The sequence below is a fragment of the Sphingobium trunci genome (assembly GCF_022664535.1).
Classification (GTDB): domain Bacteria; phylum Pseudomonadota; class Alphaproteobacteria; order Sphingomonadales; family Sphingomonadaceae; genus Sphingobium.
Map to the genome: position 1 here is coordinate 1 of NZ_JAKUJY010000005.1, position 228,016 is coordinate 228,016.

Genomic DNA, 228,016 nt, shown 5'->3' on the forward strand with positions numbered 1-228,016 from the left:
CACAGGCTGGGCAACGGGGCTTCCATCAGCGCCACCGGTGGGCTGACCCCGGCACCGGACGTCAACTGTGTGAAGGATTGCCCGCCTGCCCGCTAGGCCTCGCTGCTGCGGGTCTACGGCATCGGGCGCAAAAGTGGGAACCGGCTTTGCGCTTGAAAGGACGCGAAAACAAAAAACCTGCCGTCGATCTGTTGCATGTCGGCGGGCCGTCGCGCCCAAGGCCTTAGCCGTCAGTAGCGAGAACCTCAAAAATCAGATCCATAGACGCAACCGGCCGGGAATGCAGCCGCGGCTGCGCGTTCAGCCGGGCGTGGGCTACATTCCAGCCGGGCTAAGCGTCCTTCGGATCGGCTCGCACGCCTCTATCCAGTTCACCGCTATGGCTTCGGCACCGGTGCGGATGCCCTCCACGATGACGTTGGTTTGCAGGAGATGGCCGACATTCTTCAACAGGCCGATTTCCCAAAGCGCGCCATTGCGCGCCTGGACGTAGAGGCTGACCGCTCCAGCGACCAGGACGCCCTCCAGACGGAAATATGAACCGATATTCATGTGCACCAGATAGGCCGATTTCGATGACAGCGCCATGACGGCTTCCCTGGCGCGTGCAAATAAACGGATGGGGCGATTATTGTCTGCCCAGCCTGGGCGCCGGCATAAAATTGCGCCGGTTTGAAGAGAGCCCTGTTATCGCCCGCGCCGCTGGACAATCCATGCAAGCAGGCATGTGGTTACAACCGGCCCGATCCAGTCCACCCATTGATCCAGCTTGGGCCAGACCCGGATATCGAGCGGGCCCCACCAGGGCATGTTGGCGCGCAGACCTCCGCCGAAGCGCTCTATCCAGCGATATTCGGCTTGGGCAATCTCGCGGCCGACAAAGTAGGCTGAAGGCAGCGCAGCCCCGAGCCACCAGTTTCGCGTAAGCCGACCGACGATCGCCTGGGCCGCCAGTGCGGCGATGGTGTGGTCCAACAAGCTCATGCAATGCCAACCTATAGCCGTCGTTTAGGCTCCACGCAAAGTGGATGAATGGTCCGCGGCCTGGAGGAGATCAAATGGCGGTGCCGGCGCTTCTGGTTGCCGGTCGGTCAATGCAGCGCCAGGGCAGGGCATGCAACTGGAATACATGAAGACCCGCGAAGATAGCGACGAGGAGGGCGAGGGATAGGGGACTGTCCATCCGGTCCTTTTGCATGTTGCATCCATGTTGCATGGAGCCGCCGGGAACGTCCGGAAATCAGCGGACAAGGGCGAATTGCGCAGGTTCCCATTGCAACACGGGATTGCGGGCCGGGCAGACGATCGGTTCCGCGAAGTTGCCGGTTTTCCTTGGGAAAGTCTGGATGCCCGACAAGGATTCGAACCTTGATTGACGGAGTCAGAGTCCGCTCTCTTACCATTAGAGGATCGGGCATCAGGGCGAACCAGTGGCTCACCGGAGACGCGCAGATAGGCGGGGTTTTCGGATTGGTCAAGAGGATTGCGACAGGATTTGCGCCAGAAATTTCGCGAAAAATGCCGCAGCAGAAAGAGAAAGCCCGCCGGAACAAGCTGTCGCTTCCGGCGGGCTCTTCATCGATCCCCGGAGGGACGAAAGGCTGGGGAGCCGCTTCCCGACATAGGAAGCGGCTCCCTTATTTTCAAAGCGCTTATTCCATGTCCTCGGTGGTGAAATCCTCACCCTGGACGGCCGCCAGCGGATCGTCGCCGATGGCCGCTTCCGGACCCTGGCGCAGTTCGGCGGCATGCTCCTCGGCAGCCGTCTTGGGCGCGATCAGGTCGACCTGGGCAGAGGCGCGCAGGGCGGCTCGCATCGCCGCATCGCGCGACGAGGCGGCAACCCGCATCCGGTTCATGCCAGCGCCGGTACCTGCCGGGATGAGGCGGCCGACGATGACATTTTCCTTGAGGCCCACCAGCGTGTCCTTCTTGCCCTGGACCGCCGCTTCCGTGAGCACGCGCGTGGTTTCCTGGAAGGACGCCGCCGAGATGAACGAACGCGTCTGGAGCGAGGCCTTGGTGATGCCGAGCAGCACCGGCTTGCCCTCCGCGGGCTGGAAGCCCGGTGCAAGCTTGGCGTTGATCTCGTCCATTTCCTCGCGGTCGACCTGCTCGCCCACCAGCAGGGTGGTGTCGCCGGACACGGTTATCTCGACCTTCTGCAGCATCTGACGAACGATCGTCTCGATATGCTTGTCGTTGATCTTCACGCCCTGCAAGCGATAGACTTCCTGGATTTCGGCGACCAGATATTCGGCCAGCGGCTCGATGCCGAGCACTTCCAATATGTCATGCGGGTCGGGCGAACCACCGATCAGATTGTCGCCGCGCTTCACATAGTCGCCTTCCTGAACGTCGATCACCTTGCTCTTGGGGATCAGATATTCGACCGGCTCGCCGCCATCCTCGGGATTGATGGCGATCTTGCGCTTCGCCTTGTAATCCTTGAGGAACTGCACGCGGCCCGAAACCTTGGCAATGATCGCATTGTCCTTGGGCTTGCGGGCTTCGAACAGTTCGGCGACGCGCGGCAGACCGCCGGTGATGTCGCGGGTCTTCGCGGCTTCGCGGCTGACACGCGCCAGCACGTCACCGGCCTGGACCGCCTGACCATCTTCCACCGACAGGGTCGCACCCACCGCCAGCATGTAGCGGGCGGCTTCGCCCGACTGGTCGTCGAGCAGGGTAAGGCGCGGACGCAGATCCTCCTTGGTGCGGGCGGACCCGCGATGCTCGGTGACGACGCGCTGGGCGATGCCGGTCGCTTCGTCGGTCTGCTCGGTCAGCGTCTTGCCGTCGATCAGATCCTGATACTTCACGATACCCGGCTTTTCGGTGATCACCGGCATGGTGAAGGGGTCCCACTCGGCGAAGCGGTCGCCCTTCTTCACGGTGTCGCCATCCGCGAACAGGATGGTGGCGCCGTAAGGCAGGCGGTGCGTCTCGCGTTCGCGGCCTTCGGAGTCGATGATCGCGATCTCGCCGTTGCGGGCGAGGCTGAGGCGGCGGCCATTCTTGTCGGTGATGGTCGGCATGTCGCGCAGCTCGATCGTGCCGTCCGACATGGATTCGAGGTTCGACGTTTCGTTGAAGTTCGCCGCGCCGCCGATGTGGAAGGTCCGCATGGTGAGCTGCGTACCCGGTTCACCGATGGACTGCGCCGCGATGACGCCGACCGCTTCACCGATATTGACCGGCGTACCACGGGCGAGGTCACGGCCGTAGCACTTGCCGCACACGCCCATCTTGCTTTCGCAGATCAGCGGGCTGCGGATCTTCACGGCCTGCGTGCCGATGGCTTCGATCTGCGCCACGAGGGCTTCGTCCAGCAGCGTGCCGATCGGCACGATGACCGAGCCGTCCTTGCTGTCGACGATGTCCTGCGCCGTGGTGCGGCCCAGGATACGCTCGCCGAGCGAGGCGATGACCGAACCACCCTGAACGATGGCCTTCATCTCCAGCGCCTTTTCGGTGCCGCAATCTTCCTCGACGACGGTGCAGTCCTGCGACACGTCGACCAGACGGCGGGTCAGGTAACCCGAATTCGCCGTCTTGAGCGCGGTGTCGGCCAGGCCCTTGCGAGCGCCGTGGGTCGAGTTGAAATATTCAAGGACGGTCAGGCCTTCCTTGAAGTTCGAGATGATCGGCGTTTCGATGATCTCGCCCGAAGGCTTGGCCATCAGGCCGCGCATGCCGGCGAGCTGCTTCATCTGGGCCTGCGAACCACGGGCACCGGAGTGCGCCATCATGTAGATCGAGTTGATCTGGGCCATGCGGCCGGTCTGCGGGTCCTTGGGCTGGGCGCGGATTTCGTCCATCATGGCGTTCGCGACCTGGTCGCCGCAACGGCTCCAGGCGTCGATCACCTTGTTGTACTTTTCCTGCTGGGTGATCAGGCCGTCCTGATATTGCTGCTCATAGTCAGCCACCAGCGCCTTGGTTTCGTCGACCATCGCCGTCTTCGAATCCGGGATCACCATGTCGTCCTTGCCGAACGAGATGCCGGCCTGGAACGCGTGGCGGAAGCCCAGCGCCATGATGGCGTCGGCGAACAGCACCGTGTCCTTCTGGCCGGTGTGACGATAGACCTGGTCGATGACGTCCCCGATTTCCTTCTTGGTGAGAAGGCGGTTGACGACGTCGAAGGGCACCTTGTGGCTCTTGGGCAGGCACTCGCCCAGCAACATGCGGCCCGGCGTCGTCTCGAAGCGCTTCATATACTGCTGACCCTGTACGTCGGTCTGCGGCACGCGGCTGATGATCTTCGAGTGCAGGGTGACGGCCTTGGCATAGAGGGCCTGATGGACCTCCTGCATGTCGGCCAGCAGCATGCCTTCGCCCGGCTCGCCTTCGCGCTCCATGGACAGATAATAGATACCGAGAACCATGTCCTGCGAGGGGACGATGATCGGCTTGCCGTTCGCGGGGCTGAGGATGTTGTTGGTCGACATCATCAGCACGCGCGCTTCCAGCTGGGCTTCCAGCGAGAGCGGAACGTGGACGGCCATCTGGTCGCCGTCGAAGTCGGCGTTGAAGGCCGAGCAGACGAGCGGGTGCAGCTGGATCGCCTTGCCCTCGATGAGCACCGGCTCGAACGCCTGGATGCCGAGGCGGTGGAGCGTCGGCGCGCGGTTCAGCATGACCGGATGCTCGCGGATCACCTCGTCCAGAATGTCCCAGACTTCCTTGCGCTCCTTCTCGACCCACTTCTTCGCCTGCTTGAGCGTCATGGACAGACCCTTGGCGTCGAGGCGGGCGTAGATGAAGGGCTTGAACAGTTCGAGCGCCATCTTCTTGGGCAGGCCGCACTGGTGCAGCTTGAGTTCCGGGCCGGTCACGATGACCGAACGGCCCGAATAGTCGACGCGCTTGCCGAGCAGGTTCTGACGGAAGCGGCCCTGCTTGCCCTTCAGCATGTCGGACAGGGACTTCAAGGGACGCTTGTTCGCGCCGGTGATGACGCGGCCGCGGCGGCCATTGTCGAACAGGGCGTCGACGGCCTCCTGCAACATGCGCTTTTCGTTGCGGACGATGATGTCCGGCGCGCGCAGTTCCATCAGCCGCTTCAGGCGGTTGTTGCGGTTGATGACGCGACGATAGAGATCGTTCAGGTCCGAGGTCGCGAAGCGGCCGCCGTCCAGCGGCACCAGCGGGCGCAGTTCCGGCGGAATGACCGGCACGACGTCCAGGATCATCCATTCCGGACGGTTGCCGGAATCGAGGAAGCTCTCGACGACCTTGAGCCGCTTGATGATCTTCTTGGGCTTGAGCTCCGACTTGGTGACGGCCAGCTCGTCCAGCAGCGCCTGCTTCTCGCCCTCCAGGTCGAGGTCCATCAGCATCTGCTTGACCGCTTCCGCACCGATGCCGGCCGAGAAGGCGTCCTCGCCATATTCGTCCTGCGCGTCGAGCAGCTCGTCTTCGGTCAGAAGCTGATACTTCTCCAGCGGGGTCAGGCCCGGCTCGGTGACGATGTAGCTCTCGAAGTAAAGGACGCGCTCAAGCTGCTTGAGCTGCATGTCGAGCAGCAGGCCGATGCGCGAGGGCAGCGACTTCAGGAACCAGATGTGCGCGACGGGCGCGGCCAGTTCGATATGGCCCATCCGTTCGCGGCGGACCTTCGACACCGTGACTTCGACACCGCATTTTTCGCAGACGATGCCCTTATACTTCATGCGCTTATACTTGCCGCACAGGCACTCGTAATCCTTGATCGGACCGAAGATGCGGGCGCAGAACAGGCCGTCGCGTTCGGGCTTGAACGTACGGTAGTTGATGGTTTCCGGCTTCTTGATCTCGCCGAAGGACCACGAGCGGATGCGCTCGGGCGAGGCAAGGCCGATCTGGATCTGGTCGAAGGTTTCCGGCTTCTGGACCGGGTTCGCGAAGTTGGTCAGTTCGTTCATAATTCACGTCCCTCTAGAGGGTAAAATTTTCCGGGCGAAGAAAGGGGAGGGGGCGCCGCCGACCGGCAGCGCCCGGCAACCCTTATTCCGCCGCCTGCGCGAAGCCGTCGTCGTCCTCGATCTCGTCCATCGCGGCGAGTTCGACGTTGAGGCCCAGCGAGCGCATTTCCTTGACCAGCACGTTGAAGCTTTCGGGGATGCCAGCCTCGAACGTGTCGTCGCCCTTGACGATCGCTTCATAGACCTTGGTCCGGCCCACCACGTCGTCCGACTTCACCGTCAGCATTTCCTGCAGCGTGTAGGCGGCGCCATAGGCCTGGAGCGCCCACACCTCCATTTCACCGAAGCGCTGGCCGCCGAACTGCGCCTTGCCGCCCAGCGGCTGCTGGGTGACGAGGCTGTAGGGGCCGATGGAACGGGCGTGGATCTTGTCGTCGACCAGGTGGTGCAGCTTCAGCATGTAGATGATGCCGACAGTCACCTTGCGGTCGAAACGGTCGCCGGTGCGGCCATCATACAGGTCCGACTGGCCCGACGAGTGCAGGCCCGCCAGCTCTAGCATCGCCGACACGTCGGCTTCGCGGGCGCCGTCGAACACCGGGGTCGCCATCGGCACGCCGCGTGCCAGATGCTCGGCCAGATCGACGATCTGCTCGGCCGTGCGGCCTTCGATCTGGTCGGCATATTGCGGCCCATAGGTTTCCAGCAGGCGGGTCTTGACCGCATCGGGCATCTCGCCGCCCTGCGCGTTCGGATTGGCTTCGCGCCAATCCTCCAGCGCATGCTTGAGCTGCTGGCCGAGGCCGCGTGCGGCCCAGCCGAGGTGCGTTTCGAAGATCTGCCCGACATTCATGCGCGACGGCACGCCCAGCGGGTTCAGCACGATGTCGACATGGGTGCCGTCTTCCAGGAACGGCATGTCCTCGATCGGCAGGATGCGCGAGATGACGCCCTTGTTGCCGTGACGGCCGGCCATCTTGTCGCCCGGCTGCAGCTTGCGCTTCACCGCGACGAAGACCTTGACCATCTTGAGCACGCCCGGGGGCAGCTCGTCGCCGCGCTGCAGCTTGTCGACGCGGTCCTCGAACTTCTCGACGATCAGCTTCACCGCTTCGTCATACTGCGCCTTGACGGCTTCGATGCCGGCCTGGCGGGCGTCGTCCGCCACCGCGAACTTCCACCATTCATGACGCTCGACCTCAGCCAGCAGGGCTTCGTCGATCTCCACGCCCTTGCGCACGCCCTTGGGAGCGGCCGTGGCGGTCTGGCCCAGCAGCATTTCCTGGAGGCGATTGAAGGTCGCGCGGTTGAGGATGGCGCGTTCGTCCTCACGGTCCTTGGCGAGGCGGTCGATTTCCTCCCGCTCGATCGCCATGGCGCGTTCGTCCTTGTCGATGCCGTGGCGGTTGAAGACGCGCACTTCCACGACCGTACCGGCGACGCCCGGCGGCAGGCGCAGCGAGGTGTCGCGCACGTCGCTCGCCTTTTCACCGAAGATCGCGCGGAGCAGCTTTTCTTCCGGGGTCATCGGCGATTCACCCTTGGGGGTGATCTTGCCGACCAGGATATCGCCCGGCTCCACCTCGGCGCCGATATAGACGATGCCCGCCTCGTCGAGGTTGCGCAGCGCTTCCTCGCCGACGTTCGGAATGTCGCGCGTGATGTCTTCCGGACCCAGCTTGGTGTCGCGGGCCATGACCTCGAACTCCTCGATATGGATCGAGGTGAAGACGTCATCCTTCACGATCCGCTCGGAGATCAGGATGGAGTCCTCGTAGTTGTAGCCGTTCCAGGGCATGAACGCGACCAGCGTGTTGCGGCCCAGCGCCAGCTCGCCGAACTCGGTCGACGGGCCGTCGGCAATCACGTCGCCGGCCTCGATCAGGTCGCCCACCTTCACCAGCGGACGCTGGTTGATGCAGGTGTCCTGGTTGGAGCGCTGGAACTTCTGGAGCGTGTAGATATCGACGCCCGACTGGCCGGGTTCGATATCGCCGGTGGCGCGGATAACGATACGGGTCGCGTCGACCTGGTCGATGATGCCCGCCCGGCGAGCCGCGATGGCAGCGCCGGAGTCCCGTGCAACCGTGCCTTCCATGCCGGTGCCGACGAACGGCGCCTCAGCCCGGACCAGCGGCACCGCCTGACGCTGCATGTTCGAACCCATGAGCGCGCGGTTGGCGTCGTCGTTCTCAAGGAACGGGATCAGCGAGGCCGCGACCGACACCAGCTGCTTGGGGCTGACGTCCATCAGGGTGATGTGGTCCTTGGGCGCCATCAGGAATTCGCCCGCTTCACGTGCCGAGATCAGGTCTTCGGCCAGCGTGCCGTCGGCGTTCAGCTCGGCGTTCGCCTGCGCGATGGTGTGCTTGGCTTCTTCCATCGCCGACAGATAGACGACCTCATTGGTCACCTTGCCGTCGATCACCTTGCGGTAGGGGGTCTCGATGAAGCCGTACTTGTTCACGCGGCTGAAGGTCGCGAGGCTGTTGATCAGACCGATGTTCGGGCCTTCCGGCGTTTCGATCGGACAGATGCGGCCATAATGGGTCGGGTGAACGTCGCGGACTTCGAAACCTGCGCGCTCGCGGGTCAGACCGCCCGGCCCAAGCGCCGACACACGGCGCTTGTGGGTGACTTCCGACAGCGGGTTGGTCTGGTCCATGAACTGCGAGAGCTGCGAGGAGCCGAAGAACTCGCGAACGGCGGCCACGGCCGGCTTGGCGTTGATGAGGTCGTTCGGCATCACGGTCGAGACGTCGACGCTCGACATGCGCTCCTTGACGGCGCGCTCCATGCGGAGAAGCCCGACGCGATACTGGTTCTCCAGCAGTTCGCCCACCGAGCGGACGCGGCGGTTGCCGAGATTGTCGATATCGTCGATCTCGCCCTTGCCGTCCTTCAGGTTCACCAGTTCCTTGACCACGGCGAGGATGTCCTCGACGCGCAGGGTGGTGACCGTGTCCTCGGCATCGAGGTCGAGGCGCATGTTGAGCTTCACGCGGCCGACGGCCGAGAGGTCATAGCGCTCCGGATCGAAGAACAGGCCAGCGAACAGCGCTTCGGCGGTTTCCTTCGTCGGCGGTTCGCCAGGGCGCATCACGCGATAGATGTCGGCCAGCGCCTGGTCGCGTTCCTCGGCTTTGTCGGCCTTCAGCGTGTTGCGGATCCACGGACCGGTGGTGACATGGTCGATGTCGAGCAGTTCGAGGCGATCGATGCCCGCCTTGTCCAGCTTTTCGAGATTTTCCGGCGACACTTCGTCGCCAGCTTCGATGTAGATCTCGCCGGTGCTCTCGTTGATGAGGTCATAGGCGCTGTAACGGCCATAGACTTCCTCGGTCGGGATCAGCAGGGTCTCAAGACCGTCCTTCTCCGCCTTGTTGGCGGCGCGGGGCGAAATCTTGTGACCGGCGGCGAAGACGACTTCGCCAGACTTGGCGTCGACGATGTCGAAGGCCGGCTTCTGGCCGCGCCATGCTTCGGCGGTATAGGGAATCTGCCAGCCGCCTTCGCCGCGGACGAAGGTGACCTTGTTGTAGAAATAGCCGAGCATGTCCTCCGGCGTCAGGCCCAGCGCATAGAGCAGCGCCGTGACCGGCAGCTTGCGCTTGCGGTCGATGCGGACGTTGACGATGTCCTTGGCATCGAATTCGAAGTCCAGCCACGAACCGCGATAGGGGATGACGCGCGCGGCGAACAGATATTTGCCCGACGAGTGGGTCTTGCCCCGGTCATGGTCGAACAGCACGCCCGGCGAACGGTGCATCTGCGACACGATGACGCGCTCGGTCCCGTTGACGATGAAGGTGCCGTTCTGGGTCATGAGCGGCATGTCGCCCATATAGACGTCCTGCTCCTTGATATCGAGCACGGAGCGGGTTTCGGTGTCCTGGTCCACCTCGAACACGATCAGGCGCAGGGTGACGCGCATCGGCGCCGCATAGGTGATGCCGCGCTGACGGCATTCCTCTACGTCGTATTTCGGCTCTTCCAGCTCGTAATGGACGAAGTCCATTTCGGCGGTGCCGGCAAAGTCGCGGATCGGGAAGACCGAGCGCAGGGTCTTTTCGAGGCCGGAGACATAGCCGATCGACGGGTCGGAGCGGAGGAACTGTTCATAGCTCTCCCGCTGGACCTCGATCAGGTTCGGCATCTGCACCACTTCGTGGATGTCGCCGAATACCTTTCTGATGCGCTTCTTCGCGCCGGTATTGCTGATCGGGGGGAGAGCCTTGGTCGCCATTGCGTATCCTGCCTGTTTCGTTCGTCGCATTTTTTCGCATCGCAGCGAAAATTCAGCCCGACATGGCCGCTTCCGGGGGTGATTCGCCCCTTAGCCGCCACGCAAAAAAGTGCGGGCCGGGACTGTCCGATCCGCACTGTCAGCGTCTTGTAACCCGCCGTTTTCGCCCAATCCCGCCGGCTTCGCGCGCTAATCGAAGCCGATCCCCGAGCGATCCGGGGGACGATCCTCACAGCGCCGGGAAGCAGTGCGTGGACCGGATTTGAACTGCCCATATAGGACCGCCCCGTCCTTTTGTGAAGGGGGAAGGCGATTTTGCGTCCTCGACCTACGCTGGTTGATGCAGGGTGCCGTTCTTGTACAGAGATGGAATGATTCTCCACCCGTTCAACCCCTTGGCCTGATCCGGTGGCTGATGTGAAAAGGCGGCCGCTCCTGTGCGCCACGTCTTTTGCGCTGTCTACCGCCGGGGTGCCGGCCCAGGGTCAGGAGGATTGGCGGGCGCGAGAGGCTGCCGAGGCGAGCCTGTCGGAGGAGGAAGAGGCCGTCATCGTCACGGCTCGCCGCGTTCCCGAACAGGAGAATGGCGTCCCGATCAGCATGGTGCGGCTCGGCAGCAAGCATCTGGAGCGCAGCGGTGCCGGCACGCTGGCGGATATCGCCGGATCGGTGCCCAATCTGACGGTTCCGACCGTCGGCGCCTTCGGGGCGCAGCAGCCTACCATAAGGGGCGTCTTCTCGAATATCGGCGCGTCCACCGTGGGCATCTATGTCGACGATGTGCCAGTGCAGATCCGCTCGCTGGAGGTGGCGGGCAATCCCGATCTGCGCAGCTTCGACCTGGAACGGGTGGAGGTGCTGCGCGGCCCGCAGGGAAGCCTGTTCGGCGCCAACAGCATGGGTGGCACCATTCGCTATCTGACCCGGCAGCCGGAACTGTCCGGCATGGATGCGGAGGTGAGCGGCGAACTGGCGGCGGTGAAGGGCGGCGGCCTCACGCGGGAAATAAGGGGGGCATGGGGTGGCGCGCTGGTCCCGGACCGGATCGGGGTGCGGGCGAGCGGCTATTATCGCCGGGACGCCGGGGTCGTCGATCGTCTCGATCCGGCCGGCGGCGCGGAGGTTCAGGACAATATCGACCCTGTCGCGACCCTTGGTGTGCGGCTCGCGGTGAAGGCGGCGCTGGGCGAGCGGCTGGAACTGACCCCTGCGCTTTTCTATCAAAGGACCCGGCGGGCCGATCTGCCCTTCTACGAATCCACCCTCGGTCCATTCCGCCAGTCCGCCAGCGTGCGCCAGCCGGGCCGCGACCGGCTCGTCCTGCCCAGCCTGACCGCGCGGCTGGACCTGGGTGGCGCGACGCTGACCAGCGTCACTGCCTGGCTTGACCGGGACAACAGACAGATCGTCGATTATTCCGGCTTTTTCGGGGAGATCGTGCTGGGCGGCGCCGTGCCCGGCATCCGCACGCCGGGCGGCAGCTACAGCCGCACCACCGTTGCCCAGCGCAATTTCACCCAGGAAATCCGCATCGCCTCGAACGATCCGCAGGCACCGGTGCGCTGGCTGATCGGCGGTTTTTATCGCCGGTCGCGCATCGTCATGGCACAGCGGGTGGTGGAGCCGGGGGTCGAGCAACTGGCGCAGGCGCAACTGGGGCTGTCGATCGAGGATATTTTCGGCCTGCCGCTGCTGCCCGGCGGGCAGAGCTATCATAGCCGGCAGCAGATCGGCGAACGCACCCTGGCCGGTTTCGGCCAGGCGAGCTGGGCGTTCGCGCCGCGCTGGGAAGCGACGGCGGGGCTGCGCGTCTCCTACAATCCCCTGAGCTTTCGCCTGACGTCGGAAGGACCGTTAGCCGGGGGCAGCAACGCCATTGGCCCCCGGCGCCAAAGCGGGACGCCCGTCACCCCCTATGCCAGCCTGTCCTGGCACCCGTCCGGCGAAAGCCTTGTCTACCTCAGCGCAGGCAAGGGGTTCCGCAGCGGCGGCACCAATGGCGCTGTGCCCGCCAGCAGTTGCGCCGCCGACCTGTCGGCGCTGGGCCGCACGAAGGCGCCGGACAGCTATGCGCCGGATTCGCTCTGGAGCTATGAGGCCGGGGCAAAGGCGGGGGGGCGGGCATGGAACCTGTCGCTCGCGGCCTTCCGCATCGACTGGCGCCATATCCAGCAGTCCATCACCCTGCCCAATTGCGGCTTTTCCTATATCGACAATCTGGGCGCCGCCCGCAATCAGGGGATGGAACTGGCCGTGCAGGCAAGGCCGGTGCCGCCGCTGACCCTCGATCTTTCGCTGGGCTTTATCGATGCGCGTTTCCGACGGAATGTCGGGCTGCCCCGCGCGGATGGGACGGGCAGCATCGTCGCGGTGGGGGACCGGGTGCCCTATGTGCCCCGCTGGTCGGGAACGCTGTCGGCGGAATATGGCTTTGCCTGGCGCGGGCTGGATGGCTTCATACGGTCCGAATGGCAGCATGCAGGGCGCTATCGCCGCGCACCCTCGCGCCAGTCCGTGGCCTATGACCCGCGCGTCTATGCAGGGGAGGGGAGCGACATCCTCTTCCTGCGCGTCGGCGCGGGCCGGGATGGCTGGCAGCTTTCCGTCTTCGCCGACAATCTGCTGGACAGCCGCGCGGTGCTGTATCGCAATGCGGATCTGGTGCCGGTGACGGGGTCGCCGCTGAGGGAAATGGCACAGCGGCCACGCACCATAGGCCTGTCAGCCCGTTTGAGCCTTTGAAGGGGCAGCCAGTGCGATGAGGGGCACCGCCGCCAGCGCCAGTCCCGCATAGACCAGCACCGGCAGCGTGTAGCCGCCGCTCATCTGGCGCATCTGGTCTGTCCAGACCGGCGCCAGCGCGCCCACCAGGCTGATGATCGCGGTGTTGAGGCCCAATGCCCGCGGGAAGGCATCGGGCGACACCGTGTCGGCAAGCAGCATCGATCCCGACTGGCCCGGCAGGGCGCTGGCGACGCCCCATAGCAGGACGAACGCCGTCACGCCCGGCATCGCCATCGCCCGCACCCCGATCAGCGCGACCGTCCCCATCGCCAGCAGCAGCACGGCCGCGATCAGGCTGCGCCGCGCACCCAGCCGGTCGGCCACCATGCCGCCCAGCAACAAGGCGGGCAGGCCCAGCAGATTGGCGCTGCTATAGGCGGCGACCGCGCGCGGCCGCGTCAAGCCCTGCGCCATCAGCGCGTCGACGGCGCCGAGCAGAACGCCGTTGATCGCCAGTTGCAGCAAGGTCATGGCAAGGACGAACCGGCAGAAGCGCGCGCTGCATAGTGCCGCCCAGGGCGAGCTGGCATGACTGGCTTCCCCCCTGATCCGTCCGCCGGGAACCAGCAGCACCAGCAATGGACAGGTCAGCGCGATGACCGTCGCCCCCAGCAACAGGGCCGTGCGCCAGCCATGATGGTCGATGGCCGCTCCGGCAAAGGGCGGTACGACCGCACCTGCCGCCACGGCGGCGCCGAGAAACAGCGCCAGCGCCAGCCCCCTCCGCGCGTTGTGCAGGGACGTGATGATGGCGATGCCGGGCACGATGGTGGATGCGCCGACGCCTGCACCGGTCACTGCCATGGCCGCGGCCAGCCAGACGAGATCCCGTGCAACGAAAGCCAGGGCGAAACCGGCGGCGCTCAGGATGATGCCGGCAAGCAGGACCGGCCGCGCGCCGATCCGGTCCAGCGCCCAGCCGACGGGCAGGTTGGCGATGCTCATCGCCAGCAGGAAAGCCGTCGCGGCGCTGCCCGCCTGTCCGCCGAGATCCGCCGCCATTGCGGGCAGCACAACGCCCAGCGACATCAGGGTCGTGCCCTGGATCAACAGGGTCATGGCCGACAGGGCCGCCACCGGCAGCCAGCGCGCATGATCCTGATGCTGGACGATGGGAAGGGGTGGGGGAAGGCGGCTCACGGCAATTGCCTATCTGTTAAGAGGCTGTTTGGAAATGCGCGCTGGACGCCTCTGGCGCGGCATTACCAAACAGCCTCCAGGCCGCGACAATGGAATGGGGCAATGTCGGCTTTGTGCAATGCAACACAAAAACTCTGTGCTTAATCTCGATAAATTGACTTTCGGGTGCTTCCCTGTTCGAGTCGGTTTGGGGGCAGATTGGGGTGGAGCCGTGATACGCACGGAAGAAATTTACGATGCCGCGACCGACGATGCGGCCTTTGCCCGGCTGGCAGCGACGCTGGCCGAAGCGGTCGGGGCGCGATCGGGCGTGCTCCATTGGGGCTTTTCCCCGGATCATGTCGCGGAGATTTCCTACTCCGGCTATTTTTCCGACGCGCAGATGGCCGTCTATGACGACGAATTTCAGGCGGACGATATCTGGGGCGCCGCGCTGGACCGGTTGGCGACGGTCAATCGCCTGCTGGACATCGAGGCCATCGTGCCCGATCGCGCCTATGAGGGCAGCCGCATCTACAATGAATGGATCCGGCCCATGGGCGACGACACCTTCCGCTGTATAGGGGGCGTCATCCAGAAGGACGGCACGACCGGCCATATCGGGCTGCATCGCGGACGCACGCAAAAGCCCTTCAGCAGGCAGGAAGTGGAGGCGATGCAGGACAGCATGGGCCATATCGGCCGCATGTTCGCGATCCGCAGCAAGCTCGACCGCGCAAACCAGCATGGCCGTTCCTTGCAGGCCGCGCTCGACATGGTGGGACATGCCGTCTTCATCCTCAGTCCCAACGGCACGTTGATCGACGGCAACAGGGCGGCCGACGCGATGCTGCGGCGGGGCGACGCGCTGACCCTGCGCCAGCGGCGGGTGTCGGCCCGCGATCCGCGCGATGACGAGGCGTTTCAGGCCGCCTTGCGGGCGGCTTCGGCGCGGCAGGGCACGCAGGCGAGCGCGATCTTCGTCCATCGCGGATTGGAGCCGCCCTACATGCTGTCCATCGCTTCCGTCCGGGTGGGAATGGACCGGCAGATCGTCGCCATCGCCACCGATCCGGCGGACCAGGATGTCAGCCTCTCCAGCCGCATCCGGGCGCTCTACGGCCTGACCCGCGCGGAGGCGGAGGTGGCACAGGCGCTTTGCACCGGGCGCGGGCTGGAGGAATTGTCGGCCGAGCGCGGCGTGGCGCTCAATACCATCCGCACGCAGATCAAGAATATCTATGTGAAGATGGATTGCAGCCGCCAGTCCGAACTGGTCGCGCGCATCGGCGCCTTGCCGCGCCTCAGTCCCCTGGAGGAATAATCTCAGGGCTTGGCCGGCGGTAAGGTCGTCTGCGGCTGGACCACCGGGACCGGCGGGGGCGTGATCCTGACCGTTTCGAAACGGTCCTTGCGGCGCACTCCGGCCAGTTCCGGCGCCGGGGCGGGCGCCTCTGCCGCTGCCGCGGGCAGGCGCTGGCGCATGCACTCATCCTTGTTCGCGCGGGGCGTGTCGGCGCAATTCCACAGGGATCGCTGCAATCCCGTCGCGCTGTTGTGGATATAGGCGAAGGCCATGCTTTCCATCTGATCGCCCGACAGCGGCAGGCCGGCGGGCGCCGCGCCCACCCGCCAGGCCATGATCCGGCATTCCGGTCGCCCCGCGCAGAAGGTCTGCGCCAGCAGCGGCCAGCTGTCCGGAACGGTGCCACGACCCAGTTCCACGAGGAAGCTTCTGGCCCCCGGCGCGATCGCGATCAGCCTCACCCCGGCCATCATCTTGCCGAGCGAGTCCGCGCCGATCATCTGCTGCGGCCGGGCAACCAGATCGGCGATCGCGCCCCCGGCCAGAACCAGCGGCGAGGCAACGGGCGCGTCCTGCGGTCCGCCCTGATGCGCGGCGGACAGGCGCGCGATGCGTTCGATCAGCGGCTCGCCATTCCCGCCGGTCCGGCGGAAGGCGGGCGGCGTTCCCCACCAGCCGCGCCAGCGAAAGAAAAGATGGGTGCCGACTGCGCCGATCTTGTCCAGGCTGCCGCTCCAATAGGGAACGACCCAGTCGGTATGATAATGGGTGGCATAGCCGACCGGTTTGTAGACCCGGCCCGCGAGCGCGGATTTCGCGATCTCCCGCGCCCGTTCCCAGGCCGCCTGGCTGGGCATGCGAGCCAGCGCGCCATCGCAGGTGAAGGTGAACTGGCAGCCGGTGGCCCGCTCCTGCCCCTGAAAGACGACGCCGCAGACGGTCTTGGGGAAGGCGGGATGCCGCACCCGGTTGAGCACGACCTGCGCCACCGCCCGCTCGCCCACCGCTTCGTCGCCCGCCTCATAGATCTGCGCCGCCGCGAGACAATCGGTGGCGCGGGCGAGGTCTGTCTCGGACCCGACGAAGAGAAACGGGCGCGCCGCCGGATTGGGCAGGCGGGAAAAGGGGACGGCGGCGTTGAAGGCCCGTGCCTGGTCCCGGTCCAGCGCGTAGAAATCGACGGGTTCGACCGGTGGCGGCGGGGTGCCGGGGCGCTTGAGCTGGGCGGCCGACACCATATCTATACGCGTGGCCTTGGCCTTTGGCGCCTGCGCTTCCCATGCGGCAACCAGCGCGGGCAGGCCGACGAACAACAGTAGCCAGAGCAGCCACATCGCGCGATGTGGCTGGCCCGATAGGGTGTCGTCGGTCATGCCCGGTCCGGGATTGCCTGATCCCCCGCCTTATTCGGGCAGGAAGTCGGGCACCGACAGATAGCGTTCGCCGGTGTCATAGTTGAAGCCCAGAACGCGGCTGCCCGGCGCAAGTTCCGGCAGCTTCTGCGCGATGGCGGCGAGCGTCGCGCCCGACGAGATGCCGACCAGCACGCCTTCCTCACGCGCGGCCCTGCGGGCGAACTCCTTGGCGTCGGCGGGATCGACCTGGATCACGCCGTCCAGCAGCTGGGTGTGCAGGTTCGCCGGAATAAAGCCCGCGCCGATGCCCTGGATCGGGTGCGGGCCGGGCTGGCCGCCGCTGATGACGTGCGACAGGGTCGGTTCGACCGCATAGACTTTGAGGTTGGGCCAGAGCTTCTTCAACACTTCCGCCGTGCCGGTAATATGGCCGCCGGTGCCGACGCCGGTGATCAGCACGTCGATGGGCGCATCGGCGAAGTCCGCCGCGATCTCCTGTGCCGTGGTGCGGACATGGACGTCGATATTGGCGGAATTCTCGAACTGTTGCGGCATCCACGAACCGGGCGTCTGATCGACCAGTTCCAGCGCGCGTTCGATCGCGCCCTTCATGCCCTTCTCGCGCGGCGTCAGGTCGAAGCTCGCGCCATAGGCCAGCATCAGGCGGCGGCGTTCCAGGCTCATGCTTTCGGGCATGACGAGGATCAGCTTGTAACCCTTGACCGCCGCGACCATCGCCAGCCCCACGCCGGTATTGCCCGATGTCGGCTCTATGATGGTGCCGCCGGGTTTCAGGTCGCCCGAAGCCTCGGCCGCCTCGATCATCGACAGCGCGATTCGATCCTTGATCGACCCGCCGGGGTTGGACCGTTCGGACTTGATCCACACCTCCGCATCGCCGAACAGCCGGTTGACGCGGATATGCGGCGTATTGCCGATGGTTTCCAATATGCTGGATGCCTTCATAAAGCTTTCTCCTGGATGGAATCGGCCGCCTTTGTCTCAGGTGGGTCGAAGGTACGAGCAAGGCGCAGTTCTGGAAAGAGCTTCGCCCAGGCAAGGGTGATGAGAATGGCGCCGATCCCGCCGCCGATCACCGCCGCGACCGGGCCGACCAAGGCGGCGAGGAAGCCGGATTCCGCCTCGCCCAGCTCGTTGGAGGCGGAAATGGTGAGCTGCGACAGGCTGGAGACGCGGCCGCGCATCTCGTCGGGCGTGTGGAGCTGGATCAGCGACTGGCGGACATAGACCGACACCATGTCGGCCGATCCCAGCAGGATCAACGCGGCAATGCCCACTCCCTGCGCGATCGCGCGGGGCAGGAAGGCGGTGCTGCCGAAGATGATGGTGGCGATGCCGAACAGGACCACCGCGCCCAGCATCTTGAGGCCGACCTCCGTCTTCATCGGACGGAAGGAGAAGAAGAGGGCGGTGACGCCCGCGCCGATGCCGGGGGAGGCGGCCAGATGTCCCAGTCCCCGCGAACCGACATGCAGGATGTCGCGCGCATAGACCGGCAGCAGCGCCGTGGCTCCCGCCAGCAGCACGGCGAACAGATCGAGCGTGATCGCCGCCAGCACCAGCCGGTTGCCGCGCACATAGGTCAGGCCGTCGATCATCTGGCGGACCGGATGGCGGCTGGTGTCGCGCGGCGGCTGGGGCACCGGGCCGATCAGCAGCATGCAGAGCAGCGCGACGGCGAACAGCCCGGATGCCAGCGCATAGGCACCCCAGGGCTGGATCGCATAGGCATAGCCGCCCAGCGCCGGTCCCGCGATCATGCCCGCCTGCCAGACGACGCTGGAAATGGCGATGGCGTTGGGCAACACCTCGCGCGGGATCAGATTGGGGGCGAGCGCGCTGTAGGCCGGGCCGTTGAAGGCGCGGGCGATGCCGACAATGGCGGCAATGCCGAAGATCAGCGGCAGGCTGACCCGGCCCTCATAGGTCGCGAAGGCGAGTGTCCCCGATGCCAGCACCAACAGCGTCAGGGTGAAGCGGGTGATCTTGCGCCGGTCGAAATGGTCAGCGACCCAGCCGGTGACGGGGGTCAGGAAGAAGAGCGGCAGGAGCTGCGCCAGGCCGATCAGGCCGAGCTGGGCCGATGCCCCCGCCGTGCCCATGGTTTCGCGCGCGACATTATAGGCCTGCCACGCCAGCACGATCATCATCGCATATTGCGCCAGCACCGCCGTCAGCCGCCCCAGCAGATAGGCGCGGAAATTGCCGAAGCTCAGGGGATGGCGGGGAGCAGGGGGGCTATGCATGGCTCTCCTTTAGCGCCTGCGCAAAGCCGCCCGCAACCATATCGGTAGAGAAAGGGCGCAGCAATATTTGTGGCGTTGATGGTCTGGCTTGTGGCGCGATCGCAGCCGCTTAACGGTCGGGCTGGAGCCTGATCCCGCTCACCGATCCATTGCGCACCGAACAGACGAACGGGACCGAGCGCTGGCCGTCGAACGGGCCGACCTCACCCTCCACTTCCCAGCCGGTCGACATGGTGCTGGCGGCGATGCGGCCAAGGATTTTGGTGCCCGGCCCCGCTTCTTCCCGCGCCTTGGCGGCGCAGGCGTTGCGCGCGGCGGCGGCAGTGTGGATCGACCCATAGGCGGGGGAGGCGTAGGGCTGGCGTTTCGCGTCGCGTTCGGCCTGGCGCTCGCGGGCGATATCGCTGGCGATCGCGGCGTCGGCGGCGCGGTGCAGGTCGCGATAATCCTGGGCGTGGACGGGGGTGGCGGCGGGAAGGGCCAGAGCCATCCCCATCACGCAGAGCGGCATCTTGTGCATCGCGGTTTCTCCTCTCCTTCGGGCCTATTTGAACAGGCTGCCCAATATGCCGCGTACCAATTGCCCTGCGATCCCGCCGGAGCTTTTGCGGCTCGATCCGCCGAACACCGCGCGGCCCAGCTCATTGGCGACCTGGCGCCCGACGGACGAAGCGGCGGAGCGGGTGGCCGACTGGACCGCCTTGTCGAAGGCGGAGGGTTTGGCGGCTTCGCGGGCTGCCGCCGCCTCCTGCCGGGCCTGTTCCTTGAGCTGTTGTTCGCGCTGCTTCGCCTCGATCTTGGCTTGCGCGGCGGCGGCCTTGTCGGCTTCGGCCTGCGCCTTGGAGGCTTGGGCGGCGGCGGCGGCGGCCTGCCCCCTGGCGGCGAGGATCTCCTCGGCGGATTCGCGATTGACCGGCGTGTCATATTTGCCCGCGCAGGGCGATATGGACTGGATGATCGCCCGTTCCTTGGCATCGACCGGGCCTAGCCGCGAGCGGGGCGGCGCGATCAGCGTGCGCTGGACGATGCCGGGCGATCCATCCTCCTGCAACAGTGACACCAGCGCCTCGCCCACCTTCAGTTCGGTGATGGCGGTTTCGACATTCAGATCCGGGTTGACGCGGAAGGTGTCGGCCGCCGCCTTGATTGCCTTCTGGTCGCGCGGGGTGAAGGCGCGCAGTGCGTGCTGGACCCGATTGCCGAGCTGGCCCGCGACATCCTCCGGAATGTCGATCGGATTCTGCGTCACGAAATAGACGCCGACGCCCTTGGAACGGATCAGCCGCACCACCTGCTCGATCTTGTCGGTCAGTGCCTTGGGCGCGTCGTCGAACAGCAGGTGCGCCTCGTCGAAGAAGAAGACGAGGACGGGCTTGTCTGGGTCGCCGACCTCCGGCAGCGTCTCGAACAGTTCGGACAGCAGCCAGAGCAGGAAGGTGGCGTAGAGCTTGGGGCTCTGCATCAGCTTGTCGGCAGCCAGCACGTTCACATAGCCGCGCCCCTTGTCGTCGACCTTCAGCATGTCGTGAATGTCGAGCGCGGGTTCGCCGAAGAAATGATCGCCGCCCTGGCTTTCGAGCTGAAGCAATTGCCGCTGGATCGCGCCGACACTGGCCTTGGTCACATTGCCATATTGGGCGGACAGGGTGTCGGCATTCTCCGCGCAATAGGCCAGCATCGCCTGCAGATCGCCCAGGTCGAGCAGCAGCAGCCCCTGTTCGTCGGCATATTTGAAGGCGATCGACAGCACGCCTTCCTGCGTTTCGTTAAGGCCCATCAGGCGGGAGAGCAGCAGCGGCCCCATTTCGCTGACGGTGGTGCGGACGGGATGGCCCTGCTCGCCATAGAGATCCCAGAAGATGGCGGGATTGTCGGCATAGCTATAATTGTCGATGCCGATTTCCTGGGCGCGCGCGACCAGCTTGTCGGCATTTTTCGCGGTGGGGGAACCGGCCATGGAAATGCCCGACAGGTCGCCCTTCACGTCCGCGAGGAAGACCGGCACGCCGAGCGCGGAAAAACTCTCCGCAATGCCCTGCAAGGTCACGGTCTTGCCGGTGCCGGTCGCACCCGCGATCAGACCATGGCGATTGGCCCTGCGCAGGTTCAGCGTCTGGGGAATGCCGCCATCCTTGTCCGGTGCGCCAAGGCCGATGAAAATGCCGTCGCTCATCTGCGTCATGCTCCCCACTAGTGATTTCGAAGCAGGCGGATCGCCCGCTGGCTCGGAAATCACGGCCAACAAGGACTCATGTGACGGGCCGCGCCCACCGGAGTCTGTCATCCTCTCTGTAGAGGGATGACAGGGTTTCCGGCAAGCGCGACCCGTAACGACCGGCTTTGTTTCAGCCGCTTATTTGTCCCGCAGACGCACCGGCAGGAACACGGCGGGCTGGCCGCGGCGCAGCACCTGCAGCAGTATCGCGCTGCGGCCCTGCGCCGAGACCGCCTTGACCTGGGCGTCCAGATCCGCCTGGGTAGCGACCGGGCGGTTGTTGGCGGTGATGATGACATCGCCGCGACGCAGGCCCTTGGCCCCCGCATCGGTCGAGGCGTCGACCGCCGTGATGACGATGCCGCGCGTGTCGGCCGCGATGCCGAGCTGGCGGATGATGGTCGACGTCAGCGGAATCGCCGAGATGCCAAGCGACTGCTGGGCGGCCTGGCCATTGGAGGGGCCGTCCGGCTGCTGGCTGAAATCGTCGTCCTGCTGCTGGGCGAAGGCGTTCAGCTCATCCTCTGACGGGCGTTCGCCGACGACGGCGGTCACCGTCTGGCGCTGGCCGTTGCGCAGCAGCACGATCGGCACGCGTCCGCCGATCGGCTGGTTGGCGACGATGGACGAGAGATTCTGGTCCGGCGTCACTTCCTGGCCCGCGACGCTGACGATCACGTCGCCCGCCTTGATCCCGGCCTTGTCGGCGCCCTTGCCCGGCTCGACGCCCTGGACGAACTCGCCGCGATTCTTGGCAAGACCCAGCGAGTCCGCCAGATCTTCGCCCAAGGGGCTGATCTGGATGCCCAGATAGCCGCGCTTGACGGTCTGCCCCTTGCGCAGCGTGTCGACGATCGGGGCCGCCTGTTCCGAAGGGATGGCGAAGCCGATGCCGACATTGCCGCCCGAAGGCGAAAGGATCTGGCTGTTGATGCCGATCACATTGCCGCGCATGTCGAACATCGGGCCACCGCTATTGCCCTGGTTGATCGACGCATCGGTCTGGATGAACTTGTCATAGGTGCCGCCGGTGCCGCGATGCACGGCGGAAATGATGCCCGCCGTCACCGTGCCCGACAACGCGAAGGGGTTGCCGATGGCGATCACCCAGTCGCCGACGCGCGCCTTGGTGCTGTCGCCGAACTTGACGAAGGGCAGGGCCTTTTTCGGCTCGATCTTGAGCACGGCGATGTCGGTCGCGGGGTCGCGGCCGACCAGCCTTGCGGGATATTCCTCGCTGTTGGTCAGCGTCACCGTGATGGAATCGACGCTCGCGCCTTCGGCTCCGGCCGACACCACATGGTTGTTGGTGACGATATAGCCGTCGGCCGAGATGATGAAACCCGAACCCAGCGATTGGGCCTGGCGCGTCTGCGGCTTGCCGCCCTGCTGGCCGAACAGGTCGCCGAAGGGTGTGCCCGCGAAAGGATTCTGCACCTGCACCCGCTGCCTGGTCGAAATATTGACCACGGCCGGTTGCAGCTTTTCGACCATGTCGGCCAGGCTGGCCGGCGCGCCCGCGGGAGCAGCGGCCTGCATCCCCTCATTCTGCGCGATCTGTGCCCCGACATTGGGGCTGGAGGTTACGGCAATGGCGGTGCCGCCGAGCAGCAGGGCACCGGTAATGGCATAAGCGTAACGCACTCGTGACGGTCCTCTCATGAACTTGGCGAAGGAAGGGGCGGGACTCTGCGGGAGAGTGGGATGCGCCGCCTTGCCTTAACCGTCATTGAATGGCGCTGGTTCCGTAATGAAATCAACGCCCCTGAAACTGCTTCAGAAAATCATTGTCGCGGGACAGGACCATGGTGGTCGAACCCTGCTTGTCTGGTGCGAAGGTATAACGATAGGCCTGCATCGCGCGATAGAAATCGTAGAATTGGGCGTCCTTGCCGAAACTTTCGGCATAGATGCGGGCGGCGTTGGCGTCGGCTTCGGCGCGGATGATCTGCGCCTGCTTGGCGCCCTGCGCGCGGATGGTGAGCGCTTCCTGCTCCCGCGCGGTACGCATGCGGGTGAAGGCGCTTTCCAGCGGCGCGCCGTCGGGCAGGTCGGCGCGCTTGATGCGGACATCGACGATCTGCGCGCCATATTGGCGGGCGACGCGGTTCAGGCCCGCCTCGATATTGTCCATCACCTGGCCCCGTTCGGGCGACAGCAGCGCGGCGAAGGGCCGCTTGCCCAGCTCGTTACGCAGCGCGGACCCCAGGATCGGGCGCAGCGCATCGGACACGCGCTCCTCGCTGCCCGCCGCGATATACATGCGCAGTGGATCCACGATGCGAAAGCGGGCGAAGGCATCCACCTGAAGCCGCAACTGGTCGGTCGACAGCACCTGCTGCCGCTCCATCTCGACCGACAGGACGCGCTTGTCGATCCAGACGATCTGGTCGATGAACGGCCAGCGGAAGATGACGCCCGCGCCGGTCTTGCCGAAATCCTCGTTCGGGCGATAGCGGTTGATGATCTTCTTGGGATCGCCGAAGCGCACGATCACGCCCTGCTTGGTTTCGGGCACGATGGCGATGGTGCTGCCGAGCAGCAGCAGCGCCGCGATGGCCAGCAGCGCAAGTGCGACGGGATGACGGATCAGGCCCTGCATCACTGGCCCTCCCCGGTGGCGGTGCCCTGTGCGGCGGCGGCCTGCGCCTTGCGCTTGAGTTCGGGCAGCGGCAGGTACGGCGTCACATTGCCGCTTTCGACGATGGTCTTGTCGACGTTCGACAGGACGCCCTCCATGGTTTCATAATACATGCGGCGGCGGGTCACGTCGGGCGAAAGCTTGTACTGCTCATAGACCTTGTCGAAGGCCGCTGCCTCGCCCTGCGCCTTGGCCGTCACCTGCTGCGCGGCGGCGCGGGCCTCGTTGAGATAGGTCTGGGCGGTCTGCTGCGCGGCGGACACGGCCTTGAACGCGTCGTTGACGGCGGTCGGCGGATCGGCCTGCTTGATGGCGACGCCCTGCACGCGGATGCCCGATTTGTAACCGTCCAGTATTTCCTGCATCCGCTGCTCGACCTGCTGCTCGATCCCCGTGCGGCCCGCGCCCAGCGCATCGTCCAGGCTGACGCTGGCGACGACCGACCGCATCGCGCTTTCCGCGACTTCCCGCACCGAAGCGTCGGGATCCGAAAGCTGGAACAGGTAGAGTTCCGGGCTGCGGATGTTCCACCGCACCGAATAGGCGAGATCGATGATATTCTGGTCGCCGGTCAGCACCAGATTCTCGCTTTCCGCGCGGGTCGATCCGATGTCGATGGTGCGGATTTCCTCGACATCGACCGTGGTCACATTTTCAAGCGGCGCGGGCAATGTCAGGCTGATGCCCGGCGAGAGGGTGCGGCTATATTTGCCGAGCAGCGTCACCACGCCGCGTTCCTGCGGCCCTACCCGGTGGAAGCAGGTCAGCACCAGCCACAGCAGCACCAATATGCCGACCGCCGCTGGCCACAGGGCCTTGCCGGAGGGGCGGGGCGGCAGATGGCCGAAGCCGCCGCCACCACCCTGGCCGAAGCTTTCCTTGCTGCGGCGAAGCAGTTCCTCGATCGCCGAAGGCCCCTTGGAACCGGTGGGCCGCCCCGGCTGCGTCCATGGGTTGCGCGGGCCGCCTTCGCCGCCCTTGCCTTCACCGCCCTTGCCCTCGCTCCCGTCCGGACCGTCGCTCTTGCCACCCCAGGGACCCTGGGCCATGGCGCTTGCAATGCCCGGCATCCACCCGAAAATTCTCTTCATCGCTCCTCTATAGGAAGGCTCTCCGGCGAAAAACAGTGCCCTTCGCAACGATAATTGTTTCGAATGATGTCGCTACGGCACAAAAATGGGCTAGAGGGCACTGCCATGACCGAGCTTGAAGATTTCGCCGCGCGCCTCAAAAGCCTGACCGAAGGCCGCGCCAGCACGCCCCGGATCAAGGACGGCGTGATGACGCTGGTGCTGGACGTCGCGGGCCTTTCGTCCGATCGGCGCGATGCCGTCGCCGCCGCGATCCGAGAAGGGGCGCTGACCGTGCCGGGGGTCAGCGATGTCCGCATCGCCATGACCGCCGAGCGCAAGCCTTTGAAAATCATTGCCGTCGCCTCCGGCAAGGGCGGCGTCGGCAAATCCACGCTTTCGGCCAATCTGGCGGTCGCGCTTCAGCGCCTGGGCGTGCGCGTCGGGCTGGTCGACGCCGACATTTACGGGCCGTCGCAGGCCAGGCTGATGGCCAGCGAAGGCCAGAAGCCGCAGGCGAAGGAGAAACAGCTCATCCCGGTGCAAAGCCCCTTCGGCATTCCGATGCTGTCGATGGCGCATCTGGTCGAACCGGGCAAGGCGCTGGCCTGGCGCGGGCCGATGGCGGGCAATGCGCTCTCGCAGCTGATCGAAGCGGACTGGGGGGATGCGGAGCTGCTGGTCGTCGACATGCCGCCCGGCACCGGCGACGTGCAACTCTCCATGGTGCAGAAGCACAAGCCCGCGGGCGCCGTGATCGTCTCGACGCCGCAGGATCTGGCGCTGATCGACGCCACCCGCGCGGTCAGCCTGTTCGAACAGACGCAGGTGCCGATGATCGGACTGGTGGAGAATATGGCGGGTTATGCCTGTCCCCATTGCGGCGAAGTTTCCGAACCCTTCGGCACCGGCGGCGCGGAGGCGGCGGCGGGTGAGATGGGCATGGCGTTCCTGGGCCGCATTCCGCTCGCCATCGATATCCGCCGCCGGTCCGACGCGGGCGATCCGCCCGCATCGGGCGACGGTGCACATGGCCTCGCCTTCCGCGCGATCGCCGAAAAGCTGGTGGAATGGCTTCGGGGGCAGGCGGGCTGAGGAACAGCTTGCATGGTGCCGGCGTCTCTCCCCATATCGGTAAAGGATGAAGGATCGCGCCATGCCGCTGACTGACGCACAGGATATCGCCGATCTGCTGAACGAAACCCGCACCATCGCGCTGGTCGGCATTTCCGACCGGCCCGGCCGGCCGAGCTATGGCGTAATGAAGGGCCTGCAGGACCATGGTTATCGCGTTCTGCCGGTCAATCCGCAGATAGCGGGCGAGCATGTCCATGGCGAATTCGTCTGGGCAAGCCTGTCCGACATCGGCGTGCCGATCGACATGGTCGACATCTTCCGCCGCAGCGAAGTGGCGGGCGAGGCGGTGGACGATGCCATTGCCGCCGGTGCCGGATCGGTGTGGATGCAGCTTGCGGTGGTGGATGAGGCGGCCGCCGCGCGGGCGGAGGCCGCCGGTCTCAAGGTGGTGATGGACAGATGCCCGATCATCGAGATCCGCCGTCTCCAGCTCGAACCGATTGGCGCGCAATAGGGCTTTCCAGTCGCCTCAAGCCGCTTTATCAGCAAAGCGATGGGGCGTGCACCGCGGAAGCAGGGTCAGCAGACGGAAAAGGGTTTGAACCGGCGCACGCTGCTGGTGGGCGGGGGAGCGACGGCGGGGCTATTGCTGGCATGGGCCGCATGGCCGCGCCAATATCGGCCCAATCTCAACACGGCGCCGGGCGAGATCGCCTTCAACGCCTTCCTCAAGATCGATCGCGCCGGACAGGTGATCGTCATCGTGCCGCAGACCGAGATGGGGCAGGGGATCAGCACCCTCCTGCCGCAGATAGTGGCCGACGAACTGGGGGCGGACTGGCGCACGGTGGGCGTGCAGAGTGCGCCGGTCAGTCCGCTTTACGCCAACACGCTGCTGGCCGACGAATGGCTGGCCAATGACTGGAGCCGGCTGGCCGGGGATGCGGGGCGCTGGACCATCGAACAATATGCCATCCGCGGCGCGCTGATGCTGACCGGCGCGGGCACGTCGCTCCCCATGTTCCACCAGCCCTGCCGTGAGGCGGGGGCGGCGGCGCGGGTGCTGCTGTGCAAGGCGGCGGCGGCGCGCTGGGACGTGCCCTGGGAAAGCTGCGACATCCAGAACGGCATCATTTCCGACGGTGGCGCTTCCGGTGGAAAGGGGCGCACGCTCAAGATCGGCGAGGTGGTGGAGGATGCCGCGACCTTCGACCTGCCCGCCATCCTGCCCTATCGCCAGTCGGAGGTGGACCGGCTGGCGGGACAGGAACTGCCCCGGCTCGACACCCCCTCCAAGATCGACGGCAGCCATAATTTCGCCGCCGACATCCGCCTGCCCGACATGGTCTTCGCCTCGATCCGGCAGGGGCCGGTCGGCGATGCGGTGCTGAAAAGCGTCAATGAGGGCGCGGCCCGATCCGCCACCGGTTTCCTGAAGCTGATCCGGCAGGAACGCTGGGTCGCGGTGGTCGCGAGCAACTGGTGGGCGGCGAACAGGGCGCTGGACCTCTGCGATCCGGTCTTTGAGCTGAGCGGCAGGCCGGTCGACAGCGCAGGCATGGAGGCGGCGCTGGAGCAGGCCTTTGCCGGTTCCTCCGGCGAGCGGCTCTTCGCCCAGGGGGATTTGAAGTCCCTGCTGGAGGATGCGACCATCCTCGCCAGCGAATATAAGGTGCGCCCAGGGCTGCATCTGGCGCTGGAGCCGATGGCTGCGACGGCGCGGATCGCCGACGGAGCGGCGGAGGTGTGGATGGCGACCCAGGCGCCGAGCCTGGCGCGCAAGGCCGTCGCCAGGGCGCTGGGCCTGTCGGTCGGCGCGGTGACCCTTTATCCGCTGCATGCCGGCGGCGGCTATGGGCGGCATATGGAGCATGAGGCGGGCGTGCAGGCCGCCCTGCTTTCCCGGGAGATGGGGCGGCCGGTGCAACTGCTCTGGTCCCGGCTGGAAGATGTGATCCAGGACCGGCCGAGCGCGCCCGCCCATGCGCGCATGGCGGGGAAGCTGGGGCGTAGCGGCGCCATCGAGGGCTGGTCGGCGAAGGTCGCCGCGCCCTGCGCCATGACGCAGACCTGGGCGCGCATCGCCCATGGCAGGCTGCCGCACGAGGCAAGCGCGGAGTCTGCCCATGTCTCGACCCGGCTGGCGGTGGCGGGCATGGACCTGCCCTATGCGGTGCCCAACTGGGCGGTCGATCATTTTCCGGCCGATACCGGCCTGCCGTTGGGTTTTGCGCGCGGCAACGCGCATCTCCACGGCGCCTTCTTCACCGAAAGCTTCATCGACGAGCTGGCGCATCAGGCGCAGATGGAGGCGATGTCCTTCCGCATCCAGATGCTCGGCGGCAATCCGCGCCTGGCCCATTGCCTGACGACGGTGGGCGCCATGGGCGGATGGCAGGGCGGCATTGCGGGAAGCGGGCAGGGCCTGGCCGCCCATATGATGAACGGAGCCTATGCGGCAGTGATGGTGGAGGCAGGAATCAGCGAGGGCAAGTTGCAGGTGGGACGGATCATCGCGGCGGTCGATGGCGGGGATCAGGTCAATCCCGATATCGCCCGGCAGCAGATCGAAAGCGGCCTGATCCACGGGCTGGCGCTCGCCATGGGCACGTCCGTGCCCTATGCCGGGGGAATGCCGACGCGGGCGATATTGGGGCGCATGGGCCTGCCCCGGCTGGGCGACGTCGGGGAGGTGACGGTCGAACTCATCCGCAGCACGGCGGCACCGGCTGGCCTTACCGATGTCGGCGCGCCGCTGGTGGCGCCCGCCATCGCCAATGCGCTGTTCACCACCACCGGGCAGCGCCACCGCAACCTGCCCCTGCTGGTTGAGGGTTGAAGGCCATGGGCAAGATCGGCGTTCTGCTCATCAATCTTGGTACTCCCGACGCGCCGGACGCGAAATCGGTGCGGCGTTACCTCAAGGAATTCCTGTCCGATCCGCGCGTCGTGGAAATACCGCAGATTATCTGGCAACCGATATTGCGCGGGCCGATCCTGCTTACCCGGCCGAAAAAATCCGCCCATGCCTATGCACAGGTGTGGATGAAGGAAGGGTCGCCGCTGGCGGTCTACACCCGCGACGCGGCGCTCGGCCTGCAGCGGCAGATGGGACCGGAGCTGACGATCGACTGGGCGATGCGCTATGGCAATCCGTCGATCGGCTCCCGGCTGGAGGCGATGATCGCAGCGGGTTGCGACCGCATATTGCTGGCACCGCTCTATCCCCAATATTGCGCCGCGACGACGGCGACGGCGCTCGACGCGGCCTATGCGGCGCTGGGGAGGATGCGGGCGCAGCCCGCGATCCGCACCCTCCCGCCTTATCATGCCGACCCCGCCTATATCGAGGCGCTGCGGGCCTCGACGCTGGCACAACTCGGCGCGCTGGACTTCACGCCGGACCTGCTCATCGCCAGCTTCCATGGCATGCCGGAGCGGACGCGGCAGTTGGGCGACCCCTATCGCGACCAATGCGTGGAGAGTGCGCGGCTGCTGGAACAGGCGCTGAGGCGGGAGGTGCGCGTGACATTCCAGTCCCGTTTCGGCCCGGCGAAATGGCTGGGACCGGCGACGGATGAGACGCTCAAGGCATTGCCCGGCCAGGGCGTCAGAAATGTCGCCGTCCTGACCCCCGGATTCGCGGCGGATTGCCTGGAAACCGTAGAGGAGATCGCCATTCGCGGGAAAGAGGAATTTATCGCGTCCGGCGGTCATAAATTTGTCCATTTGAGTTGTTTGAACGCCTCCACGGAGGCTATGAACCTCTATGGGAATCTGGTTGGCCGCGAGCTGGCCGGATGGCTGGAGAGGGAAAGTACGTCCGTTAATCATTAAACCATGGGAGAGCCTATCATGAGCAAGGTTGCAGTCGTCACGGGCGGAACGCGTGGAATTGGCGAGGCGATCAGCCTGGCGCTCAAGGAAATGGGCTACAGGGTGGCAGCCAACTATGGCGGTAATGATGCCAAGGCTCAGGCCTTTACGGACGAAACGGGCATAGCCAGCTTCAAATGGGACGTGGGCGATCACCAGGCGTGCATCGACGGCTGCGCACAGGTGACGGAGGCGCTGGGGCCGGTCGACATCGTCATCAACAATGCCGGCATCACCCGCGACGGCGTGCTGGCGCGGATGAGCTTCGACGACTGGAACGAGGTGATGCGCATCAATCTGGGCGGTTGCTTCAACATGGCGAAGGCGACCTTCGGCGGCATGCGCGACCGGGGCTGGGGCCGCATCGTCAATATCGGTTCGGTCAACGGACAGGCCGGGCAATATGGCCAGGTCAACTATGCCGCGGCCAAATCCGGCATTCATGGCTTCACCAAGGCGCTGGCGCAGGAAGGCGCGAAATATGGCGTGACCGTCAATGCCATCGCGCCCGGTTATATCGACACCGACATGGTGGCGGCGGTTCCGGCCCCGGTGCTGGAGAAGATCGTCGCGAAGATCCCGGTCGGCCGCCTCGGCCATGCCGACGAGATTGCGCGCGGCGTCGCCTTCCTGTGCAGCGAGGATGCGGGCTTCGTGACCGGCAGCACGCTGTCGATCAATGGCGGGCAGCATATGTATTGATGACGGGGGCGATGCCATCGACAGCCTTTCGGCACGGTTGATGCCGCATTTTTCGAGTCCATGATCGCCAGCGATCATCCGGAAGATGCGTCGCCGGCGTCGCCCTTCGCGCCGCCCGTCAAGCGCAGCGTGACCATCGCGGGCCATCAGACCGCGATCAGCCTTGAACCGGTCTTCTGGGATGCTCTCCGCGTGGCCGCCGCTGCGGAGGGTCTGCCCGTCAACGCCCTGATCGCGCGCATCGACGTGGCGCGCATGACGGCTGCCGATCCGCCCAATCTCACCAGCGCCATCCGATGCTGGCTGTTCATGGAAAAATCGCGGCCCTAACTTAATAATTACTCTCAATAGCATTGACTATGCGAACGAGTCGCAATAGCAGAAGCCCCAAGGGTTTCAAAAAGGGGTTCTGCTTTCCATGTCCCATCCATCATTACATCCATCCTTCCTCGCGCTCGGTTGTGTCGGCGCCATGGCCTTCGCCACGGCTGCGCAGGCGCAGGATGCCGCGCAGGGCGCGAGATTGGGCGGCATGACCGTCACCGACACGGCGATCGACGAAGCGCCGGTCAAGGTCGAAAAGGCGGAATCGCCCAAATATACGCGGCCCCTGCTCGATACGCCGCAGACCATCACGGTGATCGGCAAGGAAACGATCCAGCAGCAAAATCTGCTGACTCTGCGCGAAGTGCTCTCGACCGTGCCGGGCATCACCTTCGGCGCGGGCGAGGGGGGCTTCGGCTATGGCGACCGCATCATCCTGCGCGGCCAGGACGCCAAGAATGATGTCACCGTCGACGGCGTGCGTTCGGGCGCCTTCCTCAACCGCAACGAAGTCTATAATATCGAGCAGGTCGAAGTGACCAACGGCGCCAATTCGGTCATGAACGGCGGCGGATCCGTTGCGGGCACGATCAACCTGGTGACCAAGCGTCCGCTTGCCGACGACCAGACCATTCTGAATGCCGGGATCGGCACGGACAATTATTATCGCGCGACCATCGATGCCAACAAGCGGATCAACGATCTGGTCGCCGTGCGCATCAACGCCGTCTATCATGAAAATGACGTTCCCGGCCGCGACGTGGAAAATTACAAGCGCTGGGGCATCGCGCCCGCCATCACCATCGGCATTGACGGCCCGACCAGCCTCACCATCCAGGGCGAGCATCTGGACGACAAGGCGATGCCCCAATATGGCATCCGCTATTTCCCGGCATTGGGGGGCATTCTCGACCAGTTCGACCGGGCGGGCTATTATGGCTTCGCCAATCTCGACCGGCAGGACAGCAAGACCAACTCGCTCCAGACGATCTTCAGCCATCAGTTCAGCGACAGCGTGAAGATCCGCAACCTCACCCGCTATGAGAATATCCGCCAGCATACCGTGACCAGCCAGCCCCAGGGCGTCTTCTGCCTCGACAACGGCACGGCGGGCGGCTTCAATCCCGATACCGGCGGCGCCTGCACGCAGCGGATCGGATCGACCGCGGCGGGCCAGACGCTGACCATTCCCGTGGGTTATTATCTGCCGACCGGCGGACGCGCCAACCAGCGCTTCATCGAGAATGAGACCGCCTATACCCAGTTCGACCTGAGCGCCGATTTCGACACCGGCGGCATCGGCCATACGCTGGTGATCGGCGGTTCGGCCTTGTGGGAACGCTATAATCAACGCCAGGGCAATCTCAATCGCACCGCTGACGGGTTCGATCCCTATGCTGCGCCTTTCTCCGCCCCGGCATCGGGCAACGGCGCGGCCAATGCGCTCTACAATGCGGCGAGCGGCCTTGGCTATTATCTGCCGCTGGTCAACATCGCCAACCCGTCGGAAGTCATCGCCGGTCCGGCGGCGGCGAGCGGCCTTGCCCGCGTCTATGGCAGCAACGTCTATGCCGGCCCGACCCATTTCATCCTCGCCAGCCATAATGTCGGCCAGCAGACCAGCTATGCGGCCTATCTGTTCGACACGATGAAGTTCGCCGACTGGTTCGAGATCAATGGCGGCCTGCGCTATGAAAAGGTGAAGGGCTGGAACCGCACCTTCAGCTATGTGACGACGCCGGGCGCGACGCTGGGGCAGCTTTCGGTTCCAACCGCTCCGGCAACCAATCCCACCTATTTCGCGGTCGACGACACGCTCTTTTCCTACCGTATCGGCGCCGTGGTGAAGCCGACGCCCAACAGCAGCCTCTACATTGCCTATGGCAACAGCAAGCTGCCGTCCAAGGCTTCGGTCGACGGCGCCTGCTCGGCCCTGACCTGCAATGTCAGGCCGGAGACGACCAAGAATTACGAGATCGGCGCCAAGGCGGACCTGTTCGACAGGAAGCTGCTGCTGACCGCCGCGCTGTTCCGCAACGACCGTGACCAGATCAAGGTGATTTCCGGCGATCCGACCTTGCCCGATCAGGCGACCGATGGCTTCCAGCGGGTGGAGGGCGCGTCCTTCGGCGCGTCGGGCAACATCACCGGCAACTGGACGATCTCGGCCAACTATATGTATCTCAGGAGCAGGATCAAACAGGGCGTGTCCGACTATTGCCTGGCGCACCCCGGTTCGGTGGACGCGACGGCGGGCACCTGCGCCAACAGCGCGGCGTTTCCCGATCCGACGGCCGGCTATGCGCTCACCAACACGCCCAAACATTCGGGCAGCCTGTTCACGACCTACCGCTTCGGCTTCGGGCTGGAGCTGGGCTATGGCCTGACCTATCAGGGCCGCTTCCTGCTCAACCAGCCGACGCTCGCGCAACTGACGGCAGGCAGCTATGTCGCCTATCATGTGCCGAGCTACACCATCCACCGGTTCATGGCCTCCTATCCGATCACGGAAAATCTGAAGGCGCAGGTGAATGTGCAGAACTTCACCAATGAGAAATATGTGACGACGGTGCGCAACAATGTCGGCAATAGCTGGGCGCAACCCGCACCCACGCGGTCGGCCGTGTTCAGCCTCAATTACACTTTCTGACAAGCGAATACCCCCGGCATCCGTCCCTTGCCGGGGGAAACGGGCGGGTGGCGATGCACTCCTCTCCTCCTCGGGTCGCCACCCGTCCGGTCCCTTGAGCATATGGGAAGCGTTTATAAAATGCTATTGATTCGCATTAGGATTTTCGATAGGCATTTTGCACTGCCGCAAGGCGCAAAAGGGGATCGGGCATGCTGCATGTAGCGGACAGATTGGCCGGCGAAGATATCCGGCAGCCTGGTTCGGGCTCCCCGCGCGGAAAACTGTCTCTGGTCGCGGCAGGCGTTGATACGGGCCGGGAAGCATCCGGCCGGGAACCCACGCCGTCCCGCTATGGCGATCGACGATCGGTGAACTGGCCTGCCGTGCTCCTCATCCTCCTGGTGCATGGACTGCTGATCGCCGTGCTGGTGCAGGCACGGCAGCATGTCCTGCATGTCCGCGAGACACGCCTGTCGGTGGTCAACCTGGCACCGCCGCCCCCGCCACCTCCGGCCGCTGAAACCCCGCCTCCGCCTTCGCAGCCCAGGGTCGTGGCGCCGCCGCCGCTGGTTCAGGTGCCCCTGCCGCCGCTGTCCCCGGTTGCGACGACTCCCGACCCCGCGCCCGCACCCGTCCTGGCCGCGCCCGTCGCACCCGCCTCCGCCACGCCAGTGGCGGCAGTGGCCGGCCCGTCCAATATCGTCCAGGGCGGGGATATCGGCACGCAGATGGTGGCGGGGAAACCGCCGCGCTATCCCGTGGAAAGCCGCCGCAGACATGAGCAGGGCACGGTCGTTCTGACCCTGACGCTGGGGCTGGATGGTGCGGTCGAAAGCCTTGCCGTCACCCAAAGCAGTGGTTTTTCCCGGCTCGACCAGGCGGCACGCGACGCGGTGCGTGGCTGGCGCTGGCGGCCGATGATCCGCGACGGCCAGCCGGTCCGGGTGCGGGGCGTGGTGGAGATCCCCTTCGTCCTCAGCGGCGCTTCGGCATGATCTGGTCGGCATGATCTGGCGCCTCCGGCCCCGTATGGCATGTTCCGTGTTTCTTCCATTCACTGCTTTTGTTTCTCAATAGTGATTGACTCTGCGAACGCGTCTCAATAACTGGCCCCGAAAACAGGTAAAGAAATGGGGACCGACATGAACAATGATCACCGCCGCCGGACCACGCCTGCCTTTCTGGCGCTGGGTTGCGTGGGCGCCTTCGTGTCGAGTCCCGCGCTGGCGCTGGACAAGCTCGCCGATACCGCCGCCGATACTGCCGACGCACTGGCCGATCAGCAGGCCGATGCCGGGCAGATCATCGTCAACGGCCGCTACAATCAGGACATCATCTCTCCCAAGGCGACCGCCCCACTGATCAACACGCCGCGTTCGGTCGCGATCGTCAGTGAAAATGTGATCAAGGACACCGGATCGGCCACGCTGGTGGAGGCGCTGCGCACCGTGCCGGGCATCACTTTCGGCGCGGCGGAGGGCGGCAATCCGATCGGCGACCGGCCGTTCATCCGCGGCTTCGACAGCCAGGGCAGCACCTATGTCGATGGCGTGCGCGACACCTCCGCCCAGTCGCGCGAGGTCTTCGCGGTCGAACAGATCCAGGTCGTGCGCGGCTCCGACAGTTCGCTGGGCGGCCGCGGCAGCGCGGGCGGCTCCCTCAACATCATCACCAAGCTGCCCCGCGACCGCGACTTTGCCGCCATGGACCTGTCCTACGGCACCGCCGATTACAAGCGGATCACGGCGGACATCAATTACAAGCTGAGCGATTCCATCGGTTTCCGCGTCGCGGGCCTATGGCATGACCAGGATGTGGCGGGTCGCGACGCGATCTGGCAGAGGCGCTGGGGCGTCGCGCCCTCGCTGACCCTGGGCATGAATTCGCCGACCCAGCTTACCCTGTCCTGGTATCATCTCGATACCGACGAACTGCCCGACAGCGGCATTCCCTACACCTATGTCTGCTCGACCACGGTCTGCAATGCCCCCACCGGCTTCACCTATTCGGAACCGGCGGTCGGTGACGTGACGCTGGCAAACGGCACGAAGGGCCATGTCGACCGCGACACCTTCTACGGCCTGAAGGATCGCGATTTCCGCAAGAGCAAGACCGACCAGTTCACCATCCGCGCGCAACATGATTTCGGCGGCGTGACGCTGCGCAACACGACCCGCTACAGCCATAATGATCAAAGCTATATCTATACCCAGCCGGACGACAGCCTTGGCAACGTCTATAATAATGGCCTGGTCTGGCGTCGTGCCAACAGCCGCTATGGCTATGTCGATACGCTGACCAACCAGACCGACCTGTTCGGCAAATTCTCGACCGGCGGCATCGAGCACAGCTTCGCCGCGGGGGTCGAGTTTTCCTGGGAAAAGGCACGGCGCGGCTATTATGTCACGCGGGGCCTGGTCAACAGCAGCAATGGCAATGAGGCGCTGACCACCGGCGGCACGCTGGCGGCGGGGCAGCGCTGTTCCACCACCGCGCAGGCGCGCTTCAACTGCACCAGCCTGTTCAATCCCAATCCGAACGACCCCTGGGTCAATTACAGCAGCGAAAGCTCGGCCGTCGCCGCCGCCATTTCGAAGACGCTGCCGATCGCGGAGACGCAAACCGACGCGGACACGCAGTCTGCCTATCTGTTCGATTCGATCACGCTGACGCCGTGGCTGATCGCCAATCTGGGGCTGCGCTTCGACAGCTTCAAATCTTCGGTCCTGCCCGGTCAGCCCATCGCCGCGACCAGCAGCTTCCGCCTCGGCCGCGAGGATAATATTTGGAACTGGCAGGCAGGCCTCGTCGCCAAGCCGACGCCGAACAGCAGCGTTTATGCTTCCTATTCCACCTCGGCGACCCCGCCCAACAGTCTGGTCGGTGAAGGGCAGGATGCCAACGGTTTCGGTACGGTCAACAATGCCTCCATCGTCGAGGCGCTGAAGGTCGAACGCACGAAATCCTATGAAGTCGGTGCCAAGGCGGACCTGTTCGATTCCCATCTCTCGCTCAATATCGCGCTGTTCCAGACCGAAACGAAGAATGCGCGCGTGACCGGTCCGGACAACAGCGTCCAGTTTATCGGCCAGCGCCGGACCAGGGGCCTGGAGCTGGGCTTCAACGGCGAAATCCTGCCGAAGTGGAGCGTCTTCGGCGGCTATACCTACATGGACGCGAAGATCGTCGACGGCGGCTATACAGCGTTGACCGCACCGGCGGTGACCGGGCAGGCGGCCCAGACGGTGCTGGTTCCCTCGGTCAATACCGGCCGCCAGTTTCCGCAGACGGCCAAGCACAGCTTCTCGCTCTGGACCAATGTAGAACTGCTGCCCAAATTCAATATCGGCGGCGGCGCCTTCTATATGAGCCGGGTGTTCGGCGGCTATGCCGACAACCGCACCGCCACGCAGGACAGCGCGGGCGTGGTCACCATCAACCCCGCGACCAGGATCATCGCCCGCTCGGTGCCGAGCTATTGGCGCTTCGACGCCCGCGCAAGCTATGAATTCAGCGACAGGATCGGCCTCAGCATCAATGTCCAGAACCTGACGGACAAGGTCTATTTCGCCCAGGCCTATACCAACCATTATGCGACGCTGGCGCCGGGCCGATCGGCCTTTGCGACGTTGAGCGTCAAATATTGATCCGATGACCGATATGTCCCCGCCGACGCTGGCCGATCTTTCCGCGATGAGCGCGGAGGCGCTTGCCGCACGGCTGGTGGAGCCTGGGGGCGACCGCGCCGCACTGATCCGCATCGCGGCGGAAGGGGGCGTGGCGCAGGCGCAACTCCTGCTGGGTCAGATGCTGCTTGACGGCATCGAACTGCCAGCCGATCCGCGGGCGGCCTTCGGCTGGTTCAACCGTGCGGCTGCCCAGCATGACATGTTCGCCCTCAACATGGTCGGCCGCTGCTATGAACTGGGCTGGGGCGTGGCAGTGGATTTCACGCGGGCGGCGGAATGTTATCGCGTCGCGGCGGAACAGGGGCTGGCCGAAGCCCAATATAATCTGGCGACCCGGCTCGCACTGGGGGAGGGGGTAGCGCAGGATCGTGGCGCCGCGCTCGACTGGTTCCGCAAGGCGGCCCGCGATCCCGGCCTCATCGGAGCCAAGGCGGCCAACTATATCGGCAGCTTCCACGAGGATGGCTGGGCCGTGAAGCCGGACAGGGCGGCGGCCTTGCGCCACTATCGGACAGCGGCCGAGGGCGGCGATTTTCGCGGGGCCTTCAATCTTGCCCGCCTGCTGGCCGAGGACGGCGAAAGGGACGAGGCGCTGGCCTGGCTCGGCAAGGTGCGCGAAGCTGCGACGCCCGCCTTCCTGCTGAAGGCCGCCGATTTCCTCGGCCAATCGACCGACGAACATTGGCGCGCGGCGGCCTTGGCCGCTTTGCTGGACAAGAAGGAGCCGACATGCTGACCGTCATTCCCGACCTGCTCGACGCGGATGGCCTGGCGCGGGTTCGCGCGCTGATCGACGCGGCGCAATGGGTCGACGGCAATGTCACCTCCGGCCACCAGTCGGCGCTCGCCAAGCGCAACCTGCAACTGCCCGAAGAGGCGGCGGAGGCGAAGCAGGCCGGCCAGATCGTGCTGGACGCGCTCGGCAACTCACCGCTGTTCATCGCCGCCGCTCTGCCGCTCAAGGTCTTTCCGCCACTGTTCAACAGCTATGCGGGCGGGCAGGCCTTTGGCACCCATGTCGACAATGCGGTGCGGATTCAGGCGGGCACCGGCTTTCGCGTGCGATCGGACCTGTCGATCACCGTCTTTCTGGAGGAGCCGGAAAGCTATGATGGCGGTGAATTGACGATCGACACCAATTTCGGCGTCCAGCGGGTGAAGCTGCCCGCGGGGCATGCGGTGCTCTATCCCTCCTCCTCGCTGCACCGGGTGGAACCGGTCACGCGCGGCCGCCGCGTGGCGAGCTTCTTCTGGCTCCAGTCCATGGTGCGGGACGATGCCGCACGGCAGATGCTCTTCGATCTGGACAGCAGCATTCAGCAACTGGCGGCCGATCTGGGCCATGACAATGCGCAGGTCATCCGGCTCACCGGTGTCTATCACAACCTGCTGCGCCGCTGGGCCGACGCCTGACCGCCGCTCCGGCCACCAACCGCTAAAGTTTCCCTTCCCTTCGGAAAGGGGCAGGGGAGGGCGTCTGGCGCTACGCCTCAACAGGGCCTCAGGCAGGGCACCCACCAGGTCGAGCCGATTCCGATCGCAGGGGCCATGCCCTTTTATCGAGTTCATAGGCCGCCGCTCGGCCCATCCGGGCCGCGCCTCTTCTCGTCGCAGGCGGAATGGAGCCGGAATTTCGTTCATCGGGGAGAAAGGTTGCAAGCCCATTGTGACCCGAAATTCGGCGTGGAAGCCGATGCGGGGAGGGTCGCGATATGATTTTCTTGCAGCTTTTTTGCGCGCAGCGAAGACAGCGCTTGGTCGAACCAGAGCGCTAGGATTTCCTTTAAAATCAAGGGGGCAGCCTGTCAACGGGGTTCGTCACCCGTTGAGCGCTCGCGGCAGTCGAAAAGCATCAACCTTAAAACGCAATCATTGTGAAACACCGCCGGGCGCACACCGGCTGGACAACTGATGTCCTGTTTCACCGCTTTCGGGTCCGAACATTATTCGTCAGGAGTAAGCTATGCCGCACACGGGCATGTATGTTCTACAGGGTATCATTCCTTCCGAGGTCGCCGCGGCGCCCTTCGACGTCAAGGTGATCGATATTTACGACGATGCCGGCACGGCCTTCACCTCCGCGGAGGTCGCCCAGATGGGCGGTGGACCCGGAAGTTCGCTGCTCCTGGGCTATTTCAGCATCGGCGAGGCGGAAGATTACAGGGATTATTTCCAGACCATTCCGCAGGCCGCGCTGGGGCCTGAAAATCCGCAATGGAAGGGCGACTATCAGGTCGCCTATTGGACGCCGGAATGGCGGGCGGTCGCGACGGCCTATATCGATAAGATGCTGGCCGCCGGCTATGACGGCGTCTATTTCGACGTCGTCGACGAATATCAGCAGGCCTGGGCCCAGGCCAATGCGCCCGGCGGCGCTGCCGGAGCGGAACAGGCGATGGCCGATCTGGTCGCCTATCTCGCCGACTATGCGCACGCGAAAAATCCGAACTTCAAGATCTGGGCCAATAATGCCGAGGAATTGCTCTCGAACAACACCTATTTCTCGCACCTGGACGGCATGTATAAGGAAAATCTCTATTATTCCGACTCAGGCGCCAAGCAGCCGGTGAGCGAAACGCAGGCGAGCCTGCAACTTCTTCAGAAGATGATCGACGCAGGCAAGGATGTCATCGCGATCGAATATGTCTCCAGCCAGACGGCGATCGCCGATGTCGAGGCACAGGCGGCGCATGACGGCGTGGGCTATTATACGGCCAATATCGACCTGAACGGCATCAGCTACAGCGGCGTGCTGCCGGGGCAATATATCCATGCGGACTGGGGCACGACCACATCCACTCCGCCGCCACCGCCCGCTCCCGTCGATCTGGTCCTGACCGGCGACAGCGCTGCCAACACGTTGACGGGCGGCGCAGGCAACGACAAGCTCTATGGCCAGGCGGGCAATGACATCCTGTCGGGCAATGCCGGGAATGACCGGCTCGACGGCGGCAAGGGCAATGACACGCTCATCGGCGGCAGCGGCGCCGACACCTTCATATTCAATGCCTCCGGCAGCAAGAATGTCGACAAGATCGTGGACTTCGAGCATGGTATAGATACCATCGCCCTTGACCATCTGGTCTTCACGGCGGCGGGTCCGATCGGTGAATTGCCCGACAGCAATTATTGGGAAGGCACGCGGGCCCATGATGCCAATGACCATGTCATCTACAATCCCGCGACCGGCGCCATCTACTATGATCCCGATGGAACCGGCCGGATAGCGCAGGTACAGATCGCCACGGTACTGATCGGCACGCATCTGGACCATACGGATTTTTCCGTCTTCTAGATCGTGCCATTGATGAGTTTACGCCCTAGATCTTCCCGCGCAGCGTCAAACCGTAAAGGCGTGGTTCACCCAGCGCCGCCAGCGCCACGCCATAGGTCGAATTGACGCTGATCGTGTTGTAATAATCCTTGTTGAACAGGTTGCGGACCCACACGGACAGATCCCATCTGCCCTCGCTCTGGCGCAGCCCCGCATGGGCGCCGAACAGGGCAAAGCCCGGCACGCGCGAAAAGGGGTCCAGATTGACCGAAGCATAATAGCCGGAGCGGTAGCTGCCGTCCGCTCCGATATAGATATCGCGATCGCCGCCCGCCGGACGGACATATTCCACCGTCCCGCCCAGCGACCATTTCGATGCACCCGACGCCGGACGTCCGGACAGGTCGACGGAGGTCAGATAGCTGTTCAGATAGTCCGGCACCGCATGGGTGTATCGGGTATATTTCGCGTCATTATAGGTTGCGGCGAACGTCGCGCTCAACCCGTCCAGCGGGGCGAAGCGGGTATCCAGTTCCACGCCGCGCGACCGCAGCGTCCCGACATTGGCGATATAATAGGCGGCCGGTGTGACCAGCGTGTTCGCGTAATTGGCCTGATAATTCTTGTCCTGCGTCCAGAACAGGGCGCCGTTCAGCTCGATCGCGCCATTGGCGAACCGTGTCTTCAGGCCCAGTTCGAAGGCATCGACCTTCTCCGGCTTCACGAAGATATCGACACCCAGCGTCTGGCGGACCAGATTGATGCCCGGCGACTTGTAGCCGCGCGCATAGCTGAAATAGGCATGGGCATCGCCGGAAATATCATAGGCGGCGATCAGCGTGCCTGACAGGTTGTTGCTGTTGTTCGTCACATAATAGCTCGCCACCGGCGCATAGGCGGCACGCAGGGCAATGGCGGTGGCCTGATAGGTGGTGGGCAGCGCGCTGATCGGCACCACGTCGCCCCGCGCCTCGGCATCGTACAGGCCGGTCTTGTGCTCATAGGTATAGCGCAGCCCGCCCGTCAGGCGGAAACGCGGCGATATGTGCCAGGTCGCCTGGCCATAGGCGGCATAGCTGTGCGTCGCGGGCACGACATGGGCGAAGGATTCAAGCCCGTTCAGGATCGCTGCGGGCAGGGGCGATACGGTGGCGGTCGGCGTGTTGGCGGTGCGCAACCAGGCGACGGCATCCCTGCCATAGACCGTGCGCTGCTTGTCGTCCGCCTCCTGCCAGAAGAAATAGAGGCCCGCGCTGAAATCGACCGTCCGTTCGCCGGTGGAGGCGACGCGGAATTCCTGGCTGAACTGCTGCTGATCGGTGTCGACCACGCCCAGGGTGGATACCTGGGCGCCGATCTGGTCCCCGTCAAAATTGGGGATCCACTTCCAGTTGCGGTAGGCGCTGATGGATGTCAGCGTCACGCCCGTAAGGTCGAGGTCGGCCTGCGCCTGGAAACCATAGCTCGGCATCTTGTCATACTGGCTGCTGTCGATGTCGACCTGCCGGTCGAAGGCGTTGACGCTGCCCGGTACATAGCCCACATCGGCGGCCCGGCGGTAGAAGCCGCGCACCTGCGTCCCGTTGTTCAGCGTCGTGGGCAGCACCCTGGCGATGCTCTGAAAACCCACATCGCCCTTCTGGATCGAATAGTCGGCGATGAAGCGCAGCCGGAAATTGTCGGTCGGCCGGTAAAGCAGGTCGAACCGCACCGAATGGTTGTCGAGATTGTCCCAGTCCTGATTATAGACGGTGTTGCGGATCAGCCCGCGGCGCGAGGTGCGCAGATAGGAGACGCGGAACGCCAGTTTATCGTTCAGCGCGGCGTTCAGGCTGACATAGCCGCGGAAATAATCGTAATTGCCATAGCTGGCCTCGGCCCTCGCCTCATTGGTGAAGCTGGGCGCCCGGGTCTTGATGTCGATCGCGCCCGCGACCGTGTTCTTGCCGAACAGCGTGCCCTGCGGCCCCCGCAGCAACTGGATGCTCTCCACATCGATGAGGTCGGTGATGACGGATCCTGTGCGCGGCCGGTAGACGCCGTCCACATAAAGCCCGACGCCCTGCTCCAGCCCGTCGTTGGTGCCGCCCGAGTTGGTGCCGATGCCGCGGATGGTGATGGTCTGGTTGCGGCCGCTGATACCCTGGATGTTCAGGCTGGGCAGTTGCTGCACGCTCTGCTTCAGGTTGAAGGCGCCCTGCGCGGCGATGGTATCGCCGCTGATCGCGCTGATCGCGATCGGCACCTTCTGCGCATCCTCCTTGCGGTAGCGCGCGGTGACGACGATGCTCTCGACGCCCGCCGCGCTGTCCTCCGCTGCCGCCGCCGTCGGCGCCTGAGCGAAGGCGGCGCTGGAAAGGGCCAGCGACGCGCTCCCGCCCCAAAGCCCCATCATCAACGCGCGCCCTATGGTTCGCGACCGGTCATGCTGCATGTCTTGCCCCTTTTCCTTGCCGCGCACGGCATAGGGAGGGGACGGGGGGCTTTTCCAACGCGGATCGCCCATTTGCTTATGCGTAATGTCAAATGGTTGAGCGCCGCTCACCGGTCACGCGGCTTCCCTCATGCGAAGACGGCAGGATCGACCCTTTCCGGTTCAGGCCAGGATGATATAGGCCGCGCCGATCGCCGCACAGGCGCCTAGAACCGGCAATATGCCGATCTTGAATCGGAACACGGCGATCATGGCGCCGATCGACAGCAGCGCCGCGGGAATGTTGATCGATGCCAGCACGGGGACGTCGAGCGTGCCGGTGGGAGTCGTCACCGGCTTCACATGCCCGAACAGCGTGTGGATGGCGAACCAGATGGCCAGGTTCAGGATCACGCCGACCACCGCCGCCGTGATGGCCGTCAGCGCGGAGGACAGCGCCCTGTTGCCGCGCAGCCGTTCGATGAAGGGGGCGCCTGCGAATATCCACAGGAAGCAGGGCACGAACGTGACCCAGGTCGTCAGGATCGCGCCCAGCGTCGCGGCCAGCAGGGGCGATAGCGGGCCGGCATCGCGAAACGCCGCGAGGAAGCCGACGAACTGCGTCACCATGATCAGCGGTCCGGGCGTGGTTTCGGCCATGCCCAGGCCGTCGAGCATCTCGCCCGGCCGCAGCCATCCGAAGGTGCCGACCGCCTCCTGCGCGACATAGGCCAGCACCGCATAGGCGCCGCCGAACGTCACCACCGCCATCTGGCTGAAGAAGGTGGCGATACGGGTGAACACATCGTCCGGTCCCAGCGTCAGGAACAGCGCCAGCACCGGTCCCAGCCAAAGCAGCAGCAGGACGGAGCAGATCCGCAGCGACCAGCCGAGATTGGGCTTGGCATGTTCGGGCAATGCCTCGCCCAGGGCCGTGTCGCGGTCGTGCACGACATCGCCCGCCGCGGCTCCATGGCCCCCGCCGCCCTTGAACTGGGCGATGCCGCTGCGCCCGCCGAGATAACCGATCACGCCCGCCCCGAGGACGATCAGCGGGAAGGGCGCATTGAGGAAGAAGATGGCGACGAAGGCGATCGCCGCGATGCCGCGCATGACATTATTCTTGAGCGCGCGCGACCCCACGCGAAACACCGCCTGCACCACCACCGCCAGCACCGCCGCCTTGAGGCCGAAGAACAACCCCTCGATCAGCGACACATGGCCGAACAGCACATAGATGTAGCTGAGGCCCAATATGGCGAGGAAGCCCGGCAGGACGAACAGCGCCCCAGCGATCAGGCCCCCCCTCGTCTTGTGCAGCAGCCAGCCGATATAGATGGCGAGTTGCTGCGCCTCCGGTCCAGGCAGCAGCATGCAGTAATTGAGGGCGTGGAGGAAACGCTCCTCCCCGATCCATCTCTTCTCCTCGACCAGGATGCGGTGCATGACCGCGATCTGCCCGGCCGGGCCGCCGAAGCTGAGGGACGCGATCCGTGCCCATACCCGGGTGGCTTCGCCCAGGGAGATGCCGTGATCGCCACCGGCGCGCGTTTCCGCGGCGGCGACGGGGGATGCGCTTGCCGTCATCTATCCGTCTTCCTGTTACTGAAAAAGGCATGGAACTGGTTGAGCGCCTCGCTCGCCATGGCGATGCGCTGAAGGTCGTCGTCGGTGGACGCGCATACGCCGGACAGCATGGCGCCAACGCCTGCGGTCTCCGGCCGGGCGAACTTGCCGTCGCCAATGTCCAGCTCGTGGATGATCTCCCCGATGGCGACCAGGGCGGGGTCGTCCGTCAGCCTGGCCCGCAGCAGCAGGGTCTCGAAGCTGCACCGGTCCCCTTCATGAGTGAACTCGGCATCGACCATGTCGAAACGGAACTCGCCGTCGGCCGGATCATATTGGCGGCCGTCGACGAATTTGAGGGGCGCGCCGGGATCGATGAAGCGGCGGATCAGCCAGGCGCAGGCGATGCGGTCGACATGGACGCCGCGGCGCGTGACCCAGGTGCGTCCGGTCAGGTCGGACGGCGCCGGTATGTCCGCCGGGTCGCTGCGGCCGACATCGGGATGCCGGTAGCGCTGCCGGTCCAGTTCGGCGAGGGCGGCTTCCGCCTCCTGCCGTCCATGGGCGCCGAAAAAGTCCAGCCTGCCCACCTCTTCCAGCCGTTTCTGGAGTCTTGCAATCTCGGCTCCGCTTGCCGGTCCCGTTTCCAGCAGGCGCTTGGCCGCCTGGGCGATCTCGTCATAATCGGCGTCGCGCGCGGTGTCGAAGAGCAGGCGGACGTCGCCGTCCGACTGACCGGCCAGCAATCTGGCCTCGATCAATATCGCTTCGCCGCCACTTGCGCCGATCTCCTGCAGCAGATCGCGGAAAGCCGCCTCGGATGCCGGCGCGTGCGGCAGGACGTGGACGGCATTTTTGAGCGGAACCGCGCCGATCGCCTGCAATCGCCGCCAGATCTTCACGCGCAGATAGGGCGGTTTGGCCGGGAGCTGATGCAAGAGGGCGAGCCAGAGGCTGGTATCCGATGAACTCATGATGCATATGTATCATCACAATCGATTCGTGGAAATAGCTATATCTATGCTTCGTCACCGCCTCTCCGCCCGTTCCTGTCTCGGTCTGCTCTCCGCTCTTGCAGGGGCGCCGCCTGCCTTGGCGGGGGAGGATGGCCTTTCGCTGAGCGGCAGCGTGCGTCTGCGTTTCGAGGAGATTGAGGGGCAGCCCCGCGCCGGATTCGATCGCGATGACAGCCTGTTCAACATAAGGACGCAGTTGCTGGGCGAATATCGGGGTGAGGGGGTTCGCGTCGGCGCCGAACTGTTCGACAGCCGCGCCTATGGCGCCGATCCGGGCACCCCCATCTCGACGAACGAGGTCAACGCCCTGGAACTGGTCCAGGCTTATGTCGCCACCGATATCGCCGAACCGCTGGGCAAGGGCAGCAAATTGACCCTGACGGCGGGCCGCATGACCCTCAACCTGGGATCGCGGCGGCTGGTCGCGGCGGACGACTATCGCAACACCACCAACGGCTATACGGGCCTGCGCGCCGACCTGACGGCGCGGCATGGGGTGAAGGCGGTCTTCATCTACACCCTGCCGCAGCAACGCCGCCCGGACGATCGCGAAGGCATCAGGAACCGGCGCGTGGGGATCGACCATGAGGGTTTCGATCTGGTGCTGTGGGGCGGGATCGTCAGCAAGGCCAGGATGCTGGGCCCGGCGACGGCGGAACTGACCTATTTCCATCTGGGCGAGCGCGACGAGCCGGGCCGCCCGACGCGGGACCGCTCGCTCGACACCTTCGGCGGCCGCGTCGTCCGGGAGCCGCAAACCGGCGCGTTCGACTATGAGCTCGAGGCCTATTACCAGACCGGCAGCATCAGCGCATCCCTGGCACCGGCTGCCGCGCGCCAGCCGGTCGGCGCCAGTTTCGTTCACGCCGATGCCGGATATAGTTTCCCCGGCCGCTGGAAGCCGCGCCTGTCCGTCGAGTTCGATCGGGCGAGCGGCGACAGGGCCGGGGGGCGTTACGGCCGTTTCGACACGCTGTTCGGCATGCGCCGCGCCGATCTGGCCCCGGCCGGTCTCTATAATGCCGTCGCGCGGACCAATATCGTGACGCCGGGCATCCGGCTGGAAGCCACGCCCGACAAAAGCTGGGACTGGTTCGCGGTCTATCGCGCCATGTGGCTGGCATCGCGCACGGACGCCTTTTCCACCACGGGCGTCAGGGACGGTAGCGGGCGATCGGGCAATTTCGCCGGTCACCAGATCGAGGGGCGGGTGCGCTACTGGATCGTCCGGTCGCGCCTGCGCTTCGAATTCGACGGCCTGCTGCTCGCCAAGGGGCGGTTCCTGAGGGACGCGCCCAACGCACCCCCGGCAAGATGGACCCGCTATACCTCCTTCAACCTGACGGCCAGCTTCTGATCCACCATCTGGACGGTCCCGTCCCAGGCATTAGGATGCGTGCCGAGGCGAGGGAGAAGCGCATGCACCCGATGCAGATGTTCGAATGGGTGATCGTCATGCTGTTGGCGATCATCGTGTTGCACTATGCCGCCAACCGTTTGCGCCTGCCCCCGGCGGTCGCACTGCTGACCGGGGGCGCAATCTTCGCCTTCCTGCCGGGTCTGCCGGTCATTGCGCTCGATCCGCAACTGGTGCTGGTGATCTTCCTGCCACCCCTGTTGATGGATGGCGCCTGGTTCATCGCGCTCCGCCATTTGCGGCGGCATATGATCGGCATCGCCGCGCTGGCGGTCGGCGCGGTCATCTTCACGACCGCCATCGTCGCGGCGGTGACGCACTGGCTGGTGCCAGGCCTGCCCTGGGCGGCCTGTGCGGCGCTGGGCGCCATCGTCTCGCCGCCCGACGCGGTGTCGGCGCGCGCGGTGTTGCAGCGGGTTCATCTGCCCCGCCGCCTGTCGATCCTGCTGGAGGGCGAAAGCCTGTTCAACGATGCCAGCGGCCTAGTCCTCTTCCGTTTCGCCATCGCCGCAGGCGTGACAGGCGCCTTCAGCATGGTCGACGCCCTGCAAAGCTTCCTGCTGCTCGCCGCCGGGGGCGCGCTCGTCGGCGTGGCGGTGGGCGCGGTCTGGGTCGTGACGGTGCGTAGGCTGGACGACAAATATCTGATGATCGCCTCTTCGCTGCTCGCGCCCTGGGCAGCCTATCTTCTGGCGGAAAATGCGCATTTGTCGGGCGTGATCGCGACCGTCACCACGGGCCTCATCTGCGGCTGGTATCAGCATATCGTCTTTCCCGCGATGGTCCGGATGAACGGCACCGCCTTCTGGGCGGTGATGATCTTCCTGATGGAGGCGTTCGTCTTCCTGCTCATCGGCTCCTCGCTGCGCGGCGTGATCGATCGTGTCGGCGGCTTTGGCGTGGTGCTGGACGAAATGGCGCTGCCGGTGCTGGCGATCCTCGCGGCGCTCACCGTGGCGCGCTTCCTCTGGGTGTTCGGCGCCGACGCCGCCATCGCGGGTATCAGGGCGCTCGGAGTGAAGCGCTACACCCCGATCGGCCCCCGCGCGGCGACGGTGCTGGGCTGGGCCGGAATGCGCGGCGTCGTGACGCTCGCGGTGGCGCTCAGCGTGCCGGAGGATTTTCCCGGCCGCGACTTCATCCTGACGGCGGCCTTCGCGGTCATCATCGGCACGGTGCTGATCCAGGGCACCACGCTGGGTGCGGTCATCCGCCTCGTCCGCCTGGTCGAGCCGGAATGCGACCGCCCCCGCATGACGATGAGCCAGGCCGAAGCCGCGATGGCGCAGGCGCAGGTGCGCGTCGTCCAATCCCATGCCTATGATGCGGACGGCACGCTGCTCCATCCGCGCCTGCTGGAGCGTTATCAGCGCCACGCCGAACTTTCCGCCCGCTATGTCGGACAGGAGGAGAATTTTTCGGACACCCTCCATGCCCATTTCGACCTGGTGCTGAAAGCCATTGCCGCCGGCCGCACCGAACTCATCCGCCTGCATCGCAGCGGCGACATAGACGAACATACGCTTCAGGAACTGGAGCGCGACCTGGATCTGGAGGAATTGAGCGCCCTCTCGGCCAAGGCGTGACGGCGGCACAGGAGCCGATTGCAATCGGTGCAGCCAAGTGGCGGTCCCAAGCGATATTGCTTGAATAGTATTCTTATCTTATATTTGGAATGATAATATTAAATGTAACGCTCCATAATTATTTTATGATATATCTGATATATTAGTAATTATTTTTATCAATGTTTTATTTTATTTAGATCAATGAATGAACTTTAACTTTAACATGGATTTATATAACTAAAGATATATAGCCTTATTCGCGATATTTTATTCGAAAATAACCATTCATTAACCCACATTATTTAAAACCTTTCTCGTCTTTCGTCTTGATACAGGACGCCCAGGAGAGGTAATTTGATGTTCGGCAGGATGATTGCGCGATTGGGGCGGGACAGGACCGGCAACATCCTGGTGATGGCCGCCGCTTCCATGCCGATCTTCGTCGGCGCGGCGGGGCTGGCGACCGATACGGTGCAATGGACATTGTGGAAACGACAGGTTCAGCGCCAGGCGGACTCCGCCGCGCTCGCGGGCGCCTATGCGGTGGCCCAGGGGTTCAGCGCATCGGACAGCGCGACCTCCGACATCAATCGCCTGGCGCTCGTCAACCTGACGCAGACCCCGACCATCGAAAATGCGCCGACCACCGGCGCCTATGCGGGCAACAGCAAGGCGGTCCGCGTCGTGCTGCAAACCAGCCAGGAATTGCCCTTTTCCAAGATGCTTGGGGTGCAGGCACCGGTCATCTATGGCGAAGCGACCGCCGCCGTGGTGGGCAGCGGCGACTATTGCGTCGTCACGCTCGAAAAAACCAGCACGGTGGGCATTACTCTCCAGGGCAATGCCACGGTCAATCTGGGCTGCGGCATGGCCACCAATTCCCGTGCATCCAACGCGGTCTATGCAGGCGGTAGCAGCACGGTGACGGCGAGTCCGGTGGCGGCGGTGGGCGGGCTGACATCCAGTTCCAACTATGTCTCTCCGACCACGCTTTTGCCCTATAGTCTGCCTGTTCAAGACCCCTATGCGTCGCTGCCGACGCCGACCGCAAGCAATCTGACGGGTTGCACCAACCTCAATGTCCAGCCCAACAACACAGTGACGCTTCCGCAGCCGGGCGCGAACGGGAGCTGCTTGAAGAATGTGGACATCAAGGGCACGCTGAACCTGCCGGCGGGGGTCTATTATATCGACGGCGGCACCTTCAATGTCGGCTCGCAGGCGGTGATCAACGGTACCGGCGTCACCATCATCCTGACCAGCAACACCGCGTCCAGCAATCCCGGTTCGATCGCCACGGTCAACATCAACGGCGGCGCGACGCTCAACCTGTCGGCGCCGACGGACACCAGCAACCCCTATCATGGCGTCCTCTTCTACCAGGACCGGCGCGCGCCGGATTCGGGAACCAACGTGATCAACGGCAATGCCGGCTCCGTCCTGCAAGGCTCCTTCTATTTTCCCGGCCAGGCGCTGTCGTTCAGCGGCACATCGGGCATGACCACCAAATGCGTGAAGATGGTGAGCAAGCGCGTCACCTTCATCGGCAACAGCAGCATCGTCAATCAATGCGACAATACCGGCGTCGATAAATTCACCGCAACGCTGGTGAAGCTGGTCGGATGATGAAACGGCTTTTCGCTGATCCGGCGGGCAACAGCACCATCGAACTGGCGATCATCATGCCGGTTCTGGTGCTGCTGACCTGCATGGCGGGGGATATCGCCATGGCATTCAAGGCCAAGATCGTGCTCCAGCGCGCGGCCGAACGGGCGGCGCAATTGGCAGCCGCGGGCGGCTACACCAGCGACACTTCCAACACGCAGGCCGCCTACAACAATCTGGCGGCCGATGCCGCCGCCGCCGCGGGCGTTTCGATTAACAATGTCACCGTCACGCCCACGCTGCTCTGCGACGCCACGGTGCAGACCGCCAGCCCTCAGGTTCCATGCCCCGATGGCCAGCAGACCAAGCGCTATGTCGCGATCACCATTACAGGAAGCTACATTCCCATGTTCGCCCAACTCATGCCCAACAGCCAATGGTCGTCGCAGGGGATCGCCATCACCGGCTCGGCATCGGTGCGGCTGCAATGATCCGGCTGGCCCGCAACCAGCGCGGCGTCGGCGCGGTCGAATTCGGCCTCGCCCTGCCGCCCTTCGTCATCCTGCTGATGGGCGCGCTCCAGATCGGCATCATCGCCTGCGCGCGCACCGGGCTGCAACATGCGGTGGATGAAGGCGCGCGTTACGCGAGCATCTATCCCGCGCCCACCGACGCGGACATCATCGCCAGGGTCAATGCACGCGAATTCGGCCTCGACCCGGCCTATACCAACAATCCGACCATCACCCACGGCACGCAATATGGCGTTCCCTATACCGAAATCACCATGACCTATTCCCGGCCGCTGAACTTCATCGTCTACCAGACGCCCGCGCTGTCGATCAGCTATACCCGCCGCTCTTATTGACGGCTCAACTGGCCGCATGAACCGGACGGGCTGTCGCAGCCCTCTTCTGCTGCGCGGAGCGACTATGCAGGGGGAGCCGTCCCGCTTCCCCTTTACGGATCGTCCGCCCTCCGCATGAAACTGCCGCGCTTCTTTTCCTCGTCCGCCTGCGACATGGCCATCGATCTGGGAACCGTCAACACGGTCATCTATGTGCGCGACCGGGGCATCGTCCTCAACGAACCTTCCGTGATCGCGATCGAGACGCGCGACGGCATCCGCAAGGTCAAGGTGGTCGGCAACGAAACCAAGCTGATGATGGGCAAGACGCCCAATGGCATCCAGGCGATCCGGCCCCTGCGCGACGGCGTGATCGCGGACATCGACGTCGCCGAACAGATGATCAAGCATTTCATCGACAAGGCGCTCGACGGCCATGCCCGCTTCGGCCGCCGTCATCAGGTGGTGATCTGCGTGCCCACCGGTTCGACCATGGTGGAACGCCGCGCGCTGCGCGACGCCGCCTCCAATGCCGGGGCCTATCGCGTGCAGTTGATCGAGGAACCGATGGCGGCGGCGATCGGTGCCGGCCTGCCCGTCACCGAGCCGCGCGGCGCCATGGTGGTCGACATTGGCGGCGGCACGACGGAGGTGGCGGTGCTGTCGCTGCGCGGCATCGCCTACAGCAACAGCGCGCGCGTCGGGGGCGACCGGCTGGACGACGCCATCGCCTCCCATATCCGCCGCACGCACAATCTGATGATCGGCGAAGCCACGTCCGAACGGGTGAAGTGCGCGCTGGGCGCCGCCACCCCGCCCGACGGCGAAGGGCGGCGCATGGTCGTGAAGGGCCGCGACCTGGTCAATGGCCGCCCGTCGGAAATGACGATCAGCGAGGCGGAGATTGCCGACGCCCTGTCCGAACCGGTGGGCCAGATCAAGATGGCGGTGATGACCGCGCTGGAACAGACGGCGCCGGAACTGTCCGCCGACATCATCGAGGAAGGCATCACCCTGACCGGCGGCGGCGCACTGCTCCAGCGGCTGGACGAGGCGCTGTCCGATGCGACCGGCCTGCCCGTGACGGTGGCCGACAAGCCGCTGATCTGCGTCGCGATGGGCGCGGGCCGCGCACTGGAAGACCGCGCCTATGACGGTGTGCTGACCGTTTCCTGACGCCGCTAACGACGCTTTTTGGGCGGTAGCCGACATTCCCTCTCCCACCGGGAGAGGGAGGGAGCCGTGCGCAGCGCGGCGGAAGGGTGAGGGCGAGACGGCGCGCAACAGGCGCCCCTCGTCCTTTCCCGATGAGATGGGCAATCTCCACCACTGGCCAAACCGCCCTTGTCCAACGGCGCCTTTGCCATCGTGCTCGGCCTTCGACCGATCACAACGGGGCTTCGCTCAAACGCTGCGCGGGCTTGACCGGGGTTCGATGAGCAAGGCTCATCGAACCCTGCCATTACCCCTGGCGCCCATAGGCAGTGACGGTCTCCACCTCCGCCTTGTCGCCCAGCACCACGCCGACGCGCTGGTGCAGCCCGGTCGGCCTGACGCCCATGATCGGCTCGAAGCCGTTGGTCGCCGCGCCGCCCGCCTGCTCGATCAGGAAGGACATGGGATTGGCCTCATACATCAGCCGCAGCCGCGCCTTGTCGGCATAGCGGTGATCGGACGGGTAGAGGAAAATGCCGCCGCGCTTCAGGATGCGATGCACGTCCGCGACCATGGATGCGGTCCAGCGCATGTTGTAATCCTTGCCCAGCGGGCCCTCGGTCCCCAGGATGCGTTCCTCGACATAGCGGGCGATGCCGGGCGACCATTGCCGCCGCCGCGCCATGTTGATGGCGAATTCGCAATTGCCCTGCGGCATCTGCAGCGGCCCGTCCGTCATCCGCCAGGAGCCGATCTCGCGGTCCAGCGTGAATTCATAGACGCCCGTGCCGATGGTCAGCACCAGCAGCGTCTGCGGCCCGTAGATCGCATAACCGGCGGCGACCTGATGGATGCCGGGCTGCAGGAAATCCTGCTCCGTCACTTCGCGGCCCGAACATTCCTCCGGCGCCTTCAGCACCGAAAAGATCGTGCCCACCGTCAGGTCGACATCGATATTGCTCGACCCGTCGATCGGATCGAACAGCAGGAGATATTCGCCCTTGGGATAGCGGTTGGGGATGCGATGGATGGTCTCCATCTCTTCCGACGCCATGGCTGCCAGATGCCCGCCCCATTCATTGGCGTCGAGCAGCAGTTCGTTGGCGATCACGTCCAGCTTCTTCTGCACCTCGCCCTGCACATTCTCGCTGTCCAGGCTGCCCAGAACCTCGCCCAGCGCGCCCTTCTGGACCGAATGGCTGATGGTCTTGCAGGCCCGCGCGACGGTTTCGATCAGCAGGCGCAGTTCGGAGGGCAGCGCATTGACCTGCCGCTGCTGTTCGATCAGGAAACGGGTGAGGGTGACGGATTGCATCGGCGCTCCATTCGAAGGAGGAACAGGGGAGGTCGAGAGACGCTAGTCGTTACGGCATCATCGGCAAAGCGGCAATTCATGACGCCGTTGTGACAAGGGACGAGCCGTTCATCCGGCAAGACTGTCCGCGACCGCCGCGCCATGAGCGAACAGCGTGGCTTCGCGCACCGCCTCGGCCGGGGGACGGATGCCCGTATAGAGCAGGAATTGCTCGACCGCCTGCAGCACGATGACCTCTCCGCCGGAGATGACAGGCTTGCCAGCGTCGCGCGCCGCGCGGACGAAGGGCGTCTCGACCGGCTGCGCCACCACGTCGAAGGCGACGGCGCACCCCGCGATATATTCAAGGGGGAAGGCAAGGGCATCGGCGTCCGCGCCTTCCATTCCCAGCGGCGTCACGTTGACGAGCAGCGGGGCGCTCTCCCGCGGCAGTTCCGCGCGCCAGGCATAGCCATATTGTTCCGCCAGCGCCCGCCCGGCCGCTTCATTGCGCGCCACGATGCAGCCTTCGGCAAAACCCGCGTCGCGCAGGGCCGCGACCACCGCCTTCGCCATGCCGCCGCTGCCGCGCAGCAGGAAGGGCAGGGGGGTGGCGATCCGCCGCTCCAGCAGGTCGCGTACCGCGACATAATCCGTATTATAGCCGGTCAGCCTGCCATCATCATTGACGATGGTGTTGACGCTGTCGATCACGCGGGCCGACGGCTCCAGCGCGTCGATCAGCGGGATCACCGCTTCCTTGAACGGCATGGAAATGGCGCAGCCGCGAATGCCGAGCGCCCTTATGCCGCCGACCGCGGCGGGCAGATCAGTGGTGCTGAAGCTCTTGTAGACATAATCCAGCCCCAAAATCTCGTAGAGCCGGTTGTGCAGCCGCGACCCCGCATTGCCGGGGCGCCCCGACAGGGACATGCATAATTTCGTGTCGCGGCCGATGGGTGGCTTCATGCGGGGCGGTTCCTTGCGTGGTTTCCCGGCCCCTTTCCCGTATCGCCGGTCGCCGCGCAAGGGCAGAAGGGGCGGCCTGTCCGCCTTTTCAACCGGGCAGCAGCATCGCGGGAAAGAGGGCGGTCAGGCAGGCCGCCAGCGCGATCTGCAAGGCGCGCCGTACCCGGTATCGCTCCGGCAGCGCCACGCTCACCGCCAGCATCAGCGCCAGCGCCGCCCAGAAGATCGCCATGTACGGCGCCTCATTGCCGATACACCGCCGCGCCAGCAGGGTCAGCGCCAGCGCCACGCCGGTCCCCCAGACGATGGCGTTCCAGCCCTGGCGCAACCGTGGCTGGCGATAGCCGCGCCGCTCCCGCTTGCCGAGCCAGATGGAGGTGCCCGTCGCGATCACGACCGTCAGCGCCGTGCCCAGCAGCGCATAGGCGATCTTGACCGCCAGCCCGCCATAATTGCCGAAATGGAGGTTATAGGCCGATGCCGCCACCTGTTGCCCGGCCGCGCCGTCGGACAGCCCGGCATGGCCCCGATAGCGCCCGGCCCGGTCGAACATATAATTTTCGCCATAGATCAGCCGCCGCTGATGCAGGGCCAGGATCTGCACCTGCTGCCCCGCCGTGCCCGGCTCGTGCAGGATGACATAGCTGGGCCGCGCGTCCGGAAACCGGCCGGCCATCACCCGCAGCGCGGTGGCGACGTCGGCCAGCGGCGCGGCCTTGGGATCGGGCCTGCCCTCCGCGCCGAAGATGGGGGCATAGGCCGCCTCCAGATCGCCCTTGTAGAAGCTGCGCGCCAGCCCATAGCCATTGACCGTCGCGAGCCCGATCATCGCCCCGGTCAGCGCCACCGCCAGCGCAAAGGGCAGGGTCCACACGCCCAGCCGGTTGTGCCAGTCGGCCAGCCCGATTCCACCCCTGTCCCTCGCCCGCAACCGGAAGGCGTCGCGGAAGATGCGCGGATGCGCGATCACCCCGGTCAGCGACAGCGCGATCATCATCACCCCCAGCCCGCCGACCAGGGTCAAGCCGACGATGCCGGGAATGTTCAGCGTATAGTGCAGGTTCAGCAGAAATTCGGACCAGCCGTTCAACTCCCGCCCGGCCACATCGCCGCGCTCGTCGAGATGCACCGCCTGATGGTCGGTGGTGACGGTCGTGCGGGGCAGGGCGTCGGTCGGCAGGTGGACATAAAGATGCCCGGTCGCCTTCCTGCCCTTTTCGGCCGCCAGCACATGGGCGATGCCCGCCTGCACCGCTTCGGGCGCGATCCGCGCCATTTCCGGCGCGTCGGGCTGTTCGATCCGCTGCCACTCCTCGTAAAAGACGGTGACGCTTCCGGTCAGGCAGACGATATAGAGCAGGGTGCTCGCCAGCAGGCCGATGGCGGCATGGGCGGAAAGCCCGCGCTGCACCAGGGTCCTCGACATCATCTGGCTCATGACAGCATCCCCCAAAGCGCGCCCGCCCCCAGCGCCGGAAGCAGCAACAGCGTCATCTGCCGCCGCCGCTGCGGCCAGAGCAGCAGCAGCGTCGCCAACAGCGCCCAGAGCACCGGCATCAGGAACAGCGTCAGCACATTGCCATTGGCCTCGCCCATGCCTTCACTCGCCGCCCGCACGGCCAGGCTGACGATCAGCGCGACCGCCATGGCCCCCGGCACGGTCAGGGCGAAGGTCAGCAACCGCCCGCCCAGCCGCAGCGGCTCCCGCCCCTGCGGCAGCATATGCACCCGCCGGTTGGACGCCGCCGCCTTGCCCGGCCGCGCCATCATCCCGGCATGGCCGAGGCAGAGAAAAGCGCCCGTCAACGCCACCAGCGTCACCACCGCCACGCCCCACGCCCCGGCCCCCGCCGCCCCTAGCGCCAGCCCCGCCAGCAGCAACGCCCAGGCCGCCCCGTTCAGCGCAACCGACCGCTTGGGCCGCCCCCAGGAAAGGCGCAGCAGGGCCATGGCACCGCCCGCGCAGGCGGCACCGGCCCAGAGCAAGGTCAGCGGCCCGCCCATGTCAATATTCGAAACGCAACGTGCCCATCACGCTGCGCGGCGCGGCATAATAGGCCTGCCCCCACATCAGGCTGCTCAGATATTTCGTGTCGGTCACATTGCGCACATTGACGCTGGCCTTCAGCCGGTCGAGCAGCCTGACGCTGGCCATCAGGTCCAGCACGGCATAGTCCTTCTGCCGGATGACGACGTCACGGCCCAAGCCGGTATCGGTGGTGCTGACGTCGCTCTGCCAGCGCAATTGCGCGCCCAGCTTCAGGTCGCGAAACTCCGGGATCGCATAGGTGGTGGCCAGTTTCAGCGACTGGCGCGGCAGATACGTCCGGGCGCGGTTGCCGTCCTGATCCTCGATCTTCAGGCCGGTATAGCCGCCGCTCACCGACCAGCGATCCGTGACCATCCCGGTCATCTCGATCTCGAATCCCCTGGCGGTGGTGTCGACGCCGGCATAATAGACGTCGCCCACCGGACCCGGATCGCCCGCGCCGAACACGCCCGCCCGCTCGGCCAGATTCTTCTGCCGCGCGCGGAAGACCGCCGCGCTGGCATAGAGGCGCTTGTCGAACCATTCGCTCTTGATCCCGCCCTCGACGCTGGTGCCCCTGGCGGGGTCGAGCCGGCGGTTGTTGAAGTCCGCCTTGTCCTGCGGATTGTAGATGCCGGTATAGCTGGCATAGAGGCTGATATTGGCCGTCGCGTCGAACACCAGGCCCAGATAGGGGCTGACCTTGCTGTCCTTGCGATACTGGTCGGTCCCATAGGAGGAGCCGGTGGTCTTGAGCCAGAAGATGCTGGCCCCGGCGACGGCCTTCAACCTGTCGCTCAGATTGGCGTGCAGCGCGCCATAGGCCCGGGTCAGCCGGTCGGTCACATCTTCCTCCAGCGTTTCCGCCGCGAAGTCCGGTTCGGTCAGCGTCGTCCGGTTGAACGCCCATTGCGAAACGGCGGGATAGGTGACGGTGTCGAGGCCGCTCTGCTGATATTCATAACCATCGGTCTTGCCGGTGGACAGGCCGAAGGCGAGCTGATGCTCGCGCCCGAACAGGGTGACCGGGCCGGAGGCGTAGAAATCGCCCAGATACTGGTCGAAGGGTGAGCGGTATCGGCCCGCCATGCCGGCGATGCCGACGCCCGTCGCCGCATCGGGATAGCCATAGGCGTAGAGCAGTTCGGCACTGGAATCGCGATGATTATAGGTAAAGCGCCCGCGCGCGTTCCAGCCATTGCCGAACGCATAGGCCAGCTCCGCCCAGGCGCTCTGGTCGGTGACATTCCAATAGGTCCAGTCGGCCGAGGTGCTGGCCGATCGCGGATAGGCGATCCGGCCGCCATTGCTGTCGAGCAGCGGCAACGCCCCCCACAGCACGCCGTCCGCATCATTGTCCTGCCGCGTGTAACCGGCGCTCGCCTTCAACCGCGGCGTGATCTCCCAATCGACCATGGCGCCATAGACGTTGCGGTTGACATGATTGTAGCGAAGCCAGCTGTCCCGGTCCTCATGCGCGAAGATCAGCCGCGCCGACACGGTGCCGGACGCATTGACCGGCCCGGATATGTCGGCCTCCACCCGCTTCTGGTTCCAGCTTCCCAGCATGGCGGATGCGGATGCATGAAAATCCTGGGTCGGCTTCTTGCGCACATAGTTGATCGTGGCCGACGGGTTGCCCACGCCGGTCATGATCGCATTGGCGCCGCGAATGGCCTCGACATTTTCGAACAGGGCGGTGTCGAGATCGCCGAACTGGATGCCCCAGCGCAGCGGCAGGCCGATGCCGTCGACCTGGAAATTGGTGATGTCGAAGCCGCGCGCATTATAATAGGTGCGGTCGGTCTCGACCCGCTCGACATTGATGCCGACCGTCTGGGCGAGCAGGTCGTTGACATTGGTGAGCGCGAAATCCTCGATCCGTTCGCGATCGATGACCGTCAGCGACTGGGGCGTTTCCCGCAGCGTCAGCGCAAGGCCCGTGGCCGACGCATTCTGATCCGTAACCGCGCCCGTGACGATGATATTGTCGGCCTCCGCGACCGTATCGGCATGGGCGGGCAAGGCCCAGCAGGCCGCAAGCGTGGAAGAAAGCAGAGCGGTACGGAACGCGATTGACATGATGGGAAGCCCTTTTGGTCGTCCGGTGAACGATGGAGCCGGGGCTTATTGCTCATAATAATGCGAGTCAATCGCAAATCATAATTTCGCCTTTCCTTTCCGCTATTTCCGCACTTCCACCGCCGCGGCCGCCAAAAAAGGCTCGGACGGCGCAGCCGCCGGATGGCCCTATCCCTTACAGGAAACACGCCATCCGGCGGCGGGTCGTCACTTGGCCCTGGCGGCGGTGACGATGATCTCGACCTTGTAATCTGGGCTGGCCAGTTTCGCTTCGCCGGTCGCGCGGGCCGGGGCCTCCGCGTCCGCGATCCATGCGTCCCAGACCGCGTTCATCTCGGCGAAATCGGCCATGTCCGCCAGCCAGATCTGCGCCATCAGCATATGGTTCCTGCTGCTGCCGCTGCGCTCCAGCAGCGCGTCGATCTCGGCCAGCACGGCCTGGGTCTGCACGGTGACGCTCTCGCCCGGCGTCCCGACCTGCCCCGCCAGATAGATGGTGTCGCCATGGATGACGGCCTGGCTCATGCGCGGGCCACGGTCGATGCGGGTGATGGTCATGAAAATACTCCTTGGTTCAAGAATAGCGGCTGATGGCGAGGTCCGCGGTTTCGATCGCCGGTTTCCGCCCGCCGATGATGTCCGCGATCACATGCCCCGACCCGCAGGCCATGGTCCACCCCAATGTGCCATGCCCCGTGTTGAGGAAGAGGTTGGGGATCTTCGTCGCCCCGATGACCGGCGTGCTGTCCGGCGTCATCGGCCGCAGCCCCGACCAGAAGCTCGCCCGCGCCAGATCGCCGGCGCCCGGAAACAGCGATCCCACCGAATATTCCAGCGTATCCCGCCGCGCCTGGGGCAGCCCCTTCGAATAGCCGGACAGTTCCGCCATGCCGCCCACGCGGATACGGTCGCCCAGCCGCGTGATCGCCACCTTGTAGCTTTCGTCGAGCAGGGTCGACACCGGCGCGCGGCCTTGCTCGACGATCGGCACGGTGATCGAATAGCCCTTCACCGGGTAGACCGGCAGCCTGATCCCCAGCGGCGCCAGCAGCAGCGGCGAATAGCTGCCCATCGCCACCAGCCAGGCGTCGGCATGGACATGGCCCTTGTCGGTTTCGACATGGCTGATCCGCCCGCCCTGTTCGACGATCCGCCCGATCGTCCGCCCATGGAGGAAAGTCACGCCCTTCGCCTTGGCCATCCCGGCGAGAGCATTGGTGAATTTGAAACAGTCCCCCGTCTCGTCATTGGGCAGGCGCAGGCCCCCGGCAAGCGGCACGCCGCTGCCCGCCAGTCCCGGTTCGGCGGCGATGCAGCCCGCCGCGTCCAGCACTTCGAAGGGCACGCCGTCCGCCTCCAGCACGGCAATGTCCTTGGCGATGCCGTCGAGCTGCTTCTGCTCGCGGAACAGCTGCAACGTGCCCTGCGATCGTTCGTCATAGCTGATGCCGGTCTCGCGCCGCAGGTCGATCAGCCGGTCGCGGCTATATTCGGCCAGCCGCACCATCCGGCTCTTGTTGATCGCATAGTCCCGCGCATTGCAGTTGCCCAGCATCGCCACCAGCCAGCGCAGCATGGCCATGTCCATCTGCGGCCGCAGGATCAGCGGGGCGTGCTTCATGAACAGCCAGCGCAGCGCCTTCATCGGTATCCCCGGCGCCGCCCAGGGGGAGGCATAGCCGGGTGAAATCTCGCCTGCATTGGCGAAGCTGGTTTCCAGCGCGGGGCCCTCCTGGCGGTCGATGACGGTCACCTCATGGCCCGCCTCGGCCAGATACCAGGCGGATGTGACGCCGATCACACCGCTGCCGAGAATGGCGACCTTCATGCCGTGATGCTCCGCTTGTGCGGGACGGCCGCCGCCCGGACGTCCCGGTGATAGCGCTGCCCCAATTGGGTCAATATTTCGTAGGAAATGGTGCCGGCGTCGGCCGCGACGTCGTCGATCGTCTGGTGCGGGCCGATCAGTTCCACCGGCGCGCCCGGATAAAGGAAAATGTCGGGCACGTCGGTCACGTCCAGCGTGATGCTGTCCATCGACACCCGCCCGACGATGGGAACCCTTATGCCTTCGATAAAGGCTGACCCCACATTGCCCAGATGCCGCGGCCAGCCATCGGCATAGCCCACCGGAATGGTCGCGATCTGCGTCGGCCGGTCGCAGCGGTGGGTCAGGCCATAGCCGACGCCCGCACCCGCCGGGATGTTGCGCAGCTGGGTGATCCGCGCCTCCAGCGCCACGACCGCCCGCACCGGATTGGGCGCACGCTGCGGCGCCCCGCCATAGAGCGCGATCCCGGCGCGCACCATGTCGAAATGATCGCGGGCCAGGAAGGCGCCGCCGCTATTGTCCAGCGCGCGGGGCACATCGGGGAAATGGCTGGCGAACCGTTCGAAATGGGCGCGCTGTTCCGCGTTGAATCCCGCATCGGGATCGTCCGCGCAGGCCAGGTGGCTCATGATGAGTTTCAGCTCGATGCCGTCCAGCCGCTCGCGTTCGGCGATCAGCATGGCGGCTTCCTCTGGCGGCAGGCCCAGCCGCGCCATGCCGCTGTCCACCTGAAGCGCGGCGGGCAGGCGCCGCCCCGATGTCCGCGCCAGCGCCGCCCAGCGGGCGATCTGGTCGAGCGAGTTCAGCACCGGTATGGCGCCGATCGCCGCGCAATCGGCTTCCGCGCCCGGTTGCAGTCCGTTGAGGACGAACAGCGCGACCCCCTCGCGCAGCGCGGGTTTCAACGCCACCGCCTCGCCCAGCAATGCGACGCAGAAATGGCGGCAGCCCGCATCCATCAGCGTGGCGGCGACATGCTCCCCGCCCAGCCCATAGCCGTCGGCCTTGACCACCCCGGCCACCGTCGCGGGCGCGACCTGGCGCTGGATGATCCGGTAATTGTCGGCGAGCGCGTCCAGATCGATGCGCAGCACGGCTCCGGCGGTATCAATGGACTGCATGGCGCCCCCTTTCGGCAGGATGCTATCGCACCATCTTGCGAATAGGCTCCCATATGTTCGAAGGATCGACTAATATGGGCGAATATTCGGACGATACTCCGCAGGAAATGCAATAAATGTCAGAATCGCTCGACGCCGTGGACCGCTCGATCATCCGCCTGCTGCGCCTCAATGCGCGCCGCCCCAATTCGGAGATCGCGGCCGAGGTCGGCCTGTCGCCTTCGGCCTGCCATCGGCGCATCCGCCTACTGGAGGATGCGGGCGTCATTCGCGGCTACACCATCGTCACCGCGCCGATCGAGCATGAGGGGCGCGCCGTGGACGTTCTGGTGCAGGTGACGCTGGACCGGCAGACCGAGGATTATCTGGCCCGTTTCGAACATGCGGTGCGGCAATGCCCGGAAATCCGCGAATGCTTCCTGATGACGGGCGGGGTCGACTACTGGCTGCGCGTCCAGACCGAAAGCGTCGCCGCCTATGAGGCGATCCACAGCGAAATCCTCTCGCGCATGCCCGGCGTCACCCGCATCAACAGCAGCATCGCCATGCGCGACGCCCTCCGCCCGCGAAAGGCGGCGCGGCGCTGAACGATTTCGCTGTCCTACAGCGCACCGGCCCGGCTATGCCGATACCGGCTCTTTGACAGGCGAAACCCAAATAGGAAATCGCGGAAAACGGCCCTTTCCAGTGCCTCTATCGTGTCACCTATGTCACCCAAACGGCTTCAGATCCGCCGCGCGATCGCTCCGGCAGCCCAGCCCATGCCGACCGCCAGCAGGATCGCGGCCAAGCCATAGAGGAAGGGCCATTGCAGGGCGGCGACGGCCATGAAGCGTTCGAAGCCGGACTTGCGGATGGTGATGTCGCGCACCGCCGCCGCCACCACGCGGCCGTCCTGCACCAGGAAGGTCTCCGCCGTATAATCGCCCACGATCACCCGCGCCGACAGCGGCAGCCGCGCCCGGTAAAGCACGCCGTCAGTGATCTCCACCGTGCCCTGCTGCTCGACATAGAGCCCGGCGCGTTCCCGCAAGTCGATCAGCCCTTTCTGGAACCGGTCCAGTTCCGCGCTGTCGTTGAGCGAGGAGGGGGAGAGTTGGAGCTTGTCCACGCCCATTTCATAGATGGCCGCCGTCCGCTCATCGACCACCTTGTCGATCGGCCGGGAGGAGGCGATGGCATAGAAGCTGGGCGCCGACCGGAAGCGCGCGCTGTCGGCATTGACCCATATGCCCGCCACCTTCTGCTTTTCGCGCATGGTGATCGACTGGTCGGGGCCCTTCAGCACGACCATGATGTCGGCCGGTTTCTTCGGCCGCCGCCCGTCGGGATAGACGATCGCGCCGAACAGCAGCAGGTCCGCGCCGGTGAAGCTGTACTGGATCTCGACGTCGCGCTGCGACACGTCGGGCACCAGCATCGGCTCGTCCGCCCCGATCAGCATGGGCGCCAGCAGCATCAGGGCAGGAAGGAGGGCGAGGCGCTTCACCGGACCTCGACCGTGTAGATTTCGTCGGGCCGGAACCCCAGGCCCAGCGCCATGCGCGCCGCCACCAGCAGCACGATCGCGGCCAGCAGGATGCGCAGATATTCCGGCCGGATGGTCATCGAGATCCGCGTCCCCACCTGCGCACCGGTGACGCTGCCGATCAGCAGCAGCATCGCCAGCACCAGATCGACCGCATGGGTGGTCATGGCGTGCATCATCGTCGTCGCCATGGTCACGAACAGGATCTGGAACAGCGACGTGCCGACCACCGACTGGGTCGTCATGCCGAGCAGATAAAGCATCGCCGGGACCAGGATGAATCCGCCGCCCACGCCCAGCAGCATGGTCAGGATGCCCGTCGCCATGCCCAGCAGCAGGGGCGCCAGCGGCGAGATATACAGCCCGGACCGATAGAAGCGCCAGCGCATCGGCAGCGCGGCGACCAGCGGATGATGCCGCCGCTTGCGCGCCTGGATGCGCTTGCCGGTCCTGAGCGCGATCAGGGCCTGGATCGATTCCTTTGCCATCAGCGACCCGATCCCGCCCAGCATCAGCACATAGAGGATGCCGATCACCGTATCGATCTGGCCGATGCTTTGCAGCAGCCGGAAAATCAGCACGCCCAGCCCCGCGCCGATCACGCCGCCCGCGATCAGCACGCCGCCCATGCGGAAATCGACCGTGCCGCGCGACATGTGCGTCACCACGCCCGACACACTCGCGCCCGTCACCTGGCTGGCCGCCGAAGCGGCCGCGACCGTCGGCGGAATGCCGTAGAAAATCAGCAGCGGCGTTGTCAGAAACCCGCCGCCCACCCCGAACATGCCCGACAGCAGGCCCACCACGCCGCCCAGGGCAATGATGACCAGCGCATTCACCGACAGGTTGGCGATGGGCAGATAGAGATCCATGCGGTTCTTGGGTTAAGCCCAATGCGCAAAGAGATAAAGGCGCTCTCCCTTAAAAATACGCGCCCAGGGTTACGGCAAGGCCGGAGGAAGGCGAGGCGGCACCGGCAACGCGTTCGCGCCATTCCACCGCCAATCGGCTGGCGACCGGCGCGGTGGGAAGCCGGATTTGCAGTTCCGGCCCGATATCCAGCCGGCTGACCCGGGGCTGGGCGCCGCCCGAGAGGCTGGCGCCGAGCCGTACCGGCGCACTTCCGACCGGAGACAGCAGCGATATCTTGCCGTCGACGAAAAGGTCGCGCGACCGGAAACCGACCATCCCGCTCTGCGCATAGGCTTCAATCTCCAGCGCGGGGGCGACGTTCGTGGGGCCGAAGCCGCCCACCGCCATCAGCGCATTGGCGTTGCGGCCCCCCTGGCCGAGCGCGATCCGACGTTCGGCGGCCAGGCTCACGGGAAAGCTGCGCGCCGGTTGCCAGGAAAGGCCGATGGCTGCCTCTGGCGATACCGGCTGGTTCAGCGCGGCGCTGGCGCGGGCATAGACGGTGGACCGGCTGCGCGCTCGCGGCGTCAGGTCGAAGTCGACCCGCAACCCGGCCTGGGAGCCCCCCAACCGGCCTCCTGCAATGGCATCGGCCTGCGTCGCGCTGCCGTCGCGCCAGAGCAGCCACGCACTGCCATGCCAGCGCCGGGCAGCTTCTGGAGAGGACAAAGCGAGAGGCAGGGCCGGTGGTGGGCTCGGAAGGGAGGGCTGGGCAGCCTGTTCAGCCGGAGCCTCGACGGCTTGAGCAAAAGGCGAAGAAGGCGGCGCGTGGCTCGTGGAGGTTTCAGCAGGGAGCGGTGGGCGCAGCACCGATGGCCGCGATCTCCTGCGTTCCGGCAGGCGCGCGAATGCCGCCGGCGGGAATGACATGATTTCACGAAACTCCGCATTGTCCGGAAAGGAGGTTTCCGCCATCGGCGCACTTGGCCGGTCATGGGCATAGGTCGGCTGTTTGGCTTCATCTGCAGCCTCTACCCCCCCATGGTCCATGTAGATAAAGCGGACGGCGACCCAGCCCGCCATGACCAGCGCGAAAAAGCGGATCGGCCTTCCGCTCGCTGCTGCCGCCGTCATGCGGTTTGCTCCAGCTGCGGGAAGCGATGCTGCGTTTTGTCCCATGTCAACGGCTTGCCGGTCAGCGACCTGAGATACAGAAACATCGCCCTGCGGGCGGCCATCATGGCAATGAAATTGCCGATGATCGTTCGGGGTATGGAGGTCAGGCCATGCGCCCAGCCATAGCTGTGCCCCACGAAAACCGCGCGCATCGCCATTCGCCAGATCATGAAGCCGAAATTCAGCCACAGGAGTGGCTCGATCGTTGGAGAAGGTCGAATGCGGTGCGAAAGTCCGAAGACGCCGGATATCAACAACACGCCCCACAGCAGCAACGTCAGATAGGCCGTGAACAGGACCAATGCGGCCATCGCAGCGCGGCGGTCGCGAACCCGCATCCACCATTCGGCGGGACCGCCCTGCCAGCCCATCCGGTCCCATCCGGCCAGCGAAATGCCGACCATCCAGCGCGCCTTTTGCCTCACCGCGGCATCCAGACTGTCCGGGAAATATTCGCGGGTCGCGACGAGTCCGCCGTCTCCATCGCGCATCCGGACGAATATACCGCGTCCACCCATGTTCCGGATGCGAAGCCCCACTTCATAATCCTCGGTCAGCGATCCGGGGTCGAAGGGGCCGCCATTTCTGTCGTCGACCAGACGCTCCAATATTTGCCGTTCGAACGCACAGGCGACGCCGGCCGACGGCATGGAAGCGCCCATGGCTTCCCGCACGGTAAGCGCCTTTCCGTGACTTTCGGAAAATTCATCACAATAATGATCGGCAATGGCTCTGGACCACCAATGGCCTTGGCCTGGCAGCGGCAGCACCGGCAACTGGACGAGTTGAAAACGGTCCATCATGACGTCGAAGAGGCGGATTTCATCGCGATGCACCACATCTTCGGCGTCGTGAAGAAGAATGGCCTTGTGGCTTGTCCCGGTTCGCGCTTCCTCCCTCAGCATGGCGCGCCATATGACGTTCAGGCAATCCGCTTTGGTGGTCGGCCCTTCCTGCTCGTTGACGCACAGGATCAGCCTTTCGTCACCGGCGGCCAGGAGAGCAACGGCATCCAGCGTCGCCTGGTCATTGGGATAAAGGCCAACAAAAATCCGGTAATCGCCATGCTCCCATTGCGCCAGCGCGTTGCGAAGCATCGGCCCGATCACTTCGGCTTCGCGCCATGCAGGAATGAAGATGGCGATCCGCCCCGGCCGGACGGAGGCAGGCAAGCTATCTGTCGTCATCCGCGGAAAGCGGGAGTAAATGGCAAGGCGCCGCCACCAACGCCGGCACAAGAACACCATGTCCAAAAGGAGATCGTCCATACCGCCGATCGCCAGGCCAACCACAGCGAAAAGCAAAAGCTCGTGCTGAACTCTTGCCGTTGCGGCAATCAAAATTTCCCCCATTATTCAACGTCCTCCGTCCCCGAAGACTCACATGGCAGGAAAAAGGCGCCGTTTCAAATATCTTGATAATGGCATCATTATTTGGCCGCCCATTGGACCATGGAAGAAATTTTCCTAGGGAATGTCCGGTATTTAAGGAGCAGTCGATCATGTTCACCCGCCCGCCATCGGCGCTGCGCGATTTCCTGACCGGCGAAGCAGGTGGCGGGGTCCTGTTGATGGCTGCTGCTGCGGCCGCCATGGTGCTGGCCAATATGCCGGGCGATGTCGGGCATCTGTACCATGCGCTGGTTCATGCGGAAATCGGCCCCGAACTGACACCCAAGCTGGGGCCGATGACCGTCCATCTATGGATCAATGACGGGTTGATGGCGATTTTCTTCCTGCTGGTCGGGTTGGAGATCAAGCGTGAGCTTGCGGACGGCGAGCTTTCGAGCTGGCGCCGGCGCCGCCTTCCTTTCATCGCGGCGGCGGCGGGGATGATTGTACCGGCCGGCGTCTATCTTGCCGTTACGGCGGCCAAGCCGGGACTTTCCGGCGGCTGGGCCGTTCCGGCCGCGACCGATATCGCCTTCGCCATCGGTGTGATGGCACTTCTGGGCAGCCGGGTTCCTGCGTCGCTCAAGCTCATGCTGACGGCCATTGCGATCGTGGACGACATGGGTGCGGTGGCCATCATAGCCATGGCCTATACCCAAGGCATCAACATGGCGGCGCTAGTTGCAGCGCTCGCGATCCTTCTGCTGATGATCGGTCTCAACCGATATGGCGTCAGGCTGCTGTGGCCTTATCTGCTGGGTTTTTTTGCCTTATGGTATTTCGTCCTGCTTTCCGGCGTTCATGCGACCGTGGCAGGTGTGCTGACGGCCATGACCGTTCCGATCAAGGAACGTGCTGAGTCCCTCGAAGAGGTTGGTCCGTTGCATCGGCTGGAACAGGCCGTGCATCCGTGGAGCGCCTATCTGATTGTTCCGCTGTTCGGTTTTGTGAATGCGGGGGTTCTGCTCAATGCGGAAGCGCTTGGAAATCTTCTGACGCCTCTCCCCCTGGGTGTGGCGGCCGGGCTCTTTTTCGGAAAGCAGGTGGGTATTTTCAGCGGAATCTGGCTGGCTGTCCGCTCGGGTTTCGCCGAACGTCCGTCAGGGGCGAGCTGGACGCAAATATATGGAACCGCGCTGCTTTGCGGCATCGGTTTCACGATGAGTCTTTTCATCGGAGCACTTGCCTTTCCCCATTCTTCCGCGCTGGTCGAGCAGGCGAAGATCGGCATAATCGCCGGTTCGCTGCTTTCAGCGATCGCGGGCTACGGCCTGTTGCGGATTGCAGGGCGCAGGACTGTGTGAGTTCATTATCCGACAGGCCGACCCCCTGCTGCGCCGGGCCGAATCGCCTGGCTGGCGGGGCAATGCTATTCTGAATGTAGCCAGCAAGAGCGACTCGCACGATGTGCGAACCCACCAATCTCTTTCAGCGAGCAGGTTAGGAGGGCCGGATATGATCGGGGAGATGGATGTCAACTATCTGCTGCATCGACAGCAAGTGGCGTTGATCCGCGCACAGATGAGCCGGTCACGCAAAGGGCGTGAAGCTTATGAAGGTCTGGCGCGCGGCTATACGGATCAGATTGACGCGTATCGCCGCGAAAATGAAAGGCTGGTCAATCTGGCCCATTAGCAAGGACTGATGGCGTTTATCGCCGTTGGATCAGGCTTTCGATGGATCGGCGATGCCCTGCATCGTCACCGCATTCCTTCTCCAGAACCGCCTTGATCCGCTCCAGTTCCGTTTCCGTCAGATGTTCGATCCCGATAAATTCATTCCGGGCGGCTGACGCGGCGCGGATCAGTTCGTCAAGCTTTGCCTGGATGGCCGAGCCATCCCGATTTTGCGCATTCTGGATCAGGAAGACCATCAGGAAGGTGACGATCGTCGTGCTGGTATTGATGATCAGCTGCCAGGTGTCGGAATAATGGAAGATCGGACCGGTCACGATCCAGGCCAAAATGACAAGCACAGCCAGGATGAAGGCTGCAGGCTGTCCTGCCCAGTTCGCCACCCGGTGAGAGAAGGCTCCGAAAATCCTGTCCATCGATATCGTCTCCAGCGTCCGCTGCGCATTTAGCTTGCGTTCAGCCTATGACTGCCATGAAGGTTCGATGACCACCATCCCTCTTCGCGTGCTCGCCGTTGGATTGAGCGCCTCCCTTCTCCTGTCGGCCTGTGCGACCGTTTCACCCGAATCGCGTTTGCGGGCCGGGCTGATGGATGCGGGAATTTCGCCCCGCATGTCGGCCTGCATGGCCGAAAAGATGGTCGATCGGCTTAGTCTGGCGCAACTGCATAGACTCCAGTCGCTTGTCTCGCTCCGCAAGTCTCACATGGGCGACATGACCGTCGACCGTTTCCTTTACAAGGTGCGCGCACTGGACGATCCGGAGATATTCACCGTCACCAGCAAAGCTGCCATCATCTGCGCCATCGACCGCTGATTTTGCAATAAGATGGGAATGGACTTCGTGCGAGTTTTGCAATTTTGCAAAGTCGTTTTGCGAAATTCGCTGGTGTTGCCGCTTCGCCTGTGCTTATCCGCTGAACATCAAGTTTCAGCGGAAAGGACGGGCGAGCCCCATGAACATCCACGAATATCAGGCGAAGGAACTGCTGGCTAAGTACGGGGCGCCGATCGCCGCCGGTTACGCCGCTTTCTCCGTCGAGGAAGCTGTCGAAGCCGCCAAGAAGCTGCCTGGGCCGCTCTATGTCGTGAAGTCGCAGATCCATGCCGGTGGCCGCGGCAAGGGCAAGTTCAAGGAGCTCGGCCCCGATGCGAAGGGCGGCGTTCGCCTGGCCTTCAACCTGGATGAAGTGAAGGCGCATGCCGCCGACATGCTCGGCAATACGCTCGTCACCATCCAGACCGGCGAAGCGGGCAAGCAGGTCAATCGCCTCTACATCACCGATGGCGCCGACATCGCCAAGGAATTCTACCTTGCCCTGCTGGTCGATCGTACCACCAGCCGCGTGGCCTTCGTCGTGTCGACCGAGGGGGGCATGGACATCGAGGAAGTCGCCCACTCGACGCCTGAGAAGATCCACACCTTCGCCGTCGATCCGGCTGCCGGTTTCCAGCCGCACCATGGCCGCACCGTTGCTGCCGCACTGGGCCTTTCCGGCGACCAGGCGAAGCAGGCCGCCAAGGTGGCACAGTCGCTCTACGACGCATTCCTGGCGACCGACGCCTCCCAGATCGAGATCAACCCGCTGGCGTTGACCGAGCAGGGCAACCTGCTGGTGCTGGACGCCAAGGTCGGTTTCGACGGCAATGCCATGTTCCGTCACAAGGATATCGCTGAACTGCGCGACCTGACCGAGGAAGATCCGGCGGAAGTCGAAGCGTCGGAATTCGACCTCGCCTATATCAAGCTGGACGGCAATATCGGTTGCATGGTGAACGGCGCGGGCCTGGCGATGGCGACCATGGACATCATCAAGCTGAACGGCGAATTCCCCGCCAACTTCCTGGACGTCGGTGGCGGCGCCAACAAGGAAAAGGTGACCGCGGCCTTCAAGATCATTCTGAAGGACCCGGCGGTGAAGGGCATTCTCGTCAACATCTTCGGCGGCATCATGAAGTGCGACATTATTGCCGATGGCATCGTCGCGGCCGCCAAGGAAGTGAACCTGTCGGTTCCGCTGGTCGTGCGCCTGGAAGGCACGAACGTCCAGCAGGGCAAGGACATTCTGGCTGCTTCGGGCCTGGCCATCGTCCCGGCGGACGATCTGGGCGACGCAGCCAAGAAGATCGTGGCGGAAGTGAGGAAGGCGGCCTGACGCAGCTTTTCGCCTGAACAAGACACCAGGGGTGCGGGTGGTCCGGGAACGGGCTGCCCGCGCCCCGCGTCCGCATTGGCTTTCGCGTTGCGGACCTGGCGTGAATAAACGGAGGATGTGCAGATGAAGATCCTTGTGCCCGTGAAGCGGGTGATTGACTATAATGTGAAGCCGCGGGTGAAGGCGGATGGGACGGGCGTCGATCTGGCGAACGTCAAGATGAGCATGAACCCGTTCGATGAGATCGCGGTCGAGGAAGCCATCCGCCTCAAGGAAAAGGGCGTGGCGACCGAGGTCGTGGCGGTGTCGATCGGCGTCGCCAAGGCGCAGGAAACGCTTCGCACCGCGCTCGCCATGGGCGCGGACCGGGCGATCCTGATCCAGACCGACGATGAAGTGGAGCCGCTCGGCGTCGCCAAGCTGCTCGCCAAGGTGCAGGAAGAGGAAGGCGCTGGCCTCATCATCCTGGGCAAGCAGGCGATCGACGACGACAGCAACCAGACCGGCCAGATGCTTGCCGCGCTGCTGGGCCTGCCGCAGGGCACCTTCGCCAGCAAGGTCGAGGTCGAGGGCGACAAGGTCAGCGTGACCCGCGAAGTCGATGGCGGTCTGGAAACGGTGAAGCTCAATGTTCCCGCGATCGTCACCACCGACCTTCGCCTCAACGAACCGCGCTATGCCTCGCTGCCGAACATTATGAAGGCGAAGAGCAAGCCGCTCGCGACCAAGGCGCCCGCCGATTATGGCGTGGACATAGCGCCGCGCCTCACGACCCTGAAGGTCACCGAACCCGCCAAGCGTTCGGCTGGCGTCAAGGTTGCCGATGTCGATGAACTGGTTGCCAAGCTCAAGGCCATGGGAGTTGCCGCATGAAGACGCTTGTCTGGGTTGAACATGAGGGCGGCGCCGTCAAGGACGCGACCCTTTCCGCCGTCACCGCCGCTGGCAAGCTGGGCGAGGTGCATCTGCTGGTCGCCGGTTCCGGCGTCGGCGGCGTGGCCGAGGAAGCCGCGAAGATCGCGGGCGTGGGCAAGGTCCATGTCGCCGATGACGCCGCTTTCGGCCATGCGCTGCCTGAGAATATCGCGCCGCTGATCGTCGAGCTGATGGGCAGCCATGACGCGTTCGTCTCGCCCGCCACCAGCAACGGCAAGAATATCGCGCCGCGCGTTGCCGCCCTGCTCGACGTGATGCAGATCAGCGACATCCTGTCGGTCGAGAGCGCGGATACCTTCACCCGTCCGATCTATGCCGGCAACGCGATCGCGACGGTGCAGAGCAAGGACGCCAAGAAGGTCATCACCGTTCGCGGTACCGCCTTCGAAAAGGCGGCCAAGGAAGGTGGTTCGGGTACGGTGGAGGCTGTTGCCTCGACCGGCGACAAGGGCATCTCCTCCTTCGTCGGCGCCGAGATCGCCAAGCTGGAGCGTCCGGAGCTGACCTCGGCCAAGATCATCGTGTCGGGCGGCCGCGCACTCAAGGACGGGCCGACCTTCGAGGAGGTCATCTTCCCGCTGGCGGACAAGCTGGGCGCTGCGGTCGGCGCGAGCCGCGCTGCGGTCGACGCGGGCTATGTTCCCAACGACTATCAGGTCGGCCAGACCGGCAAGATCGTGGCGCCGGAAGTCTATATCGCGGTCGGCATTTCCGGCGCGATCCAGCATCTGGCGGGGATGAAGGACAGCAAGACCATCGTCGCCATCAACAAGGACGAGGATGCCCCGATCTTCCAGGTCGCGGACATCGGCCTGGTCGGCGATCTGTTCAAGGTCGTGCCGGAGCTCGTCGGAAAGCTTTGATCCGGTTGCCCGTGTGGGCTTGGAGGGAGGGCGCGGACTTCATGTCCGCGCCCTTTTTCGTCACTCGCAGCGTATGTTGCTCTTGTCGATGGCGCGGCCCGCGAGGGCGCCGCCTGCGCCGCCCAGGATGGTGCCGAGCGTCTTCGAGCCGCCGGGAGCTATGATATTGCCGAGCACGCCCCCCGCGATGGCGCCGACGATCGTGCCGGTGGTGCCGTCGTCGCGCTTGCAATAATAGCGGCCGTCACTGTCGCGATAGATATAGTCATTTTCGCCGATGGGACGGCCGGAATAGCCGGGGCCGGGCCGCGACGGGCGGTCATAGCCGCCATAGCCGTCGGACATGCAGGCCGTCAGCGGCATGGCGAGCAATGCAGCCGCCAAAAGAGGGGTGCGCATGGTATCACTCTCCTTATTATCGGCCCCCTGCGTGGGAATAACCCTTTCGGGGGACGGAAGTTGCGCGGACATTAGTCTGCCCGCCGCGGCATCCTAAAGGGGGAAAGGCGCCGGGCGGGCAGTGGAAGCCAGCGGCGAGAGGGAAGCCGCCGCTGGAAAGGATGGGACAGGCGAGCGCGAAGTGCGCCCGGCTGTCCGGATGGCGGGAGGATCAGGAGACCAGGGGCGCGGACGGGCTATTGGCCGTGGTCGCCGAAACCGCCGCCGGGCTGGCCGTGGAGGCGCCCTCATTCCTGCGGTCTTCCAGATCGGACTTGGCCTGGTTGTAGCGGGCGACGAGATCGTCCTTGAATTCGGTCAGCTTGCCTTCGTCATAGAGCTTCTTGCCGACATAACCGGCGATCGCGCCGAAAATCAGGGTGCGGATCATGGGGTTTGGCTCCTTGTTCCGGGATGTTCGTGATGGACTTTCGGGGGGGATAACTGGCGACGGGCGGGCAAGGTTCCGGGCACCTTGGAGGTAAGCGACGAGGCGAGGGGCGGGGGCGATGTAAGGGACCAGGGTGACATAGGTGACACGATAGCGGTGGTTCGCGACGCAAGTTCAGCGGGGGTGGGGCGGGCGGCCGACAGGGTGCGGGTTTGGCGTGGTGCGGCCGGAACGGGCGCGGTTTTCGGCGCGCATCCGTGCGGCATGATGGGAGCGGACCTCGTAGAAGCCGCGCAGATGGGCGTCGGTTTCCGCCTGCTGCGTGGCGAGGCGGTCGCGGCCCTCCCGCGTTTCGTTCAGCCGGTCGGTCTGCTGCTGCGCCTCCTGATGGTCGAGGGGGCCTTTTTCCACATAGTCGAGCAGCGCTTCCCAACTGTCGAGCAGGCATTCGCGGCGCAGCGGATGGCGGCCGATGCGGGCGGGATTGGCCAGCAGGAACATGGTGAGCCGCTCGTCGAAGCGGGTGCGGGTGCCGACCTGCTCCCCCTTGAAGAAGACCGGTTCCTCCGTGCCGTTGAGGGCGCGGTCCAGCGCGGCGTGGGCAAGCTGTTGCAGGCCGAATTCCAGCGCGGCTTCCCAGGCCATGTCGAAGGCCTCGCCGGAAAGGCGGGCGCGCAGCGATAGGCCGACTGGCGGGACATGCCGACGCTGGCGGCGGCGTTCTTGACGGAGCCGCTTTCGGCCAGCGCATCGAGGAAGCGGGTCATTTTCGGCCGCGTCCAGATATTATGGCGGCGGCCGACGGCCTCGACCTCCTGCGGGGTCAGTTGCTCGACGGGCTTGGGCAGGCCGAGCGGAAAGCCGTCCTCGGCGCGGTTGTCGGGATGCTCGACATAGGGTTCGTCTGTCATGGCCGTCCTCCTCCATGGTCCCGCGATGCGCGGGAGAGGACAGGACAGATATGCTATTGCGGGGTCTGTAGGACAGCGGGATTTTTCATGCCCGCGCCGGGGTCCGCTCCGGCGGCGGCGGCTTCGCGGCGGGCGCGGCTGCGGTCGGCCAGTTCCTGCCGCGCGGCCATGGCGAGGAAGGCGGCTTCCGAGCGGAGGCAGCGGTCGCGGACATTGTCGAGGGTCGAGGCGTCCGCTTCGCTGCGGGCCTGGGCGGCGAGGGCGCGATAATCGGGATGGTTCATGGGATGCTCCTGCGCGGGGAGGGGCGGGCGCCAGGGGGTGGCGCCCGGCCGGAGCCTGTTCGCGCCGCCTTATTCGGCGTGCTGGAGGTTCACCGCCGCCGTCTTGCCGCGGCGGTCCTGCTCCAGATCATAGGAGACGCGGTCCTTTTCGCGCAGCGTGGCGAAGCCGGCGCGCTCCACGGCGGTGATGTGGACGAAGGCGTCCGGGCTGCCGTCATCGGGAGCGATGAAGCCATAGCCCTTGTCGGCGTTGAAGAATTTGACGGTTCCGACGATGCTCATTGGGTATTTTCCTTCTTTCACGCGGCGCGTCCAGCGTGGACGGTCCGGTTGCTAGAGGGGCAGGGAAAGAAGGAGTTGGGTGCCGCAAAGCGCCGAAGACCGTCGATTTGCGACTGTAGCAAGGGGGATATGGGGGTTGGGACGGGAAATTGCAAGGCGGTGGGACGGTTCACCAGTTGCCGCCAGCATCCTTGATGGCCTTGAGGAGGGCCTTCTTGCTGGGCGTGCGGCGGGTGCCGCTGTTGCGGGGCAGGTCGGCGTCGGTGATGCCGAGTTCGGCGCGGCGGCGCGCGAGATCGGCCGCAAAGCTCTTGAAGGCGATGCGGCGGCCGGGCCAGTTTTCAGTTTTGTCAGTTGCGTACATCTTGTGCTTATAGCCAATCAAATGAAATAATACGCATTTGTTGTCAATTAATCATTGCTTTTGCGTCCCTAACGAGCTTTCCTAATGAGAAGGGAGGGCATCAAATTGCCGATTGAAAGGGCTTACGCTTATCTTATTCATCCGGGTAAGGGTGTTTCAGACATGGCAGCCATCTCTGGCAGAGAATTGGCCATTAGTGATGGTAGCTTATTTGAGATGCTCAATGAGATATTTCAAGGCGACCCTCGTCCCCAAGATTTCGATATCACGTTCAATCCGGATGTGGAGGGTTCGCAGACGAATAAATGTCGTGATCTTCTGATCGGCTTTCAAGAAAGTCCTACATTGGAACGCGGAGCATTACTTGCTGATCGTCTCCAGAAGGTGACCGATAACAGAAGTGGAATTGGCTTGCTCTTTCTTCTTCACGGCAAGCAGGGCTTAAAAGAAAGAGTTGTCGTATCGCGGTTCCCAACGGATCAAGCGATCCTTGCAGAAGTTGATTCTGATGGCCTGGCGGTCGAATTTCTAGAGCAAGTTTTTATTAAGCGGCTCTCTGCTTACAAGGCGCTGATGTTAGAGCATGGCAGTCCGCGCGACGGCTTTTGGAGTGGGGTCGCCACGGATCGGCAGGCAGGGCGTTCTGGCGAGCATATTTCAGAATATTGGTTGCGGGATTTCTTAAATGCCGATTTCACTGAAACTCCTGCCGCTGGGACAAAGCGTTTAGCTGCTGCTTTGAAAAAGGCAATCAAGATCAATCCTAACCTCGATGTGAAAGGTCAAATAGCTTCTGCCAGTTCGCTTGCACCCACTGCCTTCGACGGAAAAACAATCAGCATAGATGATTTTTGTAACCACTTTGGCTTTAATCAAAGTGCGAAGGATACGATTAAAAGTCAGTTATCTAAACCGGGACTATTCTTGAAGAAATTCAAATTTGATCCAGCTGAGTTTAAAAAAATTGCGCCATACAGAACGGTGGAGTTGAATACCGGTGCTATATTGACTGCACCAAATGACGAGTTCGAAGAGGTTTTTACAGCCGTCTCGTCGGCTGATGGGCAAGTGGAATATACGACGCGGGGCCGCGTAAATGACCAGCGGCTAGCAAAGAAATGACAATAAGCAATGATGTCCGGCCGTCATACGAGGCACGTTATCCAACGCTCGAGTTGGTTGCTCAAGGTCTTGAAAATCACTTGCGAGATATGTTGAGTGAATTGCCTAGAATTGATGCAATAAATTCACGTGCGAAATCGATTGATAGATTTGTTTTAAAGTCTAAAAAAATAAATGATGATGGTAGTTTAAAATACAAAAACCCTCTTTTCCAAATTCAGGATCAAATAGGAGCAAGAATAAACGTATTTTATCTTTCTGACGTCGATGTGGTGAAAAATCACGTATCTAAGTATATGAAATATATTGAGATACAGGACAAATTTCCAGAAAGTGATTCAGAATTTGGTTATTTCGGATTGCATTTCATTTTTAAAATTCCAGAAGATGCAATCCCAGATAGTGTAGAGGTGGATTCTGTACCGGAATTTTTTGAACTTCAAATTAAAACACTTTTCCAGCACGCTTGGTCTGAAGCTCATCACGATCTCGGATATAAATCCGTTCGACCTCTTACCTCGGATGAGAAAAGACGAGTGGCATTCACCGCTGCCCAAGCTTGGGGAGCGGATAAGATTTTTGAAGAACTAGCGAAGGATTTATGTTCTAACGACAATAGTCCTTAATTCATTCCGCCGCCACAGCCTCCATCCCCAATAACGGTGCCAGATAACGCCCGGTAAAGCTCCGGGCGTTCTTCGCGACCTTTTCCGGCGTGCCTTCGGCGACGACTTCGCCGCCCTTGACGCCACCCTCCGGTCCCATGTCGATAATCCAGTCGGCGGTCTTGATGACATCCAGATTATGCTCGATCACGACCACGCTGTTGCCCTGTTCGACGAGGGCGTGGAGGACTTCGAGCAGTTTGCGGACGTCCTCGAAGTGGAGGCCGGTGGTGGGTTCGTCCAATATGTAGAGCGTGTTGCCGGTGGCTCTGCGCGAGAGTTCCTTGGCGAGCTTGACGCGCTGGGCTTCGCCGCCGGAGAGGGTCGTGGCCTGCTGGCCGACCTTGATATAGCCCAGGCCCACTTCGGCCAGCATCGCCATCTTGTCGCGGATCGGGGGGACGGCCTTGAAGAATTCCACCGCGTCCTCGACCGTCATGTCGAGCACGTCGGCGATGCTGTGGCCCTTGAACTTCACCTCCAGCGTCTCGCGATTGTAGCGGGCGCCGTGGCAGACGTCGCAGGTCACATAGACGTCGGGGAGGAAGTGCATCTCGATCTTGAGCACGCCGTCGCCCTGGCAGGCTTCGCAGCGGCCGCCCTTGACGTTGAAGGAGAAGCGGCCGGGCTTGTAGCCGCGCGCCTGGCTTTCGGGCAGGCCCGCGAACCAGTCGCGGATGTTGGTGAAGGCGCCGGTATAGGTGGCCGGGTTGGAGCGCGGGGTGCGGCCGATGGGCGACTGGTCGATGTCGATCACCTTGTCGCAATGTTCGAGGCCCGTCACCTTGTCATGCGGGCCCGCGACGATGCGGGCGCCGTTGAGGGCGCGGGCGGACGCCGCATAGAGGGTGTCGATGGTGAAGCTGGACTTGCCCGAACCCGACACGCCGGTGATGCAGGTGAAGGTGCCGAGCGGGATGCTGGCGGTGACGCCGCGGAGGTTGTTGGCGCGGGCATTGTGGACGGTGAGCTTCTTGCCCGATCCCTTGCGGCGCTTGGTGGGGACTTCGATGCGGCGGGTGCCGTTCAGATAATCGGCGGTCAGGCTGTCCTTGTGGGCGAGGAGCTGGTTGAGGTCGCCCTGGGCGACGATGGTGCCGCCATGGACGCCCGCGCCCGGCCCCATGTCGACGATATAGTCGGCAGTGCGGATCGCATCCTCGTCATGCTCCACGACGATGACGGTGTTGCCGAGGTCGCGCAGACGTTTCAGGGTGATGAGCAGCCGGTCGTTGTCGCGCTGGTGCAGGCCGATGGAGGGTTCATCGAGGACGTAGAGGACGCCTGAGAGGCCGCTGCCGATCTGGGAGGCGAGGCGGATGCGCTGGGACTCGCCGCCCGACAGGGTGCCGCTGGTGCGGTCCAGGTTCAGATAGTCGAGGCCGACATTGTTGAGGAAGCCCAAGCGCTCCACGATTTCCTTGAGGATGGCGCGGGCGATCTGGTTCTGCTGCTCGTTGAGGTGGGCGGGGAGGCTCTGGAAGAAGGCGAGCGCGTCCACGACCGAGCGGCGGGTGGAGATGCTGATGTCTTCCCCCGCGATCCTGACGGCGAGCGCTTCGGGCTTGAGGCGGGCGCCGTGGCAGGTCTCGCAGGGCATGGCGGTCTGATATTTGCTCAGTTCCTCGCGCATCCAGGCGGATTCGGTCTGGAGCAGGCGGCGGTTCAGGTTGCCGATCACGCCCTCGAAGGGTTTCTTGACCTCGTAGCTCTTCCTGCCGTCGACGAAGCGCAGGGTGACGGGCTTGCCGGCGGTGCCGTGGAGGATGACGAGCTTCACCTCGCCGGGCAGGTCGGCCCAGGGGGTTTCGAGGGAGAAGCCGAATTCCTTCGCGAGGGAGCCGAGCACCTGCATATAATAGGGGCTGGGCGGGTTGGACTTGGCCCAGGGGACGATGGCGCCCTTCTTGAGGGAGAGGGCTTCGTTGGGGACGACCAGTTCGGGGTCGAACTCCTGCCGTTCGCCCAGGCCGTCGCAGGCGGGGCAGGCGCCCTGCGGGGCGTTGAAGGAGAAGAGGCGGGGCTCGATCTCCGCTATGGTGAAGCCGCTGACGGGGCAGGCGAACTTCTCGCTGAAGACGATGCGGTTGGCAGGGATGCCCGCGCCCTTGAGGTTGCCGGTGGATTCGGCTTCCTCTTCGCGGCCGGGGACGGCGCCGTCGGCGAGGTCGACATAGGCGAGGCCGTCGGCGAGCTTCAGCGCCTGTTCGAAGCTGTCGGCGAGGCGGGTGGACATGTCCGCGTTGACGGCGAGGCGGTCCACGACGACTTCGATATCATGCTTGTATTTCTTGTCGAGGGCGGGGGCATCCTCGATCGCGTAGAGCTCTCCGTCGATGCGGACGCGGGTGAAGCCGGCCTTCTGCCATTCCGCCAGTTCCTTGCGATATTCGCCCTTGCGGCCGCGCACGACGGGGGCGAGGAGGTAGAAGCGGGTGCCTTCGGGAAGCTGCATCACGCGGTCGACCATCTGGCTGACCGTCTGGGCGCTGATGGGGAGGCCGGTGGCGGGGCTGTAGGGGATGCCGACGCGCGCCCAGAGGAGGCGCATATAGTCGTAGATCTCCGTCACCGTGGCGACGGTGGAGCGGGGATTGCGGCTGGTCGTCTTCTGCTCGATGGAGATGGCGGGGGAGAGGCCCTCTATATGCTCGACATCGGGCTTCTGCATCATCTCCAGGAACTGGCGGGCATAGGCGGAGAGCGACTCCACATAGCGGCGCTGCCCCTCGGCATAGATGGTGTCGAAGGCGAGGGACGACTTGCCCGATCCGGACAGGCCGGTGATGACGATCAGGCTGTCGCGCGGGAGGTCGACGTCGACGCCCTTGAGATTATGCTCGCGGGCGCCGCGGACGGAAATCGTGGTGAGACTCATGAGGGCGTGTTGTTCCAGATTTGTTCTTCGAGGGCAAGGCCCGGCCCGGCGCCATGGGCGCGCTGTTGGCGAGGGGCTTCCCGCGTGAGCCACAATTTGGCAATGAAAAGCCGAAAGGCAACGCCGCTCCCCCGAAAAAAATGCCGCGATGCTCCTCCGGCCGCGCTCCGGTCGTTTCGGTTCCGGCAATTTCCGGCGGGGGCGGAAGGAACTTTACCGCCGGTCCATTGCGTGCCTATTGCGGTTCCATGACGAAGATAATGGATGAGGGCCGTCCGGCTGCCACGGTGGTCATCATACGCGACCGGATCGGCGCGTCGCCCGAAATGCTGATGATGGAACGGGCGTCGACCATGGCGTTCGCGGCCGGTGCGCTGGTCTTTCCGGGCGGTGCCGTGGATGCGGGCGACCATGCGCTGGCAGCGTCGATCGGCGGGGAGCTGCCGCAGGACGAGGCCGCCGCCCGCATCGCCGCGATTCGCGAGACGCTGGAGGAAAGCGGGCTGGCGATCGCCTTCACCCGGACGGTCGAAGCGGATCGCCTTGCCGCCATGCGGCAGGCGCTGGCGGCGGGCGCCGGGCTGGGGGATATTCTGAAAGTCCATGGGCTGGAGATCGCGCTGGACGCGCTGGTGCCTTTCGCCCGCTGGCATCCGCCGGGGTTCGAGCAGGCAAGGCGGGTGTTCGACACCCGCTTCTACCTCGTCCGCGCGCCGGAGGGGCAGAGCGCGAGCGTGGATGCGACCGAGAATGTCCGCCTGTTCTGGAGCGCGGCGGCCGACACCCTCGCCTTGTGCGACCGGGGCGAGGGAGAGGTGATTTTCCCGACCCGGCGCAATCTGGAGCGGCTGGCGCAATTTGCCAGCTTCGACGATCTTGCCGCCCATGCCCGGTCCATTCCCGTCGAAAAGGTGACGCCCTGGGCCGAGGAAAGGGAAGGCGAGCCGCATCTCTGCATCCCGACGCATCTCGGCTATCCGGTGACCTCCGAACCGATGCGCGGCGTTCGGCGCGCCTGACGATAGGGCTGGCTCCATCGCGCCGACGGGCGTAAGACTGCCGAGCTGGGGCATGATCCCCTGAAGGTGAATCGGATCATGGTCCGTTGGTCTTTGGTTTTCCGCATTTTACGAGGCGACAGGCGATGCCAGCTGCTTTGAAAATGCTACAGCCATGGAGGCGCATATGCCGCAGTTCGTGATCGAACGTGAAATGCCCGGCGTCGGGAAACTGTCCGGCGAGGAACTGAAGGGCGCGTCGCAGGGATCCTGCAATGTCCTTCGCCAGCTTGGCCCGGATATCCAGTGGGTGCACAGCTATGTGACGGACGACAAGATCTACTGCGTCTATCGCGCGCCCAGCGAGGATCTGATCCGCCAACATGCCGAGATCGCCGGTTTCCCGGCGAACAGCATCTCTCAGGTCCGGGCGACGATCGACCCGACGACCGCCGACTGAGTGATTGCGGGTGAAACGGAACGTTTCACGGCGCGGAAATCACGGCGGAACGGAAATGCAGACCGCGATTTCGATTCAATCAGAATCGAACAGGATCTGAACCCTACTGGCCGAACCCCGATTCGCGGGCCAGCGTGACGGCTTCGCGGGCGGCCGCCAGCAGCGCGCCGCTCTTCGCCTCGCATTCGCGCTGCTCATATTCCGGCGTCGAATCGGCGACGATGCCCGCGCCCGCCTGCACATGCATCACCCCGTCCTTGAGCACGGCGGTGCGCAGCACGATGCAGCTGTCCATATTGCCGTCCGGCCCGAAATAGCCGACCCCGCCAGCATAGGCGCCGCGCGTCTCCGGTTCCAGCTCGGCGATGATCTCGCAGGCGCGGACCTTGGGCGCGCCCGACACCGTGCCCGCCGGGAAGCCCGCGAACAGGGCGTCCAGCGCGTCCTTTTCGGGCGCCAGCCGCCCCACCACGTTGGACACGATGTGCATGACATGGCTGTAGAATTCGACCGTATAGCTGTCCGTGACGGTCACCGTGCCCGCCGCCGCCACCCGGCCGACATCGTTGCGGCCCAGGTCCAGCAGCATCAGATGTTCCGCCCGTTCCTTGGGATCGGCCAGCAGACTCTCCCGGTTGGCGGCGTCCTCGACCGCGTTCCTGCCGCGCGGGCGGGTGCCCGCGATCGGGCGGATGGTGACATCGCCGTCGCGCGCGCGGACCAGGATTTCGGGGCTGGACCCGATCAGCGCGAAGCCGGGCAGGTCGAGATAGTAGAGGAAGGGCGACGGATTGATCCGCCGCAACGCCCGGTACAGGGCGATCGGCGGCAGGGTGAAGGGGCTGGTGAAGCGCTGCGCCAGCACCACCTGAAAAATGTCGCCCGCGACGATATAATCCTTCGCCCTGTCGACCATCGCGGCATAGCGGCCCGGCTCCAGCACCGGCGTCACCTGGACATCGGCGATCTCAGCAGGGGAGGGTGCGGCGGGCAGGGGCGCGGCAAGACGCGCGGCGACCGCGTCGATCCGCTCCAGCGCCTGCCCGATGGCGCGGTCGGTGTCGCCATGGCTACCCTTCCACACCGGCGCGACCAGATAGAGCGCATCGGCCAGCCGGTCGAACACGAGGATGACGGTCGGCCGCACGAACAGCATGTCGGGCAAGGCGATCGGGTTTTCGGCGGGGCGCGGCAGCTTTTCGACCAGTCCCACCGTCTCATAGCCGAAATAGCCGACCAGGCAGGCGAGGGCAGCGGGTAGTGCCGGGTCGAGTTCCGCCCTGCATTCGGCCACCAGCGCCCGCAATGCGTCCAGCGCGCCCTGGCTTTCCGGTTCGAACGCATCGCGGTCGGTTGCCCATTGCCGGTTGATTTCGGCCTTCTGCCCCTGCGCCCGGAACACCAGGTCGGGGGCAAGCCCGATCAGGCTGTAGCGCCCCCGCACCGCCCCGCCTTCGACGGACTCGAGCAGGAAATCGCCCCGGTCCGGTTCGAACAGCTTGAGCGCGGCGGAGATCGGCGTGTCGGTGTCGGCGATCTGGCGCCGCCACACCAGCGCGGACTGTCCCGCCGCCAGCGCCTGACGCGCGCTTTCGATGCCGTCCGATGCGCCGCCCAAGGCCATCTTACTGCCCGCCATTATTGGCGCTGGCGAGCGCCCGCTGGACAGCGGCGACGGCGTTGGCATTGCGCTTGACGCCGAGTTGCTTTTCGACCGCGCGCTCGAACTGCTGGCCATATTCCTGGCCCGCCACGTCGCTCAATTGATCGCGGACCTGATTGAGCAGCGCCTTGTCATTGCCCGCGTCACCATGTTTGATGCCGTCCAGTTGCACGATGAAATAGCCGCGATCCTCGCCCACGGGCAGGGTCTTGACGCTGCCCGGCGCCATCGCGAACAGCATGGCGACCTGCGCCGGAGGCCGCTGGCCGTCGCGCATGATGTCGGCGCGGCGGCCACCCACCGTCTGCGGCGCGGGGAGGGGAATGCCGGCCCCCTTGACGGCATCGGCCAGCTTCATGCCCTTGGCGACCTTCGCCCGGATCTGCTCGGCCAGCGCCTTCGCCTTCTCATTGCCCTGGGCGAGCTTGTACTGCATCACCACCAGCGCCTTGATCTTGGCAAGCGGCGGGGGCGCGGCGGCCTGAACGTCGCCCGGCGCGGCCAGCGCATAGCGCTTGTCGGCGGTGATCGGGATCAGCTGCGCGTCATCGTCCTGGTTCATGCCGAAGACCGGCGCCAGCAGCGGCTTCACATCGGCCGGCGGTTCATAGGCGGCATTTTCGACCTGCTTGCCGGACGACAGCAGGAAGGGCGTGGTTTCCAGCTTCAGCCCATTATCCTTCACCACTTCCTCGAAGCTGCCGCCATTGGCGATCTGGTCCTCGATCTTGCCGGTAAAGTCATTCAGCAGCCGCTTTTCCTTCTGTGCGCGCAGGGTGGCGACGATCTCGTCCCGCACGGCGGAAAGCGGACGGGCGGGGGTGGTCTTCACGGCGGTCACGCGCAGCAGCACCCAGCCCAGCGATCCGCGCATCGGCCCGACCAGATCGCCCTGTTTCGCGGCGAAGCCCGCATCGGCGACGGCGGCGGAGCTGGCGGCGGCCAGCGCTTCGCGGCTTTCGTCGGCCAGCGTCGAGATCGACAGGCCCGCGCCCTGCGCGGCGGCGGCGAGCGACTTGCCGCCCCTGACCTGACCGGCGATCGCCTTGGCGGCGGCTTCGGTCGGCAGGATCAGCTGTTCGAAGCTGCGGTTTTCCCTGGCGGCATAGGCGGCCTTGTTCTGATTGTAGGCGGCGGTGATTTCCGCGTCGGTCGGCTGCGCCGCCTGGGCGAAGCGTTCGGTATCGATCACCGCATAGCGGATGCGGCGCTGCTCCGGAATGGTGTAGCGGGCGGCGTTCGCCTTGTAGAAATCGCTGAGCTGCGCGTCGGTCGGATCCTTGATGTCCGTGAACGCGCTGGCCGGGACCGCCGCGATGGTGCCCTGGCGCGCCTCCAGCAGCAGCGAGGCATAGGGCAGGACCACGCTGTCGGGCAGCTTCACGCCCAGGGCGATGGGGGCCAGCATCTGCCGTTCCAATATCTCGCGGCTGATATCGTCGCGCAGCGCCTGTTCGGTGATCCGCTCGCGCAGCAGCAACTGGCGGAAATTTTCCTGGCTGAAATTGCCGGCCGCATCCTGGAAGGCGGGGATCTGCGCGATCTGCGCATCGACCAGCCGCTTGGAGATATGCACCTTCTGATCGTTGGCATATTCCTTCAGCGTCAGCGAGGCGACGAGCTGGTCATAGACCTGCGCCGCGCCGCCCTGCGCCAGGAAATCGCCGATCTGGAGGCCAGGATTGGATCGGCGCGCATTTTCGAACACGCGCTGCACGCGATCCTGCAATTCCGTCACCGTCAGCCGCGATCCGCCCGCCTTCGCGGCGGTTTCGCCGGACCCCAACGACGCCCCGAACTTGCCGCTGGTGATGTCCCCCATGATGAAGGCGGCCGCGACGATCCCAAGGAAGAGCAGGGCCGCGAAGGCGCCGAATTTGGAGCGGATGAAACGGCGGAAGACTGAAAGCATGGAGGAAAGTCCGTTAAAGCGGCTTTGATGGCGGCCCGCTTTAAGGGCGGATCGTCGCGCGGGCAAGGGGCGCGACGGGCGCAAGGCTGGACAAATGCCCGTGCGCCGTTCATCGGCTCGACCAACCCGGCGGTGCAACCCTGGAGAGCGGCTTTGTGGCCGTGGGCGGCGCCGAAGGGTCACGTGCAGCAATAATCATAAGGGGAACAGTCGATGAGCAGGCGAAAGCTGGTTGTCGGTAACTGGAAGATGAACGGCCTTCGCGCCCAGTTGGGCGAGGTTGAGGCCATTGGCGGCCTGGCCCGCGAGCATGGCTCGGTCGAGGTCGGGCTGTGCCTGCCAGCGACGCTGATCGCGGCGGCGGATGCCGTGAAGGGCGGCGCCTTCGTGGGCGCGCAGGATTGCCATATGCGGGCCAGCGGCGCGCACACCGGCTGCCTGTCCGCGCCGATGCTGGCGGAGGCCGGGGCGAGCTGGACCATCGTCGGCCATAGCGAGCGGCGGCAGGACCAGGGCGAGACCGATGCCGACGTGGCGGCGAAGGCGCTGGCGGCGAAGGCGGCGGGGCTGAAGGTCATCCTGTGCGTGGGCGAGAGCCTGGAAGTGCGGGATGCGGGCGATGCCGAGGCGGTGGTGTCGGCGCAGCTCCTTGCCTCTCTGCCGGAAGGGGCGGCTGCGGACTGGCTCTCCATCGCCTATGAACCGATCTGGGCGATCGGGACCGGGCGAATCCCCACCATGGAGGCGGTCGCGGAGATGCATGCCGCCTTGCGCGCCGCGCTGGCGCGCCGGATCGGCGGGGAGGCTGACGCCGTGCGAATCCTCTATGGCGGCTCGATGAACGGCGACAATGCGGCGGAGCTGCTGGCGCTGGCCGATGTCGATGGCGGCCTGATCGGCGGCGCAAGCCTGACGGCGGAAAAATTCGCGCCCGTCATCGCGGCGGCGGCCTGACGCCCGCCGTTCGCTTCGATCGAAGTCGGGACGGGTTCGGATAATGAAGGCGCTCCCGGTTGCTCCGGGGCGCCTTCGTCGCTATGTGCGCCGCAACGCACCCATTACCGGACAAAGTTCGCCCATGTTCACCTTCATCCTCGTCGTGCAGGCCATTGTCGCCGCTCTGCTGGTCACCGTCATCCTGATGCAGAAGTCGGAAGGCGGCGGTCTGGGCGTCGGCGGCAGCCCGGCGGGCTTCATGTCGGCGCGCGGCGCGGCGGATTTCCTGACCCGGTCGACCACGATCCTGGCCACCATCTTCGTGTCGCTGTCGATCGTTCTGGCGGTCATCGCCTCCATCCAGCATCGTCCGAGCGATATCGATACGTCGCTGGTGAAGCAGGCGCCGGCAACCCCTTCGACGGCTCCGGCCCCCGCAACCGGCAATGATCCGCTGGCCGGCGCGGCGGGTGCGGCGGGCGGCAACGCCCAGGGCACTGCCGCCAACGGTGCGGTTCCGCTCGCAAACTGAACGACTTAACCGTCATTCCCATCTTTTTTGCATGCGTGCGGATTCGCGCGCTTGCTTAACTCGCTTGTAAAAGGTTAAGCCTCTCCTCCCATGGCGCGGTATATTTTCATCACCGGCGGCGTGGTCTCCTCGCTTGGCAAGGGCCTGATGGCCGCTTCGCTTGCAGCTCTGTTGCAGGCGCGAGGTTTCCGTGTGCGCATTCGGAAATTCGATCCCTATCTCAACGTCGATCCGGGCACGATGAGCCCGTATCAGCATGGCGAGGTCTATGTGACCGACGACGGGGCGGAAACCGACCTCGACCTCGGCCATTATGAGCGCTTTACGGGCGTTTCGGCGCGGCAGTCGGACAATGTGACGCAGGGCCGGGTCTATCAGACCATCATCCAGCGCGAGCGGCGCGGCGACTATCTGGGCGCGACGGTGCAGGTCATCCCGCACGTCACCGACGAGATCAAGGCCTTCGCGCTGGCGGATTCGGACGATCTGGATTTCGTGCTGTGCGAGATCGGCGGCACGGTGGGCGACATCGAATCGCTGCCCTTCATGGAGGCGATCCGCCAGCTGCACAACGATCTGGGGCGCGGCCAGTCGATCTTCGTCCATGTGACGCTGGTGCCCTATATCGCGGCGGCGGGCGAACTGAAGACCAAGCCGACCCAGCATAGCGTGCGCGAGCTGACCTCGCTCGGCATCCAGCCCGACATCCTGCTGTGCCGCTGCGAGCATCCGCTGCCCGAAAGCGAGCGCCGCAAGATCGCGCTGTTCTGCAACGTCCGCCCCGAAGCGGTGATCCCCGCGCTCGACGCCAGCAGCATCTATGCCGTGCCGACGCAATATCATGCCGAAGGGCTGGACGACGAAGTGCTGCGCGCCTTCGGTATCACCGGTGCGCCGGAACCCAGGCTCGACCGCTGGCACGACATCATGGACCGCCAGCAAAATCCGGAAGGCGAGGTCACGATCGGCGTGGTCGGCAAATATGTCGGCCTGCTCGACGCCTATAAATCGCTCTACGAAGCCCTGCACCATGGCGGTTTCGCCAACCGGGTGAAGGTCAACATCAGGTGGATCGACGCCGAACTGTTCGAGGAAGAGGGGGCGGACATCGCCGCCCGCCTGGAGCCGATGCACGGTATCCTCGTCCCCGGTGGCTTCGGCGTGCGCGGGTCGGAGGGCAAGATCGCCTCGGTCAAGTTCGCCCGCGAGCGCAACGTTCCCTTCTTCGGCATCTGCCTTGGCATGCAGATGGCCTGCATCGAGGGGGCGCGGAACACGGCGGGCATCGAAAATGCCTCCACCACCGAATTCGGCGAAACCAGCGAGCCGGTCGTCGGCCTCATCACCGAATGGATGAGCAAGGAAGGGCTGCAGAAGCGCACCGCCGAAACCGATCTGGGCGGCACCATGCGGCTGGGCGCCTATCCCGCCAAGCTGACGGGCAACAGCGTGGTGTCGGGCATTTACGGCGCGACCGAGATCAGCGAACGCCACCGCCACCGTTACGAAGTCAATGCCGGCTATCGCGAGCCGCTGGAAAAGGGCGGGCTGATCTTCTCGGGCATGTCGCCGGACGGCGCCCTGCCGGAGATCGTCGAGCGGCCCGACCACCCCTGGTTCGTCGGCGTGCAGTTCCACCCGGAACTCAAGTCCAAGCCCTTCGACCCGCATCCGCTCTTCGCCAGCTTCATCGAAGCGGCGGTCAAGCAGAGCCGTCTGGTATAAGGAAACGGGGCCATCAGGCCCCGTTTTTCCCGGTCCGCCGGGGCTTCGATATTCCGCGACGAATGTTGTTGCAGCGCGGGCGCATCGCGCCTATATCGCGCTTGCTTCCTTACATCGTCAAACATGTCGGGGTCGCGGGCGGAAGGCCTGCGGCGACGGGAAGCCGCATATTTTGATTTTGGAGACTCCATGGCGGACATCGCCGAACTGACAGCCCTGATCGAACCGGAGGTGAAGGCCCTCGGCTTCGACCTCGTGCGCGTCAAGCTGTTCGGTTCGGGTGACGAATATACGCTTCAGATCATGGCCGAGCGGCCGGAGACGAAGCAACTCGTCATCGAGGATTGCGCCACCATCTCCCGCCGCCTCTCGGACCTGCTCGACGAAACCGATCCGATCGAGGAAGCCTATCGGCTGGAGGTCAGCTCGCCCGGCATCGACCGGCCGCTGACCCGCCTCACCGACTTCCTCGAATGGGCCGGGCATGAGGCGAAGATTTCCGCCACCGAAAGCGTCTCGGGCCGCAAGAGTTTCCGGGGCGTGCTGAAGGGCGTCGAGGGCGGGAATATCCTGTTCGCCGACGCCAAGGCCGGTGACGTGGCCATTCCCTTCGCGTTGGTGGGGGATGCCAAGCTGATACTGACCGACGCGCTGATTGCTGCTACTATGCCGCTCTCCTCCGATGGGGCGGACGAGTTCGAAACCGAGGAATAAGGGTTTACGACCATGGCCAACGCCATTTCCGCCAACAAGGCCGAACTGCTCGCCATTGCGAACAGTGTCGCCAGCGAGAAGATGATCGACAAGGCGATCGTCATCGAGGCGATGGAAGATGCGATCCAGCGCGCCGCCCGCGCGCGCTATGGCGCGGAGAACGACATTCGCGCCAAGCTGGACCCCGATACCGGCGACCTGCGCCTGTGGCGCGTCGTCGAGGTGGTCGAGGTGGTCGACGACTATTTCAAGCAGGTCGATCTGCGCCAGGCGCAGAAGCTGAAGAAGGACGCCGTGATCGGCGACTTCATCGTCGACCCGCTGCCCCCGATCGACCTGGGCCGCATCGACGCCCAGTCGGCCAAGCAGGTGATCTTCCAGAAGGTCCGCGACGCCGAGCGCGAGCGCCAGCATGAGGAATTCAAGGACCGCGTGGGTGAGATCATCACCGGCGTCGTCAAGTCGGTCGAATTCGGCCATGTCGTGGTCAACCTGGGCCGCGCCGAGGGCGTGATCCGCCGTGACCAGCAGATCCCGCGCGAAGTCGTCCGCGTCGGCGACCGCATCCGCTCGGTGATCCTGAACGTGCGCCGCGAAAATCGCGGGCCGCAGATTTTCCTCAGCCGTGCGCATCCCGAATTCATGAAGAAGCTGTTCGCGCAGGAAGTGCCCGAAATCTATGACGGCGTGATCGAGATCAAGGCCGCCGCCCGCGATCCGGGTTCGCGCGCCAAGATCGGCGTCATCAGCCGCGATTCGAGCATCGATCCGGTCGGCGCCTGCGTCGGCATGAAGGGCAGCCGCGTGCAGGCCGTCGTGCAGGAAATGCAGGGCGAGAAGATCGACATCATTCCCTGGTCGGAAGATACCGCGACCTTCGTCGTCAACGCGCTGCAGCCCGCGCAGGTCGCCCGCGTCGTCATCGACGAGGAGGAGGAGCGGATCGAAGTCGTCGTTCCCGACGACCAGCTCTCGCTCGCCATCGGCCGCCGCGGCCAGAATGTCCGCCTCGCCAGCCAGCTCACCGGCAAGGCGATCGACATCATGACCGAGGCGGACGCGAGCGAGAAGCGGCAGAAGGAATTCGTCGCCCGGTCCGAAATGTTCCAGAACGAGCTGGACGTGGACGAGACCCTCTCGCAGCTGCTGGTGGCCGAAGGCTTTGGCGAGCTGGAGGAAGTGGCCTATGTCGGCATCGACGAACTGGCCGCGATCGAGGGCTTCGACGAGGAACTGGCGCAGGAGCTGCAGAGCCGTGCGCAGGAAGCACTGGACCGCCGCGAGGCCGCTGCCCGCGAGGAGCGTCAGGCGCTGGGCGTCGAGGACGCGCTGGCCGACATGCCGCACGTCACCGAAGCCATGCTGGTGACGCTGGGCAAGGCCGGCATCAAGACGCTGGACGATCTGGCCGACCTCGCCACCGACGAGCTGATCGCGAAGAAGCGCGTCGACCAGCGCCGCCGCCGCAACGAACAGTCCGAGGACAAGGGCGGCATCCTTGCCGAATATGGCCTCAGCGAAGAGCAGGGCAATGAGATCATCATGGCCGCGCGCGCGCACTGGTTCGAAGGCGAGGAAGCGTAACAACAGATGCCTTTCGTCGACATCCGTCTGGCTGGAAACGCCACCCGTGAGCAGAAGGCGGCCATCGTCGCCGACGTCACCCGGTCGCTCGTCGAGCGGCTGGGGAAGCCGGCTTCTGCCGTGCAGGTGGTGATTTCCGAGATTTCGACGGAAAATTACGGGTCGGCCGGTCAGCTCATCGCTGACCGCGACGCGCCCAGGCCGGTAGGGGAGGACGCCCATGCTGCGGTCACTTCCCGATGAGAGGCTGACGCTCCGCCACGGCGTTGACGAGGTCATGGCCGCTTCCGCACGGGAGGCGCGCCCATGACCGAGCGCAAATGCATCCTGTCGGGCGACCGCGCCGACCCGGACATGCTGGTCCGCCTTGCCTGCGGCCCGAGCGGCGAAATCCTGCCCGACATCCGCGCCAAGGCACCCGGCCGGGGCGCCTGGATCGGCGTGTCCCGCGCCGAACTGGAACAGGCGCTCGCCAAGGGCAGGCTCAAGGGCGCGCTCGCCCGCGCGTTCAAGACAGGCGATCTGCACATTCCCGACACGCTGCCCGCGCTCATCGAGGACGGATTGCGCAGGGCGCTGCTCGACCGTCTGGGGCTGGAGGCGAGGGCGTCGATGGTCCTCACCGGATCGGAAAAGATCGATGTCGCCTGCCGCAAGGGGCAGGTGGAACTGCTGCTCCACGCCGCCGATGCCGCTGCCGACGGCAACCGCAAGCTCGATCAGGCCTGGCGCGTCGGGCGGGAAGCGGAAGGCACGGATTTGGCGGGCATCGTCTTGCCTGTGGACCGACACGCCCTATCTATGGCAATGGGGCGAGATAATGTCGTCCATATCGCAGTGACCGACTCGCGTGCGGCGTCGCGTCTGCGTGCGGCCATAGGCCGCTTGGAAAGCTATCTGGGTTGCGCTAACGGAGCGCCGGTGCATGGGGAGCAGGACTCCGCAGGGGCGCTGGGGGCTTGAGGTAGCATTGGAATGAAGGCGCCGACGGGCCTTGCCGGTCGGGTTGATGTGAAGGGTATAGTTCAGTCGTATGAGTGACAGCAAGGAAGACAAGCCGGTTCTGGGCCGCAAGCCGCTGGGGATCAAGCGCACGGTCGAGTCCGGTCAGGTGCAGCAGCAGTTCAGCCATGGCCGCAAGAATACGGTCGTGGTCGAGGTGAAGCGGCGCCGCATCCTGGGCAAGCCGGGCGAGGCCGGTCACGCTGCGCCTGAACCGCAGGCCGATCCCACGCCCGCGCCCGCTCCGGCCCCTGCGCCGCAACAGCCCCAGGCCCGCGCGCCGCAGCCCGCGCCCGCACGCCCGGCGCCGCCGCAGAGCCTGATGTCGCGTCAGGAATTGCAGGCGAAGCTGCTGCGCGAGGCCGAGGAAGCCCGCATGAACGCGCTCGAGGAAGCGCGCCGCCGCGAAGATGCGCAGCGCATCGCCGCGACCGAGGAAGAAAAGCGCCGCGCCGAGGATAATCGTGTCGCCGCCGAAGCCGCCGAGGCCGAAGCCGCGCGTCAGGCCGAGGAAAGCGCGAAGGCCGCGGAGACCGCCGCGCAGGCGCCTGCCGCTGCGCCGGTCGAGGAAGCGGCGCCCGCCGCCACCGTTTCGGAGGAAGCGCCTGCCGCCGGCGAGCAGAAGCCTGCTGCGACGAACGGTGCTTCGGCCGTGCCGCCGCCGCGCCGCTTTACCCCGGTTGCGCCGGTCAAGCGCCCCGAACCCGCCAAGCCCGACCGCGCCAAGCGCGGCGACGACAATCGCCGCCAGGCGGGCAAGCTCACCGTCACCCGCGCACTGGCGGACGACGACAGCGCCCGCGCCCGCAGCCTGGCCGCGCTGAAGCGCGCCCGCGAAAAGGAACGCCGCGCCCATTATTCGGGCGGTGCCCAGCCGCGGGAAAAGCAGGTCCGCGACGTGGTCGTGCCGGAAAGCATCACCGTTCAGGAACTCGCCAACCGCATGGCCGAAAAGGGCGCGGATCTGGTGAAGGCCCTGTTCAAGATGGGTACCGCCGTCACGCTGAACCAGCCGATCGATCAGGATACGGCGGAACTGCTGGTCGAGGAATTCGGCCATCGCATCCAGCGCGTGTCGGATGCCGACGTCGAAATCGGCATGGAAGGCGAGGTCGACGCACCCGAGACGCTCAAGCCGCGCGCTCCGGTCGTGACCATCATGGGCCATGTCGACCATGGCAAGACCTCGCTGCTCGACGCGCTGCGCGGGACCGACGTGGTCGCCGGCGAAAGCGGCGGCATCACCCAGCATATCGGCGCCTACCAGGTGACGACCAAGGGCGGGGACGTCATCACCTTCCTCGATACGCCGGGCCATGAGGCCTTTTCCGAGATGCGTGCGCGCGGCGCCAACGTCACCGACATCGTCATCCTCGTGGTGGCGGCCGATGACGGGCTGATGCCCCAGACCATCGAGGCCATCAATCACACCAAGGCGGCCGGCGTCCCGATGATCGTCGCGATCAACAAGGTCGACAAGCCCGAAGCCAATCCGCAGAAGGTGCGCGAGCGCCTGCTCGAACATGAGATCGTGGTCGAGGATATGGGCGGCGACGTGCAGGACGTGCAGGTGTCGGCGCTCAAGAAGACCGGGCTGGACGAGCTGATCGAGAAGATCCTGCTCCAGGCCGAGGTCATGGAACTGACGGCCAACCCGGATCGTGCGGCCGAAGGCAATGTGATCGAGGCGCAGCTCGACAAGGGCCGCGGCGCGGTCGCGACCGTGCTGGTCCGCAAGGGCACGCTCAAGATCGGCGACACTTTCGTCATCGGTTCGGAAAGCGGCAAGGTTCGCGCGCTCATCAACGACAAGGGCCAGAATGTGAAGGCCGCCGGTCCCTCGACCCCGGTCGAGATACTGGGCCTGTCGGGCGTGCCGATGGCGGGCGACCAGCTCACCGTCGTGGAGAATGAGGCCCGCGCCCGCGAAGTCGCCGCCTATCGTCAGGAACAGGCGACCAAGAAGCGCACGACCGCCGCCCCGACCAGCTTCGAGCATATGTTCTCGGCACTCAACACCAAGGTCATCGAATATCCGGTGGTGGTGAAGGGCGACGTGCAGGGTTCGGTGGAAGCGATCGTGTCGTCCTTGAACCGCATCTCGACCGACGAGATCAAGGTGCGCATCCTGCATTCGGGCGTCGGCGCGATCACCGAAAGCGACGTCACGCTGGCTGCCGCCAGCCGCGCGCCGCTGATCGGCTTCAACGTGCGTCCCAATGCCAAGGCGCGTCAACTGGCGGAGCGCGAGAAGATCTCGCTGCGCTATTATGACGTGATCTACGACCTGCTGGAGGAAGTGCGCGGCGAAATGGCGGGCCAGCTGGCGCCCGAGCGCATCGAAACCATCGTCGGCCGCGCCGAGGTGCTTCAGGTGTTCCCGGCGGGCAAGAAGGACAAGGCAGCCGGTCTGCTCGTCCTCGACGGCATCATCCGCAAGGGTCTGGCCGCGCGCCTTACCCGCGACGATGTCATCGTGTCGCGCACCCACATCGCCTCGCTGCGCCGCTTCAAGGACGATGTGTCCGAAGTTCGTGCGGGCATGGAGTGCGGCGCGGTCCTGCAGGATACGAACGACATCAAGGTCGGCGATACGCTCGAACTGTTCGAGGTCGAGGAACGCGCAAGGACGCTGTAGGGATATGAAACCCTCCCTCCCAAGGGAGGGGGGAGTTTTGGGTTATGGCTCAACAGAATGAAGGCCCGTCCGTCCGTCTGCTGCGCGTGGGCGAACAGGTGCGGCATGTCCTGTCCGACATCCTCCAGCGCGGCGATGTGCATGACGATGTGCTGACCAGCCATGTCGTCAGCATCACCGAAGTGCGCATGTCCCCGGACCTGCGCCACGCGACGGTATTCGTGAAGTCGCTGCTGGGGCAGGATGAGGAAGCGGTGCTGAAGGCGCTGCGCACCAACACCGCTTATCTCCAGCGCGAGGTCGCGACCCGCGTGCGCCTCAAATATGCCTCGAAGCTCAAATTCCTTGCCGATGAAAGCTTCGATGAAGGCAGCCATATCGACCGGCTGCTGCGCGATCCCAAGGTCGCACGCGATCTGGAAAAGCCCGAAGGCGACGAATAAAGCTGTTCCTCCCGTCGACGGGACGGCGCGGCGGCGCTAACAGCGTCTATCCCGCGAACGGTTTGAAGGGGGCAAGGCGCATGAAGAAGATCGGCATTCTGGCGGGCGCATTGCTGGCGCTGGCCGCCCCCGCAGCGGCGAGGGAAAACCCGATCCATCCCGCCGTCATCGCCGATCCGGCGCCCGATGCCAGCTATCCTGCGGGCATGAGCGCCTTCGTGATCCCCTCCGAGGACGGCGCGCTGAACGCGGTTCTCTACACCGCTGCCGGAGCGGGCCTGCATCCCACGCTGCTGCTGTTGCACGGCTTCCCCGGCAATGAGCAGAATCTGGACCTGGCGCAAGCCGCCCGCCGCGCCGGATGGAATGTGCTGACCCTCCATTATCGCGGCTCCTGGGGCAGTCCCGGCACCTTCTCCTTCACCCACGCCTCGGAAGATGCGTGGAACGCGCTGCAATATCTCCAGCAATCGGGGACGGTCGCCAGATATCGCATCGATACCAGCGCGATCGTTGTTGCGGGGCACAGCATGGGCGGTTTCATGGCCGCCGATGTCGCCGCCGCAGAACCCCATGTGGCGGGTTTGTTCCTGATCGACCCCTGGGACCCGGCGCAGACCGTCGCCGCGCTGTCGACTCCGGAAGGCGAAGCCGCATGGAAGGCCGAAGTCGCAAGCGACCTGCCGCCGCTCAAGGGTGCGACCTATGACAGTCTGACCGGTGAAATCCGGGGCAATGGCGAGAAATTCGACCTTGGCCGCCAGCTGGTCGGCTATGGCCGCCGCCCGCTCACCATCATCGGCGCGGAGCGCGGGATCGGCGCCATGGCGCGCAAGGTGACGGCCGACGCCCAGTCGGCCAATCCCGATACGCGGTTGATGGTCTGGCCGACCGACCACAGTTTTTCCGACAAGCGGATCGCCCTGGCCGATGCGCTGGTGCGTTTCCTCAAGCAAGTCGCCCCCATGGCGCGCTGACGGATGGCGAAGCTCTATTTCTATTATAGCTCGATGAATGCGGGGAAATCGACCACCCTGCTGCAATCGAGCTTCAACTATCGCGAGCGGGGCATGGAAACCATGCTGTGGACCGCGGCGATCGACGACCGCTACGGGCAGGGGCGCATCGTTTCCCGCATCGGGCTGGAGGCGCAGGCGCATCTGTTCGATGGCGGAACAGATCTTTTCGCGGCCATTGCAACCCAGCATGGCCGGACTCCGCTTTCCTGCGTACTGGTGGACGAGGCGCAGTTCCTGAACGCGGTGCAGGTCTGGCAACTGGCGGCGGTCTGCGACCGATTGAGCATTCCCGTTCTCTGCTACGGCATCCGCACCGATTTTCAGGGCGAACTGTTCGAGGGCAGCGCCTCGCTGCTGGGCCTTGCCGACACGCTGACCGAGATCAAGACGATCTGCGACTGTGGGCGCAAGGCGATCATGAACCTGCGTGTGGACGCTCAGGGCCGCCCCATCCGCGAAGGCGAGCAGACCGAGATCGGCGGCAACGACCGTTATGTCGCCCTTTGCCGCCGCCATTTCGTCGAGCGGCGGTCCGCCTGAGCCGGGCAGATTTGTCTTAAACTGTCGCGTCCGCCTCCCAATCGGGCGGTTCATTCCCTATCTTGGCGTCAAAGGAGTGGAGCAGCCGGGGGTTCTGCTCATTTGAAGCTGGAGAAGTATCATGAAGACCATGATCGCCCTGCTGGCCGCGCCGCTGCTGATCGCGGGCGGCGCCCTGTCCGCCGCGCCGGTGCAGCCCAAGGCCGAAGCCTCGATCCCTTTCATCAACCATGGCGGGGTCTGGAACTGGCAGGCCGACGGCTCGCGCGGCCTTTATGTGCAGGACCAGCATCGCCACTGGTATTATGCGACGCTGATGGGCAACTGCTATGACCTGCCCTTCGCCAATGCGGTGGGCTTCGAGACGCGCGGCATCGATACGCTCGACAGGTTCGGGACGGTGATCGTGCGGGGCCAGCGCTGCCCGATCGTCAGCTTCGTCCAGAGCGACGGCCCGCCCGTCAAGGCCGGGAAGAAAGGCTGACAAGGGGCGGCCTCTTCGAGGCCCTGATTGACCGCATCGCTTTTTGCGCAAAACCGGTTCCCACTTTTGCGCGCGATGCTCTAAGGCCGCGGCCATGCATGGCTGGATCATTCTCGACAAACCCCTTGGCCTTGGCTCGACGCAGGCGGTGAGCGCGGTAAAGCGCGCCCTTCGTCAGAGTGGAGCGGGAAAGTGGAAGGTCGGCCATGGGGGCACGCTCGATCCGCTGGCGACCGGGGTACTGCCGATCGCCGTCGGGGAGGCGACCAAGCTGGCCGGGCGGATGCTCGACAGCGACAAGATCTATGATTTCACCTGCCGGTTCGGCGTACAGACCGATACGCTGGACCTGGAGGGCAAGGAGGTTGTGTCCAGCGACCATCGCCCGACACTGGCCGACGTGAAGGCCGTGCTGCCGCGCTTCACCGGGCCGGTCGCGCAGGCTCCGCCCGCTTATTCCGCCATATTGATCGATGGCCAGCGCGCCTATGACCTGGCCCGCGCCGGGCAGGATGTGGCGATGAAGACGCGCGCCGTCACCATCCATGCGCTCTCCATCCAGGGGCAGGAGCCGGAAGGGGAGGGGCTGGCCTCCGTCACCCTCACCGCCCATGTCTCCAAGGGCACCTATATCCGCAGCCTTGCGCGCGACCTGGCGCTGGCGGTCGGCACGGTCGGCCATGTCACCATGCTCCGCCGCATCAAGGCTGGACCCTTCACGCTGGACTCGGCGATTTCGCTGGACAAATTGGACGAAGCTGCTAGGGGCGGCGGCTTCGGCGGTCTTATGCTGCCGTTGACGGCGGGGCTGGACGACATCCCGGCTCTGCCCGTCTCTCCCGACGATGCGCTGGCTCTCCGACAAGGGAAGGTGCTCGTGGGGAAACCGCATACCGGTCTCCTGCTGGCGATGGAAGGCGAAACGCCGGTCGCGCTGGTGGAGGCCAGTGGCCCTGAATTCAGGGTGGTGCGCGGCTTCAATCTCTAGATGTTACGAAAGGAAGCCGATGTCGATTACTGCAGAGCGCAAGGAAGCGCTGATCAAGGAACATGCCCGCGCCGAGGGCGATACCGGTTCGCCGGAAGTCCAGGTTGCGATCCTCTCGGAGCGTATCGCCAACCTGACCGAGCATTTCAAGGGTCACCACAAGGATAACCACAGCCGTCGCGGCCTGCTGATGCTGGTCAACAAGCGCCGTTCGCTGCTGGACTATCTCAAGAAGAAGGATGCGGGTCGCTACACCGACCTCATCACCAAGCTGGGCCTGCGCAAGTAAGCCTGCTATAGAAGGGACGGCCCCCAAGCGGGGCCGTTTCCGATTCCGGAAGAGGCGCAATTCGGCGACCTGTTCCGTCCAAGGGGCCAGACGATGCTCCGAAACCGCCGCGCGCCGGATAGCGCGCAACACAGGCCCCGCCCGGCAATAGGGCCGCGCGGGCGAAGGAAAAAACCAATGTTCGATGTAAAGAAGGTATCAATCGAGCTGGGCGGCAAGACCCTAACGCTCGAAACCGGCCGCATTGCGCGTCAGGCCGACGCTGCCGTGCTGGCGACCTATGGCGAGACCGTGGTGCTGTGCGCCGTGACCGCCGCCAAGTCGGTGAAGGAAGGGCAGGACTTCTTCCCGCTGACCGTCCACTATCAGGAAAAATATTCCGCTGCCGGCCGCATCCCCGGCGGCTTCTTCAAGCGTGAGCGCGGCGCCACGGAAAAGGAAACGCTGGTTTCCCGCCTGATCGACCGCCCGGTCCGCCCGCTCTTCCCCGAAGGTTTCTATAATGAAATCAACGTCATCGCTCAGGTTCTGAGCTTCGATGGCGAAAGCGAGCCCGATATCGTGGCGATGATCGCCGCCTCGGCCGCGCTGACCCTGTCGGGCGTGCCTTTCCTCGGTCCGATCGGCGCTGCCCGCGTCGGTTACAAGGATGGCGAATATCAGCTGAACCCGTCGCTGGACGAAGTGAAGACCGGCGAACTCGACCTCGTCGTCGCCGCCACCCACAATGCGGTGATGATGGTCGAATCCGAAGCCAGGGAGCTTTCGGAAGACGTGATGCTCGGCGCCGTCCTGTTCGCGCATGACGCGTCGAAGAAGGTCGTAGAAGCGATCATCGAGCTGGCCGAGAAGGCTGCGAAGGATCCGTGGGATGTCGCCAAGGGCGACGATCTGGACGACCTCAAGAAGAAGCTCAAGAAGCTGATCGGCAAGGACATCACGGCCGCCTACAAGCTGACCGACAAGTCGGCCCGCTCCAATGCGCTCAATGAAGCCCGCGCCAAGGCGAAGGCTTTCTTCACCGAGGAAGGCCTGGACGCCCAGACCGTCATGGCCGGCATCAAGCTGACCAAGAAGCTGGAAGCGGAAATCGTCCGCGGCGCCATCCTGAAGGACGGCAAGCGCATCGACGGCCGCACCACCACCCAGATCCGCCCGATCGAGGCGATGGTCGGCTTCCTGCCGCGCACCCATGGTTCGGCCCTGTTCACCCGTGGCGAAACGCAGTCCATCTGCACCACGACGCTGGGCACCAAGGACGCCGAGCAGATGATCGACGGCCTGACCGGCGTTCATTATGAAAGCTTCATGCTGCACTATAACTTCCCGCCCTATTCGGTGGGTGAAGTCGGCCGCTTCGGCGCGCCGGGCCGTCGCGAAGTCGGCCATGGCAAGCTGGCATGGCGCGCCCTGCACCCGGTCCTGCCGAGCAAGGAAGAATTCCCCTACACCATCCGCGTCCTCAGCGACATCACCGAGTCCAACGGCTCGTCCTCGATGGCGACGGTCTGCGGCGGTTCGCTCTCGATGATGGACGCGGGCGTTCCGCTGAAGCGCCCGGTGTCGGGCATCGCCATGGGCCTGATCCTGGAAGGCAAGAATTTCGCGGTCCTGAGCGACATTCTGGGCGACGAGGATCATCTGGGCGACATGGACTTCAAGGTGGCGGGCACCGAAGCGGGCATCACCACCATGCAGATGGACATCAAGGTTGCCGGCATCACGCAGGAAATCTTCGAAGTCGCGCTGCGTCAGGCGAAGGAGGGCCGCGCCCATATTCTGGGTGAGATGAGCAAGGCGCTGTCCTCGACCCGCACCGAGCTGTCGGCCCATGCCCCGCGCATCGAGACGATCCAGATCGACAAGTCGAAGATCCGCGACGTTATCGGCACCGGCGGCAAGGTCATCCGCGAGATCGTCGCGGAAACCGGCGCCAAGGTCGACATCGACGACGAAGGGATCATCAAGATCAGCTCGTCCGACCTCGGCCAGATCGAGGCCGCCAAGAAGTGGATTCTCGGCATCGTCGAGGAAGCGGAAGTCGGCAAGATCTACACCGGCAAGGTCGTCAACATCGTCGATTTCGGTGCGTTCGTGAACTTCATGGGCGGCAAGGACGGCCTCGTCCACGTCTCCGAAATGAAGAATGAACGCGTCGAAAAGCCGACCGACGTCGTGTCGGAAGGCCAGGAAGTGAAGGTCAAGGTGCTGGAGATCGATCCGCGCGGCAAGGTTCGCCTGTCGATGCGCGTCGTCGACCAGGAAACCGGCGAGGAACTGGAAGATACCCGTCCCCCGCGCGAACCCCGTGGTGATCGCGGCGAAGGTCGTGGGGATCGGGGCGACCGTGGCCGCGGCCCGCGCCGTGACGGCGGCGATCGTGGCGGTCGCGGTGGTGATCGCGGTGATCGTGGTCCCCGTCGCGACCGTGGCCCGCGCGGCGACAAGGGCAATGACGATGGCGGCAATGCCGGCCTGCCCGACTTCCTGACCCAGGACTGATCGCGCGGCACATCGCCGAACAGGAAAAGGGGCGCCCGGCCGGTCCGGGCGCCTTTTTTTGTGGACCGGGACTTTCCTGATCTGAATCAATTGGCGCGGACGAAAGTTATGTTACTGTAACAAAAGGTTTGGGGGGCAGATGCAGCGCAGCAACGAAAAATTCGTCGAGCGTCTGCCGCTGGTGCTGCGCCGGTCCCGCTATACCTATCTGCTGACCACCATCTTCTGCCTGATTGCGCTGGGGCTTCGCAGCCTGGCGGAAATCGTGATGCCGGTCGGCTATCCCTTCGTGTCCTTCTTTCCCGCCGTCATTCTCTCCTCCTTCCTCTTCGGCGTGCGGCCGGGCATTTATGCGGCCCTGCTCTGTGGTGTCCTGTCCTGGTATTTCTTCATGCCGCCGCGCATGGGCTTTGCCATCAATCCCGGCGTGATCGCGGCTTTGGGCTTCTATGGCATCGTCGTCGCGGTCGACATCGCCCTCATCCATTTCCTGCAGCGGGCGAATTTCAACCTCGCGATCGAACGGGAAAGAAGCCGCACGCTGGCGGAAAACCGCGAATTGCTGTTCCACGAACTGCAACATCGCGTGTCCAACAATCTTCAGGTGGTGGCGGCGATGCTCTCGCTCCAGCGCCGACATGTCGATCATGACCTGGCCCGCCGCGCGTTGGACGACGCCTCCGCCCGGCTGGCGCTGGTGGGGCGCATCAGCCGCGCCCTCTACAATCCTTCCGGGGAGGGGCAGAATATCGGCGCGTTCCTCGCTACGCTCACCGCCGACATCATGGAAGCGGCCGGGCGCGAGGATATCGTGCTGACCGTCGATGCGCCCGCGGGGCTCAGCCTCGAATCCGATATCGTCGTCCCCATGGCGCTGATCGTGACGGAGGCGGTCAGCAACGCCATCGAACATGGCCTGCCGCACCGGGGCGGTCATATCCACGTCGCGCTCGAGGCGGCGGGCGAAGGGCTGACGCTCCGCATCACGGACGATGGCAAGGGCATAGCGCCCGATTTCGAACCCTGCGGCGGCCAGAGCCTGGGCCTGCGCATCTCGAACGCGCTGGCCAACCAGATCAACGGCCGCTTCACCTTGCAACCCGCGGCGCAGGGTGGCGCGATCGCCCGGCTCGACCTGCCTCGCACGCGCCATGCATGAGTTTACGCGCCAGATACGCATCCGACATTCTGGCGCTTGGCGAGGCGCATTGGCTCGGCTATGACCCGGGCCATGCTGACGAAAACCATGACGCGCATCGGCGCGGCCACCGCACCGCTTCTGCTCGCCGCCCTGCTTGCCGGTTGCGCAACATCGAAGAACAAGTCCGACACCCAATATGTCGCCCGCGACGTGTCCACGCTCTACAATGCGGGCAAATACCGGCTGGATCGCGGCCAGTACAAGCTCGCCGCCGCCCTGTTCGACGAGGTGGAGCGCCAGCATCCCTATTCGCCCTGGGCGCGCCGGGCGCAGCTCATGTCCGCCTTCAGCTATTATATGAACAAGGATTATCCGGAATCGATCAGCGCGGCGCAGCGCTTCCTGTCGATCCACACGGGTAACAAGGACGCGCCCTACGCCTATTATCTGATCGCGCTCTGCTATTATGAGCAGATTGCCGACGTCACCCGCGACCAGAAGATCACGCAGCAGTCGCTGGACGCGCTGGGCGAACTGATCCGCCGCTATCCCGATACGCGCTACGCCGCCGACGCGCGGCTGAAGCTCGACCTCGTCAACGATCACCTGGCGGGCAAGGAGATGGAGATCGGCCGCTTCTACCAGCGCCGTGGCCAGTGGCTGGCCGCCACGCTGCGCTTCCGCACGGTGATCGACAAATATCAGACGACCACCCATACGCCCGAAGCGCTGGAACGTCTGGTCGAATCCTATCTTTCGCTCGGCATCCCCGCCGAAGCGCAGAAGGCCGCCGCCGTGCTGGGCAAGAATTATCCCGGCTCCAAATGGTATGAGCGCAGCTACAAGCTGATGCGGGAACATCCGAACAAGGTTTAAGCTGAACTTATCCCCCTCCGCAGGCGGTAGGGGTCAGGGGTGGGCCGTGAGCGAAGCGAACATTCCTACCTTGCCTGGACCGGCGCCGCTGGCGCGGCATGTTCACACCCGGCCCCTCCTGCCTGCGGGAGGGGGGAGCAGCGCGTCTTGCTGACCAATCTCTCCATCCGCAATGTCGTGCTGATCGAGGCACTGGACCTGGATTTCGGGCCGGGCCTGGGCGTGCTGACCGGGGAGACGGGCGCGGGCAAGTCGATCCTGCTCGATTCGCTGGGGCTGGCGCTGGGCGCCCGCGCCGACAGCGGCCTTGTCCGCAACGGGGAGGCGCAGGCCAGCGTCACCGCGACCTTCGACACGCCCGATGCCGACCATCGCGCCCATGATCTGCTGGCCGGCAATGGCATCGATCTGGAGCCGGGCGAGCCGCTCATCATCCGCCGCACCGTGAAGGCGGACGGCGGCAGCCGCGCCTTCATCAACGATCAGGCCTGTTCGGCGGCCCTGCTGCGCGACCTTGGCAGTGCGCTGGTCGAAATCCACGGCCAGCATGACGATCGCGGCCTGCTGAACCCGCGCGGCCACCGGGCCTTGCTCGACGCCTATGGCCGATGCGACACGGGCGCGGTCAGCGGCGCCTATCACGCCTGGCGCGCCGCCGCCGACCGCCTGACGGAAAGCCGTGAAGCCGTCCAAAGTGCCGCCCGCGACCGCGATTATCTGACCCATGCGGTGGACGAACTCACCCGCTTCGCGCCCGAAGCCGGGGAGGAGGAGGTTTTGGCCGGGGAGCGCGCGACCATGCAGAAGGGCGCGCGCCTTGCCGACGATCTCGTCGCCGTCACCGAATGTTTCACCGGCTCCGATGGCGGCCTTGCCCAGTTGCGCCAGGCCGCCCGTCGCCTTGACCGCATCGCCGGCGAATATGAGCCGCTGGCCGAAGTCCTGGCCGCGCTCGACCGCGCCGTCATCGAAGCCAGCGAGGCCGAGGATCGGCTGAACGAAGCGGCGGAAGCCCTCAGTTTCGACCCCGCCCGTCTGGATGCGATCGAAACCCGCCTGTTCGACCTGCGCGGATTGGCGCGCAAGCATCAGGTCGCACCGGACGAGCTGGCCGCCCTGCGCGACGAGATGGCCGCTAAACTGGCCGCGATCGAAGGGGGAGAGGAACATCTCGCCGCCCTCGAGGCCGAGGTGAAGGCGAAGGCCGCCATCTATCGTCAGGCCGCCCAGGCCCTGTCCGGCGAACGCCAGACGGCGGCGGGCAAGCTGGACGCCGCCGTTGCCGCCGAACTCGCGCCGCTGAAGCTCGACGCCGCCCGTTTCCGCACGGTGGTCGCGCCGCAGGAGGAGGGGCAATGGGGCGTGCATGGCATGGACCGGGTGGAGTTCGAAATCTCCACCAATCCCGGCGCGCCCTTCGCTCCGCTGGTCAAGATCGCGAGCGGGGGCGAACTTTCCCGCTTCATCCTGGCGCTCAAGGTCGCGCTGGCCGAGCAGGGCGGCGCGGACACGCTGATCTTCGACGAGATCGACCGCGGGGTAGGGGGCGCCGTCGCCTCCGCCATTGGCGATCGTCTGGCGCGCCTGTCGCGCACCAACCAGATCCTCGTCGTCACCCACAGTCCGCAGGTGGCGGCGCGGGGGGCGGGCCATATGCTGATCGCGAAATCGAGCGACGGCACGGTGACGCGAACCGGCGTCCACAGGTTGAGCGACGGCGAACGGCGCGAGGAAATCGCGCGGATGCTCTCCGGCACGGAAATCACCGCCGAGGCCCGCGCCCAGGCGGAAAGATTGCTGGAGAAATCATAGGAGATCGGTTCATGACGGGCCATGAACAGTCCATCCCGTCGAAAGATGGAGAGGGGGACCAGCCGCAGGCTGGTGGAAGGGAAAATGCGCGAGGCCTCCCCTCTCGCAGAGACATGCTCAGGCTCACTACCGCAGGCTTCGCCGTCAGCGTCGTCCCCGCCTTGGCGCAGGAAGCCCAGCCCAAATTCGGCCTGATCGGCCAGATGCTCGCCCAACCCGGCAAGCGCGACGAACTGCTCGGCTATCTCAGCCAAGCGACCGGCGCCATGCCGGGCTGCCTCTCCTATGTCATCGCGCTCGACGCGGCGAACCCGGACGCGCTCTGGATCACCGAAGTCTGGGACAGCTGCGAAAGCCACGCGGCCTCGCTCAGGCTCCCCGCCGTCCGCGCCGCCATCGCCAAGGCCCGCCCGATCATTGCGGGCTTCCCCCAGCATTTCGAAACCGTGCCCGTGGCCGGAGTCTGAACGTGAATATCTATGTCATCGCCATGCTGCTCGGCGGCCTCTTCTGCCTGATCCGGGCCGCCTTCGATCTGCGCGCCAAACGCTATGCCTGGGCTGTTCTGGGCCTGCTCGCGGGCCTCGCGATCCTGCTGACTCCGGTGCCGCAGTCGATCCCGCTCGAATTGCGGCTACCCGCCGCCGGAGGCTGGCGTTAAAGACAGGCGCATGACCGATCCTGCCCATATGAGCGAAGCCGAAGCCGCCAACCGCCTGATGCGCCTGGCGCGGGAGATTGCCCGCCACAACCGGCTCTATCACGACCAGGACGAGCCGGAGATAGCGGACGCCGATTATGACGCGCTGGTCCGTGAAAATAATGCGCTGGAGGCGGCGTTCCCGCACCTGATCCGTGGCGATTCGCCCAATGCGCAGGTCGGCGCCGCCCCCACATCGGCGCTGAAGAAGGTGCAGCACGCCATCCGCATGATGAGCCTCGACAACGGCTTTGCGGACGAGGATATCGCCGAATTCATCGCCCGCGTGCGCCGCTTCCTGGCGCTGCCCGAAGACGCGCCCGTCGCGCTGACGGCCGAACCGAAGATCGATGGCCTGTCCTGTTCGCTCCGTTATCAAAGGGGCGAACTGGTGCTGGCTGCCACGCGCGGCGACGGCACCACCGGCGAGGATGTCACCGCCAATGTCCGCACCATCGGCGACATTCCGGAGCGCCTGACCGGTGCCGCGATCCCCGATCTCTTCGAAGTCCGGGGGGAGGTCTATATGGCCAAGGCCGACTTCGTCGCGCTCAACGAACGGCTGCTGGCCGAAGCCGACGACCCGGAAAAGGCCCGCCAGTTCGCCAATCCGCGCAATGCCGCCGCCGGTTCGCTGCGCCAGAAGGACGCCACCGTGACCGCCAGCCGCCCGCTGCGCTTCCTGGCCCATGGCTGGGGCGAGGTCAGCGGGCTGCCCGCGGATACCCAGCTCGGCGTCATGCAGGCGATCGCCGGTTGGGGCTTGCCCGTTTCCGACCGCCTGACCCGCGTCGACACGCTGGATGCGCTGATCGCCCATTATCGCGCCATCGAAGCCGCCCGCGCCGACCTGCCCTTCGACATCGACGGCGTGGTCTACAAGGTCGACCGGCTCGACTGGCAGCAGCGCCTGGGCTTCGTCGCCAAGGCCCCGCGCTGGGCCATCGCCCACAAATTCCCCGCCGAACGCGCCCAGACCACGCTGGAGGCGATCGACATCCAGGTCGGCCGCACCGGCAAGCTCACTCCCGTGGGCCGCCTGACGCCCGTCACCGTGGGCGGCGTCGTCGTCTCCAACGTCACGCTGCACAATGCAGACGAGATCGCCCGGCTGGGCGTCCGCCCCGGCGACCGCATCGTCGTCCAGCGCGCGGGCGACGTCATCCCGCAGGTGGTGGACAATCTGACCCGCGACCAGCCGCGCGAACCGTTCCTCTTCCCCGACCATTGCCCCGTCTGCCAGTCGGAGGCGGTGCGCGAGGAGGGGGAGGTCGATATCCGCTGCACCGGCGGCCTCATCTGCGCCGCCCAGCGTTTCGAGCGGCTGCGCCATTTCGTCAGCCGTGCCGCGCTCGATATCGAGGGGCTGGGGGAAAAGAGCATCCAGGAATTTCTCGACCTTGGCTGGATCGCGGAACCGGCCGACATCTTCCGCCTGCGCGCCCATCGTGCCGACCTGCTCGGCCGGGAGGGATGGAAGGAGAAATCGGTCGACAATCTGCTCGCCGCGATCGAGGCCAAGCGCCAGCCGGACGCCGCGCGCCTGCTGTTCGGCCTGGGCATCCGCCATGTCGGCGCGGTGACGGCCCGCGATCTGCTCAAGCGCTATACGACGCTGCCCGGCATCCACGCGCTCGCCAACGAGATCATCGCCCTGCGCGAGAATATTCTGCCCGCCGAGGGGGAGGAAGAAGGCCGCTTCCGCAACCGGCTGGACAAGGCGATCGCGGAACATATCGGCGTCGAGAATGTGGGGGCGGCGGTCGGCCATGCGCTGGCCGATTTCTTCCATGAACCGCATAATGTGGAGGTCTGGAACGACCTGCTCGGCGAAGTCTCACCGCCCGACTATGTGGTCGAAACGACCGCCAGCGCCGTGACCGGCAAGACGGTGGTGTTCACCGGCAAGCTCGAAACCATGAGCCGCGACGAAGCCAAGGCGCAGGCCGAACGGCTGGGTGCCAAGGCGGCGGGGTCGGTCAGCGCGAAGACCGATCTGGTGGTCGCGGGGCCGGGCGCCGGTTCCAAGCTTAAACAGGCGGCGGCACTGGGCATCGCAGTGATAGACGAAGCCGCCTGGGCCGAAATCGTGAAGGCGGCGGGGTAGGGCGCCCGCCGCCCGACGGCATCAGGCGGCGCCTTCCAGCTTGTCCTGCGTCCGCGTCAGGAAGTCGCTGGCGTCATGGCGCTCATGCAGTTGCTCTTCCAGCGGCCCGCTCGCCTTGTTGACGATCCGTCCGCGCTTCACCGCCGGTCGCGCGTCGATCCGTTCCGCCCAGCGCAGCACATGGCTGTAGCTCTGCGCGTCCAGAAACTCCGCCGCGCCATAGGCCCGGTTCAGCACGACCCCACCATACCAGGGCCAGATCGCCATGTCGGCGATCGTATATTCGTCGCCCGCCATATAGTCATTGTCCGCCAGATGGTGGTCCAGCACGTCGAGTTGCCGCTTCACCTCCATGGTGTAGCGGTTGATCGCATATTCGAACTTCTCGGGCGCATAGGCGAAGAAATGCCCGAACCCGCCGCCCAGCAGCGGCGCGCTGCCCATCTGCCAGAACAGCCAATTGAGCGTTTCGGTGCGCTTGGCCGGATCGGTGGGCAGGAAGGCGCCGAACTTCTCGGCCAGGTAGACCAGGATCGAACCGGATTCGAACACCCGGCGCGGCGGCGATACGCCATGGTCCATCAGCGCGGGAATCTTGCTGTTCGGATTGACCGACACGAATCCGCTGCCGAACTGGTCGCCATCGCCGATACGGATCAGCCAGGCATCATATTCGGCGTCTTTGCCCGCCTCCAGCAATTCCTCCAGCAGGATCGTCACCTTCTGCCCATTGGGCGTGGCGAGCGAATAGAGTTGCAGCGGATGCTTGCCGACGGGCAGATCCCTGTCATGGGTCGGTCCGGCGATCGGCCGGTTGATATTGGCGAAGGCGCCGCCATTCTCCTTGTCCCAGGTCCAGACGCGGGGCGGGGTATAGCTGTCGGTCATGCGTTGCGATCCCTTTCGAGGACTTTGAATGAACGGCGGCGGGTGGCAGCGGCGCCCACCGGTCAGCGCTAGGTAGGGATCATCATCGCCCGGAAAAACCCGCCCCCCTGAAAGCCGCATAAAAAAGGGCGGCCCAAGGGAGGCCGCCCTTTCTCCCCCCATTGGCGGAGGATCAGAATTTGAAGCTCGCACCCGCCTTGAAGGTGCGCCCGATCAGTCCGGCATAATGCCAGGTGGTCAGGAAGTTGGGCGAGCTTGCGTAGGATTGCGGCGCGATCGGCGCGCGGGCGCCGAACACATTGCCGACATTGGCGAAGATCTTGAAATTGTCGTTGACCTCCAGCGCCGCGTTCATGTCCACGGTGATGAACCGCTTGATGGTGCAGAACTTGTTGCCATTGGCGGGCGTCTTGTAGAGCCCGTTGGCGCAGGAGAGGTCGTAGACGCCATTGACAGGCGAGACCTGGTCAGCGCTGACGCCCTTGATCTTGCCGACATAATAGGCGGTCGTGCTGAAGGAGAACTTGCCGATCTCCAGCGTGTTCTGCCAGTTGCCGCGCCAGTCCGGCGTGCCGTTGCCCGACGACAGGTCGTAGGGGCCAAGCGTACCGGCATATTTCTGGACACCCGAGGAGGTGTGCAGGTCATATTGAATGACATGGGTCGCTTCGATACGGCTGGTCAGCTTCACATTGTCGCTGATCGGGATGATCGTCGTGGCCGACGCGTCGATGCCGGAGGTGATCGCATAGTTGGCGTTCACGAACGGCGCGTTCAGGATCAGCAGGCGGGGCAGGGCGTTGGGGAAGAGCGGATCGACCGCGTCCACCGTGTTGACCGAATAGCCCGGAGCCGCCGCCATGACGGCAGCTTCGGCCTGCGCCAGGTTCGATGCGCCGTAATAGGCTGCGATCGCCTTGCTCGAATCCGGCCCGGCGACGATCAGGTCCGACTTCTTCACATTATAATAGTCGACCGTCAGGCTGAGCCAGCGCACTGGCTCGAAGATCGCGCCCAGGGTGAAGCTGCGCGACTTTTCCGGCTTCAGGTCCGGATTGCCGACATAGCCACGGCCCAGCGAATAGGCGAGATTATAGGCATTGCCGTTCGCATTGCAGGCCGTCGCAGTGCCGGTGCCACCATGCGCCAGGATGAAATTGCAGGGCGGGGTGGTGGTGACGAAGCCCGCATATTGACTGCGCGCCCCCGATTCGGCGAAGGTCGGCGCACGGAAGCCCTGGGAATAGGTGCCGCGAAGCGCGATCTGCTTGATCGGTGCGAACTTGACGCCGACCTTCGGGGAGAAGTGACTGAAGCCCTCCGAATAATGGTCGTACCGGCCGGATGCGTTGACTTCCAATATGTCGAGCACGGGTGCCTGGATTTCGAAATAGGCGGCCGACACGGTATGCTTGCCGAACGCCGAGGAGGTGGTCAGCGTCCAGGTGTCCAGCGCTGCGTTCTGGTTGTTGTTCTCCAACTGCTCATGCCGCACCTGGCCGCCCACGGCGACCATCAGCGGACCGCCGGGAAGATCGGCCAGCCGCTTCGTGACCGAGGCGTCGATCGAGTACATTTCCGAGAAGGATTTGGTCGTCTTGTCCGGCGCGATGAAGTCGCGGACGGCCTGGCTGTTCGACTGCGGATTGACGAAGTTGTAGGCGCCCGTGTTGATCGCGTTCAGCGTGTTGGCGATGTTCAGATAGCCGTGCTGGACGATCTCCAGATTGTCGCGGGCGTAGACGCCGTCGACCTTCCAGTTCCAGTCGTTGCCGAACGATCCGTTCAGGCCGCTGGCAAAGCGCCAGACTTCATTGGTACGCTCGCTGCCTGCCGCGATGTCGCCGAACAGATAGTAGATGCGGGCGGCGCCATTGTTCGGATCGTTGGCGAAGGCTGCCGCATAGGGATTGTTCGGGTTCAGGCGGCGATCCGCCGCCGTCGCGCAGTTGACCCCTGTCGAACAGATATAGACCGGCAGCACGATGCCCGGATTGCTCGATGCCAGCGATGGCGCGGCGCCATAGGGCTGGGTGTTGCGCAGTGCGCGGGGCTGGTTCTTGATGCTGACATAGCTGTTCGAATAGCTGCCCGTCAGATAGCCTTCGATATTGTCCGACAGGCGCAGGCTGACGCGGCCGTTGATCGACCATTTGCGCTGCAGTGGGGCAAGCTGGTTATATTCGTCTTCCAGATTATGCTTGCAGCCCACGCCATTCACAGTGGAACTGGTCTGCGTATAGGTGCCGCCCGCGCAATCGGCCAGATTCAGCGTCTGGAACTGGGTGGACAGCGCCGTGGGCGATCCGGCCAGCGGATTGTTGAGGTCGGTCTGACGCACCCGCACGACCACCGCGTTGGGCGTGGCCGTCGTCAGTGAATGGTCGGCCGCATTATTGTCATTGCCGCCGATCGAGGTCAGGTCGCGATTATTATAGGGAAAGCCGCGGCTGTGGTTGGTGACCCGGCCGTCGCGCTGATATTCGCCGTTGATATAGACGTTGAAGCCCGATTCCTGATAGTCGCCATAGCCAGCGGTGAGTGACAGGCGCTGGTGGCCCGCATCCCCGGCAGAGGCCGCGCCGGCTTCTGCGGAACCCGCAATGCCGGTGAACTGCTTCTTCAGGATCAGGTTGACCACGCCGCCGATCGCATCCGCACCGTAGGTCGAGGACGCGCCGTCCTTCAACACCTCGATCCGCTCGACCAGGCTGAACGGGATCGAATTCAGGTCTACATAGCTGTTATGGCCATCGTCGCTGATCGGGAAATTGGTGGAACGCAGGCCGTCGACCAGCACCAGGGTGGACGATACGCCAAGGCCGCGAAGCGAGACCGCCGCACCGCCCGCGGAAAAGCCGCTCTGGAAACCGACGCCGATCGAACCCGCGCCGTCGGCCGAAACGGAACGGATCGCGTCGGCCGCGGTGGTGATCCCTGCGCGTTCCAGCGCCTGTGCCGTCAGGACGGTGACAGGCGATGGTGTTTCGGTGTCGGTGCGCCGGAACAGCGATCCCGTGACCACGATGGTTTCGCTTTCATCGCTACCTGTCGATGCCTGCGGCTGCGTCTGCGCCATGGCCGGGGCGACTGTCATGCCGCCCAGCGCTGCGAGCGCAAGAGTAGAAAGGGCCGCGCCATTGCGCAGCCTAACGAACATGTTCGTCATGGACTGAAATTTCCCCTGTTTGTGCGCGCTCCCCGCCTATGGCGTAAGCATCGCGCGATCCTCTGTCGGTTTCCCTTTCGAGAAAGCCGGACTTTGCCTGAGGTGCCGCTTACTTTTACGGTCGTAAAGCAATTTTGCGAACCACTGTTGGACGTTTGTAAGATTTTCTTCCGTTGATGTAATATTGCAACAGTGAGCTTCCCGGGGTTGACCAAAGCGTAAGCGTGGCTGCTCCGCATGGCATCACGACGCGAAAAAATCCGCTCATCGCATCTTGACCCCCAGCTTCGCCGATCCATATGAAACGGCGCTGGCACTCCCTGATAGAGAGTGCTAACAAGCACGGGTTCATTCGGGAGAGGGAGCTGGATTCGCTTCAGGGCGGGGCCATCCCATCCCATTCAACGTCGTAAAAGGGAAAGGCACACAACATGGCATTTCGTCCGTTGCATGACCGCGTTCTCGTTCGCCGCGTAGAGGCGGAAGAGAAGACTGCCGGCGGCATCATCATCCCCGACACCGCCAAGGAAAAGCCGCAGGAAGGCGAGATCGTCGCCGTCGGCACCGGCATCAAGGCCGAAGACGGCAAGGTGACCCCGCTGGACGTCAAGGCGGGTGACCGCGTCCTGTTCGGCAAGTGGTCCGGCACCGAAGTCAAGGTCGACGGTGAAGACCTGCTGATCATGAAGGAATCGGACATTCTGGGTGTTGTCGCCTAAAGGCGACGGGCTGGGCGTTGTCGCCTGACCCACTCAAGATTTCCCCGCACACATATTTGCTGGAAGGTTTTTACCCATGGCTGCAAAAGACGTAAAATTCTCCCGCGACGCCCGTGAGCGCATCCTGCGCGGTGTCGATATCCTGGCCGACGCGGTCAAGGTGACCCTGGGCCCCAAGGGCCGCAACGTCGTCATCGACAAGAGCTTCGGCGCGCCCCGCATCACCAAGGACGGCGTTTCGGTCGCCAAGGAAATCGAACTGAAGGACAAGTTCGAGAATATGGGCGCCCAGATGGTCCGCGAAGTCGCTTCGAAGACCAACGACATCGCCGGTGACGGCACCACCACCGCGACCGTCCTGGCCCAGGCGATCGTCCGCGAAGGCATGAAGTCGGTTGCCGCCGGCATGAACCCGATGGATCTGAAGCGCGGCATCGACCTCGCCGTCGCCAAGGTCGTCGAGGACATCAAGGCCCGCTCGAAGCCGGTCGCCGGTTCGAACGAAGTCGCACAGGTCGGCATCATTTCGGCCAATGGCGACGTCGAAGTCGGTCAGAAGATCGCCGAAGCCATGGACCGCGTCGGCAAGGAAGGCGTGATCACCGTCGAGGAAGCCAAGGGTCTCGATTTCGAGCTGGACGTCGTCGAGGGCATGCAGTTCGACCGCGGCTACCTGTCGCCCTACTTCATCACCAATCCGGAAAAGATGGCGGTCGAACTGGCTGACCCCTACATCCTGATCCACGAGAAGAAGCTGTCGAACCTCCAGTCGATCCTGCCGATCCTGGAAGCGGTGGTGCAGTCGGGCCGTCCGCTGCTCATCATCGCCGAGGACATCGAAGGCGAAGCGCTGGCGACCCTGGTCGTCAACAAGCTGCGCGGCGGCCTGAAGGTTGCCGCGGTCAAGGCTCCGGGCTTCGGCGACCGCCGCAAGGCCATGCTGGAAGACATCGCCGTCCTGACCAAGGGCGAAGTCATCTCGGAAGATCTGGGCATCAAGCTGGAGAACGTCACCCTGGGCATGCTCGGCACCGCCAAGCGCGTCACCATCGACAAGGACAACACCACCATCGTCGATGGCGCCGGTGATGCCGAATCGATCAAGGGCCGCACCGAGCAGATCCGCGCTCAGATCGAGACCACCACGTCCGATTATGACCGTGAAAAGCTGCAGGAGCGTCTGGCCAAGCTGGCCGGCGGCGTGGCCGTCATCAAGGTCGGCGGCGCGACCGAAGTCGAGGTGAAGGAGCGCAAGGACCGCGTCGACGACGCGCTGCACGCGACCCGCGCCGCTGTGGAAGAAGGCATCGTCCCCGGTGGCGGCACGGCCCTCCTCTACGCGACCAAGGCCCTCAAGGACCTCAAGGGCGCCAATGACGACCAGACCCGCGGCATCGACATCATCCGCAAGGCCATCGAAGCGCCGCTGCGCCAGATCGCCACGAATGCGGGCGTCGACGGCGCCGTCGTCGCCGGCAACCTGCTGCGCGAAAATGACGAGACCAAGGGCTTCAACGCCGCGACCGACACCTACGAAAACCTGGTCGCCGCTGGCGTCATCGACCCGACCAAGGTCGTCCGCGCCGCCCTGCAGGACGCTGCTTCGGTGGCCGGCCTGCTGATCACCACCGAAGCCACCATCGCCGAACTGCCGGAAGACAAGTCCGGCGCGCCCGCGATGCCCGGCGGCATGGGTGGCATGGGCGGCATGGACTTCTAAAGCGATGGATGCGGGTGGGTTCAGGCCCACCCGCCATTTCATCGCGGCAGAAGGGCATTCCTGCTCCTGTCCGAAAATGGCGAAAGGCCGGTGGAGCAATCCACCGGCCTTTTTCCTTGCGCGGAATGGAAGGCGGAGCTTCCAACCCTTTCCATCGGGAATAGCGTGAACCGCGCGTTTCCTCCCCCGGGAGAGGATAGGTTCGCCACTGGCCATAGCCGCCATCCGTTTCATTGACGCTCCACCATCAAGGGGCGTAAATTGGCCGCTGACACCCTGCCGAAAGACCATGTCCATGACGATCACGGCTTTGCGCAAGCGCTGGACAAGGGCACTGGCGATGACCGCCATGGCTTTGCCGTTCATGAACCCCGCCCCGGCGTCGGCGCAATCGGTGATCCTGCCCGAAGGCATGGCGATCCCTCTGGAAACCCGCCAGGACATCTCCTCCAAATCGGCGCATAAGGGCGACAGGGTCGAACTGGCCGTGGCCAGGCCCGTCACCATCGGCGGCATCACCGTCATAGCGGCCGGAACCCCGGTAACGGGCGAAGTCACCCGCGCGAGCGGCAATGGCCTGCTGGGCCGGTCCGGCAAGCTGGATATCCAGGTCACCAGCCTTCGGACGGGCCAACTCACCATTCCCCTGCGCGGCGAGCGCGATGCGAAAGGCAGGTCGGGCACGCTGGGGGCCGTCGGCGCGGGTATCGTCTTCCTGCCCCTGGCGATCCTGGTCCGCGGCAGGAGCGCCAGGGTGCCAGCGGGCACGACATTCGAAGTCTATGTCGCCAAGGAGATGGTGGTCGCTTCCGGCGCGCCTGCCCAGCCGGACAGCGCAATCAGGTCCATCGACCCCAACGCAGCCCTCGCTCGCTAAATCCTTCCGGCGGAGGTCATGCGGCGGCGACCACCAGCATGTGCATTCTCGCGCGGACGCGAAACCCCAGCGTCTGGTACAGGGCGACCGTCGCGTCATGCGCTGCATAGGCATGGAGGAAGGGCGTTTCCCCCCGCTCCAGCATGGCTTGCGCGACGATCCGCATCAGTCCCTTGGCATAGCCCTTGCCCCGGTGCTCCGGATGGGTGCAGACCCCGCTCACCTCGGCAAAGCCGGGCATCCGCATCCGCTCTCCTGCCATGGCGATCAGCTTGCCCCGGTCGCGGATCCCGATGAACCGCCCCAGCCGATGGGTGAGGGGCAGGAACGGTCCCGGCTTGGTCATCAGTGCCAGCGCCCGCATCTCGGCGGCATCGTCTTCGGTCAGGAGCAATGGTTCGATCGAGGAGGCTTCTCCCATGATCGCCTCCGCCACCATCTGCACCAGCATGGCTTCCCGCACCGTCCGGGTGCCGGGCGGCGCGACGACCGGGGCTGGCTCGACAATCCATGCCTCGCCACTTTCCGGTACCAATGCCGCCAGCGCGGCCTGCGATTCAGCCCTTTCGTCGGCGGCTGCGGCGAAAGGGCCGTAACGCGGATCGATCCGCAGCGCGCGGGCATCCCCCTGCGCCAGGGAGGACCAGCCGCTGTTCAACGCGTTCCAGACCGGACGATGAAGGGGGTGGGATGTCATGACCGATGCTTTTTCCCGCGACCGGCAGGGAAATCAAGGCTTCCCGGCCTCGCCGGGGCGCCCAACCCCGTGAAAGTGACCGAATCCGTAACGACCCCCTCATTCCGGACGTCTTTACCAAGGGGTGATTTACCAAATGGAAATCATGTTTCGCCAATGGTGGTGGAGACGTGTCACGCCATAGCCAAAACTTGATCGCCACCTTGCGCGCGCGCTTTGCGCCAGACACTCAGCAAAGTGCTGAAGTGCAAGCGAATCTTGTCAAAGCGCTCTACGCTTCCCCAGCGTCGTTGATGAGCGGGGCGATTGCGGGCGGGGGCGCAAGCCTGGTGGTTGCCTATGTCGCGCAAATGACGGCAGTCACAATCGTTTCCTGTCTGATCTGTCTGGTCGGGATCAGCCGGTCTGTCGCCTCCCTCTATTTTCACCGTGAACTGGCCCATCAGGACCGTCCGGCCAAGCCGATATGGGGCTTTGCCTACGAACTGGGGGCCTGGGGCTATGCTGCCCTATTGGGTATATTGGCCTTTGTTACTCTCACGATTACCGATGTGTTGACGCTCCACGTGCTCAGCGTCGGCATCGTCGCGGCCTATGCGGGCGGTATTTCGGGACGCAATGCGGGGCGTGTCCATGTGGCAGTCGGGCAAACCTGCTTCTCGCTTCTGCCAACGTCCTTCGGTCTGCTCCTGGTCGGCGGGCTGGCTTATACGACGCTGGGGATCATGTGTTTCCTGATGATTTTCGCCATGGCGGATATCACGCGGACGACCCATAGGATCGTCCTCGACGCCTTTCAGGGTAAGTATGAGAAATCGCAGCTTGCAGCGAAGTTTGAACGGCTAGCGCGGTTCGACAGCCTGACGGGCGTGGAAAACCGTATGGCCATGCAGATGCGATTGCGGGAATGGTTCGACAATCGATCGTCAGACGATGATCTGCTGGCCGTCCTGTGGATGGACCTTGATCGTTTCAAGGAAATCAACGATTCTCTAGGTCACATCGTGGGCGACCAGCTGCTTTGCATGGTGGCTGACAGATTGTCTCGCGCGCTGGATCGTCGTGGCTATATCGCCCGTTTTGGCGGCGACGAATTCATCCTGATCTGTCCCGGCGCGGACCGGGTTGTGGCGGAGGAAATCGCCCTCGACGTCCTGGCAGAATTCGTGCCGGATTTTCAGGTCGACAACTTCCACCTCAACGTCACCGCCTCCATGGGCATTGCCCTTGCGCCGAGCGATGGCAGGGACAGCAATGAACTGCTGCAACATGCGGACATGGCGCTTTACCGTGCCAAGCATGAGGGCCGCAACCGACATGCGCTGTTCCACTGGGAGATGAAGGAGCGGCAGAACCGCACTTATGAGCTGGAAATGGCGTTGCGCACCGCCTTGGTCAATGGTGAGATCAAGCTGCACTACCAGCCGATCTTCGACACAAACAGCGGTCGTATAGCCATTTGCGAGGCGTTGATGCGCTGGGAGCATCCGGTTCTGGGGCGCATTTCGCCCGCAGAATTCATTCCCGTCGCCGAAAGCTGCTCAATGATAGAGCCGCTTACGCTGTGGGCGCTTGACCGTGCATGCCGGGACGCCATGAGCTGGGATGAGAATATCCGGGTAGCCGTCAATATCTCTCCAACTCTCATCCGGGGCGACAGCCTGCCTCGGGGGGTGATGGCCGCGCTTCTGGCTTCGGGTCTGAAGCCGCGCCGCCTTGAGTTGGAGGTGACCGAGTCCATCTTTTTGGAAGATGATGGCCGCACGCACATGATCCTGAACGAATTGCGCCGCATCGGCCTTCGCCTGGCGCTGGACGATTTTGGCACCGGCTATTCTTCGCTGGGATATCTGCGGACGCATATTTTTGACACGATCAAGGTCGATCAGAGCTTCATGCGCGGCGTTGGTGAAAATGCGCGTGACCGCGCCATAGCCCAGTCGGTTGCCTATCTGGCTCGTTCGCTTGACGTCGAGACGGTGGCGGAAGGCATCGAGACGGAAGATCAACTGCGCTATGCTTGTGAAACGGGCTTTACCAATGTGCAGGGCTTCATTCTCTGTCGCCCCATCGAGATCGGCGAATTGTTGACGATGATGCGAGAAAGGCCGGCGGGGGCAACCAACATCGCTCCAGTGGTGGGTGATCGCCGCCGGGCCTGAAAACCACTATCAGGTGACCATGGGCCGTCACGCTCATACCATCAGCTTAGAATCGGCACTCTCAGCCCGCTGAGAACCGGTTTCTGCTTAAGGTGATGTGAAAAAACTTGGAGCGCACGACCTGCGTCTGAGTTCACGCAGCGCTCCCTAGAGCATGATCCGATTCAGCTTGGTCGGATCATGCTCTAGCGCTTGAGGCGCGTCTGTGCCGATGCCAGACGGCGCATCATCCGCAGATCCTTGAGGCTGATCTGGAGGGCCGAACCCGCCCAGGTTTCGACAATGTCCTTCAGCTCGACATAATCGAGCGGGTCGACTCTGCGCCCGGCCTCGAATACTCCGACGTGTCCGGCATGGTGCGCCTGATTGGCGGCAACATAATCGCGGACAGCAGCCTCTCCCTCGCCATCTTCCACCAAAGTGTGAACGATGCCCATGTCATACATTTCCTCGGCCGTGTAGATCTTGCCGGACAGGATCATCCTTTCGGCCATCAGCCTGCCCAGCTTGCGCGCCAGAATGGAGTAGGCGCCCATTCCAGGAAACAGCCCGAACAATATTTCCGGCAGGCCGAAGCGGGCGCTGCGTTCGGCGATGACGACATCGAAGCAAAGCAGCGCTTCAAACCCGCCGCCCAGTGCATCGCCCTGCGCCAGCGCGATGGAAACGACCGGCATGTCGCCATTGCGCCAGGTTCTATGCACGACATCCACACAGGCATGGCCATATTGCACCAGCGCAGGAAGATCACGCTTCTCAATGCAGGCGGCAAACAGCTCCAGATCGCCACCAAGATTGAAAACGCCGGGAAAGCGCGAACCGGCAACGAGATATTTGATCGGCAGCGCGCCCGCATCGAACAGCCGTTTCGATTCCGAATACCACGCGCGAACGTCGCGCAGCAGTTGCATGCTGAAATTCGGTCGATTCGTAGGCGTCATGAACGCCCACAGGGTGGATGCCGGCCCGTCCCAACGGACGTCGATCTGGCCAAGGTCGAAGAGGGTGGACTGGCCGATGTCAGGACTGGAGGCGGCACTTTCCGTAGCGGAAATGATGGCCGCGTGCTCAGCGGGCGCGAAATCAGCCGACGGCATATCGTTCGCATGTTCGCTTGCCGAATTAAATCGCCCGGAATCAATCATCTGTGTCCCCAAATTGTCGATTGCAGCGACGAGAACAATCTTGCGGGGAATATGCAACTATCTGTGGAGGAGAGCATCAGGGTTAACCATTTTTATTCCCCACTGTTGCGAGAAAGTCTCCGTAAATGGCGCATTTAGATGGTTAACGTTGTATTGATGTCACAGAATGATCCCTTGGCGGTTAACTAAAATCGCCTCAGGCCTTTGTTAACCTTTATTAATTACCATGGGCGCATGAGCACGCCCCGAACCGAAACGCAGATCGTGACCTTGCTGCTGCACGACACACAAGGTGAATCTTGGCGATTGAGCCTGTCTGCTAATTGCCTTTGTTTCATCGGTCATTATCGCCGGATCGAAGGATTCGATATCGATGCCATCGTGGCGTTCGACGGGCTGGACAAGGAGGGATAATCCCTCTGCACCAACTCCCGGTTCCTCTGCCGCGCTCTTCGTACGGCCTGCGCTTCCGCGATTTTGCTGCACTACCCTCGGCTACCGGCCTTCCACTGTTCCATCCGGCCTGAAATCGCTCTAGAGCGCGCGGCGTGACTCATCCCCGCTTTTCCTTTTCGATCGCCGCCACCGACGGCAAGGCCCGCACCGGCACCATCCAGATGCGCCGCGGCGAAATCCGCACGCCCGCCTTCATGCCGGTGGGAACCGCCGCCACGGTGAAGGCGATGCGCCCGGCCGAGGTGCGCGCGGCCGGTGCCGACATCATCCTGGGCAATACCTATCATCTGATGCTGCGTCCCGGTGCCGAGCGCATGGCGCGGCTGGGGGGCCTGCACGGCTTCATGGGCTGGGACCGGCCGATCCTGACCGACAGCGGCGGCTATCAGGTGATGAGCCTCAGCGCGCTCACGAAGATGAGCGAGGAGGGCGTCGCCTTCTCCAGCCATATCGACGGGTCGAAGCATATGCTGACGCCCGAGCGCTCGATGGAGATCCAGCGGCTGCTCGACAGCGACATCGTCATGGCCTTCGACGAATGCACCAAAAATGGCTGCACCCATGACGAGGCGGCGAAGTCGATGGAGCGATCGATGCGCTGGGCGCAGCGTTCGCGCGACGGCTTCGATGCGGGCGGGGACCATGCCGAACGCGCGGCCCTGTTCGGCATCCAGCAGGGATCGCTGGACGAAGGGCTGCGCCGGGTTTCGGCGGACAGGCTGATCGACATCGGCTTTGACGGCTATGCGGTCGGCGGCCTTGCCGTGGGCGAGGGGCAGGAGGCGATGTTCGCGACGCTCGATTTCGCGCCGGAGATGCTGCCCAAGGACAAGCCGCGCTACCTGATGGGGGTGGGCAAGCCCGACGACATCGTCGGCGCGGTCGAGCGCGGCATCGACATGTTCGACTGCGTGCTCCCCACGCGCAGCGGCCGCAACGGACAGGCCTTCACCTGGGCGGGGCCGCTCAATATCCGCAACGCCCGCTTTGCCGAGGATCTGGGGCCGCTCGATCCGCGCTGCGGGTGCCCCGTCTGCGCGACCTGGAGCCGCGCCTATCTGCACCATCTGGTGAAGGCGGGCGAGATGCTGGGCGCGATGCTGATGACGCAGCACAACATCCATTTCTACCAGTCGCTGATGCAGGGCATTCGCGACAGCATAGCGAAGGGGGGCTTCGCCACCTTCGCCGCCGATTTCCGTCGCGACTACCGGCGGGCCTGACGTTCAGGGCAGAACCGTGATCGCGATGATGTAATCGCCCGTTTCCGGATCATGGTCCAACGGCGCCCGCAACTGGCGGGACAGGCCGGTCAGGACCCGCCCATAGCGTTCCTCCAGCCTTTCGGTCATGTCCGGCGATCCGCGCAGCGCGGGCGAGACGATGTGCAGGATCGCCCGGTCCCGCCGTCCCGCTTCAAGCTGGACCGAGATGCGCATCGCCGTCCGGGGGTCGGAAAGCATCGCCAGCTCGACCAGTTCGGTCAGCAGAAAGGCGATCGGCACGGCGACATCCTGGCTGATATGCAGATTGTCGCTCTCGATCTGGATGCCGAAGCGCCGCGCTTCGGCGGGCGCCGTGCCGCGCAGGCTGGCCGACAATTCGCTGATCAGCGATCGCACGCCGACCCCGTGATTTTCCTCCAGCTCCGCATAATGGTTGCGGTGCACGACCGAAAGCGCGTCGACCCGCCGCTGGATGGTCGCATAGGCCTCGACCGCTTCGGCATCATGCGCCGATCGCGCATGCAGATTGATGAGGCTGGCGATGATCTGGAGGTTGTTCTTGACCCGGTGATGGACCTCGCGAGTCAGCTTCCGCTGGGTTTCCAGACCCTCCGCCATCTCCGCCTCATGGGTGGCGACGTCCTCGCTGATCTCGCGGAATGTCTCGCCCAGCGCGACGATTTCCTGGGCAGGCGTCCGGATGCGGCGCATGGGCTCCAGCACTTCGCCCGGCTGATAGGCGGCCACGGTACGGCGCAGCAGCACCAGCGGCCTGATCAGCAGCCGGTTGACGACGAACCAGCCGATCGCCGCCGCCGCGAACCACATGACCAGCGGCAGGAACAGCGACAGCAACCGCGCCAGCGTCACGGGCGGATCGCGCATCGTCATGGTCAGGATGATGTCGGGCGGCTCCAGCCGGGCGGAAAGCGCGGTGCTGCGGCCGCTCGAAATCCGGGCGGCGGGGGTGATGAGCAGGCTGTTTCCGCCCTGATGCAGGGTGATCTGCCGGTTCTGCAGCGCGCCTGCGGGGCTGGCCGTCTCCGCCAGATAGGCCCGCGAATAATAGGCCAGGGCAACGACGGCGCCATTTCCGCTGCGGGCGCGCGCGACCAGATATTGCGAGCGGGGCAGGAGCTGGACGCCGTCCCCCGCAAATCGCTGCGCCCGCGGCAAGCCCTGCGGTTCGGGCGCGGATGATCCGCACAGGCGCCGCCCGCGACGGTCGTAGATATAATAAAGCCCGCCGCCGCGTTCATGCGGGCTGAGAAAGGCCGAGAGTCGCTGGCACATGCCGCCGTCCGGCGGATCAGTGGCCAGGCTGTTGGCGGCCAGCATCAGGGCGGTCCTGTCCGACGCCAGATCGGCCGACAGCTTGCGGGCGCTTTGGGTGACCGCGACCCTCAGCAGCGCTTCCTTCTCCAGATCGGTCGTGCGGATGGCCTGCAGGGAAGCAACGAGCGCGATCAGGCCCAGCGGCAGCAGCGCCAGCGTCAGGATCAGGAACATCTTGACACCGGTGGATTGGGAAACGGCGTTCAATTTTTGCATGAAGGGGAAAGCCGCCAAGGCAGGGTTCTGTTCGGTGGACCGCGATTCCGGCCTAGCGACCATTTACCCGACGCTGCAAATGAATTTCGATATAGTGCGTGAAGGATTGCACCTGGCTGACCGGACCGGTGCGCTTTCCGGGACGAAGAGTCATGTCCTTACATCCCACCCCTTTGCCATGTCTGCCCCCGCGGCAGGCGCGTCAGTCCAGCTTGCTGAGCAGGTCGAGCATTTCGGGGGGGATATCCTCATCCACGGCGCGCTGGTAGACGGAACGCAGCGCATTGGCGACCTGGCCCTCGTCCTTGGCGGACGCGCGCTTCTTGCGGGCGGAACTCGCCTTCACGCCCGAACCCGGAGTGCTGGCGCCGACATCTTTCCTGTCCCCTCCCGTCACATCCCGTTCCGTCGTTGAAGAAACCAAAACACGCCCCTCTGCAGCCATCACCATCTACGCCAGCCTGTCCTTCTTGCGGCTTTACCGGATGACGTCAATTCGACGTCATGGGAAGAAGAACATAAAAATCCAAAGATTCTCGAAAAAACCGAACGGCAGTGAAACAAATTCTCCGCTTGATGGTTCCCTCGCATGAAGCATTTTTTGCCCATGCGGCGGGGACAGGGCCGTCCGTTCATCCTCCAGGAAGGACGCAGGGCGAAAAGGGGAGGGGGGCTTGCCACATCGGCATCGTCCATCCATCCTTGCCGGCCGGCGAATGTTTCGGAACAAGGTGCCCCAACGGGCTGGGAGAATTTTTACAGATGTCGCTTGGTCAGCAACTGCACCCCCACCTTCCTTTCCTGCGTCGTTATGCCCGCGCGCTGACGGGCAGCCAGGCGCATGGCGACGCCTATGTCCGCGCGACCCTGGAGGCCATCGTTGCCGCTCCTCAGGAATTTCCCGCGACGGTCGATCCGCGACTGGGCCTCTACAAGACCTTTCACGCGATCTGGTCGTCCTCGCATCTGGAGGATGTGCCGGTGCTGTCGGGCGCCGACGGTCAGGAGGCCATTGCCCAGGCCCGGCTTGCCCGGCTGACGCCATTGCCGCGCCAGGCCCTGCTGCTGACCGCGCTGGAGGGTTTCACGGTCGACGATGTCGGCTATCTCATCGGTCTCGACAGCGACGATGTCGAAGCACTGGTCAAGGAAGCCCTGGCCGAGATCGAGGCCCAGACCCGCGCCAAGGTGCTGATCATCGAGGATGAGCCGATCATCGCGATGGATATCGAGACCATCGTCCGCGACCTGGGGCATGAGGTCACCGCCATCGCGGTCACCCGCGAGGACGCGGTGCGGGAGGCGATGGCGGAACGTCCGGGCCTGGTGCTCGCCGATATCCAGCTGGCCGACGATTCGAGCGGCATCGATGCCGTGAAGGATATTCTGGCCGAATTCTCGGTACCGGTGATCTTCATCACCGCCTTCCCCGAACGCCTGCTGACCGGCGAGCGTCCGGAACCGACCTTCCTCATCACCAAGCCGTTCCAGCGCTCCACCGTGAAGGCGGCCATTTCCCAGGCCCTGTTCTTCGACGAAGCCACCGCGCCTGCATGAGGTTTATCGCCTGATCCAGGTTAGCTTTCGAAAATTACGGCGAAAAATGGGGAACCCCCCATCGCGACTCGCGTTATTCATGCGTAACGATCGGGAGAAGGGTCATGGCGGAGCAGGAGCAGCATGTCGCGGCCGAGGAGGCCAGGGCAGGCTCTACGCCGCACGTCGTGCGCTACGTCCTGGGGATTTCGCTGACCCTCGCCATCATCGTCATGATCGTGATATTGTGGAGCAGTTGAAAACGGCCCTGGCGATTGGCGCCTTCACGAGAATATGGTTAGGATGCGGACGCACTTATGGCTTTGACGACTTCGGTTCATGCAGCGAGGACGACAGCCGATGAGGGGGTTGTTGCCATGAGCGATGGCGTGAGCCAGGATGTGGAACGCGAGACCCTGTCCGACGCGGATTTCAAGCGGGAACTGGCGGCGGTCATTCCCCATCTGCGCGCCTTCGGCCGGTCCCTGTCGGGCAACCGCGACGTCGCCGACGATCTGGTGCAGGAAACGCTGCTCAAGGCCTGGGCCGCGCGCAGCCGCTTCCAGGCGGGCACCAACATGCGGGCCTGGACGTTCATCATCCTGCGCAACCATTATCTGTCGCAGATGCGGCGCTCCCGTTTCCGGGGCGATTGGGACGATCTGGCGGCCGACCGGCTGCTGGCGGCGCCCGCTGGGCAGGACAAGCATGTCGAACTGTCGGACATGCAGCGCGCCCTGCTCCAGCTTCCCCAACCGCAGCGCGAGGCGCTGATCCTCGTCGGCGCGGGCGGATTCGCCTATGAAGAGGCGGCGGAGATTTGCGGTGTCGCGGTCGGCACGATCAAGAGCCGGGTGGCGCGCGGCCGCGCCGCGCTGGAGCAGATACTGGAAAATGGCGAACTGCCCTCGCGCCGCAGCCAGGAAAGCAGCGATGCGGCGGTTCTCGATGAAATCATGGATGATGTCGATCGTTTGAGCCGTGGCCGCGAGGCAAGGGAAGATAACGGGTCCGACCTGGAATAATCTATGTTAATATCCGGCTCCATTCCTCTTGTCAGGATCGGGAGAAGGAGAATGGCGGAGGACAGGAACAAATCCCCCGTTCCCGTTCGGGAAATGCCGGAACCGGACCCCACCATGGCCCGGCCACGCGGGAGCTTGATCATTTTCGCACTCGTGGCGATCGCCCTTATCCTTGCGATCGGTTTTTTCTATCTGACCAAGGAAGGCAATGGCGACCAGGCGGACCGGCTGATCGAGGCCGCCAATTCCGCGGCCAATTCCTCCGACAGCGCTGCCCATGTGGTGGGCGATGCTGCGAAAAATGCAGCGAATGCCCTTTATAACAAGCATTGAAGGGCCGTTTGCAGGGCTTGTCCCCTGTTCAGAAATTCTTTGCGATTGTCGTGCATTGTGCCGGCCGATGTCGGATTTTCTTACAGCGACTGTAAGCTGATCCGATCCTTGCCCGCGGGGCATGGCGGGATGAGCGCGACGAATGGTCAGATTGTTCAAACATTATGTACCGCATGCGGTGCTGCTGCTCGGCCTGCTGGATTTCCTGCTGCTGCTGGGCGCGGCGGAGGGCGGCTGGATTCTGCGCGCGCATCAGATCGGCATGGATGTCGACCAGGTCATGAACCGGCTTGGCCCGCTGCTCAGTTTCGGCATCGCGATCCAGACCGCCATGATTGCCGTGGGCGTTTACGGTACCGAAGCGCTGCAGTCGATCCGCTATGCGCTGGCGCGCCTGCTGGTGGCGATTTCGCTGGGCGTCCTGTTCCTGTCGGTCATGCATTTCGCCTTGCCGGACCTGACGCTCTGGCGCTCCAACTCGCTGTACGCCATGGGGCTTGCCATCGCCCTGCTGCTCACGATCCGCCTGCTGCTGGGTTCTATGCTGGGCGGCGAAGTCTTCAAGCGGCGGCTGGTGGTGCTGGGCGCGGGCAACCGGGCCAACCGCATCCGTGAGATAGAGGCGCGCAAGGGGTCCGGCTTTCTCGTGGTCGGCTATATCGCCATGAACGACGGCGCGCAGGTCATTCCAGAAGCCATCAATCGCAGCGCCATCTACAATCTCGCCGATTTCGTGGTGCGGCTGGGCGCGAGCGAGGTGGTGCTGGCGCTGGAGGAGCGGCGCAACGCACTGCCCCTGTCGGACCTGCTGCGCATCAAGACGACAGGCGTCCATGTGAACGAAATCTCGACCTTCCTGGAGCGTGAGACGGGCCGGGTCGACCTCGACAGCGTCAATCCGAGCTGGCTCATCTTTTCCGACGGCTTTTCCGCCGGCCGCCGCCTTTCCACCATCGCCAAGCGGCTGTTCGACATCATCGCCAGCTCGATCCTGCTGCTGCTGACCGGCCCGGTCATCCTGCTCGCCGCGCTGCTGGTGAAGCTCGACAGCAAGGGCCCGGCTTTCTACCGCCAGCAGCGCGTCGGCCTGTTCGGCGAGGAATTCTGGATCGTGAAGCTGCGCACCATGCGGCAGGATGCCGAAGTCGCGGGGCAGGCGGTCTGGGCGGAAAAGGACGATCCGCGCATCACGCGCCTGGGCTATTGGCTGCGCAAGCTGCGCGTCGACGAACTGCCCCAGACCTGGACGGTGCTGAAGGGGGAGATGAGCTTCGTCGGCCCGCGCCCCGAACGCCGCCAGTTCGTCGAGGATCTGGAACAGCATCTGCGCTATTATGCCGAACGCCATATGGTGAAGCCCGGCATCACCGGCTGGGCGCAGATCAACTATCCCTATGGCGCGTCGATCGAGGATGCCCGGCACAAGCTGGAATATGACCTCTATTATGCGAAGAATTACACGCCCTTCCTGGATCTGCTGATCCTCCTCCAGACGCTTCGGGTCATTCTCTGGCCCGAAGGCGCGCGTTGAGCGGCGGGCGATGAACGCAGCGCTGCAATTTGTCGGCGATTGGGGCCATGCGCTGGCGGCGATCCTGTTCGCGGCGCTTGGCATCTTCATCCTGCGCCGCCGGGATGAGGCGCCGGAACAGCGCCTGCTCGCCGCCGCTCTGCTGCTGACCTCCTGCTGGTCGCTCTACGTGTCCTTCGGCGGCGTCGGACAGTCGCTGACCGGCATTGGCGAGAATATCCGCAACGCCGCCTGGCTGCTGCTGCTGTTCGTCATGCTGCGGCGGGGGCCGGGCGCCCGAGCGGGATCGATGGTCGCGATCGGCTCGGTCTATGCCGCGGTTGCGGGGCTGATCCTGCTCCAGACCTTCACCGACCTCATCTGGCGGCAGTTGCCGGTCATGAGCGAGATGCACCGCTCGCTGGTCCATGTCTCGCTGATCCTGCACATGATGACCGCGATCGGCGGGCTGATGCTGGTCCATCATCTCTATATCGGCTGGCCGGCGCGGGAACGGGGCAAGGTGGCGCTGCTGCTGGGCGCGCTGGCGGCGATGTGGACCTATGATCTCAACCTCTATGCGATCGGCTATTTCGCCCTCGATCGCGCTCACATACTCTATGCCCTGCGCGGGCCGATGATCGCGCTGCTGGCGCCGGTGATCGGTGCGGGAATGCGCAACGACATGGCGGGGCGGCTGCAATTGTCGCGTGCCCTGACATTCCAGTCGCTCTCGCTGGCGGCGGCCGCGCTCTATGTGGTGGTGCTGGCGGCCGGGTCCGTGCTGCTGGAACTGGTGGCTGGGCCTTATGCCCGGCTGATCGAGATCGGCTGCGTCTTCTTCATGGCGGTAAGCGCGCTGGTGCTGCTGCCTTCGCCCCGGCTGCGGGCCTTCTGGAAGGTGCAGGTCGCCAAGCATTTCTTCCAGCATCGCTATGATTACCGGACCGAATGGATGCGCTTTGGCGACACGATCGGACAGGCCTGGGGCAATCGGGGCGACAATGCCCTGCCGCTGGGCGAGCGGGTGGCCAAGGCCGTGGCCGACATCACCGATTCGCCCGCCGCGATCCTGCTGCTGCGCACGGAGGATGGGGCGCTTGCGTTCGAAACCCATTGGAACTGGAGCGGGGAACTGCCCGTGGGCGCCGTCATTCCCGCGCCGCTGGCGGCGCTCATCGAACAGAGCGGCTGGATCATCGATATCGACCGGCCGCCCAGCGGCGCCGGAGAAATCACCGCGCCCGGCTGGATGAGCGTCGACCGGCGCGCCTGGTCGCTGGTGCCGCTGATCCACTTCGGCCGCCTGATCGGCACCATCCTGCTCGCCCGCCCGCCGATCGACCGGCGGCTCGACTGGGAGGATTTCGACATGCTGCGCGCCGCCGGACGGCAGGCCGCCAGCTATCTGAGCGAAGCGCAGGGACAGCAGGCGCTGGACGATGCCCAGCGTTTCGAGGAATTCAACCGCCGCTTCGCCTTCATCATCCATGACGTGAAGAATCTGGTCAGCCAGCTTTCCCTGCTCGCCCGCAATGCGGAACGCCATGCCGACAATCCCGATTTCCGCGCCGACATGGTGCTGACGCTCAAGGAGTCGGTCGGCAAGATGAACGACATGCTCGCCCGTCTTTCCCAGCACAACAAGGGCCGGGCGGAAGAGCCGCGCCCCATGGCCCTGCGCGACGTGGCGGAACAGGTCGTGCGCACCCGCGCGCGCCAGCATGCCATTCGCCTCACCGGCGACGCGCCGCCCGCGCTGGCCGATCCGGCGCGGGTCGAGCAGATCATGATCCACCTGCTGCAGAACGCCATCGACGCCAGCGCGCCGGACAGCCCGGTGGACATCAGGCTGTCCGCCGATGAGGGCTGCGCACTGCTGGAGGTGATCGACCAGGGGCGAGGCATGACCGCCGAATTCATCCGCCGCGACCTGTTCAAGCCCTTTTCGTCCAGCAAGACCGGCGGCTTCGGCATCGGCGCGTTCGAGGCGCGGGCGCTGGCGCAGGCGATGGACGGACGGATCGAGGTGGAAAGCAAGCCGGGGGTGGGGAGCCGCTTCACGCTCCGCCTGCCGCTGGCGCAAGGGAATTTGAGCGAAGGGAAGGCCGCCTGATGAGCGACACGCGACCGAAACTGCTGATCGTCGAGGATGATGCGGGACTCCAGCGGCAATTGCGCTGGGCCTATGAGGAATATCAGCTCTTCATCGCGGGCGATCGCGAGGAAGCGATCGAGATGCTGCGCGAGCAGGCGCCCGACGTGGTGACGCTGGACCTGGGCCTCCCGCCCGATCCGGACGGCACCAGCGAGGGTTTCGCCACGCTGGCGGAAATATTGCGGATCAAGCCGGATACGAAGGTCATCGTCGCCTCCGGCCATGGCGCGCGGGAAAGCGCACTCCACGCCATTTCGGGCGGCGCCTATGATTTCTACCAGAAGCCGGTCGACATCGACGAACTGGGCCTGATCGTCCGCCGCGCCTTCCATGTCCATGCGCTGGAGAAGGAAAATGTGCGGCTCGCCGAAACCCCGCCGGAAGCCGGCCGGGTGCTGGGCCGCCTGATCACCGCCGCGCCCGAGATGATGAAGGTCGCCCGCACTATAGAGCGTGTCGCCGCGGCGGACGTCTCCGTGCTGCTGCTGGGCGCCAGCGGCACCGGCAAGGAATTGCTGGCGCAGGGCCTGCATGACGCCAGCCCGCGCCGGGAGGGGGCCTTCGTCGCGATCAACTGCGCGGCGATCCCGGAAACGCTGCTGGAAGCGGAACTGTTCGGACATGAAAAGGGCGCCTTCACCGGCGCGATCAAGACCACCCCCGGCAAGATCGAACTGGCGCAGGGCGGCACGCTGTTCCTCGACGAAGTGGGCGACATCCCGCTCGCGCTGCAGGTGAAGCTGCTGCGCTTCCTCCAGGAACGGGTGATCGAACGGATCGGCGGGCGCCAGCCCATAGCGGTCGACACGCGGATCGTCTGCGCCACCCATCAGGATCTGGAGGCGATGATCGCGGCGGGCACCTTCCGCGAAGACCTTTATTATCGCCTTGCCGAAATCGTCGTGCGCATCCCGGCGCTCAGGGACCGGCCCGGCGACCCCGCGCTGCTGGCGCGGCATTTCCTCAACCGCTTCGCCAAGGACATGAACCCGCAGGTCAAGGGCCTCGCGCCCGATGCGCTGGCGGCGCTCGACGCATGGGGCTGGCCCGGCAATGTGCGCGAACTGGAAAACCGGGTGAAGCGCGCCGTCATCATGGCCGACGGCAAGCATGTCACCGCCGCCGATCTCGACCTGGACGGCGACCGTGCGGAGGGCGGCGATGTCGTGAACCTGAAGGCCGCGCGGGAAATGGCCGATCGCCGCGCCATCAGGCGGGCGATCGCGCGCACCGACGGCAATATCTCCGGCGCGGCGAAGATGCTCGGCATCAGCCGCCCGACGCTCTACGACCTGCTCAAACAATATCAGATGCAGGGATAGGGCCGGTCGCAGCCGATCCCGCACATTCCCCTCCCGCCTGCGGGAGGGGAGAAGCATTCACCCCACCTGCCGCTTCGCCAGCTTCCGCGCCAGCGTCCGCCGGTGCATTCCCAGCCGCCGCGCCGCTTCGGAAATGTTGAAGTCGCTGTCCTTCAGCACCTCATGGATATGCTCCCACTCCAGCGTCTTGATCGATGTCGGGCGCGGCGCCAGCGGCATGGAGGGGTCGCCCGCCGACCGGGCGAAGGCCGCCTCGATATCATCGCTGTTGGACGGCTTGGCGAGATAGTTGGAGGCGCCCAGCTTGATCGCCTCCACCGCCGTCGCGATGCTGGCGAAGCCGGTCAGCACCACGATCACCATCGCCGGATCATGCGCATGCAGCGTCTGCACGCACACCAGCCCCGATTCCGCCCCCAGCTTCAGGTCCACCACCGCAAAGCCCGGCCTGCTGCCCGCCAGCACCGTCTCCAGCGCCGCATGGCTGTCGGCCGTCAGCACCGTATAGCCGCGCCGCTCGAACGATCGCTTGAGCGTTTTCGCGAACGCCTCGTCATCCTCGACGATCACCAGCACGCGCTCTGCGACAGTCACTCGACCTTCTCCTCTTCCAGCGCCACCGTGCCCAGCGGCAGGCGCAGCAGGATCAACGCGCCGCCATCCGCGCCGTTGCTCGCGCTCACGCTGCCGCCCAGCTTGCGCACGACATTGACCACCAGGAACAGGCCCAGCCCATGGCCTTCCTTGCCCTTGCTCGACCGGTATGGCTTGCCGAAATCCTCCAGCATGTCGCCGGTGAAGCCGCTGCCATTGTCGCGCACCGCGATGTTGAGCGACGTGCTGTCGCGCCCGACCAGCAGGTCGATATAGGTCGCGCCCGCCTCCCGCCCATTGTCGAGCAGATTGCCCACCGCCTGCCGGATCACCGGGTCGGCGACGATGCGGGGATAGTCGTGCGGCCCGAAATCGCAGCGCAGCGGCATGCCCGGATTGGCCCTGCGCCATTCCTTCGCAATGCCCTCGATGAAGTCGCGCACATTGGTGATTTCCGGCGCCTCGCCCCGTGCCTCGCCGGAGGACAGCAGGATGCCGGTGACGATCTCCTTGCAGCGCTGCACCGCCGCCTGCATCTCGCCCACTTCCTCGACCAGCGCAGGATGGCCGGTAATCTCCGGCATATGCTTCCAGTCGCCCAGCACCACGGCCAGCTGGGAAAGCGGGGTGCCCAGCTCATGCGCGGCGCCCGACGCCAGCAGCCCCATGCGCACGATATGCTCCTCCTCCGCCGCCTGCTGCCGCAACCGTGCCAGATAGGCCTCGCGAAGCTGGAGGTTGCGCGTCACCGGCATCACGAACAGCACCAGCAGCACCGCGATCATGCTGAAGCAGATCCAGGTGCCGATGATGTGCAGGTCGAACAGATGGCCCTCCAGCGCCCCGCGCAGGTCCAGCGGCCGGTAATGCAGCGCCAGCAGTCCCGCGCACAGCGCCGACACGAAGACGATGCCCCAGATGCTCCACCGGTCGAGCAGCACCGCGCCCAGCGCCACCTGCACCAGATAGAGCGAGATGAAGGGGTTGGTCGCCCCCCCGCTCAGATAGAGCTGCGCCGTCAGCAGCAGCACGTCGAACAGCAGCGACAGGAACAGTTCGGCATGGGACACGTCGGTGCGGTTGCGCAGCGTGCCGAAGCTGAGGCCGTTCATGATGATGGCGATGCCCGCGACCAGCAGCATCGGCGCGATGGGCAGGTGAATGCCCATGCCGTAATGCACCGCCAGGATGGTGAGCACCTGCCCGGCAATGGCGATCCAGCGCAATTGCACCAGCAGCGCCAGATTCTTGCGCCCGGCGGCGTCGGCGGGCCACTGGCTGGGCTGCCAGAGGGTGCTGATCGACAGGGTCCGGCTCATGACCGGCGGCTTTTCCACTCATGGCGCATCACGAATATGTAGGCGCCCGCGACCATCGCCGCCAGCATGAACCATGTGACCGCATATTGCAGATGGTTGTTGGGGAAGGTCACGACCGTAAGGCCGCCCACCGGCAGGCCGTCCGGCGCGGAGGCATCGGCGTCGATGAAATAACCGGCGATCGGCCCCCTGATCCCGCGCGCGGCGCCGATCGCCGCCACATCGCGCGAGAACCAGCGGTTCGCCGCCGGATCGTTGGCACGCAGGAAACCGCCGCCCGGTTCGCTCAGGCGCAGCAGCCCGGCGACGCGCTGTTCGCCCTGCGGCCGCGCATAGCCGTCGCGCTTTTCCGGCGGCACGAAGCCGCGATTGACCATCACGGTAAAGCCCCGGTCCGCGACCAGGGGCGTCAGCACCCAGAAACCGGCGCCGCGCACCGTCACCGCCTGCACCAGCACCGCCTTGTCATGCAGGAAACGGCCGGAAACATGCACGCGGCGATATTCGTCGGCGCGGCCGGCGGTGAAGGGGGCGGGGACGGGCAGGGCATGGATCCGCGCATCGACGCGGGCGATCAGGTCGCGCTTCCAACCGAGGCGCTGGACCTGCCAGGCGCCCAGCGCGCAGAATCCGGAGAAGAACAGGATCGCGATCAGCGTCAGGCCGATCAGAAAGGCCGGGGAGCGCCGATGACGCCCCCCGTCTTGCGCCGTTGTCACGGCATCTCGCTCATCTGCTTCATGGCGGACATGTCCGCATGGGGCATCATGTTGTTGTTGAGGTGGTACATGACCCACAGCGATCCCGACAGGACGATGACGACCAATACGATGGTCAGCATCATCGCCATGAACGACCAGCCGCCTTCGACGCGGGTGTTCATGTGCAGGAAATAGATCATGTGGACCACCACCTGCACGGCGGCGAAGCCCATGATGACCACGCCGGTCAGTTGCGGATCGTGCAGCACGCCGCTCATCACCAGCCAGAAGGGGATGGCCGTCAGGATCACCGACAGGCCGAACCCGATCATGTAGCTGCCGAAGCTGCCGTGCGATCCTTCTTCATGATGGCCATGCGCATGATCGTCATGATGGCCATGCGCATGATCGTCATGATGCCCGTGTCCGTGGGCGTTGTGGCTATGGACAGCGTCGCTCACCGCAGGACTCCCATCAGATAGACAAAGGTGAAGACGCCGATCCAGATGACGTCCAGGAAGTGCCAGAACATCGACAGGCACATCAGGCGGCGCTTGTTGGCGGGGATCAGCCCTTTTTTCGCGACCTGCACCATCAGCGTGACCAGCCAGATCGAACCGAAGGTGACGTGCAGCCCGTGGGTGCCGACCAGCGTGAAGAAGGAGGACAGGAAGGCCGAACGCCACGGACCCGCGCCCTCGAGGATGAGGTGGTGGAATTCGTAGAGTTCGATGAACAGGAACGCGCCGCCGAACAGCAGGGTGACGAACAGCCAGCCCTGGGTGGCGCTGGTCCGGTTCTTCTCCATCGCCAGCATGGCGAAGCCATAGGTGATCGAGGAGAAGAGCAGCATCGCGGTGTTGAGCGCGACCAGCGGCAGGTCGAACAGGTCCTTGGGCCCCGGCCCGCCGGCATAGCTGCCGCCGAGCACCGCATAGGTGGCGAACAGGATGGCGAAGATGAGACAGTCGCTCATCAGATACATCCAGAAGCCCAGATTGGTGCTGTGGCCTTCGTGGAGGTGTGGTTCCTCGGGCAGATGATAGGCCCGGGGTTCCATGGTTGCAGTGGTGCTGCTCATAGGGGTCAGGCTCCCAACGCCGCGAGGGTGCGCGTGCGCTCTTCCTCGGTGCGCGTGACGACATCCTGCGGGATGTGGAAGTCGCGCTTGTAGTTGAAGGTGTGGCCGATCGCGACCGCGACGATCCCGACGAAGCTGAGGCCGGCAAGCCACCAGATGTACCAGATCAGCGCGAAGCCGCAGAGCGTCGCCAGACCCGCCAGGATCACGCCCGCGCCGGTGCTGCTCGGCATGTGGATCGGCTGGTAGCCGGAGAGCGGACGCTGATAGTTGTTCCGCTTCATGTCCGCCCACGTATCGGTGTCATAGACGACCGGCGTGAAGGCGAAATTATATTCCGGCGGGGGCGAGCTGGTCGCCCATTCCAGCGTGCGGCCGTTCCACGGATCGCCCGACACGTCCTTCAGCTCCTCGCGCTTCCAGATGGAGACCGCGAACTGGACCAGCATGGCGCCGATGCCCGCCGCGATGATGGCGGCGCCGATGGCGGCGATGATGAACCAGATGTGGATCGACGGATCGTCGAACACGCGCATGCGGCGGGTGACGCCCATCAGGCCGAGGATGTAGAGCGGGGCGAAGGCCAGCCAGAAGCCGACCTGCCAGCACCAGAAGCTCACCTTGCCCCAGAAGACGTTCAGCTTGAAGCCGAAGGCTTTGGGCCACCAATAGTTGATCGCCGCGAACAGGCCGAACAGCACGCCGCCGATGATCACGTTATGGAAGTGCGCGATCAGGAACAGCGAGTTGTGCAGCACGAAGTCCGCGGGCGGGACCGCCAGCAGCACGCCGGTCATGCCGCCGACCGTGAAGGTCAGCATGAAGGCGACGGTCCACATCATCGGCAGCTCGAAACGGATCTTGCCGCGATACATGGTGAACAGCCAGTTGAACAGCTTGGCGCCCGTCGGGATCGAGATGATCATCGTCGTGATGCCGAAGAAGCTGTTGACGCTGGCGCCCGACCCCATGGTGAAGAAATGGTGCAGCCACACCAGATAAGACAGCACCATGATGCAGCAGGTGGCATAGACCATGGAGGTATAGCCGAACAGCCGCTTGCCCGAGAAGGTCGAGGTGACTTCGGAGAAGACGCCGAACAGCGGCAGGATGAGGATATAGACTTCCGGGTGGCCCCAGATCCAGATGAGGTTGACGTACATCATCGGATTGCCGCCGAAATCATTGGTGAAGAAGGCGGTGCCCGCATAGCGGTCGAGCGACAGCAGGACCAGCGTCGCGGTCAGGATCGGGAAGGACGCGACGATCAGGATGTTCGCGCAGAGCGAGGTCCAGGTGAACACCGGCATCTTCATCAGGGACATGCCCGGCGCGCGCATCTTCACGATGGTCGCGATCAGGTTGATGCCCGATAATGTCGTGCCGACACCGGCCACCTGCAGCGCCCAGATATAATAGTCGACACCTGTGGCCGGGCTGTAGGCGATCCCCGAAAGCGGCGGATAGGCGAGCCAGCCGGTCTGGGCGAACTCGCCCAGGAACAGCGAACACATCACCAGCACCGCGCCGCCCGTGGTCATCCAGAAGGAGAAATTGTTGAGGAACGGGAACGACACGTCGCGCGCGCCGATCTGCAACGGGACGATATAGTTCATCAGGCCGGTGATGAACGGCATCGCCACGAAGAAGATCATGATGACGCCGTGGGCGGTGAACACCTGGTCATAATGGTGGGCGTTGAGATAGCCCTCCGACCCGTTGAAGGCGAGCGCCTGCTGCAGTCGCATCATCACCGCGTCGGCAAAGCCGCGCAGGAACATGATGAGGCCCAGCACCATGTACATGATGCCGATCTTCTTGTGATCGACGCTGGTGAACCACTCCTTCCAGAGATAGCCCCAGAGCCTGAAATAGGTGAGTGCCGCGACCACCGCCGCGCCGCCCAGCACCACCGCGACGAAGGTCGCGACGACGATGGGCTCATGCCATGGGAACGCATCCCATGTCAGACGACCGAAGATCATCTGCGTTGTTGTCATTGTGCCAGTCATGGGCCTTACCGATGCTGCGCGTGCGCGTCAGCGCCGCTATGGGAGGAGTGATCGGGCGGAGTTTCCGTTGCGCCGGGTGCGTCGGGCGCGGTTTGCACGCCCTCGTTGCGCTCGGCCTGGTCGATCACATGGCTGTCGGGGAAGTCATATTTCAGGCCTTGGGTCTCGCGCGCCGATTCCTTGCCCGCGCCGCCCATCATGTTGACGTGCATCAGCTCGCCCATGCAGCGCTGGCCCGGCCTGGGGCAAAGGTTCACGACCGCGTCGAACAGCCTGGGCTCGACGGCGGAATAATAGGCGACCGGCGCCTTTTCGGACGGCTTGGCCAGGGTCAGATAATGGGCACGGTCGAGATCGGCGCCATCCGCCTTCACCTTCGCCACCCAGGCGTCGAAACCGGCCTTGTCCATCGCCTTGTAGCCAAAGCGCATATGGGTGAAGCCCGCGCCCGAATAGTTGGCGGAGAAGCCGACGCCCCCCACGGGCTTGTTGGCGACCGCATGGAGCTGCGTCTTCATGCCCGGCATGGCATAGATCTGCCCCGCCAGTTCGGGAATGTAGAAGCTGTTCATGACGGTCGAGGCGGTGATGTCGAAACGCACCGGCACATTGGTCGGCACGGCCAGTTCATTCACCGTCGCGATGCCCAGGTCGGGATAGATGAACAGCCATTTCCAGTCGAGCGCGACCACTTGGACGGCCAGCGGCTTCACCCTGGGGTCGACCGCGGTCCTCGCGTCGATCCGGTCGAGCGGACGATAGGGGTCCAGCTTGTGCGTGCTCACCCAGGTCAGCGCGCCCAGGCAGATGATGATCAGCAGCGGCGCCGACCAGATCAGCAGTTCCAGCTTGGTCGAATGATCCCAGTCGGGATCATAGTCCTGTTCGGCCGCCTTGTTCGCCGCGCGGTAGCGCCACGCGAACCAGACGACCATCGCCATGACGGGTATGACGATCAGCAGCATCAGCGCGGTCGAGATCAGGATCAGATCGCGCTGCTGCACCGCAATATCGCCCGACGGGTTCATCACGACCCAGTTGCAGCCCGCCAGCGGCGCCGCAAGGATCGGAGCGGACCAGCGGAAAATCCGGGTCCTGAGGGGGGAGGAGGGGTGTGACATGGGCGCGCGCCTAACGCGTTCGCACGGAGTCGGACAGTGGGCAATTTGTCCCATTGTGCGCAGATGCAAAAAATGATCTTGATGTGGGATACTGCTTAGACTCTGCGGCTTTTCTGTTATGCTGCGATTTACTGGCCACCGGCAGACCAGAAGAGAGACGCCCCGGTGGCTTTGCCAAGGAGCGGATGCCTATGAGTTCACAGGCCATAAATTTCTCGTCCCGGCCATTGGAGGACGATGCGCGGCTGATCAACGCGCGCGACCACAAGATTGCGCCGGGTGATATTTCCATCGGGGTGATCATCGGTCGCACCTCTGAATTTTTCGATTTCTTCGTCTACGCCATCGCTTCGGTCATCGTGTTCCCAAGCCTGGTGTTTCCCTATGTGGATGCGCTGACGGGCACCCTCTATTCCTTCGCGATTTTCGCGGTCGCCTTCATCACCCGCCCGATCGGCTCGCTGATCTTCATGGCCATCGACCGCCGCTATGGACGTGGTACGAAATTGACCGCCGCTTTGTTCCTGCTGGGCGGTTCGACCGCATCGATCGCCTTCATGCCGGGATATGCGACCATTGGCCATTATGCAGCGGTCGTACTGGTCATTTTGCGCGCCGCGCAGGGACTGGCGCTGGGCGGAACCTGGGACGGCCTCGCCTCGCTCCTGTCGCTGAACGCGCCCCAGCACCAGCGCGGCTGGTACGCCATGGTGCCGCAACTGGGCGCCCCGCTGGCGCTGCTGGTGGCGAGCGGCCTGTTCGCCTTCTTCCTGATGACGCTCTCGCGCGCGGACTTCCTCGACTGGGGCTGGCGCTATCCCTTCTTCGTCGCCTTCGCGATCAACGTGGTGGCGCTGTTCGCCCGCCTGCGCATCGTGGTGACGCATGAATTCGAGCGCCTGTTCGAACAGAAGGACCTGCAACCCTCCGAAGTGCTGCCCACCGTGAAGAAGGAAGGCCGCAACATCATCATCGGCGCCTTCGCCCCGCTGGCCAGCTTCGCGCTGTTCCACATGGTGACGGTGTTCCCGTTGAGCTGGGTGGCCCTCTTCACCAAACAGCCGCTCGAACGCTTCCTCATCATCGAGATGATCGGCGCGTCGGTTGGCCTGCTCGCCATCGTCGTGTCCGGCTTCGTCGCCGACCAGATCGGCCGCCGCTCGCTGCTCGCATGGTCGGCGCTCGGCATCGCGATCTTCAGCGTCATGGCGCCGCTGCTGCTGACCGGCGGGGATCTGGGCGAAGTCGCCTTCATGATCCTGGGCTTCATGCTGCTGGGCCTCGCCTTCGGCCAGTCGTCGGGCGTGGTCGCCTCCAACTTCGCGACGGAGGCGCGCTATACCGGCTCGGCCCTGACGTCCGACCTGGCATGGCTGGTCGGCGCGGGCTTCGCCCCGCTGGTGGCGCTGCTGCTGTCGGTGAAGTTCGGCCTGGCCGCTTCGGGCATCTACCTGCTGTCCGGCGCGCTGGCGACCATGGTGGCGCTGTATATCAACAAGGAACTGGCCGCCCGCGACCGCTAGAGCATTTTCGAAGCAGGCGGCATCACCTGCTGGCTCGGAAGATGTGGCAACAAGGACAAATGGAGCATGATCCGGTTCGACTCGACCGGATCATGCTCCAGCCCTCTCACAATCTCTGCGCCCTCTGCCGAGAGGATCGACAGGAGGCCCGCATCCGGGCCAGGGCCTTCCGGTCGAACCATCCGGCGGGCAAGGGCCGCGGCGTAAAGCGCGGCAGCCATTCGCCGTAAAGCGCATCCATCCGCGCCGGCAGCCCCGACACGCCCTCGCGCTCCATGATGTCGGAAATGATCCGGTTCTGGAAAAAGCGCACCGAATAGTTGGTCATGCGCTTATATTGCATGCGCCATGTGGAGGGGCGCCACAGGCTCACCGCCTCGCAGCGAAAGCCCGCCGCCTCGCAGGCCAGCACCCGTTCCCGCTCCCAGTCGGCATCGCGTCCCAGATCGGTATGCGCCCAGGCCGCGACCAGTCCGTCGTCGCCGATCAGATCGTCCGGCAACCGCAATCCCCGCGCGCGGATCGCCGCCACGAACCGTCCCGACAAGGCATAAAGATCGCCGAACAGGCCGCGTTCCTCGCGCAGGCCTTGCCGGTAAAACTCCACCGATCGCCCATTGACCGGCATCCCCGCCGCCGCATGGGCGCCCGGCCGCGCCGCCAGATCAGCCACCAGCGCATCGATCGACCCCGCGACGATCTCCGCATCCCCGTCCATGCAGATCACCGCATCCTCGCCGCCCGGCAGCAGATCATGGACAAAATGGTTCCACGTCCGCGACTTGCCCCCGGCGGCGATGTCATGGACGATGACGTTCGCGCGCCCGCCCGCCGCCGCCCGCGCCCGCGCCACGGTCAGGTCCGTCGACCCGTTCACCAGCACATGGAAAACCGTATCCGCCCGGTCCAGCGGCAGCGAAGCGAGGCACGGCCCGATCCGCCCTTCCTCCTGATGCGCGAAGATGCCGACCGCGACGCCCATGGCCGGTCAGCGGAAATCCCAGCCCTGCTGGCCCAGCAGCGCCAGGTCCAGCCCTTCGGCCTCCTGCTGCGCGCCGACCCGCGCGGGCACCACCGCCGACAGGATCAGCGCGATGATCGCCGATCCGACCATGGCCCAAAGCCCCACCACCGCGATCCCGATGGCCTGCGCCACGAAAGCGCTGCCCAGGCCGATTCCCGCCGCGAAGCCGACCCCGCCCAGCACCGGCAGGACGAAGGGCAGCAGCAGCAGCGTCCCGGTCAGCCCGCCCAGCCCATGGATGACGAAGACGTCCGCGGCATCGTCGATCCGGCCGGACAGCAGCGCCTTGGCCCCCCGCGCCACGGCCGCCGCCAGCAGGCCGATCGCCATCGCGCCTGCCGTTCCGACCAGCGCGGCGGAGGCCGAAATCGCGACCAGCCCCGCCATTGCGCCCGACACCACGCCCATCGCCGTCACCCGTCCGCCCAGGAAACGCTCGACCGCCATCCATCCCAGCGCCCCGGCGCAGGCGGCGAAATGGCCGTTCAACAGGGCGGTCGCGGCATCGTCGGTGGCGCCCAGCACCCATCCGCCGACGATCCCGGCCCAGCCGATCCACAGCAGCGCTCCACCCGCCAGCGCCAGGACCGGCGCATGACCGGCGGTCGCGTTCCGCCGCCGGCCGACGATCAGCAACAGGCTCAGGGCCGAAAAACCGGCGCACAGATGCACCACCAGCGCGCCGGAAAAATCCATCACGCCGATCCGCCCCAGCCAGCCGCCACCCCAGACCCAATGCACCACCGGCGCATAGACCAGCAGCAGCCAGAGCGCGGCGAACAGCGCCATCCATCCGGTCCGCACCCGTTCCGCCACGGCGCCCGGCAACAGGCAGGCGGCGAAGATCGCCAGCGCCATCTGGAACAGGGCAAAGGCCGATTCCGGCACGGTCAGCCCCTCGCGCAGCGCCGCCAGATCGGCGAGAAACAGATGCGCCCGCCCGCCCAGCCAGCCGCTGCCGGGCGCATAGGCCAGGCTGTAACCGGCCATCCCCCAGAGCAGCGAGACGAGGGCGGCCACCACCAGCCCCTGCATGACGATGGAAAGCGCGCCGCGCACATGCACCAGCCCCGCATGCCGCAGCGCCAGCCCCGGCAGGGCCGCCAGCAGCACCAGCAGGCTGCACAGCATCACCCACGCCGTATCCCCGCTGTCGGCCACCGCAACCTGCGCCAGCGCCGGCTGGGGAATGGCGGCCGCAAGAAGGGCAAGGGCAGGAAAACGCTTCATTCCGCCGCTCTACCCCCTGCAAGTAAAGACTTGGCTAACCCTGAAAAGCCGATACCAGCAGACGACTTGCAGTCGGCTAATGGCTTTGACGGATTCCGCAAAAGCCGCAGAGTCTTTGTCACCTCTCCAAAATGCTCTTCCACCACCTATGGCCAAGGGGAAAAGGACCGGGAGGTTCAAAGAAAACGATGACAGTGGAATCGGCGGGATTTCCATGAAAACCTCCAAAGACTGTCAGCGCCTCGATAATGATAGCGTCTGTCTCGTCTCGATCATGTCCTGGAATTATTCCACGTAATGATCTGATCAGATGAATCGCGGGCTTCGCGATCTCCGGGTTTAAACGACGCCATTCGTTGATAAAATCCTGTTCCCAAACGGTTTCAAAGAAAACTCTGATGCCGTTCGGGCAAAGGATCCACCAATTTTGAAGTCCGTCGGGATGCGTAGGTCCGGAGATCAATTCCAAGCCACGCTCGGGATCGAAGGTGCGGCGTTGTGCAGGGTCAGCGATGAAGGCCATAAGCTCATTTTTTCTACAGCGAGCTATAACACTACGTCTGCTTGGTAAAATTTTGGCGACTATGTAGTTTACAAACCAACACGTTGTTTCGAAGACGAACATCCGGTAAAAGATGCGCCGGAAGGTCGTGGATGCCCTGTTAGGATCAGGGATTCGGGTACAGGCCATGGGGATACGCAAGACGGCGCGGTTTGCCTCGGCTTACTGCTCCTATCTGCAGTCGTCTTAAAGCCTCCGCCAGCCGCTGCTGGCCCGCGACCTTCTGCTGGCTCGGCTTCTCCACCGGCTTATGCTTCACGACCTTGGCAAGCCTCTCCTTGAAGTGCTGCGGATCGTCGTCCGTCTCCGCACCCGCTTCGCAATGATCTGGTCTAAGTTTATCAGCTTTACGAATGGCCCCTAATAGGCATCCCCGCCGCAACTGATCCGCCCGGTCCCCCGATTGTCGACGCTGCACGCCGCCTTGCCCGCCACCGTCACGTCCCCGGAGCCGGAGGCGGCGATCTTCGCGCTCACCTCGGCCGTCACCACCACATTGCCCGGCCCGTCATTCGCCACCGAAAGCTGCCGCACCCGCAGGCCGTCGGCGGCGACCGCGCCCGGCCCGTTCACCCGGATATTCGCCATCCCGGCCCGTCCCGCCAGTTGCGCCCGCCCGGCGCCCGCCACGCCCAGGTTGAGCTGGTCCAGATCGATCACCGCCACGCTCACATCGCCATTGCCGCCCAATATGATCTCGCCGCGCAGCCCCTTCATCCGGCTGACCGACACCGATCCGCCGCCGGTCAGCACCACGCGCCCCAGATCGCCGGTCGACAGCCGCAGCACGGCCCGCCCGCCCGATTTGTCCCCCGGTTGCGCCCGCTGCATCGTCACGGCCAGCACCCGTCCGGACACGTCCAGCTTCAGCCGGTCGAGCAGCTTCTGGTCCCCATCGGCCCGCGCCGAAGCGCCCGCGCCGGTCGTGACGATCACCTCGACCGGCGCATCCACCCGGATCGCGTCGAAGCTGGTGACGGTAAAACCCCGCGTCGCCGCTCCGGCGGGCGCCGCCAGCAGCATCGCGGTCATGAAGAGGATGGGACGCAGCGGCACGGCAAGCTCCTGACATAATGCCCTCGCAGCAAAGCATATTGGCGATGGGGGTTCCAACCCCTCTTGTTCGTCGCGCGGGATGGGGCAAGATCGTCACGCTTCGACAAAGGGATATGCGGCCGATGCGCACTGGGATGACCACTCTTCTTCTGCTTTCGCTCAGCGGGGCGGCGATGGCGGCCACGGACGATCGGGCTGCGGCCTGGTGGAGCCATGTCCGGACGCTGGCCAGCGATGCCTATGAAGGGCGCGGCACCGGCAAGCCGGGCTATGACAGGGCGGCGGACTATGTGATCGGCCAGTTCCAGGCGCTGGGCCTGAAGCCCGCCGGGGTGGACGGGTACAAGCAGCCCATCGCCTTCGTCGAGCAGGTCATCCTGGCGCAGGACAGCAGCGCCCGGCTGGTCGGGCCGCAGGGCGAAACGCCGCTCGCCACGCCCGCCGACATCATCTTTTCCGGCGGCGGCGGACCCGCGCCGGAGACGGTGAACGCGCCGCTGGTCTTCGCCGGCTATGGCCTCCACCTGCCGGAAGTCGGCCATGACGACTTCGCCGGCCTCGACCTCAAGGGCAAGATCGTCGTGGTCGTCTCCGGCGGGCCTGCCACCATCTCGGGCGCGCTCAAGTCCCATGCCCGTTCCGAACGCGCGCAATGGCTGGCGAAGCAGGGGGCGCTCGGCCTCATCCAGCTCGTCACGCCCAAGCAGGTGGAAATCCCATGGGACCGCCGCGCGGCGCTGGCCAGCCAGCCAGCCCTGTTCTTCCGCGACGCGGCGCTGCGCGACACCGCCAGACCGTTCCTCTCCGCCCAGATCGATCCCGCCAAATCCGCGCTGCTGTTCGCCGGATCGGGGCATGATTTCGCCGATCTCGCCGCGGCAGCCGATCAATCCGCGCCCGTTCCGGGCTTTCCGCTGGTCCAGCGCCTCGACGCGAAGGTGGCGGCCAGACGATCCGACCTGTCGTCGCCCAACCTGATCGCGGTGATGCCGGGGACGGACCCCGCGCTGAAGGATCAATATGTCGTCCTTTCCGCCCATCTCGACGGCTATGGCATCGGCAACCCGATCAAGGGCGACGCGATCTACAATGGCGCGCTCGACAATGCCTCCGGCGTGGCGAGTCTGCTCGAAATCGCCCGCACCCTGCGCGGTGGCAAGGTGAAGCCACGGCGCTCCATCCTGTTCGCCATCGTCACCGCAGAGGAAAAGGGCCTGCTCGGCTCGCGCTATTTCGCCCAGCGCCCGACCGTGCCGCACAAGACGATCGTCGCCGACCTCAATTTCGACATGGCCCTGCCCATCTTCCCGCTGACCAGCGTCACCCCCATCGGCTATGACCAGAGCAGCCTGGGCCGGGACGCGGCAGCGGTCAGCGCGGCAATGAACCTGCCCATCACGCCCGATCCCTTCCCCGACCGCAATGTCTTCATCCGTTCCGACCAGTATAGCTTCATCCGCACCGGCATCCCGGCGCTGTTCTTCAAATATGGCTTCAAGGCAGGCACGCCGGAGGCCGAAATCGAAAAGGCCTGGCGCGCCAACATCTATCATTCGCCCAGGGACGACACGAACCAGCCGGTCATGCCCGCGGAGTCGGTGAAGCTGAACGACTATGTCGCCGCCGTCACCCTGCGCGTCGCCAATGCGCCGGGGCGGCCGGAATGGAACCGGGACAGCTTCTTCCGCCGCTTCGTCCAATAGGCTCCTCGCGCTTGATCCCGGTGGGGGAGCGGCCTACACCCCGGCCATGATCAACGCCTCCTATCCGGCGCTCCGCCTGCGCCGCACCCGCGCCTCGGCCTGGAGCCGGGCCATGCACGCGGAAACCCGCCTTTCGCCCAGCGACTTCATCTGGCCGCTGTTCGTCACCGAAGGGCAGGGGGTCGAGGAACCGATCCGGTCGCTGCCCGGCGTCTCGCGCTGGTCGGTGGACCTGATGGTCGAGCGGGCGAGGGAAGCCCAGGCGGCGGGCATCCCCTGCCTCGCGCTCTTTCCCAACACCCAGCCCGACCGGCGCAGCGACGATGGCGCCGAAGCGCTCAACCCCGACAATCTCATGTGCCGCGCCATCCGCGCGATCAAGGATGCGGTGCCCGACATCGGCATCCTGACCGACGTCGCGCTCGACCCCTACACCGCCCATGGCCAGGACGGCCTGCTCGACGAGGCGGGCTATGTCGTCAACGACGCCACCATCGACGTGCTGATCGGCCAGTCGCTCAACCAGGCGGCGGCGGGCGCCGACATCATCGCGCCCAGCGACATGATGGACGGCCGCGTCGGCGCCATCCGGGAGGCGCTGGAGGAGGAGGGCCATGCCAATGTCCAGATCATGGCCTATGCCGCCAAATATGCCAGCGCCTTCTACGGCCCCTTCCGCGACGCGGTGGGCTCCGGCGGGCTGCTGAAGGGCAACAAGAAAACCTACCAGATGGACCCCGCCAACAGCGAGGAGGCGCTGCGCGAAGTCGCGCTCGACATAGCGGAGGGCGCCGACAGCGTGATGGTGAAGCCGGGCCTGCCCTATCTCGACATCGTCGCGCGGGTGAAACATGCCTTCGCCGTGCCCGTCTTCGCCTATCAGGTGTCGGGCGAATATGCGATGCTGGAGGCCGCCGCCGCCGTGGGGGCAGGGGACCGCGACGCGCTGGTGCTGGAAACGCTGATGGCGTTCAAGCGCGCCGGCTGCTCCGGCGTCCTCACCTATCACGCGCTCCACGCCGCCCGCCTGTTGGGAGCCTGACATGACCGATCATCCCGAAACGACCATCCTGCCCTTCAACGGCAAGACCCCGAAAATCCACCCCAGCGCCTTCATCGCGCCGGGCTGCCGGATCATCGGCGATGTGGAGATCGGTCCCGATGTCAGCATCTGGTATAATTGCGTGATCCGCGCCGACGTGAACTTCATCCATATCGGCGCACGCACCAATATCCAAGACGGCACGGTCGTCCATTGCGACAGCCCCGGCGACCATATCGACGGGCGCCCGTCCGAAGGCTGGCCGACGATCATCGGCGAGGATGTGCTGATCGGCCATATGGCGATGATTCACGGCTGCGTGCTGAAGGATCGCGCCTTTGTCGGCCTGGGCACCATCGTCATGAGCGGCTGTACGATCGAAAGCGACGCCATGCTCGCGGCGGGCGCGCTGCTCTCGCCGGGCCGGACCGTCCCGCACCGCCAGCTCTGGGCGGGCCGCCCGGCCAAATATATGCGGGACCTGCCGGACGAGGCGCTGATCGACATGCGCGAAGGCGTCGAACATTATGTCCATAACGGGAAGGCGCACAAAGGCGCCGTCAAGGCGGCGTCCGCCTGACCGCCTACGCTCTTGCGGGGCGGATCAGGGCTGCGCCAGCCGCCCCTTGAGCGAATCAAGCCGGTCGTTCTGGCTGTCCACGATCGCCAGCGCCGATCCCCGCGCCGCGTCGATCACGTCTACGCCGCCACTGGCCTTGCCCTCCGACACCGCATTGCTGCGCTCGACATAGAGCATATCCAGGCTGGCGAGCGCCGAAACGCTGTCGTTCCGCGCCGACTCCAGCGCACTCAGTTCGGTCTGCGCCGCGACCCAGGCTTCGCTCGACACCGCCGATCCGGCTGCCGCCCTGGCCGCCTTGTCCGCCGATGGCCAGGCCTTGTCGAATGCCGCGCTGCCCGCCTGGGCCTGCGCCGTCAACCGGTCCACATTCCGGACCAGTTCCGGCTCCGGCGCGACCGGCGAGGGCGGCGGTGCCGCCTCGGCAACCGGCGCGTCCTCGATCGCGCGCTTGGCGAGCGACGGATAGCCCTGAAAGGTGCTGGCGCAGCCGGACAGGAACAGGGCCAGATAGGGAAGCAGCCGACGCGGGTTCATAGCTTGCATCTAGGATGAGCCGCGCCGGGAGGCAAGATCAGCGCGGCAGCGCCGCCGCTTCGCGCGCCAGTGCTTCGATCTTCGCCGCATCGACCGGCCCCTTGGGCACGACCCAGCTGCCGCCGACGCATTTGATGAAGGGTTCGGCCAGCCATCCGGGCGCGCTTTCCGCCGTGATCCCGCCGGTCGGGCAGAAGCGCGCGGTATGAAGCGGCGCGGCCAGGGCCTTGAGCGCCGGAAGCCCGCCCGAAGTTTCCGCCGGGAAGAATTTGAAGTGGGACAGGCCCATGTCCATGCCGCGCATGATGTCGCCCGCCGTCGCGGTGCCGGGCAGGAAGGGAATGCCCGCCGCGATCGCCGCCTTGCCCAGCGGCTCGGTCAGGCCGGGGCTGACGATGAAGCGCGCCCCCGCCTCCATCGCCGCATCGAGCTGCGCCGGATTGAGCACCGTCCCGGCGCCGACGACCGCGCCCTCGACCTTGGCCATTTCCCGGATCACGTCCAGCGCCGCAGGCGTGCGCAGCGTCACCTCCAGCGCGGGAAGGCCGCCCTTCACCAGCGCCTGCGCGATCGGCAGCGCGTCCTCGACCCGATCCACCACCAGCACCGGGATCACCGGCGCCAGTTCCATCACCTGTTCAACGCTCAACGCCATCATTTCTTCTCCCGAAAGGCCGCGGCGGCGCCGTACAGCCCGATTTCATCATGCAGGGCCAGGCGGATCGGCACCGATGCCATCAGGCTCTCGAACCGTCCCTTGGCGGTGAAGCGCTGATGGAAACCGCTCTGCGGCAGCCAATCGCGCATGCGCTGGGTCAGGCCGCCCGCCAGCACCACCGCATGCGGCCCCTGCGCCAGCGCCAGGTCGCCCGCGACCGAACCATAGGAGAGCGACAGCCGCTCCAGCGCCGCCCGCGCGAATTCGTCCGTGCCGTCGATGGCGGCCTGCCACAATTCGGCATCCTCCATCAGCACGACCCGGTCATGGCCGATGGTCGCCATCGCCTTGTAGATATTGTTGAGGCCCGGTCCCGACACGATCCGCTCGGTCGACACGCGCAGGAACTTGTCGCGCAGATAGGCGAGGATCTTCTCCTCCAGCGGATCGAGCGGCGCGAAGTCCAGATGCCCGCCCTCGGTCGCGATCACATGCGGCTCGCCATCGTCGAAGGCGATCATCGCGACGCCCAGGCCAGTGCCCGGCCCAAGGATCGTCACCCCGCCGTCGCGCGGGAAGGGCCTGTCCTCCCCGAACAGCAGCGGCAGATTTTCCTGCGGCAGGCGGGCGACGGCATGGGCCACCGCCTCGAAATCATTGACCAGCCTCAGATTTTTGAGGCCCAGTTCCTCGTCCAGCGTGTCCGGGCGAACCGTCCAGCTGCTGTTGGTCAGCTTGATGACGTCGCGTCCGATGGCGGTGGCGAAGGCGATGGACGCCGATGTCGGCAGATCGCCATTGCCGTCCCTGGCCTCGTCCTGCGCAAAGGCTGCCCAGCAGGATTGCAGGCTGGGGTGGTCGGCGACCTTGTATTTCCGGACCTGGCCCAGTGTCGGCACGTTGCGCGCGTCCAGCCTGGCGCGCGCGAAACGCGCATTGGTCCCGCCGATGTCGGCTGCAATGATTTCAGTCATCTTCTCTCTCCGGCGGTCCGCGAGGGAGCCGCCACCATCCCGCCCGAACGAACGGATCATCCTAGAGCGATTTCCAGCCGATGATCCAGAAATCGCGGTAAAACAAAGAAATAGAGTGGCTTACGCCCTAGACTTCGGTTTCCATCGCGGCGAGGACCGGCGAAGCGCCCGCCTCGGCCAGATCGCTATGATGGCGGAACAGCGCGAACAGCTCGCGGCCCGTATCATAGGGGGCAGGGGGCGGCGCCGGAATGTCCCGCGCGTCCCACTCCGCTGCGTCGACCAGCGCCGTGATCTCGCCCGTCTCCGCGCAGACGCGCACCGGATCGCCATCGCGCAGCTTGCCGATGGCGCCGCCGCCCAGCGCTTCGGGCGACAGGTGGATCGCCGCGGGCACCTTGCCCGAAGCGCCCGACATGCGCCCGTCCGTGACCAGCGCCACGCGGAAGCCGCGATCCTGCAATACGCCCAGTGCCGGGGTCAGCTTGTGCAGTTCCGGCATGCCGTTCGCCTTCGGACCCTGGAAGCGCACCACGACCACGACATCGCGCTCCAGTTCGCCATCCTTGAAGGCGCGCAGCACATCGTCCTGATCGTGAAAGACCGCCGCCGGTGCCTCGATGGTCCAGCGCTCCCTGTCCACCGCGCTCACCTTCATGACGCAGCGGCCCAGATTGCCCGACAGCAGCTTCATGCCGCCATCCGGGCTGAACGGGTTGGACACCGGCCGCAGGATCGTCTCATCGCGCGATTCCGGCACATCCTTCCAGACCAGCGCCTCATTCTCCAGCACCGGTTCCTGCCCGTAAGCGGCCAGGCCCTGGCGCGCGACGGTCAGGATATCGCCGTGCAGCAGGCCGTTTTCCAGCAATTCCCGGATGACGTAGCTGATGCCGCCCGCCGCGTGGAAATTGTTCACGTCGCCCGAACCATTGGGATAGACCCGCGCCAGCAGCGGCACGACGTCGGAAATCTCGGCGAAATCGGTCCAGTCGATATGGATGCCCGCCGCCCGCGCCATGGCGGGCAGGTGGATCGCATGATTGGTCGACCCGCCGGTCGCCATCAGGCCGATGATCGCGTTGACGATCGCCTTTTCATCGACGCAGTGGCCCAGCGGGCGATAATCGTCATTATCCTGTCCATCCCTGGCCCAGCCGATGCGCGACAGCTGGTGCACCGCCGCCCGCGTCAGTTCCTGCCGCAGCTTGGTGCCCGGATGCACGAAGGAGGCGGCGGGCATGTGCAGCCCCATCATCTCCATCATCATCTGGTTGCTGTTCGCCGTGCCGTAGAAGGTGCAGGTGCCCGCGCCATGATAGCTGGCGCTCTCGGACTCCAGCAATTCCTCCTTGCCGACCTTGCCCTCGGCATAGAGCTGGCGGATGCGCACCTTCTCCTTGTTGGCAAGGCCCGAGGGCATCGGGCCGGCAGGCACGAAGATGGTCGGCAGATGCCCGAAACGCAGCGCGCCGATCAGCAGGCCCGGCACGATCTTGTCGCAGATGCCCAGCATCAGTGCGCCTTCGAACATGGCGTGGGAAAGGGCAATCGCCGTCGACAGGGCAATGGTGTCGCGGGAAAAGAGCGACAGCTCCATGCCTGCCTGACCCTGGGTCACGCCGTCGCACATCGCCGGAACGCCGCCCGCGACCTGCGCGGTGCAGCCGACTTCCCGCGCCGCCAGCTTGATCTGCTCGGGGTAGCGGCCATAGGGCTGATGCGCCGAAAGCATGTCGTTATAGGCCGTGACGATGCCGAAGTTCATCGCCGCGCCGGTGCGGATGACAGCCTTGTCTTCGCCGCTCGCGGCAAAGCCGTGCGCCAGGTTCCCGCAGGAAAGCTGGTCGCGGTTGGTGCCCGCGTCCCGCCCGCGCTCGATCAGGTCCAGATATTTCCGGCGCGAAGCGGCGCTGCGCTTCACGATGCGGTCGGTGACCCTGGCGATCACCGGGTTGAGATCAGTCATTCCAGCTGGCTCCGTCTCGTTCGATAAGGGCAATGGCTGAGGACGGTCCCCAGTTCCCGGAAGAATAGGGCGAAGGCTTCACGCCCGCCTCCTTCCACCCGTCGATGATCGAATCGATCCAGGTCCATTGGGCTTCCACCTCGTCGCGGCGCACGAACAGGGTCGCGTCCCCGGCGAGCAGGTCCAGGATCAGCCGCTCATAGGCGATGCGGCGGCGCTGCCCGGCAAAGGCGGCGGTCAGCGACACGTCCAGCGTCACCTCCTCCAGATGCACGTCGCGCTCCAGCCCCGGCCTTTTGCTCATGATGAGCAGGCGGATATATTCTTCCGGCTGCAGGCGGATGATGAGGGTGTTCGGCTCCAGCCCGGTTCCGCCGTTGCGTCCGAAAATGGAATGGCGCACCGGCTTGAACTGGATCAATATTTCCGACTGGCGCGTCGGCATGCGCTTGCCGGTGCGCAGGTAGAAGGGCACGCCCTGCCAGCGCCAATTGTCGATATAGGCCTTGAGCGCCACGAAGGTTTCGGTGTCGGACGGCTTGCCCAATTCGTCGGCATAGCCGGTGACGATCTGCCCGCCGACCGCGCCCGGCGTATATTGGCCGCGAACGCTGTGCGTCTTGACCGTTTCGGCGGTCATCGGGCGCAGCGAGCGCAGCGCCTTCACCTTCTCGTCGCGCACGGCGGTCGGGTCCATCCGCGCGGGCGGCTCCATGGCGATGATCGACAGGATCTGGAGGACGTGGTTCTGCACCATGTCGCGCAGCGCGCCGACGCCGTCATAATAGGATACGCGGCCCTCCAGGCCCACGGTTTCGCCCACGGTGATCTGCACATGGTCGATCGCGGTCGCGTTCCACAGCGGTTCGAACATCACATTGCCGAAGCGCAGGGCGAGCAGGTTCTGGACGGTTTCCTTGCCCAGATAATGGTCGACGCGGAAAATCTGGTCCTCGGCGAACAGCGCGCCGATGCCGTCATTGACCTCCTTCGACGACGCCAGGTCCTTGCCGATCGGCTTTTCCATCGCGATCCGGGTCCTAGGCGTGATGAGGCCCGCCTCCGCCAGCCCCTGCGCGGTCGGCGCGAACAGGGACGGGGGCGTCGAAAGATAGACCGACACGCCCTTGTCGACCCGGCCGTCCATCCGGTCGGCGAGCGCCCTGAACTGGTCGGCATCGCCCGCCTGCACCGCCTGATAGACGATCAGGTCGCACAGCTTGCCCGCCGTCTCCGCATCATAGCGGTCGGTGGCCAGGAATTTCTGCAGCGCCTTGTCGATGTCGGCGCGGAACGCTTCGTCGGTGAACTCCGACCGGCCCGACGCGACGATCAGGAAATCGTCCGGCAGCAGGCCGTCGGCCAGCAGATTGTAGAGCGAGGGAAAGATCATCCTGTGCGCCAGGTCGCCGGTGGCGCCGAACAGCAGGAAGGTGGCAGACGGTTCGGTCAAAGGTTGTCCCTTTTCCGTTAAAGTTTCCAGGTCTGCACGATGCCGCCCTTATACGCTGCGGCCTTCGTTACGCAAGCAGGCTATCGCTACAATATTTATCTCGCAACCGCGAGAAGAGAAGTCTGTGGATTTTTGGCTGGACGCTGGGCTTTGATTTTGCCATTTGCGCCTCAGCCCGGCAGTGAAGCTGCTGTATCGGGCATGCGGGCGTGGTGAAACTGGTAGACGCGCCGGACTCAAAATCCGGTTCCGAAAGGAGTGTCGGTTCGATTCCGACCGCCCGCACCATCTTCTTGGCTCCACACATCATGTTGCGTCGGATCTGACGCGGGCCACATGCCCGCCCCTTTGCGCACCCTGCTCCCGAAAGCAAAAGACCCGGCAACCGAAGCTGCCGGGCCAGGAAAAGCTTTCACTTTTTGGGTAAAAGCTTCGGGTCGCGGCGCCGCCATTAACCTTAAATCGTTACGATACCAGAAAAATCTTCCATTCTATCCAAAATGGATCATTTCTTTCCGGCCCCGGCCTTCGCCCCGAACCAGGGGATCATCCGCGCGATCGCGTCCTCCACCCGGTCGGTCGATACGGCAAAGCTGAAGCGGATATGCCGGTGCCCGTCCACCGGATCGAAATCGATCCCCGGCGCCGTCGCCACCCCCGTGTCGCGCAGCAGTTGCTGGCAGAAGGCCAGGCTGTCCTCCGTCAGATGCCCGACATCGGCGTAGATGTAGAAGGCCCCGTCCGGCGGCGCGATCTCCTTCAGCCCCAGCGCGGGCAGCGCCGCCAGCAGCAACTCCCGGTTCCGGCGGTAGGTCGCGACATGCCCCTCCAGCTCGTCGATGCAGTCAAACGCCTTCAGTCCCGCATGCTGTGCCAGCGAGGGCGGCGTCAGGAAGAGGTTCCCCATCCGCGCCCGCGCCGCGTCGATCAGGTCGGGCGGAAACACCACCCACCCCAGCCGCCATCCCGCCATGGAAAAATATTTGGAAAAGCTGTTCACGACGATCGCGTCCGGCGCGAATTCCAGCATGGACCGCGCCGCCTCGCCATAGCTCAGGCCATGATAGATCTCGTCCGACACGATCCGGATGCCCCGCGCCCGGCAGACTCCGGCGATTCGCGCCATCTCGTCCGCCGGAATGATGGTCCCCGTCGGATTGGCCGGGCTGGCGATGATCGCTCCGTCCGGCGCCGGCTCCAGCGCCTCCAGCGCGCCCGCGCCGATCTGATAGCGCTCCGCCGGCCCGCAATCGACCTCCACCGGCTCCAGATACAGCGCCTTCAGCGTATTGCGATAGGCCACATAGCCCGGCCGCGCCGTCGCCACCCTGGCCCCCGGCGCGAACAGGCTGATCAGCGCCAGCACCAGCCCCGGCGAAGCCCCGCAGGTCAGCAGGATCTGCTCCGCCTCGACCGAAACGCCATAACGCTCCCGATAATGCAGCGCGATCCGCTCCTTCAGCGCCGGGCTTTCCCAATAGCCCATCGGGTCGCGGTCCAGCACCGCATGCGCCTCGGCAATGGCGGCGGACGGCGCGCCGGTCGAAGGCTGCCCGAATTCCATGTGCAGGATGGAGCGCCCCTCGGCCTCCAGCCTGTGGGCTTCCCGGCTGATGGCGATGGCGTGGAACGGATCGATCGGAGCAATCATGCCGCCTGCCTAACCGCCCGGCGCAACCATGTCCAATGTGCCGCGTTTCCCGCCGCGATGAACGAAACGATCCTCGACGCCCTGCAATATTATGGCGCCGCCGCCGCCACATTCGCCGCCCTCGTCGTATCGCTCAATCTGGGCCGCCGCATCACCGGCTGGGCCTTCGTCCTGTTCGTGACCTCTTCGATCGCGCTGATCCTCTGGGGTTTTCTCGCAAAGGACAGCGAAGGCATCGGTTTCCAGAATATCGCGCTGCTCGTCATCAACGCCATCGGCGTCTGGCGCTACCTGATCTCGAAGCACAAGCCGCGCGACTGAGCCTCACTCGGAAATCCACACCTCCACCGACACGTCATGCTGGCACAGCGCCACCCGGACCGGCAGTTCCTCGACCGGCCCGCCGGCCAGCGCCCTGTCATAGACCGCCTTCTTCGCCGCCCCGCCGATCTGCAGGAAGATATGGCGGCTGCTCAAAATCGCCTTCGCGCTCAGCGACATGCGCTGGTGCGGCGCGGCGGGCGGCGTCACCGCCAGGGTCAGCGCGGAGGTGGACAGCCCTTCCGCCAGTTCCTTCGCCTCCGGGAACAGCGAGGCGGTATGCCCATCCTCGCCCATGCCCAGCAGCACGATATCCAGCGGCCAGGGCAGCGCCGCAAAGGCCGCCTCGCACGCGGCCTGCCCGGCATAGGCGTCCGCCGCGTCATTCTTCATCGGCACGAATCGCGCCCCGGCCGCTGCACCCTGCAACAGCGTCTCGCGGATCAGCCGTTCATTGCTGTCGGCATGGCCGGGCGCCACCCAGCGCTCATCGACCAGCGTGACGATCACCTTGTCCCAATCGATCGCCGCGCCCGACAGCGCCTCCAGCACCGGCCGGGGCGATCGCCCGCCCGACAGCGCGATCGTCGCAACGCCGCGCGCGGCGATCGCCTCGCCCAGGATCGCGGCGATCCGCCGCGCCATTTCCGCCGCCGCCAGCGCGCCGTCGAGGAACAGATGTTCTAAAGGCATGATCGTCAATTCTCTTCAGGAAGGGTGCAGATATCGATCCACTGCGCGGCGGTCAGCTCCGCCAGCCGCGCCGGTGTCAGTTCCACGGACGTCGTCCGCGATCCCGCCGCCGGAAACACGGTGTCGAAGGCCTGCAGGCCGATGTCGCAATAGACGGGCAGGGGAGAGGCCAGGCCGAAGGGGCACACGCCCCCCACCGGATGCCCGGTCAGGCCTTCCACCTCGTCCAGCCCCAGCATGCGCGGCTTGGCGCCCAGCGCCGCCTTGGCCTTGCCATTGTTGAGCCGGGCATCGCCCCGCGCGACCACCAGCGCCACCGCGTCCCCGACCCGCAGGGACAGCGTCTTGGCGATCCGCGCCGGAACCACGCCCAGCGCCTGCGCGGCTTCATGGACGGTGGCGGTGCTCACCCCCTGATCGATGATCGCGACATCGGGCGCATGGGCGGAGAAAAAGGCCCGGACCGACTCCTCGCTCACTGCCCCCGAATGTCCGTCAGCTTGCGTTCCCAGGCGAGGGCATGGGTGACGATCTGGTCGAGATCGGCATAGCGCGGCGTCCAGGGAAACTCGCCCATGATCGCCCGATTATCGGAAATGAGCGAATCCGGATCGCCCGCGCGCCGCCCCTCCAGCCGCCGGTCGATCTTCAGGTTCGTCACCCGGTCCACCGCGTCCAGCACCTCCAGCACGGAAAAACCGCGCCCATAGCCGCAATTGAGCAGGTAATTCTGCTCCGGTTTCGCCATCAGCGCCTCCAGCGCCAGCACATGCGCCGCCGCCAGGTCGCTGACATGGATATAGTCGCGCACGCCCGTCCCGTCGGGCGTGTCGAAGTCGGTGCCGAACACCGACACATGGCTCCGCTTGCCCAGCGCCGCTTCCACCGCGACCTTGATGAGGTGGGTCGCGCCCGCCGTCGATTGCCCGGTGCGCCCGGCCGGATCGGCCCCCGCCACGTTGAAATAGCGCAGCGCGCAGAAATTCATCGGATGCGCCGCGCTGACGTCGCGCAGCATATACTCCGTCATCAGCTTCGACATGCCATAGGGGTTGATCGGCCGCTGCGGCGTGGTTTCCCTGACCGGGCTTTCCTCCGGAATGCCGTAGGTCGCGGCGGTCGAGGAAAAGATGAAATGCGGCACGCCCACGGTCACGACGCTTTCGATCAGGTCGCGGGTCTTGGCGCTGTTGTTATGATAATATTTGAGCGGATTTTCGACCGATTCCGGCACCACCACCGATCCGGCGAAATGCATCACCGCCTTCACTTCATGGTCGCGCAGCGCCTTCTGCACCAGCGGCTGGTCCGAGATATCGCCCTCGACGAAGGCGACGTCCTCCGGCACCGCCCAACGGAAACCGGTGACCAGATTGTCGATCACCACCACGCCATAGCCCGCGTCGCGCAGCGCCAGAACCGCATGGCTGCCAATATAGCCAGCCCCGCCCGTGACCAGAACCGTCGGTTTTGCGCTCATAAAGAAGAAGGTCTCCCCGGAGATGTCCGGGAAGACCTAAACCACTCACGCGGCGATTTACACCCCAATCATGTTGCGGCGCGAGATGAAACGGGGTGATAGAAGGTTGTGCCGCTGGCCGCCATGTCCCGCAACTGCGCGGTCGGTGCGAAGCGGTCGCCATGCCGTTCCGCCAGCCGCTCCAGCACCGCGACGACATGGCCGATGCCGACCGTGTCCATATGGCTGAACGGTCCGCCGGTATAGGGCGCGAAGCCCCAGCCGAAGATCGCGCCGATATCGCCATCCTCCGGCGTTTCCAGCACGCCTTCCGCAAAGCAGCGGGCGCATTCGATCAACTGGCGATAGAGCAGCCGCTCCTTCACCTCCTCGACATCGGGCTGCACGGCGGCGCGGGGGAACATCTCTTCCAGCCCCGGCCAGAGTTGCTTCCTGCCGCTTTCGGGATAGTCGTACCAGCCCTTGCCGTTCTTCCGGCCCAGACGGCCCAGTTCGACCATCTTCGCCATCACCGCGTCGGACGGCTGCGCCACATAGGCGTCGCCCAGCTCCTTCTTCGCCGCCGTCACGATCTTGTGGCCCAGCTCGATGGACACCTCGTCACCCACCGCCAGCGGCCCCACCGGCATGCCCAGTTGCCGCCCGGCATTTTCGATGAGCGCAGGGTTGATGCCCTCCGCCACCATCTCCACGCCTTCCTGCACATAAGTGCCGAAGCTGCGTGAGGTGTAGAAGCCGCGGCTGTCATGGACGACGATCGGCGTTTTTTTGATCTGGCTGACGAAATCGAGCGCCTTGGCGATCGCTGCAGGTCCGGTTTCCTTGCCCAGGATGATCTCCACCAGCGGCATCTTCTCGACCGGGGAGAAGAAGTGGACGCCGATGAAATTCTCCGGCTTGCTCCACGCCTTGGCCAGCCGGGTGATCGGCAGGGTGGATGTGTTGGAGCCGAAGATCGTGTCCGCGCCCAGCACCTCCTCGACCTTTTTGGTCACTTCGGCCTTGATGGCGACATCCTCGAACACCGCCTCGATCACGAAGTCCGCCCCGGCGAGCGCGGCATAGTCGGTCGTCGGCGTCACGCGGGCCAGCGTCTCGGCCATCTTCTCCGGCGTCATGCCCCGGCCCAGCCGCTTCTTCAGCACTTCCTCGACATGGGCCTTGCCCTTTTCCGCATAGGCCTGGTCGCGGTCGAACAGCACGACCTCCATGCCCGCCTGCGCGGCCACGGTGGCGATGCCCGCCCCCATCATGCCCGCGCCCAGCATGGCGAGCTTCCTCGTCGGCGCCTTGGGCTGGCCCTGGGGCCGCCTTGCGCCGCGCTCGGCCGCCTGCTTGTTGACGAACAGGCTGCGGACCATGTTCGCCGCCTGCGGATCGGCCGCCACCCTGGCGAAATATTTGCTCTCGACCCGGATCGCCCGGTCGATCGGCAGCGATGCGCCCTCGTAGACAGCGGACAGCAGGGCGATGGGCGCATTCATGTTCCGCTGCGTCTGCTTCAGCGTCATCGGCAGCGCGCCGACCATGGTCTGCACGAAGGCCGGATTGAACCCGCCCGCGCCGCCGGGGAATTTGAACGCCTTCTGGTCCCAGGGCTGGACGGAGGCGGCAGGATTGGCCTTCACCCATTCCTTCGCCCTGGCCAGCGCGGTCCCCTGCGGCACGACCTCATCGACCACCTTCATCATCGCCGCTTCGGCCGGGCGGAACAGCTTGCCCTGCAACATGTACATCAGCGCCGCCTGCACGCCCATCAGGCGCGGCAGCCGCTGCGATCCGCCGCCGCCGGGGAACAGGCCGATCAGGATTTCGGGCAGGCCCAGCTGAGTCTTGGGGCTGTCGCCCACCACGCGGCGATGGCAGGCCAGCGCCAGCTCGAACCCGCCGCCGACGCAGCTGCCCTCGATCGCGCAGGCGACCGGCTTACCGCTGGTTTCGAGGCGGCGGAACAGCTGGTTCAGCACGAACACCTTGTCGAAAATATCGGCGGGGGAGGGGCGCTTCCCGCCCTCGCCGACCAGCATGGACCCGAAATATTTAAGGTCCATGCCCGCCATGAAGCCGCTGTCCTTGCCGGACGCGACGACCGCGCCCTTGATAGCCTCCTCCGACGCGATGCGCGTGATCGCGGCGTCCAGATCGGCCAGGAACTCTGGCCCGATGACGTTCATCGACTGGTCGGGCACATCGATGGTCAGCGTGGCAATGCCGTCGGCGTCGATATCGAAGCGGATCGTGTTCATTTGTATCTCTCCCTGTCCGCTCAAACGCGCTCGATGATGATGCCGGTGCCCATGCCCGCGCCGACGCACAGGTTGATGAGCGCGGTGCCCTTGCCGGTCCGTTCCAGCTCGTCCAGCGCCGTGCCCAGCACCATCGCCCCGGTCGCGCCCAGCGGGTGGCCCATGGCGATGGCGCCGCCATTGACGTTGATCTGGCCATGGTCGAGGTCCATCGCCTGCATGTAGCGCAGCACGACGCTGGCAAAGGCTTCATTGAGTTCCCAAAGGTCGATGTCGGCCTTGCTCATGCCCGCGCGACTGAGCAGCTTGCCCGCGACGAACTCCGGCCCGGTCAGCATGATCAGCGGCTCCGATCCGATGGAGGCCATGGCCCTGATCCGGGCGCGGGGCTTGAGGCCGTATTTCTCCCCCATCTCCCGGTTGCCGACCAGCACGGCGGCGGCGCCGTCGACGATGCCGGAACTGTTCCCGGCATGGTGGATATGGTTGACGCGCTCCAGCTCCGGATAGCGGAGCAGGGCGACCGTGTCGAAGCCCGGCATCTCCTCGCCCAGCGCGGTGAAGCTGGGCTTCAGGCTGGCCAGCGACTGCATCGTCGCGTCGGGCCGCATATGCTCGTCATGGTCCAGGACGATCTGGCCGATCACATCCTTCACCGGCACGATGGATCGGGCGAAGCGCTTTTCGTCCCACGCCGCCTTGGCGCGGCGCTGGCTTTCCACGGCATAGGCGTCGGCATCGTCGCGGCTGATCCCGAACTTGGTCGCGATCACGTCGGCGCCGATGCCCTGCGGCGCGAAATAGCTTTTATAGGCGACCGCCGGGTCCATCGCGATCGCGCCGCCGTCCGACGCCATCGGCACCCGGCTCATGGACTCGACGCCGCCGCCGATGGCCAGCCCCGCTTCGCCGGAATGGATTTTCGCGGCGGCCATGTTCACCGCCTCCAGCCCGGACGCGCAGAAACGGTTGACCTGGACGCCCGGCACGGTCTGGGCATAATCGGCGTTCAGAACCGCCGTGCGGGCGATGTCGGCACCCTGTTCGCCGACCGGGGTGACGCATCCCAGGATCACGTCGTCGACGTCGGCGGTATCGATCTCCGTGCGGTCGCGCACCGCTTCCAGCATCTGCGTCGCGAGCTGGATGGGGGTGATCTCATGCAGCGACCCATCGGCCTTGCCCCGTCCCCGGGGCGTCCTGACGGCATCGTAGATATAGGCTTCCATGACTTTTCCTCTCTGGCCCGCGGCGTGCGAGCGCCGGATACGCCAGCAAATGTATTTACGTTTACGTAAAGTGCAAGTGCCAATCCACACCCCTACAGGCCGTAACGTCATCTTCCCCAAAGCGTTTCAGTTCGCCGACTCCCTTTCCACTTTACGTCATTTTCCGATTCGCGGATTTGACCATCGCGCCCAATTCCGCTTGATGGCTTTCGTGTCAGAATCGGACCCCTCCCAGGCCCCATCGCCCTTTTCCATCCCGATCTTCCGCGCGATCTGGTGCGCCAGCCTTGCCTCGAACTTCGGCGGCCTGATCCAGTCGGTCGGCGCCCAATGGATGATGACTTCGCTGTCGGCCTCTCCCCAGCTGATCGCGCTGGTCCCGGCCTCCACCACGCTGCCGATCATGCTGCTCTCGCTCTGGGCGGGCGCTCTGGCGGACAATGTCGACCGGCGAGTGGTGATGCTCTGCTGCCAACTCTTCATGCTGATCGTCTCGGCCCTGCTGGCGCTGTTCGCCTGGCTCGGATGGGTGTCGCCCTGGTCGCTGCTCGGCTTCACCTTCCTGGTCGGCTGCGCCACCGCGATCAACGGCCCTGCCTGGCAGGCGTCGGTCGGCGACATGGTGCCCCGCGGGGCCTTGCCCAATGCCGTCGCGCTGAACTCCATGGGCTTCAACATGGCGCGCAGCATCGGTCCGGCGCTGGGCGGGGTCATCGTCGCGGTCGCGGGGGCGGCGGCTGCCTTCCTGACCAACGCCGTCAGCTATATCGGCCTTGTCGCGGTCCTTGCCCGCTGGCGCCCGGAACGCCCGCCACAGCTCCTGCCGCGCGAGCGGATGGGTGTCGCGATGCGGGCAGGCGTCCGCTACGTCACCATGTCGCCCAAGATCCAGCTCGTCCTGCTGCGCAGCGCCGCCTTCGGCATCGGGGCCAGTGCGGTTTCGGCCATGATGCCGCTGGTCGCGCGCGACATATTGGCGGGCGGCGCGCTTACCTTCGGCGCGCTCAGCGGCGCCTTCGGCATCGGCGCGGTCATGGGTGCCCTGTCGACCAGCAGGCTGCGCAGGCGTTTCCCGGTCGAGACCATCGTGCGTTCGGCCGCCCTGGCTCTGGCCACGGGGACGATGATGCTGGCGGTCAGCCACTGGCTAGTCGTCGCCTTGCTGGGGCTGATGCTGGCGGGGGCAGGGTGGGTGATCGCCCTGTCCAGCTTCAACGTCTCGGTCCAGATGTCCGCGCCCCGCTGGGTGGTGGCCAGGGCCGTCGCGCTTTACCAGATGATCGCCTTCGGCGGCATGGCCGTGGGCGCCTGGTTCTTCGGCAGGCTGGCGGAGGACCATGGCGTCGTCGTCGCGCTCTACGCCGCCGCCTCCGTTCAGTTCGTCTCGGCCATGATCGGCATTGTCCGGCCGCTGCCCCAGGCGGGCGAGGAAAATCTCGACCTCCAGAATCTCTGGCGGGAGCCGGAAACCGCCGTCCCCATCGAACCCCGCAGCGGACCGGTGGTCGTCACGATCGAATATCGCATCCCGGCTGGATCGGTCGTCCCTTTCCTGGCGGCGATGAGCGAGCGCCGCCGCATCCGCCGCCGCGACGGTGCGCATGGCTGGTCGCTCTTACGCGACCTGGGCGATCCCGAGCTATGGGTGGAGCGCTATCATGTGTCGACCTGGCTGGACTATGTCCGCCACAACAGCCGCCGGACGGTAGCCGACAAGGCGAACAGCGAAGCGGTCCTCGCTCTGCACAAAGGCGCCCGTCCGCCGGTCGTCCACCGCATGCTGGAACGCCAGACCGGGTCGCTGCCGCTGGCCCGCTCCGCCGATCCGCGCGAAATGGGCGACCCGATGACCGATCCCACGCGATCGAGTTAGTCGCTGCTTCGTCCGGCCAGATCCTCCGGCGTATCGATATCGCGCAGGTTCGCCCCCATGGTCTCGATCTGCAAGCCATGGCTCAAAAGCGCCCGCGCGCCCTGATCGCCGCGCAGCGCCAGCATCTCGGGGAAATGCTTGCGCCCGATAAAGGCGGGGGGGGACGCGGAAAAGCCGTCCGTGCTGGCCACCACGGACCTTATGTCCTCGGCCGCCAGGCAGATGCGGTTATAATGGGTTTGCGGCACGTCGGGCATGTCGGCAAGGCAGATCAGGATGCCCCGGCATTTGCGGATCGGCATGACATGCTCGACCGCCCGAACGATACTGGATGAAATGCCGTCCTCCGGCCGATCATTGACCAATATCGTATATCCCCGCCGTTCGAGCTTGCGATGCAGGTCCGGGGCCTTCTCGAGCGGCCGGACGACGGCGACCAGTTCGGCGAACACCATCGACGCGATCGTTTCCAGCGCATGGGCAGCCAGCGGCTTGCCCCGCAGCTCGGTCATCAGCTTGTCCTGCTCGCCGAAACGAGAAGAATTGCCCGCTGCAAGAAGGACGGCGGCGATCTGTTCGGTCCGCATGATTTCGCTGTCTGATAGGTGCGACCCCGGCTGAACCGGCTTTTCGGATAAGTGCCACTGGGGCGATCTTCTGTCCAGCATGGCGAAGGGGCTGGCGCTGGGGCGGTTGAGCCGCCATATGCGCGACGTGCAGAAAAAAGGAGTGATGCCTCCCATGGAATATGATCCCGATGCCGAAGCGGCGGGCGAAGCGCTCAAGATTCCGGTCCCCAAGGATGTGTCCGAGGCGATTCGCACGCTGATCCGCTGGTCGGGCGACACCCCGGAGCGGGAGGGCCTGCTCGAAACGCCCGAGCGCGTGGCGCGCGCGTGGAAGGAATATTGCAGCGGCTATTCGGATGATCCCGCCTATCATCTTTCGCGCATTTTCCACGAGGTCGGCGGCTATGACGATATCGTCCTGCTGAAGGACATCCCGTTCCAGTCGCATTGCGAACATCATATGGCGCCGATCGTGGGCGTTGCGCACATCGCCTATCTGCCGGGGCAATATGTCGTTGGCATATCGAAGCTGGCGCGCGTCCTCCATGCCTTTGCGCACCGTCTTCAGGTGCAGGAGCGGCTGACTTCCGAGGTGGCCAACTGCATCTGGGAGCATCTGAAGCCGCAGGGCGTGGCCGTCGTGGTCGAGGCCACGCATGGCTGCATGACCGGCCGTGGCGTGCGGACCCCCAATGTCGTCATGAAGACCAGCCGGATGCTGGGCGTCTTTCGCGACGATGAGAAGAGCCGGGAAGAAGTGTTGAAGCTGATCGGCTCGTAAGCGGAGATGAGCGGAGAAGATATCCCGGCCTATCGTCCCCTTGGCGGGGCCAAGGCGCAGAATAACGCCGCCGGTGCGCTGCCGCTGGCGAACAAGCGTCTGGCGCTTGTCACTGGCGGTCACCGGCGGCTGGGCGGCATCATATCGGCGGCCTTCGCCCGCGCCGGTTATTCGCTGGCGATCCACGGCAGCCACGACACGCGCCTCGATTCCCACCTGGCCCTGGCGCTGGAGGAAAATGGCACCGAATGGGATGGGTTCACCATCGATTTCTCCGATCCGGAGGGCGCCGAGGAACTGATCGCGCTGGTGGCGGAGCGCTTCGGCCGCCCGCCGGATATTCTGGTCAACAGCGCGGCGATTTTCGGTCAGGACCGGCTCGACAGCGTGACGGCGGAGGATCTGATGCGGCACTATGCCGTCAACTGCGCCGCCCCCGCCCTGCTGACCAAGGCGTTCGCGACGGTTCCGGCTGGAAGCGCCGATCGCTGTATCATCAATATATTGGACCAGCGCATCGACCATCCGCATGGCGATCAACTGGCCTACACGCTGTCGAAAATGGCGCTGGCCGGCCTGACGCGGCTTTCCGCCTCCAGCCTGGCGCCCCAGGTCAGGGTGAATGCCGTCGCGCCGGGACTGACCATCGCGACGCCCGATTATGACGACGGCCAGATGGAGAGGCTGGCCAGGATGATGCCGCTGGAGCGTCTGCCGCAAGCGGAACAGATTGCCGAGGCGGTGCTGTTCCTGGCGAGCGCGAGCGCGGTGACCGGGCAGACCATGTATGTCGATGGTGGCGCGCATCTGCGCAGCTATGACCGCGACTTCATGCATCTGTGCCGGTAGCGGCTGCAAAGCTGCGCTTTCTTGCAAGCTGGCCAAGGCCGGGCCGTCCGCATAGAGCGGATTGCAAATGATCGCATGAATGGAGATGGCAATGGCATATGAAACGATCCTGGTCGAACAGCGCGATGCAGTGACGCTGATCACGCTCAACCGGCCTCAGGCGCTGAATGCGCTCAACACACAGGTTCTCAAGGATCTGAGCGCTGCCTTTGCCGCTTATGAAGCCGATCCATCGCAGCGCTGCCTGGTCCTTACCGGCAGTGAAAAGGCCTTTGCCGCGGGCGCAGACATCAAGGAAATGGTCGAGAAGGAAGCGGCCGATTTCTTCCTGCAGGATTTCTTTGCCGGCTGGCAGACCCATGTGGTGTCGACGCGCAAGCCGTGGATCGCGGCAGTGGCGGGCTTTGCGCTGGGCGGCGGGTGCGAACTGGCGATGATGGCGGACTTCATCCTGGCCGCAGACACGGCGAAATTCGGTCAGCCTGAAATCAAGCTGGGCGTGGCGCCTGGCATGGGCGGTTCGCAGCGGCTGACCCGCGCCATCGGCAAGGCGAAGGCGATGGAAATGTGCCTGACCGGCCGGATGATGGGCGCCGAAGAAGCGGAGCGGGCCGGACTGGTCGCCCGGGTCCTGCCCGCGGCGGAGTTGCTGGACGATGCGCTGAAGACCGCCGCGGCCATTGCCGGAATGCCGCCCATGGCGGCGATGGTGAACAAGGAGATGGTCAATCTGGCGTTCGAAACCGGGCTGGCCCAGGGCATCGTGACCGAGCGCCGCCTGTTCCAGATACTGACCGCGACCGAAGACAAGGTCGAAGGCATGACCGCCTTCATCGAAAAGCGTCCCGGCGTCTGGAAAGGGCGCTGATCTGAATAGGGCTGGAGGGGTCTATTTCCCCTCCAGCATCTCGATCATCAGGGAAAAATCCCGACCCGCTTCGCCGCGATTGGCAAGCAGTTGATAGAGCGACTCCGCGACATTGCCCATCGGCACACTGGCGCCGACGGAGGCAGCGGCCTCGACCGCCAGCTTCAGATCCTTCAGCATCAGCCCGACCGCAAAGCCGCCCTGATAGCCGTTGTCCGAAGGGCTTTGCGGCCCCACGCCCGGAACCGGGCAATAGCTGGTCATCGACCAGCTCTGACCCGACGACACGCTGGAAATATCGTAGAAGGTCTGCGGGTCCAGGCCGAGCTTCCCGGCCATGGCAAATGTCTCGCAGGTCGCTACCATGGTCGCGCCCAGCAGCATGTTGTTGCAGATCTTCGCCGCTTGCCCATTGCCTGCGCCCCCGGCGTGGATCACGGCCTTGCCCATGGCGGAGAGGATCGGCCTGGCCCGGCCGAAGGCCTGTTCGCTGCCCCCGACCATGAAGGTCAAGGTTCCGCCATTGGCCGCCGCGATGCCGCCCGAAACGGGAGCGTCGACCATTTCGAAGCCCCTCGCGGTGGCGGCATCCTCGACCCGGCGCGCGGTCGCGACATCGATGGTCGAACAGTCGAGGAAGAGGGCGCCCGCCCTGGCCGCGCCGAACACATCGCCCGTGTAAACGCTTTCGACATGCTTGCCCGCGGGCAGCATGGTGACGACGGCATCGGCGCCGGAAACCGCCTCCGCCGCGCTGGCGCAGCGGACCGCACCGGCTTGCTCCGCCTTGGCCAGCGCATCGTCCGACAGGTCGAAGGCACGCACGGCGAAGCCGTTTTTCAGCAGGTTGGCGGCCATGCCGCCACCCATGTTGCCAAGGCCGATAAAGGCGATGGTCTGGCTCATCTCAGCGCACTCCTCTCGATCTTTCTCAGCCGCCCAATGCGGGCAGCGGAGTCCATTCCTTCTCGGCAGGCAGCGGCGCGAACAGGCTGTCGACCAGTTCGTCCGTCACATCCTCCGGCCGCGCCGGGTTCCATCGCGGCGCATTATCCTTGTCGAAGATCACCGCGCGCACGCCTTCGACGAAATCGGGCCGCCGGATGACATGATGGCCGATGCGATATTCGTTGCGCATATTGTCGGCGAAATCGGTGAACGCGGCGCCCTCCACCATCTGTCGCAAGGCCACCTTGATAGTCTGGGGCGATTTGGTGGCCAGCGTGGCGAACTGCGTCCGTGCCCAGTCCGATCCCTCCGCTTCCAGCGCCGCCAATATATCCTCATAGCGGTCCGACGCGAACAGCCGGTCGATCTCCTCCCGGTGCGCTTCCCAGTCCGACGGCGGGGCAGTCTCGGCCATTTCGTCCAATATCTCGCCCAATCCATAAGGATCGGCGATGATCCGCGCCTTTACCGCCTCCAGCTTGTCCGAAGCCATATAATGGGTGGCGATGCCGATCGCGGCGCAATCCGCGCCCTTGATCCGCGCGCCGGTGGTGGCAAGCCATGCGCCCGTCCGTCCCGGCATGCGCGGCAGGAACCAGCCGCCGCCCACGTCCGGGAACAGGCCTATCCCGGTTTCCGGCATGGCATAGGTGGTTCGCTCCGTGGCGACGCGATAGCGGGCGGGATCGGAAATCCCCACGCCGCCGCCCATGACGATGCCGTCGATGAAGGCGACGATCGGCTTTTCGTATACGAACAGCAGATGGTTCATCCGGTATTCGGTATGAAAGAACCGCTCGGCTTCGGAACAGTCGCCTTTCGCGCTGTTTGCGATCATGGCGATGTCGCCGCCCGCGCAGAAACCGCGCCCCTCCGCATGATCGAGCATCACCGCGACGATGCTGTCGTCCGCTCGCCAGGCCAGCAGCGCATCGATGATGGCGTCGCACATTTCGGTGGTCAGCGCATGGATCGCCTTCGGCCGGTTCAGCCGGATGCGGCCGACGCCATTGTCGGTGGAAATCAGAATTGGGTCGGTCATGGAAACTCCTGCGTCATTGCCGCAGCATGTCGCGGGCGACGATCATGCGCATCACCTGATTGGTGCCTTCCAGGATGGAATGCACGCGCAAATCGCGCCAGAAGCGCTCGATCGGATAGTCCATCAAATAGCCGTAGCCGCCATGCAGTTGCAGTGCGCGATCGACCACCGACGATCCGGTATCCGTCGCAAAGCGCTTGGCCATGGCGGCAAAGCGCGTCTTGTCGGGCGCATTTTCGGTCACCTTGACGGCAGCGGCGTAGAGCAGGGTACGCGCGGCCTCCAACTCGGTCTGCATGTCGGCGAGCGTGAACTGCGTATTCTGGAAATCGGCGATGGCCTGCCCGAACTGCCTGCGTTCCCTGGTATAGGCGACAGCCTCATCGATGCATCGTTGCGCCCCGCCCAGCGAGCAGGCACCGATATTGAGCCGTCCGCCGTCCAGTCCCATCATCGCGATGCGGAAGCCTTCCCCCTCGACACCGATGAGATTTTCGGCCGGAACGCGCACGCCGTCGAAATTGACCTGTGCCGTCGGCTGGGAATGCCAGCCCAGTTTGCGTTCCTGCGCGCCGAAGCTGACACCGGGCATGTCCTTCTCGATGACGAGGCAACTGATGCCCTTGGGGCCTTCGTCGCCGGTCCGGACCATGACGACGTAGATCTCGTTCTCGCCGCCACCGGAGATGAACTGTTTGGAGCCGGTGACGACATAATGATCGCCGTCCCTGACCGCCCGCGTCTTGAGCGCCGCGGCATCCGATCCCGATCCCGCTTCGGTCAGGCAGTAGCTGCCAATGCGTTCCATCGGCACCATGGAGGGGAGATATTTGTCCTTGACCACCTGGCTGCCGAAGCGGTCGATCATCCAGGCGGCCATATTGTGGATCGAGATGAAGGCGCTGGTCGACGGACAGCCATAGGCCATGGCTTCCATGATGAGCGCCGCCTCCAGCCTGCCAAGACCGATTCCGCCGGCCTCCTGGGACACATAAATGCTGCCGAAGCCCAACTCGGCAGCAGCGCGTATCGTGTCGCGGGGGAAGATATGCTTTTCGTCCCACTCCGCCGCATGGGGCGTGATGGCATCGGCCGTGAACCGGCGGGCCATGTCCTGGATGGCCAACTGGTCCTCGGTGAGATCGAACTGGCTCACATGCTCTCCCTGATGCCTATTTCCGATCCCCTGTAGATAAGATGCGGAATTGCATGCAACAACGCAGTTCTGCATAGGCTTCCAGCGATTTTGCAGTTTATGGGGCGGCGCATGTTCGATTGGGACGATCTCAGGGTCTTTCTGGCGGTGGCGCGGACCCGAAAGCTGGCGCCCGCCGCCCGCGCCCTAGGGATCGACGCCACCACGATCGCCCGGCGCCTGGCCCGGCTGGAGCGAAATCTGGGGCTGGAACTGTTCGAAATGGGGGTGGGGGAGCGGACGCTGACCGCGCGCGGCCAGGCCCTGTTGCGTCATGCCGAAGGCATCGAGAGCGCGGCGCTCGCCATGATGGAGGAGGCGACCGGGCAGGAACATCATCTGAGCGGACAGGTGAGGCTGTCCGTGGCGGAGGGCTTCGGCACATGGGTGCTGGCGCCGGGTCTGGCCGACTTCAGCCGGCGCCACCCCGGCATCAGGCTGGATCTGATCACGGCTTCGGGCTTCCTCAATCCGTCCAAGCGCGAAGCGGACATGGCGGTCATGCTCGCCCGGCCGCAACGGGGAAGGCTGTCGGTCCGTCGCATGGGCGATTACCGGCTGCATCTCTATGCGTCGCCCGATTATCTGGCGCGGTCAGGGACGCCGCGGCGAACCGCTGATCTGGGCCACCATGTGCTGGTCGGTTATGTGCCGGAATTCATCTTCTCGCCCGAACTCGACTATCTGGATGAGGTCGAGGCCGGGCTGGAGGCCAGCCTGCGCGCGACCAGCATCAATATGCAGCACCGGATGATCGCCGAGGGAGCCGGGATCGGCGTGCTGCCCGACTTCATCGCCGGGCGCGACGCCGCGCTGGTGCCGGTGATGGGCGATGTTGTCGAGATCACGCGCAGTTTCTGGCTGGTCACGCATGGCGACCTCAAGAAACTGCCGCGCATCGCGGCGGTGGCGGCATGGTTGCAGGAGCGTATCGAAACGCTGAAATGTTGAGCCCTTTGGCCCAAGCGACCAGAAAACAGTCCGAAAGCCAATCGACGGCACCCTTCCAGCCCGCTAAGGGAGTCGTTATGACAAGCTTCTGGTCGCATCTCACTCATGCAGCATAAGCCCAAGCGCAGCCGGGCGCTCGCCCTGCCTCGCAGCGAGTGTCGCTCGCGAGCGACCGAATATCTCGACTTTCTGGCCGCCTGGGTGAGCAAGCCGCGTCAGACGGCTTCGGTGGTGCCCAGCAGCCGCTATCTTGCGCGGTTGATGGTCGAGCATATCAATCCCGACGACGGCCGCGTGCTGGAACTGGGGGGCGGTACCGGCGTCTTTACCCGTGCGATATTGGGCACCGGGCTTCCGCCCGAAAAGCTGGAGGTGGTGGAGATCAATCCCGCCTTCGCCCGCGGCCTGCGACGGCATTTCCCTCAGGTATCGGTGCTGGAAACCCCGGCGCAGATCGTCTCGGCATCCGCGGCCGGGGAGCCGGGCGAATATCAGGCGGTGATCAGCGGCCTGCCTCTGCTGGCCATGGATCGGCAGATGCATGCCGACATTCTGTCGGAGAGCTTCCGCATGTTGCGGCCCGGCGGTGGCTTCATCCAGTTCACCTATTCGATGCGCCCGCCGGTCAGTCGCGAGATTCTCGACGCGCTGGACCTGGATGTCGTGCGCGTGGGCCAGACCGTCCGCAATTTTCCTCCTGCCACGGTCTTCCGCTTTTTCCGCAAGGGTGAATAAGCCTCCGCTTGTGTCCCGTCGGTGACGCCCTATCTTGGCCGCTCAGCAAGAAGGGGGCACTGCCGCACATGGCATCCATCATCAGCGTTTCCGGCCTGACCAAAAGCTATGCTTCGGGTTTTCAGGCGCTTAAGGGCGTCGACCTGGAGATTGAGGAAGGCGAGATTTTCGCGCTATTGGGGCCGAACGGCGCAGGCAAGACGACGATGATCTCCATCATCTGCGGCAATGTCCGTCCCACCGGCGGCAGCGTCACCGTGGCAGGGCATGACATCATCAGCGGCTATCGCGGTTCGCGCTCCGCCATCGGGCTGGTGCCGCAGGAATTGCACACCGATTCCTTCGAGCGGGTGATCGATACGGTCCGTTTTTCGCGGGGCCTGTTCGGCAAGCCGCGCAACGACGCCCATATCGAGAAGATCCTGCGCGACCTCTCGCTCTGGGACAAGCGCAATAACAAGATATTGGAACTGTCGGGCGGCATGAAGCGCCGCGTGATGATCGCCAAGGCGCTGTCCCATGAACCGCGCATCCTGTTCCTTGACGAGCCGACGGCAGGCGTCGATGTCGAACTGCGACGCGACATGTGGAAGCTGATCGGCGAATTGCGCCAGACCGGCGTCACCATCATCCTGACCACCCATTATATCGAGGAGGCCGAGGAAATGGCCGATCGTGTGGGCGTCATCAACAAGGGCGAACTGGTGCTGGTCGAGGAAAAGACCGCTCTCATGAAGAAGCTTGGCAAGAAGACGCTGACCGTTTCGCTGGTCGATACGCTGTACGCCGTCCCGCCGGAACTGGCGGAATGGCATGTGACGCTCAAGAATGAAGGCCATGAGATCGAGTATCTGTTCGATACCCAGGCCGAACGCACCGGCGTGTCGTCGCTGCTGCGCAGGCTGGGGGATCTGGGCATAGGCTATAAGGACCTCAATACCGAACAGAGCAGCCTGGAGGATATTTTCGTCAGTCTGGTCCACCAGGAGAAAGCGGCATGAGCGGGTTCAATCATCGCGCGATCTGGTCGATCTACAAGTTCGAGCTGCACAGATTCTGCCGCACGCTGCTGACCGGCCTGCTGGTTCCGGTGATCACGACTTCCCTCTATTTCGTGGTGTTCGGCGGTGCAATCGGCTCGCGGATGACGCAGATCGACGGCATTCCCTATGCGGCCTTCATCGTGCCTGGCCTCATCATGATGTCGATGTTCACGGAAAGCATCTTCAACGCCAGTTTCGGCATCTACATGCCCAAATTCACCGGCACCATCTACGAATTGCTGTCCGCCCCCGTTTCCGCTGCGGAAACAATCGCAGCCTATGTCGGTGCGGCGGCGACCAAATCCCTGATCGTCGGCACGATCATCTTCCTGACGGCCCATCTGTTCGTCGAAATCCATGTTGCGCACCCGCTGGCGATGGCGGCGTTCATGGTGTTGATCGCGATCAGCTTCTGCCTGTTCGGTTTCATCCTGGGCATATGGGCACAAAGTTTCGAGCAGCTTCAGGTGATCCCGCTGCTCATCATCATGCCGATGACCTTTCTGGGCGGCGCCTTCTATTCGATCCACATGCTGGCGCAGCCCTGGCGGACGATCACCCTCTTCAACCCGATCGTCTATCTGATCTCGGGCTTCCGCTGGACCTTCTTCGGCCGGGGCGATGTGGGGATTGAGTTCAGCCTGCTGTTCATCGCCGGAATGCTCGCTCTCTGTCTTGGCATCATCGGCTGGATGTTCCGCACCGGCTACCGGCTGAAGAAATAGGACAGGCAAAAGGAAAGGGCGGCCCGATCGCGCCGCCCTTTCCTTTCCCGGTCATCCGGCGGTCAGGCCGCCGCGCTCTCCGGCGCGATGGCGAACAGGGTGACGCCCTTATATTTGCCGTCGCTTTCATCATAGAGGCCGTGCATCGCCTCGAAAGTCTCGTCGATCACGCTGACCTCGTTGAGCCCGGCGAGCTTGAAAGTGCCCAGCTTCAGCTCGCGGGGCGGACGGCCTTCGCGCTCGATGGTGACGGCGTCGATGAACATCTCGTCATGGCGGGTGTAGAGAATGTGCGGCGCCAGCTTGACGACCATCTTGTTATAGGTCGCCATCAGGCACTTCTGGAGCGCGATTGCTTCGAAAATGGTGGTCGGAGAGGTCATGATGGGTTTTCATTACTGATTCGTCGCGATCGTTCAATTGCTTTGTGCGTCGCACCATCGTCCCATGACGCAACTCGGCGTATTTTCGGGACGAATGCCGATCAGGGATTTTGCGTATGCGATACCAGGCCCAGCCTTTCCCGCATCGCCCAGCGGATCACCAGCAGCAACGCGACGACTCCAAGCCCGCTGGCCAGGCCCAGCCAGATGCCGATGCCCTTGAAGCCCAGGGGGAAGGCCAGGATCACCCCGACGCCAATGCCGATGATCCAATAGCCGATCAGGGCAAAGATCATCGGCACCCGCGTGTCCTGAATGCCGCGCAGCACGCCCGCGCCGACCGCCTGCGTCGCATCCACGAGTTGGAAGAGCGCCGCTATGCCCAGAAAACTCACGGCTAGTGCAGCCGTCCGCCCATTGGCGGGATCGCCAAGGTCGAGAAAGGCCGAGATCAGCGTCCGTGGCATGGTGATGAGGAGGGTTGCGGCCATCAGCGCAAAGCCCGTGCCGATCGCGAGGGCCAGCCATCCCGCGCGGCCCACGCCCGCCCGGTCCCTTTTCCCATAGGCCAGTCCGACCCGCACCGTCGCTGCCTGGCCGATTCCCATGGGCACCATGAACATCAGGGCGGCGATCTGGATGGCCACGGCATGGGCGGCGAGCGAGTCGCGGTCGATCAATCCCATGAGAAAAGCGGATGCATTGAACACGGTCGTCTCGAAACCCAGCGTGACGGCGATCGGCAGCCCCAGCGCCCAGACGGCGCGATGGCGTTCCCGGTCCCGGGTCCAGAAGCGGCCGAGCAGCCGATAGCGCCGGAAGCGCCGGTCGATCAATATGACGGACAGCAGGCCCAGAAACAGGAAGGAGGAGGACAGGCTGCTGGCGATCCCCGCGCCGAACAGGCCAAGCGCCGGAAGCCCCAGATGGCCGAAGATCAGCGCCCAGCCGGCCAGCACATTGAAGGGGATGGCGCAGACCATGATGACAAGACCCCAGACCGGCCGCTCCAGCGCCGATATGAAGTTTCGCAGCGTGGTGAAGCCGAGAAAGGGCAACAAGGCCCATTGCAGTCCGCGCATCAGCAGGCCCGCCTGGCGCGCAAGGTCGGCTTGCTGTCCCATGGCACGCAAGATGGCTTCGCATTCCCACAGCAAGGCCCAGGCGGGCAGTACGAACAGCGCCGCCGCGCGCAGGGTCTGATGGACCGTCCTCCGCACGTCCCGCACCGAATGGCGCCGCCGTCCGCGCTCGCTGGCGATCAGGGGCGCGGCGGCAGTCACCAGACCCATGCCGAAGATCAGGAAGGCGTTGAACAGATTGATCGCCAAGGCGCCCGAAGCCACGGCACCCGCACCCAGCCGCCCGAGCAGCAGCAGGTCGGTCGCCGCGATCCCCGCCCAGGCGACATTGCCCGCGATCATCGGCAGCGCGAGCGCCGTCAGCGCTCCGGCTTCAAGGCGCCATGGCGACGCCATCAATGCTTCTTGAAGAGATGCAGGACCGCGACCACGATTGCGCCGACCACCAGTCCGACCATGCCAGACCCGACGGCATTCACGACCCAGTCCACGACCGGTGCGACGGCGGGCAGGGCCAGGGCCGCGCCTTCGGCAAGATGATGGATCGTGCCGGGAATCGCGTCCCAGTGAAATTCATGCAGCCCATGGACGATCAGCCCGCCCCCGACCCAAAGCATCGCAGCCGTACCCACAACGCCCAATATCGCCATCAGCACCGGCATGGCCTTCACCATGGCCCGTCCGATCGACCGGACGCCTGCGGAGGATCTTTCCGCCAGGTGCAGGCCGATATCGTCCATCTTCACGATGAAGCCCACAACGCCATAGACGCCCGCCGTAATCAGGATGGCGACGACGACGAGGATGATCGCCTGTTCCCATATCGGTTCGCTTGCCACGGTTCCAAGCGCGATCGCCATGATCTCGCCCGACAGGATGAAATCGGTGCGGATGGCTCCGGAAACCTTCTGATCCTCCAATTCCCTCGAACTGTGCGTGGTCAGAGCGTCTTCGGCGACATCATGTCCTCCCTGTATCGCCTCCAGCAGCTTCTCCACCGCCTCGTAGCAGAGAAAGGCGCCGCCCAGCATCAGCAGGGGCGGCAGGAGCCAAGGTGCAAAGGCGCTCAGGGCCAGCGCGGCGGGCAGCAGGAACAGCAGCTTGTTGCGCAGCGATCCCTTGGCGATCTTCCAGATGATCGGCAATTCGCGATCGGGCGTCAGGCCCATGACATAGCGCGGCGTGACGGCGGTATCGTCGATCACCACGCCGGCCGCCTTCGATCCGGCCCTTCCCGCGGCGGCGGCGACATCGTCCAGCGAACTGGCCGTGAGCTTGGCAATTCCCGCTACGTCGTCCAGCAGCGCAATCAGACCCGAAGGCATTGATATTCTTCCCCTGTCAGCGCCGGAATGGCGCCGGAAGCCGTCTCATAAAGGTGGGGCAGGGCAGGGGCAATGGCCTAAGCCAAACCCTGAAGAGCAGATCAGTGAAGTCCGCGATAATTGCCCGGCGGGTCGCTGGCAGGGAAGGATTCGTCGAGTTGCTCGTCGACCAGATCCCAATCCCTGGCGTCGATATGCTGTTCCGCCGGGCCGGCATCACGTACTGGCGCTGATGAAGGGGCAGGCGTCCGATCCTTCTCGTCGCCGCTTGCCTGCCATTGCTGCAAGCCTTTCCATGCCGCGACGCCCAGTCCGGTGAGGAAGGCGAGTTTCAGCAACCCCTTCATGTCGGCTTCTCCTGTCTTTCATGCAGATGGACCCAGTCCGCACGGTTATGGCTTACGCTGTCGAGCGGGAGGGCGATTTCGCCTTCCTCGTCGGTGCCCGCCGCCGGCTCGGCCGCAGGCGATATCCGTCCCACTGGCCATCGCTCCCGCAGCGCTGCGTCGATCATGGCCTGCCATATGCCTATATCGCCCGCCTCGATCATCGCTTCATCCGGGCTTTTCATGAGAGCGAGAAGGCTGGCGGCGGCCTCCACCTGCGCCTGCCAGCGATCGGGATCGCCGGCAGCCAGATGACGGGCCAGCCGTTCAATGAGCGTGCGCTGCTCCATGACAGGCTGAACGCTGTCCCGCCCCCTCTGTTCCCCTATGTCGTGACGGGAGTGAAGCGATGTGAACGAGAGCGGCCGCCGCTCGTTGGAGGAGATGGATGGGGGGGACGAGACGGAGAGACGATCATGCCCCGAGGTGACAAGAGCAGCTATACCGACAAGCAGAAGCGCAAGGCAGACCATATCGAGCAAGGCTATGAAGATCGTGGCGTTTCCCATGCGGAGGCGGAACGGCGTGCCTGGGCGACGGTGAACAAGGAATCGGGCGGCGGCAACAAGTCCGGCTCCGGACGCGGCAAGCCCGACAGCCATGTCTCGTCGCGCAAGGGCGGCAGGAAAGGCGGTGCCGCCTCGGCCAAGCGGCCGGCGGCGGATCGGTCCACCGCGGCGAAGAAGGGATGGGAAACTCGTCGCAGAAAAGCGCATGGCTGAGGGCCGGTCCCGCGATGCTCCTAAAGGCGCATTTCCAAGCAGGCTTTAAGCGGTGAAAGGCTTATTTTTCCAGCCTGATCTCAAACAGCTTTGCCCAATTCTTGCCGGTCACGAACATGCGGTCGGTCTTGGCGTCGTACGCGATGCCATTGGCGACCGCCTCACTATCTGTGGCGCCGCTGGCCCGGACAAGAGGTGAGATGTCCAGCCAGTCGATCACGGCACCGGTGTGCGGATCGATCCGGGCGATATGGTCATCATACCAGATATTGGCCCAGATTTCACCTTTCACATATTCCAGTTCGTTGAGCCGATCCACCGGGCGTCCGTTCCAGCTCACCGTGATACGCCGTTCTTCGGTCAGCTTTTCCGGGTCCAGAAAGCGTAGTTGCGAAGTGCCGTCGCTCATGATGAGGCTGTGGCCATCCTGCGTCAGCCCCCAGCCTTCCCCTTCATAACGGAAACCGGAAACCGGCGAAAAGTCCTTCATTTTCCAGACGAAACCCTGCCGATGACGCCATGTCAGGCTGATCAGTTGGTCCTTCCAGTTGACGATGCCCTCGCCGAAATAGGGGCGGGGAATGACGCGGCGGCTCAACACCTTGCCGGTCTTGGGATCGACCTTGCGGATTTCCGACTGGCCCTCAAGGCCTGTGCTTTCGTAAAAGGCACCATCGTGGAAGAAGAGGCCTTCGGTGAACGCGCCCGGATCATGGGGATAGCTTTTCACCAGCTTCCAGCGCGTTTCCGCCTGAGCCGGGCCAGCCAGCAGCGACGCGCTCAACAGCGCAGCCAGAACGCGCTTCATTCGGCGGCCTGCTCCGCCATGGCGCTGGAAAGCCAGTCGGGCAGGATGGCGGGGTCGATATCCTCGACCCGCCGCAATTCGATTGAGAGGCCCAGGTCGGGCAGGGCGGCTTTCTGGCGTTTCTCGTCGGCCTGCGCCAATGGAACGGCCACCAGCCGCCGGTTCACCTTGTTGCGATAATGCATGCGGGCGGTGTTCTCCTGCCCGACATAGCATCCCTTGTCATAATCGACGCCGTGCAGTTCCTCGGCATTGGTTTCCAGCCACAATATCTGGTCCTGTCCCAGCTCGCCCACGCCCTCGAACACGCCGATCGCCAGCCGGTGCGCGCGAAAGGCGGCCGATGCGTCGCCCTCATCCGGCGCCGCGATCCAGCGATGCCCCAGGGCGCGCAGCCGGGGGTCGAACGGCTTGTCTTCCGCCTCCAGCGCCCAATGCACGGCCAGTTCGCTTTCCCGGGCGATCACCGCCTTGCGCCGCAGCCGGTACAGCGTCAGCCGCTTGGCCAGCGCGTCCGCCTGCGCCGCCTCGCAATCGATTAGCACATCCCCGCCATCCGCCCAGAGGATGAAATCGAACAGCGCCTTGCCCTGCGGAGTCAGCATGGCCGTCCATCGCGGCTCGTTCGGTTTCAACCCCAGAACGTCGCGCGTCAGCAGGCCTTGCAGAAATGGCTTCGCTTCCTCGCCGGAAATTCTGAGGATCGCGCGGTCGCTAAGGGTGGTGCCGGTCATCGGCTTTAGGTAGGACACTCCCCAACCATATCCAAGCGGTGAACGATCATGTCCGAAACTTTCGACCTCATCCTCAAGAACGGCACCGTCCACACGCCCGGCGGACCGGAAAGCGTGGACGTCGGGGTGCGGGGCGGCAGGATCGCCGCCATCGGTTCGGCCTTGGGCGATGCGGCGGAAGTGATCGATTGTACCGGCCTCGACGTGCTGCCGGGTTGTATCGACAGCCAGGTCCATTTCCGCGAGCCAGGGCTGGAGCATAAGGAAGACCTCGAATCGGGCAGCCGCTCGGCGGTGCTGGGCGGTGTGACGGCGGTGTTCGAAATGCCCAACACCAATCCCAACACCGACACCGCCGACCGTGTGCGGGACAAGCTGAAGCGTGCCCATCATCGCATGTGGTGCGACCATGCCTTTTATGTCGGCGCTACCGCCGACAATGCGGAACGGTTGAAGGAACTGGAGCGCATTCCCGGCACGTCGGGAGTCAAGATATTCATGGGCGCTTCGACGGGCAGCCTGCTGGTGGACGACGACGATGCCCTCGCGCGCGTCCTTGCCAGCGGCACCCGCCGCGTCGCCATCCATGCCGAGGACGAGGCGCGCATGAACGCCCGCAAGGATCTGCGGGTGGAGGGCGATCCGTCCTCGCACCCCGTCTGGCGTGACGATGAAAGCGCGATGATCGCGACGAAACGGATCATCGATCTTGCCCGCAAGGCGCGCCGCCGCATCCACATCCTGCATGTGACGACTCCTGCGGAACTGGAATATATCGCGCGGAACAAGGATATCGCGACCTGCGAGGTCACGCCGCAGCATCTGACGCTGGCGGCGGAGGATGCCTATCCGCGCCTTGGCACCTATGCGCAGATGAACCCGCCGATCCGGTCGCAGGCGCATCGCGACGGTCTGTGGCACTGGCTCAATCAGGGGGTGCCCGATGTGCTGGGAAGCGATCACGCCCCCCACACCATAGAGGAGAAGGCGAAAACCTATCCCGCTTCGCCCAGCGGCATGCCCGGCGTGCAGACTCTGGTGCCGCTGCTGCTCAACCATGTGGCGAAAGGGCGGCTGTCGCTGCGCCGGTTCATCGAGTTGACCTCCTCCGGCCCGCAGCGCGTATTCGGGCTGGTCGGCAAGGGCCGCATCGCGCTCGGCTATGATGCCGACTTCACCGTGGTCGACCTCAAGAAGCGCTGGACGGTCGGCAGCGACTGGCTCTCCTCGCGCTGCAACTGGTCGCCGTTCGAAGGCATGGACCTCACCGGCAAGGCTGTCGGCACCATCATTCGCGGCCATCGCGTGATGTGGGAAGATATGCTGGCCAATGAAGCGATCGGCGAGCCGATCCGCTTCGAGGCGACCGAATTCGCCTAGGCGGTCGCCACCCGGTTGCGGCGGACGGTGGCGATGCTGTCCGCCGCGAACAGGATCAACCCGCCCCAGATCAGCGCAAAGCTGACGATCTGGCCGTGGCTCAATGTCTCACCGAACAGCAGGATTCCGCACAGGAACTGCAAGGTGGGCGCGAGATATTGCAGCAGTCCCAGCGTCGCCATCGGCAGCCGCTGGGCGGCGGTGGCGAACAGGACCAGCGGCACCGTCGTCACCGCGCCGGAAATGATCAGCAAGCCGGTCGTTGGCATATCCTGCCCGAAGCTGATGCCGCCGTGGGAGGTCAACCAGACCAGGTAACCGATCGCCGGAAGCGTCAGCAGCAACGTCTCGACCCCCAGTCCCATCATCGGCGGCACTGGCGTCACCTTGCGGATCAGGCCGTAAAAGGCGAAACTCAGCGCGAGGGTGATGCTGATCCACAATGTCGTCAGCGCGGCCGCCGCCATGATGGCGACTCCCACCGTCGCAAGGGCGATCGCCAGCATCTGCCCACGCCGCAATCTTTCCTTGAGCAGCAGCACGCCCAGCCCGACATTGACCAGCGGATTGAGGAAATAGCCGAGGCTGCTGGCGATGACATGACCGGCATTGACCGCCCAGACGTAAATCAGCCAGTTGATTGCGATCATCAGCGCCGAACCTGCGAGCGGCAGCATCAGCCGCCGGTTGCCCAGCAGCGCGAACAAGGCGGGCAGGGCCTTGCGCGTGCCCAGCAGCGTCAGGATCAGCAGCAGCGACCACATCACACGCTGCGTCACGATCTCCACCGGATCGACATGATGCAGCAGCCGGAAAAAGATCGGCAGCATGCCCCACAAGCCATAGGCGCCCACGGCCGCCAACATCCCCTGGCGGAAGGCGTGACCGGATGGGTCGGGCGGTGTCAGAATATGCCTCCCCCCAGGAACAGGCGCAGCGCCCCGAACGCCGCGACCATCAGGCAGAAGTTGCGCCCGCCATTGCGGCTGGAAAACATGCCCACAAAGGCGCCGACCAAGGCCATTGGCACCAGCAGCCAGTTGAGTGCGCCCAGCAGCGGAAACACCGCCGGGATCATCAGGATCAGCGTCGCAAGGCCGATCAGGGCTGACAGCATATTGATCATGGCGCACCAAATGGACTTTCGAGCCGGTCAGGACAAGGCGCACAGGCAAGGCCAGTTGGCGAATAATGGCCCGGCATCAAAATAAAGGGGCGGATTCACCACAAACCCTAACGAAAAATTAACTTCTACCTTTCACTTCCTGTTAACCAGGGAGTGAAGCCATGGCCTCTGTTCGATCCGTCTCCATCATCACGCTTGCCTTGACCCTGTCGCTGGCCGGTTGCGGCAAGGGTGGCAAGCATGCCGACCTCAATGCGCTGGACGAAGCGCTCACCAACAATGTGGTGGAGGGACAGATCGTCGTCGATCCCAACCGCATCGGTGGGCCGACCGCTCCATTGCCGGTGCTCAAGGGCGAGGCTGCCAAGGCGCTGGCCGCCTCGGTCAAGCTGGCGGGCGGCAAGCTGCTGGCGACACCGGCCGCCGTGCAGGGCGCGGGGACGGATTCCGCCAAGACGCTTGCCGAGGTCGCCATGGGACAGCAGGGGCCGGGCAGCAACGCCAATTGCCGCAAGCAGCTGGTCTATGGCAATCAGTGGGCCAGCCGCCTGCCCGATCCTTTCACCCCCTATCCGGGTTCGCAACTGGTCGAAGCGGCGGGCGCGGAGAAAAATGGCTGTACCCTGCGCGCCGCAACCTTCGTGACGCCGGTGCCGCGCCAGAGCGTCATGGACTTTTATTATACCCAGGCCCGCCGGTCCGGCTTCGACGCCGAACACAGGATCATGGACGGCGATCATGTGCTGGGCGGTACGCGCAAGGATGACGGCAGCGCCTATTTCCTGCTGTTCACCGACGCGCCGGGCGGCAAGACCAGCGTCGATATCATCGCGGATAACGGGCGCTGATCCTGAACGACATGTGGCGTTGAACCCAAACCGCCCATTTCCTTCGTGGCATTTTGCCATTAGGGCGGGCGGCATGACCAATATTCTTCTCGTCATGGCAGGCGGCGCCGTCGGATCGGCGCTTCGCTATCTGCTCGGGCGTCTTTCAGGCCAGTTGTTCCCGGCCGCCTTGTGGCCATGGGGAACCTTCGGCGCCAACATCATCGGCGGCTTCGCCATGGGCTTGCTGGCCGGGTGGCTGGCGCGCTTCAGCAGCGGTCCGGGTGAGCCGATCCGCTTGCTCCTGGCAGTGGGCGTGCTGGGCGGCTTCACCACCTTTTCCTCCTTCAGCCTTGAGACCGTGCTGATGATCGAGCGTGGGCAATTTGGCATGGGCCTGGCTTATGCCGTCTTTTCCGTGATCGGTGCGGTCGGCGCGTTGGCGGGGGGCCTCGCCGTGATGAGGAGCGTCGCATGAAGGGTAAATCCTCCGGTCCCTCGCGCGGATCCCGCAAGCCCGGCGCAGCCCCGCAAGGCCGTGCTCGTGGCGCCGTCAAGGCAGCGCGCGCGCGCAAGCCCGACGCGCCCAAGGCGCCGCCGAAACAGGCCGCGAAACCCGCTTCCATCAAACCCGCATCAGTCAAGCCTGCTCCCGCCAGGACTTCGAGCAGCAAGGGCGTCTCGCTCGACGTGCGGCAGTTCCGGGTGGCTGCCGATGATGACGGAATCCGGCTCGACCGCTGGTTCCAGCGGCACTTGCCCGATGTCAGCTTCAACACAGTATCCCGCTGGTCGCGTACCGGCCAGCTTCGGGTGGACGGCGCTCGCGCCGCGCCCGGCGACCGCCTTGCCGAAGGTCAGAGCATCCGCGTGCCGCCTGCCGAACCCAAGGCTGCCGAAAGCGCCAGGCCCAAGCGGGTCCGCCCGCAACTGACCGACGATCAGGTCGCCTTCGCCCAGAGCCTGGTCATCCACCGCGACGCGCAGGCGATCGTCATCAACAAGCCGCCGGGCCTTGCCACGCAGGGCGGCACCAAGACCGAAGACCATGTCGACGGACTGCTGGATGCGCTGGAATATGAGCTGGACCAGCGGCCCAAGCTGGTTCACCGGCTCGACAAGGACACGTCCGGCGCGCTGTTGATCGCCCGCACGGCGCGCTCGGCCGCCCATTTCGCCAAGGCCTTTTCCAGCCGCACGGCGCGCAAGGTCTATTGGGCCATCGTGATGGGCGTTCCCTCGATCGAGGACGGCATGATCGAGTTGCCCATCGCCAAGCAGCCCGGCACCGGCGGTGAGAAAATGCATGTGGATGAGGAGGAGGGACTGCCCGCCCGCTCGCGCTACCGGGTGATCGAACGCGCGGGCAATCGCGCCGCCTGGGTCGAGCTGCAGCCCTATACCGGCCGCACCCATCAGTTGCGCGTCCATATGGCGGCAATCGGCCATCCCATTGTCGGCGACGGCAAATATGGCGGCAAGGAAGCGTTCCTGTCCGGCACGATCAGCCGCAAGATGCACCTCCATGCCCGCCGCATCAGGGTGGATCATCCCGATGGTGGCCGCGTCGATGTCCGCGCGGAACTGCCCGATCATTTCGCCGCCAGCCTGACCTCGCTGGGCTTCGATATCCATGCGGGCGATTTGCCGCTGGACGAGGAAATCGAGCGCAAGCCCACCCGCGAGGATGAGAAAAAGGCAGCCCGCGCCCACGCCAAGCAGATCCGCAAGGGGCGCAAGGGCGAACGCCGCTCGCGGGGAGCGTCCGCCGGTGCAAAGGGCGGCGGTGGGAAAAGCGGGGGAGGGCCGCGGAAGAAATGACCAACCGCCTCGCCGTCTTCGACTGCGACGGCACGCTGGTCGACAGCCAGCACAGCATCTGCACCGCCATGATCCGCGCCTTCGAGGGCGAGAAGCTGGCTCCCCCCGAACGCGCCGCCATCCTCTCGGTGGTCGGCCTGTCGCTGCCGATGGCCATGGCGCGCCTGCTGCCGGAGGCGCAGGCCGACTATCATGAGCATCTTTCCGACAGCTACAAGCGCGCCTTCCAGCTGTTGCGCCGCGAAAATGCAGTGTCGGAACCGCTTTATCCCGGCATTGCCGATCTGGTCCGCGAACTCGACAGCGACGGCTGGCTGCTCGGCGTCGCGACGGGCAAGTCGGACCGGGGCCTTCAGCTCTGCCTCTCCCATCATGGCATCCATGCCCATTTCGTGACGCTCCAGACCGCCGACCGGCACCCGTCCAAGCCGCATCCCTCGATGCTGCTGACGGCCATGGCCGAAGCGGGCGCGTCGCCTGAGACCACCGTGATGATCGGCGATACCAGCTTCGATATCGATATGGCGCTGGCCGCGGGCACGCGCGCTCTGGGAGTCGGCTGGGGCTATCATACGCCGCAGCATCTCGTCGCGGCGGGCGCGCATAGCGTGGCGATGGACAGCGGCGAACTGCGCGACAATATCCACGCGCGATGACCGATATGCCGCCGATCCTGCCCCCCATCCCGCCGGTCGACCCTGACAGGGTTGCCCGCCAGCGCTTCTTCGCGCTCGGGCTGTTCCGCCTGTCGGGCGCGCTGCTGGTGATGTTCGGCTTCCTCATATTGATGCAGCGCTTCCACTGGGTTCAGGGCGGCAAGGCCAAGGCGATGGGTGCGATCTTCGTAGTTGTCGGCCTGTTCCAGTTCGTCGTCGTGCCGCGCCTGCTGCTCGCCCTGTTCCGAAAGCCTGTCCCGAGCCAAGACGAAGAGCCTCCTCAACCATGAAGCGTTTTTACAAGGCCGTTAATGTCGTTCCCGGTGATGCTGGCCTGGAGATTCAACTCGACGGCCGTCCCGTCCGCACGCCCGCCCGCGCGCCGCTGGCCCTGCCCAACGCAGGGCTGGCCGAAGCCGTGGCCCAGGAATGGCGCGCGCAGGGCGAAACCGTCGATCCGCGTTCCATGCCGTTCACCGGCCTTGCCAATGGCGCTATCGACCAGATCGCCCCCAATCGCGCGAGCTTCGCCGACGGCATCGCCCGTTATGGCAGCAGTGACCTGCTCTGCTATCGTGCCGAGGGGCCAGCGGAACTGGTCGCGCGAGAAGCCGCCGCATGGGATCCGCTGCTCGATTGGGCGCGCAGCCGCTATGATGTGACCTTCAAGGTGACGCACGGCATCGTCCCGGTCGATCAGCCCGCCGAGACGCTGGAGCGTCTTTCCGCCGCTGTCGCTGCCTTCGACCCCTTCACGCTGGCGGGACTTTCCACGCTGGTCACGCTCTCCGGCTCCCTGGTTTGCGGTCTTGCCATCGTGGACGGCGGCCATGATGCCGACCTCATCTGGACTGCATCCGAAATCGATGAGGCCTGGGAAGTCGAACAATGGGGCGAGGATGCCGAAGCCGCCGCCCGTTCGGCGCAGCGCAGAAACGAATTTGCCATGGCGCGAGCCTTTTGCGAGATGGTCCGAGCCTGACCGGCTGGGCGCGAAGCTGCCTCTCTGGTCAAATCGGAGAGGCAAGCCGCAGGGACGCGTCTTGCCCGTGAAAGCTCCAAGGAGGACCCTGACCTTGTTGTCCCGCACCTTTGTTATCGCCCTCTCGACCGTTGCTGCGCCGCTCGCATTCCCCGCCCCCAGCTTTGCTCAAGAGGCGGCCGCGCCCACCGCTGCCCAGATGACGTCGGCACAGATCGCGGCCTTCAACCAGGCCGTGACCGATTTTACCGCCGGTCAGACGGCGCAGCAGGCGGGTGACAACAACGTTGCGGCGGCCAAATATGAGGCCGCGCTCCCCGCCATCCGCACGGCGGTTCAGATCGATCCGGGCAAGATCGAGAATGTGAACTTTCTCGCCAACGCCCTTTATGCCGATGCCGCCGCACAGGGCGCGCTGGGCAGGATGGACAAGGTGATCGCCCTCTACAGCGAATCCGCTCCCTATTGGCGTCAGATTGTGGAAGCCAAGCCAGCCGACGCCGCCAACCGCAACATTTTTGCGGGGATCCTGATCCAGCTGGGCAATCAGAAGCTGGCGGGGCAGGACAAGGCCGGCGCCGATCCGCTCTACAAGGAAGCGCTGGCCCTGGCGCGGACATCCGTGGCGGAGAATGGCACGGACGCGGTGTCCAGGAATATCCTGCTGTCTGCCCTGATCGGCGCGAGTCAGACGGCCAATGATCCAGCACTGACGAACGAGGCACTCAGCCTGGGCAAGGCGATGTTGAGCGACGGAACCATCGATGCCATGAACAAACCGTCCGTTCAGGCCATGACGGGCAAGAAGGCCGGTTGGTTTCTGGCACGGGGAGGGAAGGCGTTTGCTTTCCTTCCCCCGGATGGCAGTTCAGGAAAGGCCGCCGATGATCTTGTCGGCGTACAGCATCCGCCCTGGGCCCAGCAGCCCGATAAATTGCGGCAGCATATGGCGGGCGAGCGCGAAACAGCCCTCGCTGCGGCCGATCTTGCCCCAGGTGGCGATGTGATTCTCGCTCACATAATCGGCGCCATGGACGACGATGGCGCGCATTTCCGCATTGTTGTTCTGCGGATCGAGCCCCGTCAGCCGCATGGCGCGCCCATGCTGGCCTTCGTAAATCTCACCCGTCTTGAACGCACCTGAACAACTGGCGAGCGAATTGGGCTCGTTGGAAAAGGTCTGGAGCCAGCCGGAATGTTCGGGGTCCGAACCCCGGCCATGAGCGACCAGATAGGAACTGGACTGCCCCCCGATCAGGTCGACCACATGAAAGCGCAACTCCCGCGACGGCGCGTTGAAATCGGCCAGGGCAACCCGGTCCCGCAGTTCGAACATATGGCCATGCTGGTCGAGCGCGGCCTTGGCGCGTTCCAGCAATTTGGCATAGGGCTGCGTCGCCAGCGACCCGGGAGAAATCGGCCGGGGCGTCGGCGGAAGTGCGGGGCTGGGCAGCGTCTCGCCCAGCGAAGCGGCTCGCCCGGCACTGTCGGCAAGAAACGAAAAAGCCAGCCCGCTTAAAGCGAGCTTGGTAAAATTACGACGATCCATGAATCGCAATATAGCAAATGCGCCGGACCGCTCCAAGGGGAGGGCGGCGCAACCGCAACCATTCGTCCGATCCGGATCAGCAAAACCGCCGTTCTGCTCCGATTCCGCGCTCGGGCGAGTGGTTCGTCATTGCGTCGCGTTGGCGGCTTCGCCCGACTGGTCCCTGTCGAGGCGCGCCGTCATGCCGGTCGCATCGGCATCGTCCTGGATCTGCTGCTGTTCGGAAATGCTCGGCGGCGCGGCAGGCTGGGCCGCTGCGCTATTGTTGCCCGGCTCGGGCGCCGGGGCCGCCGGTTCATTGACGATGACATTTTCCACCGGCGGTTCGACCAGATTGTTGGTGGCCGGCGTCTCTTCGTCCTTCTTGTTGCAAGCGGCCAAGGCGAGCGCCCCGGCGAGGGCGATGAAAGCGATCTTGCGCATGAATTCAGTCCTTGGATGCGATGGTGGCTGCGGGAGTGGCGGCAGGTGCCGTGGTCGGATCGGAACGGCTGCTCGACGCCTCGATCTTCGCGGCGAGCAGCTTGTCCCAGCCATAGGGGTCGGAACGGAAGCTCATCGTGCCATTATTGCTGGCAAAGGCAGTCCAGTAGAGAAGATAGACCGCCACCTCCTTGGGCAGTGACACCCGCTGGGTCTTGCCGCTATCGATCAGCGACTGGATCTTGCCAGCCAGGTCAGGATCGCTGGCCACCATCAGTTCGGCCAGCGGCACCGGCTTTTCCAGGCGAATGCAGCCATGGCTCGCCAAGCGGTCATAGCTCGAGAATTTCGCCCGCGACGGGGTATCGTGCAGATAGACGGCGAAGGGGTTGTTGAAATCGAACTTCAACCGTCCCAGCGCGCTGCCGGGACCGGCGGGTTGCACGATCCGCTCCCCGGTTTCGGGGGTTCCGACGATCTTGTAGCCCTGACGGATCAACGCGGCACGGCCCTTGGGCCATAATTCGCGCTTGGCGATGGAGGTCGGAACGTTCCAGGGCGGATTGACGACGATCGAATGGATGCTGGACGACAGCATCGGTGTAGCATTGTCCGGCGCGCCAGTGACGGCGCGCATGGACGTTACAGGCTGGTCGCCCTCGAAAACGGTCAGCACGGCTGCGGCGATATTCACCTGCACCCGGTTGACGGGCAGGTCGCGCGGCATCCAGCGCCAGCGCTCCATATTCGCCATGATCGCAGCGATTCGATCCTCCACCGGCACGTTCAGTTCCTTGAGCGTGCGCGCGTCGAGCAGGCCGGTGGGGTTAAGCCCATAGCGCCGCTGTGCCCGTTGCAGCACATCGGTGAGCTTTTCTGCGGGGGTGACGCTCTTGTCTTCAATCGCGATGCGCGTCCGCACCTTATCGGGCGAGGATTGCGCCGTCAGCACGGGCCATCCGCCGGTGTCGCGGATCCGCTCATAATTGGCGAGGCCCTTGCGCAACCCGTCATAGCCGGCATAGGGCGGCGTCAGGCCCAGTGCCCATTGCGGCAGCCGGTCTTCGGCAATCGCCTTCGCAAGGCCGGGGTGCGGATCGAAAGGGGCGGGCCGCAATGCCCAGATTTCCAGGAAATCCGCCGTGTTCACCCGGCCGGTGCTCAGCGCCTTTGCCCGGTCCAGCACCGCGGAGATCAGGGCGTCGCCCTTGAGCGTACCCGTGGCCTTGCTCCGCGCCATCAGGCCCTGCTGCGCGCCGCCCGTCAGCCAGACATTCAGCCATTTTTCCTGCGCCGCGGAGAGCGGCGGCAAGGGTACCGGTGGAGGCGGCGTCACGATGGCGGGCGGCAGAATGACCTGGGGCTGGGCAGGGGCGGGCAGCGTGGGCGCAACCGCAGGAGGCTGCGCCAGAGCGGGCGATGCAGCGGCTCCCAGCAGACAAAAAACGGAAAAACGGATCAATTTAGGACGGTTCATGCTGGACCAGATAGCGCAAAGCCCGCATCGTTCAAACTCGAAGATAGCGGAAAAGATGATGCTGCACGTCGTTCACCATCCGGCTTATGCCTCTCCGGCAACAAATTTTGGGGTGACAGGGGGCAGCCATTTCCGGTTCGACAAATATGGGCTGGTGATGGAAGCGCTCCAGCATAGCGGTGCGGCCTTTACCGTCCATGAACCTGAGCCCATGCCCCGCCGCTGGATAGAGGCCGTGCACGACCCGGCCTATGTGGCTCAGGTCTCAAGCCTCGCCGTACCACGAGAGAAGGAGCGGCGCATCGGCTTTCCGGTGACGGAAAGGGTCGCGCGCCGTTCGATGCTCTCGCCGGGCGGAACGTGGCTGGCCGCCCGGCTGGCAAAGCGGCACGGCTATGCCGCCAATGCGGCGGGTGGCAGCCATCATGCGCTGCACGACAGCGGGGCGGGCTATTGCATATTCAACGATCTCGCCATTGCGGCCCACCGCCTGATCGAGGAAGGGGACGCCCGGCGCATCCTGATCCTCGACCTCGATGTGCATCAGGGTGACGGAACCGCATCGCTGATGGCGGGGCGAGGGGACGTCTTCACCTTGTCGATCCATGCGGAGAAGAATTTTCCAGCCCGCAAAGCCCGTTCGACGCTGGATATCGGCTTGCCCGATGGCACGGACGATGAAGTCTATCTGGCAACGCTCGCGGGGGTTTTGCCGGGCGTACTGGATGATTTTGCTCCCGATCTCCTTCTTTATCAGGCGGGAGTCGATGCTCATGCCGATGACCGGCTGGGTCGCTTGTCGTTGACCGATCAGGGGCTCGCGGCGCGCGACCGGATGGTCATGCGCGCTGCCCGCGACCGGGCGATCCCCCTCGCCAGCGCGATGGGAGGCGGCTATGGAGAGGACCGCATGGCGATCGCACGCAGACATGCCGATTGCATGATCCGGTTGGCGGAAGAATGTGCCGGGTCGCCGGTCAAGCTTCGCGATCTACCCTGATTTCAACCGTTGATCGCTCTGGAAGCCTCTCTAATGAACCGTGCCGGTAACCGGTTCGGCTTGGCCATCGCTTCTGCTCTCCATGATCTTCGCTGCAACCAGTCCTGCCGCGACAAGTGCCAGGAAATCACTGAAGGCCAGATAGAGGATGTAACCCCATGGCGCGTGGTTGAACACGGCCTGCCCAATATGCAGCCATAATATCGAGGCCAGCGAAAATATGAGGGTGACGCGGGCCCTCTGGGCGAAATCGGCGCCGATGAAACGCAACATGAAGGCGATCAGTAAGCCTACCACCAGCGCCAGAATCAGTCCGCCGATGAGCGCGCTGGCATCCGTCACCGGAAAGCCGCCATTATTGTAGAAGACCATCGCGACCGGTCCCTTGCCATACAGGATCGTACCCTGGGCCGTGGCGGGATCGGGAACCACGTAGACGCCGGTGCCGGTCGCGGTCAGCGCCTGCGCCATGGCGGCCTGCAATTGACCGCTGGCGGCCGCATCGGCGCGATGAAAGGCCAGCGCACTGAGCGGCGTTCCCCAGAAGACGAACCCGACAAGATACATGGCCACGCCGCCGATCAGGCCGCCGAGCAAGGTCTTGATCATATGCCCTCCTGTCATCTCGATGGGACGAGAAGCTGAAGGACAAACGCGGGGCCTGCAATATCTTTCCGGAAAATCAGTCGGCTTTGCGAGAGGCCTTTTCCGCTATCCCCGACACGCCCTCGCGCCGGTCCAGTTCATCCAGCACATCGTCCAGCGCAATATCGAGGTCGGCCAACAGCACCAGCAGATGGAACAGCAGGTCCGCGCTTTCACCAATCGCGCCCTGGCGATCGGAGGCCATGGCCGCGATCACCGTCTCGACGGCTTCCTCGCCGACCTTCTGGGCGATCTTGCCGCGCCCCTTCGCGGTCAGCCTGGCCACATAGCTTTGGGAGGGGTCCGCCTCCCGCCGCTGGCGGATGGTCCGTTCAAGATCGAAAAGGGTCGCGCGCATGGCGCCATCAAGCGCCGCGCGCGCGACCCGTCAAATGAAAACTTACTTCCGCTTGTGGCGCGCGACGAAAAGCCGGGCGCCCAGCACGGCTGCACCCATGGCGAACAGCGCCACCTGCTCGGGTTCGGGCACCGGGGTCGGCGTGCCGCCCGAGGATGAACCACCGGAGCTGGAGGAGCCGCCGCACTTCTTGCCCCAGCACCATGTCGCCCCGGCCGGAGCCGCCGCACCCATCAGGGCCGCTACGCCAGCGGCCAGAAACAGCTTGTTTACATTCATCTTTTCTACCCCTTGTTCGTTTGAAGCAGGTGATGAGGATGGTGCATGAGCCGTGCCAGACAGGCGATATGGAGCAACAGCGGCGCCACCATGGTTAACGGCGCATCGCGCAAATTGGTTAATGTCAATTCAACCGACGCTTTTCACGTAAATCCGGTATCAGCCTGCCCGGACGGCTATGCCGGCGGCCGCCAGCGCCTGATGCGCTTCGGCAATGCTATGTTGACCGAAATGAAATATCGATGCTGCCAGGACCGCGCTGGCATGGCCTTCGATCACCCCTTCCACCAGATGAGCGAGCGTGCCGACGCCGCCGCTGGCGATCACCGGGATCGACACCGCATCGGCAATGGCGCGGGTGAGGGCAAGATCATAGCCCGCCTTGGTGCCGTCGCCGTCCATGGAGGTCACCAGCAGTTCGCCCGCACCCAGTTTTGCGAGCCGGATCGCATGTTCCAGCGCATCGATGCCGGTGGGCTTGCGTCCGCCATGGGTGAAGATTTCCCAGCGCCCCTCGCCGACGCGGCGCGCATCGACCGAGCCGACGACGCATTGGCTGCCGAAACGGTCGGCGATATCGGCCACCACTTCGGGGCGGATGACGGCGGCGCTGTTGACGGCCACCTTGTCGGCACCCGCGAGCAGCAGCGCTCGCGCATCATCCGGACTGCGTACGCCGCCGCCGACCGTGACAGGCATGAAGCAGACTTCCGCTGTCCGGCGCACGACGTCGAGAATGGTGCCGCGCGCCTCATGGGTCGCGGTGATATCGAGAAAGCAGAGTTCGTCCGCGCCCGCCGCGTCATAGACCTTGGCCTGTTCGACCGGATCGCCCGCGTCGCGCAGATCGACGAAGTTCACGCCCTTGACCACCCGGCCATTGGCGACGTCGAGACAGGGGATGACGCGGGTGCGGACCGTCATGCCGCCGCCTGCGCCACCGCCAGCGCGGTCTTGAGGTCCAGCCGTCCGTCATAGAGCGCGCGGCCGGTGATGACGCCTTCAATGCCCTCATCGGCATGCAGGCTGAGCACGCGGATATCCGCGATTCCCGCAACCCCGCCGCTGGCGATGACGGGAATGCCGGTCGCCCGCGCCAGATCGACGGTTGCGTCAATATTGCAGCCCTTGAGCAACCCGTCGCGGCCGACATCGGTGAAGAGCAGGCTGGCGACGCCGGCATCCTCGAACCGGCGGGCAAGGTCGACCACCGGCATGTCGGACTTTTCGGCCCAGCCGTCGGTTGCCACGAAGCCGTCGCGGGCGTCCACCGCGACCACGATGCCGCCGGGGAAATCGCGCGCGGCCGCCTTCACGAATTCAGGGTCCTTGAGCGCGGCCGTGCCGATCACGATTCGAGACACGCCAAGGCCGAACCAGCGCTCCACGGCTTCGCGGTTGCGGATGCCGCCGCCCAGTTGCACATGGCCGGGGAAGGCCGCGACGATCGCTTCGACCGCTTCGGCATTGACCGCATGGCCCGCGAAGCTGCCGTCCAGGTCGACCACATGCAGATGCTGCGCCCCGGCCTCCGCGAACAGCAGCGCCTGTGCCGCGGGATCGTCGCCATAGACGGTGGCGCGGTTCATGTCGCCCTCGGCCAGGCGCACAACTTGTCCACCCTTGAGATCGATGGCAGGAAAAACGATCAGGCTCACGGCCTCCACTCCAGAAAGCGGGAAAGGAAGGAAAGGCCATAGCTCTGGCTCTTTTCCGGGTGGAACTGGCAGCCGATGATCGTATCGCGCGCCACGGCGGCGACCAGCGGGCCGCCATGATCGGTGACCGCCGCGATATGATCCTCCTGCGCCACGTCATAATGATAGCTGTGCAGGAAATAGGCTTCTCCGGCTTCCAGCAAGGGTGGCTTGCCGCGCAGGATGACGTCGTTCCATCCCATGTGCGGCACCTTGACCGACGGGTCGGCCGGTTCGATCAGCCTGACCGTGCCGGGAATCCAGCCCAGCCCCTCATGCCGTCCGAACTCCTCGCCCGCGTCCGCCAGCAATTGCATGCCGACGCAGACGCCCAGAAACGGGACGCCCCGCTGGCGCACGGCTTCGTTCATCGCCTCGACCATGCCGGGGATCGCCACCAGCGCGTCGCGGCAGGCGCGGAAGGCGCCGACGCCGGGCAGGACGATGCGGTCCGCCTTCGCCACCACATCGGCATCGGCGGTGATGACGGCGTTTTCCGCTCCTGCCTTGCGCAGGGCGTTGTGGACCGAATGAAGGTTGCCTGCGCCGTAATCGATCAGGGCCAGGGTCGTCACAGCATCCCCTTGGTCGACGGAATGGCGTCGGCCTTGCGCGGGTCGATTTCCACCGCCTGTCGCAGCGCGCGGGCGAGTCCCTTGAAGCAGCTCTCGACGATATGATGGTTGTTGGAGCCGTAGAGATTTTCGATGTGCAGCGTGATTCCCGCCGCCTGCGCGAAGCTGTGGAAGAAATGCTCGACCATTTCGGTGTCCCATTCGCCGATCCGCTGCACGGTGAAGGACAGGTTGAACACCAGCCAGGGGCGACCCGAAATGTCCAGCGACACGCGGCTCAACGTCTCGTCCATCGGCGAATAGACGCTGCCGTAGCGGGAAATGCCGCGCTTGTCGCCCAGCGCTTTCGCCACGGCCTCGCCAAGGGCGATCGCGGTATCTTCCGTCGTGTGATGCTGGTCGACATGCAGGTCGCCGACCGTCTTCACGTCCATGTCGATCAGCGAATGGCGCGACAGTTGCTCGATCATGTGATCGAGAAAGCCAATGCCCGTCGAAACGGTATAGATGCCGGTACCGTCGAGGTTGACGGTCACGTCGATCTGCGTTTCCGCAGTGTTGCGGTGAATGTCGGCCGTGCGCATGGCAGCGCCCTATACCGAAGTGGGGGCGTGTTGCAATGTGCCGTGGCGCACTTGACCAGCGCCGTGGCGCCGTTAGGACATTGGCGCATGAGTGACGACCTGCCCGACAGCCTGATTCCCTATGATGAAATCGTGCAGGAAGCCCTGCGCGCCGTGGTCGGCCGCGTATTGGGGGAAATCGAGCGTTCGGGCGGTTTGCCCGGCGCCCATCATTTCTACATCACCTTCAAGACTCAGGCGGCCGGAGTCGACATTCCGCGCCATCTCGTCGAGCGTTTCCCCGACGAGATGACCATCGTGCTCCAGAATAAATTCTGGGACCTGAAGGTCAGCGACGATGCCTTCGGTGTCAGCCTGACCTTCAACCAGGTGGCGGCACACCTGCATATTCCCTTCGCCGCGATCACGGCCTTTGTCGATCCGGCGGTCAATTTCGCCCTCCAGTTCCAGGCGCAGGCGGACATCGCGCCCGAACCGCATGAAGAAGCGGAAAATGATGCGCCCCAGGTGACGTCGGAGGACGGGTCCAATGTCGTCACCGTGGATTTCGGCAAAAAGAAATAAGCACTGGCATCGGGGGCCGGTCTCCCCCAGATTGAAGGCGCTCCCACCGTCGAGGGAATGCCTGCCGTGACCGAAACACGTATCGAAACCGACAGTATCGGCGCCATCGAAGTGCCGGCCGCCGCCTATTGGGGCGCGCAGACCCAGCGCAGCATCGAAAATTTCCCCTTCGGCGCGACCGAACGGATGCCGGTCGGCATCGTCCATGCCCTCGCCATCGTGAAACGGGCCGCGGCGCGGGTGAATCGCGGGCATGGACTCGATCCGGGCCTGGCCGATGCCATTGAGGCCGCTGCCGCTGCAGTCGTTGCGGGGGAGCATGACGACCAGTTTCCGCTGGTGATCTGGCAGACCGGCAGCGGCACCCAGTCCAACATGAACGTCAATGAGGTGATTGCGGGCATCGCCAATGAGGCGCTGACCGGCAAGCGCGGCGGCAAGAGCCCGGTTCACCCCAACGATCATGTGAATATGGGGCAATCGTCGAATGACAGCTTTCCCACGGCGCTGCACATCGCCGCCGCGCGGGCGGTCGTGGACCATTTGTTCCCCGCGCTCGACCGGCTTCACGCCGCGCTGGATGCCAAGGTCCGGGCCTGGGACGGTATCGTCAAGATCGGACGCACCCATTTGCAGGATGCGACGCCTTTGACGCTGGGGCAGGAATTTTCCGGCTATGCGCACCAGATCTATCGTTGCCGCAAGCGGATCGAACCGGCGACCATGCATGGGATGACCGCGCTGGCTCAGGGCGGGACAGCGGTGGGCACCGGGCTGAACGCGCCCAAGGGGTTCGACGTGGCCGTTGCCGGCGAAATCGCGGCCCTGACCGGGCTTCCGTTCCGCGCCGCCGACAACAAGTTCGAGGCGCTGGCGTCCAACGATCCGCTGGTGCACCTGTCCTCGACGCTCGCCACTCTGGCGGTGGCGCTGACCAAGATCGCCAATGACATTCGCCTGCTGGGGTCCGGTCCGCGTTCCGGCCTTGGGGAACTGGACCTGCCCGCCAACGAGCCGGGCAGTTCGATCATGCCGGGCAAGGTCAATCCGACCCAGTGCGAAATGCTGACCATGGTGGCTGCCCAGGTGATCGGCAATCATCAGGCAGTGACGGTCGGCGGCTTGCAGGGGCATATGGAACTCAATGTCTTCAAGCCGATGATCGGCGCGGCCGTGCTGCGCTCCATCCATCTGTTGAGTGTGGGGATGGACAGTTTTGCCGAACGCTGCGTCGAAGGGCTGGAGGCGAACGAGAAGCGCATTGCCGAACTGGTGGACCGCTCGCTGATGCTGGTGACGGCGCTGGCCCCGGAAATCGGCTATGACAATGCCGCGAAGATCGCCAAATATGCCCATGTTGAGGGACTGACGCTGAAGGAAGCCGGATTGCGGCTTGGGCTGGTGGATGAAGCGACCTTCGATCGGCTTGTTCGGCCCGAGAAAATGGTCTGATGCAGATCAACATGGCGGAACCGGGCGCCGTGCGGTACATTGACCTCCCATGAAAAAGAAATCGCCAGATCATCCGCCGATCGCCGTCCGTTCCCCGCGCAAGGGCGGTTTGCTCAAAAAAGCGGCGCGTGTGGGGGCGACCGTGGTTGCGGCCCGCGTGGCTGCTGATACCGGCAAGAAGGGCGTGATCGGGCTGCTGGCCGGGATGGGCGCCAAGCGTCTCATCATGCGCTATCCGGCCGGTGCGCTTTTCGTGACGGGTGCCTATATGGCCGGGAAGATTTACGAGGCCAAGCGCGAGGCGGACCGGAAGCGCAAGGCAAAGGCGTTGCCGCCGCCATCCGCCCAGCCGATATTGATTGCTGAGGCGCGCAAGGCCCGCAAGGGTTAGGGCTTTTCACAACCTCTTGCCAAATGCCGTCCATGGCGCCACTAGCGGCCATGGCCGACAGCATCTCCATCGAGACGCCCGATTTCAAGCGCCGGGGCGTCCTTTTCGTACTTTCCTCGCCTTCCGGCGCGGGCAAATCCACCATCGCGCGCAAGCTGCTTGCGGCGGAACCCGATCTCGCCATGTCGGTATCCGCGACGACGCGGCCGATGCGGCCGGGCGAGGTCGACGGCAAGGATTATCATTTCGTCGATCTGGAGGAATTCCGCCGGATGACGGCGGATCATGAATTTCTGGAATGGGCGCATGTCTTCGGCCAGCGCTACGGCACGCCGCGCGCGCCGGTCGAGGCGATGCTGAAGAGCGGGCGCGACGTGCTGTTCGATATCGACTGGCAGGGCGCCCAGCAACTCCACCAGATCGCCGGCGGCGATGTGGTCCGCGTGTTCATCCTGCCCCCGTCGATGCAGGAGCTGGAGCGGCGGTTGCGCGGGCGGGCGACCGACAGCGCGGAGGTGATCGAAGGACGCATGTCGCGCGCGGCGGGGGAGATCGCGCATTGGGACGGCTATGACTATGTGCTCTGCAATGTCGATGCGGAGGATTGTTTCCAGCGGGTCCAGACCATCCTCCACGCCGAGCGCATGAAGCGGAGCCGGCAGACGGGCCTGATCGGCTTCATCCGCAAACTCAGCCGCTACCATCAGGAGGATTGAGTTCGAAGCCGGCCGGGGCAGCCCAGTCGGGGTGGACCCAGGCCATGGCCTTGAACAATAGTCCCATCTCACCGTCCGCGACCAACCGGTTGCGGGCGCTTTCCACGTCGGCGGCGCGGCCGGGTGACGTGCGGGCGAGCTGGTCGGCGCGTATGTCGATGCCGAGCTGACGCAGGAAGGCGCCCTGACCGACCGGACCCATTACCCGCAATCCCGCCTGACGCGCCATATTGCCGATCACCGTGAAATCCACATGGGTGGTGAGGTCGCTTTCGCCGGGCGCCAGGAAAGGGTCGGCGAACCGATGATCCTTCACCGCCTGGAGCGTGTCGCCGAGGGCGGGGCCTTCATAGCCATAGTCGATGATGATCGCGGCGCCGCCCTGCCGGGCGATGCGCTGGGCCAGTTCCAGCGCGATCGCGGCGCCGACCAGCGGCGTTTCGACGATGGCGCCTTCCGGTGCGTCGGCGGCCATGGCGGGAAGGCCGGATTCGATGCGGCGATAACCGGGCATGGCGGCGAAGCGGTCGGGTTGGTCGGGATCGGGGTGGACCACGACCCGTTCGCGCCATTCCTGGCCGGTGCGGACCAGTTGGCGCACGGGCAAGGCGTCGAAAAACTCGTTGGCGACGACCAGCAGCGGGCCCTGTTGGGGCAGTTGCGCGATGCTGTCGTGATGGAAGACGTTGGGCACCAGGGCGCGTTGCCTTTCGCGCAGGCTGGGGCTGGTCTCGACGAAATGCACGCGGGGGACGAGCGTGGCGCTGGCCATGGTGCGTAGCGCGTCGGAGGCGAGCGTGCCGCGGCCGGGGCCGAGTTCGACATAGCAGCTTTCCGGGCGGCTGCCGGACCGCATCCAGACGTCGGCGAGGCACAGCCCGATCAGTTCCCCGAACATCTGGCTGATTTCAGGCGCCGTCGTGAAGTCGCCCGCCGCGCCCAGCGGGTCGCGGGTGCCGTAATAATGCTGGTTCGCCTCCGCCATATAATGGGCGACCGAGATCGGGCCGCCCGCATGGATCTGGCGGGCGAGGCGCTCCGAAAGCGTCAGGTCAGCTGACACTCGCGCTGCCCGCGACCGGTTCCACCCTGATGCGGCGGCCCTTGGCGGTGGCGATCAGGTAGAGGCCGCCCAGGATCATCGGCAGGCAGAGCCACTGGCCCATGTGCAGGCCGGTGCGCTGGGCGAAATCCATCAACTGCTGATCGGCTTCGCGGAAATATTCGACGCCGAAGCGGAAGATGCCGTAGCAGAAGAGGAAGATGCCGACGAGCATGCCGGGCTTGTAGCGGGCGCGGGTCTTCCAGAAGGCGAAGGCGAGGATCAGGAACAGGACGATGCCTTCGAAAAAGGCTTCGTAAAGCTGGCTCGGGTGGCGGGGGAAGGGGCCGCCGGTCGGGAAGATGATCGCCCAGGGCACGTCGCTTTCCTTGCCCCACAATTCCCCGTTCACGAAATTGGCGAGACGGCCGAAGAACAGGCCGAAGGGGACGCAGCAGGCCACGAAATCATGGATGCGCAGCCAGCTCAGCTTCTCCTTGCGGGCCATGTAGAGGATGCCGAGCGACACGCCGAGCGCCCCGCCGTGGAAGGACATGCCGCCATTCCAAAGCTTGAAGATATCGAGCGGGTGGCGCAGGATTTCGGGCTGGTAGAAGAAGACATAGGCCAGCCGTCCGCCGATGATGATGCCCAGCGTCGCGTAGAAGATCATGTCGTCGGCATGGCGGCGCGCCATCGGCGAACCGGGCTGGGCGATCAGCTTCAGGAGATACCAGTAGCCGATCAGGATGCCCGCGAGATAGGCGAGGCTGTACCATTTCAGCGTGAAGAAGCCGAGGTCCAGCGCGACGGGGCTGAGACCCAGCTGGTCGAAACGGATGGCGCCTGAAGCGGCGGCGGCAAGGTCAAGGATCAAGTTGTCGTTCCCCTTGGGAATGTTGCTGCCGCCATAGAGCAAGGCGGGGCGGGAGGCAAAGGGTGGAATGGCATTGGGGTGACATAAGTGACACGATGGAGACGCCTGGAAAGCGGGGTTTTGCCGCCCTGTCCCGCAGGTGAAAGAGCCGCGTTCGGCCTAGAGCATTTTCGAAGCAGGCAGCATCACCTGCTGGCTCGGAAAATGCGGAAAACCAAAGACAAAAGGAGCATGATCCGATTCAGCTTGATCGGATCATGCTCTAGCCAAAGGCGGCGGCTGTAGGACAGGAAAAATGCGGCCTCAGTTCATGAGGTCGGCATAGCGGGTGGGCGCCGGGGGCAGGGTCAGGCGGGCGGCGGCGCCCGCGCACAGGATCAGGATCATGGCGATGGCCGCAGGGGCGGTCCGGCGGAAGGGTGCGCCCCTTGGCGCCAGGACCAGCCAGCCCCATGCCGTGGCGAGCATCGCCCAGAGATGATAGCGCAGGTCGGACGAGATGCTGAGGGCGACGAAGCTGGCCTCCTGGAACAGGGCGGAGGCGAAGAGCGTCAGGGCGAGGGTTCGTGGCGGGCTTTCCGGCTGCAGGACAGCTAGCCACAGCCCCCAGAATGCGGCGACGGTCCAGAGGATGGGCCATGCCAGCGGCGTTTCCACCAGCCAGGCGGCAACGCGTTGCCAATGGACGGCGGCGCAGCAGGCCGGGCCGGTGAGGCCCAGGCTGTTGGGTTCGGGGCTGGCGGGCGGCGCGGCGAGCGGCCAGCGCATCGGCACCAGCCAGCGTTCGGTGGAATTGAGATGGGCGAGGCGGTGGCCGAGATAGGCGAGCGGATGGTGTGCCACCGCCATCACGAGGTCGGCATAAAGCCGGGCCGCCGGCGCCTTTTGCCATGGATCGATGGCGGCGGCGCAGGCCGGTGCGTCTCCCAGCGAATCCCAGAAGAGCGGCTTGACGCAATGGTGGCGTATCAGCGTGGCGGTCGCTGCCGGGGGCAGGCCGGGCGCGGCGCCTTTCGTCCGCACGGCGATGCCGGCGAGGTCGTACATAGGCTGGGTGCGGGTGACGCCGCTATCCTCCGCGCCGAGCAGGCGATGATTGACCGGCTGGGACAGGAGCAGGACGGCGGGAATGGCCGCGATCGTCGCCAGGAAGCGGGCAGGCTGGCCGCCGGGCCGGGGGATCAGCAGCATCGCCAGCGGAACCGTGGAGAAGACCGCGTTGGCGCGGACCAATGTGGCGTAGAGGAGGCACAGGGCCGCGACGGCCAGCGCGGGCGTTGCGATGGGGCGGCCCCGCAGGCGGTAATGCGCGATCAGCCCGGTGGCGAGGCTGAGGGCGCCGATCATCTGGCTGTCCTTGATGACGGTGGCGAGCCAGCCGAGCAGGAATGGCGTCGCGCCGACCGCGAACAGGATGATGGCCCTGCGGCCGCCCAAAGCGCCCGCCAGCAGGCCCAGGCCCAGCCAATATCCGGTCATCTGCAGGAGGAAGAGCGGCGCGGTTCCGGCGGACAGGATGGAAAGGGCCGCCCAGAGACGGGCCATGACCGGCGGATGCCAGTCGTCATAGCTGCCGCTGACCACCTGCTGATATTGCACGATCGTATCGTAGGTGGCGATGCCGGGCCAGAAGAGGAGGAGGGATAGCGCCAGCAGGATGAAGGCTGCCGCGATGGACCTGCCGGGGAAGGGGCGCTGGTCGGCGTGAGGGGGCGGCCGGTGGGGAGGGATGGCCTCTGGAACCATCATGGCTGGGTGGCAGCAATTATCCCGCCTGTCGAGATGGGAGCATGACGGGACAGGCAGCGGGTCATGCCTTCGCTATCGCAGGAAGGCGGGGGCGAGGATAGGGAATGTCCGGGAAGGGTGGGTGGCGGAATGTCTGTTGCGCGGAATAGAATGGGGTATGGCGGACATTGCAGGGATGTGGAATGGATCTGGAGCAGGGCGCCATATCTCGAGCCTGCACCGCACAAGGGGCACGGAAATCATGAAGCAGACAATGAAGAAGACGAACTATATTGTCCCCGCCGCTCTTGTCATATTTATATTGTATATTGGCTGGCCCTACGCCCGAATTCACCCGGATATCCAGGCCGCCCCTTTTGCCTGGCCTGCGGGATGTGAAAACAAAGTTTATCACAAGGGCGATGCAATATCATATAGCTGTATAGTGAAGTCGTACCAGTTCCAGGATGCTCTTAAATACCATCTTTCACGTGATGGTCGAAGCGCCGACGCGGCGCGTTGGTACAGGGTTGGCAATGACTTACTGTGGATCGATTGCCTTCCATCATGCGCAGTATACGACGCGGAGAATAATGTATTTCATCAAGAAGTAGGTAAATGAACTAACGTCGGGCTCCGCAATATGCCTAATCTTCGTCGTTGCATTTATGTCCCGGAACGCGACCGACGCGCCGCTTCGCTGACAGCAGGATGGACGGCTTTGTCGAGTTCCTTGCTGCTGGTTTCGGCCCGTTTTCTTGCTTTGCGACGCCGGTCGGGCGAGCGCTGAACGTCGGCTTCTGTTCGATGTTGCCCGGTCTGCTTTCTTTCCCGAGCCGGTGATGCAGGTCATCGGAAGCGTGAAGCGGTTCGGGAGTGGGAGAATGGCGATGCAGCATGAACGGCGGAGGCCCCGACTTAACACCTTGCACTAGCTGGGATATCGCCTAGTTTCGATAAAGCCTGGAGTTGGAGCGATCTCCCCATGTTCATTCAGAACCGAGCCCTGCATGGGAAGCCTCTCCCCTCGCTGGTGAAACGCGGCGCCTTGCTGATCGCGCTTTTGACGCTGACGGGCACTATGCCTGTGCTGACCATGTCCTTGGCCGCCACCCCTCCGGCAGAGGGGACCATGGCGGTCAGCGCGACGAATGTCGACGGAAGCGAGGATGCTTCTTCCGATATTTTCCGCGACGCTGCGGCCAGCGCGCTGGCGGCACGGGGCTTTACGCTTCTGGACGGCTCCGATCATGCGGCCTACCGGATGGAGCTAATAGTCCACATATCCGAGGTCGGCACCGGCAATGCGAAAGTGGCCCCGTCCCATTCTGACCTGATGAGCGGCGGCGTCGCTGGTGCGGTCGGATCGATATTCAAAGTCCCGCTTCCGTCGAGCAAATCACAGCATGTCGCGCTCGAAAGAACGCAGCTCGACATGAATTTGCGAAAACGGGGCGGGGAAGAGGTGATCTGGCACGGTAAGGCGGTAACGGTTCGTCCCGCCGGAACCCAGCAGAATATAGCCTCCGAATTGTGCAACGCGTTGCTGCGCGCCTATCCTGCCCAATCGGAAGACGTCATCGGCGTGCCCTGAGCGCTCGATCCCACTCCGCCTCCCTTCGCTTCGCTCGGCAAGGCTCCATATCCTTCTCCCATCAAGGGAGAAGGTTTTATGCCGTTCGGGCAAGCGGCGTGCGGCAGCGGAAATGGGCGGGCATCAGGCGGATATCGTCGCAAAACTGCGCAGAATCTCGGCCAGGGCGTGCGGGTGGGTGTTCATGGGCTGGTGGCCGGTATCCACTCGCGCAATCTCGATCGCGCCGATCCGTTCGGCGAAACGCTGTTGCCATGCGGGCGGCAGGATCGCGTCGCGCAGCGCGATCACATAGAGGGCGGGCACTGTGCGCGCCTCGGCATAGCTCCAGTTCGTCTCGGCCATGCCGCAGGCGGCCGGCCAGGCGTCGTTCCCCAGCGTCGCCAGAAAGCCGTCCGCCTCCGCCGCGGTCATGTCGTTGCAGAACATCGCCCGGAACAGGTCGCGCTGCGGGGTGGTCAGGGGATCGAGCGGCCAGCCGACGCTGTCCGGATCGGCGCCGTGAATGCCGATCCCCATCATGGCGCTTACCGTCTGACCCTTTTCCGGGGCGCAGCAGGTGACATAGGCGGTGCGCGCGATCCGTGCGGACCGGGTGGAAAGGCGCGGCAGCACCGTCCCGGCCTGGGAATGGCCTACCAGCAGGGCGTCCGAGAGGCCGGCGGCTTCAATATCGCGGGCCAGTTCCTCAATGACGGCGGCATGATCCAGTCCGGCCGTGTCGCGGCCGCGCTTGGTGCCGCAGCCGGGAATGTCGAGGGCCAGGATGTGGCGGGCATCGCTGCCGTCCTGCAGGCGGATCGCGGCGATCGTCGCCTCCCAGATCCAGCCGCCCTGACCTCCGCCGTGCAGCAATGCCATATCCCGAAGCATCCCGGCTCTCCCTCCGCTTGGCTTTCACCCGCTGCTGTTCCGCATCGCCTTCTTGAAGGGGTGCGGGGCTGGGGTCAATGTGGCGCGGCTTGGGATGCCGCGCATGATGCGCCGGGTGCTGGAAATCATGGTTCGGGAAAGGTCTGCCGCCAACAAAAAAGCCGCCCGGCAAGGGGCGGCTTCTCTGTCGTTCCGAAAAGGAAACTCAGGCTTCTTCGGCCGGAGCTTCCTCGGCTTCCACGGCGATCTCGCCGGGTTCCGCGTTCGGATCATAATCTTCGGTGAAGCCGCTCTCGTCCTTTTCGAACAGGTCGGCCATCACGTCGACGCCCTGCGACTGCAGGTCGGCTTCTTCCGGCGAGCGGGCGACGTTCACCGTGATGGTGACGGCGACCTCGGGGTGCAGCGCGACCTTGACGTCGAAAACGCCCAGCGTCTTGATCGGGCGTTCCAGCACGACCATCGCCTTGGTGACGTTGGTGATGCCTTCGGCGTGCAGCGCCTCCACGACGTCACGGACGGCGACCGAACCATAGAGGTGGCCGGCGTTGGACGACTGGCGGATCAGGACGATCTGCTTGCCGTTGACGCCTTCGGCAGCCTTTTCGGCGTCCGAGCGGCGGGCGGCGTTGTCGGCCTCGATCTTCGCGCGGTTGGCTTCGAACACCTTTTTGTTGGCGGCGTTCGAGCGCAGCGCCTTCTTGTTGGGCAGCAGGAAGTTACGGGCGTAACCGTCCTTCACGGTGACGACGTCACCGATGGCGCCCAGCTTTTCGATGCGCTCAAGGAGAATGATTTCCATGGGTCTTTCTCCCTTACTTCACGATGTAGGGCAGCAGGCCCAGGTGACGGGCGCGCTTGATGGCCTGGGCCAGTTCGCGCTGCTTCTTGGCGGACACCGCGGTGATGCGGCTGGGGACGATCTTGCCGCGCTCGGACACGAAGCCCTGCAGCAGACGGACGTCCTTGTAATCGATCTTCGGCGCATCCTTGGCGGCGAAGGGGCAGCTCTTGCGGCGGCGGAAAAACGGGCGTGCCATGGTTCAGATCTCCTTATTCGCCAGCGGCTTCTTCGCGCTCGCGGCGCGGGCCACGATCGCCGCCACGGTCACCGCGATCGCCGCGCGGACCGCGCTCGGCGCGTTCCTGCTTGCGCATCATGACCGACGGGCCGGTTTCCAGCTCATCGACCTTGATGGTCATGTAGCGGATGATGTCTTCGTTGATCTGGGTCTGGCGCTCCAGTTCCGCAACGACACCGGCGGGGGCGTCGATGTTCAGCATCACATAGTGAGCCTTGCGGTTCTTGGCGATCTTGTACGCCAGGCTGCGCAGGCCCCAGGTCTCGACCTTGGTCACCTTGCCGGCATTTTCCTCGACGATCTTGGTGGCGGTTTCCGCCAGCGCGTCCACCTGCGCCTGTGCCAGATCCTGGCGCGCAAGGAACACATGCTCGTAAAGAGCCATGGGTATTGCCTCATCTGTTGGCCGATCGCTGACGCCCACCCCATGTGGAACGCCCCTCCGGCTGTCGTCCAAAACATTCTTCCGTGCGGCCGCGAGTCACCCCGTGGCCGTGCGAAGCGGCGCCTATGACGGAAATGCCCCGCAAAGGCAAGGCCGGAAAGGCCGGAGCGCGAAAGGCCAGGGAGGCTTGGCGTCCGGCCGAAGGATGCATAGAGGTTGATCCAGGCAACGCAAAAGGGGGAGAGTGGGATGGCGGTCGGGATTGCGGCCTTGTCGCTGATATTGCTGATGGTCGCCGCCTATCGGGGCATGAGCGTCATAGTGATGGCGCCGCTGCTGGCGATGCTGGCGGTGTTCCTGACCGATCCGGCGGCGGTGCCCACGGTCTTTTCCGGCCTGTTCATGGAGAAGGTGGCGAGCTTCCTGAAGCTTTATTTCCCCGTGTTCCTGCTGGGCGCACTGTTCGGCAAGCTGATCGAGATTTCGGGCTTTTCGCGGGTGATCGTGACGGCGGTGATCGGGCTGGTGGGCGCGCAAAGGGCGATTCCGGCGATCATGCTGGTGACGGCGCTGCTGACCTATGGCGGGGTTTCGGTGTTCGTCGCGGTGTTCGCCGTCTATCCCTTCGCTGCCGAGATGTTCCGGCAGGGGGATATTCCCAAGCGGCTGGTGCCTGCGACCATCGGCCTTGGCGCGATCACCTTCACCATGGATGCGATGCCGGGCACGCCGCAGATCCAGAACATCATTCCGGCCAGCTTTTTCGGCACGACCGCCTGGGCGGCGCCGGTGCTCGGGCTGATCGGATCGGCCTGCATCATGGGGATGGGGCTGACCTATCTGGGCTGGCGCAAGCGGATGATGACGGCGTCGGGGGAGGGCTATGGCGCGCCGGAGACGCTGGTGAACGAGCCGGAAGCCGTCGTCGAGGCGCGGGGCAGGGTGCATCCCCTGATCGCGCTGCTGCCCCTGCTGGTGGTGGGGCTGGGCAATCTGGCGCTGACCATGCTGATCCCGCGCTGGGTGCCGCAGGAGGAGGTCGGCGTGTCGCTGATCGGCCTGGCCGAGCCGGTCACGGTCAAGGTGGCGCAGGTGGCCGCGCTCTGGGCCGTGGAGGGGGCGCTGCTGCTGGGGATCGGGACGATCCTGCTCTTCGCCTTCCGGCCGGTGGCGCGGCGCTTTGCCGAAGGGTCGAAGGCGGCCGTGGGCGGGGCGCTGCTGGCGGGGATGAATACGGCGGTGGAATATGGCTTCGGCGCGGTGATCGCCGCGCTGCCGGGATTTCTGGTGGTGAAGGAGGCGCTGAAGGCCGTGCCCGATCCGCTGGTGAATGAGGCGATCACGGTGACGTCGCTCGCCGGGATTACGGGATCGGCCTCGGGCGGGCTGTCGATCGCGCTGGCGGCGATGGCGGAACAGTTCGCGGCGGCGGGCGATGCGGCGGGGATACCGCGCGAGGTGCTGCACCGGATCGCCTCCATGGCGAGCGGGGGGATGGACAGCCTGCCGCACAACGGGGCGATCATCACCCTGCTGGCGGTGACGGGGCTGACCCACCGGCAGGCCTATAAGGATATTTTCGCGCTGACGCTGATCAAGACCTGCACCGTGTTCGTGGTGATTGCGGTCTATTATCTGACGGGGCTTGTATAGCAAAATGCCCCGGAGGCGATCTCCGGGGCATCCTGTCCTATCGGATCGCGCCGGTGATGACCGAGGCGACGATGCCGCTGGCGATGGCGACCAAAACCGCGTCATTGCCTGAGCGGACCCAGTGATAGCCGCGCGGCGGGGCCTTCAGGCGGTAGCCGCGATAGTCGTTGATGACGCGGTAATCGCGGGCGTAGCGGCGGTCGAAGCGCTGACCCCTGGCCCAGCGGCGATGGTCGTCCTTGCGGATCACCGTCGTCTGCCTGACCACGGTGCGGCCATGCGGACCCTGCTTGACGATGCGGGTCTCCTCGCGGTGCGGTGCGGCCTCTGCCTGCGCGGCGGCCAAGGGGCTGGCGACCATCGTGGTCGCGGCCAGGGCCATCCAGAATTTCTTCATCATGTCGTTTCTCCTCGTTCAATCTCTGCGCCGCTGTCCGGCGTCGAAACCCGATCTAGGAGGGGCTTGTCGCAACCCTGTGTCGCAGCGCGGCGAAGTTTGTCGGAAATTGTAACGAAAGCCGATTTAGTCTGAACATTCGTTCATAGCCTGCTCTTTTCGCGCCGAAACACCCCGGAGGATGGCTCCGGGGCGTGAGGGGTTTGCAGGGGAAAGATACCCTCAGCTCGGCAGGAGGGTCGCGGTGACCACCATGCGCTGGAGCAGGATGGGATGATCCTTCCCCTCCAGCACCGGGCCTGCCTTGTCCGGCCGGGCCAGCGCGAATGAGGTGAGGCTGGCCGCGAGCAGCAGGGCGGTGGCGGTCAGGCTGATGGCGATGATCTTCATGAGGCTTCCCTTTCCATGCGTGCCCGGCGGGGCGTCATGGAAAGGGCGTTAACGGCTGGCTGTCGCAGGATTATGTCGGATCGTGGCAAAGCTGTCGCTAAATGTAATCTGCGGTCCCGGCCCTATTCGTGACGGAGCGCGTCGATGGGGTTGAGCGCCGCCGCGCGCCGCGCCGGGAAATAGCCGAAGACCACCCCGATCGCGGCCGAGAAGAGGAACGCGATCAGGTTCACCTTCACGTCGAAGAGGAAGGGCACCTGCATCAGCGGCGCGATGGCGAGGGAGGCGACCAGCGCCAGGAACAGGCCGATAAGGCCGCCGAGACAGGACAGCACGATCGCTTCGACGAGGAATTGCATCAGCACTTCGCGGGCGACGGCGCCGATGGCGAGGCGGATGCCGATTTCGCGGGTCCGCTCCGTCACCGACACCAGCATGATGTTCATGATGCCGATGCCGCCGACCAGCAGGGAGATGGCCGCCACCGCCGCCACGATCTGCGTCAATATGGTGGTGGTGCCGGTCAGCGTGTCGCTGATCTGCTTGGTGTCGAAGACGTTGAAATTATCCTCCGTGCCCGGCTTGATCTTGCGGCGCTCGCGCATCAGCTCCTCCAGGCTCGTCTGGACCGTGGCGGTGTCATAGGCGTCGTCCACCGCGACCATGATCTGGCTGATGTCGCGGTCGCCGGTGAAGCGGCGCTGGACGAACTTGATCGGCATGACGACGACATCGTCCTGATCGGCGAAGCCGCCCTGTCCGCGCGTCGCGAGCGCGCCGATCACCTGGCAGGAGACGCCCTTGATCCGCATCCGCTTGCCGACCGGATCATTGCCCTGGAAGAGGTTGGTGCGGACCGTGTTGCCGATGATGCAGACGGGTTTTCCGGCTTCCTCCTCCTCCGGCATGAAGAGGCGGCCGGTGTCGGCCTTCCAGCTTTGCACCTCGAAATAGGCGGCGGTGGTGCCGTAGACGGTGGTGGACCAGTTGCTGCCCTCATAGATGGCGGTGCCGCTGGACTGGACCATGGGCGCGACCGCGCGCACGCCGGTGAGCTGGTTTTCGATGGCGCTGAGGTCGGCGGGCTTGAAGTCCGGGGGGCGCGGGCCGCCGCCGCCCCGGCCGAAGCCCTGGCCGGGGCGCAGTTGCAGGACGTTGGCGCCCAGCGCACTGATCTGCTGGCGGACGGCGGCGGTCGCGCCGTTGCCCAGCGTGACCATGGTGACGACCGCCGCGACGCCGATGATGATGCCCAGCGTCGTCAGGAAGCTGCGCAGCTTGTGCCGGTTGATCGCGCGAAAGGCGAGGATGACGGTGGTGCCTAGCATCGGATCGCGACCCTCATTCCTTCATCCGCGCGAAGGCGGGGTTCCATCTCGCGGGAATGACGGGAAGGGGCGGTGTCGTCACGCCTTCACGCCCTGTTCCACGCCGTCCACATGCCCGTCCCTGAAATGGACGATGGTGCGGGCATAGGCGGCCATGTCCGGCTCGTGCGTCACCATCAGGACCGTGATGCCGCTGTTGCGGTTGAGGTCGGTCAGCAGTTCCATGATCTCCACCGATCGTTCGGAATCGAGATTGCCGGTCGGCTCGTCGGCCAGCAGCACGTCGGGCTGGGTGACGATGGCCCGGGCGATGGCGACGCGCTGCTGCTGTCCGCCGGACAGTTCGGCGGGCGTGTGGTCCCACCAGTCCCTGAGGCCCACCTTGTCGAGCGCGGCCATGCCGGCATTGTAACGCGTCTTCTTGTCCTCGCCGCGATAGAGCAGGGGCAGTTCGACATTCTCCAGCGCCGTGGTGCGGGAGAGCAGGTTGAAGCCCTGGAACACGAAGCCCAGATAGCGGCGGCGCAGCAGGGCGCGCTGGTCGCGGTCGAGCCGCTCGACATGGCGTCCCTTGAACAGGAACTCGCCCGCCGAGGGGACGTCGAGGCAGCCCAATATGTTCATCGTCGTCGACTTGCCGGAACCCGACGGCCCCATGACGGCGACGAAATCGCCCTGCGCGATGTCGAGGTCGATGCCCTTGAGCGCCTGGAAAGCGGTGGCGCCCGATCCATAGACCTTGGTGACGCCGCGCAGCGAGATGATGGGGTCGCCGGAAGGAGCGGAAGCCATGTCAGGTGCCGCCCTGGCGGCCGGTGCCGCGGCTTTCCTTGCCTCCGCCCCGGTCCTTGCTTCCGCCCTGGGGCGCGGCGGGTGAGGGCGCGACGGGCGCGGTCTCGGGCGCTGAATCGCCCGAATTGCCGAGCTTGCCCACCGTGGCGGGGCTGCCGTCCGTCGCCCTGTTGCCCCGGTCGCGAGGCTGGCCGTCCTTGCCCGCCCGATCGCCATTCTGGTCCTCGGCCGGGGCCTGCTGCCCGCTGGCGAGCTGGCCGGTGACGACCTTCATGCCCGGCTTGAGGTCGCCGCCGGTGATGACCGTGCGGGAACCGTCGCTGGCGCCGACGATGACATTGATCGCCTTGGGATTGCCCGCTTCATCCAGCACATAGAGCGTCTGGCTGCTGCCGATGCCGAAGCTGACTTGCCGTTGATTGCCGCCACGGCGGAAGCGGCGGGGGCCGGGGACGATCTGGCTGGTGATGCCGCCGTCATTGCCGCCCGCGCTGGGCTTGAAGCGCAGGGCGCTGTTGGGAACCAGCAGCACGTCATGCAGTTCCTGCGTCACGATGTCGGCCGTCGCGGTCATGCCGGGACGCAGCGTTTCCTGACCATTGTCGACCGAGAGGACCGCCGTATAGGCGACCACGGTTCCGCTGCTGCTGCTCGACGTGCTGGAACTGGTTGACGAGGAAGAGGAGGACGAACTGCTGCTGGAGCTGTTCGATCCGACATTCACCCGCGTGACCTTCGCCGGGAAGGTACGGCCGGGGAAGGCGTCGACGGAGAAATTGGCGGTCTGGCCCTCCTTGACCTGGCCGACGTCCGCCTCGTCCACCGAGACTTCGACTTCCATCTTGGTAAGGTCTTCCGCGATGGTGAACAGCACCGGGGCGTTCAGGGAGGCGGCGACGGTCTGGCCCGGTTCGATGTCGCGGGACAGCACCACGCCCGTTACCGGCGAGACGATCTGCGCGATCGACAGGTTGGTCCGGGCGGTGGAAAGGCCCGCCTGCGCCACCTTCACCTGTGCCTGCGCGGAGTGGAGGGTGGCGAGGGCGGAACCATAGGTGGCGCGGGCCGAATCCAGTTCGGTCCTGGCGGGCACCCGGCCGCCGGAGAGCCGGTAGACGTCGAGCTGCCGGTCGAGCGTCGCCCTGGCGAGCGCCGCCTGCGCCTCCGCCTGCGCGACGCTGGCCTGGGCGGAGGCGACCTGCGCGCGGTTCTGGTTGATCGTGTCGACCAGGCGGCGCGTGTCCAGTTCGGCCAGTTTCTGCCCCTTGGTCACGCGGTCGTTCACATCGACATAGACCGCCGTGATCTTGCCCGACTGTTCCGAACCGACATCGACCTGGTTGATCGGCTTCAGATTGCCGGTGGCGGAAACGGAGACGGTGAGATCGCCCTTGCGCGCTTCCCGCGTCGCATAATGGGGCTTGTCATCGCCCGCGAAGCAGCGAGCCAGCAGCAGGATGATAATCAGCAGAACCGCGCCGATGCCGCCGCGGATGGCCCATTTGCGCCAGGGCTTTTCGGGCCTCGCACCCAGAAAGTCGTCGAGATTCTGGTCGCTCGTCACATCATTGCTCGCTGTTCTGCTCATGGGGAGGGCGGTTTTCCATATTCTGCCAGCCGCCGCCCAGCGCATTGTAAAGCTGGGCAATGGCGAGAGCTTCGTCCGACTGCGCGCCGGCAAGGCTGTTGCGGGCGTTCAAAAGCGTGTTTTCCGTGGTGGAAAGCGTCTGGAAATCGATCAGGCCCGACTGATACTGGCTGCGGGCCATGATCGCGGCATTGTTGGACGCTTGGTAGGCGGTGGTGAATTCGGCCTTGCGCGCGCGCGCGCTGGCGAGCGAGGCCATGGCATTTTCCACATCCTCCAGCGCGGTCAGCACGCTTTGCTTGTAGGCGGCGAAGGCGGCGTCCGTGGCCGCCCTTTGCGAACGGACCTGCGCGGCGAGGCGGCCGCCGTCGAAGATGGTCTGCGCGACATTGGCGAACACGCCGCCGGTGATGAGGCTGAACAGATTGCTGAAGCTGTTGGAGGTGGTGCCGATGTTCCCGCTGATCCCGAGCGAAGGGTAGAGCTGGGCCTGCGCCACGCCGATGCGGGCGGTGGCGGCGGCCAGGGCGCGCTCGGCCGAGCGGATGTCGGGGCGCTGGCGCAGCGTGTCGGCGGGGATGCCGGTGGCGATCTGCGCCGGTGCCGCGGGAATGGGGGCCGGGGTTTCGAGCGCACGGGTGGCTTCGCCCGGCGCCTGTCCGGTCAGGACGGCGATGCGGTTGAGGCTGCCCTTGAGGCTTGCCTCCAGTTGCGGGATGGTGGCGTTGGTCTGGGCGAGCTGTGCCTTCGCCTGCTGTTCGTCGAGGGAGGAGACGAGGCCCGCCTGAAGCCGCCAGCGGGCGATATCGTAATTGTCCTGCTGGATCCCTTGCGTCTCGCGCGCGATGCGCAACTGCTCCTGCGCCAGCCGGGCCTGCACATAGTTGGTGACCAGTTCGGAGATGATCGTCATCCGTACATTGGCGAGGTCATAGCCCGAAGCGGAGAGATCGGCCCGGGCGGCTTCGGCGGAGCGGGAAAGTTCGCCGAACAGGTCGATCTGCCAGCTTGCGCTGGCGCTGGCGGAATAGCTGCTCGACCAGTTGCTGGCGCCGGTGCTGATGACATTGCCGCTGTCGTCGACACGGGTGCCGCCCGCCTGGTTGCGGTAGTTCCTGCCGCCCCCGGCCGATCCGTTCACCTGCGGCAGGAAGGCGGCGCGCGCCTGCCGCAGCGATTCCCGCGCCTGCCGCAGCCGCGCCTGCGCCTGCACGATGTCGAGATTGCCGGCGATCGCCCGGTCGATCAGGCCGTTGAGGGCCGGGTCGCCAAGGCGCGTCCACCAGCTTGCGAGATCGGCTTCGCTGACCGGTGCGGCATTGCCCTGGCTGTAGGCGGCTGGGACGCCCAGCGCTGTGGGGGCAGGGGCGCGATAATCGGGACCGGCCGCGCAGGCGGAAAGGGCCAGCGCGGTTCCCATGATCCATGCACTGCGATATCGCACCTTTTCCTTGCACTCCGTCATCGTTAAAGGGACGCCTTCATTTCAACGTGGGGCAGCGAGCCGGATGCCTCAACGGCATTTGTGTCTCAAAGTGTAACGACTTTGAAAAATTGCGCTTTTGCAGCGCTCCTATGTCAGAAGGTGGACGATGAGGGCATTTCTATTTCCGGGGCAGGGCAGCCAGTCGGTGGGCATGGGCAAGGCGCTGGCCGAAGCGAGCCCGGCAGCGAAGGAGCTGTTTCAGGAGGTCGATGACGCTCTGTCCCAGCATTTGTTCCGCATCATGGTGGAGGGGCCGGAAAGCGACCTGACGCTGACCGAAAATGCCCAGCCCGCAATCATGGCGAACGCGCTGGCGACGCTGCGGGTGATGCAGAAGGAAGGCGGATTTTCGCTGGCCGAGAAGGGCGATTTCGTCGCCGGGCACAGTCTTGGCGAATATAGCGCGCTCTGCGGGGCGGAGGCCTTCGACATCGGCACCACCGCGAAGCTGCTGAAGCTGCGGGGGCAGGCGATGCAGGCGGCCGTGCCGGTGGGCGAGGGCGCGATGGCGGCGCTGCTGGGCGCGGATATCGAGAAGGCGACGGCGCTGGCCGAGGCGGCGGCCGAGGGCGAGGTCTGCACCGTCGCCAATGACAATGATCCGACCCAGGTGGTGATTTCCGGCCATCGCGGCGCGATCGAGCGGGCGGTGGCGCTGGTCAAGGACCATGGCATCAAGCGCGGCGTGCTGCTGCCGGTGTCGGCGCCCTTCCACTGCCCGCTGATGCAGCCGGCCGCCGAGGCGATGGCGGAGGCCTTGGGCAAGGCTGCGATCAACACGCCGCTGCTGCCGGTCTATGCCAATGTGCTGGCGAGCGCGATCGCCGACCCGGAAGAGATCAAGCTGCGGCTGGTCGAACAGGTGACGGGCCGGGTGCGCTGGCGCGAATCCGTGGCGGCGATGTGGGATGCGGGCGTCACCGAGTATGTCGAGCTGGGCGGCAAGGTGCTGGGACCGATGGTGAAGCGCATCGCGCCCGACGCGACCGTGCGCAGCATCGTGACGATGGACGATATAGAGGCGGCGCTGGCCGCGTTTTGACGCTGCCCCGCGGGAACGACAAAGATAGATGATGGGAAGAGATATGTTCGATCTGACAGGCATGACCGCGCTGGTGACCGGCGCTTCGGGGGGCATCGGCTCCGCCATTGCGAAGGCTCTGGCCGCCCAAGGCGCCACGCTGGCCCTTTCGGGAAGCAATGAGGAGAAGCTCAGGGCCTTCGCGGCGGAGCTGGGCGGGGATCACCGGATACTGGTCTGCGACCTTTCCGATCCGGCGGCCGTCGATGCGCTGATCCCGCAGGCCGTCGAGGCGCTGGGCGGCAAGCTCGACATTCTGGTCAACAATGCGGGCGTCACCCGCGACAACCTCATCCTGCGCATGAAGGACGAGGAATGGTCGCAGGTGATCGCCGTCAATCTGGAAGCGGCCTTCCGCCTGGCCCGCGCGGCCGCCAAGCCGATGATGAAGGCGCGGTTCGGCCGCATCATCTCCATAACGTCGGTCGTGGGGGTCACCGGCAATCCGGGGCAGGCCAATTATGCCGCGTCCAAGGCGGGCATCATCGGCATGTCCAAGTCGCTGGGCCAGGAACTGGCGAGCCGGGGCATCACCGTGAACTGCGTCGCGCCCGGCTTCATCCGTTCGGCCATGACGGATGCGCTGAACGATGCGCAGAAGGGGGCGATTCTCACCAAGATCCCGGCGGGCGATCTGGGCGCGGGCGAGGATATCGGCGCGGCCGTCGTCTATCTCGCCAGCCGCGAAGCCGGCTATGTCACCGGCCAGACGCTGCATGTGAACGGCGGCATGGCGATGATCTGACCGGCGCGGGCGTGGGGTTTATTCCATCGCGCCCTGGAAATTTTGGGCATTTGCAATTGCCTCGCCCTGTGCCATCGGAGCAGGGGAGGCGATTGCGGAATGCAGGCGGGCGGGAAGTTGATTCCCGATTGTCTCTTGCCTCTTGCCTATGCTGGGGCTTGTCTCTAGGGCATGCCTTAACAAATATTCAGAACCATCAACGATACCCAGTAAGAAGGACCACTCATGAGTGAGACCGCGGATCGCGTAAAGAAAATCGTCGTCGAGCATCTGGGCGTCGAAGCCGAAAAGGTGACCGAGGACGCGAGCTTCATCGACGATCTGGGCGCTGACAGCCTGGATATCGTTGAGCTGGTGATGGCGTTCGAGGAAGAATTCGGCGTCGAAATCCCCGACGATGCGGCCGAGAAGATCGCTACCGTCAAGGATGCCATCGATTATATCGACAGCAAGCAGTAAGAGCGTCTGGCGGCCTGCCGGAGAAGGCGAAGGGCCGCTGCGTTTCAAGGGAAATGGCTCCTCCTGTCCGGCAGAACCCGGTCTTGGGGAGCCTTTTCGTATCTGGTCCCCGTTCACAAGCGTCCTTGGAATGGCTAGATGGGCGGCGTTGAGCCAAAAGAATTTTTCGGAGCAAGCATATGCGTCGTGTTGTCGTAACCGGCCTTGGCATGGTCAGCCCGCTGGGCGGGGATGTGGAAACGACCTGGAAGAACATCATCGCGTCCAAGTCCGGCGCGGCGACGATCACGCGCTTCGACGCCAGCGAATATAAATGCCGGATCGCCTGCGAAGTGAAGCCGGCCGACCACGAATATGGCTATGATGCCGGGCTGGATGTCGACCACAAGATCCAGCGGCAGGTCGATCCGTTCATCGTCTACGGCATTTCCGCCGCCAGCCAGGCGCTGCGCGATGCGGGCCTCGACAATATGAGCGAGGAGGAGCGGCTGCGCGCCGGTTGCTCGATCGGTTCGGGCATTGGCGGCCTGCCCGGCATCGAAAGCGAATCGCTGGTCCTGGCGAACAAGGGGCCGGGCCGCGTGTCGCCGCACTTCGTCCATGGGCGCCTCATCAACCTCATCTCCGGCCAGGTTTCGATCAAATATGGCCTGATGGGGCCGAACCATGCCGTCGTGACCGCCTGTTCGACGGGTGCCCATTCGATCGGCGACGCCGCGCGCATGATCGCGATGGACGATGCCGACGTGATGCTGGCCGGTGGCGCGGAAAGCGCGATCTGCCCGATCGGCATCGCCGGATTCGCCCAGGCGCGCGCGCTTTCGACCGCGTTCAACGACCAGCCGGAAAAAGCGTCGCGTCCCTATGACGTCAATCGCGACGGCTTCGTCATGGGCGAAGGCGCGGGCGTGGTCGTGCTGGAGGAATATGAGCGGGCCAAGGCGCGCGGCGCCAAAATCTATGCCGAGGTGATCGGCTATGGCCTGTCGGGCGACGCCTATCACGTCACCGCGCCCCATCCGGAGGGCAGTGGCGGCTACCGCTCGATGGAAATGGCGCTCCGCAAGTCGGGCCTGTCGCTGGCCGACATCGACTATGTGAACGCGCATGGCACCTCGACGCCCCTGGGCGACGAACTGGAACTGGGCGCGGTGAAGCGGCTGTTCGGCGATCATCTGAGCACCATGTCGATGAGTTCGACCAAGTCGGCGATCGGCCACCTGCTGGGCGGCGCGGGCGCTGTCGAGAGCATCTTCTGCATCCTTGCGCTGCGCGACCAGATCGTGCCGCCGACGCTGAACCTCGACGAGCCGAGCGAAAGCTGCCAGGGCGTGGACCTGGTCCCGCACGTCGCCAAGGAGCGAAAGGTGCGCGCGGTGCTGAACAATTCGTTCGGCTTCGGCGGCACCAACGCATCGCTGATCATGAAGGCGGTCTGAGACGGGACCGATGCGGCGGCTTGGCTGTAGCTTATTGCTCATCGGTCTGGCCGTCGCGGCCTTTGTCGCGTTCCGTTTCGTCCATGGCTGGACCGAGGCGGGACCGGCGAAGAGCGACATCAGCATCGTCGTGCCCGATGGGGCGACGATCGCCGACGCCGCCGTGCTGCTGAAGCAGAAGGGCGCCGTGCGTTCGGCCGACGCCTTCCTGACGCGGGCCAAGGTCTTCGGGCGCGGCAAGTCGATCAAGGCGGGCGAGTTCCTGATCCCCAAGGGCGCCAGCAACAGCGACATTTTCCGGATTCTCCAGGGCGGCAAGACGCTGACCCGGCTGGTGACCATACCGGAGGGGATGCCATCCATCCTGGTCTATGACCGGCTGATGGCGAATGACGAGTTGACCGGCGAGATCGAGGTGCCGCAGGAAGGCAGCGTGCTGCCCGACAGCTATGCCTTCGACAAGGGCGAGAGCCGGGCAGTGGTGCTCAAGCGCATGCAGGATGCGATGAGCAAGGCGCTGGGCAAGATGTGGGCGGAGCGGGCGCCGGAGACGGTCGCCAAGTCGCCGAAGGAGGCGATCATCCTTGCCAGCATCGTCGAGAAGGAGACCGCCATTCCTTCCGAGCGGCCGATGGTTGCGGGGGTTTACGGCAACCGGCTCAAGGCCCGCATGATGTTGCAGGCGGACCCCACGATCATCTATCCGATCACCAGGGGGAAGCCGCTGGGGCGCCGGATCAGGAAGTCGGAGATCGCGGCGGTCAACGACTATAATACCTATGCGATGACCGGGCTGCCCAAGGGGCCGATCGCCAATCCGGGGCGGTTGTCGATCCTGGCGGTGCTGCATCCTGCGGAGACCAAGGCGCTCTATTTCGTCGCGGATGGGAAGGGCGGGCATATCTTCGCCGACACGCTGCGGGAGCATAATGAGAATGTGCGCAAATGGTTCGAGATTCGCCGGGCGCGGGGCGAGCTTTGAGGGGTGACCCCAATCGTCACTATCGAGAGATAGGGAGGATTTTTCATGTCCGTGACTGGGCGCGATGCCCAAAAAACTTTTCCTTTTCCGGCGTAAAGCGGCGGTTGCCAAACGGCTTCGGCGTCGCTAGATAGGGCGCAGCATCAAGAGTTGGGGCGACGCCCAACGCCAACCTGCCGATCCGGGCAAGGTGGCACTCCTTCAAGGGAGGATGTGGCCGATCCGGCAAGCAAGCGGACCCAAGCCACATCGTCAGCGTCGCTCCGCAACAGGGAATGACGTGACGTGCCGATCAAGATAGCCGACGACCTGCCAGCCCGCCGTACATTGGAAGCGGAAGGCGTCGTCGTCATGCGGGAAGCCGATGCGGTGCGGCAGGACATCCGGCCGCTGCGGATTGCGCTGCTCAACCTCATGCCCAACAAGATCAGCACCGAGACGCAGCTTGCGCGGTTGCTGGGGGCGACGCCGTTGCAGGTAGAACTGACGCTGGTGCGGATCAGCGATCATGTGTCGCGCAACACCTCGGCCGACCATATGGCGTCCTTCTACCGTCCCTGGAACGATGTGCGGGACGAGCGGTTCGACGGCTTCATCATCACTGGCGCTCCGGTGGAAACGCTGCCCTTCGACCAGGTCAGCTATTGGGACGAGCTGCGGGCGATCCTCGACTGGACGCAGACCCATGTGCATCGCAGCCTTTCCATCTGCTGGGCGGCACAGGCGGCGCTGCATCATTTCCACGGCGTCGAGAAGCATAGTTTGGAACGCAAGGCCTTTGGCGTGTTCCGCCATCATAACCATCTTCCGGCTTCGCCGTGGATGCGCGGCTTTTCCGACGATTTCTGCGTGCCGGTGTCGCGCTGGTCGGAAGTGCGGCGGGAATCCATTCCCGAAGGGCGCGGCTTGCAGATCCTGGCCGAAAGCGACGAATCGGGCCTGTGCCTGATCGGCGATCCGGCGCGGGCTTTCCTGCATATGTTCAACCATCTGGAATATGACACGCTGACGCTGGCGGACGAATATGCGCGCGATGGGGCTGGGCAGTTGCCGGCCCATTATTTCCCCGATGACGATCCGGCGCAGGCGCCGCTGAATCACTGGCGCAGCCACGCGCATCTGCTGTTCGGCAACTGGATCAACGAAATATACCAGACCGTGCCCTTCGATCTGGGCGAGGTCGGGCAGGCGCCGGGGCTGGCCGCTTAGGGCGCAAACTCATCAATGGCGCGCTCGAAGCTTGAGGCAAAAGGGCCCGGCACATCAGGTTCCAGAGCAGCGGGATGATCCCGATCGCCCATGTGGATCGCGGTGCGGTCATGGCCTGTGTCCCCTCTGTCGGCGGCCTTTCCATGCGGTCGCCGACGGGCATCATAATGCGGGCGGGCGCCGCGCGGAAGCGGAGCGGGAGTGGTGATCCACGGCGTTGAGCAGAGCCGCATGGCGCCGGTCGTCGTGACCGCCCTGCTGGGCGCGGCGGATTTCGGCTGGGCCGAAGGGCTGCGGCGGACGCATTTCCCCGCCGATCGCAACCAGGTGCCCGCCCATATCACCCTGTTTCATCACCTGCCGCCGTCCGCGCTGGACGAAGTGGCGCGGCGGCTGAAGCGGCTGTGCGCGGGGGCCGCCCCGGCGGTGAGGCTGAGCGAGGTGATGCTGCTGGGGCGGGGGGTGGCCTTTCGGGTGGAAAGCCCCGGCCTGATGGCGATGCGCGATGAACTGGCCCAGGCCTTTGCCGGACTGCTGGTGCCGCAGGACGAGGCGCGGCCGCGTTTTCACATCACCGTGCAGAACAAGGCCGACCCGGCGCAGGCCAAGGCCCTGGCGGCGCAATTGCGGCGGGATTTCCGGCCCCGGCCACTGGTCATTGCCGGGCTGGCGGCCTGGTTTTACCGTGGCGGGCCATGGGAGCCGGCGATGAAGGCCAGCTTCAGGGGCTGACCTTCATTCCGGAAACTCAGGCCCGGAAACTCAGGCCCGGCAAATCAGGCCAGGCCGACTTCCTTGAGCGGGACGTTGGCATCGGCCAGTTGCGCCTGGTCCAGCAGGGCGCCGGACAGGATGTGGGCGCGGCCCTGCACATAATCCTTGACCGCATTGACGCAGTCGAGCGCGATCAGCTTGCCGCCCTTGAGATACAGGACGGAAAAGCTGCGGGTCGCCGGATCGCCGCGCAGGATGGTCTGGTCGTGGCCGGTCGAAAGGCCGACCGTCTGAAGCTTCAGATCATATTGGTTGGACCAGAACCAGGGCACGGCATGATAGGCCTCTTCCTTGCCCATGATGTGGCTGACCGCGGTCTTTGCCTGGTCATTGGCGTTCTGGACGGATTCAAGCCGGATCTGGGCGCCGCGCGCGAAGCTGTTGGCGTGGGCCGCGCAGTCGCCCACCGCATAGATGTCGGGCAGGCTGGTGCGGCAATATTCGTCGACGTCGACGCCGTTGCCGCCCGCCGCGCCCGCCGCGATCAGCGGGCCGGTTTCGGGGATGATGCCGATGCCGACGATCACCATGTCGGTCGCGATCCGCTCGCCATCCTGCATCAGCACGGCGGTCGCCTTTCCGTCCGTCACCTCGATGCAGTCCATCCGCGCGCCGGTGCGCAGGTCGACGCCATGGGCGCGATGTTCGGCCTCGTAGAAGCGCGACAGTTCCTCGCCGGCCACACGCGCCAGCACGCGGTCGAGCGCTTCCAGAAGCACGACCTTCTTGCCGAATTTCGACAGCACCGCGGCTGCCTCCAGCCCGATATAGCCGCCGCCGATGACCGTCACATGGCTGATCTGGTCGATCTTCGCCATCATCGCGTCGACATCGTCGCGGCGGCGCACGGCATGGACGTTGGAGGCGTCGGCACCATGGCAGGTCAGCATGCGCGGCGAGCCGCCGGTGCACCAGATCAGCTTGCCATAGCCGATTTCCCGGTCGCCCGTCGCCTTGTCGCCCACGGTCACGAACTTGCCCACCGGATCGACCGCCTTGACGCGGTGGCCGAGCAGCATGTCGATCTTGCGCTCTTCCCAGAAGCTGGCGGGGCGGATCAGGATGCGGTCGAAACTCTTGTCGCCCGCGAAATATTCCTTGGAGAGGGGCGGGCGCTCATAGGGCGGGTCCTTTTCGTCGCCGATCATGGCGACGGAGCCTTCGAAGCCCTGCTGGCGCAGCGAAATCCCCGCCTGGGCGCCCGCGTGACCGGCGCCTACGATCAGAACATCATAATAACTCATGGGCCTGCTATCCCCTCCGGCATGTCGCGGGGTGATTGGCGCGCTTTTGCGGCGCGTGCAAGTAGGATATCACCTTATGGCCGATCATTTGATCGCGCCACCGATCATGCGGGCGAGGCGGGCGGAAAAGGCCCGCGGGTCGGCCGGAAGCTCGCCATCGGCGATCCTGGCCTCATCCAGCAGCAGGTAGGCGGCGTCCTCCCGCAGGCTGTCGCCCTCGGCCAGAGTGCCGAGCCTGGCGATCAGATCGTGACGCGGATTGATCTCCAGCACCGGCTTGGCCGTCTGGTCGAGCCGCCCCGCGCCCGCGAGCAGCTTTTCGAGCTGGCGGTCCATCGCATTGTCCGGCGCGACGAGGCAGACGGCGCTCTCGGTCAGCCGCTCCGACGCGCGGACGTCGGACACTTGCTCGCCCAGCACCGATTTCACATAGGCGATGAAGCCGCTGACCTCTTCCGATGCCTGCGCCGCAGGGGCTTCGCCATCGGCCAGCGGGATCAGGCCGAGATCGGCGAGACCCTGGGTCACCGACTTGAACGGCTTGCCCTGATAATCGGCGCCCGCCGTCACCCAGAAGCTGTCGACCTGATCGGCGAGCAACAGCACCTCGATCCCGCGGGCGCGGAAACCCTCCAGCTGGGGCGAGGCGGCGAGACGGTCAAGGTCCGTGCCGGTGGCATAATAGATGGCTGTCTGATTATCCCTGATCGCCTCGACATAATCCTTGAGCGAGCGCCAATTCTCCCCGCCGGCGGTCGATTTGAAACGGGCCAGGCCCAGCAGCGTTTCCCGCCGGGCATGATCCTCATACAGCCCTTCCTTGAGGACCGGGCCGAAATTCTCCCAGAATTTGAGATAGGCGTCCCTGTCCTTCTCCGCCAGCTTGTCCAGTTCGGAGAGGATGCGGTTGGCGACACCCTTCTGGATCGCGGCGAGCACCGGGCTTTCCTGGATCATCTCGCGCGAGACGTTGAGCGGCAGGTCGTTGCTGTCCACCAGCCCGCGCACGAAGCGCAGATAACGCGGCAATATCTGCGCCTCGTCGGTGATGAAGACGCGGCGGACATAGAGCTTCATCCGGCCCGCCCGGTCCGGGTCGAACAGGTCGAACGGCCGCATGGAGGGCAGGAAGGCGAGGACGGAATATTCGTGCAGCCCCTCGGCGCGATAATGGAGCGTTAGCGCCGGTTCGTCGAACTGCCCGGCGGTGCTGCGATAGAAATCGGTATATTCCTCCGCCGTGATCTCCGATCTGGGCCGGGTCCAGAGCGCGGCGCCGTCCGCAATCTGCTTCTCCTCGGCATCCGGCCTTTCCTTGAGGAAGATCGGGACCGGGACATGGCCGGACTGCGCGGTGATGATGCGCCGGGTCGTGAACGGCTCGGTATAGCTGGCGGCATCCTCCTTGAGGTGCAGGATGATGCGGGTGCCGCGGGCCGGGGCCTGCGCGGTGTCGGCGAGCTGGATGGTATAGCTGCCCAGGCCGTCGGAGGCCCAATGGGCGGCGGTTTCCGCTCCCGCGCGGCGGGAGAAGACGTCGACGCGATCCGCCACCATGAAGGCGGAATAGAAGCCGACGCCGAACTGGCCGATCAGTTGCGCGCCTTCTCCCTCCTGGGCGGCCGTGACCCGCTCCATGAAGGCCCGCGTGCCGGAACGCGCGATGGTGCCGAGCGCTTCGGCCATTTCGACCTCGCTCATGCCGATGCCGTTATCTTCAAGGGTGATCTGGCGGGCGTCGGGGTCGAGCGTGACGGTGATGCGCGGCTGGCCGTCACCGTCGGCCGCCAGAGCGGGGTTGCTGAGCAGTTCGTAGCGCAGCTTCTCGCAGGCGTCGGCGGCGTTGGAGATCAGCTCGCGCAGGAAGACGTCCTTGTCCGAATAGACAGAGTGCACCATCATGTGCAGCAGGCGGGCGACGTCGGCTTCGAAGCTACGGGTTTCAGGTGCGGTGCCGGTCGTGGTCGTCATGGCGGGTACCAAAGCTCTCCCTGTGGAAATTCGGTCCGTCAGATGGCCGGAGGCGGCGCGGCTTTCAAGTCCCTGTATGAGCAGTTCGCTTCCTGTCATCCATCAGGCGAAAACATGTGACGGGGCGCGCCCATCGCCAGACAGGCGTTCAGGCCATGGGCAAGCGACGAACCCATCTTCTCATGATATTTTCGCCCACAGGCAAGGCTGACAAGCTCAGGAACTGGCGGCGCGTCGCTACCCGATATGACAAGAGCAAAGGCTCCTACCTCGGCTTCGTCAGCCTCGCATCAGCATGGCGCTGGCTACACCTTGTCCGCGAAACCCAAGCAAGAATTGACCGCCTCGATCGATGCTTTGGCGATCTCAACGAGGAGACCGAAAGGCTATATGCCGTCCTTTGACTGAAACCGACACCGGCGGAGATTGAGCAGAGCATGCCCTGGAATGTGACCGATCGCGACCTTGTATCGCTGTTGACGCAGATGACGATCGACGAAAAGGTGGCATTGTTGAATGGCCGTCACCTCTGGAAGACGGCGATGAACTTTCGTCTCAATATCCCTGAAATCGTCATGACCGACGGTACGCACGGTGTCCGTTATTCTCCCGCTCAGGTCGAAGGGGTGAATGATGAACGCAACGGTCTGGAGCAGTTCCTCGCCGTGGTGAACCAAAGCGGTGACGCTGACTCCATGATGGGCGATTCCGTTCCGGCCACCTGCTTTCCCAATGGCTCCGCCTTCGGCTGCTCCTGGGACAGGGAACTGGCCCGGCTATTCGGTGCGGCCCTTGCCCAAGAGTGCCGCAGCCTGGGCGTCCATCTGTTGCTGGGCCCCGGCATCAACATCCGGCGCACGCCATTGCAAGGCCGGTCCTACGAATATTATTCGGAAGATCCCGTGCTATCGGGTGACCTCGCCGCAGCACTGATTGGCGGCCTCCAGGAAAATGGCGTCGGCGCCTCCCTGAAGCATTTTGCGTGCAACAATTCCGAAATCGAGCGCACGACGATGAGCAGCGAGGTAAGCGAGCGCGCCCTGCGTGAAATCTACCTCAGGGGCTTTGAGCGGGCGATCGCCGGGGGACGCCCCTGGACCGTCATGAGCGCCTATAACCGGATCAACGGCATACAGGCGGCGGAACACCGTTGGTTGCTCACCGATGTGCTGCGCGGCGAATGGGGGTATGACGGCGTGGTCGTGTCCGATTGGCATGGCATCAAGGATCGCGCCGCGTCCCTGGCGGCTGGCAACGATCTCGACATGCCCGAAAGCAGCGCGCGCCGCGACGATCTGCTTGCCGCGATCGGGCAGGGTCGCGTGAAGATGGCGGACATCGATGAAAGCTGCATGCGAATGCTCAAGTTGGTGCGCAAGGCGCGCGCGGGCGAGGATCGGGAGGCTCGCTATGATGCGGCTGTCCATCATGACCTGGCGCGCCGCATCGCCGCGGAATCGCTCGTGTTGCTCAAGAACAGGGACGCTCTCCTCCCGCTAGACCCCGATCTGCGCCAGCATTTGCTGGTCGTGGGCGCAGGTGCGGTCAAGCCCGTGATACAGGGATCAGGTTCCGCCACCACCCATCCCACCGCCAAGGACATCCCGCTGGAGCAGATCCGGGCCGCGGCGGGACCGGCCGTGGCCATCACGCACCGGGAGGCCGGCGATGCCGCCGGATTGGCGGAAGTGCTGGAGATCGCGAGGACCGCGGATGCCGTGATCTTCTTCGCCAACAGCGAGATCAGCGGCGATGGCGAAAGGGCCGACCGGCGCAATCTCGACCTCGAACCCGGACAAGCCGAAGCGATCGCCGCCCTGGCCCGGATCAATCCCCGCTGCATCGTCGTGCTGGCGGCACCCGATGCCGTGGTCATGCCGTGGGAGCCCGATGTCGGCGCGGTGATCATGACCTTCTATGCAGGCCAGGGCATGGGGCACGCCGTCGCGCAGACGCTCTTCGGCCACAACAATCCCAGCGGCAAGATCACCACCACCTTTCCCCGGCGGGTGGAGGACGTTCCCGGCTGGCTCACCTATCCCGGGGAGAATGGCCGTCACGATTATGGAGAAGGCGTTTTTGTCGGCTACCGGGGCTATGACGAACGCGGCATCGACCCGCTTTATCCGTTCGGCTTCGGCCTCAGCTATACCAGCTTTGGGTACGACGCGCTCTCGCTCGATCGCCAGAGCATAGGTCTGGACGATGTGCTGGAGCTCTCCTTCGAACTCACCAATAGCGGGCCATGCGACGGTGCCGAAGTGGTGCAGATCTATTCCCGGCCGGGCGTCTCGCGCCTGCGCCGTCCCCCGCGAGAGCTCAGGGGATTTACGAAGCTGTTCCTGCGCAAGGGGGAGACCCGGCAGGTGCGGCTTCACATTCCCGGCCGGGATCTGGCATTCTACGATCCCGCGCTGGGCAGATGGCAACTGGACGAGGGCGTCGTCACCATCGAGGTCGGGGCATCGAGCCGCGATATCCGCCTGGAAGGCAGGCTGGCCACTCTGCCGGATCCGGTGCCGCCGCCGCGTTTCGATATCGATACGCAGCCCGCGGTGCTGTTCGACTGGCCCGGTGTGCGGGAAGCGCTTGCCGCGTTCCTCGCGGATCATCTCGATATCGCACCGAAGGCGGCGGACGCGCTGCTGGATCGCTGCGCCGATTCCTTCCTGGGCATTCACAAGACGATCTGCTGGTTCATCGGAGACCGGCTTGCGCCCGATGCCCTGCGCCGTTTCCTCGAACAGCTTCCGACCATGAACGTGGCGGCCGCGCGGGATGCCGCCCGCGCAACGCGCCACTGAAGGGGGCAAAAGATGCGCGCACAGCAACAGTCCGCCGGTCTGGGTCTCAGGGAGAAGCTCGCCTATGGGCTGGGGGATTTCGCCTCGAACCTGATCTGGGCGACGACTCTAACCTATATGGTATTCTTCTATACCGACATTTACGGCATTCCCGCCGCCTCGGTGGCGGGCATCCTGCTGTTCTGCCGGATCGCCAATGCCGTGGTGGACCCTCTGATAGGCATCGCGATCGACAAGCGCCACGCCCATGGTGAACGGGCCCGTCCCTTTCTGAAATGGGGGGCTCTTCCCCTCGCGGTCACCACGGCCCTGGTATTCCTGCCGCTGGAAGGCTCGGCCACGTTCAAGATGCTCTGGGCGGCCGGCACCTTCATGCTCCTCAGCATCACCTACAGTTTCGTGAACACGGCCTATGGCATGCTCACAAACCTGATGACGGCGTCCAGCGCGGAGCGCATCCAGCTTACCTCGGCCAGGCTGATCGGCGCCAATGTGGGCTCGGTGCTCATCGGATGGATCACCCTGAGCGCGGTCGGTTGGCTGGGCATGGGCGATTCCCGCAAGGGTTTCCTGCTGTTCATGGCGCTGATCGGCATCATCGTGGCGCTGTCCTTCCTGCTGACCCATCACTTCTGTCGCGAGACCGTGCGGCCCGCCGTGCGGGACGAGCCGGCGGCCCGCCGGCCGGGCGTGACCCGTGCCTTGCTGGCGAACCGGCCCTGGTTGGTGCTTACCGCGATCAAGTTTCTCAACAGCACCGCGAACACATTGTCACTCGGCAGCCTGACGTTCGCGGCGATTTACGAATATCGCTTCGGCGCGGCCTTCGGCGGCACCATGATCGCAACGATCACGGCGTCGAGCTTTCTGGGCTGCTGGCTTGCCCCGGCGCTGGTACGCCTGGTCGGCAGCCGCGCGTCGGTTCGCGCGACCAACTTCACCCAGGCGGTGCTGTTCCTGGGCCTTGCCCTGGTTCCCGCGCAACCGGCCGCGGTGATCGCGGTTCTTGCGGGCATCGGCCTGATGATCGGCATGCGCGATCCCGTCACCTACGCCATGCTTTCCGACACGCTCGACTATGGTGCGGCCCGAACCGGCGTTGATGCGATGGGCCTGGGCTATTCGATCGCGTCGGCAGCCTACAAGGTGGCGGCAGGCGTCGGTGGCGCGCTGCTGGCGGCGCTGCTCGCCCGCTCGGGATATGCGGCTGGCAAGGCGGTGCAGCCGGACAGCGCGCTGCTGGCGATTCGCCTTGGCCTCGCGGTGCTGCCCGCTGCGCTGTTGATGGCCTCGGGGTTCGCCACTTTTGCCTATCCCCGCGATGCGGACATCGAGCGGGGCAAGGCCAAGGGTATCGAAGCGGCATAATCTGACGCGCCGAATGCGCAAGAGCGGGCCTTTCGCATAATCATACGTACACTAACATATTGACAGGCGGCACAGGGGATTTTGCAACGCCGCCGGTCAACGGAAATACAAACCCGGTACCACAAGCGGCCGGGCAGCATCACGGGGAGTTCCAACATGAAGCTATCGAGCAAGGCTATCGCGGGGCTGCTACCCCTGCTCTACTGCACGACCGCCAATGCGCAGGCCGCCGATCCGGGAGGGGCGGCGCCGCAAGGCCTGGGCGAGATCGTCGTTACCGCCAACAAGCGTCCCGAACCGCTGCAGAAAGCAGCCGTCGCCGTTTCGGTGCTGACTGCTGATACGCTTCAGAAATCCGGCACGGGCAATGTCGCGGACCTGTCCAAGATCGCGCCCGGTCTGAACCTCAGCACCAATGCCAACTCGACGCTGATCGCCATACGCGGAGTTTCGAGCCGGGATTATTCGGAGATTGGCGATCCCGCCGTCGCCATCAACATCGACGGCGCCTATCTCCAGCGCGCGGTCACGCTGAATGCCAGCATGTTCGACATTTCCCGCGTGGAGGTGCTGCGCGGTCCGCAGGGTACGCTCTATGGCCGCAACGCCACCGGCGGCGCGATCAACATCATCACGGCCAAGCCGGTGCATGAGTTCGCAGCGTCGGCATCCGCCGAGGTGGGCAATTATGATTCGCAGCGCTTCGAAGGGATGATCAACCTGCCCGTCACGGATACGCTGGCGGTTCGCGCCTCAGGCCTGCGGTCATATCATGAAGGCTACAGCAACAACGGCACGGCCGGTCGCGGCGACGACGAGAATGTCCTGGCCGGACGCCTCTCGCTCCAGTTCGATCCCACCACCGCGCTGAGTGCCACGCTGACGGGCGAACTGATCAAGCAGCGCGGCATCGGGCCGGTCCGCCTGGGTGTGCCGTTCACCCGGACGGCGAGCGGCTACATTGCCGACGTGAGGGTCGACATTCCCAGCACTCGCGCGTGGGATCTCGACAAGAAGGGCTTCAATGACATCGACGTACAGGCGTTACGCGGTTCCCTTAGCTATGACTTCGGGCCGGCGAGCCTGACCTATACGGGGGCCTTCCGCCATGCACATGTCGATCATGACGAGGATTATGAGGGCACGGCCAATCCTGGCTTCGGCTTCCCGCAGAATTCCCAGATCTGGACCACAAACCACGAACTGCGGCTCGTTTCGGCGAATGGCCAGCCTTTTTCCTACCAACTGGGCGCCTTCTATTTCAAGGAACTCGAGCATCTGAACAGTTCCTTCACCGAAGGCCCCTATGGCTACGCGCCTGATGAACTCTATGATTATTATTCGCAGGACGGCTACAAGATCCAGACAACCTCGAAGGCCGCCTTTGCTCAATTCGGCTATGAAATCCTGTCCGACCTGAAGCTCGAAGCCGGCATCCGATATACACAGGACACCAAGACCCGCATAGGCCAGGTCGTCGAGGTCGATCCGGCGGCAACGCAGGCGACAGGCGCGCTCGTTATCACCGGCCGTTCGCCCCAGAACAGCCACGCCAGCTTCAACAAGATCACCTATCATCTCGGCGCCAACTATCAGGTGACGCCGGCCAGCATGGTCTATGCCAAATTCGACACCGGCTACAAGGCGGGCGGCTTCACCGAAGTCGCACCCTACAATCCGGAAACCATCAAGGCATGGGAAATCGGCTCGAAGAACCGATTTGCCGGCAACACCATCCAGGCGAACCTGTCCGCCTTCTATTACAAATATCAGGGCCAGCAGATTTCGCAGTTCATCAACAACCAACTGCTTGTCGCCAATGCGGGCAAGTCGCGGATGTACGGTGCGGAACTCGAAACGACCTTCGCCATTGATCCGGCGACGCGCTTCAATGCGTCGATCGCCTGGCTGAACGCGAAGTTCGACGATTTCCTGATCCGCACCAACTTCGTGCCCTCGACTGACGGCAAGGGCAATGCTCAGCTGGCCGGCAACAGGCCCATCCAGGCGCCCAGCATCAGCATCAACACGGGGTTGGAGCATGATTTCCGGGTGTTTGGTGGCAAGCTGAATGCGCTGGCGCAAACCCAATTCCAGACTGCATCGCACCTGTCGATCTACAATTTCCTTGCGGATCGCCAGGCGGCCTATACCCGCACCGACGTGGTGCTCACCTATGCTCCGGAGGGCAGTTCGATCCGCGTCGCCGTCTTTGGCCGCAACCTTGAGAACAATCGGATCCTGACCGCCGCGACGCCGAACTTCACCGGCAACTGGCTCTACCAGTTCGCGGCGCCGCGGACGTACGGCGCGCGCTTTTCGGTCAGCTTCTGACCGGATTCGCTACTGTCCGGCCGCAGCGGGGGTCTCCCCGCCCCTGCGGCTGGGTCGTGGGCCCGTCCGTGTGCTTACGCAGCGGATGAACAGATTGATGGCGGACTTGGGGCGGGGTGCGTTGCTGCATCCCGCCTTTTTTCCGTTCTCAGAAGGCTACCCGCGATTAAAAATGGCAATTGCATTACAGCGCCATTGATGCACACTCGCATGTAGACAAATGAAAATATGCGCAAGGGGTGGTTCATGGACTATGGATTCGAGGACCTGGGCGCGCTCGACGGTGGTGTGCGCCCCTTCGTGCACGGCGCCCTGCAGGCACCGTTCCACTGGCATGAGCATATCGAGGTGCTGATGGTGGTGCGCGGCCGGGCGCGCATGATCGTCGATGGTCAGGAGTGCGAACTGTCGGCTGGCGATCTGATGATCATCAATGCGCAAAGTCCGCACAACTCGATCAGCCAGGATAGCGAGACGGTGATGTGCGGCGTGCATATCGACGCGGGCTATGCCGAGCGGCAGGGCCTGACCGGCTTTGCCAGCCGCTATTTCCTTTGCAAAAGCTTCCTGTCGGCGCGCCATTTCTATGACGAGGTGATTGCGCCGATGCGTGGCTTCGTCGCCCGGCTGCTGCTATCCACCGGACGCCCGGAGGACACGCTCTTGCGCAACTGCCTGGCGGGACTGCTGTGCTATCATATTCAAAAACATGTGCCGTTCGAGGAAAGGCGCACCCTTCACGCCTCGCAAGGCAGTGGTCTCTCGGTGATCATGCGGATCATGCGCGAGATGCGGGACATCAAGGATTCGCGCCTCTCCCTGGAATATTTCGCCCAGCGCGAAAGACTGTCCATCACGCATCTCTCGCGCATGTTCCGCCGTCATGCGGGCATCTGCTTTCGCGACTATGCCCAGAATCTGCGGCTCGACCGGACGGTGAACCAGTTGCGCGACACGAGCCAGAATATTCTGGATATCGCCTTGGACGAAGGCTTCTCCAGCGGCAGCCATTTCTACACCAAGTTCCGGGAGCGTTTCGGCTGCACCCCATTGGAGTACCGGCAAAGGATTCATGAGTCCGCTGGCCCGGGCGATACGCCCGACCCGAGCGGTTACCGCCCACTGCTTCTGAACCTGGCGCGCAGCAATGACATGTTCCTGCGCGAACTGACCGATATGTCGACGAGTCCGGACCTCGTCACGATATGCGCGCTCCACGCGAGCGGCAGCATCTTGCACTAGTGAGGGTCACTGGCAAAGATGCGATTCCAGTGTGGTTTATGGATTTGAAATACGCTCCCCACATAGCCGCTATAATGAAGCGTATTTCAAATCCCCCACACCAGCATCAGACGATCTTCTCGAGGAGCCGGTAGAGTTCCGCCTGTTCTTCCGGTTCGAGCGGCGCCAGTGTCTCGCGCGTGACGGCATGCCCCATCGCCTCCAGCTCTTCCGTCAACCTGAGGCCGTCCGACGTTATCGCCAGCAGGGTGCGACGGCGATCGTTGGGGTCGGGCAAGCGACGCAGAAGGTTGCGATCAGCCAGTCGATTGACGACGCCCATGATCGTCGCGGGATCGGCGTGCACCAGCCGGCCGAGCTTGTTCTGCGACACACGTCCCTCGTCACGAACCTTGACCAGAGTGGTGAATTGAAGGGGGCTGAGGCCCGAGGCGTTGAAATGCGCGGAGAAGATGGCACTGGCGCGCTGGTGCGCCCGCCGGATGTATAATCCGATCTGCTCGTCGATCCGGTAGTCACCCGGCACATGTGCCGTTGGCGAGGAATCCTCGACGATCGGAACTTGCGGCTGCGCCAAATTCTGGCGCGAGGATCGGGTCGAGCCTGGCATTTAATACGTCCTCAAACAACTGGGTGACGCGCTTATACCTTTTTGGCCGGACTGACCAGCATATGCCCTGTTCCCGATAGAAAATCACGCGGCGGCCGGAGGCCGGCGCGCCGCGCGCCGATTCAGGCAGACTGGACCTCCACCAGAGGCACCGAGAATACATCATAAGCATAGACCCAGTCAGGGTCTTCCTGAGTGCGGAGCCAGGTGTTGGCATTCGACGTCGCCTGTACGCGCGATGCGCGATCGCGGCGATTTGCCTCGTAAAGGCCGAAGGCGCGCGCGAAACCGTCCAGTCCCCCGGCTTCGTCCAGACAGCGGTCAAGCATCGCGGCATCCTCGATCGCCATCGCCGCGCCCTGTGCCATATGCGGCTTCATGGGGTGGCAGGCATCCCCCAACAGAACAACCCTGCCCTCGCTCCACAGCGACAGGGGCGGGCGCGTCAGCAACGGCCATTTCGTAATGTCCTCCGCCGCCTCGATCATGGCCTGAACCTTCGGGTGATAGTCCGCGAAGACCTCCCGCAACTCTTCCTTGCTGCTTGGGGCGAAGGACGTGCCATGGCTCCATTCCGCCTCCGGTGCGCCGGTCACGAAATACATTTCCTCCCCCGCATCATCGAGGAAATAGACGACGAAATGCCGGTCGTCCGACCACCACTTCTCATTACCGAGAAACTCGAAGCCACTTTCACGGAAACGCGCGGCCGGGAATATGGCGCGATGGCCGACATAGCCGGTGTAGAGCGGCGCCTCCGGCCCGAGAATCACCTCTCTTACGGCGGAATTGACGCCGTCGGCGCCCACGACCAGCCCGGCGCGGATCGGCCCGCCATCGGCGAACGACAGCGTGACGCCGGCCTCATCCTGCGACAGCTCGACCAGCCGATGGCCGAAGTGCAGGCGATCGGCAGGGAAGTGATCCACCAACGCCGCATGGAAATCGCCACGATGAATCGTCACGTATGACGCGCCATATTCTTCGCGGCGGCGGTTGAGCGGAATGTCGGCGAGAAGTTCGGCCTCCGCGCTGTAGCTGCGCCATGCATCGGGCTTGAAACCCATGGCTTCCACCTGGGCTTCCAGACCGAGATGGCGCATGATCTTGAGCACGTTGGGGCCGAGCTGGATGCCCGCACCCAGGCGCGAGAAGCTTTCCGCCTGTTCATAGATATGCACGTCATGACCGCGCTGGAGTAGCGCCAGGCCAGCAGCAAGACCGCCAAGCCCAGCGCCCACGATCGCGATTTCAGTCTGTTTCAAGATCGATCTCCATGTCGGAAGGAAGGAGCGCGGGACGGATCAGTCCGCGAGGAACGGCCGCACCGCCGCAAGGAAACCGGGAAGATTGTCCCAGGGGATCATGTGTCCGGCGTCCGGAACCCGGACGTGCGAGAGCGCGGGGGCGAGCGCGATGCACTCCTCGGCG

Annotated in this window: 212 protein-coding genes, 2 tRNA genes, 1 pseudogene and 1 riboswitch (1 of these 216 cut by a window edge); of the genes and pseudogenes, 107 read left to right on the forward strand and 108 right to left on the reverse strand. The window is 64.6% G+C overall.

Annotation, left to right across the window (positions count from 1 at the left end; translation table 11 throughout):
• Positions 1-315: 315 nt before the first annotated feature.
• The 5 genes from MJ601_RS05940 to rpoB all read right to left on the reverse strand — a co-directional run bounded on the left by MJ601_RS05940 (position 316) and on the right by rpoB (position 10,155).
• Positions 316-588: a DUF5818 domain-containing protein gene (locus MJ601_RS05940; RefSeq protein ID WP_242124316.1), complete on the reverse strand. Its 273-nt coding sequence runs from the start codon at positions 586-588 to the stop codon at positions 316-318.
• Between the two features lie 99 nt (positions 589-687).
• Positions 688-984, reverse strand: coding sequence for a hypothetical protein (locus MJ601_RS05945; RefSeq protein WP_242124318.1), 297 nt, complete (start codon positions 982-984; stop codon positions 688-690).
• Positions 985-1,343: 359 nt separating this feature from the next.
• Positions 1,344-1,417: transfer RNA gene (locus tag MJ601_RS05950), tRNA-Gln, on the reverse strand.
• Positions 1,418-1,652: 235 nt separating this feature from the next.
• Complete coding sequence (rpoC, locus tag MJ601_RS05955) at positions 1,653-5,909, reverse strand: DNA-directed RNA polymerase subunit beta' (protein WP_242124320.1); 4,257 nt, start codon at positions 5,907-5,909, stop codon at positions 1,653-1,655.
• Between the two features lie 82 nt (positions 5,910-5,991).
• On the reverse strand, positions 5,992-10,155 hold the full coding sequence (rpoB, locus tag MJ601_RS05960; protein ID WP_242124322.1) for a DNA-directed RNA polymerase subunit beta: 4,164 nt from the start codon (positions 10,153-10,155) through the stop codon (positions 5,992-5,994).
• 408 nt (positions 10,156-10,563) lie between these two features.
• Between rpoB and MJ601_RS05965 the strand changes: the two genes are divergently transcribed.
• Entirely contained in the window at positions 10,564-12,897 is a 2,334-nt protein-coding gene (locus MJ601_RS05965) for a TonB-dependent receptor (protein ID WP_242124324.1), read from the forward strand.
• Here MJ601_RS05965 and MJ601_RS05970 read toward each other — a convergent pair.
• A complete protein-coding gene (locus MJ601_RS05970; RefSeq protein ID WP_242124327.1) occupies positions 12,877-14,079 on the reverse strand; it encodes an MFS transporter in 1,203 nt (400 codons plus the stop codon). The genes MJ601_RS05965 and MJ601_RS05970 overlap by 21 nt on opposite strands.
• A 211-nt stretch (positions 14,080-14,290) precedes the next feature.
• On the opposite strand from MJ601_RS05970, the gene MJ601_RS05975 reads away from it, so the two are divergent.
• Positions 14,291-15,382, forward strand: a complete 1,092-nt coding sequence (locus MJ601_RS05975) for a helix-turn-helix transcriptional regulator (protein WP_242124329.1) — start codon at positions 14,291-14,293, stop codon at positions 15,380-15,382.
• Positions 15,383-15,384: 2 nt separating this feature from the next.
• On the opposite strand, the gene MJ601_RS05980 is transcribed toward MJ601_RS05975, so the two are convergent.
• The 8 genes from MJ601_RS05980 to hflK form a co-directional block, all read right to left on the reverse strand.
• Positions 15,385-16,737 carry a cell wall hydrolase gene (locus MJ601_RS05980; protein ID WP_242124331.1) on the reverse strand — a complete coding sequence of 451 codons (1,353 nt, stop codon included), beginning with the start codon at positions 16,735-16,737 and terminating at the stop codon, positions 15,385-15,387.
• Positions 16,738-16,767: 30 nt separating this feature from the next.
• Positions 16,768-17,685: a cysteine synthase A gene (gene cysK, locus MJ601_RS05985; RefSeq protein ID WP_242124333.1), complete on the reverse strand. Its 918-nt coding sequence runs from the start codon at positions 17,683-17,685 to the stop codon at positions 16,768-16,770.
• Positions 17,682-18,986, reverse strand: a complete 1,305-nt coding sequence (locus MJ601_RS05990) for an MFS transporter (RefSeq protein WP_242124335.1) — start codon at positions 18,984-18,986, stop codon at positions 17,682-17,684. The genes cysK and MJ601_RS05990 overlap by 4 nt, the downstream gene beginning before the upstream one ends.
• Positions 18,987-19,095: 109 nt before the next feature.
• Complete coding sequence (locus MJ601_RS05995; protein ID WP_242124337.1) at positions 19,096-19,506, reverse strand: hypothetical protein; 411 nt, start codon at positions 19,504-19,506, stop codon at positions 19,096-19,098.
• Positions 19,507-19,530: 24 nt separating this feature from the next.
• Complete coding sequence (locus tag MJ601_RS06000; RefSeq protein WP_242124339.1) at positions 19,531-21,159, reverse strand: helicase HerA-like domain-containing protein; 1,629 nt, start codon at positions 21,157-21,159, stop codon at positions 19,531-19,533.
• A 180-nt stretch (positions 21,160-21,339) separates the two neighbouring features.
• Complete coding sequence (locus MJ601_RS06005; RefSeq protein ID WP_242124341.1) at positions 21,340-22,845, reverse strand: Do family serine endopeptidase; 1,506 nt, start codon at positions 22,843-22,845, stop codon at positions 21,340-21,342.
• A gap of 112 nt (positions 22,846-22,957) precedes the next feature.
• On the reverse strand, positions 22,958-23,803 hold the full coding sequence (gene hflC, locus MJ601_RS06010) for a protease modulator HflC (RefSeq protein ID WP_242124343.1): 846 nt from the start codon (positions 23,801-23,803) through the stop codon (positions 22,958-22,960).
• On the reverse strand, positions 23,803-24,933 hold the full coding sequence (hflK, locus tag MJ601_RS06015) for an FtsH protease activity modulator HflK (RefSeq protein WP_242124344.1): 1,131 nt from the start codon (positions 24,931-24,933) through the stop codon (positions 23,803-23,805). The genes hflC and hflK overlap by 1 nt, the downstream gene beginning before the upstream one ends.
• Before the next feature lie 105 nt (positions 24,934-25,038).
• Between hflK and MJ601_RS06020 the strand changes: the two genes are divergently transcribed.
• The 12 genes from MJ601_RS06020 (at position 25,039) to MJ601_RS06075 (ending at position 40,507) form a co-directional block, all read left to right on the forward strand.
• Complete coding sequence (locus MJ601_RS06020; protein WP_281061213.1) at positions 25,039-26,007, forward strand: Mrp/NBP35 family ATP-binding protein; 969 nt, start codon at positions 25,039-25,041, stop codon at positions 26,005-26,007.
• 61 nt (positions 26,008-26,068) lie between these two features.
• Positions 26,069-26,503 carry a CoA-binding protein gene (locus MJ601_RS06025; protein ID WP_242124346.1) on the forward strand — a complete coding sequence of 145 codons (435 nt, stop codon included), beginning with the start codon at positions 26,069-26,071 and terminating at the stop codon, positions 26,501-26,503.
• A gap of 39 nt (positions 26,504-26,542) precedes the next feature.
• Complete coding sequence (locus MJ601_RS06030; protein WP_242124348.1) at positions 26,543-28,828, forward strand: xanthine dehydrogenase family protein molybdopterin-binding subunit; 2,286 nt, start codon at positions 26,543-26,545, stop codon at positions 28,826-28,828.
• Between the two features lie 5 nt (positions 28,829-28,833).
• Positions 28,834-29,826, forward strand: coding sequence for a ferrochelatase (gene hemH, locus MJ601_RS06035; RefSeq protein WP_242124349.1), 993 nt, complete (start codon positions 28,834-28,836; stop codon positions 29,824-29,826).
• Positions 29,827-29,844: 18 nt separating this feature from the next.
• On the forward strand, positions 29,845-30,567 hold the full coding sequence (gene phbB / locus MJ601_RS06040) for an acetoacetyl-CoA reductase (RefSeq protein ID WP_242124374.1): 723 nt from the start codon (positions 29,845-29,847) through the stop codon (positions 30,565-30,567).
• A 60-nt stretch (positions 30,568-30,627) separates the two neighbouring features.
• Entirely contained in the window at positions 30,628-30,897 is a 270-nt protein-coding gene (locus MJ601_RS06045; protein WP_242124376.1) for a ribbon-helix-helix domain-containing protein, read from the forward strand.
• Between the two features lie 88 nt (positions 30,898-30,985).
• Positions 30,986-33,541 carry a TonB-dependent receptor gene (locus MJ601_RS06050; RefSeq protein ID WP_242124378.1) on the forward strand — a complete coding sequence of 852 codons (2,556 nt, stop codon included), beginning with the start codon at positions 30,986-30,988 and terminating at the stop codon, positions 33,539-33,541.
• Positions 33,542-33,732: 191 nt separating this feature from the next.
• Positions 33,733-34,518, forward strand: a complete 786-nt coding sequence (locus MJ601_RS06055; protein WP_242124380.1) for an energy transducer TonB — start codon at positions 33,733-33,735, stop codon at positions 34,516-34,518.
• 147 nt (positions 34,519-34,665) lie between these two features.
• The gene (locus MJ601_RS06060; protein WP_242124382.1) at positions 34,666-37,170 is read left to right on the forward strand and encodes a TonB-dependent receptor; all 2,505 of its coding nucleotides are present in this window, start codon (positions 34,666-34,668) and stop codon (positions 37,168-37,170) included.
• A 4-nt stretch (positions 37,171-37,174) separates the two neighbouring features.
• Entirely contained in the window at positions 37,175-37,948 is a 774-nt protein-coding gene (locus MJ601_RS06065) for a tetratricopeptide repeat protein (protein WP_242124384.1), read from the forward strand.
• On the forward strand, positions 37,942-38,625 hold the full coding sequence (locus tag MJ601_RS06070; RefSeq protein WP_242124386.1) for a Fe2+-dependent dioxygenase: 684 nt from the start codon (positions 37,942-37,944) through the stop codon (positions 38,623-38,625). The genes MJ601_RS06065 and MJ601_RS06070 overlap by 7 nt, the downstream gene beginning before the upstream one ends.
• Positions 38,626-39,175: 550 nt before the next feature.
• Positions 39,176-40,507 carry an endo alpha-1,4 polygalactosaminidase gene (locus tag MJ601_RS06075; protein ID WP_242124388.1) on the forward strand — a complete coding sequence of 444 codons (1,332 nt, stop codon included), beginning with the start codon at positions 39,176-39,178 and terminating at the stop codon, positions 40,505-40,507.
• 25 nt (positions 40,508-40,532) lie between these two features.
• Here the strand turns inward: MJ601_RS06075 and MJ601_RS06080 are convergent, their stop codons facing one another.
• The 3 genes from MJ601_RS06080 to MJ601_RS06090 all read right to left on the reverse strand — a co-directional run bounded on the left by MJ601_RS06080 (position 40,533) and on the right by MJ601_RS06090 (position 45,439).
• Positions 40,533-42,992, reverse strand: coding sequence for a TonB-dependent receptor (locus MJ601_RS06080; RefSeq protein ID WP_242124390.1), 2,460 nt, complete (start codon positions 42,990-42,992; stop codon positions 40,533-40,535).
• A 90-nt stretch (positions 42,993-43,082) separates the two neighbouring features.
• Positions 43,083-44,486 (reverse strand): chromate efflux transporter, encoded by a 1,404-nt coding sequence (gene chrA / locus MJ601_RS06085; protein ID WP_242124392.1) that lies wholly within the window; start codon positions 44,484-44,486, stop codon positions 43,083-43,085.
• Positions 44,483-45,439, reverse strand: a complete 957-nt coding sequence (locus MJ601_RS06090) for a chromate resistance protein ChrB domain-containing protein (protein ID WP_242124394.1) — start codon at positions 45,437-45,439, stop codon at positions 44,483-44,485. The genes chrA and MJ601_RS06090 overlap by 4 nt, the downstream gene beginning before the upstream one ends.
• 46 nt (positions 45,440-45,485) lie before the next feature.
• Here MJ601_RS06090 and MJ601_RS06095 point away from each other — a divergent pair, with 46 nt between their 5' ends.
• From MJ601_RS06095 to MJ601_RS06120, 6 genes are all read left to right on the forward strand, one after another.
• Complete coding sequence (locus MJ601_RS06095) at positions 45,486-46,838, forward strand: alginate export family protein (protein ID WP_242124396.1); 1,353 nt, start codon at positions 45,486-45,488, stop codon at positions 46,836-46,838.
• 62 nt (positions 46,839-46,900) lie between these two features.
• On the forward strand, positions 46,901-48,484 hold the full coding sequence (locus MJ601_RS06100; protein ID WP_242124397.1) for a Na+/H+ antiporter: 1,584 nt from the start codon (positions 46,901-46,903) through the stop codon (positions 48,482-48,484).
• Positions 48,485-48,823: 339 nt separating this feature from the next.
• A complete protein-coding gene (locus tag MJ601_RS06105) occupies positions 48,824-50,092 on the forward strand; it encodes a pilus assembly protein TadG-related protein (RefSeq protein WP_242124399.1) in 1,269 nt (422 codons plus the stop codon).
• A complete protein-coding gene (locus tag MJ601_RS06110) occupies positions 50,089-50,562 on the forward strand; it encodes a TadE family protein (protein WP_242124401.1) in 474 nt (157 codons plus the stop codon). Before MJ601_RS06105 ends, MJ601_RS06110 begins: the two co-directional genes overlap by 4 nt.
• Positions 50,559-50,939, forward strand: a complete 381-nt coding sequence (locus MJ601_RS06115; RefSeq protein ID WP_242124404.1) for a TadE/TadG family type IV pilus assembly protein — start codon at positions 50,559-50,561, stop codon at positions 50,937-50,939. Before MJ601_RS06110 ends, MJ601_RS06115 begins: the two co-directional genes overlap by 4 nt.
• Before the next feature lie 114 nt (positions 50,940-51,053).
• Entirely contained in the window at positions 51,054-52,094 is a 1,041-nt protein-coding gene (locus MJ601_RS06120) for a rod shape-determining protein (RefSeq protein WP_242124406.1), read from the forward strand.
• Between the two features lie 286 nt (positions 52,095-52,380).
• Here the strand turns inward: MJ601_RS06120 and MJ601_RS06125 are convergent, their stop codons facing one another.
• From MJ601_RS06125 to alr, 8 genes are all read right to left on the reverse strand, one after another.
• The gene (locus MJ601_RS06125; protein ID WP_242124408.1) at positions 52,381-53,388 is read right to left on the reverse strand and encodes a class 1 fructose-bisphosphatase; all 1,008 of its coding nucleotides are present in this window, start codon (positions 53,386-53,388) and stop codon (positions 52,381-52,383) included.
• A gap of 108 nt (positions 53,389-53,496) precedes the next feature.
• Entirely contained in the window at positions 53,497-54,336 is an 840-nt protein-coding gene (locus tag MJ601_RS06130; RefSeq protein ID WP_242124410.1) for a shikimate 5-dehydrogenase, read from the reverse strand.
• Positions 54,337-54,424: 88 nt separating this feature from the next.
• On the reverse strand, positions 54,425-55,762 hold the full coding sequence (locus MJ601_RS06135) for a PepSY-associated TM helix domain-containing protein (protein WP_242124412.1): 1,338 nt from the start codon (positions 55,760-55,762) through the stop codon (positions 54,425-54,427).
• A gap of 8 nt (positions 55,763-55,770) precedes the next feature.
• Positions 55,771-56,340 carry a hypothetical protein gene (locus tag MJ601_RS06140; RefSeq protein ID WP_242124414.1) on the reverse strand — a complete coding sequence of 190 codons (570 nt, stop codon included), beginning with the start codon at positions 56,338-56,340 and terminating at the stop codon, positions 55,771-55,773.
• 1 nt (position 56,341) lies between these two features.
• Positions 56,342-58,447 (reverse strand): TonB-dependent siderophore receptor, encoded by a 2,106-nt coding sequence (locus tag MJ601_RS06145; protein ID WP_242124416.1) that lies wholly within the window; start codon positions 58,445-58,447, stop codon positions 56,342-56,344.
• 207 nt (positions 58,448-58,654) lie between these two features.
• Positions 58,655-59,005: a RidA family protein gene (locus MJ601_RS06150; protein ID WP_242124418.1), complete on the reverse strand. Its 351-nt coding sequence runs from the start codon at positions 59,003-59,005 to the stop codon at positions 58,655-58,657.
• A gap of 16 nt (positions 59,006-59,021) precedes the next feature.
• On the reverse strand, positions 59,022-60,275 hold the full coding sequence (locus MJ601_RS06155) for a D-amino acid dehydrogenase (RefSeq protein ID WP_242124420.1): 1,254 nt from the start codon (positions 60,273-60,275) through the stop codon (positions 59,022-59,024).
• Positions 60,272-61,399 carry an alanine racemase gene (gene alr, locus MJ601_RS06160; RefSeq protein WP_242124423.1) on the reverse strand — a complete coding sequence of 376 codons (1,128 nt, stop codon included), beginning with the start codon at positions 61,397-61,399 and terminating at the stop codon, positions 60,272-60,274. The genes MJ601_RS06155 and alr overlap by 4 nt, the downstream gene beginning before the upstream one ends.
• Before the next feature lie 116 nt (positions 61,400-61,515).
• Here alr and MJ601_RS06165 point away from each other — a divergent pair, with 116 nt between their 5' ends.
• The gene (locus MJ601_RS06165) at positions 61,516-61,986 is read left to right on the forward strand and encodes an Lrp/AsnC family transcriptional regulator (RefSeq protein ID WP_242124424.1); all 471 of its coding nucleotides are present in this window, start codon (positions 61,516-61,518) and stop codon (positions 61,984-61,986) included.
• 137 nt (positions 61,987-62,123) lie between these two features.
• On the opposite strand, the gene MJ601_RS06170 is transcribed toward MJ601_RS06165, so the two are convergent.
• The 4 genes from MJ601_RS06170 to MJ601_RS06185 are packed head-to-tail and all read right to left on the reverse strand — an operon-like array spanning position 62,124 to position 66,307.
• Positions 62,124-62,858: a TIGR02186 family protein gene (locus tag MJ601_RS06170; protein ID WP_245405687.1), complete on the reverse strand. Its 735-nt coding sequence runs from the start codon at positions 62,856-62,858 to the stop codon at positions 62,124-62,126.
• A 26-nt stretch (positions 62,859-62,884) separates the two neighbouring features.
• On the reverse strand, positions 62,885-63,799 hold the full coding sequence (locus MJ601_RS06175) for a sulfite exporter TauE/SafE family protein (RefSeq protein WP_242124428.1): 915 nt from the start codon (positions 63,797-63,799) through the stop codon (positions 62,885-62,887).
• Positions 63,800-63,848: 49 nt separating this feature from the next.
• On the reverse strand, positions 63,849-64,913 hold the full coding sequence (locus MJ601_RS06180; protein ID WP_242124430.1) for a hypothetical protein: 1,065 nt from the start codon (positions 64,911-64,913) through the stop codon (positions 63,849-63,851).
• Entirely contained in the window at positions 64,910-66,307 is a 1,398-nt protein-coding gene (locus MJ601_RS06185; RefSeq protein ID WP_242124433.1) for a glycosyl transferase family protein, read from the reverse strand. The genes MJ601_RS06180 and MJ601_RS06185 overlap by 4 nt, the downstream gene beginning before the upstream one ends.
• Positions 66,308-66,456: 149 nt before the next feature.
• On the opposite strand from MJ601_RS06185, the gene nhaA reads away from it, so the two are divergent.
• On the forward strand, positions 66,457-67,650 hold the full coding sequence (gene nhaA, locus MJ601_RS06190) for a Na+/H+ antiporter NhaA (protein ID WP_242124435.1): 1,194 nt from the start codon (positions 66,457-66,459) through the stop codon (positions 67,648-67,650).
• A 151-nt stretch (positions 67,651-67,801) separates the two neighbouring features.
• Entirely contained in the window at positions 67,802-67,981 is a 180-nt protein-coding gene (locus tag MJ601_RS06195; protein ID WP_242124437.1) for a hypothetical protein, read from the forward strand.
• A 16-nt stretch (positions 67,982-67,997) separates the two neighbouring features.
• Here MJ601_RS06195 and MJ601_RS06200 read toward each other — a convergent pair whose 3' ends face one another.
• Entirely contained in the window at positions 67,998-68,396 is a 399-nt protein-coding gene (locus MJ601_RS06200; protein ID WP_242124440.1) for a low affinity iron permease family protein, read from the reverse strand.
• Between the two features lie 67 nt (positions 68,397-68,463).
• On the opposite strand from MJ601_RS06200, the gene MJ601_RS06205 reads away from it, so the two are divergent.
• The 4 genes from MJ601_RS06205 (at position 68,464) to MJ601_RS06220 (ending at position 71,934) form a co-directional block, all read left to right on the forward strand.
• Positions 68,464-68,796, forward strand: a complete 333-nt coding sequence (locus MJ601_RS06205) for a hypothetical protein (RefSeq protein WP_242124442.1) — start codon at positions 68,464-68,466, stop codon at positions 68,794-68,796.
• A 139-nt stretch (positions 68,797-68,935) separates the two neighbouring features.
• The gene (sucC, locus tag MJ601_RS06210; RefSeq protein ID WP_242124444.1) at positions 68,936-70,135 is read left to right on the forward strand and encodes an ADP-forming succinate--CoA ligase subunit beta; all 1,200 of its coding nucleotides are present in this window, start codon (positions 68,936-68,938) and stop codon (positions 70,133-70,135) included.
• 123 nt (positions 70,136-70,258) lie between these two features.
• Positions 70,259-71,008 (forward strand): electron transfer flavoprotein subunit beta/FixA family protein, encoded by a 750-nt coding sequence (locus MJ601_RS06215; protein WP_242124445.1) that lies wholly within the window; start codon positions 70,259-70,261, stop codon positions 71,006-71,008.
• Positions 71,005-71,934 (forward strand): electron transfer flavoprotein subunit alpha/FixB family protein, encoded by a 930-nt coding sequence (locus MJ601_RS06220; protein ID WP_242124447.1) that lies wholly within the window; start codon positions 71,005-71,007, stop codon positions 71,932-71,934. Before MJ601_RS06215 ends, MJ601_RS06220 begins: the two co-directional genes overlap by 4 nt.
• Positions 71,935-71,994: 60 nt before the next feature.
• Here the strand turns inward: MJ601_RS06220 and MJ601_RS06225 are convergent, their stop codons facing one another.
• The 6 genes from MJ601_RS06225 to MJ601_RS06250 form a co-directional block, all read right to left on the reverse strand.
• Positions 71,995-72,333, reverse strand: a complete 339-nt coding sequence (locus MJ601_RS06225; RefSeq protein ID WP_242124449.1) for a glycine zipper 2TM domain-containing protein — start codon at positions 72,331-72,333, stop codon at positions 71,995-71,997.
• A 211-nt stretch (positions 72,334-72,544) separates the two neighbouring features.
• Complete coding sequence (locus MJ601_RS06230; RefSeq protein WP_242124451.1) at positions 72,545-72,763, reverse strand: hypothetical protein; 219 nt, start codon at positions 72,761-72,763, stop codon at positions 72,545-72,547.
• Positions 72,764-72,937: 174 nt separating this feature from the next.
• Complete coding sequence (locus MJ601_RS06235; protein WP_242124453.1) at positions 72,938-73,408, reverse strand: hypothetical protein; 471 nt, start codon at positions 73,406-73,408, stop codon at positions 72,938-72,940.
• Positions 73,409-73,727: 319 nt separating this feature from the next.
• Positions 73,728-73,958: a hypothetical protein gene (locus MJ601_RS06240; RefSeq protein WP_242124454.1), complete on the reverse strand. Its 231-nt coding sequence runs from the start codon at positions 73,956-73,958 to the stop codon at positions 73,728-73,730.
• 69 nt (positions 73,959-74,027) lie between these two features.
• Positions 74,028-74,240, reverse strand: coding sequence for a cold-shock protein (locus tag MJ601_RS06245; protein WP_242124456.1), 213 nt, complete (start codon positions 74,238-74,240; stop codon positions 74,028-74,030).
• A 169-nt stretch (positions 74,241-74,409) separates the two neighbouring features.
• Complete coding sequence (locus tag MJ601_RS06250; RefSeq protein ID WP_242124458.1) at positions 74,410-74,604, reverse strand: hypothetical protein; 195 nt, start codon at positions 74,602-74,604, stop codon at positions 74,410-74,412.
• A 162-nt stretch (positions 74,605-74,766) separates the two neighbouring features.
• Between MJ601_RS06250 and MJ601_RS06255 the strand changes: the two genes are divergently transcribed.
• Positions 74,767-75,726, forward strand: coding sequence for a hypothetical protein (locus MJ601_RS06255; RefSeq protein WP_242124460.1), 960 nt, complete (start codon positions 74,767-74,769; stop codon positions 75,724-75,726).
• Positions 75,723-76,352, forward strand: a complete 630-nt coding sequence (locus tag MJ601_RS06260) for a GTP pyrophosphokinase (protein WP_242124462.1) — start codon at positions 75,723-75,725, stop codon at positions 76,350-76,352. Before MJ601_RS06255 ends, MJ601_RS06260 begins: the two co-directional genes overlap by 4 nt.
• 1 nt (position 76,353) lies before the next feature.
• On the opposite strand, the gene uvrA is transcribed toward MJ601_RS06260, so the two are convergent.
• Positions 76,354-79,269, reverse strand: a complete 2,916-nt coding sequence (gene uvrA / locus MJ601_RS06265) for an excinuclease ABC subunit UvrA (RefSeq protein ID WP_242124464.1) — start codon at positions 79,267-79,269, stop codon at positions 76,354-76,356.
• Between the two features lie 248 nt (positions 79,270-79,517).
• Here uvrA and MJ601_RS06270 point away from each other — a divergent pair, with 248 nt between their 5' ends.
• Together MJ601_RS06270 and MJ601_RS06275 are read left to right on the forward strand one after the other, a co-directional pair.
• Positions 79,518-80,288 (forward strand): NUDIX hydrolase, encoded by a 771-nt coding sequence (locus tag MJ601_RS06270; protein ID WP_242124466.1) that lies wholly within the window; start codon positions 79,518-79,520, stop codon positions 80,286-80,288.
• A 166-nt stretch (positions 80,289-80,454) separates the two neighbouring features.
• A complete protein-coding gene (locus MJ601_RS06275; RefSeq protein WP_242124468.1) occupies positions 80,455-80,727 on the forward strand; it encodes a DUF4242 domain-containing protein in 273 nt (90 codons plus the stop codon).
• A 103-nt stretch (positions 80,728-80,830) separates the two neighbouring features.
• Here the strand turns inward: MJ601_RS06275 and trpE are convergent, their stop codons facing one another.
• Positions 80,831-82,351 (reverse strand): anthranilate synthase component I, encoded by a 1,521-nt coding sequence (trpE, locus tag MJ601_RS06280; protein WP_242124754.1) that lies wholly within the window; start codon positions 82,349-82,351, stop codon positions 80,831-80,833.
• A 1-nt stretch (position 82,352) separates the two neighbouring features.
• Positions 82,353-84,302 (reverse strand): peptidylprolyl isomerase, encoded by a 1,950-nt coding sequence (locus MJ601_RS06285; RefSeq protein ID WP_242124471.1) that lies wholly within the window; start codon positions 84,300-84,302, stop codon positions 82,353-82,355.
• A 213-nt stretch (positions 84,303-84,515) separates the two neighbouring features.
• Here MJ601_RS06285 and tpiA point away from each other — a divergent pair, with 213 nt between their 5' ends.
• From tpiA to ligA, 21 genes are all read left to right on the forward strand, one after another.
• Positions 84,516-85,256: a triose-phosphate isomerase gene (gene tpiA, locus MJ601_RS06290; protein ID WP_242124472.1), complete on the forward strand. Its 741-nt coding sequence runs from the start codon at positions 84,516-84,518 to the stop codon at positions 85,254-85,256.
• 124 nt (positions 85,257-85,380) lie between these two features.
• Complete coding sequence (secG, locus tag MJ601_RS06295; RefSeq protein WP_242124756.1) at positions 85,381-85,770, forward strand: preprotein translocase subunit SecG; 390 nt, start codon at positions 85,381-85,383, stop codon at positions 85,768-85,770.
• A gap of 90 nt (positions 85,771-85,860) precedes the next feature.
• Complete coding sequence (gene pyrG / locus MJ601_RS06300; RefSeq protein WP_242124474.1) at positions 85,861-87,495, forward strand: CTP synthase; 1,635 nt, start codon at positions 85,861-85,863, stop codon at positions 87,493-87,495.
• A 189-nt stretch (positions 87,496-87,684) separates the two neighbouring features.
• Positions 87,685-88,209 (forward strand): ribosome maturation protein RimP, encoded by a 525-nt coding sequence (rimP, locus tag MJ601_RS06305; RefSeq protein WP_242124476.1) that lies wholly within the window; start codon positions 87,685-87,687, stop codon positions 88,207-88,209.
• Positions 88,210-88,221: 12 nt separating this feature from the next.
• Positions 88,222-89,793 (forward strand): transcription termination factor NusA, encoded by a 1,572-nt coding sequence (nusA, locus tag MJ601_RS06310; protein WP_242124478.1) that lies wholly within the window; start codon positions 88,222-88,224, stop codon positions 89,791-89,793.
• 6 nt (positions 89,794-89,799) lie between these two features.
• A complete protein-coding gene (locus MJ601_RS06315) occupies positions 89,800-90,036 on the forward strand; it encodes a tautomerase family protein (protein WP_242124480.1) in 237 nt (78 codons plus the stop codon).
• 63 nt (positions 90,037-90,099) lie between these two features.
• A complete protein-coding gene (locus MJ601_RS06320; RefSeq protein WP_242124482.1) occupies positions 90,100-90,756 on the forward strand; it encodes a DUF448 domain-containing protein in 657 nt (218 codons plus the stop codon).
• A gap of 70 nt (positions 90,757-90,826) precedes the next feature.
• The gene (gene infB / locus MJ601_RS06325; RefSeq protein ID WP_242124484.1) at positions 90,827-93,433 is read left to right on the forward strand and encodes a translation initiation factor IF-2; all 2,607 of its coding nucleotides are present in this window, start codon (positions 90,827-90,829) and stop codon (positions 93,431-93,433) included.
• Positions 93,434-93,477: 44 nt separating this feature from the next.
• Entirely contained in the window at positions 93,478-93,876 is a 399-nt protein-coding gene (gene rbfA / locus MJ601_RS06330) for a 30S ribosome-binding factor RbfA (RefSeq protein WP_242124486.1), read from the forward strand.
• An 80-nt stretch (positions 93,877-93,956) separates the two neighbouring features.
• Positions 93,957-94,853, forward strand: a complete 897-nt coding sequence (locus MJ601_RS06335; protein WP_242124488.1) for an alpha/beta hydrolase — start codon at positions 93,957-93,959, stop codon at positions 94,851-94,853.
• A gap of 3 nt (positions 94,854-94,856) precedes the next feature.
• On the forward strand, positions 94,857-95,435 hold the full coding sequence (locus MJ601_RS06340) for a thymidine kinase (RefSeq protein WP_242124490.1): 579 nt from the start codon (positions 94,857-94,859) through the stop codon (positions 95,433-95,435).
• Between the two features lie 121 nt (positions 95,436-95,556).
• Positions 95,557-95,919 carry a DUF6491 family protein gene (locus tag MJ601_RS06345; RefSeq protein ID WP_242124492.1) on the forward strand — a complete coding sequence of 121 codons (363 nt, stop codon included), beginning with the start codon at positions 95,557-95,559 and terminating at the stop codon, positions 95,917-95,919.
• Positions 95,920-96,013: 94 nt separating this feature from the next.
• The gene (gene truB, locus MJ601_RS06350; protein WP_242124494.1) at positions 96,014-96,907 is read left to right on the forward strand and encodes a tRNA pseudouridine(55) synthase TruB; all 894 of its coding nucleotides are present in this window, start codon (positions 96,014-96,016) and stop codon (positions 96,905-96,907) included.
• Between the two features lie 19 nt (positions 96,908-96,926).
• Positions 96,927-97,196: a 30S ribosomal protein S15 gene (gene rpsO / locus MJ601_RS06355; protein ID WP_242124496.1), complete on the forward strand. Its 270-nt coding sequence runs from the start codon at positions 96,927-96,929 to the stop codon at positions 97,194-97,196.
• A 177-nt stretch (positions 97,197-97,373) separates the two neighbouring features.
• Entirely contained in the window at positions 97,374-99,698 is a 2,325-nt protein-coding gene (gene pnp, locus MJ601_RS06360; RefSeq protein ID WP_242124498.1) for a polyribonucleotide nucleotidyltransferase, read from the forward strand.
• A gap of 139 nt (positions 99,699-99,837) precedes the next feature.
• A complete protein-coding gene (locus MJ601_RS06365) occupies positions 99,838-100,857 on the forward strand; it encodes a sensor histidine kinase (RefSeq protein WP_242124500.1) in 1,020 nt (339 codons plus the stop codon).
• 72 nt (positions 100,858-100,929) lie between these two features.
• Entirely contained in the window at positions 100,930-101,715 is a 786-nt protein-coding gene (locus tag MJ601_RS06370; protein WP_242124502.1) for an outer membrane protein assembly factor BamD, read from the forward strand.
• Between the two features lie 147 nt (positions 101,716-101,862).
• The gene (gene recN, locus MJ601_RS06375; RefSeq protein WP_242124504.1) at positions 101,863-103,527 is read left to right on the forward strand and encodes a DNA repair protein RecN; all 1,665 of its coding nucleotides are present in this window, start codon (positions 101,863-101,865) and stop codon (positions 103,525-103,527) included.
• Positions 103,528-103,640: 113 nt separating this feature from the next.
• A complete protein-coding gene (locus MJ601_RS06380) occupies positions 103,641-103,994 on the forward strand; it encodes a putative quinol monooxygenase (RefSeq protein ID WP_242124506.1) in 354 nt (117 codons plus the stop codon).
• 2 nt (positions 103,995-103,996) lie between these two features.
• Entirely contained in the window at positions 103,997-104,188 is a 192-nt protein-coding gene (locus MJ601_RS06385) for a hypothetical protein (protein ID WP_242124508.1), read from the forward strand.
• Positions 104,189-104,198: 10 nt separating this feature from the next.
• Positions 104,199-106,334: an NAD-dependent DNA ligase LigA gene (gene ligA, locus MJ601_RS06390; protein WP_242124510.1), complete on the forward strand. Its 2,136-nt coding sequence runs from the start codon at positions 104,199-104,201 to the stop codon at positions 106,332-106,334.
• Between the two features lie 21 nt (positions 106,335-106,355).
• Here the strand turns inward: ligA and yghU are convergent, their stop codons facing one another.
• Positions 106,356-107,222, reverse strand: coding sequence for a glutathione-dependent disulfide-bond oxidoreductase (yghU, locus tag MJ601_RS06395; protein WP_242124512.1), 867 nt, complete (start codon positions 107,220-107,222; stop codon positions 106,356-106,358).
• Between the two features lie 172 nt (positions 107,223-107,394).
• Positions 107,395-110,391 carry a TonB-dependent receptor gene (locus tag MJ601_RS06400; protein ID WP_242124514.1) on the reverse strand — a complete coding sequence of 999 codons (2,997 nt, stop codon included), beginning with the start codon at positions 110,389-110,391 and terminating at the stop codon, positions 107,395-107,397.
• A gap of 431 nt (positions 110,392-110,822) precedes the next feature.
• On the opposite strand from MJ601_RS06400, the gene groES reads away from it, so the two are divergent.
• From groES to MJ601_RS06415, 3 genes are all read left to right on the forward strand, one after another.
• The gene (groES, locus tag MJ601_RS06405) at positions 110,823-111,110 is read left to right on the forward strand and encodes a co-chaperone GroES (RefSeq protein ID WP_066558920.1); all 288 of its coding nucleotides are present in this window, start codon (positions 110,823-110,825) and stop codon (positions 111,108-111,110) included.
• A 76-nt stretch (positions 111,111-111,186) separates the two neighbouring features.
• A complete protein-coding gene (groL, locus tag MJ601_RS06410; RefSeq protein WP_242124516.1) occupies positions 111,187-112,830 on the forward strand; it encodes a chaperonin GroEL in 1,644 nt (547 codons plus the stop codon).
• 295 nt (positions 112,831-113,125) lie between these two features.
• On the forward strand, positions 113,126-113,707 hold the full coding sequence (locus tag MJ601_RS06415) for a hypothetical protein (protein ID WP_242124520.1): 582 nt from the start codon (positions 113,126-113,128) through the stop codon (positions 113,705-113,707).
• Between the two features lie 16 nt (positions 113,708-113,723).
• On the opposite strand, the gene MJ601_RS06420 is transcribed toward MJ601_RS06415, so the two are convergent.
• Positions 113,724-114,404, reverse strand: coding sequence for a GNAT family N-acetyltransferase (locus MJ601_RS06420; protein ID WP_242124522.1), 681 nt, complete (start codon positions 114,402-114,404; stop codon positions 113,724-113,726).
• Between the two features lie 170 nt (positions 114,405-114,574).
• Here MJ601_RS06420 and MJ601_RS06425 point away from each other — a divergent pair, with 170 nt between their 5' ends.
• A complete protein-coding gene (locus MJ601_RS06425; RefSeq protein ID WP_242124524.1) occupies positions 114,575-116,566 on the forward strand; it encodes a putative bifunctional diguanylate cyclase/phosphodiesterase in 1,992 nt (663 codons plus the stop codon).
• A gap of 185 nt (positions 116,567-116,751) precedes the next feature.
• On the opposite strand, the gene MJ601_RS06430 is transcribed toward MJ601_RS06425, so the two are convergent.
• A complete protein-coding gene (locus MJ601_RS06430) occupies positions 116,752-117,663 on the reverse strand; it encodes a crotonase/enoyl-CoA hydratase family protein (protein ID WP_491572890.1) in 912 nt (303 codons plus the stop codon).
• A gap of 282 nt (positions 117,664-117,945) precedes the next feature.
• On the opposite strand from MJ601_RS06430, the gene MJ601_RS06435 reads away from it, so the two are divergent.
• Both MJ601_RS06435 and tgt read left to right on the forward strand, forming a co-directional pair.
• Positions 117,946-118,125, forward strand: coding sequence for a hypothetical protein (locus MJ601_RS06435; protein ID WP_242124526.1), 180 nt, complete (start codon positions 117,946-117,948; stop codon positions 118,123-118,125).
• 134 nt (positions 118,126-118,259) lie between these two features.
• Positions 118,260-119,390 (forward strand): tRNA guanosine(34) transglycosylase Tgt, encoded by a 1,131-nt coding sequence (gene tgt, locus MJ601_RS06440; RefSeq protein WP_242124528.1) that lies wholly within the window; start codon positions 118,260-118,262, stop codon positions 119,388-119,390.
• A gap of 3 nt (positions 119,391-119,393) precedes the next feature.
• Here tgt and MJ601_RS06445 read toward each other — a convergent pair whose 3' ends face one another.
• Positions 119,394-120,944, reverse strand: coding sequence for a sensor histidine kinase (locus MJ601_RS06445; protein ID WP_242124530.1), 1,551 nt, complete (start codon positions 120,942-120,944; stop codon positions 119,394-119,396).
• A gap of 202 nt (positions 120,945-121,146) precedes the next feature.
• The gene (locus MJ601_RS06450) at positions 121,147-121,368 is read right to left on the reverse strand and encodes a NepR family anti-sigma factor (protein WP_242124532.1); all 222 of its coding nucleotides are present in this window, start codon (positions 121,366-121,368) and stop codon (positions 121,147-121,149) included.
• A gap of 338 nt (positions 121,369-121,706) precedes the next feature.
• Here MJ601_RS06450 and MJ601_RS06455 point away from each other — a divergent pair, with 338 nt between their 5' ends.
• The 7 genes from MJ601_RS06455 (at position 121,707) to prsR (ending at position 128,828) form a co-directional block, all read left to right on the forward strand.
• Complete coding sequence (locus MJ601_RS06455) at positions 121,707-122,501, forward strand: response regulator (RefSeq protein WP_242124534.1); 795 nt, start codon at positions 121,707-121,709, stop codon at positions 122,499-122,501.
• Positions 122,502-122,605: 104 nt separating this feature from the next.
• Positions 122,606-122,740: a hypothetical protein gene (locus tag MJ601_RS21925; RefSeq protein WP_281061214.1), complete on the forward strand. Its 135-nt coding sequence runs from the start codon at positions 122,606-122,608 to the stop codon at positions 122,738-122,740.
• Between the two features lie 117 nt (positions 122,741-122,857).
• Positions 122,858-123,505, forward strand: a complete 648-nt coding sequence (locus MJ601_RS06460; RefSeq protein ID WP_242124536.1) for a sigma-70 family RNA polymerase sigma factor — start codon at positions 122,858-122,860, stop codon at positions 123,503-123,505.
• 153 nt (positions 123,506-123,658) lie between these two features.
• Entirely contained in the window at positions 123,659-123,838 is a 180-nt protein-coding gene (locus MJ601_RS06465) for a hypothetical protein (protein ID WP_348635561.1), read from the forward strand.
• A gap of 142 nt (positions 123,839-123,980) precedes the next feature.
• A complete protein-coding gene (locus MJ601_RS06470; protein ID WP_242124538.1) occupies positions 123,981-125,369 on the forward strand; it encodes a TIGR03013 family XrtA/PEP-CTERM system glycosyltransferase in 1,389 nt (462 codons plus the stop codon).
• A gap of 10 nt (positions 125,370-125,379) precedes the next feature.
• Positions 125,380-127,464 carry an XrtA/PEP-CTERM system histidine kinase PrsK gene (gene prsK / locus MJ601_RS06475; protein WP_242124540.1) on the forward strand — a complete coding sequence of 695 codons (2,085 nt, stop codon included), beginning with the start codon at positions 125,380-125,382 and terminating at the stop codon, positions 127,462-127,464.
• The gene (gene prsR, locus MJ601_RS06480) at positions 127,464-128,828 is read left to right on the forward strand and encodes a PEP-CTERM-box response regulator transcription factor (protein WP_242124542.1); all 1,365 of its coding nucleotides are present in this window, start codon (positions 127,464-127,466) and stop codon (positions 128,826-128,828) included. The genes prsK and prsR overlap by 1 nt, the downstream gene beginning before the upstream one ends.
• 57 nt (positions 128,829-128,885) lie before the next feature.
• Here prsR and MJ601_RS06485 read toward each other — a convergent pair whose 3' ends face one another.
• Genes MJ601_RS06485 through cyoA form a run of 7 tightly spaced genes read right to left on the reverse strand, consistent with a single transcriptional unit; the run spans position 128,886 to position 135,656 of the window.
• The gene (locus MJ601_RS06485; protein WP_242124544.1) at positions 128,886-129,422 is read right to left on the reverse strand and encodes a response regulator transcription factor; all 537 of its coding nucleotides are present in this window, start codon (positions 129,420-129,422) and stop codon (positions 128,886-128,888) included.
• Positions 129,419-130,741, reverse strand: a complete 1,323-nt coding sequence (locus MJ601_RS06490; RefSeq protein WP_242124546.1) for an ATP-binding protein — start codon at positions 130,739-130,741, stop codon at positions 129,419-129,421. The genes MJ601_RS06485 and MJ601_RS06490 overlap by 4 nt, the downstream gene beginning before the upstream one ends.
• Positions 130,738-131,460 carry an SURF1 family protein gene (locus MJ601_RS06495; RefSeq protein WP_242124548.1) on the reverse strand — a complete coding sequence of 241 codons (723 nt, stop codon included), beginning with the start codon at positions 131,458-131,460 and terminating at the stop codon, positions 130,738-130,740. The genes MJ601_RS06490 and MJ601_RS06495 overlap by 4 nt, the downstream gene beginning before the upstream one ends.
• The gene (cyoD, locus tag MJ601_RS06500) at positions 131,457-131,903 is read right to left on the reverse strand and encodes a cytochrome o ubiquinol oxidase subunit IV (RefSeq protein ID WP_242124550.1); all 447 of its coding nucleotides are present in this window, start codon (positions 131,901-131,903) and stop codon (positions 131,457-131,459) included. Before cyoD ends, MJ601_RS06495 begins: the two co-directional genes overlap by 4 nt.
• Positions 131,900-132,523 carry a cytochrome o ubiquinol oxidase subunit III gene (gene cyoC, locus MJ601_RS06505; RefSeq protein WP_242124552.1) on the reverse strand — a complete coding sequence of 208 codons (624 nt, stop codon included), beginning with the start codon at positions 132,521-132,523 and terminating at the stop codon, positions 131,900-131,902. The genes cyoD and cyoC overlap by 4 nt, the downstream gene beginning before the upstream one ends.
• A 5-nt stretch (positions 132,524-132,528) precedes the next feature.
• Positions 132,529-134,535, reverse strand: coding sequence for a cytochrome o ubiquinol oxidase subunit I (gene cyoB, locus MJ601_RS06510; protein ID WP_242124554.1), 2,007 nt, complete (start codon positions 134,533-134,535; stop codon positions 132,529-132,531).
• 5 nt (positions 134,536-134,540) lie between these two features.
• The gene (gene cyoA / locus MJ601_RS06515; RefSeq protein ID WP_242124556.1) at positions 134,541-135,656 is read right to left on the reverse strand and encodes a ubiquinol oxidase subunit II; all 1,116 of its coding nucleotides are present in this window, start codon (positions 135,654-135,656) and stop codon (positions 134,541-134,543) included.
• Between the two features lie 191 nt (positions 135,657-135,847).
• On the opposite strand from cyoA, the gene MJ601_RS06520 reads away from it, so the two are divergent.
• Complete coding sequence (locus tag MJ601_RS06520; protein ID WP_242124558.1) at positions 135,848-137,179, forward strand: MFS transporter; 1,332 nt, start codon at positions 135,848-135,850, stop codon at positions 137,177-137,179.
• 106 nt (positions 137,180-137,285) lie between these two features.
• Here the strand turns inward: MJ601_RS06520 and MJ601_RS06525 are convergent, their stop codons facing one another.
• The 4 genes from MJ601_RS06525 to MJ601_RS06540 form a co-directional block, all read right to left on the reverse strand.
• Positions 137,286-138,161, reverse strand: coding sequence for a glycosyltransferase (locus MJ601_RS06525; protein ID WP_242124560.1), 876 nt, complete (start codon positions 138,159-138,161; stop codon positions 137,286-137,288).
• Between the two features lie 6 nt (positions 138,162-138,167).
• Complete coding sequence (locus MJ601_RS06530) at positions 138,168-139,433, reverse strand: ammonium transporter (protein ID WP_242124562.1); 1,266 nt, start codon at positions 139,431-139,433, stop codon at positions 138,168-138,170.
• A gap of 118 nt (positions 139,434-139,551) precedes the next feature.
• Positions 139,552-139,956 (reverse strand): hypothetical protein, encoded by a 405-nt coding sequence (locus MJ601_RS06535; RefSeq protein WP_242124564.1) that lies wholly within the window; start codon positions 139,954-139,956, stop codon positions 139,552-139,554.
• Positions 139,957-140,355: 399 nt separating this feature from the next.
• On the reverse strand, positions 140,356-141,027 hold the full coding sequence (locus MJ601_RS06540) for a GIN domain-containing protein (RefSeq protein ID WP_242124762.1): 672 nt from the start codon (positions 141,025-141,027) through the stop codon (positions 140,356-140,358).
• A 158-nt stretch (positions 141,028-141,185) separates the two neighbouring features.
• Between MJ601_RS06540 and MJ601_RS06545 the strand changes: the two genes are divergently transcribed.
• Genes MJ601_RS06545 through MJ601_RS06555 form a run of 3 tightly spaced genes read left to right on the forward strand, consistent with a single transcriptional unit; the run spans position 141,186 to position 144,376 of the window.
• Complete coding sequence (locus MJ601_RS06545; RefSeq protein WP_491572888.1) at positions 141,186-142,754, forward strand: M28 family metallopeptidase; 1,569 nt, start codon at positions 141,186-141,188, stop codon at positions 142,752-142,754.
• A gap of 46 nt (positions 142,755-142,800) precedes the next feature.
• A complete protein-coding gene (hemB, locus tag MJ601_RS06550) occupies positions 142,801-143,796 on the forward strand; it encodes a porphobilinogen synthase (RefSeq protein ID WP_242124568.1) in 996 nt (331 codons plus the stop codon).
• 1 nt (position 143,797) lies between these two features.
• Complete coding sequence (locus tag MJ601_RS06555) at positions 143,798-144,376, forward strand: gamma carbonic anhydrase family protein (RefSeq protein ID WP_242124570.1); 579 nt, start codon at positions 143,798-143,800, stop codon at positions 144,374-144,376.
• Between the two features lie 24 nt (positions 144,377-144,400).
• Here the strand turns inward: MJ601_RS06555 and MJ601_RS06560 are convergent, their stop codons facing one another.
• The 5 genes from MJ601_RS06560 to zwf all read right to left on the reverse strand — a co-directional run bounded on the left by MJ601_RS06560 (position 144,401) and on the right by zwf (position 149,967).
• Positions 144,401-144,913, reverse strand: a complete 513-nt coding sequence (locus MJ601_RS06560; protein ID WP_242124572.1) for a hypothetical protein — start codon at positions 144,911-144,913, stop codon at positions 144,401-144,403.
• Between the two features lie 37 nt (positions 144,914-144,950).
• Entirely contained in the window at positions 144,951-145,568 is a 618-nt protein-coding gene (gene eda / locus MJ601_RS06565) for a bifunctional 4-hydroxy-2-oxoglutarate aldolase/2-dehydro-3-deoxy-phosphogluconate aldolase (RefSeq protein ID WP_242124764.1), read from the reverse strand.
• A complete protein-coding gene (gene glk / locus MJ601_RS06570) occupies positions 145,568-146,545 on the reverse strand; it encodes a glucokinase (protein WP_242124574.1) in 978 nt (325 codons plus the stop codon). The genes eda and glk overlap by 1 nt, the downstream gene beginning before the upstream one ends.
• Before the next feature lie 127 nt (positions 146,546-146,672).
• Positions 146,673-148,514 (reverse strand): phosphogluconate dehydratase, encoded by a 1,842-nt coding sequence (gene edd, locus MJ601_RS06575; RefSeq protein ID WP_242124576.1) that lies wholly within the window; start codon positions 148,512-148,514, stop codon positions 146,673-146,675.
• Positions 148,507-149,967 carry a glucose-6-phosphate dehydrogenase gene (gene zwf, locus MJ601_RS06580; protein WP_242124578.1) on the reverse strand — a complete coding sequence of 487 codons (1,461 nt, stop codon included), beginning with the start codon at positions 149,965-149,967 and terminating at the stop codon, positions 148,507-148,509. The genes edd and zwf overlap by 8 nt, the downstream gene beginning before the upstream one ends.
• Before the next feature lie 203 nt (positions 149,968-150,170).
• On the opposite strand from zwf, the gene MJ601_RS06585 reads away from it, so the two are divergent.
• Positions 150,171-150,255: transfer RNA gene (locus tag MJ601_RS06585), tRNA-Leu, on the forward strand.
• Between the two features lie 217 nt (positions 150,256-150,472).
• On the opposite strand, the gene MJ601_RS06590 is transcribed toward MJ601_RS06585, so the two are convergent.
• The gene (locus tag MJ601_RS06590; RefSeq protein WP_242124581.1) at positions 150,473-151,618 is read right to left on the reverse strand and encodes an aminotransferase class I/II-fold pyridoxal phosphate-dependent enzyme; all 1,146 of its coding nucleotides are present in this window, start codon (positions 151,616-151,618) and stop codon (positions 150,473-150,475) included.
• A 57-nt stretch (positions 151,619-151,675) separates the two neighbouring features.
• Between MJ601_RS06590 and MJ601_RS06595 the strand changes: the two genes are divergently transcribed.
• Positions 151,676-151,939: a hypothetical protein gene (locus MJ601_RS06595; protein ID WP_242124766.1), complete on the forward strand. Its 264-nt coding sequence runs from the start codon at positions 151,676-151,678 to the stop codon at positions 151,937-151,939.
• A gap of 3 nt (positions 151,940-151,942) precedes the next feature.
• Here MJ601_RS06595 and pgl read toward each other — a convergent pair whose 3' ends face one another.
• The 5 genes from pgl to MJ601_RS06620 form a co-directional block, all read right to left on the reverse strand.
• Positions 151,943-152,632 carry a 6-phosphogluconolactonase gene (gene pgl, locus MJ601_RS06600; RefSeq protein WP_242124583.1) on the reverse strand — a complete coding sequence of 230 codons (690 nt, stop codon included), beginning with the start codon at positions 152,630-152,632 and terminating at the stop codon, positions 151,943-151,945.
• 5 nt (positions 152,633-152,637) lie between these two features.
• Complete coding sequence (locus MJ601_RS06605; RefSeq protein WP_242124585.1) at positions 152,638-153,111, reverse strand: YbaK/EbsC family protein; 474 nt, start codon at positions 153,109-153,111, stop codon at positions 152,638-152,640.
• On the reverse strand, positions 153,108-154,112 hold the full coding sequence (gene galE / locus MJ601_RS06610; RefSeq protein ID WP_242124587.1) for a UDP-glucose 4-epimerase GalE: 1,005 nt from the start codon (positions 154,110-154,112) through the stop codon (positions 153,108-153,110). Before galE ends, MJ601_RS06605 begins: the two co-directional genes overlap by 4 nt.
• A 68-nt stretch (positions 154,113-154,180) precedes the next feature.
• The gene (locus tag MJ601_RS06615) at positions 154,181-156,358 is read right to left on the reverse strand and encodes a 3-hydroxyacyl-CoA dehydrogenase NAD-binding domain-containing protein (RefSeq protein ID WP_242124589.1); all 2,178 of its coding nucleotides are present in this window, start codon (positions 156,356-156,358) and stop codon (positions 154,181-154,183) included.
• A 20-nt stretch (positions 156,359-156,378) separates the two neighbouring features.
• Positions 156,379-157,587: an acetyl-CoA C-acetyltransferase gene (locus tag MJ601_RS06620; protein WP_242124592.1), complete on the reverse strand. Its 1,209-nt coding sequence runs from the start codon at positions 157,585-157,587 to the stop codon at positions 156,379-156,381.
• Positions 157,588-157,789: 202 nt separating this feature from the next.
• On the opposite strand from MJ601_RS06620, the gene MJ601_RS06625 reads away from it, so the two are divergent.
• Entirely contained in the window at positions 157,790-159,460 is a 1,671-nt protein-coding gene (locus MJ601_RS06625) for an MFS transporter (protein ID WP_242124593.1), read from the forward strand.
• On the opposite strand, the gene MJ601_RS06630 is transcribed toward MJ601_RS06625, so the two are convergent.
• Complete coding sequence (locus tag MJ601_RS06630; protein ID WP_242124595.1) at positions 159,457-160,047, reverse strand: nucleotidyltransferase family protein; 591 nt, start codon at positions 160,045-160,047, stop codon at positions 159,457-159,459. The genes MJ601_RS06625 and MJ601_RS06630 overlap by 4 nt on opposite strands.
• 154 nt (positions 160,048-160,201) lie before the next feature.
• Between MJ601_RS06630 and folE the strand changes: the two genes are divergently transcribed.
• The 3 genes from folE to MJ601_RS06645 all read left to right on the forward strand — a co-directional run bounded on the left by folE (position 160,202) and on the right by MJ601_RS06645 (position 162,527).
• The gene (gene folE, locus MJ601_RS06635; RefSeq protein WP_242124767.1) at positions 160,202-160,810 is read left to right on the forward strand and encodes a GTP cyclohydrolase I FolE; all 609 of its coding nucleotides are present in this window, start codon (positions 160,202-160,204) and stop codon (positions 160,808-160,810) included.
• Positions 160,811-160,816: 6 nt separating this feature from the next.
• Positions 160,817-161,659, forward strand: coding sequence for an SDR family oxidoreductase (locus tag MJ601_RS06640; protein WP_242124597.1), 843 nt, complete (start codon positions 160,817-160,819; stop codon positions 161,657-161,659).
• 91 nt (positions 161,660-161,750) lie between these two features.
• The gene (locus MJ601_RS06645; protein WP_242124599.1) at positions 161,751-162,527 is read left to right on the forward strand and encodes an enoyl-CoA hydratase-related protein; all 777 of its coding nucleotides are present in this window, start codon (positions 161,751-161,753) and stop codon (positions 162,525-162,527) included.
• 21 nt (positions 162,528-162,548) lie between these two features.
• Here MJ601_RS06645 and mmsB read toward each other — a convergent pair whose 3' ends face one another.
• From mmsB to MJ601_RS06660, 3 genes are read right to left on the reverse strand one after another with little or no spacing between them, the layout of a single operon-like run.
• Complete coding sequence (gene mmsB, locus MJ601_RS06650; RefSeq protein WP_242124769.1) at positions 162,549-163,502, reverse strand: 3-hydroxyisobutyrate dehydrogenase; 954 nt, start codon at positions 163,500-163,502, stop codon at positions 162,549-162,551.
• Positions 163,459-164,517, reverse strand: coding sequence for an enoyl-CoA hydratase/isomerase family protein (locus tag MJ601_RS06655; RefSeq protein ID WP_242124601.1), 1,059 nt, complete (start codon positions 164,515-164,517; stop codon positions 163,459-163,461). The genes mmsB and MJ601_RS06655 overlap by 44 nt, the downstream gene beginning before the upstream one ends.
• Positions 164,518-164,530: 13 nt before the next feature.
• On the reverse strand, positions 164,531-165,673 hold the full coding sequence (locus MJ601_RS06660; RefSeq protein WP_242124602.1) for an acyl-CoA dehydrogenase family protein: 1,143 nt from the start codon (positions 165,671-165,673) through the stop codon (positions 164,531-164,533).
• Positions 165,674-165,784: 111 nt separating this feature from the next.
• On the opposite strand from MJ601_RS06660, the gene MJ601_RS06665 reads away from it, so the two are divergent.
• From MJ601_RS06665 to MJ601_RS06680, 4 genes are all read left to right on the forward strand, one after another.
• On the forward strand, positions 165,785-166,663 hold the full coding sequence (locus tag MJ601_RS06665) for a LysR family transcriptional regulator (RefSeq protein WP_242124604.1): 879 nt from the start codon (positions 165,785-165,787) through the stop codon (positions 166,661-166,663).
• A gap of 105 nt (positions 166,664-166,768) precedes the next feature.
• Positions 166,769-167,398 carry a class I SAM-dependent methyltransferase gene (locus tag MJ601_RS06670; protein ID WP_242124606.1) on the forward strand — a complete coding sequence of 210 codons (630 nt, stop codon included), beginning with the start codon at positions 166,769-166,771 and terminating at the stop codon, positions 167,396-167,398.
• 68 nt (positions 167,399-167,466) lie between these two features.
• Positions 167,467-168,399: an ABC transporter ATP-binding protein gene (locus tag MJ601_RS06675; RefSeq protein ID WP_242124608.1), complete on the forward strand. Its 933-nt coding sequence runs from the start codon at positions 167,467-167,469 to the stop codon at positions 168,397-168,399.
• Entirely contained in the window at positions 168,396-169,166 is a 771-nt protein-coding gene (locus MJ601_RS06680; protein WP_242124611.1) for an ABC transporter permease, read from the forward strand. Before MJ601_RS06675 ends, MJ601_RS06680 begins: the two co-directional genes overlap by 4 nt.
• A 62-nt stretch (positions 169,167-169,228) precedes the next feature.
• On the opposite strand, the gene MJ601_RS06685 is transcribed toward MJ601_RS06680, so the two are convergent.
• The 5 genes from MJ601_RS06685 to MJ601_RS06705 all read right to left on the reverse strand — a co-directional run bounded on the left by MJ601_RS06685 (position 169,229) and on the right by MJ601_RS06705 (position 172,632).
• Positions 169,229-169,549, reverse strand: coding sequence for a hypothetical protein (locus MJ601_RS06685; RefSeq protein ID WP_242124613.1), 321 nt, complete (start codon positions 169,547-169,549; stop codon positions 169,229-169,231).
• Between the two features lie 101 nt (positions 169,550-169,650).
• On the reverse strand, positions 169,651-171,027 hold the full coding sequence (locus tag MJ601_RS06690; RefSeq protein WP_242124615.1) for an MATE family efflux transporter: 1,377 nt from the start codon (positions 171,025-171,027) through the stop codon (positions 169,651-169,653).
• Positions 171,027-171,956, reverse strand: a complete 930-nt coding sequence (locus tag MJ601_RS06695) for a DUF808 domain-containing protein (RefSeq protein ID WP_242124617.1) — start codon at positions 171,954-171,956, stop codon at positions 171,027-171,029. Before MJ601_RS06695 ends, MJ601_RS06690 begins: the two co-directional genes overlap by 1 nt.
• Before the next feature lie 101 nt (positions 171,957-172,057).
• On the reverse strand, positions 172,058-172,303 hold the full coding sequence (locus MJ601_RS06700; protein ID WP_242124619.1) for a tellurite resistance TerB family protein: 246 nt from the start codon (positions 172,301-172,303) through the stop codon (positions 172,058-172,060).
• Complete coding sequence (locus tag MJ601_RS06705) at positions 172,300-172,632, reverse strand: hypothetical protein (RefSeq protein ID WP_242124622.1); 333 nt, start codon at positions 172,630-172,632, stop codon at positions 172,300-172,302. The genes MJ601_RS06700 and MJ601_RS06705 overlap by 4 nt, the downstream gene beginning before the upstream one ends.
• A gap of 126 nt (positions 172,633-172,758) precedes the next feature.
• Between MJ601_RS06705 and MJ601_RS06710 the strand changes: the two genes are divergently transcribed.
• Positions 172,759-173,064 carry a plasmid stabilization protein gene (locus MJ601_RS06710; RefSeq protein ID WP_242124624.1) on the forward strand — a complete coding sequence of 102 codons (306 nt, stop codon included), beginning with the start codon at positions 172,759-172,761 and terminating at the stop codon, positions 173,062-173,064.
• Positions 173,065-173,125: 61 nt separating this feature from the next.
• Here the strand turns inward: MJ601_RS06710 and MJ601_RS06715 are convergent, their stop codons facing one another.
• On the reverse strand, positions 173,126-173,872 hold the full coding sequence (locus tag MJ601_RS06715; RefSeq protein ID WP_242124626.1) for a glutaminyl-peptide cyclotransferase: 747 nt from the start codon (positions 173,870-173,872) through the stop codon (positions 173,126-173,128).
• Positions 173,869-174,606 carry a CAF17-like 4Fe-4S cluster assembly/insertion protein YgfZ gene (gene ygfZ / locus MJ601_RS06720; RefSeq protein WP_242124771.1) on the reverse strand — a complete coding sequence of 246 codons (738 nt, stop codon included), beginning with the start codon at positions 174,604-174,606 and terminating at the stop codon, positions 173,869-173,871. The genes MJ601_RS06715 and ygfZ overlap by 4 nt, the downstream gene beginning before the upstream one ends.
• Before the next feature lie 48 nt (positions 174,607-174,654).
• On the opposite strand from ygfZ, the gene MJ601_RS06725 reads away from it, so the two are divergent.
• The gene (locus MJ601_RS06725) at positions 174,655-175,986 is read left to right on the forward strand and encodes a dihydroorotase (protein WP_242124627.1); all 1,332 of its coding nucleotides are present in this window, start codon (positions 174,655-174,657) and stop codon (positions 175,984-175,986) included.
• On the opposite strand, the gene rarD is transcribed toward MJ601_RS06725, so the two are convergent.
• Both rarD and MJ601_RS06735 read right to left on the reverse strand, forming a co-directional pair.
• Positions 175,983-176,852 carry an EamA family transporter RarD gene (rarD, locus tag MJ601_RS06730; RefSeq protein WP_245405683.1) on the reverse strand — a complete coding sequence of 290 codons (870 nt, stop codon included), beginning with the start codon at positions 176,850-176,852 and terminating at the stop codon, positions 175,983-175,985. The genes MJ601_RS06725 and rarD overlap by 4 nt on opposite strands.
• A gap of 38 nt (positions 176,853-176,890) precedes the next feature.
• The gene (locus MJ601_RS06735) at positions 176,891-177,112 is read right to left on the reverse strand and encodes a hypothetical protein (protein WP_242124631.1); all 222 of its coding nucleotides are present in this window, start codon (positions 177,110-177,112) and stop codon (positions 176,891-176,893) included.
• Between the two features lie 161 nt (positions 177,113-177,273).
• Between MJ601_RS06735 and MJ601_RS06740 the strand changes: the two genes are divergently transcribed.
• From MJ601_RS06740 to MJ601_RS06770, 7 genes and pseudogenes are all read left to right on the forward strand, one after another.
• A complete protein-coding gene (locus MJ601_RS06740) occupies positions 177,274-177,960 on the forward strand; it encodes a hypothetical protein (protein WP_242124633.1) in 687 nt (228 codons plus the stop codon).
• 73 nt (positions 177,961-178,033) lie between these two features.
• The gene (crcB, locus tag MJ601_RS06745; RefSeq protein ID WP_242124634.1) at positions 178,034-178,417 is read left to right on the forward strand and encodes a fluoride efflux transporter CrcB; all 384 of its coding nucleotides are present in this window, start codon (positions 178,034-178,036) and stop codon (positions 178,415-178,417) included.
• Positions 178,414-179,760, forward strand: coding sequence for an RluA family pseudouridine synthase (locus tag MJ601_RS06750; RefSeq protein WP_242124636.1), 1,347 nt, complete (start codon positions 178,414-178,416; stop codon positions 179,758-179,760). Before crcB ends, MJ601_RS06750 begins: the two co-directional genes overlap by 4 nt.
• Complete coding sequence (locus MJ601_RS06755) at positions 179,757-180,416, forward strand: HAD-IA family hydrolase (protein ID WP_242124638.1); 660 nt, start codon at positions 179,757-179,759, stop codon at positions 180,414-180,416. Before MJ601_RS06750 ends, MJ601_RS06755 begins: the two co-directional genes overlap by 4 nt.
• The gene (locus MJ601_RS06760; RefSeq protein ID WP_242124641.1) at positions 180,413-180,706 is read left to right on the forward strand and encodes a hypothetical protein; all 294 of its coding nucleotides are present in this window, start codon (positions 180,413-180,415) and stop codon (positions 180,704-180,706) included. The genes MJ601_RS06755 and MJ601_RS06760 overlap by 4 nt, the downstream gene beginning before the upstream one ends.
• On the forward strand, positions 180,703-181,398 hold the full coding sequence (locus tag MJ601_RS06765) for an ATP12 family chaperone protein (protein WP_242124643.1): 696 nt from the start codon (positions 180,703-180,705) through the stop codon (positions 181,396-181,398). Before MJ601_RS06760 ends, MJ601_RS06765 begins: the two co-directional genes overlap by 4 nt.
• 94 nt (positions 181,399-181,492) lie before the next feature.
• Positions 181,493-182,212 (forward strand): annotated as a pseudogene (locus MJ601_RS06770) (hypothetical protein); the annotation flags it as partial.
• A gap of 54 nt (positions 182,213-182,266) precedes the next feature.
• Here MJ601_RS06770 and MJ601_RS06775 read toward each other — a convergent pair.
• The 3 genes from MJ601_RS06775 to MJ601_RS06785 all read right to left on the reverse strand — a co-directional run bounded on the left by MJ601_RS06775 (position 182,267) and on the right by MJ601_RS06785 (position 184,847).
• Positions 182,267-182,947 (reverse strand): murein L,D-transpeptidase catalytic domain family protein, encoded by a 681-nt coding sequence (locus tag MJ601_RS06775; RefSeq protein WP_242124645.1) that lies wholly within the window; start codon positions 182,945-182,947, stop codon positions 182,267-182,269.
• Positions 182,948-183,073: 126 nt separating this feature from the next.
• A complete protein-coding gene (locus MJ601_RS06780) occupies positions 183,074-183,370 on the reverse strand; it encodes a hypothetical protein (RefSeq protein ID WP_242124647.1) in 297 nt (98 codons plus the stop codon).
• A gap of 4 nt (positions 183,371-183,374) precedes the next feature.
• Positions 183,375-184,847: a L,D-transpeptidase family protein gene (locus MJ601_RS06785; protein WP_242124650.1), complete on the reverse strand. Its 1,473-nt coding sequence runs from the start codon at positions 184,845-184,847 to the stop codon at positions 183,375-183,377.
• A 58-nt stretch (positions 184,848-184,905) separates the two neighbouring features.
• On the opposite strand from MJ601_RS06785, the gene MJ601_RS06790 reads away from it, so the two are divergent.
• A complete protein-coding gene (locus MJ601_RS06790; protein WP_242124773.1) occupies positions 184,906-185,847 on the forward strand; it encodes a histone deacetylase family protein in 942 nt (313 codons plus the stop codon).
• A 30-nt stretch (positions 185,848-185,877) separates the two neighbouring features.
• On the opposite strand, the gene MJ601_RS06795 is transcribed toward MJ601_RS06790, so the two are convergent.
• The 7 genes from MJ601_RS06795 to hisB all read right to left on the reverse strand — a co-directional run bounded on the left by MJ601_RS06795 (position 185,878) and on the right by hisB (position 189,985).
• Positions 185,878-186,456: a hypothetical protein gene (locus MJ601_RS06795; RefSeq protein WP_242124652.1), complete on the reverse strand. Its 579-nt coding sequence runs from the start codon at positions 186,454-186,456 to the stop codon at positions 185,878-185,880.
• Positions 186,457-186,529: 73 nt separating this feature from the next.
• Entirely contained in the window at positions 186,530-186,850 is a 321-nt protein-coding gene (locus tag MJ601_RS06800) for a phosphoribosyl-ATP diphosphatase (RefSeq protein WP_242124654.1), read from the reverse strand.
• Positions 186,851-186,892: 42 nt separating this feature from the next.
• The gene (locus tag MJ601_RS06805; protein ID WP_242124656.1) at positions 186,893-187,129 is read right to left on the reverse strand and encodes a PEP-CTERM sorting domain-containing protein; all 237 of its coding nucleotides are present in this window, start codon (positions 187,127-187,129) and stop codon (positions 186,893-186,895) included.
• A gap of 159 nt (positions 187,130-187,288) precedes the next feature.
• Positions 187,289-188,053, reverse strand: coding sequence for an imidazole glycerol phosphate synthase subunit HisF (gene hisF / locus MJ601_RS06810; protein ID WP_242124658.1), 765 nt, complete (start codon positions 188,051-188,053; stop codon positions 187,289-187,291).
• Complete coding sequence (gene hisA / locus MJ601_RS06815; RefSeq protein WP_242124661.1) at positions 188,050-188,787, reverse strand: 1-(5-phosphoribosyl)-5-[(5-phosphoribosylamino)methylideneamino]imidazole-4-carboxamide isomerase; 738 nt, start codon at positions 188,785-188,787, stop codon at positions 188,050-188,052. Before hisA ends, hisF begins: the two co-directional genes overlap by 4 nt.
• A complete protein-coding gene (gene hisH, locus MJ601_RS06820; RefSeq protein WP_242124662.1) occupies positions 188,784-189,401 on the reverse strand; it encodes an imidazole glycerol phosphate synthase subunit HisH in 618 nt (205 codons plus the stop codon). Before hisH ends, hisA begins: the two co-directional genes overlap by 4 nt.
• A complete protein-coding gene (gene hisB, locus MJ601_RS06825) occupies positions 189,398-189,985 on the reverse strand; it encodes an imidazoleglycerol-phosphate dehydratase HisB (protein ID WP_242124664.1) in 588 nt (195 codons plus the stop codon). Before hisB ends, hisH begins: the two co-directional genes overlap by 4 nt.
• Before the next feature lie 87 nt (positions 189,986-190,072).
• Between hisB and MJ601_RS06830 the strand changes: the two genes are divergently transcribed.
• The 4 genes from MJ601_RS06830 to gmk are packed head-to-tail and all read left to right on the forward strand — an operon-like array spanning position 190,073 to position 193,108.
• A complete protein-coding gene (locus MJ601_RS06830) occupies positions 190,073-190,549 on the forward strand; it encodes an SspB family protein (protein WP_242124665.1) in 477 nt (158 codons plus the stop codon).
• Between the two features lie 57 nt (positions 190,550-190,606).
• On the forward strand, positions 190,607-192,001 hold the full coding sequence (gene fumC, locus MJ601_RS06835; RefSeq protein WP_242124667.1) for a class II fumarate hydratase: 1,395 nt from the start codon (positions 190,607-190,609) through the stop codon (positions 191,999-192,001).
• 49 nt (positions 192,002-192,050) lie between these two features.
• The gene (locus MJ601_RS06840; RefSeq protein WP_242124669.1) at positions 192,051-192,392 is read left to right on the forward strand and encodes a hypothetical protein; all 342 of its coding nucleotides are present in this window, start codon (positions 192,051-192,053) and stop codon (positions 192,390-192,392) included.
• 50 nt (positions 192,393-192,442) lie between these two features.
• Complete coding sequence (gmk, locus tag MJ601_RS06845) at positions 192,443-193,108, forward strand: guanylate kinase (RefSeq protein ID WP_242124671.1); 666 nt, start codon at positions 192,443-192,445, stop codon at positions 193,106-193,108.
• Here the strand turns inward: gmk and MJ601_RS06850 are convergent.
• The 3 genes from MJ601_RS06850 to MJ601_RS06860 all read right to left on the reverse strand — a co-directional run bounded on the left by MJ601_RS06850 (position 193,083) and on the right by MJ601_RS06860 (position 196,776).
• A complete protein-coding gene (locus MJ601_RS06850; RefSeq protein ID WP_242124673.1) occupies positions 193,083-194,171 on the reverse strand; it encodes a class I SAM-dependent methyltransferase in 1,089 nt (362 codons plus the stop codon). The genes gmk and MJ601_RS06850 overlap by 26 nt on opposite strands.
• Positions 194,161-195,027, reverse strand: coding sequence for a prolipoprotein diacylglyceryl transferase (gene lgt, locus MJ601_RS06855; RefSeq protein ID WP_242124675.1), 867 nt, complete (start codon positions 195,025-195,027; stop codon positions 194,161-194,163). The genes MJ601_RS06850 and lgt overlap by 11 nt, the downstream gene beginning before the upstream one ends.
• A 303-nt stretch (positions 195,028-195,330) precedes the next feature.
• Positions 195,331-196,776 (reverse strand): hypothetical protein, encoded by a 1,446-nt coding sequence (locus tag MJ601_RS06860; RefSeq protein WP_242124677.1) that lies wholly within the window; start codon positions 196,774-196,776, stop codon positions 195,331-195,333.
• A 1,027-nt stretch (positions 196,777-197,803) separates the two neighbouring features.
• Here MJ601_RS06860 and MJ601_RS06865 point away from each other — a divergent pair.
• Positions 197,804-198,349, forward strand: a complete 546-nt coding sequence (locus tag MJ601_RS06865; protein ID WP_242124679.1) for a hypothetical protein — start codon at positions 197,804-197,806, stop codon at positions 198,347-198,349.
• 123 nt (positions 198,350-198,472) lie between these two features.
• On the opposite strand, the gene MJ601_RS06870 is transcribed toward MJ601_RS06865, so the two are convergent.
• The 4 genes from MJ601_RS06870 to rpsF all read right to left on the reverse strand — a co-directional run bounded on the left by MJ601_RS06870 (position 198,473) and on the right by rpsF (position 200,689).
• Positions 198,473-199,222 (reverse strand): alpha/beta fold hydrolase, encoded by a 750-nt coding sequence (locus MJ601_RS06870; protein ID WP_242124681.1) that lies wholly within the window; start codon positions 199,220-199,222, stop codon positions 198,473-198,475.
• A gap of 205 nt (positions 199,223-199,427) precedes the next feature.
• Complete coding sequence (gene rplI / locus MJ601_RS06875; RefSeq protein WP_242124683.1) at positions 199,428-200,024, reverse strand: 50S ribosomal protein L9; 597 nt, start codon at positions 200,022-200,024, stop codon at positions 199,428-199,430.
• Positions 200,025-200,037: 13 nt separating this feature from the next.
• Positions 200,038-200,262: a 30S ribosomal protein S18 gene (rpsR, locus tag MJ601_RS06880; protein WP_004212076.1), complete on the reverse strand. Its 225-nt coding sequence runs from the start codon at positions 200,260-200,262 to the stop codon at positions 200,038-200,040.
• Positions 200,263-200,275: 13 nt separating this feature from the next.
• On the reverse strand, positions 200,276-200,689 hold the full coding sequence (rpsF, locus tag MJ601_RS06885; RefSeq protein WP_242124685.1) for a 30S ribosomal protein S6: 414 nt from the start codon (positions 200,687-200,689) through the stop codon (positions 200,276-200,278).
• 249 nt (positions 200,690-200,938) lie between these two features.
• Between rpsF and MJ601_RS06890 the strand changes: the two genes are divergently transcribed.
• Positions 200,939-202,342 (forward strand): GntP family permease, encoded by a 1,404-nt coding sequence (locus tag MJ601_RS06890; RefSeq protein WP_242124687.1) that lies wholly within the window; start codon positions 200,939-200,941, stop codon positions 202,340-202,342.
• Positions 202,343-202,379: 37 nt separating this feature from the next.
• Here MJ601_RS06890 and MJ601_RS06895 read toward each other — a convergent pair whose 3' ends face one another.
• The 6 genes from MJ601_RS06895 to MJ601_RS06920 all read right to left on the reverse strand — a co-directional run bounded on the left by MJ601_RS06895 (position 202,380) and on the right by MJ601_RS06920 (position 208,302).
• Positions 202,380-202,742 carry an RcnB family protein gene (locus MJ601_RS06895; RefSeq protein WP_242124689.1) on the reverse strand — a complete coding sequence of 121 codons (363 nt, stop codon included), beginning with the start codon at positions 202,740-202,742 and terminating at the stop codon, positions 202,380-202,382.
• A 219-nt stretch (positions 202,743-202,961) separates the two neighbouring features.
• The gene (locus MJ601_RS06900; RefSeq protein ID WP_242124691.1) at positions 202,962-203,129 is read right to left on the reverse strand and encodes a hypothetical protein; all 168 of its coding nucleotides are present in this window, start codon (positions 203,127-203,129) and stop codon (positions 202,962-202,964) included.
• Between the two features lie 122 nt (positions 203,130-203,251).
• Positions 203,252-204,457, reverse strand: coding sequence for an ABC transporter permease (locus tag MJ601_RS06905; protein ID WP_242124693.1), 1,206 nt, complete (start codon positions 204,455-204,457; stop codon positions 203,252-203,254).
• Positions 204,458-204,535: 78 nt separating this feature from the next.
• Positions 204,536-205,249 (reverse strand): ABC transporter ATP-binding protein, encoded by a 714-nt coding sequence (locus tag MJ601_RS06910; RefSeq protein ID WP_242124695.1) that lies wholly within the window; start codon positions 205,247-205,249, stop codon positions 204,536-204,538.
• Between the two features lies 1 nt (position 205,250).
• Positions 205,251-206,837 carry an efflux RND transporter periplasmic adaptor subunit gene (locus tag MJ601_RS06915; protein WP_242124697.1) on the reverse strand — a complete coding sequence of 529 codons (1,587 nt, stop codon included), beginning with the start codon at positions 206,835-206,837 and terminating at the stop codon, positions 205,251-205,253.
• Positions 206,815-208,302: an efflux transporter outer membrane subunit gene (locus MJ601_RS06920; RefSeq protein ID WP_242124699.1), complete on the reverse strand. Its 1,488-nt coding sequence runs from the start codon at positions 208,300-208,302 to the stop codon at positions 206,815-206,817. The genes MJ601_RS06915 and MJ601_RS06920 overlap by 23 nt, the downstream gene beginning before the upstream one ends.
• Before the next feature lie 127 nt (positions 208,303-208,429).
• Between MJ601_RS06920 and fabD the strand changes: the two genes are divergently transcribed.
• The 7 genes from fabD (at position 208,430) to MJ601_RS06955 (ending at position 214,970) form a co-directional block, all read left to right on the forward strand.
• Positions 208,430-209,365 (forward strand): ACP S-malonyltransferase, encoded by a 936-nt coding sequence (gene fabD, locus MJ601_RS06925; RefSeq protein ID WP_242124701.1) that lies wholly within the window; start codon positions 208,430-208,432, stop codon positions 209,363-209,365.
• 43 nt (positions 209,366-209,408) lie between these two features.
• On the forward strand, positions 209,409-210,149 hold the full coding sequence (gene fabG, locus MJ601_RS06930; protein WP_242124703.1) for a 3-oxoacyl-[acyl-carrier-protein] reductase: 741 nt from the start codon (positions 209,409-209,411) through the stop codon (positions 210,147-210,149).
• A 225-nt stretch (positions 210,150-210,374) separates the two neighbouring features.
• Positions 210,375-210,608 (forward strand): acyl carrier protein, encoded by a 234-nt coding sequence (locus MJ601_RS06935; protein ID WP_007689016.1) that lies wholly within the window; start codon positions 210,375-210,377, stop codon positions 210,606-210,608.
• 179 nt (positions 210,609-210,787) lie between these two features.
• Positions 210,788-212,047 (forward strand): beta-ketoacyl-ACP synthase II, encoded by a 1,260-nt coding sequence (gene fabF / locus MJ601_RS06940; protein ID WP_242124705.1) that lies wholly within the window; start codon positions 210,788-210,790, stop codon positions 212,045-212,047.
• 10 nt (positions 212,048-212,057) lie between these two features.
• Complete coding sequence (gene mltG, locus MJ601_RS06945) at positions 212,058-213,029, forward strand: endolytic transglycosylase MltG (protein WP_242124707.1); 972 nt, start codon at positions 212,058-212,060, stop codon at positions 213,027-213,029.
• 135 nt (positions 213,030-213,164) lie between these two features.
• A riboswitch (SAM-I-IV-variant riboswitch) is annotated at positions 213,165-213,272 on the forward strand.
• Positions 213,273-213,314: 42 nt separating this feature from the next.
• Positions 213,315-214,238 carry a homoserine O-succinyltransferase gene (locus MJ601_RS06950; RefSeq protein ID WP_242124709.1) on the forward strand — a complete coding sequence of 308 codons (924 nt, stop codon included), beginning with the start codon at positions 213,315-213,317 and terminating at the stop codon, positions 214,236-214,238.
• Between the two features lie 231 nt (positions 214,239-214,469).
• Entirely contained in the window at positions 214,470-214,970 is a 501-nt protein-coding gene (locus MJ601_RS06955) for a 2'-5' RNA ligase family protein (protein WP_242124774.1), read from the forward strand.
• A gap of 44 nt (positions 214,971-215,014) precedes the next feature.
• Here MJ601_RS06955 and MJ601_RS06960 read toward each other — a convergent pair whose 3' ends face one another.
• Entirely contained in the window at positions 215,015-216,256 is a 1,242-nt protein-coding gene (locus tag MJ601_RS06960; protein ID WP_242124711.1) for an NAD(P)/FAD-dependent oxidoreductase, read from the reverse strand.
• Between the two features lie 84 nt (positions 216,257-216,340).
• On the reverse strand, positions 216,341-218,227 hold the full coding sequence (gene htpG, locus MJ601_RS06965; protein ID WP_242124713.1) for a molecular chaperone HtpG: 1,887 nt from the start codon (positions 218,225-218,227) through the stop codon (positions 216,341-216,343).
• Positions 218,228-218,343: 116 nt separating this feature from the next.
• Between htpG and MJ601_RS06970 the strand changes: the two genes are divergently transcribed.
• The 5 genes from MJ601_RS06970 to MJ601_RS06990 all read left to right on the forward strand — a co-directional run bounded on the left by MJ601_RS06970 (position 218,344) and on the right by MJ601_RS06990 (position 225,975).
• Complete coding sequence (locus MJ601_RS06970; RefSeq protein WP_242124715.1) at positions 218,344-218,631, forward strand: hypothetical protein; 288 nt, start codon at positions 218,344-218,346, stop codon at positions 218,629-218,631.
• Positions 218,632-218,664: 33 nt separating this feature from the next.
• Complete coding sequence (locus MJ601_RS06975; protein ID WP_242124717.1) at positions 218,665-221,031, forward strand: beta-glucosidase family protein; 2,367 nt, start codon at positions 218,665-218,667, stop codon at positions 221,029-221,031.
• A 12-nt stretch (positions 221,032-221,043) separates the two neighbouring features.
• Positions 221,044-222,399 (forward strand): MFS transporter, encoded by a 1,356-nt coding sequence (locus tag MJ601_RS06980; protein ID WP_242124719.1) that lies wholly within the window; start codon positions 221,044-221,046, stop codon positions 222,397-222,399.
• Positions 222,400-222,555: 156 nt separating this feature from the next.
• A complete protein-coding gene (locus MJ601_RS06985; protein WP_242124721.1) occupies positions 222,556-224,733 on the forward strand; it encodes a TonB-dependent receptor in 2,178 nt (725 codons plus the stop codon).
• A gap of 246 nt (positions 224,734-224,979) precedes the next feature.
• Positions 224,980-225,975, forward strand: a complete 996-nt coding sequence (locus MJ601_RS06990) for an AraC family transcriptional regulator (RefSeq protein ID WP_242124722.1) — start codon at positions 224,980-224,982, stop codon at positions 225,973-225,975.
• Positions 225,976-226,081: 106 nt separating this feature from the next.
• Here MJ601_RS06990 and MJ601_RS06995 read toward each other — a convergent pair whose 3' ends face one another.
• The 3 genes from MJ601_RS06995 to MJ601_RS07005 all read right to left on the reverse strand — a co-directional run.
• Positions 226,082-226,585, reverse strand: coding sequence for a MarR family winged helix-turn-helix transcriptional regulator (locus MJ601_RS06995; protein ID WP_242124724.1), 504 nt, complete (start codon positions 226,583-226,585; stop codon positions 226,082-226,084).
• 122 nt (positions 226,586-226,707) lie between these two features.
• The gene (locus MJ601_RS07000; RefSeq protein WP_242124726.1) at positions 226,708-227,850 is read right to left on the reverse strand and encodes an FAD-dependent monooxygenase; all 1,143 of its coding nucleotides are present in this window, start codon (positions 227,848-227,850) and stop codon (positions 226,708-226,710) included.
• Positions 227,851-227,889: 39 nt separating this feature from the next.
• Positions 227,890-228,016: the 3' portion of an alpha/beta fold hydrolase gene (locus MJ601_RS07005; protein ID WP_242124728.1), read on the reverse strand. It continues 674 nt past the right edge of the window; the window shows 127 of its 801 coding nt (coding positions 675-801); its start codon lies off the right edge, out of view; its stop codon occupies positions 227,890-227,892.

Excerpts from the sequence above, each read along its gene's own strand:
- MJ601_RS06455 (WP_242124534.1), top strand. The coding sequence starts at position 121,707 with ATGTCGCTTGGTCAGCAACTGCACCCCCACCTTCCTTTCCTGCGTCGT.
- MJ601_RS06840 (WP_242124669.1), top strand. The coding sequence starts at position 192,051 with ATGAAAAAGAAATCGCCAGATCATCCGCCGATCGCCGTCCGTTCCCCG.
- MJ601_RS06560 (WP_242124572.1), bottom strand. The coding sequence starts at position 144,913 with ATGAACCCGCGTCGGCTGCTTCCCTATCTGGCCCTGTTCCTGTCCGGC.
- MJ601_RS06630 (WP_242124595.1), bottom strand. The coding sequence starts at position 160,047 with ATGCGGACCGAACAGATCGCCGCCGTCCTTCTTGCAGCGGGCAATTCT.
- MJ601_RS06270 (WP_242124466.1), top strand. The coding sequence starts at position 79,518 with ATGACGAAGATAATGGATGAGGGCCGTCCGGCTGCCACGGTGGTCATC.
- cysK (WP_242124333.1), bottom strand. The coding sequence starts at position 17,685 with ATGAAGGCATCCAGCATATTGGAAACCATCGGCAATACGCCGCATATC.
- MJ601_RS06525 (WP_242124560.1), bottom strand. The coding sequence starts at position 138,161 with ATGGGCGTCGCGGTCGGCATCTTCGCGCATCAGGAGGAAGGGCGGATC.
- MJ601_RS06240 (WP_242124454.1), bottom strand. The coding sequence starts at position 73,958 with ATGAACCATCCCGATTATCGCGCCCTCGCCGCCCAGGCCCGCAGCGAA.
- eda (WP_242124764.1), bottom strand. The coding sequence starts at position 145,568 with ATGGCGTTGAGCGTTGAACAGGTGATGGAACTGGCGCCGGTGATCCCG.
- MJ601_RS06185 (WP_242124433.1), bottom strand. The coding sequence starts at position 66,307 with ATGGGGGAAATTTTGATTGCCGCAACGGCAAGAGTTCAGCACGAGCTT.
- htpG (WP_242124713.1), bottom strand. The coding sequence starts at position 218,227 with ATGACGACCACGACCGGCACCGCACCTGAAACCCGTAGCTTCGAAGCC.
- prsR (WP_242124542.1), top strand. The coding sequence starts at position 127,464 with ATGAGCGACACGCGACCGAAACTGCTGATCGTCGAGGATGATGCGGGA.
- MJ601_RS06700 (WP_242124619.1), bottom strand. The coding sequence starts at position 172,303 with ATGAAGGGGTTGCTGAAACTCGCCTTCCTCACCGGACTGGGCGTCGCG.
- MJ601_RS06340 (WP_242124490.1), top strand. The coding sequence starts at position 94,857 with ATGGCGAAGCTCTATTTCTATTATAGCTCGATGAATGCGGGGAAATCG.
- MJ601_RS06470 (WP_242124538.1), top strand. The coding sequence starts at position 123,981 with ATGGTCAGATTGTTCAAACATTATGTACCGCATGCGGTGCTGCTGCTC.
- glk (WP_242124574.1), bottom strand. The coding sequence starts at position 146,545 with ATGACTGAAATCATTGCAGCCGACATCGGCGGGACCAATGCGCGTTTC.
- MJ601_RS06805 (WP_242124656.1), bottom strand. The coding sequence starts at position 187,129 with ATGAATGTAAACAAGCTGTTTCTGGCCGCTGGCGTAGCGGCCCTGATG.
- MJ601_RS06785 (WP_242124650.1), bottom strand. The coding sequence starts at position 184,847 with ATGAACCGTCCTAAATTGATCCGTTTTTCCGTTTTTTGTCTGCTGGGA.
- MJ601_RS06995 (WP_242124724.1), bottom strand. The coding sequence starts at position 226,585 with ATGCCAGGCTCGACCCGATCCTCGCGCCAGAATTTGGCGCAGCCGCAA.
- ligA (WP_242124510.1), top strand. The coding sequence starts at position 104,199 with ATGACCGATCCTGCCCATATGAGCGAAGCCGAAGCCGCCAACCGCCTG.
- MJ601_RS06105 (WP_242124399.1), top strand. The coding sequence starts at position 48,824 with ATGTTCGGCAGGATGATTGCGCGATTGGGGCGGGACAGGACCGGCAAC.
- MJ601_RS06740 (WP_242124633.1), top strand. The coding sequence starts at position 177,274 with ATGGCCTCTGTTCGATCCGTCTCCATCATCACGCTTGCCTTGACCCTG.
- MJ601_RS06460 (WP_242124536.1), top strand. The coding sequence starts at position 122,858 with ATGAGCGATGGCGTGAGCCAGGATGTGGAACGCGAGACCCTGTCCGAC.
- MJ601_RS06080 (WP_242124390.1), bottom strand. The coding sequence starts at position 42,992 with ATGGGCGATCCGCGTTGGAAAAGCCCCCCGTCCCCTCCCTATGCCGTG.
- MJ601_RS06725 (WP_242124627.1), top strand. The coding sequence starts at position 174,655 with ATGTCCGAAACTTTCGACCTCATCCTCAAGAACGGCACCGTCCACACG.
- MJ601_RS06545 (WP_491572888.1), top strand. The coding sequence starts at position 141,186 with ATGACCACTCTTCTTCTGCTTTCGCTCAGCGGGGCGGCGATGGCGGCC.
- MJ601_RS06980 (WP_242124719.1), top strand. The coding sequence starts at position 221,044 with ATGCGCGCACAGCAACAGTCCGCCGGTCTGGGTCTCAGGGAGAAGCTC.
- hflK (WP_242124344.1), bottom strand. The coding sequence starts at position 24,933 with ATGAAGAGAATTTTCGGGTGGATGCCGGGCATTGCAAGCGCCATGGCC.
- pnp (WP_242124498.1), top strand. The coding sequence starts at position 97,374 with ATGTTCGATGTAAAGAAGGTATCAATCGAGCTGGGCGGCAAGACCCTA.
- MJ601_RS06165 (WP_242124424.1), top strand. The coding sequence starts at position 61,516 with ATGTCAGAATCGCTCGACGCCGTGGACCGCTCGATCATCCGCCTGCTG.
- MJ601_RS06260 (WP_242124462.1), top strand. The coding sequence starts at position 75,723 with ATGACAATAAGCAATGATGTCCGGCCGTCATACGAGGCACGTTATCCA.
- fabG (WP_242124703.1), top strand. The coding sequence starts at position 209,409 with ATGTTCGATCTGACAGGCATGACCGCGCTGGTGACCGGCGCTTCGGGG.
- MJ601_RS05940 (WP_242124316.1), bottom strand. The coding sequence starts at position 588 with ATGGCGCTGTCATCGAAATCGGCCTATCTGGTGCACATGAATATCGGT.
- ygfZ (WP_242124771.1), bottom strand. The coding sequence starts at position 174,606 with ATGACCGGCACCACCCTTAGCGACCGCGCGATCCTCAGAATTTCCGGC.
- MJ601_RS06000 (WP_242124339.1), bottom strand. The coding sequence starts at position 21,159 with ATGAGCGACGGCATTTTCATCGGCCTTGGCGCACCGGACAAGGATGGC.
- MJ601_RS06555 (WP_242124570.1), top strand. The coding sequence starts at position 143,798 with ATGACCGATCATCCCGAAACGACCATCCTGCCCTTCAACGGCAAGACC.
- MJ601_RS06135 (WP_242124412.1), bottom strand. The coding sequence starts at position 55,762 with ATGTCGAGGACCCTGGTGCAGCGCGGGCTTTCCGCCCATGCCGCCATC.
- groES (WP_066558920.1), top strand. The coding sequence starts at position 110,823 with ATGGCATTTCGTCCGTTGCATGACCGCGTTCTCGTTCGCCGCGTAGAG.
- mltG (WP_242124707.1), top strand. The coding sequence starts at position 212,058 with ATGCGGCGGCTTGGCTGTAGCTTATTGCTCATCGGTCTGGCCGTCGCG.
- MJ601_RS05980 (WP_242124331.1), bottom strand. The coding sequence starts at position 16,737 with ATGACCGACGACACCCTATCGGGCCAGCCACATCGCGCGATGTGGCTG.
- MJ601_RS06780 (WP_242124647.1), bottom strand. The coding sequence starts at position 183,370 with ATGCGCAAGATCGCTTTCATCGCCCTCGCCGGGGCGCTCGCCTTGGCC.
- MJ601_RS06750 (WP_242124636.1), top strand. The coding sequence starts at position 178,414 with ATGAAGGGTAAATCCTCCGGTCCCTCGCGCGGATCCCGCAAGCCCGGC.
- MJ601_RS06335 (WP_242124488.1), top strand. The coding sequence starts at position 93,957 with ATGAAGAAGATCGGCATTCTGGCGGGCGCATTGCTGGCGCTGGCCGCC.
- MJ601_RS06145 (WP_242124416.1), bottom strand. The coding sequence starts at position 58,447 with ATGTCAATCGCGTTCCGTACCGCTCTGCTTTCTTCCACGCTTGCGGCC.
- MJ601_RS06095 (WP_242124396.1), top strand. The coding sequence starts at position 45,486 with ATGCTTCGTCACCGCCTCTCCGCCCGTTCCTGTCTCGGTCTGCTCTCC.
- edd (WP_242124576.1), bottom strand. The coding sequence starts at position 148,514 with ATGACTGATCTCAACCCGGTGATCGCCAGGGTCACCGACCGCATCGTG.
- MJ601_RS06520 (WP_242124558.1), top strand. The coding sequence starts at position 135,848 with ATGAGTTCACAGGCCATAAATTTCTCGTCCCGGCCATTGGAGGACGAT.
- MJ601_RS06790 (WP_242124773.1), top strand. The coding sequence starts at position 184,906 with ATGCTGCACGTCGTTCACCATCCGGCTTATGCCTCTCCGGCAACAAAT.
- nusA (WP_242124478.1), top strand. The coding sequence starts at position 88,222 with ATGGCCAACGCCATTTCCGCCAACAAGGCCGAACTGCTCGCCATTGCG.
- MJ601_RS06860 (WP_242124677.1), bottom strand. The coding sequence starts at position 196,776 with ATGATGGTTCCAGAGGCCATCCCTCCCCACCGGCCGCCCCCTCACGCC.
- MJ601_RS06155 (WP_242124420.1), bottom strand. The coding sequence starts at position 60,275 with ATGAAGGTCGCCATTCTCGGCAGCGGTGTGATCGGCGTCACATCCGCC.
- MJ601_RS06140 (WP_242124414.1), bottom strand. The coding sequence starts at position 56,340 with ATGGGCGGGCCGCTGACCTTGCTCTGGGCCGGTGCCGCCTGCGCGGGC.
- MJ601_RS06075 (WP_242124388.1), top strand. The coding sequence starts at position 39,176 with ATGCCGCACACGGGCATGTATGTTCTACAGGGTATCATTCCTTCCGAG.
- MJ601_RS06345 (WP_242124492.1), top strand. The coding sequence starts at position 95,557 with ATGAAGACCATGATCGCCCTGCTGGCCGCGCCGCTGCTGATCGCGGGC.
- crcB (WP_242124634.1), top strand. The coding sequence starts at position 178,034 with ATGACCAATATTCTTCTCGTCATGGCAGGCGGCGCCGTCGGATCGGCG.
- MJ601_RS06225 (WP_242124449.1), bottom strand. The coding sequence starts at position 72,333 with ATGCGCACCCCTCTTTTGGCGGCTGCATTGCTCGCCATGCCGCTGACG.
- MJ601_RS06205 (WP_242124442.1), top strand. The coding sequence starts at position 68,464 with ATGACCACCATCCCTCTTCGCGTGCTCGCCGTTGGATTGAGCGCCTCC.
- MJ601_RS06830 (WP_242124665.1), top strand. The coding sequence starts at position 190,073 with ATGAGTGACGACCTGCCCGACAGCCTGATTCCCTATGATGAAATCGTG.
- MJ601_RS06150 (WP_242124418.1), bottom strand. The coding sequence starts at position 59,005 with ATGACCATCACCCGCATCGACCGTGGCCCGCGCATGAGCCAGGCCGTC.
- MJ601_RS06370 (WP_242124502.1), top strand. The coding sequence starts at position 100,930 with ATGCTGACGAAAACCATGACGCGCATCGGCGCGGCCACCGCACCGCTT.
- gmk (WP_242124671.1), top strand. The coding sequence starts at position 192,443 with ATGGCCGACAGCATCTCCATCGAGACGCCCGATTTCAAGCGCCGGGGC.
- MJ601_RS06540 (WP_242124762.1), bottom strand. The coding sequence starts at position 141,027 with ATGACCGCGATGCTGCTGGCGGCGCCCGCCGGAGCGGCGACGCGGGGT.
- MJ601_RS06735 (WP_242124631.1), bottom strand. The coding sequence starts at position 177,112 with ATGATCAATATGCTGTCAGCCCTGATCGGCCTTGCGACGCTGATCCTG.
- MJ601_RS06890 (WP_242124687.1), top strand. The coding sequence starts at position 200,939 with ATGGCGGTCGGGATTGCGGCCTTGTCGCTGATATTGCTGATGGTCGCC.
- groL (WP_242124516.1), top strand. The coding sequence starts at position 111,187 with ATGGCTGCAAAAGACGTAAAATTCTCCCGCGACGCCCGTGAGCGCATC.
- MJ601_RS06910 (WP_242124695.1), bottom strand. The coding sequence starts at position 205,249 with ATGGCTTCCGCTCCTTCCGGCGACCCCATCATCTCGCTGCGCGGCGTC.
- MJ601_RS06975 (WP_242124717.1), top strand. The coding sequence starts at position 218,665 with ATGCCCTGGAATGTGACCGATCGCGACCTTGTATCGCTGTTGACGCAG.
- MJ601_RS06920 (WP_242124699.1), bottom strand. The coding sequence starts at position 208,302 with ATGACGGAGTGCAAGGAAAAGGTGCGATATCGCAGTGCATGGATCATG.
- MJ601_RS06200 (WP_242124440.1), bottom strand. The coding sequence starts at position 68,396 with ATGGACAGGATTTTCGGAGCCTTCTCTCACCGGGTGGCGAACTGGGCA.
- cyoA (WP_242124556.1), bottom strand. The coding sequence starts at position 135,656 with ATGTCACACCCCTCCTCCCCCCTCAGGACCCGGATTTTCCGCTGGTCC.
- MJ601_RS06645 (WP_242124599.1), top strand. The coding sequence starts at position 161,751 with ATGGCATATGAAACGATCCTGGTCGAACAGCGCGATGCAGTGACGCTG.
- MJ601_RS06180 (WP_242124430.1), bottom strand. The coding sequence starts at position 64,913 with ATGACGGCGGCAGCAGCGAGCGGAAGGCCGATCCGCTTTTTCGCGCTG.
- uvrA (WP_242124464.1), bottom strand. The coding sequence starts at position 79,269 with ATGAGTCTCACCACGATTTCCGTCCGCGGCGCCCGCGAGCATAATCTC.
- folE (WP_242124767.1), top strand. The coding sequence starts at position 160,202 with ATGGAATATGATCCCGATGCCGAAGCGGCGGGCGAAGCGCTCAAGATT.
- MJ601_RS06760 (WP_242124641.1), top strand. The coding sequence starts at position 180,413 with ATGACCGATATGCCGCCGATCCTGCCCCCCATCCCGCCGGTCGACCCT.
- MJ601_RS06680 (WP_242124611.1), top strand. The coding sequence starts at position 168,396 with ATGAGCGGGTTCAATCATCGCGCGATCTGGTCGATCTACAAGTTCGAG.
- MJ601_RS06870 (WP_242124681.1), bottom strand. The coding sequence starts at position 199,222 with ATGCTTCGGGATATGGCATTGCTGCACGGCGGAGGTCAGGGCGGCTGG.
- MJ601_RS06115 (WP_242124404.1), top strand. The coding sequence starts at position 50,559 with ATGATCCGGCTGGCCCGCAACCAGCGCGGCGTCGGCGCGGTCGAATTC.
- MJ601_RS06100 (WP_242124397.1), top strand. The coding sequence starts at position 46,901 with ATGCACCCGATGCAGATGTTCGAATGGGTGATCGTCATGCTGTTGGCG.
- MJ601_RS06430 (WP_491572890.1), bottom strand. The coding sequence starts at position 117,663 with ATGCCGTCGGCTGATTTCGCGCCCGCTGAGCACGCGGCCATCATTTCC.
- pgl (WP_242124583.1), bottom strand. The coding sequence starts at position 152,632 with ATGCCTTTAGAACATCTGTTCCTCGACGGCGCGCTGGCGGCGGCGGAA.
- rpoB (WP_242124322.1), bottom strand. The coding sequence starts at position 10,155 with ATGGCGACCAAGGCTCTCCCCCCGATCAGCAATACCGGCGCGAAGAAG.
- MJ601_RS06050 (WP_242124378.1), top strand. The coding sequence starts at position 30,986 with ATGTCCCATCCATCATTACATCCATCCTTCCTCGCGCTCGGTTGTGTC.
- MJ601_RS06755 (WP_242124638.1), top strand. The coding sequence starts at position 179,757 with ATGACCAACCGCCTCGCCGTCTTCGACTGCGACGGCACGCTGGTCGAC.
- MJ601_RS06490 (WP_242124546.1), bottom strand. The coding sequence starts at position 130,741 with ATGAGCCGGACCCTGTCGATCAGCACCCTCTGGCAGCCCAGCCAGTGG.
- MJ601_RS06420 (WP_242124522.1), bottom strand. The coding sequence starts at position 114,404 with ATGACATCCCACCCCCTTCATCGTCCGGTCTGGAACGCGTTGAACAGC.
- MJ601_RS06055 (WP_242124380.1), top strand. The coding sequence starts at position 33,733 with ATGCTGCATGTAGCGGACAGATTGGCCGGCGAAGATATCCGGCAGCCT.
- trpE (WP_242124754.1), bottom strand. The coding sequence starts at position 82,351 with ATGGCCTTGGGCGGCGCATCGGACGGCATCGAAAGCGCGCGTCAGGCG.
- MJ601_RS06445 (WP_242124530.1), bottom strand. The coding sequence starts at position 120,944 with ATGCAAAAATTGAACGCCGTTTCCCAATCCACCGGTGTCAAGATGTTC.
- MJ601_RS06955 (WP_242124774.1), top strand. The coding sequence starts at position 214,470 with ATGGCGCCGGTCGTCGTGACCGCCCTGCTGGGCGCGGCGGATTTCGGC.
- MJ601_RS06380 (WP_242124506.1), top strand. The coding sequence starts at position 103,641 with ATGCTCAGGCTCACTACCGCAGGCTTCGCCGTCAGCGTCGTCCCCGCC.
- MJ601_RS06230 (WP_242124451.1), bottom strand. The coding sequence starts at position 72,763 with ATGATCCGCACCCTGATTTTCGGCGCGATCGCCGGTTATGTCGGCAAG.
- MJ601_RS06990 (WP_242124722.1), top strand. The coding sequence starts at position 224,980 with ATGGACTATGGATTCGAGGACCTGGGCGCGCTCGACGGTGGTGTGCGC.
- MJ601_RS06620 (WP_242124592.1), bottom strand. The coding sequence starts at position 157,587 with ATGGAAGCCTATATCTACGATGCCGTCAGGACGCCCCGGGGACGGGGC.
- MJ601_RS06110 (WP_242124401.1), top strand. The coding sequence starts at position 50,089 with ATGATGAAACGGCTTTTCGCTGATCCGGCGGGCAACAGCACCATCGAA.
- MJ601_RS06615 (WP_242124589.1), bottom strand. The coding sequence starts at position 156,358 with ATGAACACGATCCGCTTCGATATCGACGCCGACGGCATTGCCACGCTG.
- MJ601_RS06905 (WP_242124693.1), bottom strand. The coding sequence starts at position 204,457 with ATGCTAGGCACCACCGTCATCCTCGCCTTTCGCGCGATCAACCGGCAC.
- MJ601_RS21925 (WP_281061214.1), top strand. The coding sequence starts at position 122,606 with ATGGCGGAGCAGGAGCAGCATGTCGCGGCCGAGGAGGCCAGGGCAGGC.
- MJ601_RS06170 (WP_245405687.1), bottom strand. The coding sequence starts at position 62,858 with ATGCTGCTGGCGCCCATGCTGATCGGGGCGGACGAGCCGATGCTGGTG.
- MJ601_RS06285 (WP_242124471.1), bottom strand. The coding sequence starts at position 84,302 with ATGCTTTCAGTCTTCCGCCGTTTCATCCGCTCCAAATTCGGCGCCTTC.
- MJ601_RS06640 (WP_242124597.1), top strand. The coding sequence starts at position 160,817 with ATGAGCGGAGAAGATATCCCGGCCTATCGTCCCCTTGGCGGGGCCAAG.
- MJ601_RS05990 (WP_242124335.1), bottom strand. The coding sequence starts at position 18,986 with ATGCATAGCCCCCCTGCTCCCCGCCATCCCCTGAGCTTCGGCAATTTC.
- hisB (WP_242124664.1), bottom strand. The coding sequence starts at position 189,985 with ATGCGCACGGCCGACATTCACCGCAACACTGCGGAAACGCAGATCGAC.
- hflC (WP_242124343.1), bottom strand. The coding sequence starts at position 23,803 with ATGCAGGGCCTGATCCGTCATCCCGTCGCACTTGCGCTGCTGGCCATC.
- rpoC (WP_242124320.1), bottom strand. The coding sequence starts at position 5,909 with ATGAACGAACTGACCAACTTCGCGAACCCGGTCCAGAAGCCGGAAACC.
- rplI (WP_242124683.1), bottom strand. The coding sequence starts at position 200,024 with ATGGAAATCATTCTCCTTGAGCGCATCGAAAAGCTGGGCGCCATCGGT.
- MJ601_RS06255 (WP_242124460.1), top strand. The coding sequence starts at position 74,767 with ATGGCAGCCATCTCTGGCAGAGAATTGGCCATTAGTGATGGTAGCTTA.
- galE (WP_242124587.1), bottom strand. The coding sequence starts at position 154,112 with ATGAGCGCAAAACCGACGGTTCTGGTCACGGGCGGGGCTGGCTATATT.
- MJ601_RS06415 (WP_242124520.1), top strand. The coding sequence starts at position 113,126 with ATGACGATCACGGCTTTGCGCAAGCGCTGGACAAGGGCACTGGCGATG.
- cyoC (WP_242124552.1), bottom strand. The coding sequence starts at position 132,523 with ATGAGCAGCACCACTGCAACCATGGAACCCCGGGCCTATCATCTGCCC.
- MJ601_RS06195 (WP_242124437.1), top strand. The coding sequence starts at position 67,802 with ATGATCGGGGAGATGGATGTCAACTATCTGCTGCATCGACAGCAAGTG.
- yghU (WP_242124512.1), bottom strand. The coding sequence starts at position 107,222 with ATGACCGACAGCTATACCCCGCCCCGCGTCTGGACCTGGGACAAGGAG.
- MJ601_RS06400 (WP_242124514.1), bottom strand. The coding sequence starts at position 110,391 with ATGACGAACATGTTCGTTAGGCTGCGCAATGGCGCGGCCCTTTCTACT.
- MJ601_RS06025 (WP_242124346.1), top strand. The coding sequence starts at position 26,069 with ATGCCGCTGACTGACGCACAGGATATCGCCGATCTGCTGAACGAAACC.
- MJ601_RS06235 (WP_242124453.1), bottom strand. The coding sequence starts at position 73,408 with ATGGCCTGGGAAGCCGCGCTGGAATTCGGCCTGCAACAGCTTGCCCAC.
- sucC (WP_242124444.1), top strand. The coding sequence starts at position 68,936 with ATGAACATCCACGAATATCAGGCGAAGGAACTGCTGGCTAAGTACGGG.
- MJ601_RS06685 (WP_242124613.1), bottom strand. The coding sequence starts at position 169,549 with ATGACCTCTCCGACCACCATTTTCGAAGCAATCGCGCTCCAGAAGTGC.
- MJ601_RS06655 (WP_242124601.1), bottom strand. The coding sequence starts at position 164,517 with ATGACCGACCCAATTCTGATTTCCACCGACAATGGCGTCGGCCGCATC.
- hemH (WP_242124349.1), top strand. The coding sequence starts at position 28,834 with ATGGGCAAGATCGGCGTTCTGCTCATCAATCTTGGTACTCCCGACGCG.
- MJ601_RS06060 (WP_242124382.1), top strand. The coding sequence starts at position 34,666 with ATGAACAATGATCACCGCCGCCGGACCACGCCTGCCTTTCTGGCGCTG.
- MJ601_RS06895 (WP_242124689.1), bottom strand. The coding sequence starts at position 202,742 with ATGATGAAGAAATTCTGGATGGCCCTGGCCGCGACCACGATGGTCGCC.
- MJ601_RS06070 (WP_242124386.1), top strand. The coding sequence starts at position 37,942 with ATGCTGACCGTCATTCCCGACCTGCTCGACGCGGATGGCCTGGCGCGG.
- MJ601_RS06675 (WP_242124608.1), top strand. The coding sequence starts at position 167,467 with ATGGCATCCATCATCAGCGTTTCCGGCCTGACCAAAAGCTATGCTTCG.
- cyoB (WP_242124554.1), bottom strand. The coding sequence starts at position 134,535 with ATGACTGGCACAATGACAACAACGCAGATGATCTTCGGTCGTCTGACA.
- MJ601_RS06695 (WP_242124617.1), bottom strand. The coding sequence starts at position 171,956 with ATGCCTTCGGGTCTGATTGCGCTGCTGGACGACGTAGCGGGAATTGCC.
- secG (WP_242124756.1), top strand. The coding sequence starts at position 85,381 with ATGTTCACCTTCATCCTCGTCGTGCAGGCCATTGTCGCCGCTCTGCTG.
- MJ601_RS06935 (WP_007689016.1), top strand. The coding sequence starts at position 210,375 with ATGAGTGAGACCGCGGATCGCGTAAAGAAAATCGTCGTCGAGCATCTG.
- MJ601_RS06030 (WP_242124348.1), top strand. The coding sequence starts at position 26,543 with ATGGGGCGTGCACCGCGGAAGCAGGGTCAGCAGACGGAAAAGGGTTTG.
- MJ601_RS06985 (WP_242124721.1), top strand. The coding sequence starts at position 222,556 with ATGAAGCTATCGAGCAAGGCTATCGCGGGGCTGCTACCCCTGCTCTAC.
- rpsR (WP_004212076.1), bottom strand. The coding sequence starts at position 200,262 with ATGGCACGCCCGTTTTTCCGCCGCCGCAAGAGCTGCCCCTTCGCCGCC.
- nhaA (WP_242124435.1), top strand. The coding sequence starts at position 66,457 with ATGTTCACCCGCCCGCCATCGGCGCTGCGCGATTTCCTGACCGGCGAA.
- MJ601_RS06365 (WP_242124500.1), top strand. The coding sequence starts at position 99,838 with ATGCAGCGCAGCAACGAAAAATTCGTCGAGCGTCTGCCGCTGGTGCTG.
- fabF (WP_242124705.1), top strand. The coding sequence starts at position 210,788 with ATGCGTCGTGTTGTCGTAACCGGCCTTGGCATGGTCAGCCCGCTGGGC.
- MJ601_RS06175 (WP_242124428.1), bottom strand. The coding sequence starts at position 63,799 with ATGGATCTCTATCTGCCCATCGCCAACCTGTCGGTGAATGCGCTGGTC.
- MJ601_RS06130 (WP_242124410.1), bottom strand. The coding sequence starts at position 54,336 with ATGAAGCCACCCATCGGCCGCGACACGAAATTATGCATGTCCCTGTCG.
- MJ601_RS06045 (WP_242124376.1), top strand. The coding sequence starts at position 30,628 with ATGATCGCCAGCGATCATCCGGAAGATGCGTCGCCGGCGTCGCCCTTC.
- MJ601_RS06775 (WP_242124645.1), bottom strand. The coding sequence starts at position 182,947 with ATGGATCGTCGTAATTTTACCAAGCTCGCTTTAAGCGGGCTGGCTTTT.
- MJ601_RS06120 (WP_242124406.1), top strand. The coding sequence starts at position 51,054 with ATGAAACTGCCGCGCTTCTTTTCCTCGTCCGCCTGCGACATGGCCATC.
- MJ601_RS06765 (WP_242124643.1), top strand. The coding sequence starts at position 180,703 with ATGAAGCGTTTTTACAAGGCCGTTAATGTCGTTCCCGGTGATGCTGGC.
- MJ601_RS06275 (WP_242124468.1), top strand. The coding sequence starts at position 80,455 with ATGCCGCAGTTCGTGATCGAACGTGAAATGCCCGGCGTCGGGAAACTG.
- alr (WP_242124423.1), bottom strand. The coding sequence starts at position 61,399 with ATGCAGTCCATTGATACCGCCGGAGCCGTGCTGCGCATCGATCTGGAC.
- hemB (WP_242124568.1), top strand. The coding sequence starts at position 142,801 with ATGATCAACGCCTCCTATCCGGCGCTCCGCCTGCGCCGCACCCGCGCC.
- MJ601_RS06020 (WP_281061213.1), top strand. The coding sequence starts at position 25,039 with ATGACCGAGCTTGAAGATTTCGCCGCGCGCCTCAAAAGCCTGACCGAA.
- hisF (WP_242124658.1), bottom strand. The coding sequence starts at position 188,053 with ATGACGGTCCGCACCCGCGTCATCCCCTGTCTCGACGTCGCCAATGGC.
- fabD (WP_242124701.1), top strand. The coding sequence starts at position 208,430 with ATGAGGGCATTTCTATTTCCGGGGCAGGGCAGCCAGTCGGTGGGCATG.
- infB (WP_242124484.1), top strand. The coding sequence starts at position 90,827 with ATGAGTGACAGCAAGGAAGACAAGCCGGTTCTGGGCCGCAAGCCGCTG.
- MJ601_RS06125 (WP_242124408.1), bottom strand. The coding sequence starts at position 53,388 with ATGCAATCCGTCACCCTCACCCGTTTCCTGATCGAACAGCAGCGGCAG.
- MJ601_RS06535 (WP_242124564.1), bottom strand. The coding sequence starts at position 139,956 with ATGGCCTTCATCGCTGACCCTGCACAACGCCGCACCTTCGATCCCGAG.
- MJ601_RS06705 (WP_242124622.1), bottom strand. The coding sequence starts at position 172,632 with ATGGAGCAGCGCACGCTCATTGAACGGCTGGCCCGTCATCTGGCTGCC.
- MJ601_RS06530 (WP_242124562.1), bottom strand. The coding sequence starts at position 139,433 with ATGAAGCGTTTTCCTGCCCTTGCCCTTCTTGCGGCCGCCATTCCCCAG.
- rarD (WP_245405683.1), bottom strand. The coding sequence starts at position 176,852 with ATGTTGGCGGCCGTGGGCGCCTATGGCTTGTGGGGCATGCTGCCGATC.
- MJ601_RS06960 (WP_242124711.1), bottom strand. The coding sequence starts at position 216,256 with ATGAGTTATTATGATGTTCTGATCGTAGGCGCCGGTCACGCGGGCGCC.
- pyrG (WP_242124474.1), top strand. The coding sequence starts at position 85,861 with ATGGCGCGGTATATTTTCATCACCGGCGGCGTGGTCTCCTCGCTTGGC.
- MJ601_RS06665 (WP_242124604.1), top strand. The coding sequence starts at position 165,785 with ATGTTCGATTGGGACGATCTCAGGGTCTTTCTGGCGGTGGCGCGGACC.
- MJ601_RS06320 (WP_242124482.1), top strand. The coding sequence starts at position 90,100 with ATGACCGAGCGCAAATGCATCCTGTCGGGCGACCGCGCCGACCCGGAC.
- MJ601_RS06220 (WP_242124447.1), top strand. The coding sequence starts at position 71,005 with ATGAAGACGCTTGTCTGGGTTGAACATGAGGGCGGCGCCGTCAAGGAC.
- MJ601_RS06065 (WP_242124384.1), top strand. The coding sequence starts at position 37,175 with ATGACCGATATGTCCCCGCCGACGCTGGCCGATCTTTCCGCGATGAGC.
- MJ601_RS06435 (WP_242124526.1), top strand. The coding sequence starts at position 117,946 with ATGAGCACGCCCCGAACCGAAACGCAGATCGTGACCTTGCTGCTGCAC.
- MJ601_RS06800 (WP_242124654.1), bottom strand. The coding sequence starts at position 186,850 with ATGCGCGCGACCCTTTTCGATCTTGAACGGACCATCCGCCAGCGGCGG.
- MJ601_RS06690 (WP_242124615.1), bottom strand. The coding sequence starts at position 171,027 with ATGGCGTCGCCATGGCGCCTTGAAGCCGGAGCGCTGACGGCGCTCGCG.
- MJ601_RS06670 (WP_242124606.1), top strand. The coding sequence starts at position 166,769 with ATGCAGCATAAGCCCAAGCGCAGCCGGGCGCTCGCCCTGCCTCGCAGC.
- MJ601_RS06900 (WP_242124691.1), bottom strand. The coding sequence starts at position 203,129 with ATGAAGATCATCGCCATCAGCCTGACCGCCACCGCCCTGCTGCTCGCG.
- MJ601_RS06250 (WP_242124458.1), bottom strand. The coding sequence starts at position 74,604 with ATGTACGCAACTGACAAAACTGAAAACTGGCCCGGCCGCCGCATCGCC.
- truB (WP_242124494.1), top strand. The coding sequence starts at position 96,014 with ATGCATGGCTGGATCATTCTCGACAAACCCCTTGGCCTTGGCTCGACG.
- rimP (WP_242124476.1), top strand. The coding sequence starts at position 87,685 with ATGGCGGACATCGCCGAACTGACAGCCCTGATCGAACCGGAGGTGAAG.
- rpsO (WP_242124496.1), top strand. The coding sequence starts at position 96,927 with ATGTCGATTACTGCAGAGCGCAAGGAAGCGCTGATCAAGGAACATGCC.
- rpsF (WP_242124685.1), bottom strand. The coding sequence starts at position 200,689 with ATGGCTCTTTACGAGCATGTGTTCCTTGCGCGCCAGGATCTGGCACAG.
- tpiA (WP_242124472.1), top strand. The coding sequence starts at position 84,516 with ATGAGCAGGCGAAAGCTGGTTGTCGGTAACTGGAAGATGAACGGCCTT.
- phbB (WP_242124374.1), top strand. The coding sequence starts at position 29,845 with ATGAGCAAGGTTGCAGTCGTCACGGGCGGAACGCGTGGAATTGGCGAG.
- MJ601_RS06595 (WP_242124766.1), top strand. The coding sequence starts at position 151,676 with ATGAACGAAACGATCCTCGACGCCCTGCAATATTATGGCGCCGCCGCC.
- MJ601_RS06795 (WP_242124652.1), bottom strand. The coding sequence starts at position 186,456 with ATGATCAAGACCTTGCTCGGCGGCCTGATCGGCGGCGTGGCCATGTAT.
- MJ601_RS06715 (WP_242124626.1), bottom strand. The coding sequence starts at position 173,872 with ATGAAGCGCGTTCTGGCTGCGCTGTTGAGCGCGTCGCTGCTGGCTGGC.
- MJ601_RS06215 (WP_242124445.1), top strand. The coding sequence starts at position 70,259 with ATGAAGATCCTTGTGCCCGTGAAGCGGGTGATTGACTATAATGTGAAG.
- MJ601_RS06710 (WP_242124624.1), top strand. The coding sequence starts at position 172,759 with ATGCCCCGAGGTGACAAGAGCAGCTATACCGACAAGCAGAAGCGCAAG.
- MJ601_RS06090 (WP_242124394.1), bottom strand. The coding sequence starts at position 45,439 with ATGAGTTCATCGGATACCAGCCTCTGGCTCGCCCTCTTGCATCAGCTC.
- MJ601_RS06915 (WP_242124697.1), bottom strand. The coding sequence starts at position 206,837 with ATGAGCAGAACAGCGAGCAATGATGTGACGAGCGACCAGAATCTCGAC.
- MJ601_RS05945 (WP_242124318.1), bottom strand. The coding sequence starts at position 984 with ATGAGCTTGTTGGACCACACCATCGCCGCACTGGCGGCCCAGGCGATC.
- MJ601_RS06625 (WP_242124593.1), top strand. The coding sequence starts at position 157,790 with ATGGCTTTCGTGTCAGAATCGGACCCCTCCCAGGCCCCATCGCCCTTT.
- prsK (WP_242124540.1), top strand. The coding sequence starts at position 125,380 with ATGAACGCAGCGCTGCAATTTGTCGGCGATTGGGGCCATGCGCTGGCG.
- MJ601_RS06590 (WP_242124581.1), bottom strand. The coding sequence starts at position 151,618 with ATGATTGCTCCGATCGATCCGTTCCACGCCATCGCCATCAGCCGGGAA.
- MJ601_RS06245 (WP_242124456.1), bottom strand. The coding sequence starts at position 74,240 with ATGAGCATCGTCGGAACCGTCAAATTCTTCAACGCCGACAAGGGCTAT.
- MJ601_RS06315 (WP_242124480.1), top strand. The coding sequence starts at position 89,800 with ATGCCTTTCGTCGACATCCGTCTGGCTGGAAACGCCACCCGTGAGCAG.
- rbfA (WP_242124486.1), top strand. The coding sequence starts at position 93,478 with ATGGCTCAACAGAATGAAGGCCCGTCCGTCCGTCTGCTGCGCGTGGGC.
- fumC (WP_242124667.1), top strand. The coding sequence starts at position 190,607 with ATGCCTGCCGTGACCGAAACACGTATCGAAACCGACAGTATCGGCGCC.
- MJ601_RS05995 (WP_242124337.1), bottom strand. The coding sequence starts at position 19,506 with ATGCACAAGATGCCGCTCTGCGTGATGGGGATGGCTCTGGCCCTTCCC.
- chrA (WP_242124392.1), bottom strand. The coding sequence starts at position 44,486 with ATGACGGCAAGCGCATCCCCCGTCGCCGCCGCGGAAACGCGCGCCGGT.